The sequence below is a fragment of the Nocardia sp. CA-151230 genome (assembly GCF_050942175.1).
Classification (GTDB): domain Bacteria; phylum Actinomycetota; class Actinomycetes; order Mycobacteriales; family Mycobacteriaceae; genus Nocardia.
Map to the genome: position 1 here is coordinate 4,036,624 of NZ_CP192061.1, position 227,067 is coordinate 4,263,690.

At 66.2% G+C, this 227,067-nt stretch carries 217 protein-coding genes and 4 pseudogenes (2 of these 221 cut by a window edge); 126 read left to right on the forward strand and 95 right to left on the reverse strand.

The genetic code is table 11. From position 1 onward, the window contains the following. A protein-coding gene (locus ACQP1O_RS18880) for a protein kinase domain-containing protein (RefSeq protein ID WP_433567059.1) crosses the window boundary here: on the reverse strand, positions 1 to 2,647 show its 5' portion. The gene continues 671 nt to the left of window position 1, outside the view; only the first 2,647 of its 3,318 coding nucleotides appear in the window; the start codon lies at positions 2,645 to 2,647; its stop codon lies off the left edge, out of view. A 909-nt stretch (positions 2,648 to 3,556) separates the two neighbouring features. Between ACQP1O_RS18880 and ACQP1O_RS18885 the strand changes: the two genes are divergently transcribed. Then, positions 3,557 to 4,339 carry a hypothetical protein gene (locus tag ACQP1O_RS18885; protein WP_433567060.1) on the forward strand — a complete coding sequence of 261 codons (783 nt, stop codon included), beginning with the start codon at positions 3,557 to 3,559 and terminating at the stop codon, positions 4,337 to 4,339. A 315-nt stretch (positions 4,340 to 4,654) separates the two neighbouring features. On the opposite strand, the gene ACQP1O_RS18890 is transcribed toward ACQP1O_RS18885, so the two are convergent. After that, positions 4,655 to 5,023 carry a hypothetical protein gene (locus tag ACQP1O_RS18890; protein ID WP_433567061.1) on the reverse strand — a complete coding sequence of 123 codons (369 nt, stop codon included), beginning with the start codon at positions 5,021 to 5,023 and terminating at the stop codon, positions 4,655 to 4,657. A gap of 211 nt (positions 5,024 to 5,234) precedes the next feature. Between ACQP1O_RS18890 and ACQP1O_RS18895 the strand changes: the two genes are divergently transcribed. Continuing rightward, positions 5,235 to 6,239, forward strand: a complete 1,005-nt coding sequence (locus ACQP1O_RS18895; protein ID WP_433567062.1) for a hypothetical protein — start codon at positions 5,235 to 5,237, stop codon at positions 6,237 to 6,239. Between the two features lie 174 nt (positions 6,240 to 6,413). Here the strand turns inward: ACQP1O_RS18895 and ACQP1O_RS18900 are convergent, their stop codons facing one another. After that, on the reverse strand, positions 6,414 to 7,568 hold the full coding sequence (locus tag ACQP1O_RS18900) for a lipase family protein (RefSeq protein ID WP_433567063.1): 1,155 nt from the start codon (positions 7,566 to 7,568) through the stop codon (positions 6,414 to 6,416). A 157-nt stretch (positions 7,569 to 7,725) separates the two neighbouring features. Between ACQP1O_RS18900 and ACQP1O_RS18905 the strand changes: the two genes are divergently transcribed. Beyond that, positions 7,726 to 8,394 (forward strand): TetR/AcrR family transcriptional regulator, encoded by a 669-nt coding sequence (locus ACQP1O_RS18905; protein ID WP_433567064.1) that lies wholly within the window; start codon positions 7,726 to 7,728, stop codon positions 8,392 to 8,394. Between the two features lie 203 nt (positions 8,395 to 8,597). Here ACQP1O_RS18905 and ACQP1O_RS18910 read toward each other — a convergent pair whose 3' ends face one another. Next, positions 8,598 to 9,623 (reverse strand): DUF6670 family protein, encoded by a 1,026-nt coding sequence (locus tag ACQP1O_RS18910; protein ID WP_433567724.1) that lies wholly within the window; start codon positions 9,621 to 9,623, stop codon positions 8,598 to 8,600. Between the two features lie 508 nt (positions 9,624 to 10,131). Here ACQP1O_RS18910 and ACQP1O_RS18915 point away from each other — a divergent pair. Both ACQP1O_RS18915 and ACQP1O_RS18920 read left to right on the forward strand, forming a co-directional pair. Next, positions 10,132 to 11,022: a class I SAM-dependent methyltransferase gene (locus ACQP1O_RS18915; protein WP_433567065.1), complete on the forward strand. Its 891-nt coding sequence runs from the start codon at positions 10,132 to 10,134 to the stop codon at positions 11,020 to 11,022. Between the two features lie 226 nt (positions 11,023 to 11,248). Then, positions 11,249 to 11,548: a hypothetical protein gene (locus ACQP1O_RS18920; protein WP_433567066.1), complete on the forward strand. Its 300-nt coding sequence runs from the start codon at positions 11,249 to 11,251 to the stop codon at positions 11,546 to 11,548. Positions 11,549 to 11,847: 299 nt separating this feature from the next. Here the strand turns inward: ACQP1O_RS18920 and ACQP1O_RS18925 are convergent, their stop codons facing one another. Genes ACQP1O_RS18925 through ACQP1O_RS18935 form a run of 3 tightly spaced genes read right to left on the reverse strand, consistent with a single transcriptional unit; the run spans position 11,848 to position 12,838 of the window. Continuing rightward, positions 11,848 to 12,174, reverse strand: a complete 327-nt coding sequence (locus ACQP1O_RS18925) for a DUF1048 domain-containing protein (RefSeq protein ID WP_433567067.1) — start codon at positions 12,172 to 12,174, stop codon at positions 11,848 to 11,850. 2 nt (positions 12,175 to 12,176) lie between these two features. Then, a complete protein-coding gene (locus ACQP1O_RS18930) occupies positions 12,177 to 12,533 on the reverse strand; it encodes a DUF1048 domain-containing protein (RefSeq protein ID WP_433567068.1) in 357 nt (118 codons plus the stop codon). Then, positions 12,530 to 12,838, reverse strand: a complete 309-nt coding sequence (locus ACQP1O_RS18935; protein ID WP_433567069.1) for a PadR family transcriptional regulator — start codon at positions 12,836 to 12,838, stop codon at positions 12,530 to 12,532. Before ACQP1O_RS18935 ends, ACQP1O_RS18930 begins: the two co-directional genes overlap by 4 nt. 114 nt (positions 12,839 to 12,952) lie before the next feature. Between ACQP1O_RS18935 and ACQP1O_RS18940 the strand changes: the two genes are divergently transcribed. Continuing rightward, the gene (locus tag ACQP1O_RS18940) at positions 12,953 to 13,105 is read left to right on the forward strand and encodes a hypothetical protein (protein ID WP_433567070.1); all 153 of its coding nucleotides are present in this window, start codon (positions 12,953 to 12,955) and stop codon (positions 13,103 to 13,105) included. Positions 13,106 to 13,909: 804 nt separating this feature from the next. On the opposite strand, the gene ACQP1O_RS18945 is transcribed toward ACQP1O_RS18940, so the two are convergent. Continuing rightward, entirely contained in the window at positions 13,910 to 14,671 is a 762-nt protein-coding gene (locus ACQP1O_RS18945) for a DUF6896 domain-containing protein (protein ID WP_433567071.1), read from the reverse strand. A 165-nt stretch (positions 14,672 to 14,836) separates the two neighbouring features. Continuing rightward, the gene (locus ACQP1O_RS18950; RefSeq protein ID WP_433567072.1) at positions 14,837 to 15,187 is read right to left on the reverse strand and encodes a DoxX family protein; all 351 of its coding nucleotides are present in this window, start codon (positions 15,185 to 15,187) and stop codon (positions 14,837 to 14,839) included. Between the two features lie 49 nt (positions 15,188 to 15,236). Here ACQP1O_RS18950 and ACQP1O_RS18955 point away from each other — a divergent pair, with 49 nt between their 5' ends. Continuing rightward, positions 15,237 to 15,608, forward strand: coding sequence for a winged helix-turn-helix transcriptional regulator (locus tag ACQP1O_RS18955; RefSeq protein WP_433567073.1), 372 nt, complete (start codon positions 15,237 to 15,239; stop codon positions 15,606 to 15,608). A 274-nt stretch (positions 15,609 to 15,882) separates the two neighbouring features. On the opposite strand, the gene ACQP1O_RS18960 is transcribed toward ACQP1O_RS18955, so the two are convergent. Then, positions 15,883 to 16,494: a TenA family protein gene (locus ACQP1O_RS18960; RefSeq protein ID WP_433567074.1), complete on the reverse strand. Its 612-nt coding sequence runs from the start codon at positions 16,492 to 16,494 to the stop codon at positions 15,883 to 15,885. A gap of 284 nt (positions 16,495 to 16,778) precedes the next feature. Beyond that, positions 16,779 to 17,261 (reverse strand): hypothetical protein, encoded by a 483-nt coding sequence (locus ACQP1O_RS18965; protein WP_433567075.1) that lies wholly within the window; start codon positions 17,259 to 17,261, stop codon positions 16,779 to 16,781. Positions 17,262 to 17,778: 517 nt separating this feature from the next. On the opposite strand from ACQP1O_RS18965, the gene ACQP1O_RS18970 reads away from it, so the two are divergent. After that, a complete protein-coding gene (locus ACQP1O_RS18970; RefSeq protein WP_433567076.1) occupies positions 17,779 to 18,507 on the forward strand; it encodes a hypothetical protein in 729 nt (242 codons plus the stop codon). A 30-nt stretch (positions 18,508 to 18,537) separates the two neighbouring features. Here ACQP1O_RS18970 and ACQP1O_RS18975 read toward each other — a convergent pair whose 3' ends face one another. After that, complete coding sequence (locus ACQP1O_RS18975; RefSeq protein ID WP_433567077.1) at positions 18,538 to 19,629, reverse strand: TerD family protein; 1,092 nt, start codon at positions 19,627 to 19,629, stop codon at positions 18,538 to 18,540. Between the two features lie 742 nt (positions 19,630 to 20,371). Here ACQP1O_RS18975 and ACQP1O_RS18980 point away from each other — a divergent pair. The 3 genes from ACQP1O_RS18980 (at position 20,372) to ACQP1O_RS18990 (ending at position 23,246) form a co-directional block, all read left to right on the forward strand. Continuing rightward, positions 20,372 to 20,650, forward strand: coding sequence for a hypothetical protein (locus ACQP1O_RS18980; protein ID WP_433567078.1), 279 nt, complete (start codon positions 20,372 to 20,374; stop codon positions 20,648 to 20,650). Positions 20,651 to 20,777: 127 nt separating this feature from the next. Beyond that, positions 20,778 to 22,172: a mercuric reductase gene (locus ACQP1O_RS18985; protein WP_433567079.1), complete on the forward strand. Its 1,395-nt coding sequence runs from the start codon at positions 20,778 to 20,780 to the stop codon at positions 22,170 to 22,172. 735 nt (positions 22,173 to 22,907) lie between these two features. Then, a complete protein-coding gene (locus ACQP1O_RS18990; protein ID WP_433567080.1) occupies positions 22,908 to 23,246 on the forward strand; it encodes a response regulator in 339 nt (112 codons plus the stop codon). 148 nt (positions 23,247 to 23,394) lie between these two features. On the opposite strand, the gene ACQP1O_RS18995 is transcribed toward ACQP1O_RS18990, so the two are convergent. From ACQP1O_RS18995 to ACQP1O_RS19040, 10 genes and pseudogenes are all read right to left on the reverse strand, one after another. Beyond that, positions 23,395 to 23,613, reverse strand: a complete 219-nt coding sequence (locus ACQP1O_RS18995; RefSeq protein WP_433567081.1) for a hypothetical protein — start codon at positions 23,611 to 23,613, stop codon at positions 23,395 to 23,397. A gap of 227 nt (positions 23,614 to 23,840) precedes the next feature. Beyond that, positions 23,841 to 24,145: pseudogene (locus ACQP1O_RS19000) on the reverse strand (DinB family protein); the annotation flags it as partial. Between the two features lie 50 nt (positions 24,146 to 24,195). Then, positions 24,196 to 25,491, reverse strand: a complete 1,296-nt coding sequence (gene egtA, locus ACQP1O_RS19005) for an ergothioneine biosynthesis glutamate--cysteine ligase EgtA (protein WP_433567725.1) — start codon at positions 25,489 to 25,491, stop codon at positions 24,196 to 24,198. Positions 25,492 to 25,528: 37 nt separating this feature from the next. Next, a complete protein-coding gene (locus ACQP1O_RS19010; protein ID WP_433567082.1) occupies positions 25,529 to 26,560 on the reverse strand; it encodes a 3-oxoacyl-[acyl-carrier-protein] synthase III C-terminal domain-containing protein in 1,032 nt (343 codons plus the stop codon). Continuing rightward, positions 26,533 to 27,006, reverse strand: a complete 474-nt coding sequence (locus tag ACQP1O_RS19015; protein ID WP_433567083.1) for a PaaI family thioesterase — start codon at positions 27,004 to 27,006, stop codon at positions 26,533 to 26,535. Before ACQP1O_RS19015 ends, ACQP1O_RS19010 begins: the two co-directional genes overlap by 28 nt. Next, positions 26,997 to 27,737 (reverse strand): SDR family NAD(P)-dependent oxidoreductase, encoded by a 741-nt coding sequence (locus ACQP1O_RS19020; protein WP_433567084.1) that lies wholly within the window; start codon positions 27,735 to 27,737, stop codon positions 26,997 to 26,999. Before ACQP1O_RS19020 ends, ACQP1O_RS19015 begins: the two co-directional genes overlap by 10 nt. After that, positions 27,737 to 28,981: an acyl-CoA dehydrogenase family protein gene (locus ACQP1O_RS19025; protein WP_433567085.1), complete on the reverse strand. Its 1,245-nt coding sequence runs from the start codon at positions 28,979 to 28,981 to the stop codon at positions 27,737 to 27,739. The genes ACQP1O_RS19020 and ACQP1O_RS19025 overlap by 1 nt, the downstream gene beginning before the upstream one ends. Before the next feature lie 83 nt (positions 28,982 to 29,064). Beyond that, complete coding sequence (locus ACQP1O_RS19030) at positions 29,065 to 30,480, reverse strand: MFS transporter (protein ID WP_433567086.1); 1,416 nt, start codon at positions 30,478 to 30,480, stop codon at positions 29,065 to 29,067. Beyond that, positions 30,477 to 34,739, reverse strand: a complete 4,263-nt coding sequence (locus ACQP1O_RS19035) for a type I polyketide synthase (protein ID WP_433567087.1) — start codon at positions 34,737 to 34,739, stop codon at positions 30,477 to 30,479. Before ACQP1O_RS19035 ends, ACQP1O_RS19030 begins: the two co-directional genes overlap by 4 nt. 46 nt (positions 34,740 to 34,785) lie before the next feature. Then, positions 34,786 to 35,709, reverse strand: a complete 924-nt coding sequence (locus ACQP1O_RS19040; protein WP_433567088.1) for a zinc-binding dehydrogenase — start codon at positions 35,707 to 35,709, stop codon at positions 34,786 to 34,788. Between the two features lie 272 nt (positions 35,710 to 35,981). Here ACQP1O_RS19040 and ACQP1O_RS19045 point away from each other — a divergent pair, with 272 nt between their 5' ends. The 3 genes from ACQP1O_RS19045 (at position 35,982) to ACQP1O_RS19055 (ending at position 37,416) form a co-directional block, all read left to right on the forward strand. Further along, positions 35,982 to 36,914 (forward strand): LysR family transcriptional regulator, encoded by a 933-nt coding sequence (locus ACQP1O_RS19045; RefSeq protein WP_433567089.1) that lies wholly within the window; start codon positions 35,982 to 35,984, stop codon positions 36,912 to 36,914. Positions 36,915 to 37,102: 188 nt separating this feature from the next. Continuing rightward, positions 37,103 to 37,255, forward strand: coding sequence for a hypothetical protein (locus ACQP1O_RS19050; RefSeq protein WP_433567090.1), 153 nt, complete (start codon positions 37,103 to 37,105; stop codon positions 37,253 to 37,255). Between the two features lie 11 nt (positions 37,256 to 37,266). Then, complete coding sequence (locus tag ACQP1O_RS19055) at positions 37,267 to 37,416, forward strand: hypothetical protein (protein ID WP_433567091.1); 150 nt, start codon at positions 37,267 to 37,269, stop codon at positions 37,414 to 37,416. An 86-nt stretch (positions 37,417 to 37,502) separates the two neighbouring features. On the opposite strand, the gene ACQP1O_RS19060 is transcribed toward ACQP1O_RS19055, so the two are convergent. Further along, the gene (locus tag ACQP1O_RS19060) at positions 37,503 to 37,724 is read right to left on the reverse strand and encodes a hypothetical protein (protein ID WP_433567092.1); all 222 of its coding nucleotides are present in this window, start codon (positions 37,722 to 37,724) and stop codon (positions 37,503 to 37,505) included. 55 nt (positions 37,725 to 37,779) lie between these two features. Then, the gene (locus tag ACQP1O_RS19065) at positions 37,780 to 37,938 is read right to left on the reverse strand and encodes a hypothetical protein (RefSeq protein WP_433567093.1); all 159 of its coding nucleotides are present in this window, start codon (positions 37,936 to 37,938) and stop codon (positions 37,780 to 37,782) included. Positions 37,939 to 38,029: 91 nt separating this feature from the next. Here ACQP1O_RS19065 and ACQP1O_RS19070 point away from each other — a divergent pair, with 91 nt between their 5' ends. Further along, positions 38,030 to 38,803, forward strand: coding sequence for an SDR family oxidoreductase (locus tag ACQP1O_RS19070; RefSeq protein ID WP_433567094.1), 774 nt, complete (start codon positions 38,030 to 38,032; stop codon positions 38,801 to 38,803). Positions 38,804 to 38,979: 176 nt separating this feature from the next. After that, entirely contained in the window at positions 38,980 to 39,534 is a 555-nt protein-coding gene (locus ACQP1O_RS19075) for a nitroreductase/quinone reductase family protein (RefSeq protein ID WP_433567095.1), read from the forward strand. Positions 39,535 to 39,750: 216 nt separating this feature from the next. Here ACQP1O_RS19075 and ACQP1O_RS19080 read toward each other — a convergent pair whose 3' ends face one another. Together ACQP1O_RS19080 and ACQP1O_RS19085 are read right to left on the reverse strand one after the other, a co-directional pair. Continuing rightward, positions 39,751 to 39,900 carry a hypothetical protein gene (locus ACQP1O_RS19080; RefSeq protein ID WP_433567096.1) on the reverse strand — a complete coding sequence of 50 codons (150 nt, stop codon included), beginning with the start codon at positions 39,898 to 39,900 and terminating at the stop codon, positions 39,751 to 39,753. A 223-nt stretch (positions 39,901 to 40,123) separates the two neighbouring features. Beyond that, positions 40,124 to 40,264 (reverse strand): hypothetical protein, encoded by a 141-nt coding sequence (locus ACQP1O_RS19085; protein WP_433567097.1) that lies wholly within the window; start codon positions 40,262 to 40,264, stop codon positions 40,124 to 40,126. A 153-nt stretch (positions 40,265 to 40,417) separates the two neighbouring features. Between ACQP1O_RS19085 and ACQP1O_RS19090 the strand changes: the two genes are divergently transcribed. Continuing rightward, positions 40,418 to 41,656 carry a thiolase family protein gene (locus ACQP1O_RS19090; RefSeq protein ID WP_433567098.1) on the forward strand — a complete coding sequence of 413 codons (1,239 nt, stop codon included), beginning with the start codon at positions 40,418 to 40,420 and terminating at the stop codon, positions 41,654 to 41,656. A 43-nt stretch (positions 41,657 to 41,699) separates the two neighbouring features. Here ACQP1O_RS19090 and ACQP1O_RS19095 read toward each other — a convergent pair. Next, a pseudogene (locus ACQP1O_RS19095) lies at positions 41,700 to 42,005 on the reverse strand (beta-class carbonic anhydrase); the annotation flags it as partial. Positions 42,006 to 42,145: 140 nt separating this feature from the next. Here ACQP1O_RS19095 and ACQP1O_RS19100 point away from each other — a divergent pair. Continuing rightward, positions 42,146 to 42,499 (forward strand): hypothetical protein, encoded by a 354-nt coding sequence (locus ACQP1O_RS19100; protein ID WP_433567099.1) that lies wholly within the window; start codon positions 42,146 to 42,148, stop codon positions 42,497 to 42,499. 91 nt (positions 42,500 to 42,590) lie between these two features. Here the strand turns inward: ACQP1O_RS19100 and ACQP1O_RS19105 are convergent, their stop codons facing one another. Both ACQP1O_RS19105 and ACQP1O_RS19110 read right to left on the reverse strand, forming a co-directional pair. Then, complete coding sequence (locus tag ACQP1O_RS19105) at positions 42,591 to 43,553, reverse strand: ATP-dependent DNA ligase (RefSeq protein WP_433567100.1); 963 nt, start codon at positions 43,551 to 43,553, stop codon at positions 42,591 to 42,593. Between the two features lie 135 nt (positions 43,554 to 43,688). Then, complete coding sequence (locus tag ACQP1O_RS19110) at positions 43,689 to 43,883, reverse strand: hypothetical protein (RefSeq protein WP_433567101.1); 195 nt, start codon at positions 43,881 to 43,883, stop codon at positions 43,689 to 43,691. A 627-nt stretch (positions 43,884 to 44,510) separates the two neighbouring features. Between ACQP1O_RS19110 and ACQP1O_RS19115 the strand changes: the two genes are divergently transcribed. The 3 genes from ACQP1O_RS19115 to ACQP1O_RS19125 are packed head-to-tail and all read left to right on the forward strand — an operon-like array spanning position 44,511 to position 46,003. Next, entirely contained in the window at positions 44,511 to 45,077 is a 567-nt protein-coding gene (locus ACQP1O_RS19115; RefSeq protein ID WP_433567102.1) for a nitroreductase/quinone reductase family protein, read from the forward strand. Further along, positions 45,074 to 45,622 (forward strand): hypothetical protein, encoded by a 549-nt coding sequence (locus ACQP1O_RS19120; RefSeq protein WP_433567103.1) that lies wholly within the window; start codon positions 45,074 to 45,076, stop codon positions 45,620 to 45,622. The genes ACQP1O_RS19115 and ACQP1O_RS19120 overlap by 4 nt, the downstream gene beginning before the upstream one ends. A gap of 30 nt (positions 45,623 to 45,652) precedes the next feature. Then, on the forward strand, positions 45,653 to 46,003 hold the full coding sequence (locus tag ACQP1O_RS19125) for a transposase (RefSeq protein WP_433567104.1): 351 nt from the start codon (positions 45,653 to 45,655) through the stop codon (positions 46,001 to 46,003). A 344-nt stretch (positions 46,004 to 46,347) separates the two neighbouring features. Here the strand turns inward: ACQP1O_RS19125 and ACQP1O_RS19130 are convergent, their stop codons facing one another. The 3 genes from ACQP1O_RS19130 to ACQP1O_RS19140 all read right to left on the reverse strand — a co-directional run bounded on the left by ACQP1O_RS19130 (position 46,348) and on the right by ACQP1O_RS19140 (position 47,459). Further along, positions 46,348 to 46,635, reverse strand: a complete 288-nt coding sequence (locus ACQP1O_RS19130) for a Scr1 family TA system antitoxin-like transcriptional regulator (protein ID WP_433567105.1) — start codon at positions 46,633 to 46,635, stop codon at positions 46,348 to 46,350. A gap of 99 nt (positions 46,636 to 46,734) precedes the next feature. Next, entirely contained in the window at positions 46,735 to 46,887 is a 153-nt protein-coding gene (locus ACQP1O_RS19135; RefSeq protein ID WP_433567106.1) for a hypothetical protein, read from the reverse strand. A gap of 95 nt (positions 46,888 to 46,982) precedes the next feature. Beyond that, on the reverse strand, positions 46,983 to 47,459 hold the full coding sequence (locus ACQP1O_RS19140) for an ADP-ribosyltransferase (protein WP_433567107.1): 477 nt from the start codon (positions 47,457 to 47,459) through the stop codon (positions 46,983 to 46,985). 748 nt (positions 47,460 to 48,207) lie between these two features. Between ACQP1O_RS19140 and ACQP1O_RS19145 the strand changes: the two genes are divergently transcribed. Beyond that, positions 48,208 to 48,564: a hypothetical protein gene (locus tag ACQP1O_RS19145; RefSeq protein ID WP_433567108.1), complete on the forward strand. Its 357-nt coding sequence runs from the start codon at positions 48,208 to 48,210 to the stop codon at positions 48,562 to 48,564. 58 nt (positions 48,565 to 48,622) lie between these two features. Beyond that, a complete protein-coding gene (locus ACQP1O_RS19150) occupies positions 48,623 to 48,922 on the forward strand; it encodes a hypothetical protein (RefSeq protein WP_433567109.1) in 300 nt (99 codons plus the stop codon). A 15-nt stretch (positions 48,923 to 48,937) separates the two neighbouring features. On the opposite strand, the gene ACQP1O_RS19155 is transcribed toward ACQP1O_RS19150, so the two are convergent. Next, positions 48,938 to 49,741 carry an alpha/beta fold hydrolase gene (locus ACQP1O_RS19155; protein ID WP_433567110.1) on the reverse strand — a complete coding sequence of 268 codons (804 nt, stop codon included), beginning with the start codon at positions 49,739 to 49,741 and terminating at the stop codon, positions 48,938 to 48,940. Positions 49,742 to 49,772: 31 nt separating this feature from the next. Continuing rightward, positions 49,773 to 50,396: a dihydrofolate reductase family protein gene (locus tag ACQP1O_RS19160; protein ID WP_433567111.1), complete on the reverse strand. Its 624-nt coding sequence runs from the start codon at positions 50,394 to 50,396 to the stop codon at positions 49,773 to 49,775. Between the two features lie 248 nt (positions 50,397 to 50,644). On the opposite strand from ACQP1O_RS19160, the gene ACQP1O_RS19165 reads away from it, so the two are divergent. After that, positions 50,645 to 50,902 (forward strand): hypothetical protein, encoded by a 258-nt coding sequence (locus ACQP1O_RS19165; protein WP_433567112.1) that lies wholly within the window; start codon positions 50,645 to 50,647, stop codon positions 50,900 to 50,902. A 349-nt stretch (positions 50,903 to 51,251) separates the two neighbouring features. Here ACQP1O_RS19165 and ACQP1O_RS19170 read toward each other — a convergent pair whose 3' ends face one another. Then, a complete protein-coding gene (locus tag ACQP1O_RS19170) occupies positions 51,252 to 51,746 on the reverse strand; it encodes a GyrI-like domain-containing protein (RefSeq protein ID WP_433567113.1) in 495 nt (164 codons plus the stop codon). 888 nt (positions 51,747 to 52,634) lie between these two features. Here ACQP1O_RS19170 and ACQP1O_RS19175 point away from each other — a divergent pair. The 4 genes from ACQP1O_RS19175 (at position 52,635) to ACQP1O_RS19190 (ending at position 54,619) form a co-directional block, all read left to right on the forward strand. Continuing rightward, complete coding sequence (locus tag ACQP1O_RS19175; protein WP_433567114.1) at positions 52,635 to 53,207, forward strand: ADP-ribosyltransferase; 573 nt, start codon at positions 52,635 to 52,637, stop codon at positions 53,205 to 53,207. Beyond that, entirely contained in the window at positions 53,207 to 53,350 is a 144-nt protein-coding gene (locus ACQP1O_RS19180; RefSeq protein ID WP_433567115.1) for a hypothetical protein, read from the forward strand. Before ACQP1O_RS19175 ends, ACQP1O_RS19180 begins: the two co-directional genes overlap by 1 nt. A gap of 542 nt (positions 53,351 to 53,892) precedes the next feature. Continuing rightward, a complete protein-coding gene (locus ACQP1O_RS19185) occupies positions 53,893 to 54,291 on the forward strand; it encodes a hypothetical protein (RefSeq protein ID WP_433567116.1) in 399 nt (132 codons plus the stop codon). Beyond that, a complete protein-coding gene (locus tag ACQP1O_RS19190; RefSeq protein ID WP_433567117.1) occupies positions 54,284 to 54,619 on the forward strand; it encodes a hypothetical protein in 336 nt (111 codons plus the stop codon). The genes ACQP1O_RS19185 and ACQP1O_RS19190 overlap by 8 nt, the downstream gene beginning before the upstream one ends. Positions 54,620 to 54,723: 104 nt before the next feature. Here the strand turns inward: ACQP1O_RS19190 and ACQP1O_RS19195 are convergent, their stop codons facing one another. Next, entirely contained in the window at positions 54,724 to 55,938 is a 1,215-nt protein-coding gene (locus ACQP1O_RS19195; RefSeq protein WP_433567726.1) for a lipase family protein, read from the reverse strand. A 564-nt stretch (positions 55,939 to 56,502) separates the two neighbouring features. On the opposite strand from ACQP1O_RS19195, the gene ACQP1O_RS19200 reads away from it, so the two are divergent. Beyond that, positions 56,503 to 58,023, forward strand: a complete 1,521-nt coding sequence (locus ACQP1O_RS19200; RefSeq protein ID WP_433567118.1) for an alpha/beta hydrolase — start codon at positions 56,503 to 56,505, stop codon at positions 58,021 to 58,023. Between the two features lie 337 nt (positions 58,024 to 58,360). Here the strand turns inward: ACQP1O_RS19200 and ACQP1O_RS19205 are convergent, their stop codons facing one another. The 3 genes from ACQP1O_RS19205 to ACQP1O_RS19215 form a co-directional block, all read right to left on the reverse strand. Next, positions 58,361 to 59,518, reverse strand: coding sequence for a Rieske 2Fe-2S domain-containing protein (locus tag ACQP1O_RS19205; protein ID WP_433567119.1), 1,158 nt, complete (start codon positions 59,516 to 59,518; stop codon positions 58,361 to 58,363). A 298-nt stretch (positions 59,519 to 59,816) separates the two neighbouring features. Next, complete coding sequence (locus ACQP1O_RS19210) at positions 59,817 to 59,978, reverse strand: hypothetical protein (RefSeq protein WP_433567120.1); 162 nt, start codon at positions 59,976 to 59,978, stop codon at positions 59,817 to 59,819. A 68-nt stretch (positions 59,979 to 60,046) separates the two neighbouring features. Further along, entirely contained in the window at positions 60,047 to 61,369 is a 1,323-nt protein-coding gene (locus tag ACQP1O_RS19215) for a cytochrome P450 (protein ID WP_433567121.1), read from the reverse strand. Positions 61,370 to 61,573: 204 nt separating this feature from the next. Here ACQP1O_RS19215 and ACQP1O_RS19220 point away from each other — a divergent pair, with 204 nt between their 5' ends. The 3 genes from ACQP1O_RS19220 to ACQP1O_RS19230 are packed head-to-tail and all read left to right on the forward strand — an operon-like array spanning position 61,574 to position 75,269. Beyond that, positions 61,574 to 71,707 (forward strand): HAD-IIIC family phosphatase, encoded by a 10,134-nt coding sequence (locus tag ACQP1O_RS19220; RefSeq protein ID WP_433567122.1) that lies wholly within the window; start codon positions 61,574 to 61,576, stop codon positions 71,705 to 71,707. Further along, positions 71,704 to 74,199: a thioester reductase domain-containing protein gene (locus tag ACQP1O_RS19225; RefSeq protein WP_433567123.1), complete on the forward strand. Its 2,496-nt coding sequence runs from the start codon at positions 71,704 to 71,706 to the stop codon at positions 74,197 to 74,199. Before ACQP1O_RS19220 ends, ACQP1O_RS19225 begins: the two co-directional genes overlap by 4 nt. Then, positions 74,199 to 75,269 (forward strand): alpha/beta hydrolase, encoded by a 1,071-nt coding sequence (locus tag ACQP1O_RS19230; RefSeq protein WP_433567124.1) that lies wholly within the window; start codon positions 74,199 to 74,201, stop codon positions 75,267 to 75,269. Before ACQP1O_RS19225 ends, ACQP1O_RS19230 begins: the two co-directional genes overlap by 1 nt. On the opposite strand, the gene ACQP1O_RS19235 is transcribed toward ACQP1O_RS19230, so the two are convergent. Then, positions 75,252 to 76,253, reverse strand: coding sequence for a Gfo/Idh/MocA family protein (locus tag ACQP1O_RS19235; protein WP_433567125.1), 1,002 nt, complete (start codon positions 76,251 to 76,253; stop codon positions 75,252 to 75,254). The two genes, ACQP1O_RS19230 and ACQP1O_RS19235, sit on opposite strands and share 18 nt — an antisense overlap. Positions 76,254 to 76,330: 77 nt before the next feature. On the opposite strand from ACQP1O_RS19235, the gene ACQP1O_RS19240 reads away from it, so the two are divergent. From ACQP1O_RS19240 to ACQP1O_RS19265, 6 genes are all read left to right on the forward strand, one after another. Then, positions 76,331 to 77,635, forward strand: a complete 1,305-nt coding sequence (locus ACQP1O_RS19240) for a glycosyltransferase (RefSeq protein WP_433567126.1) — start codon at positions 76,331 to 76,333, stop codon at positions 77,633 to 77,635. Between the two features lie 3 nt (positions 77,636 to 77,638). Further along, entirely contained in the window at positions 77,639 to 78,901 is a 1,263-nt protein-coding gene (locus ACQP1O_RS19245) for a glycosyltransferase (RefSeq protein ID WP_433567127.1), read from the forward strand. Positions 78,902 to 79,152: 251 nt separating this feature from the next. Beyond that, on the forward strand, positions 79,153 to 79,356 hold the full coding sequence (locus ACQP1O_RS19250) for a hypothetical protein (protein WP_433567128.1): 204 nt from the start codon (positions 79,153 to 79,155) through the stop codon (positions 79,354 to 79,356). A 467-nt stretch (positions 79,357 to 79,823) separates the two neighbouring features. Continuing rightward, a complete protein-coding gene (gene car / locus ACQP1O_RS19255; protein WP_433567129.1) occupies positions 79,824 to 83,336 on the forward strand; it encodes a carboxylic acid reductase in 3,513 nt (1,170 codons plus the stop codon). Between the two features lie 594 nt (positions 83,337 to 83,930). After that, the gene (locus ACQP1O_RS19260; RefSeq protein WP_433567130.1) at positions 83,931 to 84,416 is read left to right on the forward strand and encodes a hypothetical protein; all 486 of its coding nucleotides are present in this window, start codon (positions 83,931 to 83,933) and stop codon (positions 84,414 to 84,416) included. Between the two features lie 333 nt (positions 84,417 to 84,749). Continuing rightward, a complete protein-coding gene (locus ACQP1O_RS19265) occupies positions 84,750 to 85,079 on the forward strand; it encodes a hypothetical protein (RefSeq protein WP_433567131.1) in 330 nt (109 codons plus the stop codon). A gap of 677 nt (positions 85,080 to 85,756) precedes the next feature. On the opposite strand, the gene ACQP1O_RS19270 is transcribed toward ACQP1O_RS19265, so the two are convergent. After that, positions 85,757 to 86,260 (reverse strand): hypothetical protein, encoded by a 504-nt coding sequence (locus ACQP1O_RS19270; protein ID WP_433567132.1) that lies wholly within the window; start codon positions 86,258 to 86,260, stop codon positions 85,757 to 85,759. Between the two features lie 209 nt (positions 86,261 to 86,469). On the opposite strand from ACQP1O_RS19270, the gene ACQP1O_RS19275 reads away from it, so the two are divergent. The 3 genes from ACQP1O_RS19275 to ACQP1O_RS19285 are packed head-to-tail and all read left to right on the forward strand — an operon-like array spanning position 86,470 to position 88,146. Then, entirely contained in the window at positions 86,470 to 86,796 is a 327-nt protein-coding gene (locus ACQP1O_RS19275; RefSeq protein ID WP_433567133.1) for a hypothetical protein, read from the forward strand. Beyond that, positions 86,774 to 87,310 (forward strand): DUF6879 family protein, encoded by a 537-nt coding sequence (locus ACQP1O_RS19280; protein WP_433567134.1) that lies wholly within the window; start codon positions 86,774 to 86,776, stop codon positions 87,308 to 87,310. The genes ACQP1O_RS19275 and ACQP1O_RS19280 overlap by 23 nt, the downstream gene beginning before the upstream one ends. After that, entirely contained in the window at positions 87,307 to 88,146 is an 840-nt protein-coding gene (locus tag ACQP1O_RS19285; protein ID WP_433567135.1) for a helix-turn-helix domain-containing protein, read from the forward strand. The genes ACQP1O_RS19280 and ACQP1O_RS19285 overlap by 4 nt, the downstream gene beginning before the upstream one ends. Positions 88,147 to 88,364: 218 nt before the next feature. On the opposite strand, the gene ACQP1O_RS19290 is transcribed toward ACQP1O_RS19285, so the two are convergent. After that, a complete protein-coding gene (locus ACQP1O_RS19290; RefSeq protein ID WP_433567136.1) occupies positions 88,365 to 90,365 on the reverse strand; it encodes a sulfatase-like hydrolase/transferase in 2,001 nt (666 codons plus the stop codon). A 111-nt stretch (positions 90,366 to 90,476) separates the two neighbouring features. Here ACQP1O_RS19290 and ACQP1O_RS19295 point away from each other — a divergent pair, with 111 nt between their 5' ends. Both ACQP1O_RS19295 and ACQP1O_RS19300 read left to right on the forward strand, forming a co-directional pair. Continuing rightward, positions 90,477 to 91,526, forward strand: coding sequence for a LacI family DNA-binding transcriptional regulator (locus ACQP1O_RS19295; RefSeq protein ID WP_433567137.1), 1,050 nt, complete (start codon positions 90,477 to 90,479; stop codon positions 91,524 to 91,526). 39 nt (positions 91,527 to 91,565) lie between these two features. Further along, positions 91,566 to 92,513 (forward strand): formylglycine-generating enzyme family protein, encoded by a 948-nt coding sequence (locus ACQP1O_RS19300; protein WP_433567138.1) that lies wholly within the window; start codon positions 91,566 to 91,568, stop codon positions 92,511 to 92,513. A gap of 651 nt (positions 92,514 to 93,164) precedes the next feature. Here the strand turns inward: ACQP1O_RS19300 and ACQP1O_RS19305 are convergent. Further along, complete coding sequence (locus ACQP1O_RS19305) at positions 93,165 to 94,589, reverse strand: sugar porter family MFS transporter (RefSeq protein WP_433567139.1); 1,425 nt, start codon at positions 94,587 to 94,589, stop codon at positions 93,165 to 93,167. A 433-nt stretch (positions 94,590 to 95,022) separates the two neighbouring features. On the opposite strand from ACQP1O_RS19305, the gene ACQP1O_RS19310 reads away from it, so the two are divergent. Beyond that, the gene (locus tag ACQP1O_RS19310; RefSeq protein ID WP_433567140.1) at positions 95,023 to 96,345 is read left to right on the forward strand and encodes a family 1 glycosylhydrolase; all 1,323 of its coding nucleotides are present in this window, start codon (positions 95,023 to 95,025) and stop codon (positions 96,343 to 96,345) included. A gap of 212 nt (positions 96,346 to 96,557) precedes the next feature. Here ACQP1O_RS19310 and ACQP1O_RS19315 read toward each other — a convergent pair whose 3' ends face one another. Further along, positions 96,558 to 97,154, reverse strand: a complete 597-nt coding sequence (locus tag ACQP1O_RS19315; protein WP_433567141.1) for a TetR/AcrR family transcriptional regulator — start codon at positions 97,152 to 97,154, stop codon at positions 96,558 to 96,560. A gap of 61 nt (positions 97,155 to 97,215) precedes the next feature. Between ACQP1O_RS19315 and ACQP1O_RS19320 the strand changes: the two genes are divergently transcribed. The 3 genes from ACQP1O_RS19320 (at position 97,216) to ACQP1O_RS19330 (ending at position 100,942) form a co-directional block, all read left to right on the forward strand. Then, positions 97,216 to 98,541: a family 1 glycosylhydrolase gene (locus ACQP1O_RS19320; RefSeq protein ID WP_433567142.1), complete on the forward strand. Its 1,326-nt coding sequence runs from the start codon at positions 97,216 to 97,218 to the stop codon at positions 98,539 to 98,541. Between the two features lie 224 nt (positions 98,542 to 98,765). Beyond that, positions 98,766 to 100,046: a hypothetical protein gene (locus ACQP1O_RS19325; RefSeq protein WP_433567143.1), complete on the forward strand. Its 1,281-nt coding sequence runs from the start codon at positions 98,766 to 98,768 to the stop codon at positions 100,044 to 100,046. Continuing rightward, positions 100,043 to 100,942, forward strand: coding sequence for an IclR family transcriptional regulator (locus tag ACQP1O_RS19330; RefSeq protein WP_433567144.1), 900 nt, complete (start codon positions 100,043 to 100,045; stop codon positions 100,940 to 100,942). The genes ACQP1O_RS19325 and ACQP1O_RS19330 overlap by 4 nt, the downstream gene beginning before the upstream one ends. 83 nt (positions 100,943 to 101,025) lie before the next feature. On the opposite strand, the gene ACQP1O_RS19335 is transcribed toward ACQP1O_RS19330, so the two are convergent. The 3 genes from ACQP1O_RS19335 to ACQP1O_RS19345 form a co-directional block, all read right to left on the reverse strand. Further along, positions 101,026 to 101,811 (reverse strand): hypothetical protein, encoded by a 786-nt coding sequence (locus tag ACQP1O_RS19335; RefSeq protein ID WP_433567145.1) that lies wholly within the window; start codon positions 101,809 to 101,811, stop codon positions 101,026 to 101,028. Next, the gene (locus tag ACQP1O_RS19340) at positions 101,808 to 102,578 is read right to left on the reverse strand and encodes a hypothetical protein (RefSeq protein WP_433567146.1); all 771 of its coding nucleotides are present in this window, start codon (positions 102,576 to 102,578) and stop codon (positions 101,808 to 101,810) included. The genes ACQP1O_RS19335 and ACQP1O_RS19340 overlap by 4 nt, the downstream gene beginning before the upstream one ends. A 314-nt stretch (positions 102,579 to 102,892) precedes the next feature. Further along, positions 102,893 to 103,048, reverse strand: coding sequence for a hypothetical protein (locus ACQP1O_RS19345; protein WP_433567147.1), 156 nt, complete (start codon positions 103,046 to 103,048; stop codon positions 102,893 to 102,895). Positions 103,049 to 103,086: 38 nt separating this feature from the next. Here ACQP1O_RS19345 and ACQP1O_RS19350 point away from each other — a divergent pair, with 38 nt between their 5' ends. From ACQP1O_RS19350 to ACQP1O_RS19370, 5 genes are all read left to right on the forward strand, one after another. Then, positions 103,087 to 103,398: a hypothetical protein gene (locus ACQP1O_RS19350; RefSeq protein WP_433567148.1), complete on the forward strand. Its 312-nt coding sequence runs from the start codon at positions 103,087 to 103,089 to the stop codon at positions 103,396 to 103,398. Beyond that, positions 103,388 to 103,690, forward strand: coding sequence for a hypothetical protein (locus ACQP1O_RS19355; RefSeq protein WP_433567149.1), 303 nt, complete (start codon positions 103,388 to 103,390; stop codon positions 103,688 to 103,690). Before ACQP1O_RS19350 ends, ACQP1O_RS19355 begins: the two co-directional genes overlap by 11 nt. Before the next feature lie 426 nt (positions 103,691 to 104,116). Continuing rightward, positions 104,117 to 104,800 carry an MspA family porin gene (locus ACQP1O_RS19360; RefSeq protein WP_433567150.1) on the forward strand — a complete coding sequence of 228 codons (684 nt, stop codon included), beginning with the start codon at positions 104,117 to 104,119 and terminating at the stop codon, positions 104,798 to 104,800. Between the two features lie 137 nt (positions 104,801 to 104,937). Beyond that, positions 104,938 to 105,114 (forward strand): hypothetical protein, encoded by a 177-nt coding sequence (locus tag ACQP1O_RS19365; protein ID WP_433567151.1) that lies wholly within the window; start codon positions 104,938 to 104,940, stop codon positions 105,112 to 105,114. Positions 105,115 to 105,362: 248 nt separating this feature from the next. Continuing rightward, positions 105,363 to 105,719, forward strand: a complete 357-nt coding sequence (locus ACQP1O_RS19370) for an STAS domain-containing protein (protein WP_433567152.1) — start codon at positions 105,363 to 105,365, stop codon at positions 105,717 to 105,719. Between the two features lie 333 nt (positions 105,720 to 106,052). Here the strand turns inward: ACQP1O_RS19370 and ACQP1O_RS19375 are convergent, their stop codons facing one another. Further along, a complete protein-coding gene (locus ACQP1O_RS19375; protein ID WP_433567153.1) occupies positions 106,053 to 106,949 on the reverse strand; it encodes a M24 family metallopeptidase in 897 nt (298 codons plus the stop codon). Positions 106,950 to 107,469: 520 nt separating this feature from the next. Between ACQP1O_RS19375 and ACQP1O_RS19380 the strand changes: the two genes are divergently transcribed. Then, positions 107,470 to 108,738, forward strand: coding sequence for a PucR family transcriptional regulator (locus ACQP1O_RS19380; RefSeq protein ID WP_433567154.1), 1,269 nt, complete (start codon positions 107,470 to 107,472; stop codon positions 108,736 to 108,738). A 77-nt stretch (positions 108,739 to 108,815) separates the two neighbouring features. Here the strand turns inward: ACQP1O_RS19380 and ACQP1O_RS19385 are convergent, their stop codons facing one another. The 3 genes from ACQP1O_RS19385 to ACQP1O_RS19395 form a co-directional block, all read right to left on the reverse strand. After that, a complete protein-coding gene (locus tag ACQP1O_RS19385) occupies positions 108,816 to 109,643 on the reverse strand; it encodes an SDR family NAD(P)-dependent oxidoreductase (RefSeq protein WP_433567155.1) in 828 nt (275 codons plus the stop codon). Between the two features lie 77 nt (positions 109,644 to 109,720). Beyond that, positions 109,721 to 110,605: an alpha/beta fold hydrolase gene (locus ACQP1O_RS19390; protein ID WP_433567156.1), complete on the reverse strand. Its 885-nt coding sequence runs from the start codon at positions 110,603 to 110,605 to the stop codon at positions 109,721 to 109,723. Then, positions 110,605 to 111,012 carry a DUF1330 domain-containing protein gene (locus ACQP1O_RS19395; RefSeq protein WP_433567157.1) on the reverse strand — a complete coding sequence of 136 codons (408 nt, stop codon included), beginning with the start codon at positions 111,010 to 111,012 and terminating at the stop codon, positions 110,605 to 110,607. The genes ACQP1O_RS19390 and ACQP1O_RS19395 overlap by 1 nt, the downstream gene beginning before the upstream one ends. A gap of 134 nt (positions 111,013 to 111,146) precedes the next feature. Here ACQP1O_RS19395 and ACQP1O_RS19400 point away from each other — a divergent pair, with 134 nt between their 5' ends. After that, complete coding sequence (locus tag ACQP1O_RS19400; RefSeq protein ID WP_433567158.1) at positions 111,147 to 111,578, forward strand: response regulator transcription factor; 432 nt, start codon at positions 111,147 to 111,149, stop codon at positions 111,576 to 111,578. Here ACQP1O_RS19400 and ACQP1O_RS19405 read toward each other — a convergent pair. Together ACQP1O_RS19405 and ACQP1O_RS19410 are read right to left on the reverse strand one after the other, a co-directional pair. Beyond that, on the reverse strand, positions 111,547 to 112,980 hold the full coding sequence (locus ACQP1O_RS19405) for a gamma-aminobutyraldehyde dehydrogenase (protein WP_433567159.1): 1,434 nt from the start codon (positions 112,978 to 112,980) through the stop codon (positions 111,547 to 111,549). The two genes, ACQP1O_RS19400 and ACQP1O_RS19405, sit on opposite strands and share 32 nt — an antisense overlap. Before the next feature lie 518 nt (positions 112,981 to 113,498). Continuing rightward, entirely contained in the window at positions 113,499 to 113,975 is a 477-nt protein-coding gene (locus tag ACQP1O_RS19410) for a hypothetical protein (protein ID WP_433567160.1), read from the reverse strand. Positions 113,976 to 114,544: 569 nt separating this feature from the next. On the opposite strand from ACQP1O_RS19410, the pseudogene ACQP1O_RS19415 reads away from it, so the two are divergent. The 4 genes and pseudogenes from ACQP1O_RS19415 to ACQP1O_RS19430 form a co-directional block, all read left to right on the forward strand. Then, positions 114,545 to 115,636, forward strand: a pseudogene (locus ACQP1O_RS19415) (RNA polymerase sigma factor); the annotation flags it as partial. Between the two features lie 862 nt (positions 115,637 to 116,498). Then, complete coding sequence (locus tag ACQP1O_RS19420) at positions 116,499 to 116,930, forward strand: PPOX class F420-dependent oxidoreductase (RefSeq protein WP_433567161.1); 432 nt, start codon at positions 116,499 to 116,501, stop codon at positions 116,928 to 116,930. A gap of 949 nt (positions 116,931 to 117,879) precedes the next feature. Beyond that, complete coding sequence (locus ACQP1O_RS19425) at positions 117,880 to 118,251, forward strand: hypothetical protein (protein WP_433567162.1); 372 nt, start codon at positions 117,880 to 117,882, stop codon at positions 118,249 to 118,251. Between the two features lie 75 nt (positions 118,252 to 118,326). Then, positions 118,327 to 119,166, forward strand: coding sequence for an MBL fold metallo-hydrolase (locus ACQP1O_RS19430; protein ID WP_433567163.1), 840 nt, complete (start codon positions 118,327 to 118,329; stop codon positions 119,164 to 119,166). Positions 119,167 to 119,459: 293 nt separating this feature from the next. Here the strand turns inward: ACQP1O_RS19430 and ACQP1O_RS19435 are convergent, their stop codons facing one another. Next, entirely contained in the window at positions 119,460 to 119,885 is a 426-nt protein-coding gene (locus ACQP1O_RS19435) for a response regulator transcription factor (RefSeq protein ID WP_433567164.1), read from the reverse strand. A 359-nt stretch (positions 119,886 to 120,244) separates the two neighbouring features. After that, positions 120,245 to 120,832 carry a TetR/AcrR family transcriptional regulator gene (locus ACQP1O_RS19440; RefSeq protein ID WP_433567165.1) on the reverse strand — a complete coding sequence of 196 codons (588 nt, stop codon included), beginning with the start codon at positions 120,830 to 120,832 and terminating at the stop codon, positions 120,245 to 120,247. A gap of 106 nt (positions 120,833 to 120,938) precedes the next feature. Between ACQP1O_RS19440 and ACQP1O_RS19445 the strand changes: the two genes are divergently transcribed. After that, positions 120,939 to 121,850 carry an SDR family oxidoreductase gene (locus ACQP1O_RS19445; protein ID WP_433567166.1) on the forward strand — a complete coding sequence of 304 codons (912 nt, stop codon included), beginning with the start codon at positions 120,939 to 120,941 and terminating at the stop codon, positions 121,848 to 121,850. A gap of 181 nt (positions 121,851 to 122,031) precedes the next feature. Here ACQP1O_RS19445 and ACQP1O_RS19450 read toward each other — a convergent pair whose 3' ends face one another. Together ACQP1O_RS19450 and ACQP1O_RS19455 are read right to left on the reverse strand one after the other, a co-directional pair. Continuing rightward, complete coding sequence (locus ACQP1O_RS19450; RefSeq protein WP_433567167.1) at positions 122,032 to 122,733, reverse strand: type 1 glutamine amidotransferase domain-containing protein; 702 nt, start codon at positions 122,731 to 122,733, stop codon at positions 122,032 to 122,034. 216 nt (positions 122,734 to 122,949) lie between these two features. Further along, entirely contained in the window at positions 122,950 to 123,903 is a 954-nt protein-coding gene (locus ACQP1O_RS19455; protein ID WP_433567168.1) for a LysR family transcriptional regulator, read from the reverse strand. Positions 123,904 to 124,049: 146 nt separating this feature from the next. Here ACQP1O_RS19455 and ACQP1O_RS19460 point away from each other — a divergent pair, with 146 nt between their 5' ends. The 3 genes from ACQP1O_RS19460 (at position 124,050) to ACQP1O_RS19470 (ending at position 127,800) form a co-directional block, all read left to right on the forward strand. After that, the gene (locus ACQP1O_RS19460) at positions 124,050 to 124,850 is read left to right on the forward strand and encodes an alpha/beta hydrolase (protein WP_433567169.1); all 801 of its coding nucleotides are present in this window, start codon (positions 124,050 to 124,052) and stop codon (positions 124,848 to 124,850) included. A 19-nt stretch (positions 124,851 to 124,869) separates the two neighbouring features. Beyond that, the gene (locus ACQP1O_RS19465) at positions 124,870 to 125,655 is read left to right on the forward strand and encodes an SDR family oxidoreductase (protein WP_433567170.1); all 786 of its coding nucleotides are present in this window, start codon (positions 124,870 to 124,872) and stop codon (positions 125,653 to 125,655) included. A 438-nt stretch (positions 125,656 to 126,093) separates the two neighbouring features. Beyond that, complete coding sequence (locus ACQP1O_RS19470; RefSeq protein ID WP_433567171.1) at positions 126,094 to 127,800, forward strand: alpha-keto acid decarboxylase family protein; 1,707 nt, start codon at positions 126,094 to 126,096, stop codon at positions 127,798 to 127,800. A 225-nt stretch (positions 127,801 to 128,025) separates the two neighbouring features. On the opposite strand, the gene ACQP1O_RS19475 is transcribed toward ACQP1O_RS19470, so the two are convergent. Both ACQP1O_RS19475 and ACQP1O_RS19480 read right to left on the reverse strand, forming a co-directional pair. Then, the gene (locus ACQP1O_RS19475; protein ID WP_433567172.1) at positions 128,026 to 128,394 is read right to left on the reverse strand and encodes a YybH family protein; all 369 of its coding nucleotides are present in this window, start codon (positions 128,392 to 128,394) and stop codon (positions 128,026 to 128,028) included. Positions 128,395 to 128,422: 28 nt separating this feature from the next. After that, entirely contained in the window at positions 128,423 to 129,139 is a 717-nt protein-coding gene (locus ACQP1O_RS19480) for an SDR family NAD(P)-dependent oxidoreductase (protein ID WP_433567173.1), read from the reverse strand. Between the two features lie 303 nt (positions 129,140 to 129,442). Here ACQP1O_RS19480 and ACQP1O_RS19485 point away from each other — a divergent pair, with 303 nt between their 5' ends. From ACQP1O_RS19485 to ACQP1O_RS19510, 6 genes are all read left to right on the forward strand, one after another. After that, on the forward strand, positions 129,443 to 129,835 hold the full coding sequence (locus ACQP1O_RS19485) for a hypothetical protein (RefSeq protein ID WP_433567174.1): 393 nt from the start codon (positions 129,443 to 129,445) through the stop codon (positions 129,833 to 129,835). A 9-nt stretch (positions 129,836 to 129,844) separates the two neighbouring features. Then, positions 129,845 to 130,756 carry an NAD(P)H-binding protein gene (locus ACQP1O_RS19490; protein WP_433567175.1) on the forward strand — a complete coding sequence of 304 codons (912 nt, stop codon included), beginning with the start codon at positions 129,845 to 129,847 and terminating at the stop codon, positions 130,754 to 130,756. Positions 130,757 to 131,293: 537 nt separating this feature from the next. Continuing rightward, entirely contained in the window at positions 131,294 to 131,578 is a 285-nt protein-coding gene (locus ACQP1O_RS19495; protein WP_433567176.1) for a three-helix bundle dimerization domain-containing protein, read from the forward strand. Positions 131,579 to 131,732: 154 nt separating this feature from the next. Next, on the forward strand, positions 131,733 to 131,942 hold the full coding sequence (locus tag ACQP1O_RS19500) for a hypothetical protein (protein ID WP_433567177.1): 210 nt from the start codon (positions 131,733 to 131,735) through the stop codon (positions 131,940 to 131,942). Between the two features lie 304 nt (positions 131,943 to 132,246). Beyond that, positions 132,247 to 132,444, forward strand: a complete 198-nt coding sequence (locus ACQP1O_RS19505) for a three-helix bundle dimerization domain-containing protein (RefSeq protein WP_433567178.1) — start codon at positions 132,247 to 132,249, stop codon at positions 132,442 to 132,444. A 12-nt stretch (positions 132,445 to 132,456) separates the two neighbouring features. Beyond that, positions 132,457 to 132,657 (forward strand): hypothetical protein, encoded by a 201-nt coding sequence (locus tag ACQP1O_RS19510; protein ID WP_433567179.1) that lies wholly within the window; start codon positions 132,457 to 132,459, stop codon positions 132,655 to 132,657. 452 nt (positions 132,658 to 133,109) lie between these two features. Here ACQP1O_RS19510 and ACQP1O_RS19515 read toward each other — a convergent pair whose 3' ends face one another. The 4 genes from ACQP1O_RS19515 to ACQP1O_RS19530 form a co-directional block, all read right to left on the reverse strand. Continuing rightward, positions 133,110 to 133,538, reverse strand: coding sequence for a response regulator transcription factor (locus ACQP1O_RS19515; RefSeq protein WP_433567180.1), 429 nt, complete (start codon positions 133,536 to 133,538; stop codon positions 133,110 to 133,112). Positions 133,539 to 134,233: 695 nt separating this feature from the next. Further along, entirely contained in the window at positions 134,234 to 135,151 is a 918-nt protein-coding gene (locus ACQP1O_RS19520; protein WP_433567181.1) for an NADP-dependent oxidoreductase, read from the reverse strand. Positions 135,152 to 135,698: 547 nt separating this feature from the next. Beyond that, positions 135,699 to 135,995, reverse strand: a complete 297-nt coding sequence (locus ACQP1O_RS19525; RefSeq protein WP_433567182.1) for a hypothetical protein — start codon at positions 135,993 to 135,995, stop codon at positions 135,699 to 135,701. Then, positions 135,992 to 136,243: a hypothetical protein gene (locus tag ACQP1O_RS19530; RefSeq protein ID WP_433567183.1), complete on the reverse strand. Its 252-nt coding sequence runs from the start codon at positions 136,241 to 136,243 to the stop codon at positions 135,992 to 135,994. Before ACQP1O_RS19530 ends, ACQP1O_RS19525 begins: the two co-directional genes overlap by 4 nt. Positions 136,244 to 136,368: 125 nt before the next feature. On the opposite strand from ACQP1O_RS19530, the gene pip reads away from it, so the two are divergent. Continuing rightward, positions 136,369 to 137,337, forward strand: coding sequence for a prolyl aminopeptidase (gene pip, locus ACQP1O_RS19535; protein WP_433567184.1), 969 nt, complete (start codon positions 136,369 to 136,371; stop codon positions 137,335 to 137,337). 381 nt (positions 137,338 to 137,718) lie between these two features. Here the strand turns inward: pip and ACQP1O_RS19540 are convergent, their stop codons facing one another. The 5 genes and pseudogenes from ACQP1O_RS19540 to tal all read right to left on the reverse strand — a co-directional run bounded on the left by ACQP1O_RS19540 (position 137,719) and on the right by tal (position 141,179). Further along, on the reverse strand, positions 137,719 to 138,138 hold the full coding sequence (locus tag ACQP1O_RS19540; protein WP_433567185.1) for a DUF6924 domain-containing protein: 420 nt from the start codon (positions 138,136 to 138,138) through the stop codon (positions 137,719 to 137,721). 229 nt (positions 138,139 to 138,367) lie between these two features. Then, a pseudogene (locus tag ACQP1O_RS19545) lies at positions 138,368 to 138,649 on the reverse strand (molybdopterin-dependent oxidoreductase); the annotation flags it as partial. 512 nt (positions 138,650 to 139,161) lie between these two features. Continuing rightward, positions 139,162 to 139,365, reverse strand: a complete 204-nt coding sequence (locus tag ACQP1O_RS19550) for a hypothetical protein (protein WP_433567186.1) — start codon at positions 139,363 to 139,365, stop codon at positions 139,162 to 139,164. 397 nt (positions 139,366 to 139,762) lie between these two features. Beyond that, positions 139,763 to 140,062: a hypothetical protein gene (locus tag ACQP1O_RS19555; protein WP_433567187.1), complete on the reverse strand. Its 300-nt coding sequence runs from the start codon at positions 140,060 to 140,062 to the stop codon at positions 139,763 to 139,765. 4 nt (positions 140,063 to 140,066) lie between these two features. Next, on the reverse strand, positions 140,067 to 141,179 hold the full coding sequence (gene tal / locus ACQP1O_RS19560; protein ID WP_433567188.1) for a transaldolase: 1,113 nt from the start codon (positions 141,177 to 141,179) through the stop codon (positions 140,067 to 140,069). A 493-nt stretch (positions 141,180 to 141,672) separates the two neighbouring features. Between tal and ACQP1O_RS19565 the strand changes: the two genes are divergently transcribed. Next, entirely contained in the window at positions 141,673 to 141,981 is a 309-nt protein-coding gene (locus ACQP1O_RS19565) for a hypothetical protein (protein WP_433567189.1), read from the forward strand. A gap of 151 nt (positions 141,982 to 142,132) precedes the next feature. Then, complete coding sequence (locus ACQP1O_RS19570; protein WP_433567190.1) at positions 142,133 to 142,318, forward strand: hypothetical protein; 186 nt, start codon at positions 142,133 to 142,135, stop codon at positions 142,316 to 142,318. Here ACQP1O_RS19570 and ACQP1O_RS19575 read toward each other — a convergent pair. Next, complete coding sequence (locus ACQP1O_RS19575) at positions 142,315 to 143,322, reverse strand: hypothetical protein (RefSeq protein WP_433567191.1); 1,008 nt, start codon at positions 143,320 to 143,322, stop codon at positions 142,315 to 142,317. The two genes, ACQP1O_RS19570 and ACQP1O_RS19575, sit on opposite strands and share 4 nt — an antisense overlap. Before the next feature lie 894 nt (positions 143,323 to 144,216). On the opposite strand from ACQP1O_RS19575, the gene ACQP1O_RS19580 reads away from it, so the two are divergent. After that, complete coding sequence (locus ACQP1O_RS19580; RefSeq protein WP_433567192.1) at positions 144,217 to 145,074, forward strand: alpha/beta fold hydrolase; 858 nt, start codon at positions 144,217 to 144,219, stop codon at positions 145,072 to 145,074. A gap of 1,664 nt (positions 145,075 to 146,738) precedes the next feature. Here ACQP1O_RS19580 and ACQP1O_RS19585 read toward each other — a convergent pair. Both ACQP1O_RS19585 and ACQP1O_RS19590 read right to left on the reverse strand, forming a co-directional pair. Next, a complete protein-coding gene (locus ACQP1O_RS19585; RefSeq protein ID WP_433567193.1) occupies positions 146,739 to 148,289 on the reverse strand; it encodes an AMP-binding protein in 1,551 nt (516 codons plus the stop codon). Between the two features lie 39 nt (positions 148,290 to 148,328). Next, a complete protein-coding gene (locus tag ACQP1O_RS19590; protein ID WP_433567194.1) occupies positions 148,329 to 149,147 on the reverse strand; it encodes a crotonase/enoyl-CoA hydratase family protein in 819 nt (272 codons plus the stop codon). Positions 149,148 to 149,227: 80 nt separating this feature from the next. On the opposite strand from ACQP1O_RS19590, the gene ACQP1O_RS19595 reads away from it, so the two are divergent. Then, positions 149,228 to 150,034 carry a hypothetical protein gene (locus tag ACQP1O_RS19595; protein WP_433567195.1) on the forward strand — a complete coding sequence of 269 codons (807 nt, stop codon included), beginning with the start codon at positions 149,228 to 149,230 and terminating at the stop codon, positions 150,032 to 150,034. A gap of 524 nt (positions 150,035 to 150,558) precedes the next feature. Here the strand turns inward: ACQP1O_RS19595 and ACQP1O_RS19600 are convergent. Continuing rightward, positions 150,559 to 151,215, reverse strand: coding sequence for a TetR/AcrR family transcriptional regulator (locus tag ACQP1O_RS19600; RefSeq protein WP_433567196.1), 657 nt, complete (start codon positions 151,213 to 151,215; stop codon positions 150,559 to 150,561). A 99-nt stretch (positions 151,216 to 151,314) separates the two neighbouring features. Between ACQP1O_RS19600 and ACQP1O_RS19605 the strand changes: the two genes are divergently transcribed. After that, the gene (locus ACQP1O_RS19605) at positions 151,315 to 151,731 is read left to right on the forward strand and encodes a nitroreductase family deazaflavin-dependent oxidoreductase (RefSeq protein WP_433567197.1); all 417 of its coding nucleotides are present in this window, start codon (positions 151,315 to 151,317) and stop codon (positions 151,729 to 151,731) included. A 676-nt stretch (positions 151,732 to 152,407) separates the two neighbouring features. On the opposite strand, the gene ACQP1O_RS19610 is transcribed toward ACQP1O_RS19605, so the two are convergent. The 4 genes from ACQP1O_RS19610 to ACQP1O_RS19625 form a co-directional block, all read right to left on the reverse strand. Then, positions 152,408 to 153,583: an acyl-CoA dehydrogenase family protein gene (locus ACQP1O_RS19610; RefSeq protein WP_433567198.1), complete on the reverse strand. Its 1,176-nt coding sequence runs from the start codon at positions 153,581 to 153,583 to the stop codon at positions 152,408 to 152,410. Between the two features lies 1 nt (position 153,584). Beyond that, positions 153,585 to 154,736: an acetyl-CoA C-acetyltransferase gene (locus ACQP1O_RS19615; protein WP_433567199.1), complete on the reverse strand. Its 1,152-nt coding sequence runs from the start codon at positions 154,734 to 154,736 to the stop codon at positions 153,585 to 153,587. A 66-nt stretch (positions 154,737 to 154,802) separates the two neighbouring features. Continuing rightward, positions 154,803 to 155,600: an SDR family NAD(P)-dependent oxidoreductase gene (locus tag ACQP1O_RS19620; protein WP_433567200.1), complete on the reverse strand. Its 798-nt coding sequence runs from the start codon at positions 155,598 to 155,600 to the stop codon at positions 154,803 to 154,805. A gap of 51 nt (positions 155,601 to 155,651) precedes the next feature. Then, complete coding sequence (locus ACQP1O_RS19625; protein WP_433567201.1) at positions 155,652 to 156,293, reverse strand: TetR/AcrR family transcriptional regulator; 642 nt, start codon at positions 156,291 to 156,293, stop codon at positions 155,652 to 155,654. A gap of 119 nt (positions 156,294 to 156,412) precedes the next feature. Between ACQP1O_RS19625 and ACQP1O_RS19630 the strand changes: the two genes are divergently transcribed. The 19 genes from ACQP1O_RS19630 to ACQP1O_RS19720 all read left to right on the forward strand — a co-directional run bounded on the left by ACQP1O_RS19630 (position 156,413) and on the right by ACQP1O_RS19720 (position 175,755). Beyond that, positions 156,413 to 156,865 carry a MaoC family dehydratase gene (locus tag ACQP1O_RS19630; protein WP_433567202.1) on the forward strand — a complete coding sequence of 151 codons (453 nt, stop codon included), beginning with the start codon at positions 156,413 to 156,415 and terminating at the stop codon, positions 156,863 to 156,865. Beyond that, positions 156,862 to 157,602: a 3-oxoacyl-ACP reductase FabG gene (fabG, locus tag ACQP1O_RS19635; RefSeq protein WP_433567203.1), complete on the forward strand. Its 741-nt coding sequence runs from the start codon at positions 156,862 to 156,864 to the stop codon at positions 157,600 to 157,602. Before ACQP1O_RS19630 ends, fabG begins: the two co-directional genes overlap by 4 nt. After that, positions 157,599 to 158,369, forward strand: a complete 771-nt coding sequence (locus ACQP1O_RS19640) for an enoyl-CoA hydratase/isomerase family protein (RefSeq protein WP_433567204.1) — start codon at positions 157,599 to 157,601, stop codon at positions 158,367 to 158,369. Before fabG ends, ACQP1O_RS19640 begins: the two co-directional genes overlap by 4 nt. Beyond that, the gene (locus ACQP1O_RS19645; RefSeq protein WP_433567205.1) at positions 158,366 to 159,157 is read left to right on the forward strand and encodes an enoyl-CoA hydratase/isomerase family protein; all 792 of its coding nucleotides are present in this window, start codon (positions 158,366 to 158,368) and stop codon (positions 159,155 to 159,157) included. The genes ACQP1O_RS19640 and ACQP1O_RS19645 overlap by 4 nt, the downstream gene beginning before the upstream one ends. Before the next feature lie 2 nt (positions 159,158 to 159,159). Beyond that, on the forward strand, positions 159,160 to 159,942 hold the full coding sequence (locus ACQP1O_RS19650; RefSeq protein ID WP_433567206.1) for an enoyl-CoA hydratase/isomerase family protein: 783 nt from the start codon (positions 159,160 to 159,162) through the stop codon (positions 159,940 to 159,942). 15 nt (positions 159,943 to 159,957) lie between these two features. Further along, a complete protein-coding gene (locus tag ACQP1O_RS19655; protein WP_433567207.1) occupies positions 159,958 to 161,583 on the forward strand; it encodes a class I adenylate-forming enzyme family protein in 1,626 nt (541 codons plus the stop codon). A 6-nt stretch (positions 161,584 to 161,589) separates the two neighbouring features. Beyond that, complete coding sequence (locus ACQP1O_RS19660; RefSeq protein WP_433567208.1) at positions 161,590 to 163,296, forward strand: class I adenylate-forming enzyme family protein; 1,707 nt, start codon at positions 161,590 to 161,592, stop codon at positions 163,294 to 163,296. 104 nt (positions 163,297 to 163,400) lie between these two features. Further along, positions 163,401 to 164,633, forward strand: a complete 1,233-nt coding sequence (locus tag ACQP1O_RS19665; protein WP_433567727.1) for an aromatic ring-hydroxylating oxygenase subunit alpha — start codon at positions 163,401 to 163,403, stop codon at positions 164,631 to 164,633. A gap of 5 nt (positions 164,634 to 164,638) precedes the next feature. Further along, complete coding sequence (locus ACQP1O_RS19670; protein WP_433567728.1) at positions 164,639 to 165,169, forward strand: aromatic-ring-hydroxylating dioxygenase subunit beta; 531 nt, start codon at positions 164,639 to 164,641, stop codon at positions 165,167 to 165,169. 11 nt (positions 165,170 to 165,180) lie between these two features. Then, positions 165,181 to 165,423, forward strand: coding sequence for a hypothetical protein (locus ACQP1O_RS19675; protein WP_433567209.1), 243 nt, complete (start codon positions 165,181 to 165,183; stop codon positions 165,421 to 165,423). Between the two features lies 1 nt (position 165,424). Continuing rightward, positions 165,425 to 166,675, forward strand: a complete 1,251-nt coding sequence (locus ACQP1O_RS19680) for an acetyl-CoA hydrolase/transferase family protein (protein WP_433567210.1) — start codon at positions 165,425 to 165,427, stop codon at positions 166,673 to 166,675. Between the two features lie 68 nt (positions 166,676 to 166,743). Next, on the forward strand, positions 166,744 to 167,940 hold the full coding sequence (locus ACQP1O_RS19685) for an acetyl-CoA C-acetyltransferase (RefSeq protein ID WP_433567211.1): 1,197 nt from the start codon (positions 166,744 to 166,746) through the stop codon (positions 167,938 to 167,940). Beyond that, positions 167,937 to 169,304 carry an OB-fold domain-containing protein gene (locus ACQP1O_RS19690; protein WP_433567212.1) on the forward strand — a complete coding sequence of 456 codons (1,368 nt, stop codon included), beginning with the start codon at positions 167,937 to 167,939 and terminating at the stop codon, positions 169,302 to 169,304. Before ACQP1O_RS19685 ends, ACQP1O_RS19690 begins: the two co-directional genes overlap by 4 nt. Continuing rightward, positions 169,301 to 170,494, forward strand: a complete 1,194-nt coding sequence (locus tag ACQP1O_RS19695; RefSeq protein WP_433567213.1) for an acetyl-CoA acetyltransferase — start codon at positions 169,301 to 169,303, stop codon at positions 170,492 to 170,494. Before ACQP1O_RS19690 ends, ACQP1O_RS19695 begins: the two co-directional genes overlap by 4 nt. 89 nt (positions 170,495 to 170,583) lie before the next feature. Then, positions 170,584 to 171,360 (forward strand): enoyl-CoA hydratase/isomerase family protein, encoded by a 777-nt coding sequence (locus ACQP1O_RS19700; RefSeq protein ID WP_433567214.1) that lies wholly within the window; start codon positions 170,584 to 170,586, stop codon positions 171,358 to 171,360. A gap of 9 nt (positions 171,361 to 171,369) precedes the next feature. Next, positions 171,370 to 172,530 carry an acyl-CoA dehydrogenase family protein gene (locus ACQP1O_RS19705; RefSeq protein WP_433567215.1) on the forward strand — a complete coding sequence of 387 codons (1,161 nt, stop codon included), beginning with the start codon at positions 171,370 to 171,372 and terminating at the stop codon, positions 172,528 to 172,530. 34 nt (positions 172,531 to 172,564) lie between these two features. Beyond that, the gene (locus ACQP1O_RS19710; protein ID WP_433567216.1) at positions 172,565 to 173,428 is read left to right on the forward strand and encodes an SDR family oxidoreductase; all 864 of its coding nucleotides are present in this window, start codon (positions 172,565 to 172,567) and stop codon (positions 173,426 to 173,428) included. A 14-nt stretch (positions 173,429 to 173,442) separates the two neighbouring features. After that, complete coding sequence (locus ACQP1O_RS19715; RefSeq protein ID WP_433567217.1) at positions 173,443 to 174,750, forward strand: phytoene desaturase family protein; 1,308 nt, start codon at positions 173,443 to 173,445, stop codon at positions 174,748 to 174,750. 105 nt (positions 174,751 to 174,855) lie between these two features. Beyond that, on the forward strand, positions 174,856 to 175,755 hold the full coding sequence (locus ACQP1O_RS19720) for a maleylpyruvate isomerase N-terminal domain-containing protein (protein ID WP_433567218.1): 900 nt from the start codon (positions 174,856 to 174,858) through the stop codon (positions 175,753 to 175,755). 25 nt (positions 175,756 to 175,780) lie between these two features. Here the strand turns inward: ACQP1O_RS19720 and ACQP1O_RS19725 are convergent, their stop codons facing one another. The 5 genes from ACQP1O_RS19725 to ACQP1O_RS19745 form a co-directional block, all read right to left on the reverse strand. Continuing rightward, the gene (locus ACQP1O_RS19725; RefSeq protein ID WP_433567219.1) at positions 175,781 to 176,218 is read right to left on the reverse strand and encodes a nuclear transport factor 2 family protein; all 438 of its coding nucleotides are present in this window, start codon (positions 176,216 to 176,218) and stop codon (positions 175,781 to 175,783) included. Positions 176,219 to 176,623: 405 nt separating this feature from the next. Continuing rightward, positions 176,624 to 177,169, reverse strand: a complete 546-nt coding sequence (locus tag ACQP1O_RS19730) for a hypothetical protein (protein WP_433567220.1) — start codon at positions 177,167 to 177,169, stop codon at positions 176,624 to 176,626. A 375-nt stretch (positions 177,170 to 177,544) separates the two neighbouring features. Continuing rightward, complete coding sequence (locus ACQP1O_RS19735; RefSeq protein WP_433567221.1) at positions 177,545 to 178,690, reverse strand: phosphotransferase; 1,146 nt, start codon at positions 178,688 to 178,690, stop codon at positions 177,545 to 177,547. Positions 178,691 to 178,787: 97 nt separating this feature from the next. After that, on the reverse strand, positions 178,788 to 179,333 hold the full coding sequence (locus tag ACQP1O_RS19740) for a TetR/AcrR family transcriptional regulator (protein ID WP_433567222.1): 546 nt from the start codon (positions 179,331 to 179,333) through the stop codon (positions 178,788 to 178,790). Positions 179,334 to 179,427: 94 nt separating this feature from the next. Next, on the reverse strand, positions 179,428 to 179,595 hold the full coding sequence (locus tag ACQP1O_RS19745; protein WP_433567223.1) for a hypothetical protein: 168 nt from the start codon (positions 179,593 to 179,595) through the stop codon (positions 179,428 to 179,430). 397 nt (positions 179,596 to 179,992) lie between these two features. Between ACQP1O_RS19745 and ACQP1O_RS19750 the strand changes: the two genes are divergently transcribed. The 4 genes from ACQP1O_RS19750 (at position 179,993) to ACQP1O_RS19765 (ending at position 184,196) form a co-directional block, all read left to right on the forward strand. Continuing rightward, entirely contained in the window at positions 179,993 to 181,228 is a 1,236-nt protein-coding gene (locus tag ACQP1O_RS19750; RefSeq protein ID WP_433567224.1) for an NAD(P)/FAD-dependent oxidoreductase, read from the forward strand. A gap of 19 nt (positions 181,229 to 181,247) precedes the next feature. Beyond that, positions 181,248 to 181,448 (forward strand): hypothetical protein, encoded by a 201-nt coding sequence (locus ACQP1O_RS19755; protein ID WP_433567225.1) that lies wholly within the window; start codon positions 181,248 to 181,250, stop codon positions 181,446 to 181,448. Between the two features lie 160 nt (positions 181,449 to 181,608). Next, a complete protein-coding gene (locus ACQP1O_RS19760) occupies positions 181,609 to 182,493 on the forward strand; it encodes an SDR family oxidoreductase (protein ID WP_433567226.1) in 885 nt (294 codons plus the stop codon). A gap of 251 nt (positions 182,494 to 182,744) precedes the next feature. Continuing rightward, positions 182,745 to 184,196, forward strand: a complete 1,452-nt coding sequence (locus ACQP1O_RS19765; RefSeq protein WP_433567227.1) for a WS/DGAT/MGAT family O-acyltransferase — start codon at positions 182,745 to 182,747, stop codon at positions 184,194 to 184,196. A 77-nt stretch (positions 184,197 to 184,273) separates the two neighbouring features. On the opposite strand, the gene ACQP1O_RS19770 is transcribed toward ACQP1O_RS19765, so the two are convergent. Continuing rightward, positions 184,274 to 185,431, reverse strand: coding sequence for an acyl-CoA dehydrogenase family protein (locus tag ACQP1O_RS19770; RefSeq protein WP_433567228.1), 1,158 nt, complete (start codon positions 185,429 to 185,431; stop codon positions 184,274 to 184,276). A 75-nt stretch (positions 185,432 to 185,506) separates the two neighbouring features. Here ACQP1O_RS19770 and ACQP1O_RS19775 point away from each other — a divergent pair, with 75 nt between their 5' ends. Further along, a complete protein-coding gene (locus tag ACQP1O_RS19775) occupies positions 185,507 to 186,388 on the forward strand; it encodes an HpcH/HpaI aldolase/citrate lyase family protein (protein ID WP_433567229.1) in 882 nt (293 codons plus the stop codon). Next, entirely contained in the window at positions 186,385 to 187,371 is a 987-nt protein-coding gene (locus ACQP1O_RS19780) for a MaoC family dehydratase (RefSeq protein WP_433567230.1), read from the forward strand. Before ACQP1O_RS19775 ends, ACQP1O_RS19780 begins: the two co-directional genes overlap by 4 nt. On the opposite strand, the gene ACQP1O_RS19785 is transcribed toward ACQP1O_RS19780, so the two are convergent. Then, positions 187,339 to 187,899, reverse strand: coding sequence for a TetR/AcrR family transcriptional regulator (locus ACQP1O_RS19785; RefSeq protein ID WP_433567231.1), 561 nt, complete (start codon positions 187,897 to 187,899; stop codon positions 187,339 to 187,341). The two genes, ACQP1O_RS19780 and ACQP1O_RS19785, sit on opposite strands and share 33 nt — an antisense overlap. A 253-nt stretch (positions 187,900 to 188,152) precedes the next feature. Between ACQP1O_RS19785 and ACQP1O_RS19790 the strand changes: the two genes are divergently transcribed. From ACQP1O_RS19790 to ACQP1O_RS19810, 5 genes are all read left to right on the forward strand, one after another. Further along, positions 188,153 to 188,557 carry an SCP2 sterol-binding domain-containing protein gene (locus ACQP1O_RS19790; protein ID WP_433567232.1) on the forward strand — a complete coding sequence of 135 codons (405 nt, stop codon included), beginning with the start codon at positions 188,153 to 188,155 and terminating at the stop codon, positions 188,555 to 188,557. 41 nt (positions 188,558 to 188,598) lie between these two features. After that, positions 188,599 to 190,149, forward strand: coding sequence for an acyl-CoA synthetase (locus ACQP1O_RS19795; RefSeq protein ID WP_433567233.1), 1,551 nt, complete (start codon positions 188,599 to 188,601; stop codon positions 190,147 to 190,149). Between the two features lie 30 nt (positions 190,150 to 190,179). Beyond that, positions 190,180 to 191,445, forward strand: coding sequence for a cytochrome P450 (locus ACQP1O_RS19800; protein ID WP_433567234.1), 1,266 nt, complete (start codon positions 190,180 to 190,182; stop codon positions 191,443 to 191,445). Continuing rightward, positions 191,442 to 192,815 carry an aldehyde dehydrogenase family protein gene (locus ACQP1O_RS19805; RefSeq protein ID WP_433567235.1) on the forward strand — a complete coding sequence of 458 codons (1,374 nt, stop codon included), beginning with the start codon at positions 191,442 to 191,444 and terminating at the stop codon, positions 192,813 to 192,815. The genes ACQP1O_RS19800 and ACQP1O_RS19805 overlap by 4 nt, the downstream gene beginning before the upstream one ends. A 329-nt stretch (positions 192,816 to 193,144) precedes the next feature. Then, entirely contained in the window at positions 193,145 to 194,308 is a 1,164-nt protein-coding gene (locus ACQP1O_RS19810) for a CaiB/BaiF CoA transferase family protein (protein ID WP_433567236.1), read from the forward strand. Positions 194,309 to 194,397: 89 nt separating this feature from the next. On the opposite strand, the gene ACQP1O_RS19815 is transcribed toward ACQP1O_RS19810, so the two are convergent. Genes ACQP1O_RS19815 through ACQP1O_RS19825 form a run of 3 tightly spaced genes read right to left on the reverse strand, consistent with a single transcriptional unit; the run spans position 194,398 to position 197,405 of the window. Beyond that, positions 194,398 to 195,546 carry an acyl-CoA dehydrogenase family protein gene (locus ACQP1O_RS19815; protein WP_433567237.1) on the reverse strand — a complete coding sequence of 383 codons (1,149 nt, stop codon included), beginning with the start codon at positions 195,544 to 195,546 and terminating at the stop codon, positions 194,398 to 194,400. Between the two features lies 1 nt (position 195,547). Continuing rightward, the gene (locus ACQP1O_RS19820; protein WP_433567238.1) at positions 195,548 to 196,699 is read right to left on the reverse strand and encodes an acetyl-CoA C-acetyltransferase; all 1,152 of its coding nucleotides are present in this window, start codon (positions 196,697 to 196,699) and stop codon (positions 195,548 to 195,550) included. 40 nt (positions 196,700 to 196,739) lie between these two features. Continuing rightward, the gene (locus ACQP1O_RS19825; RefSeq protein ID WP_433567239.1) at positions 196,740 to 197,405 is read right to left on the reverse strand and encodes a TetR/AcrR family transcriptional regulator; all 666 of its coding nucleotides are present in this window, start codon (positions 197,403 to 197,405) and stop codon (positions 196,740 to 196,742) included. Between the two features lie 71 nt (positions 197,406 to 197,476). Here ACQP1O_RS19825 and ACQP1O_RS19830 point away from each other — a divergent pair, with 71 nt between their 5' ends. Continuing rightward, the gene (locus tag ACQP1O_RS19830; RefSeq protein ID WP_433567240.1) at positions 197,477 to 197,671 is read left to right on the forward strand and encodes a ferredoxin; all 195 of its coding nucleotides are present in this window, start codon (positions 197,477 to 197,479) and stop codon (positions 197,669 to 197,671) included. A 9-nt stretch (positions 197,672 to 197,680) separates the two neighbouring features. Here ACQP1O_RS19830 and ACQP1O_RS19835 read toward each other — a convergent pair whose 3' ends face one another. Continuing rightward, entirely contained in the window at positions 197,681 to 198,385 is a 705-nt protein-coding gene (locus tag ACQP1O_RS19835; protein ID WP_433567729.1) for a TetR/AcrR family transcriptional regulator, read from the reverse strand. 245 nt (positions 198,386 to 198,630) lie between these two features. Between ACQP1O_RS19835 and ACQP1O_RS19840 the strand changes: the two genes are divergently transcribed. Further along, entirely contained in the window at positions 198,631 to 199,401 is a 771-nt protein-coding gene (locus ACQP1O_RS19840; RefSeq protein ID WP_433567241.1) for an alpha/beta fold hydrolase, read from the forward strand. A gap of 37 nt (positions 199,402 to 199,438) precedes the next feature. Here ACQP1O_RS19840 and ACQP1O_RS19845 read toward each other — a convergent pair whose 3' ends face one another. From ACQP1O_RS19845 to ACQP1O_RS19860, 4 genes are read right to left on the reverse strand one after another with little or no spacing between them, the layout of a single operon-like run. After that, positions 199,439 to 200,029 carry a GTP-binding protein gene (locus ACQP1O_RS19845; RefSeq protein ID WP_433567242.1) on the reverse strand — a complete coding sequence of 197 codons (591 nt, stop codon included), beginning with the start codon at positions 200,027 to 200,029 and terminating at the stop codon, positions 199,439 to 199,441. Further along, entirely contained in the window at positions 200,010 to 200,357 is a 348-nt protein-coding gene (locus ACQP1O_RS19850; RefSeq protein ID WP_433567243.1) for a DUF742 domain-containing protein, read from the reverse strand. Before ACQP1O_RS19850 ends, ACQP1O_RS19845 begins: the two co-directional genes overlap by 20 nt. Before the next feature lie 24 nt (positions 200,358 to 200,381). Beyond that, positions 200,382 to 200,807 carry a roadblock/LC7 domain-containing protein gene (locus ACQP1O_RS19855; protein WP_433567244.1) on the reverse strand — a complete coding sequence of 142 codons (426 nt, stop codon included), beginning with the start codon at positions 200,805 to 200,807 and terminating at the stop codon, positions 200,382 to 200,384. Beyond that, positions 200,804 to 203,194: a sensor histidine kinase gene (locus ACQP1O_RS19860; RefSeq protein ID WP_433567245.1), complete on the reverse strand. Its 2,391-nt coding sequence runs from the start codon at positions 203,192 to 203,194 to the stop codon at positions 200,804 to 200,806. The genes ACQP1O_RS19855 and ACQP1O_RS19860 overlap by 4 nt, the downstream gene beginning before the upstream one ends. 435 nt (positions 203,195 to 203,629) lie before the next feature. On the opposite strand from ACQP1O_RS19860, the gene ACQP1O_RS19865 reads away from it, so the two are divergent. From ACQP1O_RS19865 to ACQP1O_RS19875, 3 genes are read left to right on the forward strand one after another with little or no spacing between them, the layout of a single operon-like run. Next, the gene (locus ACQP1O_RS19865; protein ID WP_433567246.1) at positions 203,630 to 204,406 is read left to right on the forward strand and encodes a hypothetical protein; all 777 of its coding nucleotides are present in this window, start codon (positions 203,630 to 203,632) and stop codon (positions 204,404 to 204,406) included. Then, positions 204,406 to 204,990, forward strand: a complete 585-nt coding sequence (locus tag ACQP1O_RS19870; protein WP_433567247.1) for a cytochrome c oxidase subunit 3 — start codon at positions 204,406 to 204,408, stop codon at positions 204,988 to 204,990. The genes ACQP1O_RS19865 and ACQP1O_RS19870 overlap by 1 nt, the downstream gene beginning before the upstream one ends. Positions 204,991 to 204,996: 6 nt before the next feature. Continuing rightward, on the forward strand, positions 204,997 to 205,281 hold the full coding sequence (locus ACQP1O_RS19875; protein ID WP_433567248.1) for a cytochrome C oxidase subunit IV family protein: 285 nt from the start codon (positions 204,997 to 204,999) through the stop codon (positions 205,279 to 205,281). Between the two features lie 84 nt (positions 205,282 to 205,365). Here the strand turns inward: ACQP1O_RS19875 and ACQP1O_RS19880 are convergent, their stop codons facing one another. Next, a complete protein-coding gene (locus ACQP1O_RS19880; RefSeq protein WP_433567249.1) occupies positions 205,366 to 206,391 on the reverse strand; it encodes an MBL fold metallo-hydrolase in 1,026 nt (341 codons plus the stop codon). Between the two features lie 417 nt (positions 206,392 to 206,808). Between ACQP1O_RS19880 and ACQP1O_RS19885 the strand changes: the two genes are divergently transcribed. From ACQP1O_RS19885 to ACQP1O_RS19960, 16 genes are all read left to right on the forward strand, one after another. Continuing rightward, positions 206,809 to 207,489, forward strand: a complete 681-nt coding sequence (locus tag ACQP1O_RS19885; RefSeq protein WP_433567730.1) for an MlaE family ABC transporter permease — start codon at positions 206,809 to 206,811, stop codon at positions 207,487 to 207,489. A gap of 13 nt (positions 207,490 to 207,502) precedes the next feature. Beyond that, positions 207,503 to 208,387, forward strand: coding sequence for an MlaE family ABC transporter permease (locus ACQP1O_RS19890; RefSeq protein WP_433567250.1), 885 nt, complete (start codon positions 207,503 to 207,505; stop codon positions 208,385 to 208,387). Then, positions 208,384 to 209,550, forward strand: coding sequence for an MCE family protein (locus ACQP1O_RS19895; RefSeq protein ID WP_433567251.1), 1,167 nt, complete (start codon positions 208,384 to 208,386; stop codon positions 209,548 to 209,550). The genes ACQP1O_RS19890 and ACQP1O_RS19895 overlap by 4 nt, the downstream gene beginning before the upstream one ends. Next, complete coding sequence (locus ACQP1O_RS19900; protein WP_433567252.1) at positions 209,547 to 210,569, forward strand: MCE family protein; 1,023 nt, start codon at positions 209,547 to 209,549, stop codon at positions 210,567 to 210,569. Before ACQP1O_RS19895 ends, ACQP1O_RS19900 begins: the two co-directional genes overlap by 4 nt. After that, positions 210,566 to 211,588: an MCE family protein gene (locus ACQP1O_RS19905; RefSeq protein ID WP_433567253.1), complete on the forward strand. Its 1,023-nt coding sequence runs from the start codon at positions 210,566 to 210,568 to the stop codon at positions 211,586 to 211,588. Before ACQP1O_RS19900 ends, ACQP1O_RS19905 begins: the two co-directional genes overlap by 4 nt. Then, positions 211,585 to 212,790, forward strand: coding sequence for an MCE family protein (locus tag ACQP1O_RS19910; RefSeq protein WP_433567254.1), 1,206 nt, complete (start codon positions 211,585 to 211,587; stop codon positions 212,788 to 212,790). Before ACQP1O_RS19905 ends, ACQP1O_RS19910 begins: the two co-directional genes overlap by 4 nt. Next, positions 212,787 to 213,917 carry an MCE family protein gene (locus tag ACQP1O_RS19915; RefSeq protein WP_433567255.1) on the forward strand — a complete coding sequence of 377 codons (1,131 nt, stop codon included), beginning with the start codon at positions 212,787 to 212,789 and terminating at the stop codon, positions 213,915 to 213,917. Before ACQP1O_RS19910 ends, ACQP1O_RS19915 begins: the two co-directional genes overlap by 4 nt. Continuing rightward, positions 213,917 to 215,353: an MCE family protein gene (locus tag ACQP1O_RS19920; protein ID WP_433567256.1), complete on the forward strand. Its 1,437-nt coding sequence runs from the start codon at positions 213,917 to 213,919 to the stop codon at positions 215,351 to 215,353. Before ACQP1O_RS19915 ends, ACQP1O_RS19920 begins: the two co-directional genes overlap by 1 nt. Then, a complete protein-coding gene (locus tag ACQP1O_RS19925; RefSeq protein WP_433567257.1) occupies positions 215,329 to 215,919 on the forward strand; it encodes a hypothetical protein in 591 nt (196 codons plus the stop codon). Before ACQP1O_RS19920 ends, ACQP1O_RS19925 begins: the two co-directional genes overlap by 25 nt. Beyond that, on the forward strand, positions 215,916 to 216,563 hold the full coding sequence (locus ACQP1O_RS19930; protein ID WP_433567258.1) for a hypothetical protein: 648 nt from the start codon (positions 215,916 to 215,918) through the stop codon (positions 216,561 to 216,563). Before ACQP1O_RS19925 ends, ACQP1O_RS19930 begins: the two co-directional genes overlap by 4 nt. 23 nt (positions 216,564 to 216,586) lie before the next feature. After that, positions 216,587 to 217,612 carry an ABC transporter ATP-binding protein gene (locus ACQP1O_RS19935; protein ID WP_433567259.1) on the forward strand — a complete coding sequence of 342 codons (1,026 nt, stop codon included), beginning with the start codon at positions 216,587 to 216,589 and terminating at the stop codon, positions 217,610 to 217,612. Positions 217,613 to 217,679: 67 nt separating this feature from the next. Beyond that, positions 217,680 to 218,024 carry a hypothetical protein gene (locus ACQP1O_RS19940; protein ID WP_433567260.1) on the forward strand — a complete coding sequence of 115 codons (345 nt, stop codon included), beginning with the start codon at positions 217,680 to 217,682 and terminating at the stop codon, positions 218,022 to 218,024. A gap of 97 nt (positions 218,025 to 218,121) precedes the next feature. Further along, complete coding sequence (locus ACQP1O_RS19945) at positions 218,122 to 219,357, forward strand: enoyl-CoA hydratase-related protein (RefSeq protein ID WP_433567261.1); 1,236 nt, start codon at positions 218,122 to 218,124, stop codon at positions 219,355 to 219,357. A gap of 7 nt (positions 219,358 to 219,364) precedes the next feature. After that, a complete protein-coding gene (locus ACQP1O_RS19950) occupies positions 219,365 to 220,369 on the forward strand; it encodes a phosphotransferase family protein (RefSeq protein WP_433567262.1) in 1,005 nt (334 codons plus the stop codon). Positions 220,370 to 220,398: 29 nt separating this feature from the next. Then, the gene (locus ACQP1O_RS19955; RefSeq protein WP_433567263.1) at positions 220,399 to 221,370 is read left to right on the forward strand and encodes a DUF7065 domain-containing protein; all 972 of its coding nucleotides are present in this window, start codon (positions 220,399 to 220,401) and stop codon (positions 221,368 to 221,370) included. 13 nt (positions 221,371 to 221,383) lie between these two features. Continuing rightward, a complete protein-coding gene (locus ACQP1O_RS19960) occupies positions 221,384 to 222,364 on the forward strand; it encodes an NADPH:quinone oxidoreductase family protein (protein WP_433567264.1) in 981 nt (326 codons plus the stop codon). A gap of 122 nt (positions 222,365 to 222,486) precedes the next feature. Here ACQP1O_RS19960 and ACQP1O_RS19965 read toward each other — a convergent pair whose 3' ends face one another. The 3 genes from ACQP1O_RS19965 to ACQP1O_RS19975 are packed head-to-tail and all read right to left on the reverse strand — an operon-like array spanning position 222,487 to position 224,125. Beyond that, positions 222,487 to 222,762, reverse strand: a complete 276-nt coding sequence (locus tag ACQP1O_RS19965; RefSeq protein WP_433567265.1) for a cytochrome C oxidase subunit IV family protein — start codon at positions 222,760 to 222,762, stop codon at positions 222,487 to 222,489. Further along, entirely contained in the window at positions 222,759 to 223,418 is a 660-nt protein-coding gene (locus ACQP1O_RS19970; protein WP_433567266.1) for a cytochrome c oxidase subunit 3, read from the reverse strand. The genes ACQP1O_RS19965 and ACQP1O_RS19970 overlap by 4 nt, the downstream gene beginning before the upstream one ends. Continuing rightward, complete coding sequence (locus ACQP1O_RS19975; RefSeq protein WP_433567267.1) at positions 223,415 to 224,125, reverse strand: hypothetical protein; 711 nt, start codon at positions 224,123 to 224,125, stop codon at positions 223,415 to 223,417. Before ACQP1O_RS19975 ends, ACQP1O_RS19970 begins: the two co-directional genes overlap by 4 nt. Positions 224,126 to 224,398: 273 nt before the next feature. Between ACQP1O_RS19975 and ACQP1O_RS19980 the strand changes: the two genes are divergently transcribed. Beyond that, a protein-coding gene (locus tag ACQP1O_RS19980) for a protein kinase domain-containing protein (RefSeq protein WP_433567268.1) crosses the window boundary here: on the forward strand, positions 224,399 to 227,067 show its 5' portion. 745 nt of this gene lie beyond the right edge of the window; the window shows 2,669 of its 3,414 coding nt (coding positions 1–2,669); the start codon lies at positions 224,399 to 224,401; the stop codon falls past the right edge of the window.

Genomic DNA, 227,067 nt, shown 5'->3' on the forward strand with positions numbered 1-227,067 from the left:
GGGCCTGCTCGTAGTACGCGAGGCCTGCTGCGCTGTCCTGCCGGAATATGCACACCCATCCGAGCGCGAACAGGGCCCAGATCTGTCCATAGACGTCCCTGTGCGCAGCGAACCACACCAGGGCGGCTTCCGCCGCGGCGCGGGCGCGCGGCGGGTCGCCGCTGCTGAGTGCGTGAAAAGCTTGGCCGAGATCTGCGAACGCGTGCACGATCGGGTTGTCGGTCGTTGCGGCGAGTGCCTGCGCCTGCACGGCCCGCGCGGACACCGCGACGCGATCGTCCTGGCCGATGGCCACCAGGTTGGCGCGCCACAGCGCCTTGGCGCGCAGCGCCGTCGCGGTCGTCGACCCGTCGGCGAGGGCGCGGTCGAGCCAGTACCGCGCCTCACTGTGCTGGCCTCGGGCGATCCAGAACGGCTGCAGGGCCGCCGCGAACGACAGCGCGGCGTCGGGTTCCGCCTCGGTATCGGTCAGGCAGAAATCCAACGCCTCGCGCAGATTCGGTTGCTCGCGGTCTAGGCGGGCGATCCAATACAGCTGGCGGGGGCTGATCCAGTCGGCCTCGGCGCGCTCGGCGAACTGCCGGTACCAGGCCCGGTGCCGACGCCGCAGGTCGGTGTACCGGCCGGTCTGCTCGAGCTTGTCGCGGCCATACTGGCGCACCGTCTCGAGCAGCCGGAACCGCACCACCGACCCCGATTCCTCACGGTTCAGGATGGACTTGTCGACCAGGGCGGTGAGGATGTCGAGCAGCTGCGCTCCGAGGTCGTTTCGGCACACCTGTTCGGCAGCGTCCAGTTCGACGGTGCCGGCGAACACCGACAGCTGTGCCCACAGCTGTTGTTCGGCTGCGGTGCACAGGGAGTAGCTCCAGTCGATGCACCGCTGCAGGGTCTGCTGGCGGTCCGGTGCGCTGCGGCTGCCGCGGGTCAGCAGCGCATACCGGTCGGTGAGCCGCTGCAGGATCTGTTCGGGTGACAGTGTCCGCAGCCGGGCCGCGGCCAATTCGATCGCCAACGGCAGCCCGTCGAGCCCGCGGCAGATTTCGGTCACGGTGGCGAGGTTGTCCTCGGTGAGCGCGAAGCCGGGCACGGCGGCGGCAGCGCGTTCGACGAACAGGGTGACCGCGTCGTAGCGGGCCGCCCTCCGCAGCGACGGCGGCTGATCCGGATCGGGAACCGACAGCGGCCGCACGTGTATCACCGTTTCCCCGCCGATGCGCAGGGGCTCGCGGCTGGTGCTGAGGATCCGCAACGTCGGGCACTCCCGCAGCAGAGTTTCGACAACCTTCGCAGCCGCGTCCACGATGTGTTCGCAATTGTCGAGCACCAGCAGCGACTGTCGCGAAGCCAGGTAGTCGATCAGCATGTCGAGCACCAGCTTGCCTTGCGGGCGCAACCCCACGGCGGTGGCGATCACTCCCGGCAGCAGGGCATCGTCGTGCACCTCCGCGAGATGGACCAGCCACACCCCGTCCGGGAAATTGCGCTGTGCATCGGTCGCGACCCGCGACGCCAGTCGAGTCTTGCCGACCCCGCCGATCCCGGCCAAGGTAACCAGCCGGGAACTCGCCAGCCGGGTCTTGGCCTCGGTCAATTCGGTGCGGCGGCCGACGAAGCTCGTCAGCTCGAGAGGAAAGGACCCTGCGCTGACCGGCGAAGCGAACGGCACGGTCTGCCGGGCCGGCGAGCGGCCGGTGGCCACAGGAGTCAACGGAACCGGGGTGCTCTCCTGCCGCTCGGCACCCGCGTCGGCGCGCACCGCCATCTCGTCGACCGACGATCCGCGCCCGGCTTGCAGTGCTTGCAACTGCTCGCCCAACGCCTCGGCGCAGGGCCGCTCCCCGGGAGTGCGAGCCATGGCATGTGCGATCACCGTCGAGATGCCGTCGTCGATGCCGTGCTCGCGCAGATCCGGTGCCGGCGCGGTGGTGATCCGCACGAATTGGGCAACCACCTGCTCGCCGCTGCGCCGCTCGAACGCTGCGTGCCCGGTCAGCGCGGCGAACAAGGTGGCGCCGAGTCCGTAGACGTCCGCGGCGGGGGTGGGTGCCTCACCCGCCAGGACCTCCGGCGCGGTGAACGCCGGCGAACCGGTGACCAAGCCGGTAGCGGTGTGGAACCCCTCGGGGATGTGGGCGATACCGAAATCGGCCAGTGCCGGCTCACCGTAGTCGGTGATCAGGATGTTGCTGGGTTTGACGTCTCGGTGCAGGATGCCGAGCCGATGCGCGGTCTCGAGCGCCCCGGCGATCCTCACCCCCACCCGCAGTGTCTCGTCCGCCGACAGCGGACCGTGACGACGGATCCGGGCGTCGAGGGAATCCTGCGGGTAATAGGGCATCACCAGATACGGCCGACCGGACGCCGTCATGCCCACCTGCAGCACCTCGACGATGTTCGGGTGCCCGGTCAGCCGGCCCATCGCCTGTTGCTCGCGGACGAACCGCTCGCGGTTGTCCTCCTCGAGGTTCGCGGTGAGCACCTTGATCGCCACCGTCCGGTCCAACGCCTCTTGGGTGCAGCGATATACCAGGCCGAACCCGCCGCGCCCGATCTGCTGGGCGTCGGTGAATCCGGCCACTGCCAGCTCCGCCGTGATCTCACAGACCGCGTCGCGCTGAGTTTCGAAGGGGTCGATGTCGACCATGCGCCGGTCCTGCTTCCTGACGTGCTCAGGATATCGCGCAGTTAATCGTTGCCACCTCGCCTTTTCGCCCCATGGAAAGCGGCGAAGACCTCAAGTGCAGTCGCCGAAGGACTCCCTCTCCGTCGGACGGGGCGCGGAACCTCCGGATGGTGACGGCGGGAACAAGCGGTTCGCCGGTGCCGCCGCCGGTGGTGGTCGATCCAGGAACCGAGCGTGTGATGACCGACGATCATCTTGAATGTCGCCGTCGCGCATTACTTCTCCGAATGCGTGATCGTCACGGTCGCGTCCAAGCGCGTCTACAAGGTGACGGAAAATCGTTCAGCGGTGCCAGCGGATTGCCTGGGCCACGGCGGCTCGTGGTACTGGCAGCTGCCCGTAGCCTGTCGTGGCGGGCCGGCATCCAGACTCCTGAATCGCATGTCGCCCTTGGTGGTTGGTGCCGACTCGTGCGGGATTTGCCGCGCTGCCGGCCGCATCTCCGGCGTGAACGAACAGATGCGTCCGTGGCTTCGCGGAGACTGCGGCGGCGCGACCGGAGTCGGTGAATATCTCAGTCGGTGTGTGTACCTTTTCCAGGGCCGAATCTTCGAACTTCACATCGACATGACGTCAACTCACCCGTCCGTGGCGAACATCCTCCACTGCCGCATACCGCGCGGATGGAAACGGACAGTAGCTCGCCACCCGCGCAAGATGATGTCGTCAGGCGGAGGCAGCACGTTGAGGCGGTCATCGTCTCGTGCCCGGCGCGCACGTCCGCCCCGGCGTTGAAGCCCGACAAATCGTGCATAGAGGGTCGGCTTCAGAGGATGTGCATTGTCCGCCTGCGAACGATGGTTAATGTGTGGCTACCACAGTGCGGTCCGACCGGCTGCGGACCACATCCATGCCACAGCAGGGGGTTTCATGATGGTTGCCGGACAGGGCGAGCAGCAGAGCAGAGATCGGCGGGCGCGCAAATGGGTGCTCGGCATCATCGGTGTCGCTGGCGTGCTGGCATTTCTGATCGGGCTCGGCCTCATCGTGCAGTTCGATCGGGACGAGACCGAACACGCCGCGGCACGACCGACTGCGACCGCCACGGCTCCGCCCTCCGCCCGTCCGGCGGCCATAGCGCCGCCATACGATCTGCAGCAAGCCGACCGTCAGTTCACCGCGCTCGTACGCACAGATGACACCGACGAGCTTATTGCCGTGTTCCGGGAGATTGCACAGAACATTCTCGCTCGTAACTACGTGGATGGCGGCTACTTCGTCAACGTCGACTGTGCGATTGGCGATGATCCGGCGAAGGAGGCGAACCGCCTCGGCCGTGGAAAGATCGCCCGCGGTGACCGCGGTGCCGCGGAAACCGGTCTGAATCCGGGGCAATACACCATCGACTTCAACGCGGGCCGCACCTGCCGCGAGGGCGCACCGACCACCACGTTCGATGCGACGCGCCCGCTGGACAGAGATTATGCGGTCGAGTTGTGCCTGAGTCGGATCGAGGAGAAGTACGTCGCCGATCAGCGTCCGGTCACGCTCTCCGATGTCGACGTCATTTCGGCTGACGGAACGTGGACGGTGACAGCGGTTGCCCGCGGCACTTCCAAGCCTGGCGCGCCATCGATGGCGGACGTCGATGTCTCGTGCGTATCGCAGTCCGATCCGCTGCGCACCGAGCTGACGAAATTCAACGTGAGATAGTCCCCCAGAAACGACGAAATCCGCCCCGGCTATGCGTGGGTTCCAAGCCTACGGCCGGGGCGGATTTCGTTGCAGGGCAGGCCCTCTCAGGTCACGTGCACATAGGTTGCCATTGCCAGCCGTGATTGGGGAGAGACCCGCGGTCGATGCCGTACCTCGACGGTGATGGTGTCGTTCACGGCGACCGTCTGGCCGGTCGCTACGCATCCCGCGCTGACCGAACCGGCCAGCGCAGGGTCGTCGGTGGCGAGACCGACCGCGGCGCAGGAACATCCGCTACTGCCGATGTTCGAGCAGCTTTCATCGCCCGGAGACCTACTCGGCTACCGGTGACCCTCGGTGTTCGATTGCCCGACGAGCCAGCGTCCAGGCCGTTTCGAAGTCCTCAGCCGTCATCTCGCTGAGGGCACTTCCCTCGGCGTCCCAATCGTCGGCGCTGCCCTCCGCGAGCACACCGTATCTGCGTTCGTACGCCTGAACCGCAGGGATGCCCCCGTGGTCTCGTGCATGCATGACCTCCGCGAGCGACACAGCCGTGACCGGCTCACCGTCAGCACCTCGAAGATCGATCTGCCGGTTCGGCCGGCCGTCGTCATCGAGTTCGATCAGGAGCCAGATGTCCTCGTCCGCGTAGTAGTCGCGAATCCACTGCATCCGACCAGTATCGCGGTTCTCGGCCACCACCGAGGAAACTCTATCCCGCATGCCGCGCGGTTCAGATCGGACAGGGCCGGGGTCCGGAAGATGCATGGGCCGAGACCATCTCGGCCCGGCGAACGCACCGACATGCCCGATGAGCGGAGTTGTCGGGCCTCATCGTTTCCGGTGGTGGTGAGATGGGTCACGAGACCTCCCGGGTAATGTGACGGCCCGAGTTGCACATCGGGGGAGATCCATGCAGGCACAACGTATTGCCACACCGCGGCAGGTCTCGGCCCTGTCGTGGGATGGCGATGATTTGGTCGACTTCTCGCACGGCCCGACCCGCTGGTCGTCCGACGGCACCGTCGACTCGCCACGGATTTGCCGCATGTTCTCCGGGCCGTTCGATCATGCGGTGGTCTCGCCATCGGGCCGATTCGAAGTCCTGTACGCCGAACGCGGCACGAAAGCGTTGTTGCTGCGTCAGGGAAAGCTGCTCCGTGAACTCGATCGAAGCTATTACCACGCAGAGGATTTCGACTACCCTGTCGCCCTTGGCGCATTGGCCGACGGGCGCGAGGTCGTCGTGCACTGCCCCAACGAATACAACGTCTTGCAGATCGACGATGCCGAGACCGGGCGACGCATCACCGAAGGATCCCGAACACCACAGGATGTGTTCCACTCACGACTTTCGATCAGCCCCGACGGTCGACACCTCCTTGCCGCAGGCTGGGTGTGGCACCCGCACGGTATCGCGATGGTCTTCGATCTGGCCGCGGCGGCGAAGGACCCGACAGTGCTCGATGGCCGAGGCGTACTGCCGGCCGAAACGTCTTTCGCCGAGGTTGAATCCGCATGCTGGCTCGACAACGACCGGGTGGCGATCGCAGCATCGAATGCGGACCCACTCGATGACGAGGACGATCGAGAGGATTCCGACCGGCTCGCGCCTGGGCAGCTCGGCATCTGGTCCATCGACTCGGCCCGCTGGCTTCATCGCTCCCGCCCGACTCACCCGGTCGGCACAATGATCGCCTGCGGTGAGCGCATCGTGTCACTGTACGGCCACCCCAGACTGATCGACCCGATCTCGGGTGAAACGCTCGTCGAATGGCCCGACGTAGACGCCGGAACCAAGGACTGTAGCTACGGAGTCACCCACATACCTACACCGGTCGCCACCGCGCATCCCGACGGCACGCGACTTGCGATCGCACAAACCGACCACACCCCAATCCTGAAACTAGAGCCATAGTCCGTCGCTCCCAGTTGCGAGCCGCGCTCTCACCACGTGGCGCCGAACGCACTACATTGCCGCATACCGCGCTGACCGAACCGGCCGGCGCGGGGCATCGAAAGATCAACTGGCCGTGCCGATCCGAGACCGGCGAAAGTCCGCTACTGCCGAGTTCCGTACGGGGGTGTGGCGTTAGTGGGCGGTGGCGAAGAGTTGCTGGAGGAAGGGGGTGGAGTCGGGCAGTGAGGCGTTGACGGTGGCGTCGTGGTCGGTGGGGTAGGCGTGGAAGGTCAGTGGCTGGTGGTTGGCCTGCATGGCGGTGACGGTCGCGAGGGTGCCGGGGACGAGGACGTCGGTGTCGGTCATTCCCTGGCCGATGAACAGCGGCCTGTCGTAGCCGGACACCGGGATGCCGAGGTAGTCGGTGAGCAGGTCGTGGGCGTCGGGTAGGGCGGCGAGCGGCTTGGCGAACAGGTCTCCGAGGATCACGGGGGTGGCGGTCAGCTCGTCGGCCAAGGGGAGCGCGCAGACCTGTTCGGCGTGATCGACCCAGCGGCGGCCTTCGTCGGTGAGATAGGAGTCTATGTCGAGGTCCGGGTAGGAGGTTCGTAGCCCGGACAGGATGTAGAGCACGTATTCGGTGGTGTGGGCGGGAAGGCGAACCGGTGGCGTGTGGGGGCCCAGCGGCATCAGGACGTCTTCGATGTGTGCGGGGACGCCGGTGCCCACGGCGCCGAGGTAGTTCAGTTCGGGTCCGCCGAATTCGGTGGCGTAGCGGGCGGTGATGATGGCCGCGCCGCCGCCCTGGGACTGTCCGACGACAACCCAATTGCGGCTCAGCGTCCCGGAATAGGCGCGGGTGGCAGCCTTCACCGCGTCGACCACGTTGTGCGCCTCGACTTTTCCGTTGAGGTAGGGCAGCAGCCCACCGACGCCGGGTCCGGCGTAGTCGGTCGCCACCACGGCGTAGCCCTGCCCGAGCCAGTGGTCGAGATACGCCCAATCCCGGTCGACTTCGACGGGTCCGCCGACGCTGTAGGCGCACGCATCGGTCAGCCCGGTCGTGCCGTGAGCCCATGCGATGACCGGCCAGCCGCCCTGAGGTGGGGTTCCGGCGGGGAAGTAGATCGCTCCGCTGCTGAGGGCGGGCAGGTCCGAGGGACCGGTCGTCCGGTACACGATCCGCGTGGCATCCGCGGCTGCGGGCGGTGTGACCGCTGCCGCGAGCGGACCCGAGGACACGAGGTCACCGATGGCGTCGACCGGATCGGCCGAGGCCGAGGCCGTGAGTGGCCCGGTTGCGAGCAGTGCGGCGATGGCCAGGGTCGTGAGTGCGTGGCGTGGCATCGATGTCCTCGTTCGGCGTGGAGTCGGCGATACTGTCCCTCAGAGACGTTTGACGGTTTATATCAACTGTCGCCGTGTGACGCCACTGTGCCGCGGTTCGATCCAGCGATAAGCTGACCGGCCCGACTCGGAGGCCCGGTGCAGAAAGAAGGTGACGATGACCCAGGAGGCGGTCGGTGGGCTGCGGTACCAGAAGGCACAGCGGCTGCGTGAGGAGTTGATCGCCACCGCGCTGCGGTTGTTCGAGGAGCAAGGCTTCGAGCAGACGACGGTGCAGCAGATCGCGGACGCGGTGGAGGTGTCGCGTCGGACCTTCCACCGTCACTTCCCGTCGAAGGAATCGGTGATCTTCGATCACGAGAGTTTCCTGGTCACCGGAATCGTGGCGGCCCTGGAGCGGCGGCCGCCGCACGAATCAGCCATCACGGCCCTGCGCGGGGTCATCTGCGAAGAGCTGCTGGCGAGCGAGTACGCCGAGCTGTTGCAGCCCTACGTGGACAACGTGCGGCGAGTGCGAAAGCTGTTGACGGCCAACCCGGTGCTGCGTCGAGCCAATTTCACCGGCGGGATGGAACGGATGCAAGCCCTGGCATCCGGGTTCGCCGCGCGCGCCGGGTCGCCCGACAGCGACCTACGCCCGCAGCTCGCGGCCGCCGGCTGTTTCGCGGCGCTCACAGTTGGACTCGATCAATGGACCGCCGGTCGCGACCACTCGGTCGCCGGACTACGGACCATGCTCGATGCGGTATTGGAATCGATGCAACACGGCCCGGATATTCTCGCCGCCGAGCAACCATCGAAATCGGACTCCGAAGCACCACACTGACCCCGCTCCGGCATCTGTGGACACAGCGGGGACCAGATCTCGCCCACATCCGCTCGTGCCGCATACCGCGCTGACCGAACCGGCCACCGCGGGGCGCTGGCGGCCGGAACCTGGTGCGGTGCAGAACGTCCAATACTGCCGATGAGAAATGCTTCGACGGACCGCCGCCATGTGCGGGTGGGCAGTCGCGCGTGCGGCCGGACTTATCGGAGATCGATGTATTCCATGTAGGCGGTGCCGGTGATCGAACGACCGGCGAAGGTGCCGATGTAGTCGTAGCTGCCGACGAATCCGGCGCCCAAGCCGTAGGAGTAGTCGTCGTTGCTGGTGCCCTCGATTGTGATCAGCGGGTTGTTCTGGTTGTCGCGCGCCTGCCAGCGCAGGCGTGTGGGCAGCCTCATCACGTGGCCGGACGGTGTGGGTTGTGGCCGGTACTCGGTGACGGTGAAATCGAAGCCGCGGGTATGCACGCTGCCGTGATTGTCGAGTCCGCGCAGGTATACGCGTCGTTGTATCGGGACTCCTGCGGGGCCGAGTACCTGTACGAGCAGGACCTGGGTGGCCGGGTCGATGTTGAGCACGTGGTAGGTGAAGAAGGGGACGGGTAGGTTGCGGCGGGTTCCGGGTGCGATGGTGTGCAATCCGATGCCGGTGGCGTATTCGACGGTGCACAGGGTGTCGACCGGGGTGGTCCGGTGCTGGTCGCGGATGCTGCCGCGGCATTGGGCCAGCAGGCTCCAGTGGTCGTATGCGCCTGGCACGTGAGCGAAGTGGGAGACGACGTCGGTGGCGTGGATCTCGAGTTCGACCTCGATGTCGCTGTGGTGGCGTTGCAGCGTGAACTTCGGGTAGCGACCTTCGATGAGCAGGTCGTCGCCGAACTTCAGATAGCTTCCGTCGGAACGGAATTCGCAGTCACGTTCGATGCTGTGAACGAGGAATTGTCCGCCGGACATGGCTGCGGTGGCCGAGCTGGTGTAGACGGTGTCGATGGGGGTCGTGGTGATCGCGTGATCGTTGGCGAAGATCGCGACACCCGGGGTGCCGAGGATCGACATCACACCGAAGAAGCGGTGCGGTGCAGGCAGGCCGGGAACCATCACCCCGTAATGCGCCCAATGGCGGCGTCGCCCACCGGGTGCCCGCATCGGGGTGAGCATATCGAAGGGGTGGCCGTTGCGGGTGGCGGTCCGATTGATCACGCCCACCAGCCGCTCGACCGTCGTCACGCTGTCCAAGCCCACCTCCAATGTTTATGTAACTCACGGTATCAAATAGAGTTCGCATCTCATCCCCGACGCAGCACGATCACAACCGGCCGGCGAACACACGCTATGGCCGCAGACCGCGCTGACCGAACCGGCCAGCGCGGGGCGCCCGCGCCCGGAACCTGGTGCGGCGCAGAGCATCCGCTATTGCCGCATACCGGGCACTCCGAGGGGCCTGCACACCGTACCGGCTGGCTGAGCCGTTGCATTCCACTCTGCTGGGTCGGCGTCGCACCTGGTCGGATTCGACCTTCTCGGTGATCACGTTCAACGCACGCCTGTGATCGGCAAGGCCAGACATCGTGATGCCCAAGGTGATGGCCCGAGCACCGAGATGAAGGATCATCGTCATGGCCGCCGTGGAGATCGGCCGGTGACGGGGGGTGCCACGACCAACATCGGCCCGGGTGTGGCTGATGTGGGTGAGTTCCCGGGTGCTCGCGCAGTGTTCGTGAGTAGCTTCTCGAGTATGGACAATGAGGAACCCAGCCGGACAGCGCTCGTGACTGCCTACGCCCGTGCCTATCATCAAATTGCTGACCGGCCAAGGATTCTTACCGATCCACTGGCGGCACGTCTGCTGGGTGTCACTGTGGATGAGCTGACCGAATTGGGCCGGCCCGCAGAGGATCGTCCCGGTAGCGATGCGGGCTCGGGAATCCTGCGGCTGGGTGTCAGTGATCGGCCGCGCCGCCTGTTCTTTGCTGCTCGTGCCCGTTTCGCCGAGGATCGTGTGGCCGAGGCCGTGGCTGCCGGCGTGCGACAGGTCGTGATCCTCGGCGCGGGCCTGGATACCTTCGCCTACCGCAACCCGCACCCTGGCCTGCGTGTATTCGAGGTCGACCATCCCGCTACCCAAGCGTGGAAACGCCAACGCCTGGCCGCATCCGGTATCGACCAACCTGAGCGGTTGACCTTCGTGCCGGTCAACTTCGAAACCGACACACTGGCAACACGATTGGAAGCCGCCGGATTCGGCCGGACCGAACCGGCCGTGTTCGTGTGGCTCGGTGTCGTCTTCTATCTGACTCCCGACGCCGCCCGCGCTACCCTCGAATACATTGCTGGTCAATCGGAGCCGGTCGAGGTGATCTTCGACTACCTGCAGGCGGCAGACACCGACGAGGATCGTGCGAAGCTGCACGCGCGCGCACAGCGAGCGGCAGCTGTCGGCGAACCCTGGTTCAGCTATTTCACTCCTGACGACATCGCCGCACAGTTGCGCGCGCTCGGCTTCACCGACGTCGAAGACCACTCCGCCACGGACTTCATCGCTGGATACCTGGATGGATCTGTGGAGTTCGCGGGCGAACCACCCCAGGCACTGCGCCCGGTCCGCCTTCTACGGGCGAGCCGCTGAGGATTCCCGCGGGAAGTCTCACCAGCGATTCATCAACCAAGAGTTGCCGCTCGAATTCACGCTCTCGCCGCATACCGCGCTGACCGAACCGGCCAGCGCGTGGCACCGGCGCCCGGAACCTGGTGCGGTGCAGAACATTCACAGCTGCCGAGTTCGGTGCGTCGAGTGCCTGACCAGACATAAGCTGGCGGGCGGTGACACGAACAGGAAGGACCGGGGGAACGACATGCACTTCGAGGAATTCCGGGCGGCCGGAGCGCTCACCGCGGACATCGCCGAGGACCTGGCGGCCGTGGCGAGCCGATACAGCTCCTACCTCGCAATCAGCTGCCATGGACGTACGGTCCACGCACTCGTGTTGCCGGTGTGTTGGGACGTTCTGCAGATACGAGCCGGTGACCTCGTCGTGGTGACCGCCGAACGTGGCCACCGCCCGCCCGGTGACGAAGATCGCCACGCCCTGCAAGACTTCGTCGACAGCTTCCACCAATTCACGACGCCCCCGCGGACACTCGCCCTCCGATAGACCGTGCAGACAGGTCGGGCCCGACTCCGGACACGCGAAGAACCGGGCCCGAACTGCCCCACGAACCTTCCTGGCCGAGGCGCTGGGTCCAACACCCGAACGTCCGCTTCTGCCGCATACCGCGCTGACCGAACCGGCCAGCGCGGGGTGCTGGCTGCCGAAACCTGGTGCGGTGCAGAACATCCGCTAATGCCGAATTTCGTGCGCGTGTGTCTATCCGATCTCGTTGTGGAGTCTCGAGGAGACCTCTGATGCGCCGGTGCCGGTGGGACTCACCACTCGGTCACGGACCTGACGAACTAGCTCAGTTTCTTGCCGATCTTCTTGTTGATCGACTCCTGGTAGATCTCGGCGTGAGTCGGCGAGTCCTTGATCAGGTCGTCGCAGAAGGCCGCGACGTCATTGCCGATGACGTCCAGGACGCCTTTGCCTTCGGCGATTCCTTCCTCGAAGAAGTCGAGGATCCCGGGCAGCAGACTGCCGTCGACCAGGCCGACCGGGCCGATCTTGAAGTAGTACTTCTGAATCTCCTTGTAGACGATCTGATAGTCGGGCGGCAGCGCTTTGACTCGCGCCATGTGCGCACGCCATTCGCGCTTGCCTTCGATGATGTCGCGGATACCCACTGCTACCCTCCCAACCGGCCCAGTTTGCGGGCCACGTTTCTGTTCAGCTGTTCGCGCCACTTGTCGCGAAAGTCCTTGGCTCCCTCTTCACCGGCGATTGCCGCACAGAAGCCCTGGATGTCATCGCCCAGTGCTTCCTGAACGCTCTGACCATCGGCCGCGGCCTCCTCGAGCAGCCCCAATGCCCCGTCGAGGATCGGCATCAGGTTCCGGCCGGTGATGTCCGAGTAGGGCGCCAGCCGGACCTTGATCTCCTCCCAGGCAGCCAGGTATTCGGCCGGAAGGGTCTCGGCGCGAGCCTGATACGCCCGGTATTCCTTGGTGAGATCGCTGCCTGTGACTTTCTCCCAGAAGCTCATGTGTGACTTTCCTTCAGCTCATTGATGCGCGATGAGACGTATTCCCACTTCGTCCAGAAGGTGGTGAGTTCCGCGCGCCCCGCGTCGTTGAGGGTGTAGAACTTGCGCGGCGGGCCGACTTCCGACGGTCGTTTGGACACATTGACCAGACCGTTCTTCCCCAGCCGCAGCAGGATCGCGTAGATCGTCCCCTCGATGACGTCGGCGAAGCCGAGTTCGTTCAATCGGCGCGTGATCGCGTAGCCGTATGTCGGCTCGGCATCGATGATTTCGAGGACGCAGCCCTCCAGTGTGCCCTTCAGCATTTCCGTCAAGTTTTCCGTGACGACCTCCTTCTGTCGGACCGCACTATTCAGTGCTACTGAGTACCACTAGACTGTATCACAGAGTAGACGGGTGCGATCCACGGCAGGAAGGCGATGGAGATGCTCGACAGTGCATTGGAAGAAGGGTTCACGATCGACCGCGCGGCGGCGTTCGCCGGTCTCACGACCGCGGCGGTGCGCAACTGCCATCGGCGTGGGCTGGTGCGCGAACCCGGATGCGACGAATCCGGTTGCCGCAGATACTGATCCGAGGAACTGCTGCGGCTGGTGCAAGTCCGCGCGCTGGCAGGGGCGGGAGTGCTGCTGGCCGAAATCGGAGATCTGCTCGACTACCTCGCGCACGTCGAGCACGTGCTCGAACCGGCGTCGCCCTAGTAGGAGCAGATACTCGTCCGCGACGGATCGCGGCGTGTCAAGGATCCGCGCGACTCATCGAACTGGACAACGCCAGCCTGCCCGGACAGTGGGAGCGAGTGTTGTGGCGGCGCACCAGAATCATGTGATGGTTGACGATACACAACGTCCGCTCCTGCCGCATATTGCGCTGGCCGAACCGGTCAGCGCGCGGCGCTGGCGGTCGGAACCTGTTGCGGTGCTGAACCTCCGCTACCGAATACCGTGCGGCGGGGGACCATTCGTCGAGGCATGTTGAGAGGTGATCGAAGGGGTCAGCGCCATCGACGTGCGAGCCTGGGGCAGCGGCGGCGGTGCCTTGGACCCCTCCGTGATGGGGTGGGGGTGCGGGGCAGGTTTCGCAGGCGGTGGGGTGGCATCCTCCTGTTCACGCCCGGGGCGGCGGGCCACCCGTTCCATGCCGGCGGCTCCAGCTTCGCCTGCGGTCCGGGGGTGTCGAATGGCGTGATGGTCGCAGGTACGGGCCGCTCCGAGGGCGGCCCTTACACTTTCATCGCGGGCGATATGGATGCGATGCATGGGGCATGCGCCAGTGGGTGTAGTGGAAGCGGCGGTGGCGGCCTATCGCGGTTCCGGGACGGCCTCGAGCGGCAACCGGCCGCCTTTTGAGGTATCGGATCACCGTGACTGAGGGGGTCAGAGGATGGCTGTGAGGTTCAGCATCCGATCCATGTCGTGGATACCTTCGAGACAGGCAGTGTGGATGTCTTGGTAGCGATCTGTGGATTCGGCGTACAGCAGTAGGAAGTACGGGTCGATCTTATCGGGGTGGTAGGTGTTCACCTCGATCTCGATGTCGGTGTCATCGCCCTGGTCGGCGAACAGGCAGTGTGCACCGTGTTCGTGCCACCACCAGGATTCGCCGTCGATCTCCAGCGGATTCGGGCACTCCTCACCGCGTTCGCCGGCAGGCTCGATGTGCTCCCGGTACAACACGGCCAATCGATGAGCAAGGGCGCGGTACTCGGCCACCAGCGCCTCGAGCCGGTCACGCAACCGCATGGCCTCGTCCACGCTGATCAAGCGCCGGACAGTCAGCCACGAGGAGGAATCCGAGCGTGAACCAGGATGGGAGATGACGAGGAGGTCACCGTCTGACGCCAGCGCTGCTTTGAGTTTGCTGTAGGCATCCATCACCTGCATCCAAGTCACCTGCGGGGAGAACAGGAACCACGCTACTTCGCCGCGTACCACCATGCGCCGCAGCACTTCCGGTACCGGAAGATCGTCAGGCGATATCTGTAGTTTGGGACGTGATGAAGCCACGCCAGCATTATCGGTCGAATACTGACACTCGGTCTTCTGAACGCACTCTGGTCGCGCATGACACACCGACCGAATCGGCGGGCGCGCGGTGGCGGGATCGGCGCCGACCCGGCCCCTCAACTCCGAACGCACGATAAGTAGCCGCATACCGCGCTGACCGAAACGGGCAGCGCGGAGCGCCGGCGGCCGGAACCTGGTGCGCTGCGGAACGTCCGCTATTGCCGATTCCAGGGTGTTCGGACATCGCGTGCGACGTGAAGGCGGACAACCGAGACTGCGAGGTTGGGCTCCTGGAGTTCAGGCGGCATCGATAACGAGCACGACTGACGTCGCGATCGAGAGCGCGAGGAAGCCCACGGCTCCCAGCATGTTCCGGTCGCCGCTGCGGAGGTGGGCGATGATCGCGCCGGTGAAATAGAGCACCAGCCCGATCACGGCGGCGATCGCGAAGGGCGGGAACCAGATTCCCCAGAGGAGACCGACCGTCGCGGCGATCTGCAGGCTCCCGAGCGCGGTGAGCTGGGAGGTGGTGAGGTGGACCGCTTCGGCGAATTGGCGTATCCACGCGGGGCGCAAGAACTTCATCACTCCGGACTGGAGCATGGCCGAAGCGAGCAGGACAGACAAGATCAGGGCTGCGATGTGCATGACGGCTACGCTAGGAATCCGATAGGTACCTTTTGGTAACCTTCGGACCGTGAGTCCCCCTGCCGGAATCATGTTCATGTCCGACTGTCCCGCCCGCACAGCAATCGAGATCGTCGCGAACAAGTGGTCCGTAGTCACCCTGTACGCGCTCCAGGATGGCCCCAAGCGGCACAGTGAACTTGTCGCTTTGTCGGGCGGTATCTCGCGGAAGGTGCTGACCCAGACCCTGCGCCGCTTGCAGAGCAACGGCCTCATCGATCGACAGCGGTACGCCGAAGCGCCCCCACGGGTGGAATACAGCCTGACCCCGCTCGGCCGGACGCTCCAGGAGCCGATAGCGATGCTGACGCAGTGGGCGCAGACGCATGGAGAAGCACTCCTCGACTTCCAGGAATCGGCAGCCGCGAACCAGACGCACTAGGTTCCAGACAGCCCACACCATGTGTCGCTGATCGTTTCCGCGCGGCCGAGATCGCCCACCAATAGATTCACATGCAGCTTCCCGCGCGGACCAGACTGGCCAGCGCGGCGCCGACCGGGCCTGCTTCGTTCGGGTCCTTAGTTGAGCTCATCCTTAGCCGCTGCATCGATGAGCAGACCACGAACAGCGATCAGCGCGTCTTCCAGTGATGGAAGGGCCTGGGTGTGACCCATGAAGCTCTCTCAGCCGGGAAGTCGACGGACGACCTACCGGTTCATCCGCGGCTGAACGGCACATCCCAGAACGCGAGTTCGTGGCGCATGCCGGTCAGGAACAGCTCCTCCGCGTTGTCGCCGCCCGTCTCGTCGAGCATCTGGCCGCAGCGGGCGGTGAGCGCCGCGAAGCCGGGGTCGGCGTAGGTGTCGATCCAGCGCTGGTAGCGCGGGTCGGCGGGTGGGTTCTGGGCGAGGATGCCGCCGAGCATCGAATAGCCCCACATGCAGGGGTACAGGGCGGCCAGGCCGTCGGCGTAGTTCGCGGCCGAATCCAGCAGGAACGCAGTGTATTTCGTGCACGGCTCGCCCTTCACGGCGCCGTCGAGGTCGGCGCCGAACTCCGCGGCCAGACCGCGGTGCAGCGAGATTTCGTCGTGGAAAGTGGCGTGCGCGAGGTCGACCAGATCGCCGAGGTGGGCGGCGGGCGCCTGCCAGGCGAGGCGGGAGAAGACGCGGACGTAGTCGAGCAGGAACAGGTAGTCCTGTTCAAGCCAGGAGCGGAACACCGGCTCGGCGAGGTCGCCTTTCGCGATCCCCGCCACGGTCGGATGCGCAAGTTGCTCCTCGACCAGCGGGCGGCCGAGCTGCTCCAGATGTGCTGCAAGACTCATGCGAGCAGTCTCTCTTACTCGCCTGATCGCATTGACGACGGTGTTGCGCCGGGTAGCGCTACTTGCGCTTCGGCGGTCACGGTGTTCCGGTTCGGAACTCGACGATGCCGTCCCGGCCCTGGTCGCCGCCACGGCGGCACCATCCAGCCAACCGTGACTGGCCACCCGGTTTGAAGCGAATCCCTGTGATCCGCAGCGGTATCGAGTGATTCCGATTGTCTGCGGCAGCCGCCGCGCTGACCGAACCTCCAGCGCGGCGGCTCGGCATCGAGTACATCGTGCTGTCACTGCTGAACGACGTTCTGGGATGCGGCTTTTGTGCGGATAGGTCGGGCGGGGATCTTTCTGCCGCCGACGTAGGCGTAGGGGACGAGGTAGCCGGAATTGCGTCGACGGCCTTGTTGCAGCGGGACCGACTGCCAGGTGACGGCGCCGCCCACGCTGTCGTGCGGCTCCAGTCTGCGTGGCAGGGGTGGATCGGCGGATTTGTCGAAAGGCCTTGCGGCTCCGGCTCCGATCAGTGCTGTCATCGTGCCGAACCGGCGCATGCGCTGTTCGAGGCCCACGTTGTGGACGGTTGCGGCGAGACGGCCCGAGTTGGTCACTGTGAAGAAGACTGTCAGGCTCAGTTTGCCGTCCGTGATGACCATGTCCACTGCCACGGCGGTGAACTTGATTCGCGCGCCTGAGCCGAACCAGGTCACCACCTGCCAGAGCAGAGCCAGTACCGACAGCGCGAGTGCCGACCATGCCACTACATCAGTCACGACACGACGATAGGTGGCCGGACGCCAGATGGCAGCGTGGACTGCGGAATTCGTGCCCGGGTGCTTTCACGGCGTTGGTGCGCTTGGTGTTTCGATGGAACGGGCGGAGGGTTGGTGAAACATGTTGGCATTCATACCCTTCGGTCTCGGGTCAATACTCGCCAGCTGGTTGGCAAACCCAGTAATGCGGCATGGAGCGGACTGGTCACCTGGTCGATCACCACCGGTTACTCGGACGAGCAGACCATCGCGATCCTTCGGAGCCTGCAGAGAAAGCTGGGCCGTGCACTGCGACAAGCCATGTACGGACATCGCTGACCTGTATCCGATCATGCCGCTTCCCGCGCTGACCGAATCGGCCAGCGCCGTGCGGCGGAAGATCGACCGGCCGAGCCGATCTGCGAGATGCTCGAGGGGCGGGGCATCAACGTTAGGGTGATCGACACCGCTGATGATTCCTCGGCTCAGCGCCGGGCGGGCAGCGGAGCGCAGGACCGGAACCCGAGGAGAGCGTGTCGTGTTGGACGTCGTCGTCAATGGTCTCTGGGGCCCGCGCAGGGAAACCGTGCGAAGCATCGCCGAGCGCTGGTCCGGCACGCTCACCGCTCTCAGCGACATCGACGGCGCGACCTTCGACGTATGGCACGAGGCCGAGGACGATCGCGCCTCCGACCCCGTGCTGGAATCGTCGGTTTCCGCACTGGCGGAGTACATCGAACGGAAGAACACGGGCCCCGACCTCGACGTGGTGGGCTACACGACGTCGTTGTGGGCGCAGAATACCGCAGCGGCGCGTGTGTCCTCGGCGATTGGCGCGGGTGGGACATCCCGCTACGCTTCGCATTACGTCGCCCTCGCCTTCGTGTCGCGCGAGGTCGACGAAACCGCCGAAGTGATCCGGCGCGCTCCGGAGATTCTGCGTGTCCTGGCCGAGCACTGGGAGATCGACGCCGGGCAGGTGTACGGCAGGCCCCAGTACCGGGCGGTGGCCGAGCGGTTCGGCCTGCAGAACTCCGACCCCCGTTGCGGCCGGGCGGTCTTCCTCTCGGCCGGCCGTGCCGCCCTCGCTCCTGAGGACCTGCCCGGAACCTACGTCCGCACCGCGCACGGCGGACTGGTCATCGACCTCACCCGTGGCGGTACGGACTCCCCGGCCATCGAGACGATCATCGAGGCGAACACCCGACTGCGGGCGGCCGGGGCGCTGACACCGCTCCCGACGCCCTTCGACCGCGACAGATTCTGACCCCGCCGCCCCGGCGCATGCGGGCAGCCCTCAGAGCCATCCCCGCAGAGCCGCGCACCCCAGCAGCAGCCCCATCGCGAACGTCCCGAGCACGAGCGTGAACACCGCCGGCATCAGCACCGGACCCCACGCCCCCGGCCCGGCCACCGTGGCGTTGCGCACCGGGTCGGCCGGATCGTAACTGACCCGCACCGGCGCCCCGATCGCCATGCCGAACGGACCCGGGGTGTGGTCGGTGAACTCCACGTTGCGGCCGTCGTGAGTCCGGAACGCGAAGACGTACTCGTTGACGGAACTATGCTCCCCAACCCACCCCCGGTCGACCGTGCGTCGGTTCGAGCAGCGGCCCTGCACGCGTTCGCCGTGCCGCAGCAGCCGCAGCACCAGGCTCAGCCGCAGTGCGGACCGGACCGCGAACACGCCGGAGAAACTGCCGGTCTTGTCGATGACCAGGATGACTCGGGCGCGAATCCCGCTGGCACCCTTGGTGAGCAAGACCTTGGCGACCTCCCGCTTACGCAGATCGAGAGTCTGCCGTTTCTCCAAGGACAATGTCGCTTCGCCCGCGACTGTGCGCACCCCCGACGGGTCCCGTGCAGGCGTCACGGGTACCGCGGGGCTGGGTGCCGGGGAGTCGTCAACGGTGACCCCGTGGTCGGTGACCAGGGCTGCGAATCCCCCGGCATATCCCTGTCCGACGGCCCGGACCTTCCATTCCGTATCGCGGCGATACACCTCGAGGGCGATGACCACGGATTCCGGCCCGAGTTGGTCGATGCGGTACTCGCACAACACGTTGCCTGCATGATCGGTGACCGTGGCGATCGGCGCCGGAAATTGCCCGAAGCTCGTGCGCTGATCATCGAGGGTGATGACCGTCCGTATCTGGTCGATCCCAGCGGGCACCTGCGCCAACGAGATCCGCAGCGCCCCAGCGACCAAGTCGGCACCCGGTGCGTGTGGCTGGTTGTAGAACACGAAATCAGCATCGGAACGCACCCTGCCCGCCGCGGTGACCAGCAGCGCGGACAGATCCGAGGCAGCGCTGGTGCGGACAACGACGACGAGATCGGGGGAGTGCAGGGGCATGTTCTGCCCCTTGATCAGTTGAACCGGTGTCATGATCGAATGCCTTTGTCGGTAAGCGGGTTCCGCGAATGGATCGGGCCACACGCTACGGCCAGATCCTGCCCGCATATACGTACTCCCACGATCTGGCGCAAATGGTCAGCATCCGACACACCACATGCATCGGGACTCGCAGCAGCTACGGCCATCAAGACCATCGGGATCAGCGTTCCTTCACGATGTGGGCCAGGCGGTGGTGCGAGGGGCGACCTTCCCCGTCTGTTCCACTTCCTCGGAGCGGAACAGACGGGGTTCCTATAACGGGATCCGGTGCTCGACTGCGGGTTTCCGCTCGATGTCCGGATTTCGGGGAATTGATCGATTCTCAACATCGGCGGTGGACGTGTCGGCTGGACTCGAGAATCTCGGCGCCGACGCCTCCGTCCAGGACACCGAAGGGCGCGGAGATCGAGCTCGTGGTGCGGCTGTATCGGGAGTCGGACCCGAAGCCGATCCACGACCGTCCCGACGCTGCGGCTCGACCGGGTACTTCTTCCTCGACGACACGACTCCTTCACAGAAGATGAAGTCCCCGGGCTCAGCGGACTCAGGGTTACGGTTGGACCGAAGTTGACACGGGGCGCAGTTTCCCTGATAACACACGCGACCGCATGTCACGTGGACGGCGGAATCGCAGTTCTGGATCGGTGGCCTCGGGTCGAGCTATCCGCTGGCACAACGGCGCCGAACTATTGAGCGGTTCTGTAATCGGTCGAGGGGGAGTGCTGGAGTGCAGATGTTCATCAGCGGTCGGGTCATCCGCTGTGGTGGTGAGGCTCATGTCGTCATCGGTGCACGGCGGCCCGTCGCCGGGCGCGGCCGTGGTGAGGAGGTCTGCGACGTCGAAATCCGCCGGGCGGGCACGGTGGTGCGGCTGCATCCGCGGCCAGGGCCCACGCGGGTGGCACTGGGCAACATGCTGGGTGAGGTCACCCGGCATCTGGGTATCGATCTGCCGGGGTTGCTCGCACCGGTCGCGATCGGGTCCGTAGTGCCCGAGACCCAGGCCCGGTAGCCGAGATCTGCTCATTGCCCGCGGCTGCCTGGCGACCAACAGAAGGATGCGTCATCCATGCAGACCGAGCAGAACAACTGCGCAACGGTCCGTGCCATCACACTCGTCCGAGATGGGGGTAGAAGCAATGGCTGATGAGCGTTACGACGCGATCGTGATCGGCACAAGTCAGGGCGGCCGGTTCCTGCCCCTCGAGCTGGCCAAGGCGGGCCAGAAGGTGGCGCTCGTCGAGCGCGACCACCTCGGCGGTGTCTGCGTCAACACGGGATGCACCCCGACCAAGACGATGGTCGCCAGCGCACGCCTCGCCTACCAGGCGCGCCGCGGCGCGGAGTACGGCGTGCGTATTGGTCCGGTAGAAGTGGACCTGGCGGCCGTGCGCGAGCGCAAACGTGCCATGGTCGCCGGCGCGCGGCAGAACTACGCGAGCCGGCTGCCGGTAGACGGGCTCGACCTGATCGAAGGCGAGGCCCATTTCACCGGGCCGAACACAATCGAGATCGCCTTGACCGACGGAGCGACGCGACAGATCAGCGCGCCGGTGATCGTCATCGACACCGGCACCCGGCCCAAGCCGCCGGCGATCACCGGCGCGGGTGAGGTCCCGGTGCTCGATTCCACGTCGATCATGGAGTTGGACGAGCTCCCAGAGCACCTGATCGTCCTCGGCGGCGGTTACATCGGGCTCGAGTTCGGGCAGATGTTCCGTCGGTTCGGCAGCGAGGTCACCATCATCCAACGCGCCGCTCGCCTGCTGAAGATCGAGGACGAGGACGTCTCCGACGAGGTCGCCGCAATCTTGCGCGATGAGGGCATCGCGGTCCTGACCTCCTCGACGCCGGTCCGGGTCGAGCCGGCCGACGGCGGCCGGCTGCGGTTGAACGTTCGCACCCAGGACGGTGAGCAACAGCTCGTAGGATCGCACTTGCTGTCGGCCATCGGCCGCATCCCCAATACCGAGGCGCTCGCCCCCGAGGCGGCCGGCATCCGTCTCGACGACCACGGCTTCATCGAGGTCGACGAGTACCTGCGAACCAGCGTCCCCGGCGTCTACGCGATGGGCGACGTCAAGGGCGGCCCGGCCTTCACCCACTCTTCCTACGACGATTACCGCATCCTGCACGCCAACCTGATCGCCCACGAGAAGGTCAGCACGCGGGACCGAGTCGTCCCGTACACGGTGTTCATCGACCCGCAGCTCGGCCGCGTCGGCATGACCGAGCGCGAGGCCAGGGCGCAAGGACGTGCGATCCGGGTGGCGAAGCTCCCGATGAGCGCTGTCATCCGGGCCATCGAGACCGGGGAAACGCGCGGCTTCATGAAGGCCATCGTCGACGCCGGCAGCGGGCAGATCCTGGGCTGCGCGGTCCTCGGCAGCGAAGGCGGCGAGATCATGACCATGATCCAGGTGGCCATGCTGGGCAAGCTCACATCCACCGCCATGGCGGACGCGATCTTCACACACCCGCTCCTCGCGGAAGGCCTCAACACCCTCTTCACGATGTTCGACACCGACAACTAAGCGGCCGGCCATGCTTGCCGACCGTGGCGGAAAGGCTGATTCGCCGAGCCGGTAGCACGAGCTGGTCGAGATTGAGCGTGCAGCGGATGAAGTCGACGGCGTCGTGCTGGGTTCTGCTGGTCACAGCCGCGGCTCTGGTTCTCACGGTAGGTGACATCGCCGTCAGGGCGAGCGATGAAAACTCTTGTCTGGGGCCGGGAATCATCGATCGTCAGGGCACCGACAGCCGGAAACTAGTCGGCAAGCCGTCGGACGAGCTCTCTGATCCGATGATCCGCATCGTTCGCCAGGCAGTTTGGGGCGTCGTGGCACCAGACGAGAACCGGTCACCGATGTCCCATCCCATGGATCCGGTCGATGTGGGTTCATCGCCCTGGTCGCCCTCTCAGAGGAACGTCGCTGCTCGCGCGGCATCGCGAGGCGGTCACGGTGATCGTTCGAAGGCACGGAAAGGTCACTGCGGGGTGAACAGTATCCGACTCGGCGGGACAATTCCGACATTTGTATTGCTGATGGGTTGCCGACGGGCTTAGCGTCAAGGCCCGGTTTCGACGTGAGGGCCCGATCGGTCCGATCGCACCATCGATGATGGTGACGAAGCACGCGAACGCGACGGGTCGGGGGATCCGGTCGAAGGAGTAACTCATGAATACTCATCAGCTGTCGGCTCGGCGTGCGCCACGTCCGCGGATCCCTCCGCCATCCCGGGGGCCCGCTGAGGCCAGGATCCTCGTTGTGGAGCAATACGCCACCACCGCCGAGATGGCCCTCCTGGTCCTCGCCACCGCGGGGTACAACGCCGTCCATGCCGCGACCGGCACCCAGGCACTCACGCTCGCCCCGCAATGGCATCCCGACCTGGTGCTGCTGGATGTGCTGCTGCCCGACCTGTCGGGCATCGACGTCTGCCTGCGTCTGCGACAGAGTTCCTCGATGCCGATCATGATCATGTCTGCCGAAACGGATCCGGCCATCATCGACCTCGCGCTCACTGCGGGAGCATGTGATTACCTGCCCAAGCCGTTCCGTACGGCGGAACTGCTCACCCGCATCCATACCCGCCTCGAGCTGTGAGTACGGCTTCACGTCGGTCTCGGCGGCGCGCCAGCAGACGAGTGGCTCGACCTGTGGCGGCCCTCCGTAAGGCGCGACCGAATACGTTTGAGTGAGTTGATGATTCGCGTCGATGTGGTTGGGGATATGAATTGCGTCCCGGTCGCGGCTAGTCGGCGAGGATTGGAGAACCGGCTTGTAGCGCGGGGAACCGCCTGAGGAGTTTGTCGATCTGACTGCGCACCACGGCAAGTTCGGCATCGAATGACTGGATCTCAGGTGCGGCAGCGGAGGGTATGGACTCGCGGCGGCGCGTCAGGGTCAGTGCATGCTGGCGAAGGTCGCCGAGGAAATTGCGGGCCTGGGCGAGCTCGGGGTCATCGTGCATCGGTTCTCACATCGACAGGGGCTGCGCGCATCACAGTGGCGGCACCCGGGTGCGGGAAGTATGTCACGGATTGTCAACCGAACATTCGCCTACAGTTCAGCAGAAGTCGACTGTGACCAAGCGCACGCTATCGCCGTGACCGGCTCGTTCGGGTCGGCCACCTCTCGCGGGTGGCATACGCGCACTTGTTACGACAAAGTGCTCACGCGGACGGGTGCCCCCGAATGCCGGTCGGCGCGGGCGTGGGGGAAGGCGTCGTAGAGCTGATCGATGTCGGTGCGGACCGCCGCGCGGCCGCCGACATCGCGTACCGGCCACAGTTCCTCCTGATTGCCGATGTGTGCCAGGTCCCAGACCGGCGGGCTCATCAGCGGTGAATGCTGCTCCGCCAACTGGTTTCGGAGACGCAGTCGGTGAGTGCGGCGGTGCGGTCGTGGGCTTGCCGCAGTGTGTCCGCGATGCGCTCCCGGAGCCGCTCGGCTTCGGAACGGTCTGTTCTGGCCAGGCGTGAACCGCCGACCCGAGCGTCCATCACAGTCCCACCCTTGTCGTCCGCACGGTCGGCGTGCGGTGATCGGTCGGTCATCCGGCCGCGCGCACCGCGCTGCGGTGCGCGGTCGCGACTGCGCAATCGGGCATGCGCGCGTCCCGGCACCGCTGCACCGCGCGGGCGAGGTCCCGGCCGGCGGCGGGTGTCCGGGCGTGCGCTTCGGCGAGTGCCAGCAGATCCACCGCGGCGGCACGGATTTCGGGATCGGCCAGGCCCTCACGGGCGGCGGCCTGCCACCGCTCGGCCACCGGCGCCGCCACGGCCGTCGCCTCGGCGATCACCCGCGGCGCGGACAGCAGCGCCTCGATGGTGCGTACCGGCACCCGCCAGTCCGGGCCGGGCTGGGCGTCGAGATAGCGGATCTCGAGGTGCCCGGCCGGACGCACCGGCGGGAACAACGTGGTCAGGTGATAATCAAGGTCATCGCGGTCCGGGCGGCGGCCCAGCTCGGAATCCAAGGCGCCCGAGAGCCAGTCGCCGAAGGTGGACCCCTCCGGCGCGGTCCACTCGTCCTCGGCACCGCTGCGGCGCACACACAACAGCGGCACCTGCAACGCCCAGCGCGCGTATCCGGAGATCGGATCCTGCCAGTCCCGCACCGGCGGCCGGGTCCGGGTGAGGTCCAGACGCAGCCAGGCGCGCATGCGCTGGGACGCCCAGTTGCCGACCGGTGCGCTGCGCAGCGCCGGCGAGCACGCGAAGGCCGCCACCAGTGCGGGCCCGATGGTGTAGAGGGCCCGCCAGCGGGCGGCCACCTCGTCGGCGTCGGCCCCGGCGTCCACGCTGATCTGGGTGGCGGCCGTATTGCACATCATGAGCTTGCCGAAGGGTCCGATGCCGTCGAATACTCGCTCCATGGCGCGATAGCGCGGTGAGCAGAGCACTCGATCCGGTCGACGTTTGGGGTCGGCGGCACCGGAAAGCCGCCGGATGGAACGAGTTTCGAGCAGGCCGTCCAGGAAGCGGACGTCCGCGTCGAGCCGCTCGCACAGGTCGTCGGCGGACTGGAAGGGGGCGCTGGACAATTCGATCTGGCCGCCGGGCTCCACCGTGACGCGGCTGCCGCCCGGCAGCGCCAGTGCCGGGGAGTCCGGTGCGATCGAGCGCGGCGCGTAGGGCCCGAGGGCGGCGGCCAGCGCTGCCGCCGGGGGCCGCGGACCGGCCGCCCCGGTAGGGGCCGAGCGTGCGGCTTCGGCGGTGAGCCATTCCAATTCGGCGCCGATCAGGGTCGGCGGCCCCTGCGTGAAGCACACGCCCGCGATATGGGCCTCGGCGGCCGCGCGGGACGGAAGTTCCTCCGCCGGAGCGGGATTCGCGTCCGGCCGGATGCCGCCGGCGGCGTCGTGGGTCAGGTCGATCACGGTGTCACTCCTCGGTTCGCTCGGGGCGCGAGACCACCGCGCACGACCAGGTGAAGCCGACGCCCGCGCTGAGCACCAGCGCGGATTCCCCCGGCGCCAGCAGGGATTCGCCGAGCAGATCGGCCAGCCCGGCGGCCAGATCGCCCGCGCCCAGATGTCCGGTGTCGTGGCCGAAGTCGACCAGGGTGGCCCGGGTCAGTTCCGATAGCAACGGGCGGTAGGCGGTTTCGAGGGTGTCGGCGTGGAAGCGCGGCAGCACGACCCGAGTCAGGCGCGGATCGTCGCCGGTGAGGTCCGCGTCGGCCAGCGCCGTCGTGATCACCTCGGTCACCTTCCGGCGCTCGATGGCCGCGTAGTGATCGCGGGGCAGCCGGCGCAGGAAGGCCTTCTTCGTGGCGCGGATATCGATGGTGCCGCGCAGCCAACGCGGAGCGGGGGAGGCCGGATCGTCGCCCCGGGTCATGGCCTCCAGTTCGGGGGCGGCGACGGTGGCCACGGTGTGCAGCCACAGCCGCGGCCGTGCCTCGAGCTCGGTGGACAGCAGCACCGCGGTCCCGGCATCGCCGTAGGCGACACCGTAATCGCCGGTCCAGCGGCGGAATCCGGGCTCGGCGAAGCGATCACCCGTACCGACCAGGGCGCGCCGGCAGCCGGGATCGCCGCGCAGGTAGGCCGCGGCGGCCTGCACCGCGGCCGCGCCGCCGTTGCACATCTGCTGAATGCCCAGCGGCAGCGCGGCCTGCGCGCCGAGGCGGTCGGCCACATAGTGCGCCGGTGACCAGAAGTCGTGTCCCTGATAGTGACTCCACGCGTAGAACAGCAGCCCGAGGTCCGCGCCGTCCCATCCGGCCCCGGCCAGCGCGTCCCGCCCGGCCAGCACCGCGAGCTCGGGACCCGACAGCGATTCCGACACCGCCAGCGCCGCATAGCCCGGATCCGCCGGGCGCAGCGCCGGATCCACGTCGGCGGGCTGCTGGCGAACCGCGGGCAGCCAGCGGGTCGCGGCCATCACCGCGACCGGCTCTCTGGTGGGCATGTCAACTCCTGCCCGGTGCGCAGGGTGCATTTCGCGGTCGCGAGCACCACATCGTCCACGCGCAGCTCCGCGCGGGTGTGGGCCAACCCGTCGGAGACCGGCGCGGCCTCGCCGTAGAGCGCCACCCACACCTCGGTCGGCACCGGCTGCCGGTACTCCACCGTCAGCTCGGCAATCGCCAAGCCGGCCAAGGAGATTCCGGCGTCGGTCAACAGCCGGTAGGCCGCCCAGCCCGCCACCTCCTCGAGCAGGGCCGCCACCACGCCGTTGTGCAGTCGGCCCGGCGCGCCGTGATAGTGCGGATCGGCGTACCAGGCCGTCCCCACGCCCGGACCCTCCGGCAGATAGCGCAACAGCAGCCCGTCGGTGCGCGCCGGCCCGCACGCCCAGCAGGTCGATCCGGCCGCAATGGCATCGTTGAGCGTCTGTCCCTCGATCAGCTCCACAGCAATCCCCCGTTCACTTCCAAGATGTGTGAATTCACATACGACGCATCGTCACTGGCCAGGAAGACCACCGACTTGCCCACCTCGTCCCCGGTCCCGCTGCGACCGGACAGCAGCCGCCCGGCGACCTGGTCCCACACCAGGTCGTTGTCCGACAGGCGCGCGCCGAGCCCGGTGTCGACGAAACCCGGTGCGACCGCGTTGACGGTGATGCCGTCCCCGGCCAGCTCGGCGGCACAGGACCGCACGAACATCTCGATCCCCGCCTTGGACGTGCAGTACGCGCTCGCGCCGGGTGAGACCCGGGTGGACAGCGCCGAGGAGATGGCGATGATCCGCCCGCCGCCGCTGCCCTTCAGGTACGGCACGGCCGCGCGCACGCAATAGAAGGTGCCGATCAGATTGGTCTGGATCACCTCGGTCCAACGCTCGGGAGCGATGGTGGCGATCATGCCGTCGTTGCTCATCCCGGCGTTGCACACCAGCACGTCCAGACGGCCGAAGTGGCGCACCGTGGCCGCCATCAGGTTCTCGACCGAGGCCAGGTCCCGCACATCGGTCGGCTCGAAATGTACTCGGTCGCCGCCGAATTCGCGGATCAGCTCCACGTCCCCGGCGGACCGGGACGCGCACACCACCTTCGCGCCCTCGGCGAGCGCGGATTCGGCGATCGAGCGCCCCAGCCCGCGGGTACCGCCGGTGACGATCACGACCTTCCCGCGTAGCCGCATCAGATGATCCCGACCATCGCCGTGCCGGACGGGACCGCGTCCCAGATCATCGCGTCCGGGACGCCGTTGCGCAGCAGGTTCGCCAGACGCTGGCGCAGGATGATGTTGGTGCCATCGGAGTGCAGCCAGATCGAGGCGTCGCGCAGCAGCTTCTCGATGCCGTTCTCCTTCATGACGCCGTGCCCGCCCCACAGCTCCATGGCGCGCCGCGCGGAGTCGAAGATGGCTTCGGAGGTAATGAGTTTCGGCGCCACCGCGAGCGCCGGATCGAAGGTCTCCGGCGTGCGGGCCTGCCAGGCGGCGCGCCAGATGTAGGTGCGGCTGACGTCCACGTTGAGGTACATATCGGCCAGATAGGAGCCGACGGCCTGGTGCTCGATGATCGGCACCCCGCCCTGCACCCGCTCGCGGCACCAGCGCAGGGTACGGTCGAAACATTCGCGGCCCACACCCAGCGCGCACGAGGCGGCGTAGGAGTTGCTGGCGCGCAGCAGCCGACCGACGCTGCGCAGCGCGGTGCCGGGCTCGCCGAGCACGTCCTCGCCGGGCACGAAGACGTTGTCGTAGAAGATCTCCGCGTTGTTGGCGATGCGCTCGCCGTTCTTGTCGTGCACGCGGCCGATGCGGAAGCCCTCGGCGTCGCTGGGCACGACGAACGCGGTGACGCTCTGGGTCAGCGGGCCGTCCTTGTCGGTGCGGGCGAAGCACAGCACGGTGTCGGCGCGGTTGGCATTGGAGATGTAGTGTTTCATGCCGTTGATCCGGTACCCGCCCGCGACCTTCTCGGCGAAGGTCTGCATGCCGCCACCGCGGCCGGTGTAGGGCAGCAGGTTGTCCGAGCCGGCGGACGGCTCGGTGAACGAGGCCGCGAACAGGCCGCGCGGGTTGTCGGCATTGCGGGCGAGATGGTTCTTGCGCTGGGACTCGGTGCCCAGCTCGTTGAGCATCTGCGCGAACTTCCAGTGCTGGGCCAGCACCACCGCGGTGCCCAGATCGGCGGCGGCGATCTCCTCCAGGATCATGCAGTTGGTGACGTAATCGGTGTTCGCGCCGCCGAACTCGACCGGTAGCGGGGCCTGGCGCAGACCGTGCTCGTTGGCTGCCTCGACCAGCTCCCAGGACCACGCGAGCTCGGGATCGGAGTGGGCGTCCAGTTGCGCGGCGACCGGCCGCACGACGGTGTCGGCGAAGGAACGGGCCTTGGCGCGCCAGGTGATCATCTCATCGGTCAGCGTGAATTCCATTGTCTTTCATACCTTCTCGGTCGAGCGCTGATCGCGGCCGTGGCGGCCGCGATCGGGTGGAAAAGTCGGTGGGGTCCGAAGGTTCAGTGCGCGGCGGAATCCGCCGGCGCGCGACGGCGCAGCAGCACGGTCACGGCCGCCGCGACCAGCGCGCAGCCCGCTGCCGCCCACCACGCGGAGGTGATGCCGCCCGCCAGTGCCCGCGCCTGGGATTCGGTGGCCCGCAGCTGCTCGGTGCGTGTGGCGGCGAGGGTGATCATGCTGGCCAGGCCGATCGCGCCGCCGAGCCGGTAGGTGGTCGCGATCAGGCCGGAGGCGACCCCGGCCAGGTCCGACTCCACACCCTGCGCGCCCGCCACGAACGACGCCGCCTGCGCGATACCCCAGCCGACCGCCCAGAGCACAGTGGGGCCCAGCACATCTCGGGTGTACGAGCCATGCGGTGGATGCGCCGCGAGCCAGATGAGCCCACCCGCCGCGATCATCAGACCGCCGCCCAGGGACCAGGCCAGGCCGAGGCCGCGGATGAGCCTGGGCACGGCGGTGGAGACGACGAACAGGGACACGCTGATCGGCAGGAATACCGCACCCGATTGCAGCGGTGTGTAATCGAGCACCTGCTGCAGGTAGAGGGTCACGGTGAAATAGGTGATCTGACCGATCGCCCCGACCAGGGCGATGACCGTGTTGCCGGCGGAGACGCTGCGAAACCCGAAGATGCGCAACGGCACCAGCGGATCACGCACCCGCGTCTCCCACGCTGTGAACCCGGCCAGCACGAGCAGCGCCACGCCGAGCAGGCCCGTGGTGGACCAGTCCGCCCAGCCCAGCCGTTCGGTGCCGATCACCGCGTAGGCCACCAGCATCAGCCCGGTGGTGCTCAGCAGTGCGCCCAGCACGTCCGGGCGGCCCACCGCGGGCAGCCGCCGGTCGCCGGTGAACCGCGACAGCAGCAGGATCACCACGCCGATGGGCACATTGATGAAGAAGTTCCAGCGCCAGGACACCGTGGTCAGCGCGCCGCCGAGCAGCATGCCGATCCCGCCCGCGAGCCCCGACATGGCGCCCCACCACCCCAGTGCCCGATGCTGCGCCGGGCCGTCGAACTGCGCGACCAGCAGCGTCATCGCCACCGGCGACATGATCGCGGCCCCGACACCCTGTGCGGCCCGCGCCGCAACCAGCTCGATCGGCCCGGACGCCACCCCGCACCACAGCGAGGCGGCCGCGAAAATGACCGTGCCCCAGCGGAACACGCGCTGCGCGCCGAGCCGGTCCCCGAGCCGCGCGCCCAGCAGCAGCAGGCCGCCGAAGGGCAGCGCGTACCCGTTGACCACCCAGCTCAGCGTGACGTCGCTGAAACCCAGCTGCTGCCGGATGGACGGCAGCGCCACGTTCACGATGGTGGCATCCATCGAGATCATGAACTGGGCGCCGACCAGCACCACCATGACCGGCCCGGCCCGCCGGGCGCCGGTCGGCGCGAGTATGGTGGTCACGGCGCGTTCGATCCGTCCGGTCCGGCCAGCGCGGCGATCTGCTCGGCGGCGGTGCGCAGGGAATCCGCGTCCAGCAGCAGCCTGGCCGGCACCGTGACGCCGAAGCTCTGCTGCAGGTGCGATTTCACCTCGAGCGACATGAGCGAATCCAGCCCGATCTCGGTGCCGGACTTGCGCGCGTCGATCTTGGCCGCCGGGCGGCGGGTGACGGCGGCGATCTGTCCGATCAGGCTGTCCAGCACCGCTTGCGGGCTGGTGTCGGGCCGCTGCACGACCGGAGCCGGAGCTGGTGCCGCTGCTGCCGGGGCAGGTGCGGGTGCGGCGTCGTCGGCGGCCGGGGCGGGGCGGGTTTGCGGGGCGGAACGGCCGTTCGGGACGCTGACCAGGGAACGGCCGTTCGTCGGCTGCGGTACGGGCACAGGCGCGGGAGCCGTGGGCGCGGCGACCCGGGCCATTGGAACAGCGGGCGTGACCGCCTCCGGGGCGAACGTATTCGGCAGTGCCGCCACGGTTTCCGCCGGCGTGGCGCCGAAGGAGGCGATCGTGTCCGGGCGGAAGGCCAGGCTGCCGGACAGCTCGAGCACGGTCCGGCTGGCGGCGTCGCGGATGCGGAGTTCGCCGCGCACCTCGATGGTTGGGCCGCTACCGGCCGGTGCGCCCGACTCGGTCGGGGCCGCAGTGGCCGCCGGCGTCGCCGATTGCGCGGATAGCTCCGATAGCGAGGGGATTTCGGGTAGCGGGTTCGCGGTGGGATGGACGCGCAGACCGGTGAGCTCGGCCACGATGGACTCCTGATCATCGAAGACGGTGACATCGGCGATCACCGTGGAAGGTGTGGGTGAGGAGGTGACCTTGACGTGGGTCCACCCCCGGTGGATCGGCGCCTCACCGACCCGGGCGAGGTCGAGACGATCGGCGATCATCCAGACCGGCGTGTCGAACAGCGCCAGCAGCGGCGCGGCGCACGCCTCCAGCAGCGCCGGATGGGCCAGGGCCGCTTCGGGATCCGCGGCCAGCGCGGCGGGCAGCTCGAAGCAGGCCAGCGCCTCGCCCGGGCCGTGCCACAGCTCGGTCAGGGCCAGGAAGGACGGACCCCATGCGGTGCCGCCCTCCTCGGCCCAGGCGTAGAACCCGGCTTCGGTGCAGTGCTCGACGAGGCGGGCCCGGATCTCGGCCAGCGGCCGATGGGCCTGCGGCGGAATCGAACCCGTGTGCACGGTGCCGCGGCAGTGCTCGACCATCGGGCCGCCGGGGCCCTCGGCGGCGGTCACGGTGAACCGCCAGACGCCGAACTCGGCGGGCGTCAATTCCACGCGCAGCGCCCGGGTTTCGCCGGGCGTCAGAACGAGTGCGGCGACGAATTCGACATCGGAGACCGCGACCGGTTGCCCGCCTGCCGTCTCCTGCCCGAATTGCCGTACCCGGTCCAGGAATACGGTGCCCGGCACCAGCCGGACGCCGTTCACCATATGTTCGAGCAGATACGGCGAGGCCGTCGTGTCGAGGACGAACTCGCGGGCGAGCGCGTTGGTGGTCAGCGAGGAGTCGGGGTCGGCGAGCCAGAATCGCTCACGCTGCCAGGGGTAGTGCGGCAGCGGCACGCACCGGCCGCCGGAATACAGGCGGGACAGGGTGATCGGCGTATTGCGCTCGTAGAGGGCGGCCAATCCGGCCAGCAGGGTGGCACGCTCGGGCTGGTCGCGCCGCAGCGAACCCACGGCCTCACCGGTCACGCCGAGATCGGTGATGTTCTCGCGGATGGCCTGTACCAGCATCGGATGCGGGCTGATCTCCACGAAGACGGTGGGCCGCTCGGCCGCGGCGCCCCGGATCGCGGCGCTGAATTGCACGGGCTCCCTGAGGTTGCGGGCCCAGTACCCGGCCCCGAGGTCGGTGCCCGCGACGGGTTCGCCGAACACCGTGGAGTACACGGGTACGGTCCCGGCCAGCGGTGTGATCGTGGCGAGCGCCTCGACCAGATCGTCGAGCACCGGATCCATCTGCACGCTGTGCGAGGCCACGTCGACGTTGACCATCTGGCAGAACACGTCGCGGGCCTCGAGGGTGGCCTTCAGTTCAGCCAGCACCTGCCGATCACCGGACAGCACGGTGGTTTTCGGACCGTTGCTGACCGCCACCGACACCCGCGTCGACACCTCGGCGATGACCTCGCGCGCGGCGTCGATGGACAGGCCGACGACCGCCATCGCGCCCTGCCCGGCCACGCGGCGCATGAGCGCGCTGCGTCGGCAGATGACCGCGGCGGCGTCCTCGAGGCTGAGCGCGCCGGCGATGTAGGCCGCCGCCGCCTCGCCCATGCTGTGCCCGATCACCAGATCCGGTTCCACACCCCAGGCGCGCCAGGTCTCGGCCAGCGCGATCTCCACTGCCCACAGGGTCGGCTGCACCACGTCGATGCCGCTGAGTTCGGCGCCGTCCCGCAGCAATTCCAGTACCGACCAACCGTTTTCGGCCCGGATGGCGGCATCGCAGCGCACCAGCGCGTGGCGGAACGCGGGCGAAACCTCGAGCAGCTCACGACACATGCCGACCCACTGCGAGCCCTGCCCGGGGAAGACGAACGCCACCCGCGGCCGGTCGTGGGACAGGAATTCGGCGTCGCCGTGCAACACGGCGCGCAACTGCTCGACGAACTCGTCGTGCGTCGCGCCGACCACCGCGACCCGGCGGTCGTGATGGGTGCGGCGGGCCGCGGCCGTATAGGCGATATCCCCGATGTCCTCGTGACGGCCGGCGCCGCGGGCACCCAGATAGGTCAGATGGAAGCGCACCAGATCCCGTAGCGCCTCGTGGGATTGGGCCGAGAGGGTGAGCAGCTGCGCGTCGCCGGTCTCGAGCAGCCCGGCGTCGGAATGCCGGACGCGGGTCGCGGTGGCCGGATCCATCTCGGTGAGCACCACGTGCACATTGGTGCCCGAGACACCGAAACCGCTCACCCCGGCCACCAGCCGCTTGTCATCCTCGAGCGGCGTCGTCACCGACGGCAGCGTCAGCGGCAGCTCCTCCCACGGGATGATCGGATTGGGTGTGCGCAGGTGTAGATTGCCGGGCACGCTCCGATGACGCAGGCACAGTACGGCTTTGATCACGCCGATCAGACCGGCCGCCGCCTCGCTGTGCCCGATATTGGTCTTGTGCGAGCCCACCAGCAGCCGCTTGGTGCGATTCGCGCCGAGCACGGTGCCGAGCGATTTCAGCTCGACGGGGTCACCGGCCTGGGTGCCGGTGCCGTGTGCCTCCACGAAATCGACGGTGGCGGGATCGATTCCGGCGTCGGCGTAGGCGTTGCGCAGCATGGCGATCTGGCCGGAGACGGCCGGGGCCATGAACAGTCCGCTGCCCATGCCGTCATTGCTGGAACCCACGCCGCGGATCACCGCGTGGATCGGATCGCCGTCGGCCAGGGCCGCGGGCAGCGGCTTGAGGATCACCGCCGCGACGCCCTCACTGCGGACGAAACCATTGGCGTCCCGGTCGCCGAACTTACAGCGGCCCTCCGGGGACAGCATGCCCGCCGAGGAGAAGGCCACGCTCTCCCACGGGCTCAGCACCAGGTGCGCTCCCGCGGCGATGGCCATCGAGGACTCACCGCTGCGCAAGCTCTGCACCGCCACGTTCAGCGCCGACAACGACGACGCGCATGCGGCGTCGACGGCCAGCGCGGGCCCGTTCAGATCGAAGGCGAACGACAACCGGCCGGCGATGGCCGAGCGCGCGCCGCCGCCCATGACCCCGTAGATGGTGGGCTTCCCGCGATTCTGCAGCTCCCAGTAGTTCGAACTGTCGGTGCCGACGAAAACGCCGGTCCGGCTCCCAGCCAGTTGGTCGCGGGTCAGTCCGGCGTCCTCGATGGCCTCCCAGGCACATTCGAGCAACAGCCGCTGCTGGGGATCCATGGCCTCGGCCTCGCGCGGGGAGATGCCGAAGAAATCGGCGTCGAAGCCGTCGATATTGTCGAGAAAGCCGCCCGCGGTAGTGATGATTTTGCCGGCCACGGGACTGCCCGGTTGATAGAACTGTTCGATCGGGAATCGTGTGATGGGTGTTTCGGTTATCGCATCGATTCTATCCATCAGTAGCTGCCAAAATTCATCGATGCCATGTGCCCCCGGTACGTGACACGCCATTCCGATAATCGCGATCATGCGCTGTTCCACCGCATTGGAATCGACACCGGCGTCAACTGGAACTTCCCGTGTATTCAATTCTTCGTCCCTCCCTGGTAACCACCAAGACATATACCGGGCGGGCGACGCCGGTGACGCCCGCCGCGGTCGTGAATCCTCAGTCGACGACGAGGACGACCTTGCCGCCGGGCAGCTCGCGTTGCCGCATGCGCTCGACGATCTTGCCCAGCTCGCCCCAGCCCGACACGTGGCCCGGCGTCGCCACCAGCCGGCCCGACGCCGCCAGCGACACCAGGATCGCGAGGTCCACGTCGTCGGGATCGGTTGCGGCATAAGAGATGTAGTTCTGAAGGCGGGCGCCCTCATGGCCGATGAAGTTGTACACGTCCAGCGGCGCCTTCTCGCCCGAACTGCTGCCCAGCACGACCACGGTGCCGCCCGGAACCAGCGTGGCCAGCGCACCGGTCAGGGCCGCGCCGCCCACCGATTCCAGGACCAAATCGAAAGGCCCGGTGGCGCTTTCGACATCGGCCACCACCTCGGCGGCGCCCAGGGCGGTGAGCTCCTCGGCGACCTGGGCGGCCTGCGTGGTGACCGCGCTGACGACCGCGCCCGACAGCGCGGCCAGCTGCACCTGGAAACGTCCGACGCCGCCGTTGGCGCCGGTGATCAGGATCTTGCGGCCCAGCACGCTACCGCCGATGCGCAACGTGCGCAGGGCGGTCAGACCCGCCATCGGCAGGGCGGCGGCCTGTTCCATGGTGAGTTCGTCGCTGAGCACGGTCAGCCGTGAAGTGGACACCGCCGCGCGCTCGGACCAGCCGGCCTGCTCGACCATGCCCACCACGCGGGCGCCGGGCTGCGGGCCCGAGCCGTCGGCCGCGCTCTCGATCACCACGCCGGCGATGTCCTGGCCGGGCCGCCAGCCCTCGGGGCGAATCCCCAGCAGCGCCAATTCGCCGCGGTTGAGGGAGAACGCGCGGATCGCGACGAGAGCCTCGTGTGGCGCGGGGACTGGTTCGTCGACATCTCCGAAGCAGACCGGCGAATCACCGCTCGGGTTATTGATTACTGCTCGCATTCGTTCCCTCTCTTCCTGCGCTGATAGGTTCTCTTCGGATACTTCCATCCGTAGTCGAAACTGAGAAGGAACGGCTTTTAATCGGCCGATCACGAAGAATTATCACCCTGTCGGGTGCAGTGATCGAGATCACTGCATCGGGGGGAATATAACTACACTGCTCTCTCTATTGGGGGACGGGCAGGTATCTTTTAGGGTCTGACAAACCGGCCTTTCTCATCGTCGAGTGGTAGGATTTCCGGCGAACCAGTTACCGCACAACGGGGGAGTGTATGGAACTCAGGCATCTCGCGAGCTTTGTCACGGTCGCTGAGGAATTGCACTTCGGACGTGCGGCCCGCCGATTGCACATCGTGCAGCCTGCCGTCAGCCAGCGCATCAGGGCGCTCGAGAGCGAGCTCGGCCTGCGGTTGTTCGATCGCACCGCCGCCGGCGTCGACCTGACCCCTGCCGGGCATCGGCTGCTCGAGCAGGCCCGGATCGTCCTGGGCGCGGCCGACGAGTTCAGCACCCTCGCCGAGGATCTCGCCCACCGCGAGAACGTGCAGGCGCAGTTGCGAATCGGCACCGCCGAGGGGATGACCACGCGCCTCGAGCACATTCTGGCGATGTTGTACGACCAGGCGCCGACGACGCGGATCGTGCTGGAGAGCCTGCCGGCCTCCGAGCGGCTGGCCCGGGTGGCCGACCGCCAGCTCGACGCCGCGTTCATCCGCATGCTGCGGCCGATTTCCGGGCTGCATGTCATTCCGCTGTGGTCCGATCGCTTGGTCGCGGCGCTCCCGGCCGAACATCCCCTGGCCGGGGAATCGACCCTGCCCTTCCAGCGGCTGGCGGCGATTCCGCTGCGGCTTTCCACGCGGGAATCCAGTCGCACGTTCGTTGATACGGTGTTGCAGGCGTGCGGGTCGGCAGGTTTCACTCCACGGCTGGGAAGCGCCTTCACCACCGTGCAGAACACCTTGGCGCTCTTGGGATCCGGGCAGCCGTCGTGGACCGTCCTCTACGAGGAGGCCGCCACCGCACTGCCTACCCGGCGGGTAGCCTTCCGTCGTCTGACCGATCCGGAGATCGTGGTGCAGACCTCGCTGGTCGTGCGCGAATTGACGCCTGCCGTCCGGCAACTCGTCGAGACCTGCCGGGCCGGCGCCCCCGAGGATCCCGACATTTCCGAGGCGCCCCTCGCGCAAGCGGCGGCCGGATGATCCTCATCGGTGACTCCGGTCATATCATGCGCATCGTCATTATCGATTCGACAAGTTGAATAGGCGTCCCGGTCCGTTGCCGGGTTATTTCCGGGTAATAGAAGGTGGCCGCGCCCGGGTAACTGGCCTTCTCCTCCATCGCGGCCACGCTGGGCGGCCTCGGCCTCGCGGGCGCGGTCCGCACGCAGATGTCGGACCGGGTCATCGCTGCCACGAACCAGCAGGCCGCCGCCATGTCACCGGACCAGCGTGACCGCTACGGCAGCCTGGTCCAGGCGGTGAATGCGCATGCCGCCCACCACATTCCGAACGGCAGGACCGCCGCCGACGCGGCCAGGTGATCGCGAAGGCTGTGACTGCCGGGAAGCCCCGCACCCGCTATACCGTGGGCCGGGCCGCAGCCATGATCACCCGCCTGTCACGGGTGTTGCCGGACCGAGTGCTCGACCGCGTCCTCGCGATCAACGTCCGACCGCACTACCCGAAGGCCACCGCCGCATGATCCCGTGGTCCTGAACGCGGCAGCTGATCATGCCTGGTCCCCGACCGTCATGAGCCAGGATTGGGAGCGGGCCATTGGTCGTGGCACTACTCGATAGGGCGGGCGCCCCGCAGGAACTGGTCGACCGCGGTACCAGTGAAGTCGTCGAGCAGTTCCGGTTTGACGATATTGCTGTTGATGATCGTCGCGATGCCCTGCGGGGTTGCGAACAGCACGATCCCGATGCCCGATGGACCTTTGGCCTCGCGACGGAGCCGCAGAGGCTCTCCCGGCTCGGACTCCACTCCCACGACCTCGGCTTCCACCACGGGCCACGGCGTCGAGGACCTCGTTGGAAACGTTGATGTTGCGCCCTTGTTCGAGCTAGTAGGCTACGCTCACACCGGTGAGCTGAGCTACGTCCTCACGGCGCAGTCTCGGCACCCAACGCACCCCGCCCGTTCCGCCGATCTGGATGTCATCGACGTTCGGGCGCGCGCGGCGGGTGTGCACGAACTCCTTCAGCTCGGCGTTGTGCTCCATGGCTCCCAATCTGCCGGGAACCCCTGTTTCTGCAGTTGTCTCGGATACGCGGCTCACTCGCCGCGGACGACACAAGGAGACGAGCACCCCCATGACTACTCAGAACACCCCCACCCTCGCCGGTCGCGTCGCCGTCGTGACGGGCGCCTCGAGCGGTATCGGCGCGGCAACCGCCAAGCGGCTGGCCGCCTCCGGAGCGCAGGTGGCCGTGCTCGCCCGCCGGGCCGATCGACTCGAACACCTGGCCAAGGAGATCGAACATGCGGGCGGGACGGCGCTGGCCCTGCCTGTCGACGTCACCGATGCGGAGGCTATGCGCGCCGCGGCTGAGCGCGTGGCCACCGAACTCGGCACCGTCGACCTGCTGTTCAACAATGCGGGTGTCATGCTGCCCGCACCCGTCGACGAACTGCGGATCGATCAGTGGCAGCGGCAGATCGATCTGAATGTGACCGGCCTGATGAACGCCATCGGCGCGTTCGTTCCGCAGTTGATCGCCGCGGCCGCCGACAAAGGCGTGGCCGACCTGGTGAACACGTCGTCGATCGCCGCGCAGAACATCTTCCCGAACTTCGCGGTGTACTCGGGCACCAAGGCCTACGTGACGCACCTGTCGCGCACCCTGCGCGCGGAACTTGGGGCCAAAGACGTCCGAGTCTCGGCGATCGAGCCGGGCATCGTCGGCACGGAGCTGGAAAGCCATGTCACCGACGCCGGTGCACGGGAATGGCTCGAAGCTTCGAAACAGGCGATGACCTGGCTCGACCCGGAGGACATCGCCGAGACCGTCAACTTCCTGGCGTCCCAGCCCGCGCATGTGAACCTGCAGCAAATCACGATCATGCCTACCCGGCAGCCGTCCTGACCGGGAACGCTCACGGTGTCCGTGGATGCCGCGCCACCGGGATCACCCACCCCCGCAGCCCCCCGCAGCAGGGCACCTGCACCGGATCCGGCAGTTCGAACCTGCTCGGATCCGGCAGTTAACGTCCCAGGGGGCCGCCCGGCTGCCGCAGAAAATTTTCCGAGTCGGCACTGTCCGTGCAGTGCATAAGCCCAGTTCTGCTGAACACCATCGGCTGCAAGTCCGGGCAGCGTCGCACGAGCCCGCTGGTGTACTTGCGCGACGGCGACCGACTGGTGGTCTTGGGCAGCAACTTCGGCCAAGACCATCACCCGGTGTGGACATCGAACCTGCTGGCTCAGTCCGAGGCCACTGTGACGATGGCCAGGACGCGGCATCCCCGTCCTGGCCACCCCGATTACCGGCACCGACAGGGACCGCCTCTACAAGCAATTCGTCGAATTTGCCGGCGTCTACGCCGTCTACCAGGGGCCGCACCGACCGCAACCTCCGAATCTTCGCCCTCACCAACCGCTGACATGCGGTCTCGCGTGGTCCGTGGCGGCGATCCAGGGGCGCCGGTAGGAATCGGGTCATCCCTCCACACGCCTGACCCACAATCGGTCAGTTCAGGCCCAATTGCCTTCGGTGCCTGCGTTTCTGGTCGGCAACCCGGCCGCCGAGCTCAGCACCGACGATTCCGACGGCGAAATGTGGCTCAGGTGCCACGCATCGTCTGCAACGCCCCCTGACCGGATCCCGGTCATGGACCCGCCCGGCCTCCGAGGGATCGACCGGGCGGGGTTAGCTGGTCACCGAAGCAGGGAGGTGACCGCAGGCCACCATCGTAGGTATCTCCACCTCGACCAGGACTGCCGCCACGCCGATGTACCCGGGGCGTCCCTGTTCGGATGCGCGAGAGCGCCCGACCGCGGGCAAGGTTGCGTGGCACCGGCATGTCGGCGGTTTCACTCCTGCTCGCCGAGGAAGTAGATGATGCCCGTCGGGATGAGGATGGCAGCGACCACCAGCCACAGCCGCGAGAGGGCGAAGACGTAGACGATGGCGCGGCATAAACGCTGATCCCTATGAGAGCAGAGGTCAGCAGGTAGGTCCAATCTTCATTGTCCTGAAGCCCCATCATCCAGCGCATCGCAGCCACGAAGACGCCCCCCATCAGGCGTATCAGCGCGCGACGGCCGAAACCAGCCAAGCTGGCGCGGAATCCGCTGCTGCGAGACCTTGTCGAGGAGAAGCTCGCGGTCGCGGCGCCGGCCCATCACCTTGCGGCACAACGGGGAAATCGCTCCGGGCACACCAACTCTCAACGAAGCGTGGTGGTTAGCGGACCCGATCCATGAGAAGGCCGGTATCCAGTTCGACGTTCACCGTGGCGGGCAGGGAAACCTTCGCACCGAAGGGCACGGTGAGGATGCGTTGGTAGCGAGTGCCGCTCGGGTCGCTGCGGACGGTTATTTGCACCGCGGATCCAGCCCGGTCTCGAAGACCGGTCGTCTGGGATGTCCTCGAGTGTGCGACTGGTGTCGCGGATTTCCTCGGAATGGAGGCAAGATCGGAAGCGGCAACGACGGCTGGCTCGTCGAAACCCTGAGGACACTCTCGAAGGAGATCGTGATGACGGAAGCGTTCGTGCTCGGTGGTGTCCGGACCCCATTCGCCCGATACGGTGGTTCGCTGTCGCACATTCGGGCCGACGACCTGCTGGGGATGACTATGAAGGGCGCGTGCGAGCGCGTCGGCGTGGGTCTCGATCAGATCGAGGACATTGTCGCGGGCTGCGTCAATCCGGCCCACGAAGGGATGGGTGATGTCGCGCGGTGGGCGGCGCTGGCGGCGGGATTCCCCGACACGGTGGCCGGGGCGACGATCAACCGGTTCTGTGGGTCGTCCCTGAGCGCCACCATCAATATCGCGCACGCGATCAAAGCGGGGGACCTGGGCGTCGGGATCGCCTGCGGCGTCGAGTCGATGTCGCGGTCGGGATGGGCGTACATGAAGGGCGATTCCCCGTTCGGGCCCCGTGGCCCGGTTGTCTTGCTCGATACCATGTGGGCGGGTGCGGGCGGTCCGGCCAATCCGGCGCTGCTGGCACGCAATGCCTACATCGGAATGATCGAGACGGCACAAAACGTCGCCGACCGCTATGGGCTGACCCGTGACGAGATCGACGCGTTCGCGCTCCGGACACAGCGAAATGCCAAGGCGGCCAGGGACTCCGGACGGCTGGCCAAGGAGATCATGCCGGTCGAGATCGCCGCGACCAGGAAGACCCCCGCCCGCCTGTTCGAGCACGATGAATTCATCCGGGACGACACGACGGCCGAACGGTTGGCGGCGCTGCCCCCGCAGCCGGGGACGACGCAGATGACAGCCGGGAACTCGACTCCGCTGACCGACGGAGCCAGCGCGCTGGTGCTGGCTTCGGGTGAACGAGCAGCCGAACTCGGCGTCGAACCGCTCGCGCGGGTGGTGTCGTCCGCGGTGTACGGGATCGATCCGCTGTTCATGGGTCTGGCTCCGGCGTGGGCGCTGCCCCTGGCGATCCAACGCGCGGGCCTGACACCCGAACAAATCGACGTCTGGGAAGTACACGAGGCCTTCAGCGCCCAAGCCCTGGGTGTGCTGCGCGAACTGCCCAACCAGCTGGGCGGTTTCACCATCCCCGACGAGAAGCTGACACCGAACGGCGGCGCGGTGGCGATCGGTCACCCGTTCGGCGCCACCGGCGCCCGCTACGTCCTGACCCTGGCCACCGAACTGCGGGAACGCAATGCACGCTACGGCGCAATCGGGGTCTGCATCGGATCCGGTCAAGGAGTCGCGATCGTCCTCGAAAACCCGGCCGCCGCCTGACAACCTCAGCGAGGGAAACGACAAACGGGGCTCCCCTGGGAGGTTAGGAGACGACCTCGATGAACTTGCCGGTGGCGATGTCGAAGACGAAGCCACGCAGCGAGGTCGTCTTCGTGATCAAGGGGCTGTTCTCGATGCGCCGAATCGACTGCCGCACATCCTCGTCGAGGTCGGGGAAGGCGTCCGCGGACCAGGCCGGCTCGACCCCGATCTCGCCTTTTATGGCGCGCTTGAACTGATCGTCGATGAAAGTCAGCATGCCGCAGTCGGTATGGGGGATAAGGATGATCTCCGTCGTGCCGAGCAACCGCTGACTGATCGCCAGCGACCGTGCCTCGTCATCGGTGATCCGGTGATCGCCCCGCCCGCATTCCGGATGGCGCAGGTTGCGGACTGGCAGGCCGCCGGGGCGTTCGATCAGTCGGACTGCTCAGGCGCATCACACCTACGCGGCAAGAGCCCGTGTGACCAGCCGACAACGATGAGGAAGTGTCCGAATACGACACCGGCCGCATGGTGGCGATAGGCGGCGCGCCACGCGAGGATCTGACCGAGGTAGCGCAGAGCCTGGGCGGCCGGTGGCATGTGCTCGAGAACGTATCGGCCTCGTCGGGTATCAGCGAGTGCAGACAGATCCAGCCGTATCACCAACGCGGATGCGACTGCTGCTGCGGTGTGCGCCACCAGCAGCGCTTCGCGTGGTCTGCCCTGCCGGATCAGCCATGTCGAGACAACATCGGCGCTGATATCGGTGGCGAGCTTGGCGGTGTGAACCTGATGAAGCAGGTAAGTAGTTCGATCCATCGGCCGGGCCCTCCAAGGGAGATCGCGGATATCGAGTAGTTCACCACCGTGACGGTCCTCGCGACGCGCAGGACTGCCGTCACGCCGATGTACCCGGATAGCGATGGCCGACCGCCTTGCGTTCGTAAGATCAGCCATGCTCGGGAACCGAGATTTCCGTCGGTGAGCGGTCGAAGCGCAGTCCGCGCCAGGACGGGTGGCGCAGGCCGGTGGCGGTGCGTTCGCGGTAGGCGACATCGCCGACCAGGTGCGGGGCGACCCAGTGCGCGCTGGCCGCGATCGAGGGCGGGATCTCACCGGTGACCGGCGGAGCGGCGACGGCCAGGGCCGCCAGCTGGTGTTGCAGCGAGTGGCGGGCGGTGTCGCTGAACCCGGTCCCGACCGCGCCGAGCAGCACCAGCTGCCCGCGCTCGTCGTGGGCGGCGACGAGCAGGGACCCGAACACCTCGCTGCCGGTGTGGCCGGCCAGCCAGCCGACCACCACCACCTCGGTGGACCGGCGCAGCGGGAGCTTGCGCCACGCCTGCGACCGCCCGGCACGGTAGGTGCTGTCCACACGCTTGCCGATCACGCCCTCGATGCCGTGCTCGGCGGCGACGGCCAGCATCCGCGAGACCGGGATACCGCGGTAGGACGGCGACAACAGGATGTGGCCGTGGGGCAGGCCCAGGCGTTCGAGGTGTTCGCGGCGTTGCAGGTAGGTCAGCGTGCGCAGGTCACGGCCGCCGAAGCCGAGCAGGTCGAACACGTACAGGCACGTCGGCACGGCGTGGATCAGCGACCGGCTCGGTCTGCTCACGCCCAGGCGGCGCCCGATCCGGGCCAACCGCGGCACCCCGTCGCGGTCCGGTGCCACGAGTTCACCGTCGAGGGTCATCTCCCGCCCCGCCGCCAGCGACACCACAGCGCGCGAGATCTCGGGGAAGGCCGCGTTCAATGAGTTGCCGTTGCGGGAGACCATGTGGCACACGCCGTCGGAGATCCATGCCAGGCAGCGGATTCCGTCGTATTTCCATTCGTAGGCGTACCGGGTGTCGTCGTCGGCGGGAGCCGGGCCGGCCGTGGCGAGCATCGGCGCCGGATGGCGCACCATACGCCGAACGCTACCCGCAAAAGATACCGAACGGTCGCATTATCGTGAGGCTTCGGAATCTCGTATCCCCTGGTGGAGTTCGTCGTCCGGTCCGTGCCGGGAACTACCGCCGTGTGCCGATCGAGCCGGTTCTGGTCAGGTGGGGGTGGGTGGCTCGGCGGCGGGGTGCATGACCGCGTGCCACCACGATTCGAGCCGACTCGGCTCGGGCCAGTGCACCACCGGCACATCGTCATCGGAATCGCTGGTGATGGTGGGTGGGGTCGGATGCCGCTTTCCCTGTCGGTGGGCGGGCCTGTCACCGCGTGGTTCGTGTGGGGTTGCTGTCATGGCGCACCTTCTGAATCCCTGCCCGGCGCCCGGTCTCACCGGGCGGGCTGGGATTCTCAACTCGCGGCGGCGGTGTACGCCGAGGTCGACCGCGCGCGAGGAAAGCCACGAAGGCCCGGCGGCAATGCCGAGGGGTCTGCGCCACCGCAGAAGGGGCCGACCTGTCCCACAGTAAGCATTCAAGGTCAACGGAAGGCTACGTACGAGCCAATTCCCGGGTCTACACCCCGACGGAGATCCGGTCTCCGCGCGAGTCACCACGGATATTGGACTACACCATCGAAAGTAACCATCGCGAGAATCAGTGATGTCTGCTGGGTGAATCGATGGCGGCACGGAGATTAAAACACCAGCAAATGTGAAGTTCCGCCACATCCGTCAGGGAATTCTGGCCCTGGGGGATCGGGTGGGGATATGTTCGGGTTACGTCGACGCGCAGGGCACGGTTCGAGGCGGGGGCTGAACAGCTTCGTTGATTTCGCGAGACGGTCACATCCGAAAGGGGTGGGGATCTCGTCGAGTGGAGGACCACCAATGAGCAGCTTCCCGACATCGGCTTCCGGGATCAGCCGTCCGCGCCATCGACGAGATGAGCACCTTGTATCTCGTCGAGCGGAGAGCAGGACGATGTGCGCCGACTACAAACATCGCAACGCCCGGCACCTGGCCGGGGTGATCGGCCCGGTGGACTACACCGGTTTCACCGGCTACCGACCTCCGCCATGGCTGTATCGGCGGCTGCAACCCATTGCAGCGGCACTCACGTCCCTCGGCTCGAGTCCGGAATATGCTGTCGTTCTGGAGGTTCCGGGACGGCATTCCGGAATCATCCGGCGCACCAACCTGGTTCGTATCGAATACGACGGACGGCACTACCTGGTATCGCTGGCCGGAGAATCCGAGTGGGTGCGCAACACCCGTGCGGCGGCGGGGCATGTGGTGGTCGGGCGTCGTGAACGCCGTGGCGCCACTCTCGCCGAAGTCCCGGCCGCTGAATGGCCGGAGGTAATTCGCGCCTGTCTCACCCGCGCCGGCCGCAAGGCACGCTCGTGGAGCAAGACGAGCGAGGCACGGCACTACTTCGGCGTCAGCACCGAACCCTCGGCCGAGGACCTTGCCCGAATTTCGAGACAATACCCAGTGTTCCGAATCGACTACCAGGCCGTCACACCGGCCCGGGGAGTGCAGCCGTGACCAGGCGATCGGCTCGCCGCTTGACGGTCGCCGAGGCCCTGGTTGTCGCGACTGTGGTGGTCGGCGGGCTGTTCGGATCGCTGCTGGACCGTGCGCTGGTCGCCACGGTCGCCTGGCGTGATCTGGGGGTGGTGGCGTGGGCCGATTACAGTCGGCATGCGGATCTGGGGCCGGGTGAGGTGGTGTACCCGGTCGGCGGGATCCTCTGGTGGGGCCTGGTTTTCGCGGCGGTGATCGCCTGCGGGCGGGATCGGTCGGTATGGCGCGCGGTGCGGGTGCCGCTGTACCTGGCAGTGGTGGCCGTGCTCGGGGCGATCGTCTCCACCGTGATCGCTGCCCCGACGATGCAGCATGTGGGCACGGTCGCCGACACCGATACCGCTGCGTTGCAGCACGCGTTCGACACGTTCACGGTGTGGGGTGTCTACGTGCGGGGCGTCTGCTTCGCTGCCGGATTCCTGTGCAGCGTATGGGCGCTGGTCGGCGTGCTGCTCAAACGCCCTCCACCAGTACCGCACTCCTCGGCCACCGGCACGACCGCATGACACCGGTGGCGATCGGCGTGCGACCCACGCATGGACCCGACGAGGTCGCCACACTGTGCACCGCTATTGCGGACCGGGCGTCGGATATGCCGTCGCCGACCTGGCCGCCCCGTCACTGTGCCGAAGTCATATTCGCAGTCCTTGCATCGTCAGCTATCTGCGTGGCTGTGTAGCGGCGAACCCGTTGCTGAGATCACCTCGGAGACAGACATTTCGCCGGCGACATTGTTCCGCTGGAAGGCCCAGGCGCTGATGGATGCGAGAGTCCGCGACCGAGTGTCGAGCACGGACGCCGACGAGCTGGCCGGGCGCATCGCCCGGTTGGAGGCCGCGCTGGTGTTGACCCATGCCGCGTGTGCTCTGTTCGACGAGGGGACGTGATCTCCCCATCGGAGAAGCTCAGATCGGCATATCAGTCTGTCCCGGTGAGGAATTCGCTTTCACAGTGGGGGAATTCGCGCCACCATTCTACTTGCCGTCGTCGCTTACGTCGAGGACGGCATCGTGTCCGACGTGGCCGAATTGTTGCGGGCGGTGCGGCTGGCGGTCGATCCGGGCCCAGGTCGACGAGAATCTTGAGCTGTTCGCCCTGCCGATGCTTGGCGGCGTGCTGGCGGCGGTGGCGGCACGAATCGGCCCGGCGCGGCGGCCGAGGTGGTTCTCGCGCGGTTGCGCGGCCTCGCCGAGCTCGCGTCCCAGGCCGACAACGACGAGCTCGAGGCTCGTTACTGAGCGTTTCGTCGGCGGTCGATCAGAGCATCGAGCAGAGCGCGGGCGCGGTCGCCGTAGACGGCCTGCTCGCCGAGAATGCCAAATGTCTTCTCGTGCAGCAGGATTTCAGACCGACGCATGATCGTGAGCTCGGCCGAAACGGTTTCGGTGAGTACTTGCTTTCGGTCGTAGATGACAAAGTTTATTGCAGGGCAGCGGTATTCGGCGTCCAACGGCAGGATGCCGAGCCTCACTCGTGGGTTGGACATCAGTTCGGCATGGTCGGTCAGCTGACCGACCATGTCTCAGCGTCGCCCACCGTGAGCCAGAGCCTGGCCGGTTCGGTCAGCGGTATGTGGCAGAAGAGAGTGTCCGGCGCCCGTGTTCGGTCTCCGACCGGCTCAGTGGTCGCCGGGCGCGGTGCTGGCTTGAGCGGGATGCGGCGGGAGCGGGCGGCCAAGAAGTTTCTCGGCTTGGCGGCGGCGTTCGGCCTTTTCCTCGGGAGTACGCGCGACCCGGACGGGGCGCAAGGTGTCCTGTGTCAGTGCGCTCACCCATCCGCCCTCCATCACCAGTGCCTGAATGCGCCACACCCTACTCCCTTTGGCCTGCCTGCTGACGGCGACGACAAGGTACGACGAAGCGTCGATCAGCAGACCTCCCGCCCGGCGGGGACCGCAGCGAGTGCGCCCAGGCGCAGGGCGGGTGTTCCCGCGGGGAGGATCAGCTCGAGCACGGCCGGGTCGGTGCGGCGCAGGTCGCGAGGCGGGTCGGCCAGGCCGCTGGTCGACAGGAACGCGGGTTCGGTGAATTTCTCATCGATCAGCGACTGGGCCGAGATCTCGTCGGTGATGCCGCAGAGTGCCGCGTCGACCTCGCGGCTGACGCGGACCGTCACCGGGATCGGAAACTTGGCCAGCCCGGAGCGGATGAGCGCGATCCGCCGCGCCACCGCGCTCGTCATCGGGATCCGACCACGCATAGCCGGGTTGATGAATTCGAACCCGTTGTGCGCGTACACCTCGATCGCACTGCGTTCGTCGGTGGTCAGCAGGTCGAGGTTCTGCCCGGCCAAGGCCGTATCGGCGAGGGGAATGTCGCCGAACCCGTAGTCGTCGTCTGGCACCCCCGGATTGTTCCCTATTATGTGTCCCGCAGCGCGGTCGAGCCTGTCGGCGGCGAGACGAGAACCGAATTCCCTTGGCAGGGAACGTCTACCTGCAGCCTGTGCGCCGCTCCGGCCGAAACAGGGCGGCAGCCGGGATCTGGTGGCGGTCACGATCGAGCAGGACGGGCACGTCGGCATGCATCGGTTTTCCGGGGCCGCCGCTCAGGTGTGGGAGGTCAGTGGACCAACCACTGGCGACGTCGCCGCGCGCGGGCGTTGCGTCGTTCAGCGGATCTTCCACCCCGAAGCCATACTGGGCCAATGGAATCCGGTTGTGATCGGCACCGATCACTGCGTGGTCACACGGCCCGGATCCGTGGATATCACGGTTCGCGTCATCCGTCCGCCGGTGCGAGCAAGTAGGTGATTCAGGCTGTGCTGCAGATGGATTCGACGGTCAGTAGCGGTCGTCGGCATCACGGAGTACGTGGGGGTCACATTGATCTTGTCCGCATCATCGAATGTCGTTTCGCGATGCACGCCCGGCCCTGTTATCTCTTGGCGAAGAGGGGCAGGGCTCTATTGCTGGACCTCGGCTCGAATTCTTCGGTTGGTGTCGGTTTGGGGTACACCCAGCTCCACACGCCGACCTCCGCCGAAAGTGTTGATCTGGGGTCTTTTGGGGGTATTTCCTGACATAGGTCTGCTGATGTCTCAGACCTCAGACTGACACTTTGGCAGGTGGGTGAGGGTCATGCCGAGATTGATGGCGGTATCGCTGACCGAGCCGCAGGTTCAGGCGCGCACGAAGACGGTCACGCGGCGAATGGGATGGCGCGGCCTGCGCGCCGGGGACCGGCTGACGCTGTGCCGCAAGGTGATGGGCCGCCGGCGCGCCGATGGCCGGGTGGAGCCGCTGGTATGCATCGTGGACGTCGAGGTCGTGGCCGTGGCTCGCGAGCGCCTCGACGCCATCACCCCGGATGAGGTTGTGGCCGAGGGATTCCCGGCGATGTCTGTGGCCGAGTTTCTGGAATTCTTCTGCAACTCCCACCGAGGCTGCACACCCGAGAGCACTGTGACCCGCATCCAGTGGCGCTACATCGACACCGAGGCGGGGTAACAGCTGGAGCTTCCCACCGGGCCTTCGACACCGCAACGAGCAAGGAGACGCGATAGCCATGCGGGTGGGCTACATCCGGGTCAGCACCGTCGACCAGAACACCGTCCGCCAGGAGGATCTCGACGAGGTTGCGGGCGAGGCGGTCCATGGAGTGCACGCGCACGGTACGCCGCTCAGCGCCGCGGCCGACACCCACCAACTGAGCGGCGCGACGTCGACCGGGCCTGTGAATTCAGACCCGGCCAACGCCGTCCCCGCCCGCTTCAGCCCGTTCGGCCCCAACCTCTGCGCGGCGCGGCCGCCGTCCTGGACGGCTCTGGGACTTCCTCGCCCTCGACCCGCAAGTGCGGGTACATGAGCGCCGTGCGCCTGCTCAGCCGAAGAAGTCGAGCAGCAACGGCTCGAGCAGTTCGGGCCGGCCGAGGATTTCGTGATCGGCGCCGGGCAGGACCACCCGGCGTGCGTCCGGGATGGCGGCGGCCAAGGCCTGGTTCGCGGTCTGGATCCAGGGCCAGGTCTGATCGCCGTTGACGACCAGCGCCGGGATGGTGATCGTGGCGTAGCGGTCGGTCTGCAGACGCATCTGGGGACCGGATACGGCGACGTCGTAGGGCAGGCTGTTGGCCTGGGCACGCAGGAATTCCCACACCGGTGCGTTCCGCATGTCGGCCACGATCGGCGCCGGCACCTCGACCTGCTCGGTGAGGAACAGTTCAGCCGCACCGTCGTAGTCGCCGCGAGCAAGGCGGGCGACGAGCCGATCGAAGACGTCGGCCGGCGGTTCGGCGCGGTTGCCGTCGACCACCGCGGGCATCTCGTACACGGCGACCTTGTCGATGCGCAGCCCGCGCAGCACGCCTTCCAAAGCCAGGGCGGCACCGGAGGAATGACCGAACACGTGCGCGGCACCGCCTACATGCTCGATCACCGCTGCTAGATCGTCTATCTCGGATTGGACGGCAAAATCGCCGCGGACATCGGTGCTACCGCCACGGCCGCGGCGGTCGTAGCTGACCGCGGTGACGTGCGGGGCCAGGGTCGCGGCGAGCGCGGCGACGGTCGAGCGGTCGTTGAATGCGCCGCCGATGAGGATCACCGGTGTACCGGAGCCGATGGTTTCGACGGCGATCGTGCTGCCGTCGATGGAATGGACGGCGGTCAGGACGGGACTGGTCATGGAACTCGTGCCTTTCGATGGTTGGTCGCGGTCAGGCGGCGGTGGGGAACCGGAAGCCGAGGTGGGTGATGGCAGGCGAATCGAGGACATGGAATCGGTCCAACTCGATCACGGTGTCGGGCAGTTGTTCGAACAGACGGGTGCCCTGCCCGAGCAGCACCGGTGCAATGTGCACGTGCATCTCGTTGAGCAGCCCCTCGGCGATCGCCTGCTGCACGATCGCCGCGCCGCCGCTGATATGCACATTCCGGTCACCACAGGCGGCCTTCGCACGCTCAATCGCGCCCGCCAGGCCGTCGGTGACGAAATGGAAAGTCGTGCCGCCCTCGCGGATCAGCGGTTCGCGCGCACGATGAGTGACGACGAACACCGGTGCACGGAACGGCGGGGACTCGCCCCACGGCTCCTCTCCGGAGTCGAACATCCTGCGCCCCATCACATACGCGCCGGCCTGGGCGAACATCTCCTTCAGCAGCGCGTCGTCGGCACCCTGCAATCCGCCGTCGAACCCCGCACGTTCACGCCACGCCTGATGCGCGACAGCCCATTCGGTGATCCGAAAGAACCCCTTGTCCAGGTAGGGCGGCTGCTGCGCGGCGAGCCCACAGATATAGCCATCCAATGACACCGTCATATCGGTGCGAACGTTGGGCATGTCATCTCCTCGATGTCTTCCGGGATGCCGTTCGCGTACTCCTCGAACGGGCAGCGCAGGTTTCGACATCGGGACCGCCCAGGCAGCGAATTGTGACTCAGCTCATATCGACTCGGTCCGCTGTCCGGTCGTCGGCAGCTCGAGTACGAATCGTCACGTTCGGAAAACGATTTGCGACACCTCACCCGCCGGAGGTGCAGTCCTGGTCGACTCGATCGAGCATGTGTCGGAAAAGGTGTCGAAAAAGCTTGGTGTTCAACAAGTCCCGTCGCGTTCTGCGTGTCGTCGAGCACATCCAGGACGATCCTGACGCCCCGTGCAACGATGCCAAAGGCGCCTGCTCCTACCTGCGTCTCACCGCGTCCCTGCCCGTCGATCTTGCGCAATTGGCCTGTGCCGCAACCCGGTCCCTCGGACTGCCCTTCGGTGGAGTGGATCTGTGCACCAAGAACGCCGGGGTGGTATTTGAGCTCAACGTGCACCCGGCCCTCGACGTCGTCCAATGACGCGAAACCGTGGCCATCCCCCTGGTCGCAGCGCACCTCGACGCTATCGGGTCGACGGCGATCCCCTTGCCGTAAGCATGAACTGACCGACCCACCCACACACCGCCAGACGAACCCTATTCGGCTGCCCCGCGTTGACAGAACCGGTCAGGACGGGGCGGCCGACTGCGAGAGTGACTGCGGCCCAGGTGCATCCGATACCGCTGAACACCGTCCGGCACTGGGGTCGAGCCTGCAGCGAAAGGTTCAGCTGTTGAGTAGCTCTGCCAGTGGACGCTGACCTGGGTGAAGTCGTGGCGGCTAGATCCTGTGGGGTATGAAGCAGTAGAGGGTTCCGAAGCGCGGTCGATCAGCTGGTGAGAGTCAGGTTGAGTTCGGTACGTAGGTCGCGGGGGTCCATTTCCGGTGAGGGTTTCGTCAGGTAGACCTCCCACATTGTCGTTCCCGCATTCAGTCCCTGGTCTTGGACCCAGGAGAGCAGCCGTGCCCAGGACGCGGCGAGTCCGTCGAACCCTCCGCAGTGAACGAGTTGGGCTATGCGTCCGCCGGGCAGTGCGCTGGCGCCGGCTTCGCCGTGACGGCGGATCGCCCGGTCCGTGGCGAATCCGACCTCGAGATCGACGGTGTCGGTGAAAGGCCCGTGGTAGAGGCAGAACGCGGGGCTGGTGATGCCGATTCCCTGCCCGGAGATCGTCTCGGGCAGGGTGCGGAACGAGATGTCGAAGAACTGCGCGATGTCCGTCGTGGGAATGACACGGCGGATGGCCGCGGTGAGCGTTGGCTGAATCGTTATCAGGGCAGGTTCGGTGGCACCTGGCCGGCTTTGGGATGTACTACTGGTCACTTGGTCAACCTCTCGTTCGTGGCCTTTGCTCGCTTTCTCGATGTTGACGACCTGGCAGCGTGAAATTCATCGCGCGGGTTGCCCGGTGGGTGAGCGAAAGCCTCTCTCTGACCTGCCGACTGGCCCGTGCTGCCCGACGTCGTCGCCGAACTCGGCACCTCCGACGTGCGGTCTCGACTGCTGTGCCGGTTGCACCCGTGATGACCGCTGTGCTGGTCCTCGCTGCGCCAGCGTCGCGTGGTCGGCGGGCCGGGTTCCGGTGTCCCGGAGCGAGCGGTGGCTCGGTCCGCGGGAGACGGTGCGGACTGAGATAACGACGTCTTCGGCGTTCACCTCAGCGAACAGTCTGCAATCAAGACATGATCCCTGATCGTGGGTAATTTTGGTCCATTCAGGGCTGCTGGGCCGTTGGGGGCGCTCCTGACGGCACTGCCGCGTCGAGCACCATGAAACTGATTGTCGCGGTTCGCTGATCTAGTTGCCGTCGTTGATCATGGAGGAAGGCAACGGATTTCGAGTGCTTCCCTTCGGCGGTTTCGTGCCGTTGTTCGCCCGGGATGGGTTTGGTGAGGGGGCGGGGAAGAGCCCGACATCTCGTGGTGGCGGCTTCGGCCGTCCACGGCGAACTGGGCGCGTAACTTCTCCTCCCAAGGGTGCGTGGACGATTCCTCGCAGCCTACGCGGTTGCGTGCGCGGAATTCGTTCGGAGGCAATACATGTAGTACAGCTGGGATTTCACTCCCGCGCTGCTCAGCTCAACCAGTCCCAGACCGCTCAGCGATGCGGGCCCTGAGAAGACGACCGATCACGGCTGCGAAACCGGAGAAAATGGTGTGGCCGTCGAGGCATGTGTGTTCGGCGGGAACCGTGATGCGGAACAATCCGCATGTGGCGGAAGTGGATGACGACGATTTCCAGAGGACACCGTTGGCCGAGATAGCACTCGTCGGCCAGGACCTCACCCTTCTTACCTCTGAAGAGAGTGGAGCGATCCGCGCGTACGCCCTCAACCTCTTCGAACTGGTCAATGATGCCTTATGGGGGCACAGTCCGATGACGCCCGTGCTGCAGCGCTACATCGGCCTGATCCGCTCTGGTCTCGCGAAGTACCCGCTATCCGAGGCTGTACGCGTGACGCGAGAATCCGAGGCCGCTCTGTACGGCATCGTCGACGAGGATTCGGCATACGCCCTGGTGGAGGAGGAGTTCACGCACGAAGGATTCATGTCGACGTGCGGGCTGGAAAATCCGCCGCGCTCGAGTCTCCACCGCGACCCTGTGATCCTGGACCTGATCGTGCCTGCGGGCACCCCAGCCCTGCGGCTGGGCGAGCTCGCCGAGCTGCCCGACGAGCGGGAGGTGCTGCTCATCGACGCGCGCAGCTACTACATCGTTGGTGTCGAGTGGGATACGACGCGTAGCATGTGGCGTATACAGGCATTTGTGACGGGAGGTCGCTAGTGGGTGCGTTGACGCAGGAAGCGATGCGTGCAATCCGTGTGCAGCTGACGCCGGAACAGCGCGAGGCACGTCGCCGTGAAGCCGAGAAGCTCGGCATCAAGATCCGCCGCCGCAGCACCACCGCTAGCAAGGACGGCAAATAGCCTCATCTCACATGGCGTTCACACGGGCCCGGCCAATAGGCCGGGCCCGCAGTGTATCCGTAGCCACTACGCGGCCGGACCCGAATTTCTCCTGCGGGAATGCCCGCTGGGATTCCACGACCGAACGTGCCAGATCGGAACTAGAGCAAAGGCTAGATCTCTTCCCACACATGCTTGGCGAGTTCTTCGACCGCACCGCCCAGGGCCGAGGGCCGCGTCGCTATCCAGGTGCGGTCTGACCTGCGATGGTCGATAATCCGCCTGGCCATCATCTGCCTTGTTTATCTGGCTCGAACTCGCCCGCCTGGCATAGATGCGCTAGATTTCGCTGGCATGCAACGGTTTCCGTAGCGCATGTCGATCATCCAGCAGATCCAGGGGGAAGCCCGTGCCTCGTACGGGGGAGGTATTCGACGGGGGTACCTCATCGAGGGATTCCTCGGGAGTGGCGGTATGGGTTCGGTCTATCGGGCCCGGCATCCACGACTGCCGAGGCAGATCGAGTTCAAGTTGCTCGACCACGGTGGTTCCCCGACTCGGAGTTGATCCGCCGTTTCGAGCAAGAGGCCGATGTTGTTGCCCGGCTGGAGCATCCGAACATCATCGTGGTCCACGATCACGGCAGCACCGACGACTGCCTGTGGATCGCAATGCAGTACATCGAAGGAACCGACGCAAGTCGCGTGGAGGTCGATCCGGACGACGTGTTCGACTTCGTGGACGCGTGGATGAAGGAAAATCGGCGCGTCTGGCTACGGACGGCCACCGACCCGGCGACCGGGCTGATGTCCATGGTTATCTGGGGACGCGCTGACGATGGCAGGCCGTTGGCGGTCTTCGCCAGGCGCATCGATCGCGACATAGAAATTTATAGCGCCGAGTATCTGGCTTCCGATCAGACGTCGGACTTCGAGAAGTGGGAGGCGACCCGCAATGACTGATCCGTTCGAAACCATGAGCCCCGCCGAGGTGGCGGCGATGACGCAGCGCCTCGTCTACACCGATGAACCGATCGAACCTCCGGTGGAGACCGGTCCTGGCACCGAGCCGGTTCTGATCCCGCGGTCGGTGAAGCTGAGCCGCGACCTCGATAAAGCATGCAAGCGTCGTGCCGAGAATCTCGGCCTGTCGCAGTCGGCCTACATTCGGTCGCTGATCGAACGCGACATTGCCACGGCCGGAACCGGCGAGCAACGCCCGGCATGGGTCCGCGAACTCCTCGCCGTGATCGCGCAGCACGAGAACGACGAGTACCCCAAGGCGTCCTGACCCTTGACCGCTCACCAGTGGTCCTCGCGCTCGGATCCCCCGATTATGGTGCGCGTGGCCAGGTCCGGCCAACGGCCCGTCGAGGGTACCCGGTGAGCCGGCGCTTACTCCACCACGCACCCCGCGGTTTGTGGGGTGCCTGCGAAGCGGTCGGCGAGGAAGTTCATGCCGCCGAGTGCTTCGCCCGCGGCGGCTCCGATGTGCGTCGGGAACAGCGAGTGGATCGCGGTGAGGGTGGCGCCCAGGGCGCAGTAGGTATCGACGAGGGCGGTGTAGCCGGCGACGGGGATCTTCTCGTCGGCGACGCTGTGGTACAGGTACAGCGGGGTGTCGGGGGCGGTGCGGCCGAGTTCATTGGGCAGGGCGGCGTTGCGGAAAGCGGGCTGCGCCAACAGGTTCGGGACTGTGGCGAAATCGTCGACGTGGACATCGGAGTATTCCTGGGACAGATCCGCACCACAGCCGGAGGTGCCCGCGGCAAGCAGCGCGCGGCGGCCCCGGTCGTTCAACAAGTCGGCCAATCGGGAGGCGGGTTCGTTGCGGGCCAGCCCGAGCAGCATCAGTATCGCCCCGGCGGCGCTGTCGGCGCGTTGCGCGACGGCCGGGAGATCGGTGGGGATTCCGCCGGCGCTGGTGCCGACCAATTGCACGTCCGGTGCGTATTCCCGGCGCAACTGTGTGGCCCACAGGGTGGCGAAGGCTCCGGCCGAGTATCCCCAGGCGCCGATCGGGCTCGAGGCATCGATGCCGGCCGGCGAGAACGACCGCGCGGCCCGGATTCCGTCCAGAACTCCACGCCCGGATGTCACACCGTCGAAGAGCCGGGACTGCGGCCCTTCGTAGTCGCTGGCCACGACGGCCCATCCCCGCAGCAGTGCGTCCGCGATGAACGGCGCGTCCTGCATGGCGCTCGCCATGTCGTTGTCGCTTCCGCCGCGCAGCGTGACCGACGGCGCGCACCGGGTGTCGAGACTGTTCTCGGGTACCTGGTACGACAACACCGGCCGCGGCCCGTTCCATGGCACCGATGGCACCAGCACCGTGGTCACGTTCAGCTGCGGATGCTCTTCGGAATCGGTTGTGCGATAACGCAATTGCCATGCCGCCACCGGTACCGGCAGACCGAGCAGTGCGATCGTCCGTGCTCCGAGTACCGCGCCGTTCGGATGTGACGCGAGATCGGAGGGTGCGGCATAGAAGGGATCGTCACCCGGGGACAGCGAAGCGGCTCGCGCGACCGGCATCGACAATGCTGCCGGCAGCACGATCATGGCGAGCGTGAGGGCCGCAAGCCATCGCAGGCCGATCCGCCACCACATCACTGGTTGCCCTGGCGTGCCGCCAACCAGCGGGCCGGGCGTATCGGTTGCCGAATACGCTGTGCGGCAAGAATTCTTCCGATGTGTCGACAACATGTGCCGGGATTCCATCACGCCTCCCGCGTCCAACTGTCCGACGCGCAGGCACTGGGGGCCCGCACAACCAGTCGTACCAATTCGAGATCTAGGTCACGGTAGCATAACGATCCCGCATCTGCACCTGTGATTTTTCAACGACGGTCGAGGCCGCCCAGTACGGCGGAGAAGGCTCGCCGTACCGAGCGGATACGAGCGCGGGCGCCCGGTCTCGACGCGGCGGGCTATTGCTCGGCATACGCCGCTATCGCACTGGCTCGTCAGCCATTCATGTCGCGCGCCCGGCAAAACCACATGTAGGAGGCGCAACCATGATGGGACCGGGCAAGCATGTGTGACGTTCCTGAGAATCCCTGCCTCGCCGAGCCGGTTTCAGCAAACGGCAGTAGTGTGCTGGTCCGAGACCCCGAAAATGGCTGTGCGGCGGAATCAGGGATGCGTACACGGAGGTCGCGGGCAGGAGATGCGATGCCGACAACTTGGTTACGATGGCTCGTTCTGGGAGTCATCTCGGCAGCTGCGTTCGCCACGTTGCCCATGGGACCGGCAAGCGCCGATCCTGTCGACGACCTCCCCGGTGGGCTGGAGTCGTTCTATCACCAGCCGCTGGACTGGACGCCGTGTAACGACGCGGTGCTCGACGGTGCGGGGGCTCAGTGCGCGGGCGTTGTCGTACCGCTCGACTACAACCGACCGGACTCGCGCACGCTGACCGTAGCGATCTCGCGTATCCCGGCCACCGACCCGGCCCGCAGGCGCGGGATCATGCTGTCCAACCCCGGCGGTCCCGGCGGTCCGGGCCTGAGCATGATCGCCGACCTCCGGGATCGGCTCACACCGGAGGTCCGCGCCGAGTACGACCTGATCGGCATGGACCCGCGTGGTATCGGCCGATCGGATCGGATGAGTTGTGCGCTGCCGCTGCCCAGCATGTTGTTCTCGGCCGGCTTCGACGCGTTCGGCTACGCGCGCGACGCAACCCTGGCCGCCGCGTTCGCGGCTTCCTGCGTAATGCCCGATCCCGAGAAGGCTCGGTCCATCACCACCCGCAATACCGCCCGCGACATGGATGTCATCCGCAGCGCATTCGGCGAACACGAGCTCAACTATTACGGCGACTCCTACGGCACCTACCTGGGCGCGGTGTACACGCAGATGTTCCCTCAGCACAGTGACCGGATCGTGCTGGACAGCGCCCTCGACCCGGACCGCTACTGGATCGGCACGTACCAGGACATGGGCGCCGTCAACGAGGCCGGGCTCGACGACTGGGCGATCTGGGCGGCCCGCCACGACGCCGACTACCACTTCGGTGACAGCGGACCGCAGGTCCGAGCCTTTGTCGAGGACCTGATCCGACGTGCCGCCGCGCATCCGGTCATCGGCAACGGCTATCTCATCGATGAACACACCGTTCCGATGATGCTGCTGTCGCTGTTGTCGAATCCGAAGAAGAACGTCAACCTCGCCGAGCTCGTGCGGACCCTGGACGACGCAGTGTCCGGGCTGCCCATCGACATGGAGCAGCTGAAAGCGAAGGTCAGCGGTCCCGTTGCGCTGGATGCGTCGGGCATGGCCGCGGTCATGTGCGGCGACAAGGCCGCACCCCGGGATCTGGGCTGGTATAGCCGCAATATCGACAGCGTCCGGGCGACCCAACCGGTGTTCGGCGCCTTCGCCAACAACATCACCGCATGCGCGTTCTGGCCGGACCCGGTCGAGCCACCCACCGCCGTGCACAACGCGACACCAGCTCTGATCCTGCAGGCAACCCGCGACACCCGCACCCCCTACCAGGGGAGCCTTGCATTGCACCGGGACCTGACAGCGTCACGAATGGTCACCCTGGCAGACACCCGCGTTCACGGCCTCCTCGGCTCCAACCTGAGCCAATGCGTGAACGAGGTCGTCAACACCTACTTCCGTGACGGCACCCTCCCCGATGCCGACCTCACCTGCCAACGCGACACCAACAATCTCCCCGACTGATCGCCCGCAGCGCCCAGCGGCAATCATCGACGAATCGCAAAACCAACCGGGCCCCGAACGTCACGGTCCGAGGTCATCTGAATCGTCCTGGCCTGCTTCATCTTCCATCCACCCCTGACTGGAGCCCGCTGAGCAGGTCCAGCGGTTGTGGGAGTTCTGATGCACCAGGAATGGGTGCAGGAGGACGCTGCGACACATGTGAGGGCAGGCCACGGGCCCGCCCCTCACGACTTCGAGACAGAACCTGGACGCCGCCCACGAGCACGCCCGGATCCCCTTCGACGGTCATCGCGCCACAGTCGGGTCGGCTGTGGCCCTGCGCAACGCCGGTGGAGGGTTACAGTTCGGCGCGGTTGGCCAGGTTCTCGGCGACCTCGACTTCCCATGCGGAGTTGGCCTTGGTGGTGTCGACTTCGAATTCCAAGCGCTGCACCGATTTCGGGTCGATGTCGGCGACGTCTACATAGAACTGCTCGTACCAGCGACGCAGGTGGTAGACCGGGCCGTCTTCCTCACAGAGCAGCGGGTTGTCGATCTTGGATTTGTGTTTCCAGATTTCCACGTCCTGGAGGAATCCCGCGCTGATCCCCTCCTCCATCTTGGCCACCAGCATGTCCGCCGCGTCGTCGGGTATCCCGGCGGGCTTGTGCAGGGTCATGCCCCACTGCAGGACGAACGAGTCGTGGCTGACCGGGTAGTGGCAGTTGACGAGGACGCTTTCGATCTCGAAGCCGCCGAAGCTGTTGCGTAGTGGGTTGATCATGTACGACGGCCCGAAGTAGGAGGCTTCCGAGACGAGCACGGTGTCACCGTATTCGGCGGCGAACCCGATGTCGGGACGGGGCTTGGTCGTCAGGTGCTGCGTGGCGACGTGGCCTTCGAAGACGTTCTTGAAATGGATCGGGAACGCGTAGTGGATGTAGAAGAAGTGCGCCATGTCCACGATGTTGTCGAGGATCTCGCGGCAGTGCGCGCCCTCGATCAGCAGCGAATTCCATGTCCATGGGGTCCACTCGTCGCTGTGGCCACCGTCTTCGAGGCAGGGGCCCTCGATCAGTGGGATGGTGACTTCTGGTGTGGGCGGGTTGTTTTCGTGGTCGTGCCAGACGAACAGTTGACCATTGCGCTCGAGAGTGGTCCAGGCGCGAGTGCGGGCCAGGGGAGGCACCCGCCGCGCGTACGGGATGTCGGTGCACTTTCCCGCGCCGTTCCAACGCCAATCATGGAATGGGCAGGCGATGTCGCCGTTCTTGACCTCGCCTCGTGACAGGTCGCCGCCGAGGTGACGACAGTAGGCATCCAGTACTCGCAGCTCACCCGCTTGATCGGCCCACACGACCAGCTTGGTCCCGAAAGCTTCTCTTGCATGCGGTTTCCCGTCCCGGAACTCCGCCGTCAGACCCAGGCAGTGCCATCCCCGCGCGAACCGAGCGGGTGCATCGCCCACATCGATCTGACGAACGCTGTGTGTATGTATCGGTGGAGCCGTGACCATCGTTGTCTACCTACCCAGTGCGCCAACACATTCGGAACCGTCTCAGCTTCGAGGCAAGTTCGCGGCAACGCAAACTCTCGAAGAGGGAATCGTATGAGCGTCATCGACATTCGAGCTGGCAGAACGCATTCCACGACGAGCGGCCGTGTCCCAGCTCACTACGCTGCCGGCGCCACAACAAGCCAGCGATTTGCCCGGTGCTGCGCCGGGCGGCATCCGCGCTCGGCCTTGGCCGGCCCTGCAGTGCAGCCCACCCGGCTGCCGACGGTGGCCCTCAACATCGGTGCCAGGTGGGCGATCAGCGCGAAATGTCCGAGATGATTTGGGCGGCCAGGTGGCGGGTTTGCTCCAGGTGGAAGCGGAACTGGTCCGCGTTGGGGCCGCCCCAGCTGATGTCGCCGTCGGGGCCGGCGATGAAACCGTCGAGCGAGACGCTCATCGAATCGATCACGGGCAGCATCGGATCCTCCTCCCGCACATTGTGTTCGCCGCTGCCGGTGCGCCGGAGGTAGGTGGCAGGCGTGTCGGCTAGCGGGGGAGGAGGGTGATGCGGGCGTTGTGGGCGGGGCTGATGCCGGTGTGGAAGCGGCGCGGGGGTTCGATGGGGCCGGGGAGGGGGGCGATGCGGCGGGATTGCAGGATGGTGCGGAGCAGGATGCGGGATTCGAGGAGCGCGAATTGGGCGCCCAGGCAGCGGTGGGGGCCGGCGCCGAAGGTGAGGAAGGTGTAGCTGTCGGGGCGGTCGGTGAGGAAGCGTTCGGGGCGGAAGGCCAGGGGGTCCGGGTAGTGGGCGAGGGATTCCTGGATCGCCAGGATGGGGACTATGACTATGGCGCCCTTGGGGATTCGGACGCCGTTGAGGTCGGTGTCGCGCGCGGCGCGGCGGCCGGTGAAACCGGAGACCGGGCGGAGGCGGACGGTTTCGGCGATCACGGCGTCGAGGTAGGCGTCGAGACGGGGGGTATCGCCGGAGTCGACGGCGGCATCCAGTTCGGCCAGGGCCTCCGGGTGGGCGGCCAGCATGACCGCGATCCAGCCGAGGGTGATGGCGGTGGTCTCGTAGCCGCCCAGCAGGATGCCGCGCAGATTGCGGGCCAGCGAGGCGTCGTCGTGCTGATCCAACTCGGTGCCGACATAACGCGACAGCATGTCGGTGTGGTCGCCGCCGGGCGCGGCACGACGGGCGGCGATCTCCTCGATGATCACGGCGTCGACCGCGGCCGCGCCGCGACTGAGCGGCGGGTAGGGCGGCGTGTACCCGCCCAGCAGCGGGGTGAGCAGGCTGGCGACCAGGAAGCCGACGCTCTGCAGCGCACCCACCCATTGGTTTATCGCCTGCGTCAACCGATCTCGCCGCTGCGCGGGCACGTCGGCGAACAGGACCTCGAGCAATACCCCGAGCGCAAGGTCATAGCCGATGCCCACGAATTCGACCGGTTCCCCCACCGGCCAGTTGGGCAATTCGCGCCGCGCCACCTCGACCATCATGTCCTCGTAGGACCGTAGTGCCTTGTTCTGGAACGGCGGTGCGAACAGTCGGCGCTCGCGCCGGTGCTCCTCGCCTTCGAGGAACACCAGTGTCTCCCGCCCGAACACCCGGTCGTGGTTGGCGACCCGGCTCAGCAATTGGCCGACGGAGAAATCCTCGGTATTGGTGAACACCTCGCGCACGTCGTCGATCTCGTGGGTGATCAGCATCGTCGGGAAGCCCGGTGGCGAGACGACGAACCGGGAGCCGAGCGCCCGCAGCGAGGTGCGGTCCGCGGCGGGGCGGATCAATGCGCCGAGTTCGCCGAGTCGGCGATTGCTGAGCCGGGGGAGGTCGCCCAGCGTGATCGAGATCTGTTGCACCCAAGCCATGGTTGCCGCTGCGCGTGCGTCGCGCAATCGTGAAATCGATTACCCCGCAATGGATACCGCATTTTTGCTGCCCCTACTTTTCGGGGCGATCTTGATCTTGCAGAACTCGGTACGCAAGGTGTGAAATGACCGTATTGTGAGCCGCCTTTCCGTTCACTGTGGCCAAATCTCATGCTGTACAAAGGGAATTGTTTCGTGCACAACACTTTCGTCGAAACACTGTTCGCGCAGGTCGAGAATCGGCCCACCGAGTTGGTGTACCGGTTCCTGAACAGTGGTGAGGCCGATGGCGTCGTCCACGAGATGTCCTACGCCGACCTGGGTTCCCGGGTCCGGGCGATTGCCGCGGCGTTGCAGGACGCCCGCCCGCGGCGCGCCCTGCTGCTGTACCCGGCGGGCCCCGAGTTCGTCGAGGCGTTCCTGGGCTGCCTGGCCGCCGGTGTGATCGCCGTGCCCGCGCCGCTGCCGGAATGGGACAACCGCTCGCTGCGCCGATTGCGGCGCATGGTGACCCACGCCGAGGTCGAGTTGGTGCTGGCCCCGCGGCGGGTGGTCGCCGACGCCGTCGCACTGCACGCGGAGATCCCGGAACTGGCCACCATCCCGTGGCTGGCCACCGATTCGATCGAGAGCGCCGCCGCCGCGCGCTGGCGCGAGCCGGACCTCGGCCCGGACTCGATCGCGTTCATCCAGTACACCTCCGGCTCGACGAGCGCCCCGCGCGGCGTCCTGCTCACGCACGAGAATCTGCTGCACAACCAGGCCGCCATCGCCGACGGCCTCGGGCACGACCACGGGATCGCCGATTCCTGGGACGGCGCGCTGTTCGCGAGCTGGCTGCCCATGTACCACGACATGGGCCTCATCGCGCCGCTGCTGCACACCATCTACCTGGGCGCGAATTCGGTGCTGATGTCGCCGCTGCATTTTCTGCAGCGTCCCGAGCGCTGGCTGCAGGCCATCTCCACCTACCGCGCCCACACCAGCGGCGGCCCCAACTTCGCCTATGAGCTGTGCGCCCGCAAGATCGGGCCGGAGCAGCTCGAACGACTCGACCTGAGCCGCTGGCGGGTGGCATTCAACGGTTCGGAACCGATACGGGCGTCCACCATTCGCCGGTTCGCGGACGTGTTCGGCCCGGCGGGGTTCCGGGCCAAATCGCAGCAGCCGGTCTACGGCCTCGCCGAGTCCACCCTCATCGTGACCGCGTCCGCGAACGACGCGCTTCCGTCGATTCGCGAGGTCGTGGACCGGGAGGCATTCGACGGCAGCGCCTGTCGCCGCGAGCTTGTCGGCGTCGGAAGGCCGGTCGAGGGCCTCTCGATCGCGGTCGTCGATCCCGACACCGGTGTCGAACGCGGGGACGGGGCCGAGGGCGAGATCTGGGTCGCGGGAGCCAGCGTCGCCGCCGGGTACTTCCGCGACGAACAGGCCACCGCCGAGGTCTTCGGAGCCACCCTGCCCGGCGACGACCGCCGGTTCCTGCGGACCGGCGACCTCGGAATCCTCTCCGGCGGAGAGCTTTTCGTCACCGGCCGCCGCAAGGACCTGCTGATCGTCGACGGCCGCAACCACTATCCGCAGGACATCGAGACGACCGTCGAGGCCGCCCACGCCGCGATCCGTCCCGGCTGTGTCGCGGCGTTCTCCGTCGACTTCGCCTCGGGGGAACAGCCGGTGGTGGTGGCCGAGGTGCGTGGCGAGGACCCCGGCGAACTCGCCGCCGTGGAGGCGGCGGTGCGCGGTGCGGTCTCGACCGAGCACGGACTCACCCTCGCCACCGTCCTGCTGATCCGGCCGGGCGCCATCTTCAAGACCAGCAGCGGCAAGATCCAGCGTGCGGCCTGCCGCGCGGCCTATCAATCCGGTGAGCTGCTCGCCATGACCGCGGGACCGCTGCGGTCGCCCGAGGACGAGCTGTACGACGAACCCGTCGCGGCCGCAGCGGATTCGGCCGAGGAAGGCGATTCGCAGCCGGGTGCCGCGGCCCAGCCCTCCGTCGAAGCGATCCGCGCCTGGCTGGTGACCGAGATCGCCCGCCAGGCGTCCCTGGACCCCGAGCGCATCGACGTGCATCTGCCGATGGTCGAATTCGGTTTGGGCTCACACGATCTGGTGGAACTGGTCGTCGACCTGTCCGACTACGTCGGACGCTACGTCGAGACCAACATGTTCTTCGACCACCCCACGATCGACGGTGTGGCCCAGGCTCTCGCACCCGTCGCACCGCTCGAATCGGCCACCGTCGCCGAGGAATCGGCGTCGGACACCCCGGCAGACGTCGAGGACGCGGCCGATGACGACGCCATCGCGATCCTCTCCATGTCCTGCCGCTTCCCCGGCGCGGATTCCCCCGAGGCCCTGTGGGAGCTGCTCGACGGCGACCTCGACGCCCTCACCGACATGCCCGCGGGCCGCTGGGACATCGAGGACCTCTACGACCCCGACGTCAACGCATCCGGCAAGGCGTACACCTTCCGCGGCGGATACGTCGACGGCATCGACCGTTTCGACGCCGCCTTCTTCGGCATCGGCCCGCGCGAGGCCACCGTCATGGATCCGCAGCAGCGCATGATGCTGCAACTCGCGTGGGAGGCGATCGAGCGGTCCGGCCGTGATCCGCGCACCCTGCACGGCAGTGCGACCGGCGTGTACCTCGGCGTCTACAGCACCGGCTATCTCGCCGATCCCGCTCCCGACCAGCTGAACGGCCAAGTCGGAACGGGTCTTTCGCCGAGCGTCGCCTCCGGCCGCATCTCCTACACGCTGGGCCTGCACGGTCCGGCGATCTCCATGGACACCGCGTGCTCCTCATCGATCGTGGCCATGCACTCGGCCATGCAGGCGCTGCGCGCGGGCGAATGCGATATGGCCCTGGCGGGCGGCGTGACCCTGCTGATGTCCCCGATTGCGCACATCGAACTCTGCAAGCTGGGCGTGCTGTCGCCGACGGGCCGCTGCGCGCCGTTCTCCGCCGAGGGCGACGGCACGGTCTGGGCCGAGGGCGCGGGCCTGGTACTGCTCAAGCGGCTCGGCGACGCCCGCCGCGACGGGGATCGGGTGCTCGCGGTGATTCGCGGTGCCGCCGTCAATCAGGACGGCCGCAGTCAGGGCCTGAGCGCCCCCAACGGCGCGGCCCAGGAGCAGGTATTGCGTTCGGCGCTGCGGGCTTCCGGCCTGACGTCGCACGATATCGACTATGTCGAGGCGCACGGCACCGGCACCGCGCTCGGGGATCCGATCGAGGCGCGGGCACTGGCCCGGGTATTCGGCCCGGACCGGGATGCGGACCGGCCGCTGGGCATCGGATCGCTGAAATCCAATGTGGGACACACCCAGGCCGCCGCGGGCGTGGGCAGCGTCATCAAACTGGTGCTCGCGCTCCAGCACGAGCGCATCCCGGCCACCCTGCACGCGAGTGTGCCCGCACCGCAGGTGGATTGGGAGCGCAGTGGCGTGGCGCTGCAAGCCGAGCCCATGCCGTGGCGGCGCGGAGACCGCGTGCGCCGGGCCGGTGTGAGTGCCTTCGGCCTCAGCGGTACCAACGCGCACTTGATTCTCGAAGAAGCTCCGTTCGAGCCTGCCACCGAGCGCGAGAGCGCCGAAGAGCCCAGCGATAATGTTGTCCTGCTCCCGATTTCGGCCCGCAGCACTGCCTCGCTGGACGGTCAGGCCAAGCGCCTGCTCGACCTCGTGCTCGCCGAGCCGGACTTGACACCCGGACCGGTCGCCCGCGCTCTGGCCATGCAACGCACCCGTTTCGAGCGTCGCGCGGTAGTCGTCGCCGCCGGCCGGGCCGAGATGGTCGGCGCCCTGGGCGATCTGGTGGACGGACGCGAGTCGGCGCAGGTTGTCGTCGGCTCCGGCCCGGTGCTCACCAATGCCAAGACCGCCTTCGTCTTCCCCGGCCAGGGCGTGCAGTGGGTCGGCATGGCCCGCGACCTGCTCGCCGCCTCCGAGGAGTTCCGCACCGAGTTCGAGCAGTGCGACAAGGCTTTCGGCACCCACCTGGGCTGGTCGCTCGCCGACCGCCTGCACACGGCGACCGCGGCCGAGCTGCTCGATCACTCCATCACCCAGCCGCTGCTGTTCGCGACCATGGTCGCGCTCGCCGCCACCTGGCGCGCGGCCGGTGTCACCCCGGACGCGGTGGTCGGTCACAGCCAGGGCGAGATCGCCGCCGCCTACTGCGCGGGCGTCCTCGAATTGAGCGACGCCGTTCGGATCGTCGCCACCCGCAGCCGCCTCATGCGCACCATGATCGGACCGGCCGCCATGGCGCTTGTCGGCCTGGCCGCCGACGAGGTCACCCGTGCGCTGGCCGATTTCGACGGCCGCATCTCGGTCGCGGCCGTCAATGTCCGGCGGACCACGCTCATCGCCGGTGAGCAGGACGCGGTGGAGCAATTGCTGGCCCAACTCGAGGGCCGGGGCGTCTACACCCGGCTGCTCGCCGCGGGTCCGAGTTACGCCGGGCACTGCTGGTTGATCGAGACCCTGCGCGAGCCGCTGGCCACGGAGTTCGCCGATATCACCGCGAATTCGCCCACGACCCAGTGGTATTCGACGGTCTCGACCGAGCCGATGCCCAGCGACCCGATCGAGCCCGGCTACTGGTACACCAATGCCCGGGAGACCGTGCTCTTCGCGCCCACGATCGAGCGCATGATCGGCGACGGATTCCGGTACTTCATCGAACTGGGCGTGCATCCCTCGCTCACCGCCGCCGTGCGGTCGGTAGCGGAGGAACTCGGTCGCGATGTGGTGGCCGTCTGCTCGCTGGCCCGCGACCAGGACGGCCCGACCTGCCTGGCCCGCGCGCAGGCCGAACTCTACGTCGCCGGTCGCGAACTCGACTGGACCGCGATACTTCCCGAGCACCCGCCGGTCGACCTCCCGACCTACGCCTTCGACGAGCGGAGCTTCTGGATCGAGGGCGGCAACCGCGACACCGGGGCGCTGGGACTGGAGGAGACCACCCACCCGATGGTGGGCGCGATTGTGCCGCAGCCGGATTCGGATGGCGTCACCCTGACCGGCCGGATCTCACGCCGCCTGCAGCCGTGGGTGCGCGATCACGCCGGACCGAACGCGGTCCTGCTGCCGGGCACCGCGCTGGTCGAACTGGCCGTCCGCGCCGGTGACGAGGTGGGCAGCCCGGCCCTGCGAGAGCTGGTGCTGCGCGCCCCGCTGCTGGTGCCCGAGCGCGGTGGCGTGCGCATCCAGACCGTGGTCGGCGCGGCCGACGCGCCGGACCGCCGGACGGTGCGCATCTACGGACGCGACGAGCGCGACCCGGACGCGGGATGGACGTTGCACGCCGACGGGTTCTTATCCGAGGATGCCGAACCGGCTGTGTCACAGTGGGATTCGATGGTCTGGCCGCCGGCGGGCGCGGATCGCGTCGATGTCGAGGCCCTGTACGCCGAACTGTTCAGGCGCGGCCACCACTACGGCCCCCTGTTCCGGTCACTGCGGAGGGCGTGGCGTCGTGGCGACGAGATCTTCGCCGAGGTCGAACTCCCCGAATCCGCGCACGCCGACGCCGCCCAGTTCGGCATCCACCCGGCCCTGCTCGATTCCGCGCTGCACGCCACCGCTCTGATCGCCGCCGACGGCGCACACGCCCTGCTGCCGTTCGCGTGGACCGATGTGGCGCTGTGGGCCTCGGGTGCGACGGCTCTGCGGGTCCGCCTCATGCGGTCGGGCCCGGACACCATCACCATGTCCGCGACCGACCGGGCCGGACGACCGGTGGTGTCGGTAGGTTCGGTGCTGCTGCGCCCGGTCGCCGCCGCGCAGTGGGACGCGGCCGCGCTCGCACCCGCCTTCCGCCGCCTGTTCACCATGGAGTGGTCGGAACTCGCCGGCTCCGCCTCCGAGCGTGCGATCACGGTGAGCGAGTGGACATCCGGTGAGACCGAAGCCACGGACGCGGTCATCCTGCCGGTGCCCCGGGGGGATTCGCCTGCACAGGTGCACGAAACGACTCGGCGCGTCCTGGCCGCGGTGCAAAAGTTCCTCGGCGACAGCCGATTCGGACGGTCCACCCTGATCGTCCACACCCGTGACGCGGTCACCGCACCGGGCACGCCCGTACCGGATCCGGCGGGCGCGGTGGTCTGGGGCCTGGTGCGATCGGCGCAGTCGGAGAACCCGGGCCGCATCGTGCTGCTCGACACCGACGAGCCCGAGACGGATATCGCCGCGCTCCTGGCGACAGGCGAGCCGCAGGTGGCGGTTCGTGCGAGCGTGGCGTACACGCCGCGCCTGGCGCGAATGCCGCAGACCCGCCGCGCGCCCGAAGGCCGGGTGGCGCTCGGCGACGGTGCCGTCCTCCTCACCGGTGCCCCGGGACGTCTCGGCTCGGCGCTGGCACGCCACCTCGTCGACGCCTACGGCGCACGGGATCTGGTACTGGTCAGCCGCCGCGGCATCGCCGGACCGGGCGGCCACGCGCTGCGCGCCGACCTCGAAAGCCGCGGCGCGCGCGTGCGATTCGCGGTCTGCGACATTACCGACCGGGACGCGCTGGCGGGACTGCTGGACGGCCTGCCGCTGGCCGGTGTCGTCCACGCCGCCACCGCCCTGGACGACAGTACGATCGGCGCGCTCACCCCCGAGCGCCTGGACCGGGTCCTGCGTCCGAAAGTCGACGCGGCACACCACCTCCACGAGCTGACCGCCGATCGACAACTCGCCCTGTTCGTCCTCTTCTCGGCAGCGGGCGGCCTGTTCGGCACCCCCGGGCAGGCCAACTACGCGGCCGCGAACGCCTACCTCGATGCGCTCGCGCTGCACCGGCGCGCCCTCGGGCTGCCCGCCCAGGCGCTCGCCTGGGGCCTGTGGGATCTCGAATTGCTCGACCACTACGCGCGGGCCGATGTCGAACGCATCGAACGCGCGGGGGTACGCGCGTTCCCCGTGGCCCAGGGCATGGCCTGCTTCGATGCCGCACTCGCCCTCGGTGACCCGATCCTCGTGCCGCTGCTGCTCGATCCGGACGTTCTGAAGCGCTCACCCGCCGTCCCGCACCTGCTGCGCGGACTCGTGCGCCGCGCACCCCGCCGCGCGGTCGCCGACCGCACCACGGTCGAGACGGTGGCAGGATCGCGTCTCGCCGAGGAACTTCGCGCCCTGCCCCGGGCCGCGGCGTCCGCCCGGCTGCTGGCCGCGGTGTCCGAATGGACCGGGCAGGTGCTCGGGCATGCCGGCACCGAGTCGGTCTCGGCCGAGCAGACCTTCCAAAGCCTCGGCCTGGACTCGCTCATGGCGATCGAACTGCGCAACAAGGTGCGCGAGCACACCGGGATCTCGGTGCCGCTGGGCACCATCCTCGCCGACCAGAACCTCACCGCCCTCGCCGACTACCTGGCGTCGCAAGCGTCGACGCAGAACCGAACCGACGGCACCGACGCGGAGACCACCGAGGTCCCCGAGGTCGAGGTGCTGCCGGTGACCCGGGACATGATGCGGCTGCTGCGGACCGAACAACTCGGTATTCCGAGCGCGGCCCAGACCGGCGGCGTCGCCGTCCGGCTGCCCGCACCCGTGACCCGGGAGCGGCTGGCGGAGGCGCTGACCCGGCTGGCGCACCGACATGCCGCGCTGCGCGCCACCATTCGGCCCAGCGAGGAGCACGGACGGCAGCTGGAGATCCATCGCGAATCCGGTGAGCTCGCCCGATGGCACCACCTCGAGCATCTCGATGACGCGGTCATCGGGGAGCGCTTCCGAGAACTGATGGCGCGACCGTTCGACCTGACGATCGGTCCGCTGTGGCGCTTCGAACTGCTCACAGCCGAAACCGCCGATCCCGTCCTGCTTTTCGGCGCGCATCACAGCATGAGCGACGTGCAGTCCATGCTGCTGGTCGCCGGGGAACTCGCCGCGGACCTGTTCGGCGTACCTCTCGAGGACACCGTGACCAACCGCGACATGCATCAGCTGCTCGCTGCGCAATCGGGCAGCCGCGATCGGGCCGCCTCGCCGACCGACTGGCGTGAAGCCTTCACCGGGGCCCACCGCCTCGAACTGACGCTGGCGAATCCCCGTCCGGCACAACGCACCTACGGTGCGGGAGCCCTCGGACTCGACATGCCCGCCGGATTGCACGACCGGGTCGCCGACCGCGCCCGCGAGCTCGGGCTCACCCCTGCCGCGGTCTTCCTCGGCGCGCTGACCATCGCGCTGGCCCGCCGCCAGGGGACCGACCGCTTCGCCGTGGCGGTCCCGGTGGACACCCGCATGCACGCCGACGCGAACACCGCCGTCGGGTATTTCGGTGTGCCCGTGCCATTCCCGGCGAGTGTGACGGCGCAGGACCGGGTCACCGATGTGCTGCGGCGCACCGGTGAACGCCTGCGCGCCCTGCTCGCTCCCGGCGCGGGCCTCGGCGATGCGCTGGCCGCGCTCGCCACCGCCGGCCTGCACCGCGACAACGCGCCGCTGATCGAGGTGTACTTCAACTACCTGCGCGCCAACTCGGCCGTGGCCGCGGCCGAGATCGTGCCGGTGAGCACCGGCTACTCCGACCTCGACCTGATGGTCGCGGTGCTGCCCGACACCGGGCAGGTGTGGTTCACCTACAACAGCGACATCATCGACGCGAGCGCCTGCACCGAATTCGGCGCGGACTACCTGGCCGTCGTCGCGGCGGTGATCGGCGATCCGGGCGCGCCCGCTCGCCCGGATACCGTTGGGCAGCAAGAGAATCAGGGTCTGCGGGCGGCCGTCGGCGCGACCTTCGCGCTGGGCCGGATCCCCGAATTGCTGGTGGCGGCCTCGACCACGGGAATCACCGTCGCCGAAGCGCCCTACCACCAGATGCTCTCCGCCCTGCGCGACCCGTCGGGCGTGTTCACCCAACCCACCGCGGCACTGAGCATCGTCCTGCTGCGTGCCGCCGACCTGGAACGCTTCGGCGCACTGTCCGACGACCTGCTCGCCGAACTCGCCGCGGATTATCCGGCGGCCCTGCGCGTATTGGCCGAACGTACCCGCAAGCCGGTCATCGTCGGTATCCCGCCGACGGCCCGTCCGGAACAGCGCTGGCTCGCCTGGGAGCGGCTGGTCGCCGACCGCCTGCGCGAGATTCCGGGTGTGGCCGTGCTGGAACCGGGGGAGTGGACCCGAAACCACCCGGTGGACAACCCCTTCGACGACCGCACCGACGTCCTCGCCCATCTGCCCTTCGCCGCCGAATTCCAGGCGGCCGTGGCCCTCACCCTCGACACGGTGGTCGCCACCGTCACCGAACCCGCCCCGAAGGTGATCGCCGTGGACGGCGACGACACCCTTTGGACCGGGACCGCGGCCGAGATCGGCTCGGACGCTGTCACTTTCGACGCACCACGGCTGGCACTGGCTCGGCGGCTGTCCCAGTGGCGGGCCGCCGGAACCCTGCTGGCGCTGGTCACCAACAATGACGAGGACACGGTGCGAGCCGTTCTGGACCGGCCCGACAGCCCGTTGCGCTACGACGATTTCGCCGTCGTCTCGACCGGCTGGGCGGCCAAGGCCGAACGTCTGGAGCAGGCCGCCCACACCCTGCGCCTGGGCCTCGACACCTTCTCCTACCTCGACGACAACCCGGTCGAAGTGGCGCGGATGCGCAGCGCGCTGCCCGAGGTGCTGTCGGTGACCTGCCCGCCCGCCGCGGACCTGGAAGCGTTCCTCACCCGGCTGTGGCCGATGACGCCGATCGCCGCGACCGCCGAGGACGTGGCCCGCGCCGAGTTCTACCGAGACGAGCGGGAACGTGACACCGTCCGCGCCACAGCGGAATTCGCGGAGTTCCTGGCTCAGCTCGACCTCGAGGTCGACATCGAGCCGCTCACGGAGGCCACGACCGACCGCGCGCGCCAACTGATCCGCCGCACCACCCAGTTCACCCTCGGGGCTGTCACCGCCGACGATCTCGACCGCTGGCGCGCCGACGGCGAGGTGTGGACCGCCACGGCCCGGGACCGCTTCGGCGACTACGGCCTGATCTCGGTGCTGGCCGTGCGAGCCGACAACGGCACCCTCGGGATTCACGGCTGGCACCTGAGCTGCCGCGCACTCGGCCGCGGCGTCGAGGAAGCCCTCCTGGGTTGGGCGGCGGATCGAGCCGAGGCACTCGGCTGCGCGGCCGTCCACATCTCGGTGGCACACACCACCCGCAACGAACCCGCCCGCCGCCTGGTCACCCGCCTGCTCACCGCGAGCGGAGCGACCCGGGACGGCGACCCGACAGACGACAACCCGTTGGCCGTCACGCTGACACCGAACAGCCTGCGCGAGTTCCGATCCTGGGACACCCGGCCGGCCGAGGAGGAAACCCGGTGACCGCAGCCGACGAGCGCACCCCGGTCCGAGCCACCGGCATCGACCGCCGCGCCCGCGGCGAAGCCCTCGACCAGGGCACCGCCGCCCTCGACGTCGCCGCGCTACTCGCCCGTACCGGCACCCCGCGACGGGCCGATCCACCGCCCACCGAGAGTCGCACCGACACGGCGAAAGACACGGCCGTGCTGGAGCCGCAATCCGCCACGACCAACACGGCGGATTCCGCGCTCGCCCAGACCCCGCGTGCCGATCACACAGAAACCGTGGCCGAGGTCAGGCGGTGGGACGCCGACGAATTGGCCAACGCGATAACCGAGTTGGCGAGCCGGTTCACCGCCGCGCCGATGGGCCCCGACACCGACTTCTTCGACGCGGGCGGAACCTCCGTCGCCGCAGTCGAACTCGTCTCGGCCCTGGGGAGCGAACTCGGCATCCACCCCGACCTCGACACGCTGTTCTTCGACGCGCGTCCCCGCCGTCTGGCGCGGCGCTGGCTGGCGGACAACCCGGAGCCGGCAGCGCCGCAGCCGGAGACACGACGCGCCGATATCGGGCTCGGGCAGCAGGGCTCCCCCTGTCATTCCGGCGTGCTGTCGGCCGGAATCCAGGACGGGCGGATGGATCCCGGCCCAAAGCATGCCGGAATGACGAATGAGCAAGCCGGGCCGGCCAGTGAGGCCGGGTTCCGCGATACCGATGACCTGGCCCAACTGTTCGCTGATCTCGCAGGGGCGGATCGGCTGCCCGTGGTGGGGGCACCGGAGCGGGCCGCGCCGCGCCGGATTCTGCTCACCGGAGCGACCGGGTTTCTGGGCAGCCACCTGCTGTTGGATCTGCTTCGGCACAGCGCCGCTCATGTCGTGTGCCTGGTTCGCGCCGACAATGACGAGGAGGCCGCCCACCGACTGGAGGAGGGGCTGCGCCGGTTCTCGCTGCCGTGGTCGCGGGAGGTGCTGCGGCGGGTGACACCGTTGGCGGGCGATCTGCGGTTACCTCGGCTCGGGCTGTCCGGCCAGCGGTGGGAAACCCTGGCGGGGGACGTTGATTCGATCGTCAATGCCGGTGCGGCCGTGGACTTTCTGCGCGGGTACCCCTCGCTGCGGGCCACCAACGTGCTGGGGCCGCTGACCCTCGCGGAGCTGGCCTGTACCGGTCGGCCGAAGCCGGTGCACCATATTTCGTCGCTGGCGGTGTTCAACGGGTCGCAGGCCGCCACCTTGGCCGAGGACGAGCCGACCGCCCATGTCGCGACGCTGCCGATCGGCTACGACCGCTCCAAGTGGGCCGCCGAGGCCGTCCTGCGCCGGGCGGGGGAGCACGGTGTGGTGGCGACGATCATGCGTCCCGGTGGGATCGGTGGCCATCCGGAGACCGGCGCGCACAACCCGCGCGATCTGAATTCGGGAATCACGGCCGCGCTCATGCGGTTCCGGACCGTGCCGGGCTTTCGCTACTTGAACTCGGCACCCGTGGATTGGGTGAGCCGGGTCGCGGCCGAGATCGTCTGCACGCCGAGCGCGTGGGGACAGACCTACCACCTCACCGGTGCGCCCACGTCGCTCGAGCAGTTGATGGCGCAGACCACGGTGGGTGGCTTGGGTATTCGGGTGCAGCACTGGGAACAGTGGTGTGCGGACACGGTACGGGTGATCCGGGAGGAACCGGTGCCGGAGCTGGAATCGCTGGCCCAGGTGCTGCAAAGTCCCGTGGCGCGGCGGCAATTGGCGGCCATGGTGACCGCACCGCCCTCCTCGGCGGCGCGGACCGATGCCTTCGTGGCGGCCCGCGGCCTGCCCGCACCCGCCTCCAGTGCGGCCGCGCGCACGAAGATGCTCGAGGCAATGGCGGGTGCCGTGCGGCGAACCGCTGACACGCCGTTCCTGCGATTCCACGAAACCCTCAGCGGCACAGTCGGTCCAGAAGGTGGCGACGCCGATACGCCCTGCGATCTCCGGCTGAGCCTGTCGGTCGCGAGCAGCGCTCAGGTCTTCTCGGCCCGCACCCTCGATGTCAGTGGCGAGCTCACCTGTGCCCTGCTGCACGACGAGCCGCTCACGGTCGCGGGCACGGCGATCGTTCGGCCGCACGAGGGCATCCCCCGGCGCCATGAGAGGCGGCATCCGATCATGCATTATCGACTGACACTGCGTGATTCCGCCGGCGGCGAGTGGTGGCTGGAGGGCTACAAGTTCGCCGCGGCGCAGCGGCGGGTGGTGCGGCAGCTCGGCACCCAGGTCATCGAGATCGGTCGCCCCGGCGCGCCCGCGTCCTTCACCGGTGAGGTCACCGTGCCCATGCACACCTATCTCGCCGACCAGATCGACGGCATCGAGATCGACCCCACCCTGCCCGAACGGCAGCGGCGACTGGCGAAACTCCTGTGGCTCAGCTGGTTCGGCGGCCAACTCGGCAAGAGTCTGCTGGAACCGATGCTGCGGGTCGGCACCGACCTGCTGGATCTGCGCCGCGCCCTGCGTAAGGAGCACCGCTGATGACCGACCTTCGAATCTCGGAAACCACGGCGGGAGAGACCGTTTCCTTCCGCACCGCAGACGGTGTCGACCTGCGGCTGCGTGCCGTCGGTCCGGACGACGGTCCCGCCGTGCTGCTGGTCCACGGCCACGGGATCTCCTCGGACATGTTCGCGCTGCCCGAGATCCGCAATGTCACCGACGTCCTGGCCGATGCCGGATACCAGCCCTGGCTGCTGGACTGGCGCGGCAGCAGCCGCTTGCCGCACAACGAATCCGGCCGCCCCTACACCCTCGACGATGTCGCCCTCTACGACCTGCCCGCCGCGCTCGCGCAGGTCCGCGAGCGCATCGGCGAGCGACCGCTGTTCCTGGTCGCGCACTGCGTCGGCGCGCTGGCCGTCGCGCTCAGCCTGACCGGCGGCCTGCTGCCCGGCCTCGCGGGCGTGGTCGCGCAGGGTGTTTTCCTGACCCCGAAGGTCAGCACCTCGGCGCGCATGCGTGTCCTGCTGGGCAGCGAGCTGATCGGATCCCGCATCGGCCACCTCGAATCCGACTTCCGCAAGGTCGGCCTGTGGTCGTGGCGCACCCCGCTGTACGCGGCCCTGTCCCGCAAGGGCGACTGCCCCGACCCCACCTGCCGCATGGTGCACCACGGCTGGGGCCTGGGCGCGAAGCTGTTCGAACACGATCAACTCGACCCGCGCACCCACGACCGGCTGGCCGACCTGTTCGGCGCGATCCCGCTGTCCCTGCTGCCGCAGCTGCGGCAGATGGAGTTGGCGCACGCGGTGGTGCGGTGGAACCTCGACGACGACCGGTACGGCGCGCTGCCGGAGAACGCGCTCGACCACGCCGACCGCCTCGACGCCCCGTTGCTGCTGCTGTCCGGCAGCCGCAACGAGGCGTGGCTCGACTCCAACAAGCTGTGCCACCAGGTGCTTTCGACCCGATACCCCGGGGTCGACGTGCGCTACACCGAGATACCGTCCTACGGCCACCTCGACACCTTCATCGGCCGCGGCGCGGCCCTGGACGTCTTCGGGCACATCGTCGACTTCCTCGACGAGATTTCAGCTCGGCAGGCGTAGCGGCAGGCCCGTGGCGTGGTAGATGGCATCGATGACGGTCATGTTCGCAACCGCCGCCTCCGGCGTGGTCGGGACCGGCTCACCGCGCAGCACGGCCGCGGCGAAGGCGTCGAGTTGATAGTCATAGGACGGGCGACGCCCGAAACTGCGCAGCCGACGGCCGGATTCGGACTTGACCCACAGCGCGTGCCCCATCTGCGGCACCACCGGATTGAACAGCCGCATCCGGCCGCGCTCACCCACCACCGTGGCGGAGATGCGCACCAGATCCGCCGACCACATCGAGCAGCGGATGCGCCCGGTGTGCCCGGATGGAAAACGCAGCTCCGCGCTCATGGCGCGATCGATGCGCGGGTCGTGCAGCTTCGCCTGCGCCGCAACGACTTCCGGCTCCTCACCGCCGAAGGCGCGGGCCATGTGCACGGCGTAGCAGCCCGCGTCCATGAGCGCCCCACCCGCCAGGTCGTAGTCGTAGCGGATATCGGCGAACTTCGGCAGCGGGAAGCTCAGCGCGGTCTCCACCCGCGTCAGCGTGCCCAATTCACCGGAGGCGATGATCTTCTCGGCCTCCAGGGTGAGCGGGTGATACCGGTAATGGAACGCCTCCATCACCACCCGATCCGACTCCGCGGCGAGCGTGGCGATCTCGCGCGCCTCCTCCGCATTCGCGGTGAACGGCTTCTCGCACAGCACATGCTTTCCCGCCGCCACAGCGGCGCGAATCCAGCGGCCGTGCAGGCCATTGGGCAGCGGAATGTAGACCGCGTCCAGATCCGACGCGGTGACCAGCGCCTCGTAGCTGTCATAGACCTGCCCGATGCCGTGCTTGCCGGCGAACTCCTGCGCCCGCGCCCGGTCCCGGGCCGCGACCGCCGCGACCACGACCTCCGGATTCCGCTTGGCCGGTCCGATCAGCGCGTTCGGCGCGATGGCGGCCGCGCCGAGGATCCCGATGCGCAGCGGGGCCTTGTTGCTCTCGCTCATCGGCCGACCCTAACAGCCCCGCACCTGATGTTGAATGCGGTTGCTTCACAGCAGATTTCCGAACGAAAGTCGAGAGTATGCGTATCGCCTTGTTGACGGCCGGAACCCGCGGCGACCACCAGCCCTACCTGGCGCTGGCCGACGAATTCCGCTCCCGCGGCCACCACGTCGAGATCACCGCCACCGAGAACTACGCCGACGTGGTTCGGCGCTCCGGCTTCGAGCCGCACGTCATCCCGTTCAACTCGGCCGAACTGCTGGAGTCGCCCGCCGCCAAACGCGGTCTGTCCTCGGGCAATCCGCTGCCGTTCCTGCAGATCATGCGGGATACGGTCAAGATCATGGCGGGGGAGCGGGGCGAGCAGATGGTGCAGGTTCTCAACGACGCCTGCGAATCCGCCGACGTGATCGTATCCTGCGCCTCCACCCTGCCGTGGGCCATGGAGCGCCGCGAGAAGACCGGGCAGCCGGTGATCGGCGGACTGCCGTACCCGCTCGAGCGCACCGCGGAATTCCCGTCCTCGTTCATGGCCAAGCGCATGATCGCCTCGCGGCGGCTGCGGCTGGCCACCTACACGGCCTTCGAAATCGCCTACGGTGTTGCCTATCGCCAGATGGATCGGCGGGTGCGCGCCCTGATGGGCCTGCCCGGCGCGCCCCGCAACCCGTTTCGGCGCATGCGAGAGGACGCGATCCCATTGGTGCACATGGTGAGTCCGGTGCTGCTGCCCAAACCCGCGGACTGGCCGGAGCGCTCGGTCGTCGTCGGCGCGCCGATCCTGCCGGAGCAGCTGCGCGGCGCGTGGGGCGAGGCGGAGGTCGATCCGACGCTGTCGGACTGGCTCGACGAGGGCGAGCCGCCGATCTACTTCTGCCTCACCGGCATGCCGATCCTGGATCCGGTCGGCAGCTGCGACCTGATCGCCGCCGTCTGCCGCAGGCTCGGGGCGCGCGCCCTGGTGACGGTGAAGGGCGACGGCTACCCGCGCGGCATCGGCTACGACCGGCAACTGTACGTGCTGGACTCCTTCGACTACGACCGCGTGCTGCCGCGCTGCCGCGCGGTCGTGCATCACGGCGGCAGCGGCAACACCCACGATGTGCTGCGCGCCGGGCTGCCCGCCGTTGTCATCGGGGTGCACAGCGACCAATTCTTCTATGGCTGGCGGATTTCCGCGCTCGGCATCGGCGACGACTTCCCGTACCCGTCGCTGACCGAGAACCGCCTGTACGAGGCGCTGGTGCGGACCCTGACGCCCGAGGCGCGCGATCGGGCCGCGGAACTCGGCCGCCGAGTCTCCGCCGAGAACGGCATCCGGGCCGCGGCCGACGCCGTGGAGCGACTCGTCCCGGCCGGGTCGGCCGATGTCCACGGGTCCTGAACCATGGCCGAATCCATTCACGTCGCGCTCTTCACCGATTTCCATCCGGCGACGCTGGGCGGTGTCCAGACCGCCATGCGGTCGCTGTGCGCCGGTCTGCGCGCCCTCGGTCACCGGGTGACCGTATTCTGTCCTCCCGCACCGGGATTCGAGTCCGATGATCCGGACACGGTGATCCTGCGGCCGGTTCGGCTCTCGATGTCCAATGGCCTGCCGCTGGTCCTGCCGACCCGAGCCAATCGGCGACTGATCGACGCCGCCTTCGACGAGCGTGGTCCCATCCACCTGGTGCACGTGCTGACCACCTATGGCGGCGGGATCGCGGGCATCCGGGCAGCCCGTCGCCACGGCGTCCCGATCGTCCAAACCATGCAGAGCCGCGACGACGCGATGATCGAAAAGTATTCACCGACACCATATTTCGCCGCCCTGTCCATGCGGCTGCTGCACGGCTGGTTCCTACCGCTGCGACGACAACCGGTCTACACCGGTGACAACCGCACCGCGCGGCTGGCGTGGCGACCGCTCATCGCCCATGCCCAAGCCGCGGACCACGTCATCGTCCCCACCCACCATTTCGCCCGCCGCCTGAGGACGCGCGGTGTGGATCGCCCGATCCATGTGGCTTCCAACGGAATCGACGACGCACTGATCGATCGTCTCCGCACCGGCGAGGCGCAAACCCCGGCTCCCCAGGACGGGCCGTTGCGCCTGCTCTGGTGCGGTCGTCTCTCCCCGGAGAAGCGTCCCCTCGAAGCCATCGAGGTGGCCCGCCTCGTCGAGAACTGCACACTCGACATCTACGGCAGCGGCCCGCTGTCCGATCGCGCCCGTACCGCGATCGCCGAGGCGAACCTGTCCGACCGCGTTCACCTTCACGGCGAAGTCGACCAGGCCACCTGCATGACCGCCATGCGTGACCACGACCTGCTGCTGCTCACCTCCGACTGCGACACCCAGGGCATGGTCCTGCTCGAAGCCATGGCCATGACCCTCCCGATCCTCTACTGCGATCCGGATCTCGCCGAAACCATCCCGGCCGCGGGCGGCCTGCTCACCCCGGACCCCGCACCCGAATCGTTCGCCGCGACCGCCCAGGCCCACAACCGGATTCAGCTCGCCGCCCTGCGCGCAGCCCTCGCCACCCACGCCGATACGCCCCGCCAATCGCATCATCTCGGCGACCTCGTCTCGGTCTACACCGCGGCCCTCGAGGTTGGTATTCCCGGACGAATCCGAACGGGCAGGTGGCAAGTGTCGAGTTGATGGTCGAACGGTTGCGGCCCTACACCGCTTCGGTTTTCGTCGAGATCTCCCACTTGGCGCAGGCACAGCCGTCGACCTCGGCCAGGACTGCCCCGACTACGACGCCCCGCCCGCGATGCTCGAACGGGCCCGCTCGGCGATATCCGGTGGCCTGAGCCACTATCCGCCCTCGAACGGTGAACTCGCCCTGCGCGAGGCCATCGTGGCCGACCGCGCGCGAGGTCTGGGCAGCCACTACGACCCGCGCCGCCGTGCTCGGCCTGGTCGAACCGGGCGCGGAAGTGATTCTGATCGAACCGCTGAATGGTCTTGTATCGGGTTCGGCGCACTTAACCGTGGGGGAAGAATTGCTGCCCGGTGAGCACGTCGGCTTGCCCCTCGGCCACCGGCTCGCCCCGGCCCGCCGACCGCACCACACCGGAAAGCTCACCGGATCCGTGCGCAGGCCGTCCTGATTGAACTGGAAGGGCCGATGGAGAGGCTGACCCGGGTACAAGGCCGTCAGCCGACCGCCCTCGTCGAAGAGAGCGTCGGCATTGCTGCGGATCTCCCTGATACCCACCACTTTTCGAACGGGGTGAACCTCGCTGGGCAGGTGATTGCTCCGCGAGGAACGTTGCGGCAGTTCGGCGATGTCTCGTCGTCCGGGACGAGTTGCCGAAGATTTGCGAGAATGGCATTGGTGTGCTGGTAGTGTTCCAGCTCTCTGACGCGACCTCGCTCAGTTCGGCGCGTATCAGCCTGATGGTGCGGCGTCGCCACGTACCCGCGATTGCGTCGGTGACCACAAGCCCGCGATATCGCTGTGTATTCGCCCAGTCCACCGTGATCGTGGCGCGCGCCGGAGGCGCGGAATTAGACTTTCAATTTGCCAGAGGTTTTCTCTAGTTGTAGTCCGTCCAACGACCCTGGGAGACCGGCCATGGCGACGCATACGTGGGAAACCGAACAGCAGCACCGCATCGACCAGGTCTTCACCGACCAGCAGGTGCGCGATGCCATGCCGTCGGAGGAGGTCATCGCCGCCGCCGCGCGGCCCGGTCTGCGACTGGCCCAGATGATCGACACCGTCGCGGCCGGGTATGCCGACAGGCCGGCCTTGGGCATGCGCGGTACCGAACTCGGCACCGACGCCGCCGGGCACCGGGTCCGTCGGCTGTTGCCGCGCTTCGACACCATGACCTACCGGGAATTGTGGTCGCAGGTGGGCGCGCTGGCCGCCGCATGGCACCGAGACCCGCAGCATCCGGTGCGTGCCGGTGACTTCGTCGCGATCCTCGGTTTCACCAGCCCCGGCTACATCACGGTCGACCTCGCCTGCACCCGGCAGGGCGCGGTATCGGTGCCACTGCAGGTGAGCGCGACGCCCGCGCAGTGGGCGGCGATCCTCGCCGAGACCTCCCCGCGGGTGCTCGCCAGCAGCCCGGAGATGCTCGACGGGGCCGTGGACGCGGTGCTCGCCGGAACCGCCGCTCCGCAGCAACTGCTGGTCTTCGACTACCACCCCGACGACGACAACGACCGTGCCGCCATGGAGGGCGCCCGCCGCCGCCTGGCGCAGGCCGACATTCCCATCGTGGTGGCCGAGCTGAACACCGTGCTCGACCGAGGCCGCAGCCTGTCTCCCGCCCCGTTGTTCGTGCCCGCCGCCGGCGAGAATCCGCTGTCCATGCTCATCTATACCTCCGGCAGCACCGGCACCCCGAAGGGCGCGATGTATACCGAGCAGATGCTGGCCGCGATGTGGCGTACCCGCTTCGGAGCCGATGGCATTCCGCTGCCCGCGATCGAGCTCAACTACATGCCACAGAGCCATCTGGCGGGGCGGATGCAGGTGGTCAGCACGCTGATGCGTGGTGGCACCGCGTATTTCACCGCCGGCAGCCACATGTCCACCCTGTTCGACGATTTCGCGCTGGTGCGGCCCACCGAGGTGTCCTTCGTGCCGCGGGTGTGCGATCTGGTATTCCAGGAGTTCGTCAGCGAGGTGGAACAGCGCGTCGCGGACGGCGCCGACCGTACCACCGCCGAGCGTGAGGTGCGAATCGACCTGCGGGAGCGGCAGTTCGGTGGCCGCGTGCTGGCGATGAGTTGCGGGACCGCGCCGCTGTCCGCGGAGACGCGGGCCTTCATCGAGTCCGTGTTCGAACTACCGCTGCACGACGGGTACGGTTCCACCGAGGCCGGAGGCATCATGCGGGACAACCACATTCACCGACCCCAGGTGCTGGACTACAAGCTCGCCGACGTACCCGAACTCGGCTACCACCACGACGACCGGCCGCATCCGCGCGGCGAGTTGCTGGTGAAGACGATGACGATGTTCCCTGGGTACTACAAGCGGCCCGAGCTCAGCGCGGAGATGTTCGACGCCGATGGCTTCTACCGCACCGGCGACATCATGGCCGAGATCAGCCCCGACGAACTGGTGTATGTGGACCGGCGGAACAACGTGCTGAAGCTCTCGCAGGGCGAATTCGTCGCCGTGTCCCAGCTCGAGGCCGTATACGCGATCAGCGCGCTGGTCCGGCAGATCTACGTGTACGGCTCCAGCGAGCGCGCCTACGTGCTCGCGGTGGTGGTGCCCACCGATGAGGCGCTGCATGCGCATCCGGACGATCTGAAGGCCGCCGTCCTGCAGTCGCTGCAGAAGATCGCGCAGAATGCCGGGCTGGCCTCCTACGAGATACCGCGTGACATCATCATCGAGACGCGCCCGTTCACCCGCGCCGAAGGGCTACTGTCCGGTGTCGGAAAACTGTTGCGGCCCAAGCTGAAGCAGCGCTACGGGGAGCGGCTGGAGGAACTCTACCAAGAGCTGGAGCGGCAGCAGACCGACGAATTGACCGCGTTGCGAAGCGGTATCGGTGACCGACCGGTGCCGGAGATCGTGCACCGGGCGGTGCGGGCGCTGCTGGGCTGCGCCGACGCCGATATCCGGCCCGACTCGCATTTCGGCGATCTCGGCGGCGATTCGCTGTCGGCACTGTCGCTGTCCAACCTGCTGCAGGAGATCTTCGGGATACAGGTGCCCGTCGGCGTGATCGTCAGTCCCGCGGTCGATCTGCAACAGCTGGCCGGATACATCGAGGAGGAGCGGGTTACCGCGGGGCGGCGCGCGACCGCGGTCTCGGTGCACGGCACCGGCGACCGGATCCGCGCCGCCGACCTCACACTGGAGAAATTCATCGACGCCGCCACTCTGACGGCCGCGCCGGCGCTGCCGGCGGCGGTCACGACGCCGCGGACCGTGCTGCTCACCGGCGCCAACGGATACCTGGGCCGGTTCCTGTGCCTGCGCTGGCTCGAGCGGCTGGACGCCGTCGACGGCGCCCTGGTCTGCATCATCCGCGGCAAGGACGCGGACGCGGCGCGTGCGCGGCTGGACGCGGTGTTCGACTCGGGCGATCCGGCGCTGTTACGGCATTATCGGGAGCTGTCCGAACGCCGGCTGCAGGTGCTACCCGGCGATATCGGCTACCCGAATCTCGGTCTGACGGAAAAGGATTGGCAGCGGCTGGCGGACACCGCCGACATGGTCGTGCATCCCGCCGCGCTGGTGAACCACGTGCTGCCCTACGACCAGCTGTTCGGCCCCAACGTCGTCGGCACCGCGGAGGTGATCCGGCTGGCCCTGACCGGCAGGCGCAAGCCGGTCACGTACCTGTCCTCGGTGGCGGTGGCCGGCCAGGTACCGCCCGGGAGGTTCGCCGAGGACGGCGACATCCGCGAGATGAGCCCGGAGCGGATACTCGACAGCAGTTACGCCAACGGCTACGGCAACAGCAAGTGGGCCGGCGAGGTGCTGCTACGGGACGCGCAGGAGCGGTTCGGGCTGCCGGTGGCGGTATTCCGCTCCGACATGATCCTCGCGCACAGCTATTACGCCGGGCAGCTCAACGTGACCGACATGTTCACCCGGCTGCTCCTCAGCATCCTGGTGACCGGCGTGGCGCCGAAGTCGTTCTACCGCACCGACTCCGGCGGCCATCGGCAGCGGGCGCACTACGACGGCCTGCCTGCAGACTTCACCGCCGAGGCGATCGTCACCCTCGGCGGCCGCGCCACCAGCGGCTATCAGAGCTTCGACGTCCTGAACCCCTACGACGACGGCATCTCCCTGGACCAGTTCGTCGACTGGCTCATCGACGAGGGCCACCCCGTCCAGCGCATCGACGACTACGGCGAATGGCTGTCCCGCTTCGAGAGCGCCCTGCTGGCCCTACCCCAGCAGCAGCGCCAGCAATCCGTCCTCCCGCTTCTGGACGCCTACCGCACCCCCGCCGAACCCACCCGAGGCTCCGTCCTCCCCGCCGATCTCTTCCGTGTCGCCGTGCAGCAGGCCAATCTCGGCCCCGACGCCGACATCCCCCACCTTTCCCGCGCCCTTGTCCACAAGTACGTCGACGACCTGCACCTGCTGAAGCTCCTCTGATCCCAGAGGAGGACCAGGTCGGTCAGCTGGTCCCCATCGATGTGAATTCCGACCGGCTACCGGCGCCCTCGTTCGGCGCAATGCCGGCCCTGTGTTACGCATTCTGCCGTTCTGTTCGTACGTGTTTCGCCGTTACTGTCGTGCGTGCTTCGCCGTAACCCGTATCCAAATCTGTTGTCCAGGTACCGATTACGATCGTCATTCTCGGGAACCTCGCTCACGCTTGCCGGCTGGGAAGAGACCCGCTTTCCATCGAAGGCGACCGCGCGATGCTGCACCATTGAGTTACCGAACCGTGGCTTTCCTCTGTCATCAACGGTCAGGTGTCGCCTACGGGAGTGGGTGACTCCTCCGCCGATCGGATCGAGGCATCGCCGTCGAGGGCGAGTCGGGTCGGGTGGTTGAGGCTCTGTCATGCCCGGACTGTACGAAATCATCGAGGCAGCACCGTCCGTCGAACGGGGCACGCCTGGCTGCGTCGAGACGTCGAGTACTGCGTTTGTCGCACCGAAATCATCTGACACATCGCCCGATCGCTGCTGCCCGCACGTGACCGCACGGTAGGTTCGCGCGAAACGAGAAGGGTATGGGGCTATGAAAGACCGCCATGGTCAACCGGAGTTGCCGAAGCCCGACCTGCGGGCGACCGCGGTCACCGCGGCTTTCATCGCGCTGATCTTCGGTCTGCTGACCGGAATCGCCGGGATCGTGTGGATCCTCTATGTAGCGTTCAGCTTCGAAGATAGCGCCCGCGAATCGTCATCAGTCGAGATTGGCCAGTACACCAACCACATCATGATGGGGATCGTCGCCGTGGCCATCGGCCTGGTCTGGCATGTTGGCGGGTTCTTGCTGCTGGCGGAAAAGACCGCGGGCCGAGTCCTGGTGATCGTTGCGTCCGGGGTGGGGCTGATCGCGAGCATCGTGCAACTGTTGAACAGTGGTTTCGACTATTTGTTCGTCCCGATCCTGGTGAGTCTGCTGATTCTCGTTTTGTGTGTGGTCCCGGCAACAGGGCACGCGATCGCGGCGGATGAATCCGAGCCGAATCCGCTCGCGCACGGCCAGGACCAGTACTGAATTCGCCCACCCGACGGCGAGATCGGCGAAGCGCGACGCCGGCTGGCCGCCGGCCATTCGTGGCCGTGAAGGTCATCAACGAGGATCGGCCCGTGCAGGCCGGTCGGCCTGATCCGGCTGCAAGGCCGGCCGCTACGCGAACTTCGTCGGATTTTCAGCGATTACCACCGGAACCCCGAGCCGGTGGCGGACCTGGCTCCGTTGAGACCGGTTGACCTTGTTCGTGAATCGCGGGTGCTGTTGTCGCGCTGGTGGTTTCATGTTCGGCTGTGCGTGAGGAGGGGGCGCGGGCGTACGGTGGGGGAAGTCGAAGTTTGCGCGGATCGGGGGGCGATGGCGGCGCGATTGTTGTTTGTGTCGATGCTGGCAGCGTGGGTCGGCGGGGTAATCCTGGATCTTGTTGTGTGGTGGCAGGCTTGGCCGCTGTGGCTGGTCTGGCCAGGTGTGTTTCTCATGGTGGCCGGCCTGGCGGCCGGGTTTGTGGTGTCGCAGAAGGAGGCGCGTCGCTCCCGGGCGGAGCTCAATGAGATGCTGTGGTCAACTGAACGGATCCGCCGGCAGTTCGAGCAGGACCGCGCCCAGGCGAAGCTCGATCAGATACTGCGGGAAGGTGAACAGATCCGCCAGCGGCGCGAGGAGGGAACTGCCCCCGAGTCTGACTGAATCTGGGCTGCGGGGTTCTTGTTCGAAGCGTGGTTCTGCTTGTGTCAGCAGGCTTAGCATCTGCTGTAGGGCAAGAGATTTCGATCCGGGGGGGCAGTCGGATGCCTGACGACGAAGCGCGGGGGCCTCTGGCGGAGTTCACCGCTCTTCGAGCCGAGATCGATCGGAGGCGAACCTTCCAGCAAGGACTCTTCGTGCTCAACTCACGGCGGTCTGGCCTGAGCGACACGGCTCATGAGGTCCAGTAACGCGGAAGGTCACGTGGGATAGCAGGCCGCCGGATCCGCGGCCGCTGCGGTGGACGACGACGCGGTTGTCGTCACTGGCGGCGCGGTGGTGGCCGCGGCCGTTGTCGTGCTGGCAGGCGGCGAGCTCGGCGCGGCGTGGGGCTTGTCGTCGGCAGTCCCGCAACCGGCGAGCGGCAGGGCGGAAAACGTGAACGTTAGTGCGACAGTGGCTCTCGTATGGTCCCCTCGGTGAACGTGCCGCGAGTACAGCTGACGGCCGCTCGCGGGGTGCGAATACGGATGATTCGGGCACGCATTGTCAGCTCGCCGTGCGGGCCCCGCGGATATCGAAAGACCCCCGGTTCAAGTGGTGGGACTTCAGTAGGTTTGCGGCGCAACCGAAGAGACACCCGGTCGAGGGCCTTCCTGTGGAGCAACGCGGGAATTGAGCTACCGGCGCTGCGTCATGATGTCCTGAATGCTGTCGCTATAGGCACCTCCTTCCGAGGCCTGAGCATCGGAATGGTCTTGGGTTTCCAGCGCCAGCGCTTCGTCCAACTCGTAGCGGGGGACTCGGGTGCGCCAGTGATGACACTGGGCCGGGTCGACCGTCTGAAGTTCCGCGAACGCCGTTACGCGCCTGGGGTTTCCGCCCACATGCGCCAAGCTGGGAGTGATCACGACCGCGCAGTCGAGCTGACGGAGCAGCCGGCAGAGCATCCCCATGCGATCCTGGTTCGAATTGTCCACCGCGAGCACCCGAGCAACCCGCAGACCCAACGCGTGGGCTCGCTGCCGGGCATAGAACTCGGTCCAGTCCAGATCCGCTTTCGTGGTGAGCAACGGACGGAAGATGTAGATCACGGCCTTGTCTGGTCGCGCGAGGGCCTTTGCCTGCTCGAGCACTTCCGCTAGAGGGTCCGGGTAGTCGTCTGGTTCCGGCGCGTCTGTCACTGTCCGCCCCTTGTCGTGGTCTCGTCGTCGTTGGGGGCGACTCGAGGCCGGGACGACGCCCACCGCCCCGAGTGCCTACCAGGACGGTAGGGTTGCGCGCTGTTGCGCAGCCATGGAGTTCCGCCAAGTTGCGCAATTCATTGACTCTCATCGCGGTGAGCTGGGAAGATTTGAAGCCTTCCACGCAACCGATCGAGCAAGGTCTCACCATGCATGTCGAGTTCCTCGGCGGCGACTCTGGTGGCCAGGGTTCCCCGCGCCTGTATCTGACCGATCGCAACACCTTCGCCGTGCAGGGTTGGAAGACCCAGCACGCCAATCGAATCGAGATCCCGCACGGCCTGCTGCGCTATGCGCAACCCGGTACGTGCCTGTCGGGTTTGCAGGACACCGGACACGGAACGTTCCTGCTGTCCGGCACACCCATGACAGACCCGGAAGCCCTGGGGATCATGAAGATTCCCGCTCACGAGACCGCCGTCGAGGTCCCCGTCTCGCAGGTGGTGACCCCCGATGCGCCAGGTCCTCGGGGGTGAGGATTTCGACCGCCTGCTCGACGAGGCGAAAACTCGTGCGTTCCACCTGGAAACGCACGACGACTACCGCGCCGATTCCGAAACCGCCTCGCTGAAGGCATTTCTCGCTGATGAGTCCACCGACCCTGGCGGCGACTGGTTCACCCCGTGGACCGATCAGGTCGGGCGGATGGTCGGGCGCGGCGTGGCCGTCCAGCGCGCGCGGATCATCACCCAACCGCACACCGCCTATACCCGCTACCTGCTCGCCCTCACCCGCTACAACATCGCCGCGGGTGAGGACGTGCGCTACCTGGCACGGAACAACGCCGCACCCATTGACGCGAACACCGAGGACTTCTGGCTACTCGACGACCGCACGGTCGCCTACAGCCTGTTCGATGCCCGCGGAATCTGGGTCGGCGGGGCAGTCACCGAGGACGCGGTGATCGTCGCGAATGCAGTCGAGATCCGAGATCGTGTCTGGCGGGCCGCAACTCCGTATGCCGAATACCTGGGACACTCCACGACGTGACCGAGGTATTGCGCGCACGCGCTGCGTTGGGCGCGCGTCTGCGCGAGCTCCGCAAGGATGCTCGCCTCGACGCCGTCCAGCTCAGCGCTGCGGCAGGATGGCACAAATCCAAGACGAGCCGTATCGAGCTCGGCAGGCAGACGCCCAGCGAGGCCGACCTCGAAACCTGGTGTGAGATCTGCGACGCGCGCCTGGCCCTGCCCGATCTGCTCGCCAGCTTGCGCAACGTCCAAGCGCAATGGTCGGAGTGGAAAAGGATCGCCGCGGCCGGCCACACTCGTCGGCAACGCCGGCAAGTCGACATCGAAAGCCGCGCGTCGCTGCAACGCACCTACGCGCCGGTCGTGTTGCCGGGCCTGCTCCAAACCGAGAGTTACGCGCGTGCCGTTCTGGCTCAGTGCATTCGGTTCCTCGGTACCCCTGACGATCTCGACGAGGCTCTTGCGGCGCGGATGGAACGGCAACAAGTACTGCGCAAGCCGCGGCACCGATTCATCCTGCTTGCCGACGAGTCGGCCCTGTACACCACGGTCGGAAACGCTGGCGTGATGGCCGACCAACTGCGCTTCCTGCTCGATTCGGCATTCGACATTCCTCGCGTGCTGTTCGGCATCGTTCCCAGAGATGCCGAATTCACATACATCACAACGTCATTCGACCTGTTCGACAACCGGCTCGCTCTGATCGAAACCATCAGCGCGGAACTGACGGTTGTCACAGCGGCCGAACTGAGCTTGTACGAGCGCGTGTGGAAGGCGCTCCAGGCGCAAGCGGTCTACGGCAGCGCGGCTCGTGCACTGGTCGACGCAGCACTGGAGAGCCGACGCGCCGACTAGATCCGCTCGGCGAGATCCTCGTCGTCGACCGGACGCACGGCTTCGGCGAGCTGGTGCAACCGCGCAGCCACGATCTCGGCCGCCGCCCCGCTCCGATAGACGCTGTCGCACACCGAGAATTCCGTGCGCAGACAACGCACGGCAGATCGACTTGGGCCACTACTGACCGAGGTCCGCCCTCGGTTCGGCTGATCTGTTCCGCGACACTGCGGTTGGGTTCAGGGGACGCCGGCCCCGGTTCCGTCGAGAGCGCGAACCGTATGGGCGGTGGCGGTGCGGACGTGTCCTGCGGCGTCGGCGGCTATCGGCGCGCCGGCACCGGTCGAGGCTTTGACGAGTTGGGAGCGAGCGGGCAGGGCGCGGGGGCCGAGATGGTCGAGGGCGTTGGCGGCCTGCAATTGGATCCAGCCGTCGGGGTGACCGGTGAGGGTGGCGCCGAGGTATTCGACCGGCTGCGGGTTGTCGGTGACACGGGCGAGTGCCTCGGCGAGAGCGATCTTGGTGTGGGGTGACGGCTCGGTGTCGAACGCCGCCCGCAGGTCGGCGGCGGCGGGCGCGGCGCCGGCGTCGAGCATGCAGCAGCCGGTGGCCGCCCAATAGCGCACTATCTCGTTGCCGGAGTTCAGATTCCGGATCAGTTCGGGCAGCCCGGCGGGATCGCGGCGGATGGCGTTCGCGGTCAGGGTCATGATCTCGCGCAGCGGGTAGGCGCCGGGTGCGCGCCCGGCCGTGTAGCCTTCGGCGGCCTCGCTTTCGGGGATGAACCCGTCGTCCACGACGGCGAGCATGTGCTCGTCCAGTGCAGTCCGGAGGCGTTGCAGGTCCTCGGCATAGGCGGGATCGTCGGCGAGGTTGTGGATTTCGTCCGGGTCGGCGGTGGTGTCGTAGAGCTCTTCCGCGGGCCGTTCGTTCCAGAACCGGTCGGCGATCTCGTCGAGGTTCCCGCTGTGGTGCAGCTGATCCCATTCGCGGTATCCCGCTTGCAGCCACATGAATTGGACGTGCTGCCCGTTCGGTAGGTGCGGGAGGTAGTTGCGGATGTAGCGGAAGCGTTCGTCACGGGCGGTGCGCACCATGTCGTACCGTTCGTCCATCCGGTTGCGCATGCCGAAGGCATAATGGCTCACCGCGCGGCGCGGCCCGGCGAACGGGGCGCCGCCCATCCAGGTGGCCGCGCCGACTCCGGTCAGGTCGAGGATGGTCGGCGGTAGTGCGGTTCCGCTGCATACCGGCTCGTCGAGTGTGCTCCCCGGGGGAGCCGGGGCCAGCTCGGCGACGTTGCCACCGAAGCGGGCGATCAGCGGAATGTGCAGCCCACTGTCGTAGCAGAAACGTTTGGAGCGGGGCAGCACGCCGCCGTGGTCGCTGTAGTAGAACACGATGGTGTCCTCGGCCAGCCCTGCGTCGTCGAGTTCCCGTAGGCGCGCGGCCATTTCCTGATCCATCTGGTTGATCTGGTTCATATACAGCGCGGCATCGGAGCGTGTGGTCGGCGTGTCGGGGTAGTACGGCGGTATCCGCACCTCACCGGGGGTAGTGGGTCCGCCGAGGATCGGGGTTGCCGTTACCGCGTGCACCGCCTGCAACTCCTGCAGATAGGGGGTGGACATCGCACCGTCGAGCCGATCCAGGCCGGGCGCGTTGAGGAAGACCGAACTCTCGTGGGTCGTCACCGGATTGAAGATGGCGAAGAAGGGTGCGCCGGGCGGCCGGTTGCGCCAATGCGCGTGGGGTGAGGACTCGTCCCACGTGGCGGCGACGTTCAAATCGGCGGTGTTGTAGTCCTCTTTGGCGTTGTTCGTGCAGTAATAGCCAGCCTGCCGGAGCAGACGCGGCCAGCCGGCGCCGTCGAGAAAGGGCGGCAGTGCGCCGGCGGCTCGCATCTGATTGGCCGGGGCGCAGCTCTCGGACTCCATGCCGGTGATCAGGGAGAACCGGGACGGCGCGCAGACCGGTGCGCTCGAGAAGCAGTTGCGCCAGCGCACCCCTTCGGCCGCCAGCCGGTCCAGGGTCGGAGTCTGCGCGACACCGCCATAGCACCCCAGATGCTGTGCCCCGCAGTCCTCGCTGACCAGGCACAGAATGTTCGGCCGCCGGCCTGGTTCGGCTCGGGCGAGTACGCCCGGTGCCAGTGCGGCCGTAGCAGCAGCGGCAGCGGCCGCGCCCAGGAAGGCACGACGGGTGACTCCGGCGTGGAACGGCGTATCGGGCATGGTCATCGATTCCGGCTTTCTCTCACATCACGGCAGGACGGCAGTGGCGGCCCGGCGTGCTGGTTACTCGTGTAACAAGCCGGAGGTTACACGAGTAACTTCGGTCCTGTCATAATCGTGAGCTGCCGGCAGAGAAGTAGGAGGGTGGTGTCCATGGAAGGGTCGATCAACAATCCGACCAGCGCCGATGTCGCACGACTGGCAGGGGTGTCGCGCGCCACGGTGTCCTACGTGCTCAACGGACGTTCCGATGAGCGGGTCCGGCCACAAACCCGTGATCGCGTGCTCGCCGCCGTTCGGGAGCTGGGGTACGCGCCGAACGCGACAGCACGAACTTTGCGGACGGGACGCAGCAATACGGTGCTGATGCCGACGATCCAGCTGCCGGGCAGCCCGCCCCTCGACACGTTCATCGAGCAGCTGGCCTTCGCACTGGCCGAGCAGGACCTGTGCCTGCTCATGCACGGTGGCCGACGGCACACCGGGCTGGAGGCAGCACAGGAATGGGCTGCACTGCGCCCCGTGGCGGTGATCGCCAATCCGCACCAATGTCCGCCCGAGAGCGTGGAATTCCTCCAGCGGGCCGGCGTGCGGGCCGTCGTATTGCTGGGCGCGCAGGCCTCCGAGGCGGGTTCGGCGATTGCGCTGCCGGTGGACCACTCCGCCGTGGCCCGGACCGCGGCGGAGTATCTGATCGACCGCGGCTGCCGGCGCCTGGCCTGCCTCGTGCCGACCGGTGCACTGGCCGTACTCGGCATCCCCCGGCTGGAGGCCGTGTCCCTCGTCGCGAATCCGGCCGGCATCCCCGTCGAACGCGTCGACTGCGACCTGACCGAACAGAGCATCACGCCGACGGTGAACCGGTGGCGCACCGACCCCGCGTCCCGCCCCGACGGGATCTACGCCTACAACGACGAACACGCCCTGTTGCTGATCGAGGCCCTGCGCGAGGCCGGCCTGCGGACACCGGACGACATCGCCGTGGTCGGATCGGGCAACTTTCCCATGGGCCGCATACTCAGGCCCCGGTTGACCACCACCTACGTGCCTGCCGAGCGACACGCGACGGCGATAGCGACAACGATCGCGAACGCGCTGAACGGCGCCACCGGAACAACCGTCCCAGCGCCGCCGCCACCGGAGCTGATCGTGCGGGAATCGGCGTAGGACGTGAGCAGCCGAAGTAACAGCGATAGGAGACACCCTGTGCACAACGCCGGCAATCGGCCCAGCTGCTGCACGCCGTCCCGCAATGACGCTGCGGCCGAACAGATCCCCGCCGCGATGCCGGTCCGGCCCGATCCCGACGTCGACGGAATGATCGCCCTGCCGGGCGGAGAGTTCCTCATGGGTACCGACGATCCGGCCGGCTACCCGGCCGACGGTGAAGGCCCGGTACGCACCGTGCGCGTCTCTTCTTTCCGGATCGACGCCTGCGCGGTGACCAACGTCGACTTCGAGGCATTCGTCGACGCCACCGGATACCGCACCGAGGCCGAACAGCTGGGCTGGTCCTATGTTTTCGCCGGATTCCTGTCGGCCGCCGTGCGCCGTACCTCGCCGCGACCCGATCACACTCCGTGGTGGTGTGGTGTATCCGAAGCCACCTGGCGCTGCCCGGAAGGCCCGGGCAGCGATATCGCCGACCGCGGTCGGCATCCGGTGGTGCACGTTTCGTGGAACGACGCGCACGCCTACGCCACATGGGCTGGAAAACGGCTGCCGACCGAAGCCGAGTGGGAATTCGCCGCCCGGGGCGGGCTCGAACAGGCCCGCTACCCGTGGGGCGACGACCTCGACGCGGACGGCGAATACCGCTGCAACATCTGGCGCGGCACCTTCCCGGCCAAGAACACCGCCGCAGACGGCTACCGCGGTACGGCACCGGTGGATGCCTTCGCCCCCAACGGATTCGGCCTGTACAACATGTGCGGCAACGTCTGGGAATGGTGTGCCGACCGGTGGGCCACCGACCACGCCCGCCCGCCGTTCGATCCGCGCGGCCCGGAAACCGTCGACGCCAAGGTGATCCGCGGTGGATCGCACATGTGTCACGAGTCCTATTGCTTCCGCTACCGGGTGGCCGCACGATCCGCCAACACCCCCGACAGCTCCGCCGGCCACACCGGCTTCCGCTGCGCCCGATCACTGTGACCGGCACGTGAGGTACGCGAAGCACCGTCACGGCCGACCGAACGGTGGTTCGGCGTTGTCGGGGGTGGAAGGCGACCGAACGGAATCGCTTCCAGCTGATCGGGATCTGCGATCCCTGTCGGCAACTGAAGGGGTGCAACGTATTCGGGGTTTCCGGTAGTAATCGCCGAGAATCCCACGAAGTTCGGCATAACCCGTGGTGGCTGCCATTCGTCAGTCCAAGCGGTCACGTGGATGGCGGAGTCGCACTTGTGGATCGGTCGTTGTGAGGTGATGATTCGGGGCGGGCAATCCGCTGGTACATGTGGCGTCGAACTATCGAGCAGTCCTGTAATCGGTCGAGGGGGAGTGCCGGAGTGCGGATGTTCATCGGTGGCCGGGTCAGCCACTGTGGTGGTGAGGCCGATGTCGTCATCGGTGCGCTGCGGCCGGTCGCCGGGTGTGTCCGTGGTGAGAAGGTCTGCCAGGTCGAAATCTGCCGGTGGACACCATTGTGCAGCTGCATCCGATCCTGGTCGGTTGCACCGCTGCCCATCTCGCGCCGAACACCCTGCACAGCGTCGGAACGCTCCCAGATCAGGATCTGGGAGCGTTCCGACGTTTTATCCCGGTGCGGGGGCCGGACCGCAGTACGGTCCGAGCGGGCGGCGGTCAGCCCATTTCTTCCAGTGCCTTGCCCTTCGTCTCCGGAACCCACCTGAGTACGAAGGGAATCGAGAGGACGGCGAAGGCGGTGTAGATGACGTAGGTCCCCGACAGGTTCCAGTCGGCGAGGCTGGGGAAGCTGGCGGTGATGACCCAGTTGGCGATCCATTGCGCCGACGCGGCCACGCCGAGGGCGGCGGCGCGCAGCCTGTTGGGGAACATCTCGCCGAGCAGCACCCAGACCACGACGCCCCACGACATGGCGAAGAACAGCACGAAGCAGTGCGCCGCGATCAGCGCCACGACGCCCTGGGTGTGCGGTAGCGCCACCGTGGCACCGGAGTCGGTCTTGGCTGCGAAGGCCCACCCCTCCAGTGCGAGGGAGATCGCCATGCCCGTGGATCCGATGAGCGCCAATGGTTTCCGTCCGATCCGGTCGACCAGCATCATGGCGATCACGGTGCCGACGATATTGATGATGGACGTGGTGAACGAGTAGAAGAAGGAGCTGGACGGGTCGATGCCCACCGACTGCCACAGTGTCGCCGAGTAGTAGAAGACGACGTTGATGCCGACCAGCTGTTGGAACACCGACAGTCCGATACCGATCCACACCACGGGTAGGAACCCGGAGTTGCCGAGCAGATCCCGGAATGTCGACCGGTGCTCGCTGTGCATGGCCTGCTCGATCTGCGCCACCCGTGCATCCAGATCGACGCCGCGGCCCTCGACCTCGGCGAGCACCGTGCGGGCCTGCTCGATGCGCCCGGCGGTGATGAGGAAGCGGGGAGATTCGGGGATGGCGAAGGAGAACAGGAAATACGCGATCGCGGGGATCACCATCACTCCGAGCATCCACTGCCAGGCCTCGAGCCCGCCCAGATGCCCGCGCTGCTCGCCACCGGCCAGCTCGAGAATCGCGAAGTTCACCAATTGTGAAGTGGCGATGCCGATTACGATGGCCGCCTGCTGGAACGACGCCAGCCGCCCGCGATACGCGGGCGGGGACACCTCGGCGATATAGGCGGGCCCGATCACCGAGGCCATCCCGATTCCGAGGCCACCGATCACACGCCACATCGCCAGATCCCACAGCGCGAACGGCAACGCCGACCCGACCGCGCTGACGGTGAACAACACAGCGGCGATCCGCATGACCCAGATCCGCCCGATGCGGTCCGCGACCCGCCCCGCGATCGCGGCGCCGACCGCGCACCCGATCAACGCGATGGCCACGACCTGTGCCAGCGTGCCCGACCCTATGTCATAGCGAGAGCGGATCGCCTCGACCGCGCCGTTGATGACCGAGCTGTCGTACCCGAACAGGAATCCGCCCATCGCCGCCGCAGCGGTGATGAAGATGATGCGGGTGAGGCCGGCTGCCCCCTCCACCTGCCGTCGGGGTACCGGTGACCCCACTGTTGTGCTCACGCAGACTCCTCGCTGGTGTTGTGCAGCTTGTATTCACCGGCCCGAGGGCGCAAACCCGGTCACCGGCGCGCAGAGCGCGCGCCTGTCGAACCACCTCGGGGCCGTATGGCCACCGATCGAGACAGCGACACACGCACGCTGAAGTCGAGGCGACCAGGCACGAGAACATATCGACGCCGACCCGACCGTGCGCGATCGATTTCGGTGGACGGGAGCAACCGCCGCGACGTCCGCGACCATCCGCGACAGGGCACCAGCTCACCCGTCCAGGTCCACCAGGCGGGAATCCCGGACCGCCGAGCAGCAGCGCGGTGTAGCGCCGTGCCGCGGACCGACGCGAGCGGCTGCACCATCAGCAGCCGGTGAGCCAACACGCGGTGTCGAGACGGAAGACCGCTACCTTCTGAAAACCGAATGATGTACGTTTTTCGCCATGCATCGCTCAATCAGCCGTTTATCCCTCATTGCCGCCGCCGTTGCGGCCGCGTCCGCAGTGACCGCCGGTCCGGCCGGGGCGCGGCCCGAGCCGCCCGCCGCGATCGCACCGCTGGGCCCGGACTTCCTATGGGGGGTCGCGGCCTCGGGATTCCAATCCGAAGGTCATGCCCCCGACAGCAACTGGACGCGATACGTCGCACAGGGAAAGACCGAGGATCCCTACAACGACTCGGTCGATTTCTTCACCAACTACCGCGCCGACATCGAACGAGCCCGTCAGTTGGGGGTGAAGGTGTATCGGATCGGGATCGAATGGGCCCGTGTGCAACCGGCTCCCGGCGTGTGGTCGCAGGAAGGACTGGCGTTCTACGACAACGTGCTCTCGGCGATGGCCGAGGCCGGGATCCGGCCGATGATCACCCTCGATCACTGGGTGATCCCGGGTTGGGAGGTCGATCGTGGTGGCTGGAACAATCCGGGCATCGTCGAGGATTGGCTGGCCAACGCGCGCACCGTCGTCGACCGCTACGCCCACTACAACCCACTGTGGGTCACCTTCAACGAACCGATCGCCTCGGTGTCCTACGAGACCCAGCACGGTGGTCTGTCGTCGGACAATGGCGAAGCGATGAAGGATCGGATCGGCCAGGCGCACAACAGAATCTACGACTACATCCACCAGGTGCAGCCCGGCGCGATGGTGACCAGCAACGTCGCCTACACCGGTGCGCTGGAGAACGTGGTGAACGCGCCGATTCTCGAGCGCATGGCCGGTCGGCTCGACTACATCGGTATCGACTACTACTACGGCATGTCCCCCGACACCCTCGCGGACGTGCCCAAAATCGTGACCGAGGACTGGAAGGCACCGCTGCAGCCCGAGGGCATCTACTACGCACTCGACCATTACGCGCGCAAATTCCCCGGCATGCCCCTCTACATCGTCGAGAACGGCATGCCGACCGAGAACGCCAACCCCCGCTCCGACGGCTGGGACCGCGGCGACGAGCTACGCGACACCATCTACTGGGTGCAGCGGGCCAAGGCCGACGGCATGAACGTCATCGGCTACAACTACTGGAGCCTCACCGACAACTACGAATGGGGCTCCTACACACCACGATTCGGTCTCTACACCGTCGACGTTCTCCACGACCCGACCCTCACGCGGCGACCCACCGACGCTGTGCCGGCTTACACCGACATCGCCCACCACGGTGGTGTCCCCGCCGATTACCGCCCTACTCGCGCACCGGCAGCGTGCTCGCTGGTCGATGCTCTGGCCAGCTGCACCGACCCGGTGACGCTCCCACGCTGATCGGTTCCGCGCGTTATCGGCGGGTCCGGGACAAGTGACGGCCGCGGCTCGGGCGCGCCGAGTCGGGATGCTGCGCGCAGAAAGGGGTTTCGGGCGTCTACCCGACCCGACCGCCGCGGTCGATCCGGCTGGCCGCCCCCGCGGCCGTCGGTTCGCCGTACCCGGGCCGCGGTGCCGCTGTCTGTGCGCGGGCGGGTCCGGACACCGCGGGTTCAGGCGCCTTTGATCGCGATCTGCCAGAAGCGTTCGAGTTCGGCGGCCATGTCGATGGTGGGGTCGATGAGCCATCGCGATTGCAGCCCGTCCATCAGCGCGATGGCTTGCGTGGCCAGCGACCCGATATCGGCGGTGGCCGAGAGGATGCCGTTGTCCTGCATGCGCTGCAGGACCCCGGTCACGATGGCACTGGACTGCTCGTAATGCTCGACCATGTAGGCGTGCGCGGGATGACGGTGGTCGGCCGCGGCGGCCTGCATATGGGTGAACAGCTCGGTCAACCCGGGCACTGTCGTGCTGTTCTCGATGACCGCGATGTAGTTGGGGTCCGGATTCGTCTCCAACCCCACACTGGCGGGGTCGAGCCCCACACTGGCGAGGTCGAGCTGGCTGCGTCGACGCAGCACGGCCAGGAACAGGTCTTCCTTGGAGCCGAAATAGTGCAGCAACCCGCTGGGGGTCAGCCCGACCGCGTCGGCCAGTTCGGCGACCGAGGTGGACAGGAATCCACACTCGGCGATGGTTCGCAGCGCGGCGTCGAGGATCTGTTCGCGCCGTTCGATGCCTTTGGTGTACGGGCCCCGTTCTCTCACCGGGCCAGTGTGTCACGTGTAGGCCCTTGCATTGAAAACTGAATACTGTACGGTTTTGGCCATGCTTCGCTCTCTCAGTCGTTTCTCCCTCCTGGCCGCCGTGATGGCGACGGCCGCGTCCGTCGCTGCGAGTGGTCCGGCCGGGGCGCGGCCCGAGCCGCCCGCCGCGATCGCCCCGCTCGGTCCCGACTTTCTGTGGGGTGTCGCGGCCTCGGGATTTCAAATGGAAGGTCATGCCCCTGATAGCAATTGGTCGCGTTATGTCGCGGAGGGTAAGACCCCGGATCCCTACAACGATTCGGTGGATTTCTTCACCAACTACCGCGCTGATATCGAGCGGGCCCGTCAGTTGGGGGTGAAGGTGTATCGGATCGGGATCGAGTGGGCCCGTGTGCAGCCCGAGCCGGGGGTGTGGTCGGCGGAGGGGTTGGCGTTCTACGACAACGTGCTCTCGGCGATGGCCGAGGCCGGGATCCGGCCGATGATCACTCTCGATCACTGGGTGATCCCGGGTTGGGAGGTCGATCGTGGTGGTTGGAACGATCCGGGCATCGTCGAGGATTGGCTGACCAACGCGCGCACGGTGGTCGACCGCTTCGCTCATTTCAACCCACTGTGGGTCACCTTCAACGAACCGGCGTACTACATGCTGGAGGAGGTGCTGAACGGTGGAATACAGGCGAGCAACGTCTCGGCCATGTCGGATCGGATCGCGCAGGCGCACAACAGTATCTACGACTACATCCACCAGGTGCAGCCCGGCGCGATGGTGACCAGCAACACCGGCTACTTCCCGGGTGTCGAGCCCCAGGTCAACGAGCCGTTGATCGATCGAATCGCGGGCAAGCTCGACTACCTGGGCATCGACTACTACTTCGGGCAGTCGCCGGACACGCTGGCCACGACCGGCCGCGACATGGCAGAGAAATGGAACGCCCCGCTGCAGCCCGAGGGCATCTATTACGCGCTCGACCATTACGCACGTAAATTCCCCGGCATGCCGCTCTACATCGTAGAGAACGGAATGGTCGAGCGCGACAAGGAAACTCGCGCCGACGGCTACACACGTGCGGACAACCTGCGCGACACCGTCTATTGGATGCAGCGGGCCAAGGCCGATGGCATGAATGTCATCGGCTACAACTACTGGAGCCTCACCGACAATTACGAATGGGGCTCCTACACACCACGATATGGGCTCTACACCGTCGATATCCTGCATGACCCGACCCTGACTCGCCGCCCGACCGACGCTGTGCCGGCCTACACCGACATCGCCCACCACGGCGGCGTCCCCGCCGATTACCGTCCTACCCGCGCACCGGCAGCGTGCTCGCTGGTCGATGCTCTGGCCAGCTGCACCGACCCGGTGACGCTCCCACGCTGACGGGTGTCGACCACCGCCCGTCTGCGCGGCCGGGTCCGGAGCATCCCCTCAGTGCTCTGGGGCCGGTCGCGCGCCGCTCGGCGGCCGCGGCGCTTTCGGGCGCCGGTTGGGCCCGGTCAGGCGAGCAACTCCTTCGCGCCGCTGCCCGCGCTGGTACTCCTCGACGAGCACGACGGGTCACGACGACCACCAGACCCATCCGCAGTGACGTGCAGGAGATTTCGGTGAGCGAAACAACCCCACAGCACCCCGCCACGACACCGGACCCTGCCGCGGCGACACCGCCGCCACCCCGCGGCGACGACAGCGGAAGGACCGGCCGGATCGATCGTGAGCCCGGCGCGCCCGCCGCGCACGTGCTGGCCGCGGTGACGGAGCTGGCGCCGCTGGTGCGCGAGCAGGCCGCGGCGTGCGATCGCGACCGCTCACTGCCCCGCCCCGTCCTCGACGCGCTGGTCGAAACGGGCCTGTTCACCCTGCTCGACCCCCACGACGGGGAAACGGCACGGCTACTCGACTTCTTCGCCGCGGTCCGCACCATAGCGTCGGCGTCGGCATCGGTGGGATGGGTGGCCGCGATGCTGGGCACCGCGGCCTGGCATGTCCTGGCCATGGACCCGGCAACACGACAGGAGGTGCGGGGGTCCGCGCAGACGGCACTGGTCAGTGTCTCGCACGCCCCGATGGGCCGGCTGACACCGACGGACGGCGGCTACGTGCTCGACGGGGAATGGCCGAACCTGCCCGCCGTCGACCACTGCGACTGGGCGGTGCTGACGGCGCTGACAGCCCGCGCCGAAACGACGCCGAGGCGAACGAATCCGGTGCGCGTGGCCACCGCGGTGGTACCGCGCGCGCAGCTGCTCGACGGAGCGGACTGGAACACCATCGGGCTGCGCGGAACCGGCAGCAAGCGCGTCAGTGCCCGCCAGGTGTTCGTCCCCGGCCACCGGGTACGCCGCAGCCCGCAACCCGGCGACATCGCCGGGCACGCGGTGCCGCGATGTCCGCTGACCATCGTGTACAGCATGGCCGCCTGCATGCCCGTGCTCGGAGCGGCGCAGGGCGCCTTCGACGGATACCTCGCGCGCACCGAACGCCGCGTCGCGCTGAGCCTGGCGGGCGCGCAGTCGGTGCTCGACCCGGCGATCCAGGCCGCGGTCGCTCGCGGGCTCGCCGAGATCGACGCCTCGATCCTGCAGCTCGAACGCGACCTGCGCGACACCAGCAGCACGGTGGCCCAGGCCATCCCGGTCGGGACCGAATTGCTGCTGCGCACGCGCCGCGACCAGGTGCGCGCCACCGAACGCGCAGTGGCGGCGCTGGAGCTGCTGCGGCGGATGGCCGGGGGAGAGGCCGTGCGCGAGGGCGGGGCGATCGACCGGGCGTGGCGTGATGTGAACACCGCCGCCGCGCACGTGATCAACCAGCCCGAACCGGCTCTGCGGCTCTATGGGCAATGGGCCTTCGGCCTCGACGTCGACAACGAGATGGTGACGATATGACCACGCGAACACCCCCACCCGCGCCCGTCGAACGCGTACGGCCCGATCCGCCATCGACCGGCCGGGCAACCCTCGACGGGCTGCCGCAGACGATGTTGGAACGGATGACGCTGATCCTGGAGTTGTTCGACGACCGCTCGGTGCGGCTGCGGCTGCACGAGGTCGTCACCTACACCGGGCTGCCGCGGTCGAGCTGCTTCCGCATCCTCGAACAGCTGGTCGTGCTGGGCTGGCTGCGCCAGCGCCCCGGCGGGTATGCCCTCGGGCCGCGCGCACTGCGATTCGGAGGCCGCCACGACACCCACGACGACCTGCGGATGGCCGCGTTACCCGCGCTCGAGGAGCTACACGCCCGCACCGGCGCAACCGCCTATCTCGGGGTGCTCGACTTCGACGAAACCCTGTTCCTGGACCGCGTGACCCGCGTGCCCGTGCCGACGATGGTGGTCGGAGTCGGCCACCGCGCGCCCGCCTACGCGACCGCACTCGGCAAGGCCGTGCTGGCGTGCCTGCCCCTCGAGGACACCGAGGCGAGCCTGGAAGGCCGGCTGGCGCCCTGCACACCCGCGACCATCACCAGCATGCCGGTGCTGCGGGCCGAGCTACGGCGCATCCGCATCCGCCAGGGCCTGGCGTTCGACAGCAGCGAACACCTGCCCGGGGTCTATGGGGTCGCCACGGTGATCCGCGACAGCGACGGTGTCCGCGGCGCGCTCGGAGTGAGCACGACAGGCACCGCCGCCACGGTGGAACGTTTCGCCCCGCTGGTCGTCGAGGCCGCCCGCCGAGTGTCGCAGCGGTTGAACCCCGATACCAGCCAAGCGCCGCCGCCGACACCGCCGGACCCGATCGCCGTGCAGCTGCTGGCGGTGCTCGACGACGACGCCCTGCTGTAGAACGTCGCGGCCACGACCCTGATGACCACCGTGGCCACGACCGGCGTGGTGGGGACCACCCGACCGGGCCCCCACCACGACGACTAGTGGGGCGCCGATCCGCTTCCGGACCCGCCCGTCAGACCGCTGGACGAGCCGCTGGGCAGGCGCAGGATGGCGTCCGGGACGCCGGTGCCGTCCGGATCGACGAGCCCGTTGTGCGCGTACGGAGTGTCGCCAGGCGGGGACTGCAGCACGATCAGGTACTTGTCGACCCCGTCGATGAGCCCGGCGACGCCACCGGCGACCGTGCCGGCCATCGCTCCGGCCGCGGCGAACACCGCGATCGCGGCAGGGACGGTGGCCAGGCAGGCCGGGCCGACCACCAGGCAGCTGCCCAGCCCCAGCACGCCGCCGACCACCGCGCCCAGCAACGCGCCCACCGCGGTACCGATCATCGGGTATCGCGACATGTTGGTCGCCAGATCATTGATCGCGAGCTGGTTCTCGAACGGCGACGCGACCGGCTGCGATGCTGTGGCCGGCACGTTGGCGAGCTCGGGGGTCAGGGTGAGGGTGCGGTTGCCGTTGTCGAGACGCTGCGAGACCGGCACCTGTTGGTCACCGACGAACAACGTCGATGCAATCGCGTCGACCGCGTGGCCGCCCTGGTCACGGATCTCCATCGTCTGTCCGTCCACGGCCGGGGCGAACGTGCCCCCGTCCAGGACCGCGCGCACCGAAGTGCCTTCGGTCGAGAGCGTGTAGTTGACCGCCGTCGTGAGGGTGTCGTCGGCGACCGCGGGGGTGGCCGAGGCCGCGATCCCGGCGCTGACCAGGGCGGTCAGCGCGGCCACCCGCAGCGTGGACGTCGAAGCCGTCGGAGTCATCGGGTCGCCTCCGCGTCGGGCGCGGGCGCAGCGTCGGGCGTCGGCGTGGGCACGGCACCGCGGTCGCGCGCGTACTGACCGTATTTGGACTCGCCGGGTGCCGACCGCAGGACGGTGATGTAGTCGAACGCCGCCGCCGCCGCGGTCGGGCCACCACCGACGATGGCCCCGACCAGGCCGCCGACGCCGCCGACGAGGGTGACGATCGGTAGCACCGCGACCACACAGCCCAAGCTGATGACCAGACACGACGCACCGGCGATCGCGACACCGACACCCACACCCAACGCGGCGCCGATCGCGGTACCGACCATCGTGCCGATCGAGGTACCGATGCTGACCGAGTTGATCAGGTCGTTCATCGCCAGCTGGTTCTCCACCGGCGAGGCCACCGGCTTGATCTCCTGATGACGCACCGCCTCCCAGTCCGGGGTGGACACCAGCGACCGGCCGTCACCGGAAATCTGCTGGGTGAGCCCGATCTGCCGGCCGTCCACCCGCACCGCGGACGGCAGCGAGTCGAGTACCTGTCCGGCGACATCGCGGACCAGGACCGACGCCCCGTCCGGTGAGAGGGCGAAGGTGCCGCCGTCGAGGGTGGTGGTGACCGAATCACCGGTCGGGGTCGCGTGATACGCCACCGGCGCCGAATCAGCCGGCGGCGCCGCGGGGGCCGGATCGGCCGAGGCGTTGACGCACGTCGCCAGACCGCCGATGACAGCGGCCGTGGTGAACGTGGCGAGAACAGACGTGCTACGTGAATTCATGGTGTCCCCTGAAGCCGAAACATTCGCTCGGCCAATGGAATATGAGAGTGGTCACTTGGACGCAGGGGACGGTATCGGGCCCACACACCGGCACCGCCGCGAATTTCGGTCAGCGGAAACGGGACACCACGACCCACGCCAGCGGCCCCTGCAGAGACCCTTTTGATCCAGGAGAGCTTCCGCTCAGCGGGAAATCCGGGCCGCCGCCACGAACCCGGGTGCAGCCTTGACGGCACTCCCGCGTCCGGCGAACCCCCAGCACGCAAACAGCCGCCTACCGCGCTGACCGAACCGGCAGGCTCGCCGCGCCCGCGCTAGCTGATGTCGTGCGGCGGAGGCAGCAGCGGGTACGGCCGGGTGCGGTTCTGCTCCTCGATCCGCGTCCGGCACTCCGGACACATCATCGACACGTAGCTCTCGCCGACCCGGCGTTCGCCGCAGATCCGGCACATTTTCCGATCGCCCGACACGCGCAGAGCGTAAGCGACCGCTCGGCTATCATTCGCACATGGGTTCGAATGACCGGCGTGTCTGGTATCTGCACCCGGACGGCTACGCCATCGACAACGACCACCTGATCCAGACTCCACGCGGGTGGGTGCTCCCGACGCCGATCTTCTGCTCGGGCCCACAACGCCACGTACTCGCGGCGAGCCGGTCGACCCTCGGATGGACCGCGTGCCGCCTCGCGGGATGCTCGCGTGGTCATCTCGTTCACACCTGCGGCCGGTGCGGTGCCCGGGTGTATCAGCCGGAACTCGGCCCGGGCTGTAGCCCGTTGGTGTTCGACGGGCGCGACGGTGTCAGCGATGGCATCTGACCACCTGCTCGCTGCGGTCCTCGATGTCCTTGCCGAGGTCGACGCATCCGAGATGTTCGACGGGCGCGACGTGCTGCGCGCGGTCCGCCCGGCGCTCGATCCGGCGCCGGGGCTGGACGAGGTCGACGAGGTGCTCGCGCTGCTCGCCTTGCCGATGCTCGGCGGGGTCGTGGTGGTGTGCGAGGGCGTCTATCGGACCGGGGCGACGGTCGAGATCGTGGTCGCGAGGTTGCGGCGGCTCGCCGAGGCCGTGCGCGTGGTCGACGACGAGGATCTGGCCGACCGCTGTTGAACGCGCCTTGTGGTCGTGGCCGGCCAGGAACGCCCGTCCGGCGGTGACTTCACCGCCGCGCCTTGGGGCAGGATCTGGCGCTGAGCCTGGCCCAGGGTTGAGGCTGGTTGACCTGTTCGGCGCATCGCGAGCGTTGTTGTGGCGCTGGTGGTTTCATGTGCGGCTGGGCGTGATGGGAGCGCTGCCGGGTATGACCGGCTCTTTAGGGGCGGTGTGGACCTGTCCCATCATCATCTTTATCTTTCGACGCGAACTCAGACCTCCGGGGAACCCTCAGCGGGTCGATGGGGGCGGATTGGTCGACACGCCTTGTTGTGGCGACGCTACTTGGCCGGAGTCACTGTTTATGCTTGCCAGTCTGTAGCCGCGTGGGTTTGTTCCAGGGATGTCGAGTTGCACATCGTCGCGAACCGGAAGGCTCCAGGCATGCGAGGTTCGTTTACCGGTGCCGTGGCCGCTACGGTCGCGGCAAGTCTGGCCGCGCTGGGCCTGTGGGCCGGTGGCGCCGGACTCGGCCGCGCCCGGCCGCCCGGCGCAGATGTCTCCGGGGGAGGAGTTCATCTGACGGTGTCGGTCGACAACATCGAGGCGAACCCGCCCGGTGACCGGACACCGAACTTCCTCATGACGTTCTCGCATGCCGCGCAGATGTCGGGCGATTACTCGGTCACCGTCGACGGCGGCCAGATCACGTCCGGACAGGCGGTCGCGGGATTCATCCTCGGCTGCGGGATCAGTGTGGACGGCGGCTTCGGTGTCGAGATCGGCACCAATCAAGGGCTCGGTGACAGGATTGGCCCTTCGGTCGGCTCTCCCGGCGCCGCGGTCATCCTGCCCGGTGCGGGCCGGCCCAGTATCGTCGGGACTCTGGGCGTGGGCGAAGGCGTGTTCGGGAACCTGGGGCCCGGCCAGGTCACTGTGGCGAGAACGGAGACGGTCCGCCTGGATGCCAACACGACGTTTCCGTATCGCATCGCGTTCAACAATGCCGCGCTGAATATCGCCCAGTGCGCCTCGCCGGTATCGGCCGTCCCTTTCGTCACCACCACGGTGAGCACCGCTGAGGGACTCGCGCAGACCACCGCCTACGGCGACCAGTTCACCTTCTGAAACTCGACCGGATCCCGCAAGAAGGCCGACGTGGTGGCTGCGCAGGTAGTCACGATGCTGCAATCCCCTCGACGATGCCCTGGGCGATGAGCAGCGGATCCTCGAGCGGGCCTGCCAGGCCGAGAAATCCGCACGGTGTGTGGAACGGGCCCGCGCCGCTTCCACCCCGGCAGGCCGGGGTGTGCGCGTATTTTCCGGAGCTGCCCGACGACGAGGACTTCTCCGCCGCCCGCGACGCGGGGCGTGGATGGGACGGGCACTGGTACTCCCGCGACCTGCTGCACGCCTGGCTCGAGGTCCACGGACTGCGATGAACCCGTTGGGGTTTCGGTTCAGGATGTGTTGCGCCCGGCCGCCGCCTCTTTTCCCTGGCAGGTGCCGCGGAACCGGTTGCGGCCCAGCAGAACCGGGGACCCGGCGCGACCACTGCCGTGTCGGCGGGGGTCGTTCGGGCAGTGTGATCGAATTGTTCGCTTTGCCGGTATCGGTAACGGAGTTACCCTACATACTGGGTTGAGAGAACACAGCCCGGTCACTCGCGCCCACAAACACGGTGATAGTGATGAATCGCCTCTCCTCTCCCGGCCTGCTGACCATCACGGCCTCGACAACGGCCGACGACACCCACGTGTGCACCATCGGCGGCGAAATCGACGCCCTGACCGCCCCCACGTTCCAGGAAGCGTTGTTCGTCAGCCTCGGCATCGGAGGATCGACCGTCGTCGACTTGAAAGCGGTCACGTTCTTCGGCGTGGCCGGGATCCGGGCCCTGCTCGCGGCCCAGGACTTCGCCGACAGATGCCACTGCGAGATGTGCATCGACGGGTCCTACTGCGTCACACGGGTATTGGAAGCAACCGGCCTGGCAGGCCGATTCGAGCTCTGCCCTCCCCGGTCCACCGAACCGGCCGAGCGATAACGATCGATCCGCCGAACCCGCCCGAGCCAGAACCCGGCCGGGCGGGGATACGGACGCGCCAGTGTTGGCGGCGACCACACCGCCAACCTCCACTTCCAGTAGAAGGACATCGATCCCTGTAGTCGGCCTCGGTCACGTGCAGAGGCCGATCCTTATGCCTGCCAAACGATTTCGCCATCGTCACAGCCACACGGCCGGATCGGCGAACACGAGTCAGGCACGGAGCGGTGTGTGGGTCGGTGATCTCTGTGCGGCCGGTCCGACCCCGGAACCGGTGCTGGGACACCGACGCGCGGCCGGAATCGAACGGGCGTCGCCGCATCGGGCGAGGGTCTACTTGGTGACCGGTTTGTGCTGCTGCCAGTAGCGGACGTGGGGCAGGTCGTCGTCGAGCCAATAGGCGGTGTCTTCCGTGACGACGAGCATCTCCTCCCATTTGGCGCCGAAGGTGCCGTTGCCGATGTGGGGTTCAACAGCCCACAGACCCGGCTCGCAGGGACGGTCGCCCTCGTCGTTCCAGATCGGCGTCTGGTGCGCACCCGGTCGGAGCTTGGATTCGAGCAGATGTCCGGACAGGAAGGCAATGGCCTGAGGGCTGAACCCCTTGTAGCGGAACGTGGGCAGGCGCAGGCCGGGTACCCTGCCGACGCGGTGGGCAAGAACAGAGCCCGGGTAGAAGCTGTGGACGTTCTCGTAGCCCTGGTCGTGGATGAGCTCGTCGAGCTGCTTGTAGATACGGCCCTGCCCGGCGCCGGCGAGGACGAGCCGCAGGACGAGGTCCCGGTAGGGCTGTAGCGCCATTCGGGCGTTGTGGAACTCCTCGTTCTCGCTGCCGCCGAGGCTGCAGGAGTAGCCGATGTCCGCGGCGGCGCTGCCGACGATCGGACCGACATCGAGGATGACCGCCTCGCCGCGGCGCAGCGGGCGGTCGGTCGGCAGGAACTGCTTGCCGAAGTGGGCCATCTTGGGGTTGGCGAACTGGTTGACGATGCCGCCCTTGGGTCTGGCGAAATTCTTGAAGCGGGTCCGCTCGCCGAACCAGGCGAAACCGTAATGGAAGAACCGGGTTACGCCACGAGCACGCAGCCAGTCCTCGATCGCGGCGGCGGCCTGCTTCTCGGTGATACCTTCGAACAGCTGGGCCTCGACGGCGGCGACCGCGTCATAGGCCAGCCGCTGTGCGGCCTTGAAATCCGCCAGGTCAGCCTGGGTGGGCACTACGTCTGACATGGGTTGTCCCTCTCCGTCGTTGCCGATACCGGAAGGCTAGGCGCGCGTACACCCGGCCTACTCGTACCTGCGCGACGACGTTCACACCCGCGACTGTCGCGTGGCGACAACGGCGATCCGCCCTCGGCATGCCACGACAAGCCGGACAGGGTGCATTGTCGCCGTGCCGTGAAGTCTGGCGGAGAGGGGATCGGTCGACTCGGAGGACCGCCTGACGGCGCACCAGGTGGCGCGCAGACACAGTGATCACGGTCCCGGCCGAGCGTCGGCTGAGCGGCCCTGGCGTGATCGCGCGGAGGTCATCGGGCCGACGTCCAGGTGTTGGGCATCCATCTCGTGTCCGAGTTCGCGAAGTGGCAGCTGCCGCAACAGCCCGAATTCGTCACGACCATCCCGATGACCGCGACCGGGAAGTTCGAGAAGACCGTGCTGCGAGAGCAGTTCGACGGTTGAGACTCGCGGCGCCGATCACTCATCGAAACTTTGTCACCGGACGACAATTCGCTGCTAGCCTGCGGACGTGGAACCGGAATGGCCGCCGGCGCGGGAGCCGGCCGCGCTGCAGGCGTGGCGCAACATACTGCGTCCAATCGCCGCGGAGCTGCGTGCTGCCGCGGCCGAGCTGACCCAGCAGATGAGTTCGGTGTTCGCGGTCGAGCTGCCGCACGTCTTTCCCGACGACGCCACGCTGGCGGAAAACCAGGTCAGCGCCGAAGCCAGCGTGCTGGCGCTGGCGCAGATGATCGAGCGCGGGGGAGATCCACGGTTCGTGGAACTGCCCGCCGCGACTGCCGCAATCGCCCGATCGGGAGTGTGGCGGCAGCTACCGCTGGCCGATCTGCTGCGCAGCTACCGGATCGGCCACGAACTGGCATGGCAATGGACCTTCGGGCGCATCGCCACCCTGGCGAAGGATTCCGCAGAGCTGATCGCGGCGGCCGAGCTGGCCTCGCGGTGGCTCTTCGCATACATCGACGCGACGGTAACCCGCGCCGCCACCGTGTATGACGACGAGCGTGAGCATTGGCTGCGCAGCGCGATGGCCGCCCGCGGTGAGGCGATCGAGGACATCGTGGCCCGCCGCGAGACCGACATCGCCCGGGCCTCGACCCGACTACGGTACGACCTGCGCCGCCACCACATCGGACTGCTCGCCTGGTTGGATTCCCCGTCGGCGGACGACGACGCCCAGACCATCCTGGCGCGCGCGGTCAGCGACCTGGCCGACGACGTTCGCGCGGATCCACCGCTGATCTACCCGTCGGGAGTGCTGTCGTGCACCGGCTGGCTCAGCCGCGGCACAGCGTTCACCGAGGCGGAACTGGCTGCGCTGGCGCGTGTTCGGTTGAGCGGGGTGCGAGTCGCGGCGGGCGAGCCGGGCGCGGGATTGACGGGCTTTCGCCGCAGCCACCTCGAAGCGACCCAGGCGCGGCGCGTGGCCATTCTGTTGCCGAAGGCGACCGCGCTCACCCGGTACGCCGATGTCGCGCTCGCTGCGCTGGCCAGCGTCGACGCCGAGCTCGCCGGCGAGTTCGTCACCCGGGTGCTTGGGCCGCTGGCGACGCCGGATGAGGGAACCCGTCGGCTGGCCGAGACTCTCGCCGTGTTCCTGGACGAGAACCGCAGCCGCAACCGGGCCGCGGCGCGGCTGAACGTGCACCCGAACACCGTCAACTATCGGGTGCGGCAGGCCGAGCAGTTGCTCGGCCGTAGCGTCGACACCGCATCGCTGGATCTTCGTGCGGCACTGGCGATGCTGGCGACGGTGGGCGGGCAGAGATCGCACTGACGCACACCGAGTTCCGTCACGGCGGATCTCTGCGACGCCCGTCGTCGCACACCGACTCCCGCGATGCCGGGTGCGGCTCACACCGCGACCTTCGCCATCTGCCGGGACAGCCACCGCGCCAGCGGCGGGATGGCTCGCGACAGGCCGTACATCAGGTGCGCTTCGGGGGTGATCGGAGCGACTGCCTTGTTCGCATCCACCGCGCGCAGAATGTTCACCGCGACCCGATCGGGCGTATAACCGCGTTTCGCGTACAGGGCGGCCATCTTTTCCTGGCGTGCGTCGGCGTTGTCGCCGCGGATCGGGCTGCTGGTGGTGATCGCGGTGTTGATCACGCCGGGGCACACGGCAGTGACACCGATGCCGTGTTCCTGGAGTTCCATCCGCAGTGCCTCGGAGAGTCCGAAGACCGCGAATTTGGTTGCGCTGTAAGCGCTCAACGCCGGGTTGGCCAGGAGGCCCGCCGCGGAGGAGACGTTGACGACATGCCCGCGGCCGCGCTCGATCATCGAGGGCAGGAACGCGGTGTTGCCGTGGACCACACCCATCACGTTGATTCCGATCAACCGCTCCCAGTCCGTCGGCGTCGTCTGCAGAAAACCGGCGACCACGCCGATGCCGGCGTTGTTGACCAGCAGGTCCACTCCGCCGAACCGCTCCAGTACCTCCTCGGCGAAGCTGGTCATCCGGTCCGCGTCAGTGACGTCGACGGTCTGGGTGTAGACCTCCACGCCGTTGGCGCGGGCGCTGATTGCGGTCTGATCCAGGCCTGCGGTGTTCACGTCGCACAACGCCAGGCGGGCGCCGCGGCGGGCGCACGCCAATGCCAGTTCCCGGCCGATCCCGCTGCCCGCGCCGGTGATGACGACGACGCGGTCGGTGAGGCCCTTGGTGGACAGGGACATGTCGAGCTCCTTGATTTCGATGAGGGGGTGAGCGCGCGGAGACGGCGCGGTGATAGTCGTCCCAGGGAATTTGGGCTTCAGCCCGCAACCGCGCGGCGGCGGCGGGCCGGGCGCGGTGGCTCGGTCGGCTGCGGATCGGGATCGCCGAGCTGGGTACGAAGGAACGGGACGACGAGTTCGGCGACCCGTTCGGCCTGTTCGAGGAACACCCAGTGCCCGGCGCCGACGATGGTGTGGATCCGCGCGGACGGGAACGGCTGGGTCTGCTTGTCGGCCTGCTCGACCGGCAGGTACACGTCGTCGGTGCCCCAGACCACCAGGCACGGCAGGTCGTGTCGCTGCAGGGCAGCGGCGATCGGGATCATCGACCGGATATTCGTCGACCGGTACAGCCGCAGAACGGCCCGCTTGGTGCCCCACGGGTGCAGATGCGCCGCAATGTGGGCCACCGATGCCCGGTCCAGGCCGGGGTTGTCGTGGCCGAGCAGCGCCCGCGTGAGCCGCGGGGTCGCGATCCGCTGGAACAGTTCGCCCACCAGCGGGGTGCGCCAGATCCGCGCCAGCCGATGCCAGCGATAGTCCAGCAGCACCCCGGTGTTGATCAGCGTCACACTGGCCACCTTGTGGGGGTGATCGGCGGCCCATGTGAGCGCCCACGGCCCGCCGAAGTCGTGTGCGACCAGGTGTACCCGCTCCACGCCCAGCGCCTGGATGACACCGTCGAGGTGCCGGGCATAGGCGGCGACGGTGTAGTCCTGGTCGGCGCGCATTTCGGCTCCGGCGAAGCCCGGCATGTCCGGGGCGACGACGCGGGCGAACTCGGCGATCGGAGCCATCAACCGGAGCCAGTCCGATCCAGCGCCCGGGTTGCCGTGGACGAAGACGACCGCCTCGCTGCCGTCCGGGCCGCCGACCAGCACCGGTGAGCGGACGTCGCCCACGACGATCTGCTGAGTCCGCATCAGAACTCCGGCTGCCACGGGTCGGTGGCCACCAGCGCCGACGTGGTCAGCGCGGCGGAGCGGTGCACCGCGATCGCCTGATAGCCGGGGTCGAGGGCCATCTCCAGGAATTTCGCCCGGGACGGGTACTCCACCACGACCACGGTGTCCCACCACATGTGGTCCTCACCGCCGATGACGATCTCCCGGGCGTCGCCGGCGTACACGATCCGGCCGCCGACGCGATCCAAGTGCGGTTGTACCTCGCGCGCGTAGCGGGCGTAGCTGTCCCGACCACCGTCCGGCGCGTCGTTGAATGCCAGCAGATTGATCATCACGACCGGCCCGTCGGCCGACTGCGCGGCTGCGACGAATCCAGCGATCTGCTCCTCACTGGGGTCGATATGGGTGGTGGTCGTCTCTGTCACGGTGTCTCCTCGGGGTCGTGAGCCGGTGCCGACGAAATTAGGCAGAAGTGTGCCCACGGCTCTCGATCCACGGCGACAACGCTCGATCGCGGGCTTGTGCTGTGACGACAGCCACAGCGGGCTGTTGTACTGCGATGACAGCTGTGTGCTCTCAATGTTGGTGTCCGGCGACGAGTGGTTTGGCGCTTCGGCTTCGTACCGTGGCCGCGCCGAACCGACGCGGACCACTCAGGCGCCCTCGTGTCGAGCCGGACGCCGGGGCCTCGACCAACCGCCGGCTCGATGCAACCCGAGCAACTCGTTGCCGGTCGCAGCCGGCGTGCCGCCGGTCAGCGGAGGGGCTGACCAACAAGCAGATCTCGGCTCGATTGGTGATCTCCCCGCACACCGCAGGCGCCCACGTGGAGCACATTCTGACCAAGCTCGGCTTCACCTCACGTGGCCCAGATCGCGCGCCGACGATCGCCGACTCTGAACACCGGGGTAGTCCGTCCGCCGCTACGCAGACCAACACCATCGACGCGTGTGAGAACGCTATATGTCGATGTTGCTCAGGACGTGTTTGATCCGGGTGTAGTCCTCGAGGCTGTAGAGGGACAGGTCCGAGCCGTTGCCTGAGTGCTTGAACCCGCTGTGCGGCATCTCCGCGGTGAATCGGGTATGGGTGTTGACCCAGACGGTTCCGAAGTTGAGTCGTCGAGCCAGGCGCATCACGCGTGCGTGGTCCTTCGTCCACACGCTCGCGGCCAGTCCGTAGTCGACGTCATTGGCCAGACGGACCGCCTCGTCTTCACCGGTGAATCGCTGAACGGTGATCACCGGTCCGAAGATCTCCTGCTGCACCGCCTCGTCCTGCTGGTGCAACCCGGCCGCCACGGTTGGGGCGTAGAAGTAGCCGTGTTCCCCTACCCGCCGACCTCCGGTCAACACCTCGGCATGGTCGGGCAACCGCTCCACGAAGCCCGAGACACGATCGAGCTGCGCTTGACTGTTCACGGGCCCGAAGGAGACGCCATCCTCATCGGGCATTCCGGTCTTGGTGTTGGCGGCTGCCTCGGTCAGAGCCGCAACGAAGTCGTCGTGCACTCCAGCGCTGACGGTCACTCGACACGCCGCTGTGCAGTCCTGTCCGGAGTTGTAGTAGCCGCTTGCGGCGATGTTCCGAGCCGCCTGTTCGACGTCGACATCGTCGAATACGAGTACCGGCGCCTTGCCGCCGAGCTCGAGGTGCACCTTCTTCAGGTCCTTGGCTGCGGCTTCTGCCACCTGCATGCCGGCGCGCACCGAGCCGGTCAATGCCACCATTTGTGGAATGCGATGGTCGACCATGGCGCGGCCGGTGTCGCGGCCGCCGCAGATCACGTTCAGCACGCCGGGCGGCAGGAACTCCGCGGCCAATTCGGCCAGCAACACAGTCGTCGCCGGAGTCGTGTCGGAAGGTTTGAGCACGACGGTGTTACCCGCCGCAAGCGCCGGGGCGATCTTCCATACAGCCATCATCAGCGGGTAGTTCCATGGAGTCACCTGCGCGACTACGCCGATGGGCTCACGACGAGTGAAGGATGTCGTACCTTCGCAGTACTCACCGGCCGAACGCCCCTCCAGCATGCGCGCAGCGCCGGCGAAGAAACGCATCTGATTCACCGACGGCGGGATCTCGTCGGTCTTCGCGATCGAGAACGGTTTACCGGTGTTCTCAACTTCCAGTGCGAGGAATTCGTCGGCCCTGGCCTCGAGCGTGTCGGCAATGCGCAGCAGAGCTATCTGCCGCTCGTATGGTGTGGTCGAACTCCACGCCTCGAACGCATCGTCGGCCGCCCGCATCGCCTGGTCCACGTCCTCGGGGCCGGAAACCGCTGCAATGGCGAAGACCTCTCCGGTCGACGGGTTGATGATCTCCGAGGTCTGACCTGACACCGCATCGACCGGCTTTCCGCCGATGACGTTGCGGAACTTACGTATTTGCATGCGGATTTCCTCCCGATCACCCGGTGAGCCTCGATCCACCGATGAAATCAGTGGATTAGGGTGTGTCGAAATGGAGAAAGCACTTCTGACCTGGGCTGATTGGAGTTTTCATACAACAATCAGGGCCACTTTCGGTGCAATTATTCTACAGGTTCGCCGAAGTTCGATGACTTCGCACACCGGCCCTGTTCGGTCGCCGCGCTGCGTCCCTTATTCCCGCTCGGCGAAGTCCTCGAACCTGCAGCGGTAGGACGGGGATCCTGACATGCCGCACAGCGCGCTGACCGAACCGGCCAGCGCGGGGCGCCGAAGGCTGGAACCTGCTGCGGTGCAGAACGTCCGCCTTTGCCGAGTTGAGGGCCTTGGCCGGATGATCTGGACGCGTCCGCTCGTGTGGTCCGGCTCGTCGAAGATCCGAAGTCGTCGTCCGATGCGGTGGCGCGCCGCGATGCTCGGTGATCACCGCGGCGCGACACCCCGGCCGATCGGCGATACGTCTCCTACCCGAAGGGCGAAGCTCAGGAGCCGGAGCTGCCGGTGGACGCGCCGCCCGCTGTGGTGCAGCTCGGATTGGTCGGTTGCGGGTCGGGTGTGGTGCCGGCGGGCGCGGCGACCACGGTCACGGTGATGGACTGTGAGCTGCCGCCCTCTTTCGCCACGAGCGTGTGGGAGCCGAGGGTGGTGGGCTGCCAGTAGATGTAGCTGTAGTTCTGCAGCGGATTCTGTTGGTTGGCCCCCACGATCGTCGAGCCGATGCACTGCCCGTTGTCGTACACCTGCACGTTGGGGCTGCCGCTGCCGAGTTCGGTGGTGTACACGGCGAGCCAGTGGTTCTGGCCAACCGTAATCGGTTTGCCGTCCATGGTGCCGGGCTCGTATGCGATCGAGGTGACCGAGGCGCCCGCCGAGGGCGCCAGGAGGATGGCCGTCGCGGCCACAGCCGCCAATCCCTGTGCTCCGCAAGCGATCCGGCGCACCCTACTGTTCAACTTCATTCTTCGAACTCCTGCTCGCGACCTGGCATCTCCGGGTCGTGAGGCACGGTAATCCCGCCCGATTGTGAATCGAAGACGTTTCGAAAATCTGGTGTGCCCCGAATCCCTTGGGCAAAAGGACTGATGGCGAGACTTTTTCAGGCATGCCACGCCGTCTTGCAAGGCCGTTCGGACCGCCCAGACGTCAGTCAGCCAATGCATGCACATGCCGCATACCGCGCTGACCGAACCGGCCAGCGCGGGGTACCGGTGGCCGGAACCTGGTGCGGTACAGAACGTCCGCTACTGCCGATATGTGGCGATTCCAGGATGAGTGGGCGACCCTGTGCCGGAGGAACGAACCCAAGAACGGCCGGCATGCAGCCGCCTCGGTACCCGCATCAGTGTCGGCGACCTGCCCGAGCTACGCTGCAGCCACTGTGTATCGGCCGGTGGCCGGTAGACTGGCCAGTGGCTTCGGTGATTGCCGAGGGCGTCCAAGGCCTCTCTGCGGATCTCATATCGCGGTGCCGCCCTGATCCCGTGAAAGGGCGAATATGGCAACCGACGAAACGACCTACCAGCCTCCATCGGATGTCGATATGGCCTCGGTAAGCGTCGAAACCGATGCGCCGGAAGAGGATTCAACCTTCGATGTCGCGGTCGACCCAGCGCAGCGAGGCGGCGCCGGGGATGATTCCGAATGGGATGACAGCGAGTCCCCGGCACTGCGACGGGCGCGCACGGAAGCCGCGCTCACCGCCGGTGGGGATTCGACGCGCGCGTACCTGAAACAGATCGGCAGTGTTCCCCTGCTGTCTGCGGAAGAAGAGGTGGATCTGGCGATCCGGATCGAGGTTGGACTGTATGCGGCGCAGAAGCTGCACGAGGAGCTCGAATCGGGGTCCGGTATCACCGCCGCGCGTCGCCGCGACCTGACCTGGGTCGTGCAGGACGGCGTCCGGGCCAAGAACCACTTGCTGGAAGCGAATCTGCGCCTGGTGGTATCGATCGCCAAGCGGTACAGCGGGCGCGGTATGGCCTTTCTCGACCTGATCCAGGAAGGCAATCTGGGCCTCGTTCGTGCGGTCGAAAAGTTCGATTACGCCAAGGGATTCAAATTCTCGACCTATGCCACCTGGTGGATCCGGCAGGCGATCAGTCGCGGCATGGCCGATCAGTCCCGCACCATTCGCATCCCGGTGCACGTGGTGGAGATCATCAACAAGCTCGGACGCGTCCAGCGTGAGCTGCTGCAGCAACTGGGCCGCGAGGCCACGCCCGAAGAGCTCGCGCAGGAACTGGAGATCACACCCGCGAAGGTCCTGGAGGTCCGGCAGTACGCGCGTGAACCGATCTCGCTGGATCAGACGATCGGCGACGAGGGTGACAGCCACCTCGGCGACTTCATCGAGGACAGCGAGGCTGTCGTCGCGATCGACGCGGTGTCGTTCACCCTGCTGCAGCGCCAATTGCAGTCGGTGCTCGACACGCTCACCCCGCGGGAAGCAGGCGTGATGCGCCTGCGCTACGGCTTGGGTGATGGGCAGCCCCGGACCCTCGACGACATCGGGAAGGTCTACGGCGTCACGCGTGAACGAATCCGCCAGATCGAATCGAAGACCATGTCGAAGCTGCGCCATCCGTCACGCTCACAGGCCCTGCAGGACTACCTCGACTGACCGGCCCTGAGGACTGCCGTCGGCGGTGAAGGGCGAATTGCACAATCGCCGAAACCGCGACACGACATCCTGTATGCCGCATACCGCGCTGACCGAACCGGCCAGCGCGACCCTCTGAATGCATGTGGGGCTGTCGTTTTGGTGTAGACCCGTACCCGACGCTCCAGATCCTGCCGCACGAGTGTCGGAATAGAATCCGCGACAACTTTTCCGACACTCGTCAGTGTCGGTTCTTGGACTCAAGCCCGACATATCCACGCGCAGAAGGGAATTGCGGGCGCCGCCCACTGCTGTGGTATCTCTACAGCCCCCCGGTAGGGTCTGGCTGTTCGGCCTGCCCGAAGTTGAGCTCGACCTCACATGCGAGCGGCAACGAAGCGCGGTGCTGCGGCGTAATCCGGCTCCCGACTCCCCGCGTGACCGTAAGTGTGGCTATGACCGGTGCTGGTCTGGCGTGGGGAGCTCCGGAGCAAGCGAGACCCCGGGCGCGCTTCCCCACGCCAGGCGCTGTTCGAGAAAATGTCGTGAGACACCCAGCGAGATGATGTCGTCCGGCGGAGGCAGCAACGGGTACGGCCGGGTGCGGTTCTGCTCCTCGATCCGCGTGGATGACGTCGCCGCCGGGTTCCCAGCAAGACGCGATAAGTGGCGGAGGTTTCGCCTCGCGAGGTGGCGCCGACCGCGACGAGGCGTGGAAGCAGATCCTCACCGCCGCCCCGCGTTTCGCCGCCTACATGAACAAGACCGACCGCGTGATCCCCGTACTCTGTCTGACGGCACGCTCGTGAGCCAGGCCCGCATCGCGGCGCGCACACCTGAACAGCCCGGCCCGGTCCATCACGTTCACCGACAAGGAGCCGCCATGAATTTCACCGACGCAGAGCTGGACTATCTTGCCGGGCAACAGCTCGGCCGCATCGCCACCGCGCAACTCGACGGAACCCTCCAGGTCAGCCCGGTCGGTTTCCGCTACAACGACCGCACCGACACCATCGACATCGCCGGGCACGGCATGGCAGGCAGCCGCAAATTCCGCAACGTCGCCGCCAACGGGCGGGTCGCCTTCGTGGTCGACGATCTCGCCTCCACGGATCCGTGGCGGCCGCGGTTTCTCGAGATCCGAGGCACAGGCGAGGCGATCACAGAACCCACCGACTCCGCCTATGCCGGTTACACCGGCGGCTTCGACGGGGCCATCATCCGCATCCACCCCCGTCGGCTGATCAGCTTCGGGGTCAATACCACCGACGCCGCCGTCGGCCCGTCGGGGATCGACACCCGCACCATCGGCTGAACCTGCCCCGCCCATCTCACCGACACCCCAACAAGTCGATCCCGAAGGCTCACCAGCTATGCGCGGCCTATCAAGGCGCACTGTGACGCACTGACTGTTCGAGCCCACCATCGCCAGCCGAACGAGAGGCTTCTGCTGGCCGAGCAGTCAGTCGTTCCAGCTGGACGAGGTGTTCGGAGACCTGTGACGCCCGTTCGTCGACGGAGGCGTCGAGCCGGTGGCACGCCGGCACCGACCCCGCCGCCCGCAAGCGGCGACGATGAACGCCTGCCCGCCGAAGGCGTGTATAGCGGGGGTTCCGGTGTCGGGTGCTTCACGGTGTGCTCAGGTGACGGGGTCAGGGCCGGCTCGGCGATGTTCGGGCGTCCGTGCGCGGTTCCGGTAGTGATTGCCCAAGAACAACGAAATTCGGATAGCCGCTGTTCAGGGTGTTTCCAAGTTCTGAATACAGCGCATGGTGTTAGTGCTCGGCCTGTCTACCGATGAGGTTGGTCGGCGTGTTGGAGGATCGAGTTCTTCGTCAAACGACCGGCGTAGGCCTCATACCCCGGCCGCTGTACGACAGCCTCGTCGCGAGGTTGGGCCGGCAAGCTCTCGGCGCAATCGTGTTCGTGACGGTCCACTGCCCGGCGCTCGGCGCACTGCTCAATGCCTACGACGTTTGGGGTGTCCGTCGACGGCTCGACCGCGCGGAAACAGCTCACGATCCCGCCCGGACCGAAAAGGAGATTCAGATGTTCGACAGCTCATCCGATCGGGTCGACTTCGGGACCTTCGGCCGCTACATGGAAACGCCGGCCAGCGAAATGTCACCGGAGATGCGCGATGCGTACGAGTACACGCGGCAATTGCGCGGCATGATTCCCGGCCCGCACAAGATCTGGCTGGCCAACCCCAAACTGGCAGGGCAATCGTGCCAACCGGGGCGTATTTCCAAAAGGATTCGTCGTTGTCGAAGGCGGAGATCGAGATCGTCACGAACGTCATCAACGGCCGCTGGCTCTCCGCCTACGCCAATTACGAGCACGAGAAGATCGGTGTGCTGCTGGGCGGTCTGGAGCCGCGGCAGGTCGAGGCTCTCATCGCTGGAGTTCCGACCTCGTTCGACGACCCACGTCGGCAGATCGTGTACGAGCTCGCATCAACTCTGGTACAGCCGCGCGTGGTTCCCGTCGGCATGTACCACCGGGCGGTGGCAGCGATCGGCGTGGCGGGCATCGTCGATGTCACCGTGCTGATGGGCTGGTTCACCAGTGTTTCGCTCACCTTGGCCGCCTTCGAGGTCCCGTCGAACGCGACCGGTCTGACGGAGGAGGAATAGATCATGAAGCAGCTCCCCATGCCTTTGCCGTTGCCCGAGTCGATTCCGATTCCGAGAGCCGACCCACCGGCCGAGATGGACCTGGTCGCGGTGCCGACCGGGGTAAATCATCGAAGTGCCGCATACGCGTACTCCGGCGGGTCCATCTTCGACAAGCGCGAGTTCTATATCGGCGCCGCGCTCATTCAGCACCCGCGGGGTGATCTTCTGGTCGACTCCGGTTTCGGGCGCGACATCGCGAAGCAGTTGGCCACGATGCCCCGGCTGTTCCGGAAGATGACCAAGTATGACCTCTGGAAGCCTGCTGTCGATCAGCTGGAAGCGGCGGACTACGACTTCGCCCGACTGTCCGGGATTCTGCTGACCCACGCGCATTGGGATCATATGAGCGGCATCACCGATTTCCCCGATCTGCCGGTCTTGATCTCCCCGCGCGACCGAGCCGCGTTCTACAGCCGAGAAATGTTCGGCAACTTCCGCGGTTTCTTCCAGGAAATCCCGTTCAACTGGCGGGAGTTGAGTTTCCCGGGCGGGCCGTACCTGGGTTTCCCCCGCCACCACGATATGTACGGTGACGGCTCGATCGTCTGCGTCCCAGCCCCCGGCCATACGCCCGGCAGCGTGATCGTCTTCGTGACACTGCCGCATCAGGTGCGTTATGCCCTGGTGGGAGATCTGGTGTGGCAGCGCGAGGGACTCACCCACCGCGTGGAGCGTCCGCTGCCGATCAGGCGGCTGGGCGACTTCGATGCCGAGGGCAACCGGCAGAACATCCTCCGCATGGTTTCGATCATGCAGCGCATCCCCGACCTGATTGTCGTGCCGGCCCACGATCAACGGGCCTTCGCGGAGATGAGCCAACTGCCCAACGTCACGACCAAGGGCCTGACCCTTTCGATCCGTGCAGACCGCTGAGAACCACAACAGTGTGTCCCTGGACGCCGGCGGCCAGGTCTGCCGTCATGCGGAGCATTTCGCCGAACCGGCCGTAGACCACCGTACCCTCATCACGCACAGCCGGACATGAAACCACCAGCCGCACAACGACGCTGGCCGGTTCGGTCGAATCAGGTGATCTGAACGGCATCTTGTCCGGGAGCCGGCCGCCGCTGAGGATGGGTGCCGAGGTCTGCGCAGCATCGGATGCCGGAAAGTCGCATCCGATGCGAGGCTATGCGCGTGCCCTCGTCGTCGTCGGCGTCGCGGAATCAGGCGGCGATCGCGATCGACTCCCGGCCGTGAGCGGCGCGCAGCAGAGCGGCGATGTGGGTCAGCAAGTCGCTGGCAGAGATCGGGGCCAGCAGGCATTCCGACGCGCCGGCGGCCACGACCGGTTCGACGGCTTCGGTGTCGATGTCGCTGCTCAGGACCAGGATCGGGGCGTCGGTGCGCGCTCGCAGAGCACGACACAGTTGAGCGAGGTGCCCATAGGCCAGGGACGGGCCCACCACGACCAGATCCGGTGTCAGCGCCCGCTGTCCGCTTGCCATCTCAATGGCCTGATAACCCGCCGTGGTCAGCACCAGTGCCAGCATCTCCGCAGCCGGATTGCTCTCGACCACCAGAATCTTCGCCAGCGGGGTTGGGCCCTGACCCGGTCGTGAGCGCAGACGGCTGTTCTTGGAGCTGTTCATTGGTCGTCCTCCGTTTGACGAGATCCCCCACCCCTTTGGGATGTGACCGTCTCGCGAAACAACGAAGCCGTTCAGCCCCGCCTCGACAACCCATGTCCTTGGCACGCCGACGGAAACCCGAACATATCCCCACCCCATACCCCAAGGCTACAACTCCGTGACGGATGTGGCGAAACTTCACATTTGCTGGAATTTTCGCCTCCGTACCGCGATCGATTCACGCAGCCGACATCACCGATTCACAAGACAGTTACTTGCGGTGGGGTAATCCATCATCCGGGGCAACTCGCTCGCAAACCGCATTCGAGTGTTGAACTCGCGACGGAGCACGAATTCGCCGGCATGATCGAACCACTGAGCTAACGACGTCCGGCGGGGTTCGCCCGCGCGGTGAGCGTCTGCATCTCGTCGGCTGTCTCGCGGATGAACCGGGATAGTTCGCGGTTGCCGTGCTGGCGGGTCCACCGCCCGAAGGCGGTGTGCAGCACCGCTATTCCGGCCTGACCGGCCAGCTCCGCCGCGGTGTCGGCCGCGCCCCGGTTGCGCAGTGCGTCCGCGATGGCCGCGGCCAAGGTGGCGCTCTTGATCAATTCCCGCTCCCGCAGCTCGGGATTGGCATCGACGACCACCTGCCGTTGCAGCACCAGCGGCCGTCTCGGTTCGAAGACCTCGTCAGCGATCTCCTCGAGCGCGCACACCACCGCAGCCCAGGGCGTGACATCGGCGGGGGCTGCGCCGACCTTGGCGATCAGCAGGTCCCGCAGTAATTGCGAGCCGCCGAACAGCACCTCGCGCTTGTCGGTGAAGTGGCGGAAGAAGGTGCGTTCGGTCAGTCCGGCGCGGGCGGCGATCTCGGTGACCGTGGTGCTGTCGAACCCGTGCTCGCGAAACAGCTCCAGGGCCGCCGCCTCGAGGCGGCCGCGTGCGTTGGGTTCCCAGCGGCTCATGGCTCGATGCTACACAGGGTGATGACAGGCGCTGACATAAAGGCGTACTGTGATGTCAGGAGCTGACATCGCAAACGCCATCTACCCGTCTACCTGGAGTGATTCCATGCGTATCTTCGTCACCGGTGCGTCCGGCCATCTCGGATCCGCCGTCGTCCCCGCGCTGCTGGCCGCCGGTCACCAGATCGTCGGTCTGGCCCGTTCCGATGCCGCCGCCGCGGTAATCGCAGCCCGCGGTGTCGAGGTCGTCCGCGGCGACCTGACCGATCTCGACATCCTCGCGGCGGCCGCCGCGGCCGCCGACGGCGTCGTGCACCTGGCCTACGACCATGAGGCCATGGTCTCCGGCGATATCGCGGGCGCGGCGGCGACGGATCTGCGCGTCGCCGAGGCCATCGGGGACGCGTTGGCCGGCAGCGGCAAGCCGTTCACCGCTGCCTCCGGGACTCTGCTGCTGGCCTCTCTGGGCCTGGACAGACCCGGGTTGGAAACCGATGTGGCGGAAGCGAGTTCGCCGCGTGTGGCGACCGAGAACCTGATCATCGGGCTGGCCGCGCGGGGAGTCCGGTCGTCGATGGTGCGGCTGCCGCCGATCGTGCACAGTCACCTCGACCATCACGGCTTCGCTCATGTCCTCGTCGGCATCGCCCGCCGCACGGGCGTGGCCGGGTATCTCGGCGACGGTGCGAACCGCTGGCCTGCCTGCCATACCTTGGATGCGGCCGAATTGTTCCGCCTGGCACTGGAATCCGCACCCGCGGGCACCCGCCTGCACGCTGTCGGCGACGAAGGCATCGCGTTCCGGGAGATCGCCGAGACGATCGGCCGGCGCCTCGGACTCCCCGCCGCCCCCATCGACCCGGACCAGGCCGCCGAGCACTTCGGCTTCCTGGGTTTCATCGCGGGCGTGGACAATCCGACCGCAAACGCCCTCACCCGGGAGACCATGAGCTGGAAACCCACCCATCCCGGTCTGATCGAGGATCTCGAGAACGGCCACTACCTCGACGCGGCCTGACTGCAGCGGTCGGCCGGGCGTCATGGTGAGAACCGGCTCAACCCGAGCCTTTCGGTGCCACCTTGCTGACGGGGCTCGACCTCGGCCGCCTCCTCACCGCCCTCTGGGCCAACGAGAATTCGGTTGAGAACAGACGATCGGAGGGCTGCGGTGGCCCCGAATGACGGCCGCAGCCCGTCGGTCAGGCGCCTTTCAGAATCTCGACCATGCGGTTGGCGAGGACGGCGGCCGAGGCCGGGTTCTGGCCGGTGGTCAGATTTCGGTCCTCGACCATATACGGCTGCCAGATCGGCCCGCGGCTGAAATCGACCCTGATCTTCGCCTTCAGGTCGGTCTCGAGTAGCCACGGGGCGATCGCGGCGACACCCACGGCTTCCTCTTCCTCGTCGGTGAAGCAAGTGAGGCGATAACCCGCGAACGGGGACTCGCCCCCGATCCTGGTCGACAAGATCGCAGCCGGAGCATGACAGACCATGAAAAGCGGGTTACCCGAGGCCAACTGCTGGGTCAGCAGCCGCCCACCATCGGCGTCGAATGCCAGATCCGCCATCGGACCGTGCCCGCCCGGCAGGTACACCGCGTCGAAATCCTCGAGCCGCACCTGCGACAACCGCAACGGCCGCCGCAATGCCTCCGCCTCCCGGATGATCGACTCGAGCCGCAGGGCCCCGTCGATGCCGCCCGCCATCTCGGGGCGCAGACTCATCATGTCGACCGTGGGGATCACACCGTTCGGTGTTGCCACCACCACCTGGTGGCCTGCATCGGTGAGGATCCGATACGGGTTGGCGAACTCCTCGGCCCAGTAACCGGTCGCGTATCGCGAGCCATCCTTCACCACCCAGTAACTGGCGCCACTGACAATGAAAAGCACTCGTGCCATCGCGAAAGCTCCTATCGGATCCCACATTCCCGTTGACAGGAAACACTCAGCAACCGAACCGCAGCCTCCCCGAGCCTACACGCCCGTCCGGGCCGCGCGCCGGTGGGACCGCACTCCGAGCCACCGCCGAACAGTGACGGTTCCGGCGCGAAACGGCAGCAGTGGCAACCATTTCCGCGATGTATCGAGAACCACGCCCAAACACATCGCCGTGTTTCACTGTTTGGGCTCGGGGGGCAGCCACGGCGAGGCGAGGCGTGATGAGGGCAGTCGCCAATGGCGGTCATGTGCGGTCTGTTCGGCGATCTCGAGGAAGTTGGCGACGGGCTCGGCGGGTGGTTCGTCACGCCAGGCGATGGACCACGGATAATAGGGTTGCACTTCCAGCGGCCGGTGGATCGGGATGCCCGCGGCCGCGTATTTCAATGCGTAGCTTTCGAATTCGAGAACGTGAGCAGGCTCGGTCGCTCGTTTGAGCGCGGCCAGGCAGTGACCGAAGGTGCCGGGGTTGCCCAGCCAGTGCAGGGACAGATCGGTCTGGCGTTCGAAGGTCGTCAGGTACTCGCCGTGTGCGTTGTAGAGCCCGGACTCCGGCCCGTCCGCGAAGACTTCCACAGGGCGTTCGTACAGCGAGGCCTGCGGCCGAGGCGGATCGGCCGGTCGCCCGACGAGGAACATCGGTTCCAGGCGCAGACGGCGGAAACGCCACCCGGTGGGATGCTGTGCGGTCATGGCCTGGGTGACCCGCAGGATGGCCACGTCGAGTCGACGGGCCAGTAGCGCCTCGAGCTGCCGGATGCTGTCGAGGGACCGTTCGACGATCCGGACCGACGGGTGCGCCGCCGTGAACGCGTCGGCCACCGTTCGACTGGTCTGCAGTTCGAAGATGTGCGCGATGCGCACGACGTCGGAATCGTTGGAGCCGCGGCGGATTCGGGTGGCGAGCGCGATCATCTCGCGGGCGTCCGCCAGTACCTGATGCCCGCGCGCGGTGAGCGCGACATGGCGGCTGTCGCGTTCGAGCAGTGGACTGCCGACGTGGTCCTCGAGTTTGCGGATCTGCTTGGACAGCGCCGGCTGGGTGATGAACAGTTTCGCCGCGGCCCGGCCGAAGTGCAGTTCCTCGGCGAGGGTGACGAAGTACCGCAGCTGCCGCAGATCGAGGTCCATGCCCGCCTCCGTTGTCCGCCCGCGCACGCCTTCCGTGCGCACGCCACCTGCAAGTATGAGGTGGTGGTTATCGATCCGCGCCCAATACGACTTGGACGCCCGCCCGATCGCGGTGGTGAAGTTGGTCGGGCCGAAAGGGGATCGACATGTCTCAGGTACCGACACCGGTGCTTTTCATCCACGGATTGTGGCTGCACGCCACCAGCTGGTCGCCCTGGGTCGACCACTTCCGCACCGCCGGCTACGCGCCGATCGCCCCGGGCTGGCCCAACGAGCCGGACACCGTCGCCGCCGCGCGCGAACACCCCGAGGCCGTCGCGAACACCGGAATCGACGACGCCGCAGCGCATTTCGCCGCCATCATCGAAACCCTTCCGACGCCGCCGATCATCGTCGGCCACTCCTTCGGCGGCCTGCTCGCCGAGAAACTGCTGGGCCAGAACCTCGGTGCCGCCGGTGTCGCGATCGATCCAGCCCAGATCAAGGGCGTCCTGCCGCTGCCGCTCGCGCAGTTGCGCGCCGGGCTGCCCGCCCTCGGCAACCCCGCCAACCTGCACCGGGCCGTGTCCCTGACCAAGCAGGAGTTCCGCTTCGGATTCGGCAACGCGGTCAGCGAGCAGGAATCGGACGAGCTGTTCGACAAATGGACCATCCCGGCACCCGCGCGGCCGCTCTTTCAGGCCGCCGCGGCCAACTTCGTGCTGCACTCGCAGGCGAAGGTCGATACCGCCAACGCGGATCGCGGCCCGCTGCTGCTCATTTCGGGCCTCGAGGACCACACCGTCCCCGATGTGGTGACCCGTTCGACCCTGAAGCAGTACCGTGACTCCACCGCCGTCACCGAGTTGCGGCAATTCGAGGGCCGCGGCCATTCCCTCACCGTCGACAGCGGCTGGAAGGACGTGGCGGACGCGGTCCTGGCCTGGCTGGCGGACAAGGGTTTCTGACACCGAGGAGGGCACGATCATGGATCTGGGACTCACCGACACCCTCGCCGTGGTGACCGGCGCCAGCCGCGGTATCGGGCTGGCCATCACCCGGACCCTCGTCGAGGAGGGCGCGATCGTCGTCGCCGCCGCCCGCCACACCGGCGACGACCTGCGCGCCCTCGCGGACACCGGTCGCGTCCATCCGGCCGAGGTGGATCTGTCGACCGCGGAGGGCGCGACCGAACTCGGCACCCTCGCAGCGAAATTCGGCACCACGGCCATGCTGTTCAACAATGTCGGCGGGGTGACACCCCGATTGAACGGTTTCCTCGACATCGGCGACGATGACTGGCTGGCGACCCTCACCCTGGACCTGCTCTCGGCGATCCGGGTGACGCGCGCCGTCCTGCCCGCCATGCTCGAGGCGCGACAGGGCAGCATCGTCACCATCAGCTCGGTCAATGCCAAACTCCCGGATCCGACCGTGATCGACTACAGCGCGGCCAAGGCCGCGCTCACCAACTTCAGCAAGTCACTGTCGAAACAAGTAGGGGTACAGGGTATTCGGGTCAATACCATCAGCCCGGGTCCGGTGGCGACCGACCTGTGGCTCGGTGCGAACGGCGTCGCACGGACGATCGCGAATACCGCCGGCGGCGACCCGGAGGCCGTCGCCCGCACCGCGGTGGCGCAGACGGTCACCGGGCGATTCACTCGACCCGAGGAAGTCGCGGACCTCGCGGTGTATCTCTCGAGCCCGCGGGCCGCCAACATCACCGGATCGGACTTCATCGTCGATGGAGGAATGATCACCACGCTCTGACGACCCTGGGCCGACCGGCGCGGTAGCCGAAAGACCAGGCTCACGAACGGCGCAGTCCGTTGCTCGCGCCCTGTGGTCGACGGCTTGCCGGGCGTAGCCCGGTGATGTCGGGCTCGACCTCGTCGACGTGCCGTTCTCGCACGGACGCACGTGGTTGGCGGTACCGTCTTTTGAGCCGAGCTATCGAAACCACCTGTCACGGACGGGAGGTACGTCGACACTGTGATGTTTGCCGGGAAGATCGCCCATCGATATCTGGGATTCGGCTCCGACTGAGCGCTGTACATCGATCCGAACGCGTCCGCCGATGCTCCGAATGCCCTGGATGTCAAGGAGCGGATCATTTTCCGTCGCGGCCGGCGATGGTGCTCGTGCTCGGTGAGATCGGACAGGTCCGAGACCGTGATGTCAGCGTGAGACGATGCGGAGGAGCGCAGAATGCCCGAGCGCAAGACCCGACGAATGACGATCGGCGACTTTCTGATTCGCCGTCTGGCAGAGGCCGGGATCGGCCATCTCTTCGGTGTCCCCGGCGACTACAACCTCGAGTTGCTCCAACAGCTCGAAGACCACAGTGCCGTGCGATGGGTGGGCAATTGCAGCGAGTTGAACGCCTCCTATGCGGCGGACGGCTATGCACGGCTGAAGGGCATGGGCGCGCTCCTCGTCACGAACGCCGTAGGCGCGATGAGTGCGATCAACGGGGTCGCCGGCAGCTACGCCGAGCACGTTCCGGTGATCTGCATCTGCGGATCGATTCCCCTCCGGTCCATCGATCGCGGTCTGGGAATGCACCACACGATGGCCGACGGCACCTGGGACCGCTTCCTCGGCGCCTTCGCGCAGGTGACAGCCGCACACGCCAGGCTCACTCCACGCAACGCGGCTATCGAGATCGACAGGCTGCTCCACACGGCGTGGCGGGAGAAGCTGCCGGTCTATCTGGAACTGCCCTCCGATATCGCCTACCTCGATATCGAAGTTCCGACCGAGCCGCTGATGCTCGCACAGCCGTCCAGCGACCCCGAACGGTTGGCGTCGTGCATCACCGCGGTCGCGGGCCGCTTGTCCGATGCCACGTCACCGGCGATTCTGGTGGATCTGGACGCGGACCGGTTCGGTGTCGCCGCCCAGATCATGGCGCTCGCCGCGAAGAGGCAAATTCCGGTCGCGGTTCTCAACACGGCCAAAGCGGTGATCGACGAGACGTTGCCCTACTACGTCGGTGTCTACAACGGAAAGGCAAGCGCGCAGCACACACTCGACGCGGTGGAGAGCAGCGACTGCCTGCTCTGCATCGGCTACCGACCGATCGAAGTGACCACGGGCGACTTCACGGCCTCGTTGCCCGCCGGCGCGATCCACCTGCGCAGTCACTCGGTCGACATCGGCGATGACAACTACCAGGCGGTGACGCTCGAGGAAGTTCTCCGGGGCGTCAGCGCCACGGTGCCGCGTGTCACCGATCGCGCCGTGAGCCACCCCGTGGCAGCCGCGCCGCCCGTGCATGGCGACAGCGCTGCCAACCTGACACAGACCGTGTACTGGAGGGCCATCCAGGACTACATCCAGCCCGGGGATGTGCTGCTCGTCGATAACGGCACGTCATACGCCCTGTTCGGCCTGCAGCTCCCGTCGGGCTGCACCTTCGTCGGATCGGTCAACTGGGGCTCGATCGGCTATTCGGTCGCCGCTCTGCTCGGCACGCTGACCGCGGCCCCGGACCGGCGCCACCTGCTGTTCGTCGGCGACGGCTCATTCCAGCAGACCGCGCAGGAGCTGTCGACGATCCTGCGATTCGACCACAAGCCAGTGATCTTCCTGATCAACAACGGGGGATACACCATCGAGCGCGGATACCTCGGCAAGACCGAGTCCTACAACGACATCGCGACATGGGCGTACGCGGAGCTGCCGAAAGTGCTCCGCCCCGGCACCACAGCACGGTCGCTCGTCGCCAGGACTCCGGCGGAGCTGCACGACGCCCTGTCCGCCCCCAACGACACGTTGATCTTCGTCGAGTCGATCATGGATCGCTTCGATTCCCCTGCCCCGATTACCGCCAGCAGCAACCGGGGGGCCGAACTCGACTACGGTCCTCGCGGCCCCCAACACCACGAAGGCACCCAGCTCCGGCCCGCGTGACCCCGCAACGGCAGCGTCTCGGGGTCCCTACTGCCCTGAGGACGGAGTGATGTGACCGGTTCCCTCCGGACGTCGGCCCCTCGTAGGCACCCGAATACCGTTCTGGTCCACACCCTTTGGCGAAGGGCTGCATCTTCGGGGCCTACCGCACCCCACTCGAAGCCGATCTGCTCGCCGACAACTCGGGAAGATTACCCGGCCCACCCACACCGGGTGGGCCGATGTTCACAGCCGCGAGACCTGGTAATGCCCGATGGCCCAGCCGTCGGTATCGCGTTCGAGCAGCACGCTGAGCTTGACGGCGAGGGTCGGGCGGTCGGTGAAAGAGAAGTCGACGTCCAGGTAGCCCAGCACGAGATTCTCTGTGAGACGGCGGGTTTCGAGGATGCGGTAGTCGGCCACGAGGCCGATCGGCTGAGAGTCGTAGTACTCGGAGACACCCGCCCGACCCACGGTATAGGGATGCAGGCCTTGGAAAATCGCGTCGTCGGTGAAATATGAGGCGACCCGCTGTGGCTCATGCCGATCGACCGCGTCCTTCCACTGGTCGAGGACTGTTCGCAGGATCGCCTCGTCCTGGGGATCGGTGGTCATAGCGATTCTCCTGTCGTTGTCCCGATCATCAGTGTCCAGCACTCATACCGCCATCGACGTGCAGGATCTCACCGGTGATGAAGGGCGCCGTCTCCAAGAAGACGACGGCATCGACGATGTCGCTGATTTCACCCATCCGCCCGACCGGATGCATGGCGGCCAGGGCGTCGTGGGTGGACGGATCGTGCATGGGCGTATTGATGTTGCCCGGTGACACCGCGTTGACGCGGATACCGCGACGCGCATATTCGATGGCCAGCGATTTCGTGGCCGACTGCAGCCCACCTTTGGTCAGCGAAGCCAGCACGGACGGGACGCGGGAATCGGCGTTGTCGACGAGGCTCGTGGTGATGTTGACGATGTGGCCGCGGTCGTGGGAAAGCATGGCGTCGACCGCTGCTCGGGTGATGTGGAAGAACCCGGTCAGATTGACGCCGGTCACGACCGCGTAATCCTCGTCGGTGTAATCGGCGAACGGCTTGGCGATGAACACGCCCGCGTTGTTGACGAGGGTGTCGACCCGGCCGAACTGTTCCACTGCGGCGGCGATGATGCGGTCGGCGGTCGCCGCATCGGCGATGTCGCCGGCAATGGCGAGCACTGCGGGATCGTCGGATTCCGGGATGGATCGTGCGGTGGCCACGACCGCATAACCGAGCTTGCGGTAAGCCTCGACAAGACCGGCACCGATACCACGTGACGCCCCCGTGATGACTGCGACCTTCTGTTGCCGATCGATGTTCATGGCGAACCTTTCTCGAGTCGGAATTCGGGCTGGTCGGCTGGAGTCTACGACCGGTCTGCGGATCGAACGCCAGGCCGCGCGGAGATCGACGGCCAACGCTGAAATGGCCTCTGAGCAGGACGGAATCCTTCGACGTGGAAGCCGCAAGCTCGCAGCGGGTACATCTGTCCAGGGCCGGTTGGCCGTTCCATGGATTCCCCGCAACCCGGGCCGCCGGGCGATAGGGTTGCACGGTCATAGGTCACACATCGTGGGCGCGCGTCGGCGAGCCGGCTCGCTGTCGGATTTCACGGGAGGCGCGGCATGACATCGACCTACATGGGGGAGCCGTACTATCCGGCGTGGCTGGACAACCTGGCCCACGACGTAACCGGAGAAGGCGCCGCGTGGGACGGCGTCATAGAAGGCGCAGAGGCCGTCCATGAAGTCGTGGTCGCCGCCCGCGAGATATACGAGTTCCAAGACTTTCACTACGCCGGCCCCTGCGGCGAGAACAGTTTCCTCGAGGACTACACCTCGTCGGTCCGTGGCGTACCGATTCATGTCATCGTCCTGGTCACCTTCAACGCCGCCGGAAAGGCCCAGCGCCTCGTGGTGAATTACCGTCCGCGCAGCTCGCTGCTGTTGCTGTCGCGCGTGATGCTCGAGAGGTTCGCCGATACACCCCTTGCCGTGCACTGGGAAAACACACCCTGAGGAGCGAGCATGAATGCGCCCTTGTACCTGATCACCGGGGCGGGTGGTGGCACCGGTGGCGTGAGCCGGCAGGTGATCGAGCAATTGCGGGAACGGGGGGATCGCGTTCGCGCGCTGGTGCACCACGAGGACGCCCGAGCCGAGCCCTTACACGCACTCGGCGCTGACGTCGTCGTCGGAGATTTGACCGATCCACGCGATGTGGTCGACGCCATGACCGGTACCGATCGCATGTTCTTCTCGATGGGTGTCTCGCCGGATTACCTGCAGGCAACGGCAGTCGTCTGCGCCGCCGCTTTGGAGTACGGCCACCTCGAGGTGGTCGTGAACATGTCCCAGATGACCGTTTCTCAAATGACGCTGACCAGTGTGGGGGAGTCCCGTCAACATCGGCTGCATTACCTCGCCGAGCACGTCATGAACTGGTCGGGTGTGCCGGTCGTGCACATCAGGCCGACGGTGTTTCTGGACAATCCGATATTCACCGGACTTGCGGCACCGTCGCTGCGCGAGCACAACCTGTTGGCGCTGCCCTTCGGAACGGGGCGGACCTCACCGATAGCTACCAGCGACGTGGCCCGCACGGTTTACGCAGTGCTCGTAGATCCCGCCCACCGCATCGGCAACGTCTACGAATTGACCGGCCCGGCACGTTTGGACATCGATGGCCTGGCCGCCGAGTACACCCGAGGACTTCACCGGCAGATTCGCGGCACCGACATGCCCCACGAAACCTGGGTCCAGGAAGTCCTCGAGCCCCGAGGTCTGCCCGCACACGTCGAGCAGCACCTGGCCACACTGGCGCTGCTGCACCGCGCCGGACGCTACGACCGGGCCACCGACGACGTCGAGAAGATCACGGGACAGCCGCCATCCTCGGTTGGGCAGTACATCGCCGAACACTCGCAACTGTTCTCATAGCGGCCGCCAGGTACGGCGTCGTGAAGGCGCTCAGCACGGTGACCATCTTCTCGGCCCGGGCTCGGTGATGATTGCGCCGACGCGACCGGGAAACAGGGGATGGAGAGTTCGGCTGACCCGCCGGGCGGCGACATCCTGGGATCACGCGATGGGCCATCGAACATGGCACCCCGTCGCGCGAAGTGCGCCGAGCCCGATCTATGAACCATATGGACTCTCTTCGGCGCGTTGAGCCAGCGCTGCCGCGGCAGCAGCTCGTGGTGCGGTCCCTGCCAGACAGGTTCTGCACAACGATTCCCATCGCGCAGCTTATTCCGGACTTTTCGTGCCGTGAACACTCTCGATTCGTGCCAATCATGCGAGACCCGTGCCATTCCTCACCGTTTCCCTATGCGGGTCAGCCGAGCTGGAACTGAGGCCGACCTGGGGTTCGGTTACGCGCCGCAGCCCCACTTCGCATCACTCGTCCGGGACCAGCTAATCCTGGACGGTCCGAAAATGGGACATGTACGGTCAGCGAAACGCGGGTTTTCGCTTGTGGCCGAGGAAATTCCGGGGCATACCTACCAAAGCGGATCGACGTCTGTTGACTGCCGTGGCAACGGCGAGCAAACATGGTTCATGCCATCATCTGAGGAGGTCAGGCGGCTCGCGGAACTCACTGATCGGCTCGTGCAGCGGTTTCCCGCAATCAGTGCGTGGACTATCGCCACGATCGTGCACGAGGTCCACCACGGCTTTGATGGCCGACCGATGCGGGAATTCGTTCCGCTGCTGGTCGAGCGGGGCGCCGCACGACAGCTCGTGTCGGCCCTCCGCTGACTCGCCACCGCGACGCCGCCGATTCCCGCCAGGTCGCACTATCCGCGCAATTGTCCGAACAATCACCGAATTCTGGGTTGACGGTCCATGGTTCAATGGTTGCCCGCGGGTGCCGCCCCTGCCGATGCGCGCAACCCCTGTCGATACGAGAGCAATGTCCGAGGACCCCGAACTCGCCCAGGCCCGCGCCTTCGTGCGCGAGCTGACGCAGCATGCGCAGGCGCTACGCCGCCGCGAAGCCCTTCCAACCGAGGCCGCGGCGTCGCGGCACGACGCCGAGCTCGCTGCCGTACGCCGCCAAATCGCTCAGCTTCACAAGCGCTTTCCCGCCTTGCGTGCCGGGATGACGCCTTCGGCCGGCTGACCCGCGCCCGACCCCCGGCCCACCCCGGTCGGCGTCGCACGACAGGCGTTGGATCGGACCTGGATTCAGCAATTCGACGGGGCAGCTCGGGGATACCCGCCCGCAGCCGCGCTCGGCCAGACCGACTTTGAGCCGGCAGTCGTCGTTGCCGCCGATGCCGCCGGGATCCCCTCCTCGGCGGCATCCCCAATGGGCCTGGTACAGAACATGATTGCCGCGCCATCCGCGATCGAACATGGCATACTCCCCCGAACCGGGAATACGGGTAGTTGACGACGCAGGGGGTCGCGGCCAACCATGAACCATGGCAGCAAATGACGAAGATCAGCAGATCGCGGCGCTCGTCCGACGCCTTGCCGCACAGTTCCCCACAATCAATACCGACACCGTCGAGGGCATCGTCGCCGAAATCCACCGCGGCTTCGACGGCCGGCCGGTCCGCGATTTCGTTCCGCTGCTCGTCGAGCGCGGCGCATTGCGGAGGCTTTCGGCGACCGGCTGATGCGAGCCGCCGGTGAGTGAGGATCTCGAAGCCGCCCAGGCACGCATGCTCCTCGCGGAACTCGAATACTGCGCCGAACGCCTTGTTCGCCGCCGCAGCCAGTGGCGAGACGACAAACCCAACCAGGCCGTCGAGGTCGAACTCGCACAGGTCCACCAGCAGATCCACAACCTCAACCAGCGATTCCCCGGACTGCGGCAGACATTCCGATGATTTCGAGCGATCGAACAACGAAACGGGATTCGGCGCGAGAACTCCGGCTCGGTTTCCGCGCTGTTCGTACCAGTTGGTCGCGGGCGCAGCCTTTTCGGTGGGATCCGCCATCTCAGAGTGGCTGATCATGACGACAGCCTGACGTTCATCGGAGGTCGTGCTTCAGGACAGTTCGGGGCAGCGCGCCGGTGATGACGGCGGTGACCTCGTCGGTGTGGGTCCGTATGACCAGGTGGGGTGCGTCCAGTTCGACGACTTTGCCCAGCCCGGCGGTTGATAGCCCAAGCGCTCCACCTCGGGGTTGACAGTGTGGTCAGCGGCCGGGACGAGGCCCCAACCGGGTTCGGTCTTCCACACGGCGACCGACACGTCGGTGCCCGGCTCGTGACCTTCTACCGGGTACGGGGCGTAGACCAGAGTTGGCCGGCGACACGCCCGAATTGGTAGATATTTCAGACCAGCTGCGGTGACGGGAGATGGACACGGATGCGGTCGAGCAGTTCACGGCTTCTGAGTGGTTTGGGCAGGTAGTCGCACGCACCGGCCGCGTAGGCGTCATCGATGGCATCGGGATTGCCATCGAGGGAGATCGCGATGATCGGAATCGGTGAGCGAGTCCGCAGCTCTCGGCACAGATGCGCGCCCGGCAGGTCGGGCAGGTCCAGCTCGAGCAGCACCAAGTCGGGATGCCATCGCCGAGCGATGGTCAGAGCGCGCTGCGCGTTGCCGGCGGAAACCGCCTCATGGCCGGCATTGGCCAGCACAAGTCCCTCGATCTCTGCCATCGCCGGGTTGCTCTCGACGACAAGGACCTTGCTGGGCTCAGCCGCAAGGGTCGACGGCAGTGTGAATTCTTTTGCAGAGCGCGGGAATTGGCTCATGATGGATCCTTCGCAGACGGGTCCCCGACCGTCGAATCCGCAGCGTCATGGAGCTGAATGGAGGCGATCCTGTTATCGCATTGGTGGTACCGCGATCGACGTACCTCGACAATATGTTAATCAGCAATCTTTCAGCAATGAATCTGTGAACTTTTTTTCATGGTGTTCACATGACCAGGTCTATTCCCTGGCATCCCATTGCCCGTGGCGCGCTCCGCAAACGTGCGACATTCGGCTGGTTGGAGACTGGTGTCAGGATCGGATCCCGGCCTGGATCCGATCCAGGTGCCCGATGGGATGCTCCTTATACGGCTGCCCACCGTCGGTATTGGTGTGGCTCTCCACGGAAGCGGTGGATGTCGCAGGTGCCGGCGAAAAGCCTTGCCGCGCTGGAGGGCTCGATGCCGTGTAGTTCCATCAGGGTCGATCCGCGCTCGATCACCAGGTGGCGCAGCTCTCTGTCGGCGGCTCTGATGCGGCGGTCGAGTCCATTCCGATGATGACGGTCATTCCTCGCCCCGTGGTCGGCTGTGGTGTCCGTGCGGGAGGGCACCGCTAGCTGCGCAATGTGTGACCGGCCGAGCTCGGCACTGTGTCGGTGTTCGACCACATCCTGCTGACCATGCACGAACCCGATGGGTCCCGTTGTGTCCGGACGTACCGGCGTCCTGCCCTCTCGGGCGGGTCTGGGAGCGTCAGTCCGTGGTCACCTTGATGATCGTTCTGCCGCGGGTGCGTCCGTCGGGGCTGAAGGCCGCGGGTGCGTCGGCCAGGGGGCGGACGGTGGTGACGAGGGGGACGAGCCGGCCGTCGCGGAGGCGGGTGGCCAGTTGGGCCAGTTGCTCGCGGTTGGGTTCGACGACGAAGATGGCTCGGCCGTCGTGGGGGTGGATGGTGGGTGGACCGGCGATGGTGACGAGGGTGCCGCCAGGGCGTAGTAGCGCGGTGGAGCGGTCGCGGATGTCGCCACCGATCACGTCGAGTACTACGTCGACCTCGCCGACGTCCTCGAGGGGTTCGCCGTCCAGGTCGACGAACTTGTGGACGCCGAGACCGCGGGCCGCGTCCCGGTCGGAGGCTCGGCCGGTGCCGATGATGCGTGCTCCTGCCTCGCGCGCCAGTTGTGTGGCGACGGAGCCGACGGCACCACCGACTCCGTGGATGAGGACGGTTTGGCCGGTTTTCAGGTGCGCGTGGTCGAACAGGGCCTGCCAAGCCGTCAGACCGGAAATCGGTAGAGCGGCTGCGGCGACGTGGTCGACGTCGGCGGGGAGCGGGACCAGGTTGCGGGCTTCCACGGCGGTGTACTCCGCGAGCGAACCGTTGCGGGCCCAGTCGGTCAGTCCGAAAACGTGCTGCCCCACCGTGAGGCCAGTGGTGCCGAAGCCGAGCTCGGCGACCACACCTGAGAGTTCATGGCCGGGGACGCTCGGGGTGCGGTCGCGGCCGGCGCGGTCGGTCCAGGTCCCCGACCAGTCCAGCTCGCCGCGGGTGAAACCGGCGGCGTGGACTTGCACGATGACGTCGTTCTCAGCGGGCGTGGGGTGGGGCAGATCGGTCAGGGCCAATCCACTGATGCCGGCTGTCCGGTCCCGGACTGTGATGGCTCGCACGAAGGTCCTTCCGGTAGTCGTTGTACTTCGGTGATTGGTCGGCGGAGGCAGCGAGCACGGTGCGAAAAGCGATCATCGGTGAAACCCTGTGCAGCAAGCACCGCATCGATGAGACCGCACTGCAGCAGCTGGTGGCGGGCGTTTCGTCCGGCGAGTCGCCGTTCGGCTGTGACCTGCGGTGGAAAGTGGCGGTGTTCTCGCGCTCTGCACCAGGGCGATCCACGTGCGGTAAGGGCCGCAAAACCGCCGGTCTGCCGGTCCCTCGTTTTCCGAACGGGGACGACCGGCCACTCCCAGGATCACCGAAGCGGCGGAGTGAATTCATCCGGCCAGCGTCGACGCGTTGTGAGATGCGCCGGTCAGGTCCATGCCGGTCGGGTTCGCTGTGGGCGGCAGCGGTCGACACGGGCTGGCTGGAGACCCGAAGAGCCCACGGCTGCGCTCAAACTCGACATTCGCTTCTGAAATCATGTGGACCGAAGGTCCGTCGCTCCCGGAAACTGGTTGCCGGGCAACGATTTACAGACCGGACGAAAATCTCGACGTGCTACAGGTCCAGCGACGCGCGCAGCGCCTCCTCGACCCGCTCCATGGTCTCGGTATCGGTGCTGGCGATCGCCTCACCCACCCATTGGCGATACAGCCGATGCGTCGCGGCCGTGTCGACCCACCCGTGCCCGGGGATCGGCACGGTCAGCAGGTCGCCGTCACCTTCTTCGAGGAGGTCCAGGCCCATGAACCAGGGCCGCTCGCTGTCGAGCACTGCTTGGTTGGAGGCCAGCAGCACGATCTTCGTCAGTGCCGCACCGGGTTGTCCGTAATAGTGGATGTCCCCGCGCCTCACGCAACGCCCTTGCGGCGGCGCGCAGCCTCAGCAGCCTCGGCAGCGGCCTGCTCGGCCTCGTACTCGGCAGCCGTGTCCGCCTCGACAACCGGCTTCATCACCGGCCGGAAGTCGCGAATCGCCTTGTCGCGGCACGCTTTCGAAATCCAAGCCGACGGCGACATGCCGGCGCGAGCGGCCTCACGCTCGGCGATCTCCCACGCGCTGGACTCCAGCGACAGCGAAACCTTCGTAGTCCGACGAGTCATACCCGCGATCCTACCCGCGACCCGACCGGATCGTCACGCCCCGGCCTCAGCCGTGGTACGGACGGGTGGGGCAACGCCCACGCCGTCGTCGACGCCGCGCGCCTGCTTCGATACCCTCGGCAACCGTGCCGACGTCTTTTCCCGCGATCGACCCGTACGCCGAGGGTCTGCTCGAGGTAGGCCAGGGAAACCAGGTGTACTGGTGCACCAGCGGCAACCCTGCGGGGCGGCCGGCGCTGGTGGTGCACGGCGGGCCGGGCAGCGGGAGCAGCCCGGGGCCGCGGAAGTCGTTCGATCCGAACATCTTCCGGATCGTGCAGTTCGATCAGCGCGGTTGTGGACGTAGCATTCCCAGCGCCGCCGACCCGGGCACCGACATGGCTGTGAACACCACCGAGCACCTGATCGCGGATATGGAGCGGCTGCGCACCCACCTCGGCATCGACCGCTGGCTGCTGTACGGCGGGTCCTGGGGTTCGACGCTCGTCCTCGCCTACGCCGAGCGGTACCCGGGGCGGGTCACCGGAATCGTGTTGGTCGGCGTCACCACCACCCGCCGCCGCGAGATCGACTGGCTGTACCAAGGTCTCGCACGGCTGCTGCCCACCGAGTGGGAGCGGTTCCGGGCCGCGGTGCCCAGCGATGGTGACCTGGTCGAGGGCTACCGGCAGCAGCTGGCAGACCCGGACCCGGTGGTGCGCCGCAGCGCCGCGATCGAGTGGTGTCGCTGGGAGGACGCGGCGATCGCGCACGAATCCCTGGGCAGGCCAGGGCAGTACAGCGCCAAGACCGACACCGCCATGCTCGCCTTCGTTCGGATCTGCACTCACTACTTCGCGCATGCGGCGTGGCTCGACGAAGGCATGCTGCTGCGCGAGGCCGGACGGCTGGCCGGGATCCCCGGCGAACTGATCCACGGCCGCCTCGATCTCAGCGCACCGCTCGAAACCGCCTGGGAACTCGCGAAGGTCTGGCCGGACGCCCGCCTGCACGTCATCGACGACTCCGGGCACACCGGCAGCCCCGCCATGGGCGAGGCACTGGCCCGCGCCATCGCCCGCTTCGCGCAGCCCGATGACGATCGGATCAGCTAGGTTCGGTCCTGTAAATCCTCTGAGCCATCGGATGATGGCGGTGATGGTGAGTTCGGCCTGGTATCGGGCGGCGCGTGGTCATGCCAGCGAATGCTGACGTCGCCTATCGGTCAATGCCGTTGGCGCCCAGCATCAGACCGGACCGATCCAATCGGTGAAATCTGACGTCACCGGAGTGCTGGGCAGAGGCTGCATCGGTTGGCCTGTACTTGGCTTGTTAGCGACTTGGCTTGTTAGCGGTGACGGCCGGTTGCCCAACGCTGGAACTACGCGCAGCCGTTGGCGGCCGGTACCGGCCCGCTGTCGTTCAGCCAGGGACAAGTCGTCCATCCACAGCTCCACAAGGAGGGACCGGTGGCCAGTCATGAGCGCCGGCCGCGTTCACCGATCGAAGCCGCGGAAAACACCGTCGTCGACGCTGCCGGCGTAGTCCTCGAAGTCCATGTTGGCGAGGAGGAAGTTGACCTCGACCTCGGCCATCGCGATCGGCGCGATCCGGAACACCGGGGCGCCGTCTCCTCGGGCATCCTCGTCGCTGGTATCGACCGCCAGCAGTGGGTGTTCGGGGTCGGTCATCGTGGTGGTGTCGGCGAGGAATACATAGGTTTGGCCATCGACCAGATCACCCAGGTTGGCGGGGGTCAGCCCCTCGAAGGTCACGTCGTCGACGGGTGTCAGCTCTGTCATCGTGTCTTCGTCGTAGGACGCGATGACCGCCGCGAGGGTCTGGGCCCACGCCGCGTCGTCGGTGAAATCCGTACGCACCAGAAGTGATTCGCCCTCGGGCAGAGATCGTGCCATACGCCCGATTGTGCACGACGGCAGTCGAACACCAAGCGCACCATCGTTGGATTTTCAGCGAGTTGGCCCGTGCGGGCCAGTGACGCGAAAAGTACGCTCAGCGCACGCGGGCGAGCCTTCGATTCCGAAATACGTTGTCAGGCAGCGTGCTCCCGGTTTCTGACCGACATCGGCAGCCGAGGCCGCAGACAGCAGCGGGGGCCCGCATCGTGTTTCGGCTTCTCTGGCCTAGAGACTGCCGGTAGCCGTAGTATTCGTGGTCTTCGTTGTAGCCGCCGTGCCCGCCGCCTACTTCGCAGAAGTGGGTGACGAATTCGATGGCCGCGACCCATTTGACGTGTTTGAAGCCGTGCTGTAATTCGTTGCGCAGGCGCAACGGTGCACCGTGTCCGTATGTCAGCGGTGCATCGTTCATGTCGTAGGCGAGCATCGTCAGGTGGTGACCCATCTGCTCGATCGCGTGCGCGTCGTACACGCCTCCGTCGAAATCGGGCCGGTCGATCGACATCCCCCATACCCACCTCCATGCTGATTACCGGCTGGTCTTGTGGTCAGCCGACTATGTCGAGGCTTGTGCGATGTGCCGGGTGAAGAGCGGTGTATTTGCCGAGGGCATTGCCGACCCCTGGACCCCCACCGGTCCCGCCATGGCCGCCGTCGCCGCCGCAGTTCCCGCTGTTCTCATCGCAGGGCTGGCCGTTGTTGTCGCAGTTCCCGCCGGTACTTTGGCATGTTCCGCCGTTGCCGCTGCAGTCGTTGTTGTCGCAGCCGTGCGGAGGGACCGGCGGGGGTGCGGGCTGGGCGTTATTACTACCCCACCCCCCAGGCCGATCGAGCTGCACTACACCGGGTACTGGGGCCGGCGCGGCTACAGCCGGAAGCACCGCCATCACCGGAGCCGCTGTCGCTACCGTCGCCAGTGCGGCCCTGGCGAACAGCCGACGCGTGGTACATCGATAGATCTCGCTGATCATCATCATCGCCCTTCCGTTCAGCGAACCGACTGATCCACGGAAGGATTCGTCACTTCGCGTATCGTCTGTTCATGCGGTACGCCAGGGCGCGCTTCCCGCCGTGGGCTGAAAAGTCATCCTCCGCGCGCTGTTCGAGCCGGATCGGTGTCGCGAGCAGAACCCGCCCTTGTTGCCCGTGAAGGACATTCACCGCATACCCGAATCGTTGATCTTGAATCGCGCGCTCGAGCTCGGCCTTCGCTCCTGAAATCATGATGTGTAGATATGCGTACTAAATGATTGAAATCACTGTGGTGCAACGCTCGCCCGGGAGAAGCTGGGCACGTTCGCGGCGCCGAGCACCACGACCTCCCGTCGAGCATCAACCCATTCCCGTCGGTGCCCGCGGCGGCCACGGCGGGCGTTGATTCAGGGGATTTCCAGCCGTCGACGGGCGGATGTCGAATTCCTCTGTGGCATCAACCAGGGGAAGGGAAGTCGTTGCAACACTGCACGATTCATCGACCAACAGCTTGGAGTGGATGTTCACAGGGTGTGGGCATCGAGTTCCAGCACACGCGCGCCTCCTTCTCGCGGGGATCGCACCGCCTGCCGGGTTGGATGGCCGGTGGTTCCCACGTCCGACCGGGGCAGCGAACGGGTCGATGGTGTCATTTCAGTGCGTGGTGCAGGTTTCCGGGGTAGTCGTCGTAGGCGGCGGCGACCTCGTCGAGGTAGACCAGTTGGGGGAAGTCGATGACTGGCTGGTGTTCGGCGAGGAATGCCGCGGTGTGTTCGACTATGCGGTCTTCGTTACCGGGGGCGAATCCGAGTTCGGTCAGGACTTGTGGGTCGACGATGAACGCGGATATCACGGTCTCGTCACCAGAGTCGATGCGGACCCGGTATTCGTGATCGATGACGTGTTCGACGCGGATCTGTTGGGGCATCGGATTCGAGGGTGTGGTCATGAGGTCACCGTCCTGCGGGTGTGGTGAGGGCGTGGGCGAGGTCGGTGCCGAGCTGGTCCCAGCTGGCGTCGAATTTGGCGACGCCGTCGGTTTCCAGGGTGGCGACGACGTCGTCGTAATCGACGCCAACCGCGGCGAGCTCGTCGAGGACCTGCCGGGCGTGCGGGTAGGTGCCGTGGATGCTGTCGGCGGGGACCAGGCCGTGGTCGGCGACAGCGTGCAGGGTTGCCTCGGGCATAGTGTTGACCACCCCGGCCGCGACGAGTTCCACGACGTAGCGGGTGTCGTCGTAGTGAGGGTCTTTCACCCCGGTCGAGGCCCAGAGCGGACGCTGCGGGCGGGCACCGGCCTGCGCCAAACCCTGCCATCGGTCGCTGGCGAGAGTTTGCTCGTGGAGTTGATAGGCCAGCCGGGCGTTGGCGATGGCTGCCTGGCCGCGCAGCGCCGCGGCCTGGTCGGTGCCGAGTTTGTCGAGGCGCTTGTCGATTTCGGTGTCGACGCGGGAGACGAAGAACGAGGCGACGGAGTGGATGGCGCTGAGGTCTTTGCCGCGTGCGCTGGCTTGTTCGAGCCCGGTCAGGAATGCGTTGATCACCTGACGGTAGCGGTGCAGGGAGAACATGAGGGTGACGTTGATGTCGATGCCGTCGGCCAGGCAGGCGGTGATCGCCGGCAGGCCCTGTTTGGCGGCGGGGATCTTGACGAACAGGTTGGGGCGGTCCACCAGCCACCACAGGGCGTGGGCTTCGGCGACGGTGCGGTCGGTGTCGTGGGCGATACGCGGGTCGACCTCGATCGATACACGCCCGTCCAGCCCACCGGTGCTGTCATACACCAGGCGCAGCACATCGCAGGCCCAGCGCACGTCGTAGCAGGTCAACTCCCGCAGCGCAGCAGCGACATCCATCCGTCGCAGCGCGAGCGCCCGGATCTGGGCGTTGTAGCAGTCGCTGCCGGTGATGGCCTTGGCGAAGATGGTCGGGTTGGTGGTCACACCGACCACGTGCCGGTCGCGAACCAGATCGGCGAGGGTGCCGTCGGTGAGGCGTTCGCGGCTGAGGTCGTCGAGCCAGATCGATACCCCGGCGTGGGTCAGCGCAGTCAGCGGATCGGGCATCTCATCTACTCCTTCCACTCGATGCAAGGTGCGGCTCGGGTCGAATTCCCGCAGACTCGGCGTCGCTGCCTGGGTGCGGTGTTCTCGGTGGTGTCCGGTCTGCGGGCATGACTATCGGTCACCCTCTGTCTCCTCCTCCAGGGTGCCCTGAATACGCCGTCGCAATCGGTTCGCTGAGTACGACGAGGGGGATCCTCGATGAGGGGCTGGAGATGTGTCACAACCAGGACTGCGGCATGGCTGTGCGGTTCAAGCTCCGTTGCTGCTCGGCTGTCGCCGACGATCCCGCTACAGCGTGACTATGTCGATCGCTTCCCGCGCATGACCGAAGTCAGGTATCGAGAGCGGGCCGGGGTGTGGAGGGCGAACTGGGAGAAGTTTGCTCTGATCGTCGGGAACGGCCGGGTCTCAGCGGGGCCTGGCAAGCTCTGCCCGAGAAAGAGGGGGCACTCGATCCCGTTTCAAACAAATCTATTTCACGTATCTTCGGCGGGTGAACACCAAGAGCCGCACGGTCCGAGCAGGATTCGCCGCCTTCGCCCTCGCGGCTGGCCTTGCCGCCGTCGGGGGACCGGCCGCAGCCGACATACCTCTCACACCCGCCACCGCGGATCCGATCTGGGGCGCGACCACCGGTCCCATTCCGACCGGGAGTGCCGTCGCCGCCAGCCAAGGCAGCTACCAGGCCGGACTGCCGGACCTCGCCGGTCCGCTGCTCGCCGCGCCCGCCGACCTCCTCAACGTCCTACTCGGCGGTGCGCGCCCGTGCACGTTGTCCGCCACCTGCAACGGGATCGGATAGCGCCTCCGCCGCCGCAAGCTGAGAAAGGCCCTTCGCGCATCGGAATCCGATGGGCGAAGGGCCTTTCGAGTGTGTCAGCTGACCGTGAGGCGCGACGCGAGGCGTTTCACCTCGAGGTGCGCGGCTCGTACGCGGTCTGTTCGACGACCGCATGACCACTGTCGAGACCATCACGGCCGAGCTGACTATCACCGGACCGCGCGAGATCGCCATGTATGGACGCACATTCGACATGCTCGCCGAGCTCTCGGTCACCGGCGACGCGGCACGCGCGGCATCGCCACCGCTTCCGGCCGGCCGTAGCCACCGCGTGATGGTGGCGCTGGACTCCCATTAGGCGGGGGAGGGCCAGGGCCGCACGCGGTGACGAATCACCTGGCGGCGGGCGAAAGCGCCCGGGTGGGTGGCGGTGAAGTACTCGCCGTATTTCCTGCCGCAGGTCTCGAGGTGGTCGTGCAGGGCGGGACCGTAGCCGAGGTCGACGGCCACCTGGTCGGCCAGGAATTCTTCCCGCCAGTTCACCCACATTTTCGGGAAGGGTTGCAGGAGGCAGACTATGGCCAGCGCCTGGGCTCGATGCAGGCCGATGGTCGGGAGCAGGGCACCGACCAGGGCGAAGAAGGACGCGGTGTACATGATCAGCAGCAGGATCGTCACAACAATGTCCGGCGACTTCCCATAGGACCGCAGGGTCGATCTTCGATAGGGCAGCACGGTGATGAGTGCTCTGGCCGGCGCGCCGAAGACGGTGACGACCGGTGTGGCGCACAGGTATTCCAGGAACCTGACGGTCCAGCTGAACCAGCTGGCGATCAGCTGATGACCGAATTCATGTGCGATCACCGCCCGTAGCTCGAGCGGGGGTAGTTCGTTCACAGCCGAAATCGTCACTGAGACAAGACGGCGTGGGTGCGCCATACCCGCTGCCCGAGGGCGACGGGTCCGTAGCACCATTCGCAGCCAGTCCTCACCCCGGGCGACCCGCTCCACAGACGTCACCTCCCCTGCCACACCACCGGATCGGCCCGCGGCCCCCATGACGTGCCAGGAGGCTTCCCACAGCAGGATGGAGGGCTCGACTCGTACGGATGGGTAGGGCGCGATATCGGGAAATTCCATGGCACGTCGCCGCATCGTCAACTCGTCGGGCCTGATCAGTTCGACGAGCAGCGCGTAACTCCAGATCAGACACCAGACCACTATCACGCTGATCGTCGCCCAGCGCCCGGCCCAGGCGCTCAGACTCTGGAGCATCACCACGGTCGCGACCGCCCAGGGCACGGCCAGGAGCAGGCGCAGCAGCGGCAGTAGTCGGGCTTCGATGCGGGCACGACCAGTCAACCGGTACCTGGTTGCGCCAGAGGGCGATTCGAGAGACATGGCAGGTCAGCTCTTCGTGCGGGCGAGGCTATGTTCTCCTACGCGGTCGCTTCACGATATAAACGCGGCGACAGGGTCGCGTAGCCCCAACTTCGAAGGGGTGGGCGCGGAAGCGCTTTCTCGGTCGATGCGGTGGTCGAACATCCAATTCAGATGTCCGACACCGCCCTTGGCCGCGTGGTGCAAGACGAACGGGGTCGTCACGCTCCCAGTCATGACTGAGACCGCCGGCATTGGGTGCGTAGCAGAATGCGTGAATACTGCGGTGCCGGAACTTCTTCGGACAGCGACCCTGAGTAGAATTGTGGTGACTGAAACGGAGTTGTTTACCCGCTCGGTCAACTGCCGATACTGTCTGGGGTCCCCGACTGGCAGGACGCCAAAGCGCACCTGGTTATGACGGATCGCGTGTTTGCGACTGGAAGATGTTGTGAGCCGCCGGTTTCTGTCGGTGACCACGCGCATACTTCGGACACAGGCCGAGCCGGTCGGCGGTGGGTCCGTATCTCGGATTCAAGGGGGGTGGACCCGATGCGCACTACCAACTCGTGGACGAGTCGATCGCGTCCCGGCTGGACCCCGCGCGCAGACCGAAGGTCCGACACGCCCCCGGAAAGTACACGGGCAACCCCCGGTGGCGGATCGTCGCTTCGCATCAAATGACCGTTCCAGCGCAGCCAATTTGGATTGCTGAATCGTTGCACGCAACCCTGGCGTGAGCGATGATTGACTGGCGGTGGCGATCGAATAACCGACATGGTCCACCGTGATCCCCTGATTCACGAACACCCGGGTGCAGCTAGTCCTGCATGCTGCAGATTTGCCATGGTCGTTCACAACTTCGGGAGGTTTGTCATGAGCGATGAGCGCGACCGCTTCGCAGACTTGTCCAAGGTCCGAATGTGTTACCGCGACGAGGGTGACCCAGCGGGAGAGCCGTTGCTGTTGATCATGGGGCTCAACTCGCAGTTGATCCACTGGCCTCAGGAAATCGTCGACAACCTCGGCGCGCGCGGTTACCGCGTCATCCGCCCCGACAACCGTGACAGCGGGCTCACGGAGTGGAAGGGCGCCCCGAGCTCTTACTTCCTGCAGGCGATCGCGAACGACGCCGTCGAACTGCTCGATCACCTCGAGATCGAGCAGGCGCATGTCGTGGGCGCATCGATGGGCGGAATGGTCGCCCAGCTCATCGCGATCCAGAAAGCGCCGCGGGTGCGGTCGCTGTGCTCGATCATGAGTACACCGCACTCCAGTATCGGTGCACCCGACGGTGACGTGATCGAGGAGATGACGAAACCGTTGCCCTCCGATCGCGACGAGGCGATCGAGCAGATCGTCGCGCTGTATGCCCTCATCGGCTCGAAGACCTACGCCGAGAGCGAGCGCCAGCGCCGGTACGACATCGCGGCTCTGGCATACGACCGTGCTCGTGGCCGCCACCCCCAGGGTCCGATCCGCCAGATGTCCGCGGCGCTCATGGCCCCGGACCGCACCAAAGACCTGCAGAAGCTCGAGGTGCCGGCGCTGGTCATCCACGGTGCCGAGGATTCGCTCATCAAGATCGCCGGCGGTGAAGCGACCCACGCGGCGATCTCCGGATCGACCTATCTGCCGTTGGCGCCGATGGGCCACGACCTACCCGCACCACTGCTCGACGAGATCGCGACAGCCATCGCCGCGAACGCCGCGCGGCGCCCAGCAATCGTATAACGCCTCACAAAGGCAACACCTCGCTGTCGCCGGGTGGTCAAAGCCACAAGCCCAAGCCACCCGGCGACAGCCGCGACACTTCGCTCCGGTTTCGCAGATGTCGGCGGAACACGGTCGCGAAAGCCGCGAGAAATCGGCTCGGTACAGGTCGGCATGCAATTCATCGGCACTCTGTGGCCATTGGGCGACAGTCCGGGAATGTTCTCCGAGAAGTGTTTCAGCCCTGCGGGTTCAGGTTCGCTGCGCCTTGCGGCGCGCTGCTCGCAGACGCGCTCGGGGTAGTCCAGCGGCGAGGTGTACACCGTCGCGCCGCCGACGCGGCATCGGTGTGTGCGATGCCCGGTCCGTGCCGGGGCGCCCGATACCCCATCGAGCACGGCAATTACGTGCGCTGGGTGCTGATGTTCGACCGACAGCAGGTCTACAACACCGGGGGTGGCCCGGCCTGGGATGTCAGGCCCGATGTATTCGAGAAGCCGAAATCAGTGGTAGGGCTGCGTACCTGGGCCGACGGGAGATGAAAAGCGTATTCCCGCATCTCGATATCTGATGGGTTGCCTGGTCGAAGCGACGGCGCGACGCGGACACCGCCGGATCGGTACCCCGGTGGGACCGGGCAGCGGCCAGACGTGTGACGAGTCGGAAAACCTGTCACAGAACAGTTTTCGGGACGGGAACGGTGGCCGCATCGATCGAGCTGCGGGTAATCGCAGGCACTGCATCGCGGCGGACAGCGCCGACCACATCCGGATCTGGTGCGTCCGTGGAAAATCCGAGCAGGCGGGGCGTCGCCACGACGCGACGCGCGCTGTCGACTCGCCGAACGGTTTGCTGACAGCTTGCAGCGGTCTGTACGGTGGCGTCCGGCGTCGCGGAATCCGGTGGCACTGTCGAGGTTCCGCGATGGTTTGGGCCTGCTCGACGATCTTCCCCGTCAGCCCCGGCCGATTAGCGGCCGGTGCGCGGCGAGGTGACCAGTCCGACTGAGGAGAGAAGGGGTTTCCGGTGATGCCGAACGAGACGGTGGCGCATCTGGTATCGGACATTGTGGCCCGGTACGGGTCGTTGGATGCGTTCTGCGCTCGTCTGCGGGGCAGCGTCGAGAATCCAACCGAGGAGTTACGCCGGATCACCAGTGAATGCCGGCCGCAGGCGGTCGTGGACCGCCCACGTGCGGGCGAGCCTGCCTAGGTTGCCCCCGATGGCCGTGGACGGCGGCGGCCTCGCGCGGCTGATCAGCTCGGGGGTGATCGTTGCTGCCCAGCCACAGAGACCGTGGTGACGGAGCAGTGCCAACTTGGAGTCCAAGAGACTGGTCGGCGTGTTGAGAAATGTCAAACTATTTGAATCGACCCTAGATCAACACTTTTGGGTGTGACTCGCAGCGGCAGATGGCGGTGCTGTCGCACTCTGGGTGGCGCCAACGAGGCTGATGTGGTCTGTGGCCTGACGCTTCAGAACGTCTTTCTGTGCCGATGACCGTGCTGTGCTTGATGCAGCGCGGCCAGTGTCCGGACCATCTCGATGCTGATTGCAGCGGTGCGGCCCGGACCCAATGCGGCCAGTTGCACGCGCGGAATGGGTTGTGTTGGTGCTCATGTCGAAAATACCCATTCGGGCAGGTCCGCCGGCGATGCGAGGCGTTGGGCACCAACCTGGTTCGGTTAGACGGTCGTTTCGCTCTGGTCGCGCAGCTCCTGGCGGAGGGACTTCCTGTCGAGCTTGCCGACTGCAGTCTTGGGAACCGACGAGCGGAACACGAGGTTGCGGGGTTTCTTGTAGGAAGCGATGCCGTCGCCGACGAAAGCGATCAGTTCGCTGCGGAGCTGTTCGGATTCGTCGTAACCGGATGCGAGCACGACAACGGCGGTCACGGCTTCGACCCAGACCGGGTCGGGTGCTCCGACGACGATCGTTTCGGCGACAGCCGGGTGCGCGAGCAATCGCTCCTCGACCTCGCGGGGGTAGACGTTGTATCCACCGGAGACGATCATGTCGGAGAGCCGGTCTTTGAGGTAGAGGAAGCCGTGCTCGTCGAAGACGCCGACGTCGCGAGTGTGGACCCAACCGCCGTTGGTGAAGGTGGCCTTGTTGAGTTCGGGTGCGTTGAAGTAGCCGGCAACGGCCGACGGCGAGCGCACCACGATCTCGCCGGGTGTTCCTGGCTCGACGTCGTTTCCGTGTTCGTCGAGAAGCCTGATCTCGACATCCAGGGCGGGTTGCCCGCACGAGTGCAGACGTTCGCCCTGGTGATCCTCGTGACGGAGGACCGTCAGGCACAGAGGAGCCTCGGTCTGCCCGTAGTACTGCAGGAACTGCACGTGGGGCAGGGCTGCCATCGCTTGCTTGATCGTGACGAGCGGCATGGGCGATGCACCATAGATCAGGTATCGCAGCGACGAGACGAGTTCGGGGTCGAAACTGGTGCGCTGCAACAGCATTTGGACCATCGTCGGTACCAGGATGGTCGAGGTGACCCCGTGAGTGGCGATCTGTTCGACGAAGGTGTCGGGATCGAATCCGGGAAGAACCAGGGTGGTGGCACCGCGCAACCAGAACGGGAGGACGAACACCCCGCTGGCGTGGATCAGCGATGCCGAATGCGCCATCACGTCGTCGGGCGCAACCGGCAGGAGGTTCAGGAGCACGTTGCGTGTGATACCCGCGTATGTGCGTTGGGTGTGCTGCGCGGCCTTGAGGACTCCCGTGGTGCCGGAGGTGAACAGGGTCAAGATCACGTCGTCCGGCTCGACGGCGACGTCGGGGAGAGTGTCGGGCATGGTGGCCGCGACATCGAAGAGGGTGCGGGTGTCATCGAACGACGCCTCGAGGCCCACACAGTGCAGCTGCGGGAACCGCTCGGCCAGTTGTTGCGCGCGGTCGGCCAGGTCCGGGCCGTAGAACAGGGCGCTACAGTCGGTCTCGGCGATCATCCGGCTGTGCTCTTCGACCGACAGCCGGGAATTGAGCGGGACGCGGTTGATGCCGGCCTTGACGCAGGCGAAGTCGGTCGGGACGGTGTAGATGCTGTTGTTGACCAGCAGCGCGACACGTGAACGGTGCCCGCATCCTTGCTGACGCATGGCATGTGCCAGCCGACTGCTGAGTTCGTCGATCTCGCGGAAGGTCATCCGTCGGTCTCCGCAGATCACTGCTGTCCGCTCGCTGTGCTGCAGGGCGCCCCGCACGATCAGGTCTCGGGTCAATGGGCTCATGGTGACGATCTTTCTGTGTGTCTCGGAATCCCGTGTGTCTCAAACTGTTCCGACGGGCGCGAAGCTGCCGTGACGCCCGGCCCCGGATGCGAATCGTGCAGCACCAGCGACGCCCTCGCGGTCGACGATCGGTGCGCCATCGGTTCCTTCGGCCCTGAGCGCGGCCTCGAGCGTCACATCGAAAGACCGGTAGGCCGAGGCGCGGTCGACCACCATGCATTCCTGCGGGAAGTCCAACAACTGGTTCGCGATCTCTCGCGCCGTATCCAGCGCGCCCCCCGTCTCGACCACCCGATTGACCCCGAAGGACAGCGCCTCGGCGGCCGACACGGGGCGGCCGGTGAGGATCATGTCCAGTGCGCGCCCCTGACCGATGATGCGCGGGAGGCGCACGGTCCCGCCGTCGATGAGCGGTACCCCCCATCGGCGGCAGAAGACTCCGAACGTCGAATCCTGTTCACAGACCCGCAGGTCCGCGAGAAGAGCGAGTTCGAGTCCGCCTGCCACGGCATATCCGCTCACCGCGGCGATCAGGGGCTTGCTCAGCGCCATGCGACTCGGGCCCATGGGCCCGGTACCGCGGCCGTGGGGATCGAGTTCGTGGCGACGCGCGGGGTCTCCCACCGCGGTGAGATCCGCACCGGCGCAGAACGTTCCACCCGCCCCCCACAGGATGGCCACGCGTTGGGTGTCGTCGGCTTCGAACTGCTCGAAGGCCTCACGTAGCTGCGCTGCCATCGGCCCGTCGACGGCATTACGCCGATCGGGGCGATTGAGCACGATCGTCGTGACACCACCGTCTCGCTCGACGAGGACATCTGTCGCGGTCTGCGCAGGTAGGGCGGAGTTGGATGGCACAGCCGGCTTCCTTACGGTCGGTTCGCGGTTGCGCCGAGCGTAGTCGTTTGTAACAAGTCTGAACAGAGTAGGATCAAATTGTGTTTCAAATTGGGAGGCGGCCGACCGCCGCCCGGGTCATCCTCGATCTCCTGACAGCGAGTCCAGAGGTCGAGTTCGGACTCGACATGCTCACCCTCGCCGGCGAGATCATGGGACTGACCGCGGCGAACATGAGAGTGTCCGCCGCCAGGATGTGCACGGAAGGAAAAATCACCCGCACCGCCCGCGGCACGTACACCCTCCGAACCGAAGCGCTACCCGCCTACACCGAGGTCAGCAGCTGGCGAACCCGCATCGAGCGCATGGCGCCGTGGGACGGCACATGGATCGCGGTCGAGCACTCGGCCGTCAAACGCAGCGACCGGGCGGCACTGCGCACACACAACAACGCACTGTCGCTGGCCGGCCTCGCCGACTGGACTCCCGCGGTAGCACTGCGGCCGAACAATCTCGATCACGGCACCGATGGGCTTCGCGCCACCCTGTCCAGACTCGGCGCCGCACCCGAATGCCACGTCTACCGCATCGACGAGCTGGGCACCGAGGACGCGGAAGCCGTTCGCCGCCTGTGGGACACCACATCGCAGACCCGCCGCCTCCAGGAAGCATCGCGAGCACTCGCGGATGCGGCCCGCACCAGCGATGAACAGACAATCGCAGAAAATGCCCGCACATCGCTGCTGCTCGGTAGCGCGGTAATCAGCGTCATCGTGCGCGATCCGCTGCTTCCCGAGGAACTCGCCCCCCTGACACCACTGGTCGAACTGATCCAGCAGATGAAAGAGTTTCAGGATCGCGCACTGACGTTGTGGCTCGAGCTACTCGAAGGCGGGCACAGAACCTGAGCCATGATCAGCGCTCCTCGGGATTTCCGCGGCAGGGGCGAGTCGCGCACCCGACCGAACTCCGGTACCGGGGCCGGATCTGCCCGCATATCCGATCCGGAGGAATGCAGGCCAGTTGGACACGGGCAAGCCTGCAACGGGAAACCGGCCGCCGCGCAAGGCATTCCGCACGTCGGAGTGAGGTGCTGGGGTGCCCTGGACAGACTGCATTCGAATCGCCCAGCAGCTGAAGATTCATGTAACGCGGCACCAGGTGCGGGCCTGTACGCGACCATCGCCCGGGTTCACGGCCGTGTTCCTGATCGGACCGGGCGTGGTGCCCAACGGCAAGCATCGGGAGCTGGATTGGACGTGGTGGCAGCAGGTTCCGGGGAATGTGGACATCGTGGTGCGGGCCGCGCTGATCGCGGGCGTGGTGCAGCGGCTGCGGCTGCGGGCCCGGACGCTCGCGGCACCGAGTCGGGTCGGTCGACCACCTGAATTCCGTCGCCGACCTCGCGATTTTCGTTGCTCGTCAGGCGAATTCAGGCGGCTGCGTCGGCCTTTCGCCGTGCTTCGAGGCCGTCCAGTATCAGGTCGAGGCCGAAGTCGAATTCGCCGGTGTGGTCGTAATCCGGGCGCAGGGCATGGTCGACGATCATCGCCCTGAGGTGCGGCAGCTCGTCCGCGGGTAGGTCCGCGAGGATGCCGCCCGCCACGGCCTGGACCTCGGCCGGTGTCGTCATCGGCAGATTCGCTTCTTGCAGAACGTATCCGCCGATGTAGCTGTCCAGCAGCGAGACCGCGTGCGCGGCCAATTCCAGGGTGAAGCCCGCGTTGCGCAGGACGCCGAGGACGGCGTCGTGGTGGCGCAGCGTGGCCGATCCCGGCGTGGGCCGCGAATCCAGCAGCCCGAGCGCCCACCGATGCCGGGACAGCACGGTCCGCGCGGATTCGGCGCGCGTCCGGAGCGCGGTCCGCCAATCCTCCTCGGCCACGGGCAGTTCGATGGCCGTGAACACCGCGTCCACCACGCCGTCGAGCATCGCGTCCTTGTTCGGGACGTGGTGGTACAGCGACATCGCCTCCACCCCGAGTTCCTGCGCCACCCGCCGCATGGTGATGGCTTCCGCGCCACCACGGTCCGCGACGCGGATGGCGGCGTCGAGCACTCGCTCCCTGCTGAGCGCTGGTCGTGTCACGGTGTCTCCTCGCTGAATCCATTGACAGGCTTACAAGCGTAAGTCACCCTTACGGGTGTAAGTCAGCCTTACATCTGTAAGTCAACCGAGGAGATTCTCATGCCGATGCCGAAATGGTGGGGCCACGTCAACAAGCGAGTCTTCAACCCCCGCGCCCTCGCGGGCGGCACATGGCCGGTCCTCACCCACACCGGCCGCAACTCCGGAACCACCTACCGCACCCCGCTCGACGCCTATCCCGTCGATGGCGGCTACCTGTTCATCCTCGTCTACGGCTCCCGCTCGGACTGGGTCCGCAACATCCTCGCCGCCGGCCACGCCCGCCTCCGAATCGACGGCCGTGACCTGGAACTCGGCACACCGCGTCTGCTCAGCGAGGCCGAAGCCCTCCAAGCCCTACCCGAAAAGGCCCACCCGCCACGGCTACTGCGCATCACCGAGTTCCTCCGGATGGATCTGGCCACGGGAGACCACGAGGAAGGTCCGCGGCGTACGCGTGGAAGGCCACAGGGATAGAGCCGGGCACCGACCCCGCCCAACGATGACCAGTGAACGTGGGAACCCGCCTGCCACCGCCCGTTTCGCCCGACCCACGGTTGAAGAACGCCCAGGCGAATCGACCGCTGTCCGGGCCGCAATCGGCCAGGATGTGAAGTCCGGGGCGTTCACGCCGCGGCCCGTGCGGGAGCGGATGATCCCGAAAGCCAATGACAAGTTGCGGCGTTGGGGAATTCCGACGGTCCGGGACCGCTGGTGCAAGCCGCGCTGAAGCGTGTTGGAGCCGATCTTCGAAGCCGAATTCCGGCCGCGCTCTTATGATTTCGGCCGAGAAGACGGGCGCAGGACGCGATCGCCGAGATTCATTACCTGACCGCGCCGCCACGGAACTATCTGTGTGGGTGCTCGAAGGAGATATCGAGGCGTGTTCCGACCGCATCGACCACGCGGCCTTGATGGACCAGGTGCGTCGACGGATCGGAGCCGAGGCTACCTCGGCCTCGACGTCCTGGCCCGCTCCCTCGGGCTCATCGCCACCGACGAACAGGATGACACCGCACCAGCTGAACTCACCGCCTGACCCAACATTCGGATCACGCGGTGACCACCCCGGTTACACCACTCCCCGGGACTTGACCCGGCAAGAACCACTGACTTGCCACTGCCAGGGCCTTCGCGTCTGTGGCACCGCACGTTACTTTCGCTGGTCCAGCTTCTTTCCGAGCACCTGCGCGGCGATCGTGTTCTTCAGCACCTGCATGGTGCCGCCCGCGATGGAGGAGACGATGACGTCACGGAAGCACCGCTCGGGTGGGAAACCGGTGATGAGCCCGTTGCCGCCGAGGATCTGCATGGCCTTCCAGCACACGTCGCGGCCCATGTCGGCGGCGTGCAACTTGGCGACCGAGACATCCAGCGGCTTGGGGAACTTACCCTTTTCGGCGGTCATCGCCGCCTTGTATGTGAGGTAGCGGACCGATTCGATCTGCGTCCACATCTCTGCGATCAGGTGATAGATGGCCTGGAACTCATTGACGGGCCGCCCGAACTGATGACGCTGGTTCGAGTAGTCCACCGCCTCGTCGAACGCGCCTTCCGCCAGGCCCAGGCACAGCGCGGAAATGTAGAGGCGCTCCATGTTGAACGCCTGCATCAGGGTCGGGAAGGAACCCTCACCCATCAGCAGGTTCTCCTTGGGGATGCGGCAGTCGGTGAAGGTCAGGTCACCATGCTTGGAGCCGCGCGAACCCATGTACTCCGGGCCGTTGTCGAGTGTGAAACCGGGCGTGCCCTTTTCGACGACGACCGCGCCGATGCCCTTCATCCCCGGCGTCTTGTTCCATCGCACGAACGTGATGTACAGGTCGTAATCCGGCGCGCCGGTGATGAATCGCTTGCTGCCGTTGATGACGATCTCGTCGCCGTCGATGACAGCGGTGGTCTCGATGTCGGTGACCGCGGAGCCGTGCGCCGGTTCCGACAGCGCGATGGAGGCGGTCAACTCGCCCGCCGCGATACGGGGCAGGTACTTCGCGTGCGCGGTCTCGTTGTCCGACATCATGATCACCGACGGACCCGTGCAGGTCGTCGCGAACAAGATGTCACCGGCCATCCACGACTTCATCGCGCGGCAAGCCGATTCGACGGCGAGCGCGAATTCGATGGCGGACAGCCCTTTCCCGCCGTACTCGACGGGGATGGTGATGCCCGCCAGTCCCATGTCGACGGTATCGCGCACCATGTCGGCGATGGGGGCGTTGTCATCGCGGTCGATCTGTGTCGCCAGCGGTGCCCACTTCTCGCCGAAGGCGCGTGCGCGGGCCTGGATGTCGGCCTGGGCGGGGGAGAGGTCGAAAGCTGTGGTGTCCATGTCAGATCCGCTCGATGATGGTGACGTTGGCCTGTCCGCCGCCCTCGCACATGGTCTGCAGACCGTATCGGCCTCCGGTGCGCTCGAGCTCGTGCAGCAGGGTCGTCATGAGCCGGGTTCCGGTCGCGCCGATGGGATGGCCGAGGGCGATCGCGCCGCCGTTCACGTTGACCTTGGCGTGGTCGGCTTCGAGGTCCTTCTCCCAGGCGAGGACGACGGAGGCGAAGGCTTCGTTGATCTCGACGAGGTCGATGTCATCGAGACTCATGCCCGCCTTCTCGAGCGCGTATTGCGTGGCGGGGATCGGGGCGTGCAGCATCATGACCGGGTCCGCGCCGCGCACCGAGATGTGGTGAATCCGTGCCCGTGGCGTCAAACCGTGAGCCTTCACCGCGGCGTCGGAGGCGATGAGCATGGCCGATGCTCCGTCGGAGACCTGGCTCGACACCGCGGCCGTGAGGCGTCCGCCGGGCACCAATGTGTCGAGCGCCGCCATCTTCTCCAGGCTGGTGTCGCGCGGACCCTCGTCCTGGGCGATGTCGCCATAGGCCAGGATCTCGCGGTCGAAGCGGCCTTCGGCACGTGCGGCGAGTGCGCGAGCGTGGCTTTCGAGTGCGTAGACCTCCATCTCCTCCCGGGAGATGCCCCATTTCTCGGCGATCATCTCGGCGGATTTGAACTGCGAGATCTCGGTGGTGTAGCGCCCTTCCCAGCCCTTGGAGCCGGTCCACGGGTCCTGCGGACCTCCGCAGGCCTGGGCTCCGGCGGCGAAGGCCGAGAGGATCGGATACTGGGTCATCTTCTGCACGCCGCCGGCGATGACGAGGTCCTGCGCGCCCGACATGACACCCATGGCTGCGAAGTGCACGGCCTGTTGTGATGATCCGCACTGGCGGTCGATGGTCACACCGGGCACGCTCTCCGGCAGTCCCGCCGCGAGCGCGGCGGTACGCGCGATATCGCCTGCCTGTGAACCGATCTGGTCGATGCAGCCGAGTACGACGTCATCGAGGGCCGCGGCATCGAAGTCGCCGCGCTCGACGAGCGCGCGAATGACATGAGCGGCCATGTCAGCGGGGTGGGCGTCCGTGAAGCCGCCCTTGCGGCGTCCGACCGGGGTGCGCACGGCATCGACGATGTATGCCTCGGGCATGGATTCCTCCGAATAGTGTTGCGGAAAGGGGAACTGCGACCGATCCGGCCGCCGAATTGGGTCGGGCTACGGCATCGTGTAGCCGCCGCTGACCGAGATGACCTGCCCGGTGACCTGGCGGGCGGCGGTGTCGGAGGACAGCCACATCACGGAGTTGGCGATGTCCTCGGCCTCGGTGAGCCGCCGCAGCGGGATGTCCTTGCGGAGGAACTCGATCTGCTTCTCGTTGAACACCGCGTCCTCGCCCGCGGCCCACAGGCTGTCCTTCCCGACGGCGTCCGGGCCGTCGGGGATGACCAGTCCCGGGCACACGACATTGGATCGGATGCCGTGGCGGCCGTGCTCGCGGGCGGTGGTGCGGGCCAGTGCGATGAGCGCGGCCTTGGTGGCCCCGTACACGCCCTGCCGAATCTGCCCGAACGCGGCATCGCTGGAGATGAACACGATCGAACCGTGGCCGGCCGCGCGCATCACGGGGATGGCGGCCTGGGTGGTCGCGATCGCGGTGTAGAGGTTGACCTCTACGGTGCGTTGCCATTTGGCCCGATCGGTGTCCTCGGCAATGAAGCCGGGCACGCTCCACCCTGCGTTGTTGACCAGGACGTCGAGTCCGTTCCACCCCCGAACGGCCCGGAGTACCGCGGCTGTCGCGACGTCGTCCTGGGTGAGGTCTCCGGCCGCGACTTCCACTGCCGCGGCGCCGAGTTCGAGTGCCTCGGCCCGCACCTTCTCCGCCTGTTCGGCGTCGATGTCGCTGATGACGATGCGAGCGCCCTCGCGCGCGAAGCCGTGCACGATGCCACGGCCGATATTGGAGCCGCCACCGGTTACGAGAACACGGGCGTTGCGCAGCTGCAGATCCATGCGGTCCAACTCCTTCGTCTATGACCGAACCAAAGTCTAATTTATGTTCAATTAAACATCTAGCGGTGAGGGGTTCCCTCCGGGGCCCAGGCCGCTGATGACCATGGTCTGAGCGGCCCGGACGACGGCGTCGAGTGGGCCGGCTTCGGGAGTCCACCACTCCGCGGCCCAGTTCAGGGCGCCCAGAATGAGCATGCGTGCGGCGCCGAGATCCAGGTGCTCGGCCAGGGCGCCGGCCTCGGCCGCGTCCTTGAACAGCTTCTTCCACACGGTGCCGTACGCGATCTCCTCCGCGACCTGTCGCGTGCGGATCTTCTCCGGTACCTGTGCGGCATTGCGGATGGAAGCGGTTGTGTAGTCGGAGATCTCGAGTTCGTGGCGCAGGTGGGCCTCGACGGCGACCATGATCCGGGCGAGCGGCGAGGTGGACGCCGGCAGCGTATCGAGCGCTTCCGATACGTGCGCGCGCATGTCCGCGATGCCCGACCACATCACCTCTTCGACGACGTCGTCGCGTGAGGCGAAGTAGTAGTAGATGGCGGGCGCCTGTAACTCGGCCAGCTCTGCGACCTCGGACAGTCGTGTGCCCGCGTATCCCTTGCGGCTGAGTATGTAGGCGGCCGCGTCGAGGATGCGCTTGCGTGTCCGGGCGGACTTCGACTCCGCGCCTTCGTCGGTGACCGGCTGTGCCATGTCGGTGCCTCCGATCGTTGCCTCTGCCCCGGTCCTGCCTCGGCTCCGGGGATGTGCAGGATTGACCTATCCTTCATTCAAATCTATATTAAATTCAAAGTCTAGTGAGGAGAGCTGACGTGCGAGTTTTCGCCACCATCGAGGAGTTCGCCGCCGCTGCGGGGACGTCCCTGGGGACCACCGAGTGGCTCGAGATCGATCAGAAGCGGATCGACACCTTCGCGGATGCGACCGGTGATCACCAGTGGATCCACGTCGATCCGGAACGCGCGGCGGACGGCCCGTTCCAGGGCACCATCGCGCACGGGTTGCTGACCCTGTCGCTGCTGCCGGTGCTCAATCACCAGCTCTACACCATCGAAAAGCTGTCCATGGCAGTGAACTACGGGTTCGGCAAGGTGCGGTTCATCTCGCCGGTACCGGTCGACTCGCGGGTTCGCGCGACGACGACGATCGACACCGTTGATCAGGTCCCCGGTGGGATCCAGGCTCAGATGACCACCACCATCGAGGTGGAAGGCTCGGCCAAGCCGGCCTGTGTCGCCGAGTCGATCGCGCGGTTCATCGCATGACCGGCGAATTGCTGAGCGGGAAGACGGCAGTCGTCACCGGCGCGGCCGGAGGCATCGGGCTGGCCGTCGCGCGGCTGTTCCACGAGCACGGAGCTCGCGTTGTTCTGGCGGATCTGAACGCGGACGGCGCCCGAGCCGCGGCCGAAGCAATCGGTACCGGTGCCATCGGCATCGGCTGCGACGTGACCGACGAGGACTCGGTGCAGGGGCTGGTGGATGAAACCGTCCGCTGGGCAGGTGGACTCGATGTGTTCGTCAACAATGCCGGAGTCACCCGGGACGCATCGTTGCGCAAGATGACGGTGGCCGACTTCGACACCGTTATCGCCGTTCACCTGCGCGGGACCTGGCTCGGGCTGAAGGCCGCGTCGGCCGTCATGCGGGACACCGGGCACGGGTCGATCATCAACTTGTCCTCGCTGTCGGGGAAGTCCGGCAATCCGGGGCAGACCAACTACAGCGCCGCGAAGGCCGGCATCGTCGGAATGACCAAGGCGGCGGCGAAGGAGCTGGCGCACAAGAACGTTCGCGTCAATGCGATCCAGCCCGGGCTCGTTCGCACGGCGATGACCGAGGCCATGCCTGCCGAAGTCTTCGCCGAACGCGAAGCGGCCATTCCGATGAAGCGCGCCGGAGAGCCGGGCGAAGTGGCCGGTGCCGCATTGTTTCTCGCGTCCGAGCTGTCCAGCTACATGACCGGGGCGGTGCTCGAGGTCGGGGGAGGGCGGTTGATGTGACCGAATCCGACGTAGTGCTCGTCGAGGTAGCCGACGACGTCGCCACCCTGACCCTGAATCGGCCCGACCGGATGAATGCCATCACCGTCGAATTGGGCGCGCGACTGCATGTCTCGCTCATCGAGGCGGCCGCACGCGCGAAGGCGATCGTCATTCGCGGGAGCGGTGGGAACTTCTGCGCCGGAGGCGATTTCCACGAACTGGAACGCCTACGCGAAGAAGGCCGGGACGCCATGGCCCCGCTGTTCGCCAACTTCCGGGCCGCGTGCGACGCCATTGCCGAGCTGCCGGTACCCGTGATCTGCGCGGTGGAAGGCTACGCCACCGCCGGCGGGTTCGAACTCGCTCAGGCCGCCGATATCGTGCTCGTTCACGAGAACGCGGTGCTCGCCGACATCCATTCACGATATGGACAGGTCCCTGGCGGCGGCAGCACCCAGCGCCTCCCACGACTGGTCGGACGGCAACGCGCTCTGGCTCACATCCTGACCGGTGACCGGCTCACCGCCGACGACGCGGTGTCCTGGGGGCTGGCCTACCGGAAGTATCGCGCCACCGAATTCGATGCCGAGGTGCAGTCGTTCGCGCGGCAACTGGCCGCCAAGGACCCCGCCGCGCTCGCCAAGAGCAAACAGCTCGTCAATCGCGGCTCGGGTATTCCACTGGCCGAGGGGCTGAGCCTCGAGTTCGAGACGGTGCTCGATCATCTTGCCGGGCGGTCGGCGGCCAACGGCATCGGCTCGTTCACCAAAGGGAGTAGCCGATGAGCGATCTCGTTCGTGTCGACGTCGACGATGACGGTGTCGCCCGTTTGCTGTTGAACAGCCCGGAGACCTCGAACGGCCTGGACGTGCCGTTCCTCCAGGCATTGCACGCCGCGATCATGCGCATCCACGGTGACCCTCGAATTCGGGCGGTGCTGTTATCCGGTGCGGGTAAGAACTTCTGCGCGGGCGGCAATGTGAAGGTGTTCGCATCCAAGGGCGAGCAGTTGCCGGACTACCTGCGTGAGGCCACGGCGTGGTTGCAGATTGCCACTGCGGCTCTCACGCAGCTGAATGTGCCTGTCATCGCCGCGGTCCACGGGTTCGCGGCCGGCGGTGGCGGTTTCGGGTTGGTCTGTTCCGCGGATTTCGTGATCGCAGCAGACACGGCGAAGTTCATGTCGGGTGCGGTGCGCGTCGGCATGGCTCCCGACGCGGGAGTGTCGGTGACGCTGACTCAGCTGGTCGGTCTGCGCAAAGCCATGCACATCCTGCTGACCAACCCGATCCTCGACGCCGCCGAAGCACTCGAGATCGGACTGCTGACCAGCGTGGTTCCCGCAGCCGATCTGGAAGCCGAATCACTCGCCTACGCACGCCGATTCATTACGACGGCACCGAAGGCGATCGGCGCGACCAAGCGCCTGCTGTGGGGCGGAGTGGGTGCCACGCTGGCGGACCGACTGCCCGAGGAGGCCAGGACGGTCTCCGAGTTGTCGGGCACCGCGGACTCCAGGGAAGGACTGGCTGCCGTCATCGAACGCCGCGAACCGAAGTTCCGAGGTGAATAGTGATGTCCAGCAATGAATCACCGGTGCTGGCCGAGGATCGCGGCGCGATTCGGATCATTACCCTCAATCGCCCGGAGCGACGCAACGCCATCGATCTGCCGCTGCGCTACGCACTGGCCGAACGACTCGAAGAAGCCATGGCCGACACCAGCGTCCGGGTTATCGTCCTGACCGGCGCCGGCGCGGGATTCTGTGCAGGGGGTGACATCTCGACCATGCGCCGCATGGACGAGGCCGAGGCCCGTCCTCGCGCGGAGGCCGCGCAGCGCGTCGTTCGCGCCATCTGGCAGGGCGGCAAGCCGGTCGTCGCGGCAGTGGAGGGCGCGGCCTTCGGAGCGGGAGTGTCGCTGGCACTCGCTTGCGATCGGGTCGTGGCCGCGACGGACGCGGTGTTCAGTACCGCGTTCACCGGGGTCGGTCTGGCCGGGGACATGGGGATTTTCTCCTCGCTCCCGGCGCGCGTCGGGATGGCCAAAGCGCGAGAACTCATGCTCCTGCCGACCCGGTTGACCGGGACAGAAGCGGCCGAGATCCGCTTGGTCGATGCGGTCGTGGCACCGGGCACAGCGTTGGAATCGGCACTGGCCGACGCCGAGCGCATGGCCCTCGCGCCACCCCTGGCGGTCGCCGCACTGAAGCAGATGTTCGCGCGCTGGCCACGCGATCCGATGACGGTGCTGGACAACGAAGTCGACAATCAGGTCGAGCTGTTCGACTCCGAAGATTTCGCCGAGGGCGTCTCGGCGTTCCATGAGAAGAGAACCCCCGTATTTCGCGGGAAATAGCGGAAGCGCATGCCTATGACAGCCGTGGCTGATCGCAACCTCAGTGAATCCTATTGGGCGGCGGACGACGCTCTCCCGCTCTCGGATCACACTGTCGGCTCCCTCCTTGCTGAACGAGCCCGGAACTATTCCGACACACCGGCTCTGGTCGGCACCCCGCACGGGGCAGCCGACCTCCGCCGCCTCACTTACGGAGAGCTCTACGAAGCCGCGCGTGCCGTCGCGGTCGCGTTGACCGAGCTCACCGAGCACGGCGAGTTCGTGGCCCTGTGGGCGCCGAATGTCGTCGAATGGCCCATCATCGAGTTCGGCGCCGCGCTGGCGGGCCGGGTACTCGTGGCGCTGAATCCAGCCTTCCGGGAAGGCGAATTGGTCTACACGCTCGAGCACTCCCGAGCGGCCGTGCTCATCCACGCGGACGCGCATCGCGGCTACGACATGGCGGCGGTCGCGGCTGCGGCGGTCGACCGCGTTCCCGGGGTGCGGCATCGGATCAGTCTGTCGGAGACCATACGGTGGCAGGCGAGCGCATCGGATACCGACCTGCCCGAGGTCGATCCGGACGATCCGGCGATGCTGCAATACACGTCGGGCACGACGGGCAATCCCAAAGCGGTACTGTTGCGCCACCGATCGCTGGTCAACGTTGCGCGAATGACCATGGCAGCCGCTGATATTCCCGACGGATCCGTCTTCGTGAATCCGCTGCCGATGTTCCATACCGCCGCCTGCGTGATCGCCACCCTCGGGCCGGCGTGGATGGCCGGCACGGTGCTGCTCGTGGAGACCTTCGTCCCCGAACGGGTGCTGCGATGGTCGGCCGACGAGAACGCCGAGGTGTTGTTCTACGTCCCGACGATTCTCGGTGCGCTGCTGGAGACGACGCGCGGAAATTCCCCCGCCGCACCGAAATTCACCACCGTCATCGGCGGAGCGGCCAACGTGCCGCAGGTGATGATCGAAGATGCGGCCCGGGTGTTCGGCGCGGCGGTCCACAACCTGTTCGGCCAGACCGAACTTGCACCGGTCATCACGCTCACGCGCAAACATGATTCGCTCACCGACCAACTGCGTACCGTCGGGCGCCCCATCCCGCAGGTCGAGGTGAAGATCGCAGGTCCCGGTGGACTCGGAATCGCCCCCCTCGGGGTGACCGGAGAGATCTGCGCCCGCGGCTATCAGCAGATGATCGAGTACTACCGAGATCCGACGGCGACGGCGGTCGCGGTGGACGAGCAAGGCTGGGTTCACACCGGTGATCTCGGTTCCATGGACAGCCGCGGCTACGTCACCGTGACCGGACGGCTCAAGGACATGATCATCAGCGGCGGCGAGAACATCGCTCCCGCGGAGGTGGAATCGCGTCTGATCGAACATGATTCGGTTCAGCAGGCAGCCGTTGTGGGTCTACCACACGAGAAGTGGGGTGAGACCGTGGCCGCCGTCTTGGTGGTCCGCGGCGAGCGTCGCTCCGATCTCATCGCGTCGGTGAAAGAGCAACTCGGTACGACGCTTGCCCCGTTCAAGACACCGCGGCGCTGGTTCGTCGCCGACACCCTTCCCGTTACCCCGTCGGGCAAGGTTCAGAAATTCCGGCTGCGCGAGGCGATCCTCGACGGCTCTGTCGATGAGATCGAGTGAAATGCGATGAGCAACAACGACTTCGATATCCGGAGAGAACGACTGGCCGAGCGGTTCCCGGTCTGGGAGCCACGTCCGTTGGGGGAATGGCTGCTCCGGTGCGCCGACGAGTTCGGCGACCGACCGCTGGTCATCACCGACACACGCACGCTGACCTATCGCGAGACCGCGGAACTGGCGACCCGACTCGCCGATGGCCTGGTGACTCTCGGTGTCCGGCCCGGAGACCACGTCGGCGTGCTGATGGCGAACTTCCCGGAGTTCGCACCCGTGAAATTCGCAATCGCTCTGGCCGGCGTTGTCGCGGTGCCGCTGAACTTTCTCTACCGCGCAGAGGAACTCGCCTATGTGCTCGGTCAATCCGAATGCCGGGTCCTCGTGACCATGACCGGGTTCGCGGGGCTCGACTACCTCGCGATGCTCGATGAGATCGCTCCCGGTTGGGAGTCGCTCGAGCGCGACTACTCGCGACTGCCTCAGCTGCACACGGTCATCCAGCTGCCGACCGACGGAAGAAAACGCGCGGGAGTACTCACCGTCGACGAGCTGGCCATGCTCGGAGACCGCCACCGAGCCGCAGCCGCGGATATCTCGGTGGACCCGGCGGAGGTCGGCGACATCCTATACACCTCCGGCACCACCGGCTCGCCCAAGGGCGTACTCATCACCCATGACGCCGTCCTGCGCACCGGATATGCGTCCGCGCTCACCCGCGCCTTCGGCGACGGTCGACGAATCCTGTTCTCGCTGCCCTGCTATCACATGTTCGGCTATGTCGAGGGGCTGATCGCAGCCATGATGGTGGGCGGTGCGGTGATCATGCTGCCGGCCTTCGACGCCGGAAGATACCTCGCCGGAATCGAGAAGCATCGGGCGAACGACATCCTGTGCGTTCCGACCATGACGGTGGCGCTGCTGGAGCATCCCGACCGGCATCGCTTCGATCTCTCGTCGCTCTCCGCGATCCTGTCCGGGGCCGCTCCCGCACCGGTCTGGCTGTGGGAGCGCGTGCGCGAGGAGCTGGGCGCCTCCGAGATCGTCACCGGCTACGGCATGACGGAATGCGGTGGCGCAATGACCATGACGCGTCCCGAAGACTCACTGGAACTCACCGCGACCACCGTCGGGCGCCCGAAAGCGGCCGGAGTAGCCGGAATCGACGATGGAGCCCTGGTGGCCTACCGCACGGTGGATCCGATCTCCGCGGCGCCCCTGCCCGATGGAGCCGAGGGCGAGCTCGTCTCGCGTGGCCCGACGCGCATGCTCGGATTCTGGGGAAAGCCGGAGGAGACCGCCAAGGGCCTGCGCGACGAGTGGATCTTCTCCGGCGATCTGGGGCGTGTGCGGCCCGACGGCTACCTGGAGGTCACCGGCCGGAGCAAGGAGCTCTACAAGAGCGGCGGAGAACTGGTGATGCCCAAGGAGATCGAGGAACTGCTCACCGCCCGCCCGGAGATCAGCCAGGCGTATCTGATCGGCGTCCCCGACGAGCGGTGGGGCGAGGCGGGGTGTGCCTGCATCGTCCGGGCACCCGACTCCGAGATATCGGCCGAACAGATCATCGGGATCTGCAAAGCGACCCTGGCCCGATTCAAGGTTCCCAAACACGTCGTATTCCTCAAAGCAGACGAATTGCCCACCACTCCTACGGGGAAGGTGCAGAAATTCCGCTTGGTGAACTACGCCAAAGCACGATTGGAGCAACAGAAATGACGGTTACGACGCCCCCGGACGCCGCGCGCGAGCCGGGCGATCATTCGATCTGCGAGCCGGGCGCGGCCTGCGAATCCGGCCCGATCGCCGAACAGGCCCCGCGAGTGGAATACTCGCGGCTCATTCAGCCCGAGCGGGTACACGGGTCCCTCTACACCGATCCGGCCGTCTTCGCCGACGAACTCGAGCGAATCTGGTACGGCGGCTGGGTGTTCGTCGGCCACGAATCCGAGGTACCGCAGCCGAACGACTACGTGCGGAAGCAGATCGGCCCACAGGACATCATCATGACCCGCGACCGCGCGGGTGAGGTGCACCTCGTGACGAACAGGTGCGCACACCGCGGAAACCTGGTCTGCGATGAACCACGCGGTAATTCGAGCTCTTTCCGCTGCCCGTATCACGGCTGGACCTACAGCAATACCGGTGACATGCTCGGCTACCCCTACAACAAGGGCTACGGCGGCAAGAACAAGCTGAATCTCGGTCTGGGCGTGGTGCCACGGGTCGAGAGTTACCGCGGTTTCGTGTTCGGCAGCTTCAATGCCGACGTGCCGCCGCTACTGGAGCACCTGGGCGCGGCCGCCGGCGAGATCGACCGGTTGGCCCGACTCTCGCCGACGGGCAACGTTCGCCTGGACAACGGGTGGCTGCGGCACCGTACGCACGCCAACTGGAAGCTGCTGGCGGAGAACGAAACCGATGGCTACCACCCGCAGTTCGTGCACGGTTCGATCTTCTCGGTGACCGGTTCCACCATCGGCCCGCTCTACAGCGATGCCTCCACCGCGGTCACCCGCGCGCTCGGCAATGGGCACAGTGAGAACGATCTGCGGCCGGAATTCCGCAAGTTCGCCGAGCCGATGCGCTGGTTCGGCACCACCGCCGACCGGGTGCCGGAGTACGTCGCCACGATGCGGGAGGTGCACGGCGAAGCGGCCGAGCAGATCATGATCGAGGGTGCACCCCACGTCATGATCTTCCCCAACCTGTTCATCGCCGAGATCCAGGTGTTCAACATCCAGCCGATCTCGGCCACCGAATGCATCCAGTTCTCCACCTCGGTGCAGCTCGACGGCGCCGACGAGCTCAACAAGCGCATGCTGTCGCAGTCCATCGGATCGGTCGGCCCCGCGGGCATGCTGCTGGCCGATGACACCGAGATGTACGAACGCAATCAGGTGGGTGTGGCGCAGTTGCTGCCGGAATGGCTCGACCTGCGCCGCGGCGTGGTCCGGGAATCGGTGGACGACAACGGGTTCCGCATCGGCGGGGCCACCGACGAAACCGCGATGCGTGCCTTCTGGCAGCACTACAAGAGCCTGATGGAGGCGTGATGACCATGAATACCGCATCGCGGAGCGATTCCGTGAGGGGTGGTGGCCGGGCGACGGGTGGGCCCGAAACCGACCTGCGTGAGCTCGAGCAGTTCATCTATCGCGAGGCTCGCTTCGCCGACGAGCACGATTACGACTCGTGGGAGGAGCTGTGGACCGACGACGCGCTCTATTGGGTTCCCGTCGACGGCGGGGGTTACGACCCCGAACGACATGTGTCGATCATGTACGACAACCGGCGCCGGATCTCCACGCGGCTGCAGCAGTTGCGGACCGGCAAACGGTATGCGCAGTCGCCGCCGTCGAATCTGCGCCGCACGATCTCGAACGTCGAACTGCTGGGCCTCGAGGGTGACGACCTCACGGTGGGCGCCAATTTCGTGCTCTACGAATCGAAGCCACGAGGGATCCACACCTGGGCCGGGCGCTACACCTATGTACTGCGCCGGGTGGGCACCGAACTGAAGCTGGTGCGCAAGACGGTGATGCTCGTCAACAGCGCGGAAGCCGTGCCCAGCATGGGCTTCCTGATCTGAGAGGCCAGGACATGGACAGGCCAGGATCGAACAGCGGCACCGGTCGTGAATGCGGTGTCGTGCACAGTGAATTCGCTCAGGTCCGAGTCGGCATCGACGACACCGCGAATGGTCCGCGGTTGCGGCTGGAAGACCTGAAGTCCGGCCGCGTCCGTTTCCTGGACGCCCTCGAGCTGGAGACGATCGTGTGGCTCACCGAGGGGCACATGGAACGCCTGCTCGATCCGTCCGCCGACCGCTGGCGGGAGGACTGACATGTCGGCCGCACCGCGGGTGGTATCCGCACCGGACCTGGACTTCGGCGACATCGTTCGTCCCGGCGACTTCGTGGTCTGGGGGCAGTCGTGCGCGGAGCCGGTGACGCTGACCGAGCGTCTGCTCGACCAACGAGCAGATCTCGGCGGCATCACCTGCTTCATCGGTATTTCCGCGGCCCCGACCGTGAAACCCGAACACGCAGACCACATCCGGTTCGTCAGCTACTGCGGAACCGGCAGTAATCGGGCGCTGGCCGCCGCCGGTGTCCTCGAGATATACCCCGGTCATTACTCGACCCTGCCGGATCTCGTGTCACGCGCCGACGTGGTGCTGGTGCAGTGCGCGCCTCCCGATGAGCGGGGGCGATACAGCCTCGGATTGGCCGACGACTATCTGACCGCTGCGCTCGACGGCGCCCGGGTCGTCGTCGCGGAGGTGAACGATCAGGTGCCGGCCACACCCGGCGCCCGGCATCTGAGTCACAGTGACATCGACATCTTGATCCGGACCTCCCGGCCCGTTGCCGAGAGCCAGGCGGCGCCACCGACTCCCGAGATGTCGGCCATCGGTGCGCACGTCGCGAGCATCGTTCCCGACGGAGCCACGCTGCAATTCGGGATCGGATCGGTGCCCGAGGCGGTGCTCGGCGCGCTCGGCGTGCGCAATGACCTCGGTATTCACTCGGGCATTCTCAGCGATGCCGCAGTCGATCTGATCGACAAGGGCGTGGTGACCAATTCCCGCAAGACCACCGACCGCGGGGTCTCCGTGGCGGCGGTGCTGATCGGTACTCGCAAGCTGTTCGAGTACGCGCACGGCAACAGCGCCGTGTCGCTCCGGCCGATCGGCTATACCCACGATCCGGAACGTCTTGCCGCACAACATCGTTTCGTGGCGATCAACTCCGCCATCGAGGTCGATCTGACGGGCCAGGTCAACGCCGAGGTGGCGGGCGGGCGCTACGTCGGCGCGGTCGGCGGCGGTGGCGAGTTCCTCAGGGCGGCAGCCCGGTCGGACGGCGGGCTGCCGATCATCGCCCTTCCCTCGACCGCCGGCTCACGCAGCCGGATCGTGGACCGGCTGTCCGGGCCGGTGAGTATCGCGCGCAGCGATGCCGGAATCGTCGTCACCGAGTTCGGTATCGCGGACCTGCGTGGGTTGCCGCTGCCGGAACGGCGGGAACGGATGCTCGCAATCGCCCACCCTGACCACCGCGAAATGCTTCGCGCGGTAGCGAGCCGGTGGTGAACCTCTCGGAAACGCCGTACGGCATGCGCCGGCGGCGGCACAGTGAAAGTCAGCATTGAGGTGAGATCATGAAGAGAGCGGCGATCGTCAGCCCGCTGCGAACACCCGTCGGTACCTTCGGCGGTACGCTGCGGCCGGTTCCGGCCGAAGACCTGGCCACCCACATCATCAAGGCCGTCGTCGAGCGCTCCGGTGTCGACCCGGCCCGGATCGACGATGTGTCCTTTGCCCAGTCCTACGCGAACTCCGAAGCGCCGTGCATCGGGCGCTGGGCCGCGCTCGCGGCGGGATTGCCCATCGAGGTTCCCGGTTTTCAGACCGACCGGCGTTGTGGCGGGGGCCTGCAAGCTGTCGTGACCGCGGCCATGATGGTGCAAACCGGTGCCGCCGAGGTGGTGCTCGCCGGTGGCGTCGAGAGCATGAGCAATATCGAGTACTACACCCAGGACATGCGGTGGGGCTCGCGCTCGGGCAATGTTGCCTTCTACGATCGCCTGGATCGGGGCCGGGAACGCTCGCAGCCGATCGAGCGCTTCGGTCCCATCAGCGGTATGATCGAGACCGCTGAGAATCTGGCGCAGCGGTACTCCATTACCCGTGCTGCGGCCGACGAATTCGCCGCTCAGAGCCACCGGAAGGCCGCCGCCGCATGGGAATCCGGCAAGTTCGCCGACGAAGTGGTGGCGGTACCGGTGCCGCAGCGCAAGGGCGACCCGATCGAGTTCGGCCGTGACGAAGGCATTCGTGCTGATTCGAGTCCCGAATCTCTGGCGCGACTGCGCACTCTGATGTCGGACGGCACAGTGACCGCCGGCAATTCGAGTCAGCAGAACGATGCGGCTTCGGCTTGCCTGGTCGTCGCCGAGGACAAGCTGGACGAACTCGGGCTCGAGCCTCTCGGATTCCTCGTCGACTGGACCGCCACCGGCTGCGAACCCGCAGAGATGGGCATCGGGCCGGTCCCGGCAGTCGAGAAACTCTTCCGACGCACAGGCCGTACATTCGACGACATCGATCTGGTGGAGCTGAACGAGGCGTTCGCCGTCCAAGTCCTTGCCGTGCTGAAGGGCTGGGGATTCGACGATCACGACAGACTCAATGTCAATGGCTCAGGCATCTCACTCGGCCATCCCATCGGCGCCACGGGTGTCCGCATCCTCACCACCATGCTGCACGAATTGCGCAGGCGCGGTGGTCGATACGCGTTGGAATCGATGTGCATCGGCGGCGGTCAGGGCATGGCGGCACTTTTCGAGGCAGCATGATGACACAGTTCGGAATCACCGCCTACGGCACATATCTCCCCGCTCACCGCATCTCGCTCGCCGAGATCGGCAGCACGTTGAATATCAACGCGGGCAGAGGGGTTCGTGTCGCTGCGTCCTTCGACGAGGACAGTACGACCATGGGCGTCGCGGCTGCGGTGGCCGCGCTCGGCCCGGGCGTCGCGCCCAACGGGTTGTACTTCGCGACCACGACCCCGGCCTATGCCGACAAGGCGAACGCGACGGCCGTTCACGCGGCCCTGGGGCTGCGTCCGGACATGCTGGCTGTGGACCTGGCCGGTTCCGCTCGCAGCGGCATTGCGGCCCTCCTGGCCGCGGCGAACGCGGGTGGGCTCGCCGTCCTGGCGGATATGCGCGTCGGCCGCCCCGGGTCGTCGGATGAGCGCAATGGGGGAGACGGCGCGGCCGCCTTCGTCTTCGGTGGTGATCCCATCGCGGAGATCATTGCTCGATCTTCCTTGACCGCGGAGTTCCTCGACCGCTGGCGCGACCCGAGGTCAGCGACGGGTGAGCAGTGGGAAGAACGCTTCGGTATCGAGCAGTACCAGCCACTCGTTCGCAAAGCTGCCGCGAAGGCTTTGGCGTCCGCGGAATTGACCGAAGCGGACCATGTCGTGCTGGTCTCGCCCAACGTCACTCTCGCGAAGCGCGTCTCGAAAGCTGTTGCGGGGAAACTGACCACCAGGAACTCGCCCATCGGTCACGCGGGCACCTCCGATGTCGGACTGGCCCTGGCCGCGGTTCTCGACGAGGCCGAGCCGGACGAGACCATACTCGTGATCTCGGCAGCCGATGGCTGCGATGCTCTCGTACTGCGGGCTACCGAACGCATCTCGCACGCGAGACAGCCGATTTCGGTTGCCGCGCAACTGGAGCACGGATCGTCCGTGCCTTACCCGACCTACCTGACGTGGCGTGGCCTGCTCGATCGTGAACCGCCACGTCGGCCGGAGCCCGATCGCGTGGCCGGCCCACCGTCGGCTCGCACTACCGGATGGAAATTCGCACTCACCGGCAGCGTCTGTGGTTCGTGCGAGATGGTTCACCTGCCGCCGGCGCGAGTCTGTAAGCGCTGTAGTGCGATCGACGCGATGAGCGAAGTGTCACTGGCACGCAGTGAAGGAGTCGTCACGACGTTCACGGTCGATCGCTTGGCGTACTCGCCCGCCCCGCCCGTGGTGGACGCGGTGGTCGATTTCGATGCCGGTGGCCGATACGCGTTCGAGGTCGCCGACGGAGGTTCGGACCGGCTGGCCGTGGGTTCACGCGTGCGGATGACCTTCCGCCGCCTGCACAGCGCGGCGGGCGTGCACAACTACTTCTGGAAGGCGCAACTACTATGAGCAGCAACGGAATACGCGACAAGGTCGCAATCGTCGGTATGGGCTGCACTCGCTTCGGTGAGCGTTGGGAGAGCTCTGCCGATGACCTGTTGCTCGAGGCCATGGCCGACTGCTTCGACGGCAACGACAGGCTGGACCGCGCTGATATCGACGCGTATTGGCTCGGCACTCTGGGTACCGGCCAAAGCGGTCTGACGGCGAGCAAGCCGCTCGGGCTGCAGCACACCCCGGTTACCCGGGTGGAGAACTACTGCGCGAGCGGGTCCGAGGCCTTCCGGAATGCCTGCTATGCCGTCGCGTCGGGGGCCTACGATCGGGTGGTCGCCATCGGCGTGGAGAAACTCAAGGACTCGGGATTCTCCGGACTCCTCCGCGGCGACCCGCCCAGCGACGGCACGGCCTCGGAGCTGTCGTTGACCGCGCCGGCCGCTTTCTCGCTGCTCGATCCGGCCTATTGCGCGAAGTATGACGTCGATCCGGCACTCATGCGGGAGGCCATGACCCACGTTGCGTGGAAGAACCATCACAATGGCGCGCTGAATCCCAAGGCGCAGTTTCGATCCGAGGTGGCGAAGGCGAAGATCGCAGGCGCGCCGCTCGTCGCGGGACGCCTGGGCATTTTCGATTGTTCCGGTGTTTCCGACGGTGCAGCCTGCGCGGTGATCGTCCGCGCCGAGGATGCCCTGGACTACACCGATACCCCTCTGTACGTGAAAGGGCTCTCGCTCACCGCAGGGCCCGGGCGTGGTGCGGTGGATCCGGACTACGACTTCACGACCTTCCCCGAGGTAGTGGCCAGTGCGAAGGACGCGTACGCCCAGGCCGGCATCACCGACCCCCGCACTCAGGTTTCCTTCGCCGAGGTACATGACTGCTTCACACCCACGGAGCTCGTGCTCATGGAGGATCTCGGATTCACCGACCGCGGACAGGCGTGGAAGGACAGCATCGCAGGCGATTTCGACCTCGATGGCCGACTGCCCGTCAATCCTGACGGTGGTCTGAAGTCCTTCGGGCATCCGGTCGGAGCAAGTGGGCTGCGGATGCTCTATGAATGCTGGCTGCAGTTCCGCCGCGAGGCAGGAGAGCGCCAGATCTCGGATCCGCGGGTAGCTCTCACACACAACCTTGGTGGCCGCCCGGGTGCCTGCGTTTCGTTCGTCGCGGTTGTCGGGTCCGAGCGGGACTGAAACGACGAGATGTTCGACCGCGATGGCGGCCGGGGCTTGACCCGAGCTCATTTCCTAATTTACATTAAATTCTAAAAGGAGGTGCAACGGTGATCTCGTACCAGGTCGTGGACAACATCGCGTACGTCAAGCTGGATCGGCCCGATGCCCGCAATGCCCTCGACAAGGCGATGGGGGAGGCGCTGCTCGAGCTGGCCACCTGGATCTCCAATGACGATCGGCTGCGCGCGGTTCTGATCACCGGAAACGGTCCCGTCTTCAGCGTCGGTGGAGATATCGGCGCGTTCTCGGACGGCGCGGCAGATCTGCCCGACACGCTGACGCGAATGGCGCTGCCCATGCACGAGGCGATTCGGTTACTCGCGCGGGTCGAGGTTCCGATCGTCACGGCTGTGCACGGTGCCTGTGCGGGTGGCGCGCTGGGGTTCCTCTACCCCGCCGACATCACGATCGCCGCGGCCGGCACCAAGTTCGCCGCCGGTTTCGGACGTATCGGCATCACGGCCGACTCCGGAAATACCTGGTATCTACCGAAGTTCATCGGCATCCGGCGAGCCAGCGAAATGCTGTTCGAGGACCGGGTCATCGACGCCGGAACAGCCGCCGAGTGGGGCCTGATCAATCGCGTCGTTCCCGCGCCCAAGCTCGAGGCCGAAGCGGAGGCGACGGTCCGACGTCTGGCCGCGGGGGCCACCCGCGGCTACGGCGAGATGCGCAGGCTGCTGCACAACTCTTGGACCAACACCCTCGACCACGCGCTGTCGGAGGAGACGGAGGCGCTCCGGCGCGTCGCCCGCACGGCTGATGCGACCGGCGCCATCGAGAGCTTCCTCGCCAAACAGCAGCCGACCTTCACCGGAAAGTGAGATAAACCGTTGTCCGCCTTCATTATCGACACCGACGAACGGGCGCTGCTGCGCGAAAGCGTCGGCAAGCTCGCCGCCAAATACGGTCAGGAGTACTTCCTGGAGCGGTCCCGATCGGGGGCCAAGGTCGACGAGCTGTGGCGTGAGCTCGGTCAGGCCGGCCTGCTCGGGGTGCATCTGCCCGAAGCGTACGGCGGCGGTGGTGCCGGCCTGTCGGAGATGCTCATCGTCATCGAAGAGCTGGCCGCGCACGGCTTTCCGCTGCTGCTCGCGGTGGTCTCGCCGGCCATCTGCGGTTCGATCCTCGCCGCGCACGGCTCCGAGCAGATGAAGACCGAATGGCTGCCCGGCCTGGCCGACGGCAGCCGGAAGATGGCCTTCGGCCTGACCGAACCCGACGCCGGCTCCAATAGCCACAATGTCAGCACCACCGCACGTCGCGACGGCGACGACTGGATCATCTCCGGCGGCAAGTACTTCATCTCCGCCATCGACGAGTGCGAAGCGATTCTGCTCATCACCCGCGACCCGGAGTTCGTCGGCACCTCACGATCGCCGCTGTCGATGTTCGTCGTGCCGACCGACGCGGCCGGAGTGACGCTGCAGCCGCTGCCGACCGCGGTCGTCTCACCCGACCACCAATTCACCGTCTTCTTCGACGAGGTCCGGGTCGGTCCAGAAGCGTTGATCGGCACCGCGGGCAACGGCCTGCGGCAGGTTTTCGCGGGTCTGAACCCCGAACGTATCCTCGCTTCCGGCATCAGCACCGGTATCGGCCGCTACGCGATCACCAAGGCCGTGTCCTACGCCCGGAACCGCAAGGTCTGGTCGACTCCGATCGGTGCGCACCAAGGGATTTCACACCCTCTCGCCGAGGCGCACATCGCGGTCGAACTCGCCCGAATGGCGGCCTATCGGGCCGCGGAGCTGTTCGACGCCGGACTGCCCGCGGCGGAAGCGGCCAATATCGCCAAGTTCGCGGCGGCGGACGCGTCCCTGAAAGCGCTCGACCAGGCGATCCAGACCCATGGCGGCAACGGTCTTTCGCTCGAGTACGGCCTGGCCGAGCTCTGGTTCTCGGCGCGTCTGCTGAAGACCGCGCCCGTGAGCCGCGAGATGGTCCTCAACTTCGTCGCGCAGACCAGCCTGAAGCTGCCTGCGTCGTACTGACATCAACTCTGTAAAGTCAAGGGAGACAACACTAATGCCCGGAGTAACCGATCGCGTCATCGTCGTCACCGGCGCCGGTGGCGGTCTCGGCCGCGAATACGCACTGTTGCTTGCCAAAGAGGGCGCCCTGGTCGTGGTGAACGACCTCGGTGGCGCCCGAGACGGTTCCGGTTCCGGCACCGCCATGGCCGACACCGTGGTCCAGGAGATTCGCGACGCCGGCGGCACCGCGGTCGCCAACTACGACAACATCGCCACCGAGGAAGGCGCGGCCGCCCTGATCAAGACCGCCGTCGACAACTTCGGAACCGTCCACGGCGTCATCCACAACGCCGGAATCCTGCGCGACGGCTCGTTTGCGAAGATGACAGCCGACAACTGGGAATCGGTGCAGCGGGTCCACCTCTGGGGCGGCTACCACGTCACCCGCGCCGCCTGGCCGTACTTCCGCGAACAGAACCACGGCCGCATCGTCGTCGCGGCGTCCACCAGTGGCCTCTTCGGAAATTTCGGCCAGGCGAACTACGGCGCGGCGAAACTCGGCCTCGTCGGTCTGATCAACACCCTCGCGATCGAGGGCGCTCGGAACAACATCCTCGCCAATGCGATCGCGCCGCTCGCGGCCACCCGCATGACCGAGGACATCGCTCCCAAGGAGATGCTCGACAAGCTTCCGCCTGCCCATGTGGCGGGTGTGGTCGGCTACCTGATGAGCGACGAATGCTCGGACACCGCAACGGTTATCGTCGCCGGCGGTGGACAGGTCTACCGCGTGCAGCAGTTCCAGAACAAGGGAGCGGTGTTCGCGACTCCACCGAGCATCGACGAGGTCGCGGCGCAGTGGAACCACATCACCGATATGTCGGACGCTGAGCCCGGCGCGAATCCGCTCGGCTGAATCGAGGACTGATCATGACCGAAAACAATTGGGACGCATTGGTGATCGGTGCGGGCGCTGGCGGGTTGTTCACGGCCGCGCGGTTGTCGCACCTGGGCTACAAAACGCTCGTCGTCGAGCGCCTGGACAAGGTCGGCGGCCGGGCTTCCACCGATGACATCGACGGCTTCAAGGTGAACAACGGCGCCATCGTCATCGAACTCGGCGGCATCACCGAGGAGACCTTCGACGAGGTCGGCGCCAAGTTCGACATCCGCAAGCCACAGCCGCCCATCCTCTACCGCATCGGCGGCAAGGATGTCGACGTGACCGGCGGTGGCTGGGGTTTCCTGCTGTCCAAACTCACCCGCCAGGGCGCCAAGCTGGTCCAGGGACTCGGGGCCGCCCGCAATGACAGCGGCCTGCCCGAGGGCGAACTGTCCACCGCCGACTGGGTGGCCAAGTACACCAAGAACGAGTCGGTGCACGGCATCTTCCGCAACATGTGCGGATCGGTCTTCGCCGTCGGTTCCGAGGAACTGCCCGCGCGGGTGTTCCTGACCTACTTCACGCGCAAGAGCGCGTTCAAGAAGTTCGGTTTCTGTCCTGAGGGCACCATCGGTGTGTGGAAGTCGCTCGCCGAAGTGGTCGAGAGCAATGGCGGCGCCGTGTGGCTCGACAGCGAGGTCACCTCGCTGTCGATGACCGAGGGCCGGATCACCGGTGCGGTCATTTCCCGTGGCGGCGAAACTATCGAAGTCACAAGCCGTTTCACCGTCAGCAACATCGGCCCGTTCGCCACCCTGGACCTGGTGGGCCGGGACAATCTGCCCGCCGACTACGTTGCGCAGGTGGACGAGGCCAATCGTCCGTGCGGAATGATCTCGGTGAACTTCGCCAGCCGGCGTCCGCTCGTCAAGGCTCCCGGCCTGACCAGCTTCGCCCAGAGCCGTCGCCTGTGCTACATCGCGAATTTCACCGCGCTCTGCCCGGAAATGGCTCCCGAAGGCTGGCACCTCTACCAGGGCACCGCGGTGCCGAAGCCTGCCGTCGGCGATTTCGACGAGGAATCCGAAACCCAGCTGCTGCTGCAGGATCTGCGTGACGAGGTGCCCGGCTTCGACGAGGCCCGCATCCTGTCGATCAATGTCACCCGCGACGGCTGGCCGCCGCAGCGCGCGGTCGCCGGCTACGACCTGCCGCACGACACCCCGATCCAGAATCTGTGGAACGTGGGTGATGCGGTCAAGGAGTACGCGAACGGCGGCACGACCGCCTGCGCCGAGACCGCCAAGATCGTCGTCGACAAGATCCGCGACCAGTTCCCGGTCGCGACGTCATAACTCGACTCGACGCGTTCACCTGCTCCGTGACCCGGCAGATGAGCGCACCGAGACGGCCGTGATCGTGTGAATCACCAGGATTCGATCGCGGCAACCGGATAGGCCGTGGGCGGGGTGATCCGTGCGCCCGCGGCCTATTCGTCTTTACGCGCTGTCGATCGATCGGCCTGGGGAAACAGATCTATGGTGAATATGGTCGGCGGAAGGACCACGACGATGAAGGCATCCGAACGGGTGTCAGCGTTCCGCCGCGAGCGTGCCGAAGTCGTTAGCCTCTGCAAGGACCTCGACGACGCAGAGTGGCGAACCCAGAGCCGGGCGGCAGGCTGGCGAGTGCACGACGTCGTCGCGCATATGGGCTCGGGCTGCCGGGCGGTGTTCGGCCCGGCGGTGGTGACATTCATGCGTAGCGCCGACGTGGAACGAACGAACGAGGTTTTCGTCATCCGACGGCGCGAGTGGTCGTCGGCACGCGTCCTTGCCGAGTACGAGCGTTGGAGCCGGTACCTGGCGACCGGGTCTGCGCTGTTGGCACGCACCCCTGTCAAGCGAATGCGGTTGCCTCTGGCCGAACTCGGCCGATTTCCGGCCGGGCTGTTACTACCCGGCGCCATGCTCTTCGATCACCACATCCACCTGCGGTTCGACATCGCCCCGGCGTTGGGCCGGACGGTTCCACCGACTGATCCGGTCCGGATGGCCGGCGTCGTCGAATGGATGTTCGCGGTGCTCAGCAATCAGCTCAGGTCTGCCGAAAACGATTGGCTCGCCTACCCACTCGATATCGTGCTGAACGGATCGGGTGGCGGAATCTGGCGCGTCCACCCCGGCGGCGCAGTGACCGCAGGTTGTGCCCGTGGCGCGGCTGCCGCCACGGTGGAAGGACAGGTCGACGAATTCCCCGAATGGGCGACCAGCCGTGCAGCATGGCGTGATCGAAGTGTGCGAATCAGCGGCGACGAGAACTATGCCGCCCGATTCCTCGACAGCGTGAACGTGGTGTGAACCACGACCCCGAGTTGATTCGATCTCAACCGATCCTGACCGACGCTTGGCTCAAGACGGTGCAAAGGTCCCAGAAGTCTCGGTGGGTCGTGAGAAGGCCGTCCGAGTCGTAGGTGCACACTGCGACGCCTGGGACCGTGAAATGAGTCCCCGCGGCGTCGACCAGCTGGCCCGAACGCAACCGAAGGGCACCGGAAAATGTTCCGCTCCACACCCATTCGGAGTAGAGCCTGCCCTCCGCCGCGAAGGTGCTGCCGAACACGATCGCGGAGTCTGGCGCGAATCTGAGCATGTGGCGATGGAACCTGCCGATCGAGTGGTGCCCGACATAGGTTGCATCCATCGCAATGTCGGTGTATCGCCCGTCGACGGCGAAGAATTGCAGCAATCCTTCGGGATCTGTCGTCCATGCGTGCGAGTACGCCTGAGCGAATCCCGCGTCTGTCGGATGAAGTGTCGTCACGATTGCCTCCAAAGGTGTTCCGATTGTGGAAACCGCCGAAGTCCAGCTGATGCGATCCTGTCGAGACCGGGAACGGTCACCATGAGAATGCCCTCGGGATCAGGGCAGAATCCGTACACCCGAGCGACTTTCACGCCGTCCTGCAGCACACGCATGATGCGGTACTCGCGCTCGACCGACGATCCGCTTACCCAGGGCAGGTTCTCTTCGCGCTGACAACGGAGGTCGGGGTGGCCGAGGTGCCCGCCCTCGGTGTGGATGTCGATGAACCAGGCAGGCCGCCAACACGCTTGCCGCCGAAAGGAAGTCACTTCGCCGGCGGGGGTGCGCTCGATCCATTCGAAGGCTCGGGGCCAGGGATCGGGAAGCGTGGACCAAATGCTCGATCCGGGGCCTGGGAAGTTGTCATACCTGCGCTGCCTCCGGAACCGCAGCCGCGGGAGGGGCCGCCAGCGTGCGGTTGGCGCGCATCGTCGTCAACGACATCACCACCAGGAAGATCGCGTATGTCGTCAGGGCCAGCCAGAAGATCAGCACACCGTTCCATGCGAGCGGACCCGAGTAGAAGAAGTAGGCCAGGATATCCGGGACGAAGGACAGTGCGATCCAGAAGTTGGCATACCCGACCCACCGCGGAAAGACTGTCTGCCGGTTGGAGAGAATGCAGACACCGATCGAGATGTTCTGAATCATGAACGGTGCGATCGGTGTCAGGAACAGCAACCAGGCCAGATCATTGAGGAAGCGGACCGTTGACGGTTCGAGGGCATGCGGGCGGAATGCGATGATCGCGAACAGCATCATCGGAAGGATGAGTAGCATCGCCGCCACAGTGCCGGCGACCATCTGCACGAACGCCAAGATCGGGATTCGGCCCTCCACGCGGAGCAGGTGGATCGTAATCAGGGCGACGAGCGGAATCGTGAAGGCGATTCCCAGCTGGGCGATCACGAAACCGATCATCCGCACGGTGCCGCCGTCGGAGTAGAAATCGACCACGTGCTGTGTGCTGTGCGACGGCCCCAACGGGAGTGGGAGTACGCCGGCGATCAGCCAACCGACCAGAGCGACAACCAATGTCACCAGTCCGGCGATCGAACACGCGTTGAGGATACGTTGCTTCGCATCGGTGAACATGGGAGCTCCTGGGGGCGAGGGTCGGGCCCAGGCAGCGCACAGGCGACTCTTTCTCGGACCGCATCCCGACGAATGTGACTTAAATCAAAATTAAATTAAGTTCGCGAGGGTGTCAACCCTGCTCCGGCGGCACCCGAGCAAGGTTGACGCCCGTTCGGCACCCGGCTGGTCCGGCCGTGGTGTGAGCTGTTACAACGCGGCCGTCAGGGCCTTCTCGACGTCGAGGTCCATCAGCGTGTTGATGGCGCGCTTCGCGGTGACTTCCATGCGGTCGTCGGGCTGCATACTTCCGGCCGCGAGGGTGAAGACGATCGCGATCCAGCCGTCGACGGTGAGGAGGCGGTAGGTATCGAAGGCCTCGTCGAATCCCGGCACCTCACTGCCCGCGCCGGCCTCCGCCAGACCGTGCAGGTAACGGCGGAGCAGGTTGTGCTCCTCCGCGCGGCGCAGGTCGGTCGGGATCGAGTGCATCATGAAGTACGCGAAGTCGCGCAGGCCGTTCATCTTGTGGAAGACCTGCCAGTCGTAGATGCCCGCGGTGCCGTCGGGATTGGAGAAGGTGTTGCCGAGGTGGCAATCGCCGTGGCAGAGGGTCTGCGGCATCGACTCCCAGACCTTGACCAGCGCCGGCTGATTCTGCACATAGTTCTTGGTGAGGCGTCGGACGGGCTCGGGCACCACGCGATCCTGCTTCATGAAGCGCTTCTCGCTCCAGCTGAAGAAGCGCTGCATGAACGGGTATCCCGGCCTGCGGGAATAGGTTTCGAGCCAGGACAGATCGGTCTGGAACCGCGGGGATCGCCAGAAGCGCCCGTGCAGGGTGGCGAGCAGGTCGATGACGGCTTCGGCGTGTTCCTTGGATGCTTCGTCGTCGGCGTTGTAGAAGGTCACATCGCCGCGGAGGGCGAGGTCTTCGAACGCGATCACATAGCGCCCGCCGATCCCGGCGCGGCTGATGAACGGCGCGATGGTCAGGTCCGACACGCTCGGCTGGATCTGGGTGAAGAAGCGCGATTCGTAAGTGTGGCAGCCGAATCCGGAGACGATGATCCGTGGGGCCAGCTGGCTGGAGGTGCCCTTCGCGAACGCCGACGCGGGCAACCCGGCACTGCGGCCCGCCTCGTTCCAGGTCAGGTGCAGTCGTGCCCGGTCGGTCGTGCCGCGTGAGTCGATCTCGACTCGCAGGGACTCGATCCTTGCCCCGGGCGTGCCGCCTGCCAGCGCTGCTGTCAACTCCTGGGTTGTCAGGGAATCGAGTCCGTAGCCGGACTGACTGGGCACCCAGGGCGAGAGGCCGAGGAGTATGTCTTTGGTCGCGGAGAGTGTGGCACGCATCAGGAAACCTCGCGTTCGTGGTTGGGGTCACACCGAGCGTAGCGACAGTTTTTACTCTTGTATAGAAAAAATTTGACGCGCGTCGAACTTTTCGCGTTCAGGTGGTGCTGGTCAGCCACACATGAACCAACGCCGCTTCGATCTCGGGAAGCGGCCGGCCCGTGTCGACGATCGAGGTGACGTCGCGCTCCATTGCCCGTGCGGTCATGTCCACGAGTACTGCGGCCAGGGTGGGAGGCTGGAAACCGCTGAACTGGGTGTTGTCGCGGGCGATGCGTTCACTCGCGCCCGCGGCGAGCTCGTCGAGCGTTTCCTGCCACGCCTGGCGGACCTCGGCATCCTCGTTGACCGCCTCGAACATTGCGGCGATGAGTCGGGCATGCGCGCGCCAGTACTCGATGGTCGCGCGCATCCCGCGGACGATCCGCTCGTCGTCGGGCAGATCGTTCCGGCCGTACCAGTCCACCGCGACGGCTCGGAGGTTGTGCTGGATGTCCGAGATCAGCGCCGCGACCGCCGCGCCTTTCGTCGGGAAATAGAAATAGAAGTTCGAGCGGCTGATGCCTGCTTGCCGTGCGATGTCCTGTACTTCGATGTCGGTCAAGCGATGTGCCTGCAACAGTTCGGTCAGTGCGTCGAGCACCTCGGCGCGGCGTCGGCGGCCCCTGCCGCTCGCCGTCTTCGCGGCGGACGCGTCTTTCGAACTTCGATTCGATAACCTCGTCACCGAGCAGAGTCTAGGCCAGGGTGTTCATCGGCCCTGTTTCGCCGAACCCTGTGAGGAGGTCCTCGTCGAGGCTCTCCGGCACGACTTGCTGCGCACCGTCGGTGTAGCCGGTGAACCCGCTCGGTCCGTGCGGGCCGATGACGGCTTGCTCGAGGACGCCGTTCGACGACCACGGCACGCCGTGCTGCGGCGATGCCCGGCGAGCTCGATCGCACCTGGATTCGCGGGCGGAGACGGCGGGGTCGCCGCGAAGATGAGGTTCCGCGAATTCCTCTGCGGGAGGTCTGGTGTGCGCTCCGATACCGAACTTGCGGCGGTTGATGACCCGCCGCTCCGGGATCTGAAGTTGACGCTCTGGGTCTGAAGCTGATCTGACAGGTGTGCCGCCCGGCGCACGAGCGTGTCGGGCGGCCCGTCTGAAGCTGACTCCATCAGCGTCGTGGATCGAGGATGCGCCGGCGGAACCGGCCGGCAGTCGGTTCCGACGAGGTCTGGGTTGCTGTGCTCTTGTTGACGGGTGCGCGTAATCTAATTTAATCTCGATTAAAGACTGATCGAGCGGGAAGGTGAGCAAGTTGTCCCAGAAGAATCTCGTCGTGGTCGGAGCGTCCCTCGCCGGGCTGCGGGCGGCGGAAGCTGCCCGCAAAGCGGGATTCGAGGGCGGGATCACGCTCATCGGTGCCGAGGAGCATCTGCCCTATGACCGTCCACCGCTGTCGAAGGCCTACATGGACCGGCTGCCAGACGGTGAGGGGCCGGCGTCGACGATCTTCCGGACCGAGGATGTCCTGCGGGACGAACTCGGCGTCGAGCTCGTACTCGGCGCGCCCGCAACGGGTTTGGATGTCGAAGGCAAGAAGGTGCTGATCGGTGACCGTGCAGTCTCCTACGACGCACTCGTGATCGCGACAGGCGCCGACGCTCGAATGCTGCCCGGTGGGGAGAGCTTGGGTGGCGTCCACACATTGCGGACTCTCGACGACGCGATCGCGATCAGGCGGGCCCTGGATGCCGGTGCGCGCACGGTCGTCGTCGGTGCCGGCTTCATCGGTTCGGAGGTGGCCGCCGGCGCCCGCAAGCGCGGCCTGGACGTCACCATTCTCGAGGCACTGCCCACGCCGCTGGTACGGGCGGTGGGGGAGCGCATGGGCGAGGCGTGCGCCGCCCTTCATGAGCGGAACGGCACTCCGCTGCGTTGCGGCGTCGGTGTGACCGGTCTGGAAGGCGAGGGCCGAGTCGAGCGGGTCCTGTTGAGTGATGGCACGGCGATCGAAGCGGATCTGGTCGTGGTGGGGATCGGCGCGATTCCGGCAACCGGCTGGCTCGAGGGCTCCGGGCTCACCATCGACAACGGGGTGGTCTGTGACTCGACCCTGTGGACCGGTGTCGACGGGGTGTACGCCGCGGGTGACGTTGCACGCTGGCACAACCCGTTGTTCGACCGGCTGATGCGCCTCGAACACTGGACGAGCGCTGCCGAACAGGGCGCTCTGGCCGCGCGCAACGCGCTGGATCCCGCGTCGGCAAAGTCCTACCAGACCGTTCCCTACTTCTGGTCCGACTGGTACGACAGCCGAATTCAGTTCGCCGGCGTGCCGACCGCGGATGAAATCAAGGTCGTCGAGGGCGACCCGGACGCCGGCGGGCGCTGGATCGCGCTGTACCGCGAAGGTGACCGTCTCGCCGGAGTGCTCGCCCTCAACGGCCAGAACGTGATCATGAAGTATCGCGGCCTGCTGATGAAGAAGGCGAGCTGGGAGGAAGCCCTCGCCTTCGCCGCTCGCCGAAGTGCGGTGGTATCGGGTTCATGACCCGCGTTCGGTGAGTCCGATGCGTCAGGAGCTCCTTCGTGTCGAGGTGCGGTTCGACTGCGTCGCAGGGGAGTTGCGCCTCGAGTACTCGGCTTCGAGTGCGGAGGCTCGTCATTTCGCTGCGGCGATGATCCGGCGCGGCTACCGCGTGCTGGTGGACCGCAAGGTGAGGCGAGGGCTGCGGCCTCTGCCGTGCCGGAAACTGTGGCGCTACGCCTGACGATCGGCTCATGTGATCTGGGTCTAGAACTTAATCTATCTTCCAATATAATGAAGGACAGCCGGGCAACAGTAGCGGTGAGAACGCTCAGGCCGTCACGGCACGGTGCAACTCGAACCGTCGGACTCGTAGCCGACGACCTCCAACGAAGTGGGCAGGAATGAACGAATCGCAACGGACTCGCCGGATCCAGGGCCGCGTGGTGGCCATCACCGGTGCGGCACGGGGGATCGGCCTGGCGACCGCGAAGGCACTGCATCGCCGCGGTGCCAAGGTCGTGATCGGTGACATCGACGGCGCCGCCGTCGCCTCGGCCGCCGCGGAGATCGGCCCGGATGTCGAGGCCGTGCGGGTCGACACCACCGACGAGCAGTCCTTCGTCGCCTTCCTCGCCAAAGCCGAGGAGCGCTTCGGTCCGCTCGACGTCTTGATCAACAATGCCGGCATCATGCCCATCGGCCCCTTCCTGGAGGAGTCGACGACGTTGTCCAAGCGGGTGCTGGACATCAATGTGGCCGGACCCATGATCGGGATGCGGGCGGCGTTGCCCGGCATGCTCGCCCGGGGTGTGGGGCACATCGTCAACGTGGCGTCCATGGCCGGTACGGCACCGATTCCGGGCGGACTCAGCTACGGTGCAAGCAAGGCTGCGGTGATCTCGATGACGGAGACTGCGCGGGTCGAATTCGCCAAGTCCGGAGTGTCATTCACCTGCATTCTGCCGTCGTTCACCAATACCGAGCTGATCGCGGGTACGCGAGGAACGAAATTCGTTCGCAATCTCGAGCCCGAAGAGGTCGCCGAGGGCATCGTCGGGGCGATCGCGGCCCGGAAGCCGGATGTCTACCTGCCGGGCATTCTGGGACCCGTGGCTCGCCTGCAGCCGGTGTTCGGCCGCAGGCTTCGCGACTTCACGAACCACCTGCTCGATGCCGACACGACCTTCCTCGCCTTCGACAAGTCAGCGCGCAGCGGCTATGACGCACGGATCAGTGGTGCGTCGGAAGCGTCGGAGCAGACGTCGGCGCGTGGGTCCCGTAGCTGAGCCAGCGGTCGGTCGGACAAAGGGTGGTCCCCAAGGGGGCCGCCCTTTGTCGTGCGTGACCGAACTCGTGGCATTGCCTGATCGTCGGGTTGCTGTGGAGAGCGCCACATGTCGTGCCATCCCCCGTGGGTGGCCAGAGTTTAAAGTACATTAGATTTTGCTGGGGATCGGGGCTCGGGTCCGCGGTTTCACAGCAAGGGCATTCAACGACGAACGCCATCCATCCGTTCCAGTCGATTGAGAACAGGTAGATGACGAAAACCTTCCTGAACCTTTTTGATGCCGCTTGGTTCTTCGTGGAAAGGAGCGATGCGCCTGCGCATTTCGGCCCGCTGATCATCGTTTCTCCGCCGGCGGGGGCACCGGCCACCTACGTGGGGGACCTGGTCGCGCAGTGGCGCGCGAATCAGACCTTTGCTCCGCCATTCAACGCCGTGCTGGGTAGGTGGCCGATCCCGTGCTGGGAAACGGCTGCCGACCAGGACATCGACCTGGACTACCACCTGCGGCACATCGCCATGCCTACTCCGGGTGGGCAGCGTGAACTGGGAGTGCTTGTCTCGCACTTGCACTCTCTTCCACTGGACCGGCGCCGCCCGTTGTGGGAATGCCATGTGATCGAGGGCCTCGAGCATGGCCGCTTCGCGATCTACCTCAAGTTCCACCACGGACAATTGGACGGTGTCGCGACCGCCCGTCTCATCGGACGGATCTTCGCGACCGACCCCGACATGCGCGATATGTTGCCCCCGTGGAGTGCCGGGATCAGAGGAAACGGGCCTTCGCGGCGACCGATCGCCACTCGAACTGCCGCGAGCACCATGTCGGCGTGGGGTAGGTTCGGTGTTGTCGAAAAGTTCTGCCGTGCAATCAGTTCCATCGCCGTGGCAGGGCGTGCGCTGGTCGAGATGACGCTGGCCGTCCGCGCGGACCGCAGTGGAGACCTGACTCGTCCGTTTCAGGCGGCGACGGCCGTGTTCAATCATCGAATCTGTGATCAGCGCAGATTCGCTACTCAGCACTACGAGCTGGCTCGCTTCACACGCGTGGCGAAGACCGCGAACGTGACCGTGAACGATGTCTTTCTGACCGCCTTCGGCGGCGCATTGCGGCGGTACCTGCGGGAATTGGATGCGGTGCCCGAGGGTCCGATCGTCGGGCAGATTCCGGTGAACATGCGTGAGCTGAACGCCGCGACGACGGGCAACGCGCTGGCGTTCATCTTCGCTCGGTTGCGCACCGACATCAGCGATCCGGTCGCTCGCATGCAGGCGGTTCACCGATCGACGCTCGCCGCCAAGGGTTTCCATCAGGCGCTCCCGCCGTCTGCGGTCACGCCGTTCACGCTGCTGCTGATGGGTCCGCAGATGGCGTTGTTGATCGCCGGCCTCGGCGGGATCGGTCGCCCGCCCGCCAACCTGGTCATCTCGAACGTGCCCGGACCGGTCGAACCGCTGTACTTCAACGGTGCCCAGGTGGAAGAGATCTACGGTCCGTCGGTGCTCTTTCACGGGCAAGCGCTGAATGTGACGATGTCGAGTTACGCCGGGAAGGCCGTCATCAGCTTCACCGCATGCAGCAAGTCCGTACCGCACGTGCAGCGGCTTGCCGTTTACACCGGGGCGGCGCTGGGCGAGATAGAAGAGGCGCTCGGCCTCGGTCGGGCACCAGAACCTGCTGCGCCGCAAGAGACTTCGGCCTGATCGACTCGGGCAACCCAACAGAAGGGCCGGTGTCCGCGACCGAAGTCGCAGGCACCGGCCTGTCGGCTTATGCGGCCTCAGCGGGTGAGGCCGCCGCGGGCAATGAGTTGCGACGTAATGACATTGCGCTGGATCTCATTCGTGCCCTCGCCCACGATCATGAGGGGGGCGTCGCGGAAGTACCGCTCGACGTCGTACTCGGTCGAATACCCGTAGCCGCCGTGAATGCGCACCGCGTTGAGCGCGATTTCCATGGCGACCTCGGAGGCGTAGTACTTGGCCATGCCCGCTTCCATGTCGCAGCGCTCGCCCGCGTCGAACTTGCGCGCGGCGTGCAGGACGAGTTGCCGGGCGGCGGTCAGCTTGGTGGCCATTTCGGCCAGGTAGGTGCCGATGGCCTGATGCTGCCAGATCGGCACGCCGAAGCTCTCGCGCTGCTGTGCGTAGCCGAACGCGTCGTCGAACGCGGCCTGGGCGACGCCGAGGGCCCGCGAGGCGACCTGAATACGTCCGGTTTCCAAGCCCTTCATCATTTGCGAGAAGCCCTTGCCCTCGACACCACCGAGCACTGCGTCCGCCGGTGCCCGATAGCCGTCGAAGAGCAACTCGCAGCTCTCGACACCCTTGTATCCGAGTTTGGGAAGATCGCGCGAAACCGTCAGGCCGGGGCCGTGTTCCACGAGCAGGATGCTGATACCGCGGTGGCGGGGTTGCGCGGCGGGGTCCGTCTTGCACAGCAGCGCGATCAGTTGCGATCGCCGGGCGTTGCTGATCCAGGTCTTCGCGCCGTTGATGGTGTAACAATCCGCGTCGCGCTTGGCGACCGTGGTCATGGCCTGCAGATCGGAACCGCCGCCGGGCTCTGTGAGTGCCATGGTCGCCCGGATCTCACCGGTGGCCATCTTCGGCAGATACCGCTGCTTCTGCTCCTCGGTGCCGAAGGTGAGGATCAGTTTGGAAACGACCGTATGGCCGCCCATCGCACCGGCCAGGCTCATCCACCCACGGGCCAGTTCCTCGGTCACCGCCACGTAGCACGGCATCGAGACCGGCGCTTCACCATAGGGTTCCGGGATGGCCAGGCCGTAGATCCCGAGCTGCTTCATCTGCTCGATCAGTTTTTCCGGGTACTCGTTGGCGTGTTCGAGGTCGCGAGCGACCGGTCGGACCTCGCGGTCGACCCATTCGCGCACCGTCGCCACTACCTGCTGCTCCTCGGCGGACAGCTCGCTCACTGTTGACTCCTCGCTGGGCTCCGATAACTATCGACATACTTTAACATAGATTAAAAACAAGAAGGGTGGTGCTCGATGGCGGGACGTCCACGGCGGAGGTCGATCCTCTGCGTGCCAGGCGGTGACGAGTACAAGATTCGGAAGGCTCTGGGTTCCGGAGCGGATCAGGTGGTCATCGATCTCGAAGACGCGGTGCCGCCCGCGGACAAGGACCGGGCGCGGGCATTGCTGGGGGAGATCGCCTGGAACGATCTCGCCGCCGGGCTGCCGGCGATCGCGGTACGAATCAACGCGCCGCGATCGCGCTGGTGTCACCTGGATATCGACGCGGTGGTTGGGCTGGGCGTCCCGGCAGCCTCCATCGTGGTGCCGAAGGTGGAGTCCGCTGGGGATCTCGAGTTCGCCGATCGGCTGCTCGACGGCCTGGAGGCCGGTGCGATGCACGACGACCGGATCGAGTTGGAAGCGCTCATCGAGACGGCCGACGGACTCACTCGCATCGAGCAGATCGCGGCGGCCACATCACGACTGTCCACCTTGATTATCGGGTACGCGGATCTTGCCGCATCGCTGGGTAGATCCGCTCGGTTGGATCCGGCACTCTGGATCGCCGTGCAGGACAGGGTGATTGCCGCAGCACGCACCAATCGCCTGGATGCGGTGGATGGCCCGTATCTCGGTGTGGGGGTCGATGACGGGTTCGGGGCCGCGGTCGGTCATGGCGCGCGGATCGGTTTCGATGCCAAGTGGGCGATTCATCCGCGTCAGATCGACGCGATAAATCTCGCGTTCGAGCCTTCCGATGAACAGGTGAAGTACGCGCGCCGGGTGGTGGGTGCGCTGGCCGCCGCCCATGACGGCGGCCGCGGCGTGGTGGAACTGGACGGTCAGATGATCGACGAGGCGATCGCGGTGGCCGCGCGTCGGACCCTGCTGAAGAGCGGGGTCTCGCTGTGAACGCGGAAGGACCGTACTTCGAAGAGCTCGAGCCCGGTCGGATATTCGATGGCGCTCCACCGGTCACGTTGTCCGATGGCCTGGCGGCTGTGCATCAGTCGATAGTCGGTGATCGTCTACGGCTCCCACTGGATCATGGCTTGTCCAGCGCGGTCACCGGCGCCCCCGGGCTTGCGCACCCCGCGCTGGTGTGGGACATCGCGATCGGTCAGTCCACGGTGGTCACGCACCACGTCAAGGCCAACCTGTTCTATCGCGGGCTGGTTTTCCGGCGCACACCACATCTGGGCGACACGTTGACCACTACGACGACTGTCGAAGGGCTGAGACAGAACCGGCGCCGTCCCGATCGTCCCGCGACGGGATTGGTCGCGTTGCGCATCCACACCGTGGATCAGCACGGCCGGGACGTCCTCGACTTCTGGCGCTGTGCCATGCTGCCCCTCCGGAAGGACCACGACACCGGCCGCGCGGATGATCTGGATCGGATCGGTGCCGGTGCCGACCTGAATTGGCCTGCTGCGGTGCAGGATTGGGACCTTTCGGCGCTTCCGGCGGTGAACGGTGCGCTCGGCTCGGTCCCCGAGACCGGTCTCCGGGTGGAGGTGATCGGCGGAGACGTGGTCGATGCGGCTCCCCAGTTGGCACGGCTCAGCCTCAATATCGCCAGGGTCCACCACGACGAGCGTGCTGCGGGTGGCCGGCGTTTGGTTTACGGCGGCCACACCATCGGAATCGCGCTCGCTCAGGTATCACGAGCCTTTCCGAATCTGGTGACGGTCGTGGGATGGCATGGGTGCGACCATGTCGGACCTGTCCATGAAGGGGACACGCTGCACAGCGTGATCACGATCGAGGACGTATCTCCGGCCGGGGGCAATGCGCACCTGGTGCATCTTCGGTCCCAGGTCTCTGTCAGCGGCGAGGTCGCCGAACATGAACGGCCGGTTCTAGATTGGCGATACGTGGCTCTTTTCGCGTGACTTCTCCTCCAGCTCCCGGATGAGTCTGCGCAGCACCCATTCGAGCGCGGCGGGATCCTCGCCGGAATCCAGCTCCTGGTATCCGGCGAGGAGATAGAGACCCCAGCGTGCGTGGTGCAGCGCCTCGCCCTCGTCGTCGAAGATCGTCCGCGTCGCGGACAGCACCACTTCCAGGCGTTGGGCGTCGACCGCCTCCTGAACCGCCCGGACATCGGGGTTGACCTTGCTCCAGACTCGGATCGCGGCCTCGGCGCGGTGGGGGAGGTCCAGAGCGAACTGGAGCAATGTCTCGAGCTGCTCGATCGGATCCCCGTGCTGCTGTGCGGTCTCCACCAGCTGGGTCGTGCGAGCGGTGCGCCAGTGTTCGAGCAGCTGTGACGTGAAGTCGTGCCAGTTCTCGAAGTAGTGATAGAAGGACCCGGTCGTCACGCGCAGCCGCTTGCACAGCGTCGCCTGCTTCAGCGCGCTGTAGCCCTGCTCGGACAGCAGCTCGAAAGCGGTGTCGAAGTAGTCCTGCTTGATGGCCATTGATCTCCGTCTCGGTGTGTCAGCTGGTCGTCGACCGCAGTTGTCCAGAAGTTTCCCCCGGCCCTTGTACATAAGACGACTTATGCTTACGATACTCGCACAGCTTGTGAGGGACACCACAAGGCTGACCCACTTCACGGACACGTTCGCCCGAAGCTCTGATCGGAAGGTTTCCGGCGAACTCTCCGACCGGAATTTAATCAAAGATATATTCTGAAACACGGGCGTTGGCCCCCGTGGGAGAGGAACCGACATGGCTTTCAAGGACGCGGACGAGGTACGCAAGTACATCGGCGGCATCTTCGAGTCGGCGTTCGCAGACCCGGAGATCGGTCCCAAGCTGGCGGCGACCGGAGTCGTTCTCGGCTTCGAGTTCTCGGACCCGGAGGCCTTTCTGGTCATCGACGCACCGGCCGGCCGGGTCGAGTTGGGCCAGGAGCATTTCGGCAAGACGACCGCGACCATGCGGATGTCTGCCGACACGGGCAACGCCTACTGGCAAGGAAAAGTCAATCTGCCGATCGCGATGGCGAAGGGCAAGATCAAGATCGGGGGGAACGTCGCGAGCATGCTCAAACTGGCCCCGCTGGGCAGCAAGCTCTACCCGGTCTATGTCGAAAGCCTGAAGCAGGACGGTCGCGTGGACCTTCTGGTCTGAACAGACAGAGCGCAACAGATCGAGCGGAGAGGTACCGCACAATGTTTCCAGGCGTCCACGCCCTGTCCACTCCGGACAAGCCCGCGGTGATCATGGCCGGTTCCGGCCGGACGATCACCTATCGCGAGCTGGACGAGAATTCGGCACGGTTCGCCCGTGTGCTGCACGACCTCGGACTGCGCCAGGGCGATGTCATCGCGCTGTTGTCCGACAACGCGCCCGAGTGTTTCGAGATCTATTGGGCAGCAATGCGTTCCGGTCTGTACGTGACCGCGATCAACTGGCACCTGACCGCGTCGGAAGCGGCCTACATCATCGACGATTGTGACGCCAAGGTCGTTGTCGCATCCGCCGCGGTCGGAGAACTTGCCGCCGAGGTGCGGGACCTGGCGCCCCGTGTGGAGCAGTGGTTGGCCTTCGGGGGTGACATCGAGGGGTACCACGCCTATGCCGACGAGCTCGCTGGTGCGGGCGAGCGCTTGGCGGAGCAGCCTCGTGGATCGGACATGCTGTATTCGTCCGGTACGACGGGCCGCCCCAAGGGCATCAAGCCGCCGTTGCTGCCGATTCGCGTCGACCAGCCCGGCGACCCGCTGACAATGGCGGTCGGAAAACTCTTCGGCGTCAACGGATCCGACGTCTACCTCTCGCCCGCTCCGGTCTACCATGCGGCACCGTTGCGCTGGTGCGGGGCGGTGCATGCCTATGGCGGCACCGTGGTGATGATGGAGAAATTCGGCGCCGAGGAGATGCTCCGGGCGATCGAGCAGTATCGGGTGACGGTTACCCAGGTGGTTCCGACCATGTTCGTGCGGTTGCTGCAGCTGCCGGCCGAGGTTCGCGACCGCCACGACGTCTCGAGTCTGCGTCTCGTGATCCACGCCGCCGCGCCGTGCCCGCCGGATGTCAAGCGCGCGATGATCGATTGGTGGGGGCCGATCCTGGTGGAGTACTACGGTTCCACCGAGGCGAACGGGCTGACCGTGATCACGACCCCGGACTGGGAGGCGAAGCCGGGTTCGGTCGGTCGAAGTGTGCTCGGGCCGGTACACGTGTGCGACGACGATGGCAAGGAACTGCCCCCCGGTGAGGTCGGCACCGTGTACTTCGAGCGCGAGACGTTGCCGTTCACCTATCACAAGGATCCCGAAAAGACCGCTGCCGCACAGCATCCGGAGAATCCGACATGGACGGCCGTGGGCGATCTCGGGTACGTCGACGAGGATGGGTTCCTGTTCCTGACCGACCGGAAGTCCTTCGTCATCATCTCCGGTGGTGTGAACATCTATCCGCAAGAAGTGGAGAACGTGCTCACCCTGCACCCGGCGATCTTCGACGTGGCCGTGATCGGCGTCCCCGACGCCGAGATGGGGCAGCAGGTCAAGGCCGTGGTCCAACTGCATCCCGGTGTCGCGCGCACGGGCGAAATGGCCACGGAGATCATCGATTACGTGCGGGACCGGGTTGCCCGCTACAAGGCCCCCAAGAGCGTGGACTTCGTCGACTCGCTCCCGCGCACCGCTACCGGAAAGCTCGTCAAGCGCGAGCTGGAGAAGCTGTACAAGCCCGCGTCGGTGGCCCAGAACCAGTGACGTGCGATCGCATCACAAGGAAGTGCTGACATGACCACAGCAATCGAATCCACCTCGCGGGCATACGACCCGCTGAGCATCTCACCCCTGTCGTTCTGGTCGAAGACCGCGGCCGAACGCGACGAAACCTTCCGCGTGCTGCGCGCCGAGCGGCCGATCAGCTGGCACCCGCCGATCGAAGGCGCGTTGATGCCGCCGGAGAACGAGGGCGTGTGGGCGGTGACCAGCCACCGCCTGATCACCGAGGTCAGCAAGCAGCCGGAGGCATTCTGCTCCGGCCTGGGCGTCCAGCTCGAAGAAGTGCCGGCGGACATTCTCGAAGCCGCGTCGTCGTTCCTCGCGATGGACGCGCCCCGCCACCCCGCCCTGCGCAAGCTGATCAGTTCGGCCTTCACCCCCAAGCAGGTCGCCAAGATCCACGATCAGATCAAGAACCAGGCTCGTGTCATCGTGGACGAACTACTCGAGGTCGGTGACAGCGAGTTCGACTTCGTGCATCAGGTGTCCAAGCGGCTGCCGATGTGGACCATCTACGAGATGCTCGGATTGCCTGTGTCGCAACGAGATGAAGCGGCGCACATGGCCGACGCGATGGTGGCCTGGGCGGACGAGGACGTCGCGAACGGACGCGCCCCCGTCGAACTGCTCAACGATTCGCTCGTCGGATTGCTCATGATGGGAATGGAATTCGCGCAGGAGCGGCGCAAGAACCCGGCCTCGGACCTGATGACCAACCTCGTGCAGGCCGAGGTGGACGGCGTTCGGTTGACCGATGACGAGATCGCTTCGTTCTTTGTGCTGCTGTCGGTGGCGGGCAACGACACGACGCGGAACACCATCTCTCTGGGCATCAAGACGCTGCAGGACTTCCCGGACCAGAAGGCGTTGCTGCTCGACGACTTCGATGGCCGAATCGGCTCGGCCACCGAGGAATTGGTGCGCTGGGTGACACCGGTGATGACGTTCCGCCGGACCGCGACCCAGGACATCGTGCTCGGCGGCCAGGAGATCAAGAAGGGGGAGTGGGTCGCCACGATCTTCTCCTCCGGGAACCGGGACGAGACGGTCTTCACCGACCCGCACGTCTTCGACATCACACGATCGCCGAATCCGCACGTGGGCTTCGGCGGCGGTGGTCCGCACTACTGCATGGGCAACTTCGTTGCCAAGATCCAGCTGCGTGAGATCTTCGACCAGCTGCTGCATCGCGCGCCGAACCTCCAGATCGGCGAACCGTCCTACCTGGTCGGCAATTTCGTCCACGCGGTCAAGCACCTTCCGGCGACGCTGCGATGAGCACCGAGGTCGTGACCGGCGTGGTCGAGCGGATGCGGCGCGGTTTCGCCACCGGGCGGACCCGCACCGTCGAGTGGCGTCTCGAGCAACTGCGGAACCTGGTCAGGTTGCTCGACGAATGCGAAGGTGAGGTCGCGGCCGCACTGGCGGAGGATCTCGGACGGAGCAAGGAGGAGGCGTGGTTCGGTGATATCGCCTCCACCCGAGGCGAAGCCGTATTCGCGATCAAGCACCTTCGCGGCTGGATGAAACGACAGCGCCAACCGTTGTCGCTCATCCAGTATCCGGGCTCGGCGTGGATCCAGTACGAGCCGCTGGGCGTGGTCTTGATCATCGGGCCGTGGAACTATCCGGTCGTGCTCACCTTGGGACCGTTGATCGCAGCCCTCGCCGCGGGAAACTGTGCCGTCATCAAGCCGTCCGAGCTCGCGCCCGCGACCTCCGCCCTGCTGGCGCGGTTGGTGCCGAAGTACTTCGATGCCGACGCTGTCGCGGTGGTCGAGGGCGACGCCGACGTGACCCAGGCCTTGCTCGCGCAGGGCTTCGACCACGCGGTCTTCACCGGTGGCACCGAGGTCGGCAAGAAGATCATGGCCGCTGCGGCGCCCACCCTTACTCCGGTCACGTTGGAACTCGGCGGTAAGAGCCCGGTCATCGTCACCGTCGACGCCGACCTCGAGGTCGGCGCCCGTCGCCTCGCGTGGGTGAAGTTCATGAACTCGGGGCAGACCTGCATCGCGCCGGACTATGTGCTCGTCGACCACCGAATCCAGGACAAGTTGGTGGACAAGGTCGTCGAGATGATCGGCGACTTCGAGCGCGACGGGCATGCCGATGGTCGGCGCATCGTCAATGAGAGACAGTTCGATCGTCTCTCGGGCTACCTCGAACAGACTCGGGGCAAGGTCGTCACCGGCGGCAGGACGACGCGGGCGTCACTCTCGATCGAGCCGACGGTGGTCGTCGATCCGGATCCGGACGAGCCGCTGATGCAGGAGGAGATCTTCGGGCCGATCCTGCCGATCCTGCCCTACGAAAGTCTTGATGCCGCAATAGCATTCGTCAACGGGCGGTCGAAGCCGCTGGCCGCCTACTTCTTCAGTGGGTCGACGGCGGTGCAACAGCGCCTGGTCGACGAAATACCTTCCGGCGGTGCCGTGATCAACCACATCGCGATGCACTATCTGGTGCCGCAACTGCCGTTCGGCGGTGTCGGCCCGAGCGGTATGGGTGCGTATCACGGCCGCTGGGGTTTCGAGGCGTTGAGTCACCGGAAGGCTGTGCTGAAGAAGACATTCAAGCCGGATCTTCGGCTCATGTATCCGCCCTACACGGATCTCGCGATGAAGATCATGCGGAAAGTGTTCTGACACAGTCGGTGTGGTGAAAATTTCCTTGCTGCCGAAATACCCGGCGGCAGCGAGGAGGGTGCACCCGGGACACGAGCCTCTCGCTCGGTTACCCGATTCCTGTCCCAGGGTGTGCCTCTCGGCTCGTGCGGACCAGCTTCCCGGTCCGCACGAGCCGAATCCGATCGGGTCTGTGAACTCCTTGCCACGTCGTGAGCCCCCGAACGCGGCAAGGAATGGATGCGTCCCGGGGCCGTGAGCCGCCCAACCCTCGTTGATCCCGGGACGCACCTCTCGACGTTCCCAGCGTTCTGCTATCCGCAGAGGGGGCACATGATTCGGAGACACGAATGACAGTCGAAACCGCTGGTGCCACCCAATCTTGCGGTCCGCTCAGCGGAGTCCGGGTGGTCGAGCTGGCCAGCCTGGGCCCGGGACCGTTCGCCACCATGATGCTGGCGGACCTCGGCGCGGACGTGGTCCGTATCGATCGGCCCGCGGCCGGAGGCGTATTTCCGGGCAAGCCGGAAGAGGATCTGCTCAATCGCGGCAAGCGATCTGTGATCCTGGATCTCAAACAGCCCGACGCTGTCGAGGTCGTCCTGGGACTGCTCGAGAGTGTGGACGTGATCGTCGAAGGCTACCGCCCCGGTGTCGCCGAGCGTTTGGGGCTGGGGCCGGACACCTGCCTGGGGCGGAACCCACGCCTGGTCTATGGACGCATGACTGGTTGGGGTCAGACCGGCCCGCTCGCACAGAGCGCCGGTCACGACATCGGCTACATCGCGGTCACCGGAGCTCTCCACGCCATCGGCGGCGCGCACACCGGGCCCAGGGTGCCGCTCAATCTCATCGGCGACTTCGGTGGCGGTGGAATGTATCTCGTGGTCGGTATCCTCGCCGCGCTGCGGGTAGCCGAGCGGACCGGGGCAGGGCAGGTCGTCGATGCTGCGATCGTGGACGGCGCCGCGCACCTGCTGACCGGAATCCATGCCTTCCTCAACGCGGGGGCATGGAACGACCGGCGAGAAGCCAACATGCTCGACGGCGGTGCACCGTTCTACACCACCTACGAGACCGCGGATGGTCGCCACATGGCGGTCGGGGCGATCGAGGGCAAGTTCTACGCCGAGCTGCTGGTTCGGCTCGGCTTGGACGAGGATCCTGCACGGCAACACGATCGCCGTGCGTGGCCGTCGATCCGGATCAAACTGGCGGCGGCGTTCGCAACCCGGACCCTGGCGCAGTGGTGCGACGTCTTCGAGGGATCCGATGCCTGTGTCGCCCCGGTCGTCAGCCTGCGTGAAGCGCCGACACATCCACACATCGAGGCGCGCGGTTCGATCGTCGACCACCGTGGACTCGTACAGTCCGCGCCGGCGCCGCGGTTTTCGCTGTCGCGGACCGAGCTCGGGAATCCGCCGCCGGCGCCGGGCCAGCACACCCGCGATGTCCTGACCGAGTGGGGAATCCCGGACGTGGACGACCTGATCGAACGCGGCGTGGCCGGCTGAGGTCGGGAAAAAGGGCCCCGGACCTGGTGGGTGGTCCGGGGCCCTCTGTGTTGTCGACCCAGCGGAGTCGGCGGTGGCCGGTCGGGGGTTCAGCGGGTGATCGACCGTCCGATGAGGTCCTTCATGATCTCGGTGGTGCCGCCATAGATCGTTTGGATCCGAGTATCGACAAAGGCCTTGGCGACCGGATATTCGGTCATGTAGCCGTACCCACCGTGCAGTTGCAGGCAGCGGTCGAGGATGCGTTTCTGGAGCTCGCTGACATACCACTTGCCCTTGGCCGCATCGATCGGATCGAGTTCGCCCGCGTTGTAGGCCAGCACGGATTTGTCGGTGTAGGCCTCGGCGAGGTCGACCTCTGTCTGCATCTCGGCCAGTTCGAACCGGACATGCTGGAAGTCGGAGATCGGTTGGTCGAAAGCCCGCCTCTGCTTGCAGTATTCGATGGTCTGGTCGAGGATCGCCCGGGTGGTCGCCATCGCCTTGGCGGTGACCCCGAGACGTTCGCGGGGCAGGTGGCTCATCAGGTACTGCAGGCCTTTCCCCTCCTCGCCGAGCAGATTCGCGTGTGGGACACGAGCATTGTCGAAGAACAGCTCCGCGGTGTCCTGCCCGGGCAAGCCGATCTTGTCCAGCTTGCGCCCGCGTTCGAACCCGGGGGTGTCGCGCTCGACGACGAACAAGCTGAATCCGCGGGATCCCGCTGCTGGATCGGTGCGGGCGGCGACCACCAGCAGATCAGCCATGATGCCACTGGAGATGAATGTCTTCTGCCCGTTGAGATACCAGTCGTCCCCGTCGCGTACCGCACTCGTGCGAATACCGCGCAGGTCGCTGCCGGCCCCGGGTTCGGTCATGGCCAGGGCGCCGATGATATCGCCTGCGGCGAAGCCGGGTAGCCAGCGCTGCTTCTGCTCGTCGTTGGTCAGATCGAGCAGGTAATGCAGGACCAGGTCATCCTGCAAACTGATCGTGACGTTGAACGACAGCGCATTGATGCGCGAAATCTCCTCGCATACGACCATTCGATACCGGTAGTCGTGGACGCCCGAACCGCCGTATTCCTCGGCGATTTCGAGTGCGTACAGTCCGGCGGCGGCCGCCTTCTTGTAGACCTCACGGTCGATCCACCGGTCCTCGTCCCACTTGTCCTTGTGAGGTGCGACCTCACGCTCGAGGAAGGCGCGAACCGTCTCGCGGTATGCCTCGTGATCGGGTTCGTATAGGCCCCGGCGCACGTCAGAGCCTTTCGATGATGGTGACGTTGGCCTGTCCGCCGCCCTCGCACATGGTCTGCAGGCCGTAGCGGCCGCTGGTGCGTTCGAGCTCGTGCAGCAGCGTGACCATCAGACGCGCACCTGTGGCACCGATCGGGTGTCCGAGAGCGATCGCGCCGCCGTTGGGGTTGACCTTGGCCGGGTCGGCGCCGGTCTCGGTCAGCCAGGCGAGCACCACCGGCGCGAACGCCTCGTTGATCTCGACCACGTCGATGTCGTCGATGGAGAGCCCGGCTCGCTTCAGCGCGTGCTGGGTGGCGGGGATCGGAGCACTGAGCATCATCACCGGGTCCGCACCGCGCACGGACATGTGATGAATGCGAGCGCGGGGCTTGAACCCGTACCGTTCGACCGCCGCCTCCGATGCGATGAGCAGAGACGCTGCGCCATCGGAGATCTGGCTGGCGACCGCCGCGGTGAGGCGTCCGCCCTCGGTCAGGGTCTTGAGCTGCGCCATCTTCTCGAGGGAGGTATCCGCGCGCGGTCCCTCATCGACAGAGATACCGGCGAACTCGCTGATCTCACGGTTGAAGTGACCCGCCTCGATCGCCTGCAGCGCGCGCTGGTGGCTCCGGAAGGCGAAGGCTTCGTTGTCTTCCCGGCTCAGGTTCCACTGCTCGGCCATCATCTCCGCGCCACGGAACTGCGAGATCTCTTGCGCCCCATAGCGAGCATGCCAAGCCTCGCTGCCCGTCCACGGATCGGTCGAACCGTACGGCTCGCCGGCCTGGAACGCGGACAGGATGGGGAACTGGCTCATCTTCTGCACGCCACCGGCCACGATGATGTCGCTGGTTCCGCTCATCACTGCCTGCGCGGCGAAATGCACGGCCTGCTGGGCGGATCCGCACTGGCGGTCGATGGTGACACCGGGCACCGATTCGGGCAGGCCCGCCGCCAGCGCGGCAGTGCGGGCGATATCGCCGGCCTGCGCCCCGATGTTGTCCAGGCAGCCCAGGATCACGTCATCGATGTCGGCGGGATCGAAGGCATTGCGGTTGACCACCGTCTTGATGACGTGCGCGGCCATGTCTGCGGGGTGCGACTGGGCGAAGCCGCCGCCGCGCTTGCCTACCGCGGTGCGGACGGCATCGATGATGTACGCCTCGGGCATGGTTACTCCTCGGAAGTTCAATTGATTAATTTAATCTAGACTAGAAAGTGGGCCGTGTCGATCGAGAGTGTGTGGGGTACGTGCCGTCACCGTGGACGCAGGCCGGTTCGTCGTGGATGGCGACACTGTTGCGCACGATCGACTGCGCTGTGGCGATCAGGTTGTCGAGGGAGCCGTGGTCGGGATTCCACCATTCGGCCGTCCAGTTGAGCGCTCCGATGACGAGCATGCGAGCGATTCCGATATCGAGCCCGGGGCGTAGCCGCCCGGATTCGGCGAGCTGCTCCAGCAGAGCGCGCCAAATCGCGTGATAGGCGGTGCTTTCCAGGCGGAGGGACTCGATGATCTCCGGGGGGAGCTGGCCGGCGTTCCGCGTCACCGCGGACGCGAAGTCGGACAGTCCCAGCTCGATGCGCAAGTGTGCATCCACGGCGGCATCGATCAACTCGATCACCGGTGTGCCGGGCGGTGCTGAGGTGATCGCGCGGTGGACATGCTCGCGGACGCGGCGCTGCCCTTCTTTCATCACCTCGGCGATCAACTCGTTGCGTGATCGGAAGTAGTAGTAGACAGCGGGCGCGCGCAGCTGGGCGTGCGCGGCGATGTCGGCGAGGCGGGTTCCCGCGATGCCGCGGCGGCTGAGAATGTGAGCGGCCGCAGCGAGGATGCGTTCCCGGGTGGCGTTCATCGGCGTGGTGGTGGTCATGGCTCCTCGCGTATTGACCGAGGCAAGAATCTAATTTATCTTCGATTCAAAACATAGCACCAAAGGAGGCAATGATGAAGGTCGTCGTCGATCGGGCCAAGTGCACAGGTCTGGGCATCTGCGAGTCCCTCGCTCCCGCGTTCTTCGAGGTCGACGACAACGGCGAGCTCGTTCAGCTCAAGGAAGACATCACTGACGACGAGCTCGCCGCTGTCGAGGAAGCGGTGCAGGGGTGCCCGACCGAGGCCCTGCGGATCCTGCGCTGATTGTCCTTTTCAGGCGGGTTCGGCCGCGGCTTTGGCTGTCGACTTCCGTGGCGCCCGTCGGCGCCGCGGTGGTGCCGCCAGGTCTTCGGCGGCGTCGGCTGTCGCGATCCCGGTGCGAATCAGCGATTGTGCCGTGCGGATAACGGTTTCGAGTGATCCCCGCCGGGGCGTCCACCACTCTGCCGCCCAATTGAGCGATCCCATGATGAGCATCTGCGTGACGTGCAGGTCGAGCTCGCTGCGGATTTGGCCCTCGGAGGCGGCGTCCTTGATCAGTTTGCGCCACAAGGTGCCGTAATTCGCTTCCTCCGCGAGCTGACGTGCGCGTAGGTGCTCGGGGACCTGCCCGCTGTTGCGGATCGCCGCTGTCGCGTAGTCGGAGAGCTCGAGTTCGTGACGCAGATGGGCATCGATGGCGATCATGATGCGGTCGAGCGGCGAGACGTCACTGGGGATTTCGTTGAGAACAGCTTGTAGATGCTTCACCATCTCGGCGATCCCGCTCCACATGACCTCCTCGATGAGTTCCTCGCGCGAGGGGAAGTAGTAGTAGATCGCGGGAGCCTGGAGCTCGGCGTACTCGGCGACGTCGCTCAGGCGCGTGCCGGAGTAGCCCTTCATGCTCAGTACGTGCGCGGCGGCATCCAGGATGCGCTGACGAGTCCGGGCCGATTTCGGCTCCGAGGAATCGCCGTCTGTCGAGCTCTGCTGCACCTTGGGTTTTCTAGCCACGGTTCAACTATAGGGCAGCCTCGGTGGCGAGAGTTCGGGGACACGGCCGACCGCACCGCCGATATGCCTGATTTGGGCCAAAATTTTGAATCTACGTTATATGATATTGCGCCGGCCTGTCTGAACCGAGACCGGGCCTCCGACCCGCAGGATGCACTCATGGGCGACGCAACGAAGCGTCCGGCTGCGGTTCCTCTCGCAGCCTACCGGGCAGGCGCGGTGAACCCGTGCTCTTGATCCACGGATTCACCCTCAACTGGCAGTGCTGGGGTGGTGTCCTCGATGAGTTGAGTGCCGACTTCGAGGTGCTCGCACCGACTCTGCCCGGTCACCGGGGCGGCCCGGAGCCCGATCGGCCGCTGAGGATCGCCGGATTCACCGACTACCTCGAGCACCTGATGGATGCCGCCGGGTGGACCGATGCACACGTCGCCGGGAACTCACTCGGTGGCTGGCTGGCGATGGAACTTGCGGCGCGCGGACGAGCGCGTTCGGTGACCGCTATCGCGCCGGCCGGAATCTGGCACCCCGATAGCGCCGCCGCCGACGAGGTGCGGCGGAAATTCCGCAGCTTCTCGAGGGTCGCTCCCGTCATGCGGTTCGCGGCGCATCCGGTCGTGCCGGATCTGGCACGCCGGGCGCTGCTGCGTTCGTTCGCTCACCAGCCGGCCCGGGTTCCACCGGATCTGGCAGCTCTGACCATCGAGGCCCCGGCGTACTGCCGCTGTTTCGACACCGTGGCCAATGACCCGGGTGTCAGCGCCGTGGAAGCCATGCGGCACATCGATGTTCCGGCGACCGTGTTGTTCTGCGGGCGAGACCGGGTCATCCCGTCGGCACGGTACGGCCGGGATATCGTGGCGACACTGCCCGCCATCGGGTCCAAGACACTGCCCGAGGTCGGCCATGTACCGATGCTCGAGGCTCCAGGGCTGATCGCAGGTGAGATCCGGACATTCATCGGTTCGGTGAACGGACGCGCCGCGCATTCCGCCTAGCGCATCGCGCATCGCCCCGATCGGTCGCGCCCGCGGCTCATGCGCGTGGCGGGTGCCGCGAGATCAGATGCTCGAGCAGGTGGACCAGGATGTCCTTGGCGGACTCGCGCATGCGAACGTCGCAGAGCCGGACCGGCACATGGTCGTCGAGGTCGAGCGCCTCGCGCACTTCCGGGACGGTGTACCGCGGGGCGCCGTCGAAGCAATTGACACCGACGATGAAGGGCATCCGGCGGCGTTCGAAGAAATCGACTGCGGGAAAAGAGTTGTCGAGTCGACGAGTGTCCGCCAGTACCACTGCCCCCAGGGCTCCCGAGGCCAGTTCGTCCCACATGAACCAGAAACGGTCCTGGCCGGGGGTGCCGAACACGTAGAGCACGAGATCCGGTGAGAGGGTGATGCGTCCGAAGTCCAGTGCCACCGTTGTTGTTTGCTTGGTTTCGACACCGGACAGGTCGTCGACGTCGCGGCTGAGCTCGGTCAGCAGTTCCTCGGTCCGCAGCGGGGACACCTCACTGACAGCGGACACCATGGTGGTCTTGCCGACTCCGAAGCCGCCCGCGACGAGGATCTTGACCGAGGACGCGAGGGTGCGGGGGGAGACAGGGTCAAAGCTTTCGGATGCCATCCAAAACCGTTCGTAGCAGGTCCAACTCGGAGAGGTCGGTCGGCGGTAGCGCAGCGGCCGACCGGGTGATGAGATGTCCGTCCGCGATGAGGTCGCCGATGAGGATCTTGGTCACCGTCAGCGGCAGGCCCAGGAGCACGGCAACCTCCGCGACGGACTGCGGGTCCGGCAGAGCTGGACGATCTCGAGGTATTCGCGTTCGGCCCTGCCGATCCGGTGAATCGGGTGCACCGCGAACACGAGCGTGATCGTCCAGCCCCGAGCGGATGTCGCGGGTGCGCCCACACGTCACGGCAGAGCCGCACGAGCGGACCCGCCGTCTTCTCATCGAATCGCGGTGCTTCCCAGAACATCAATGTATCCGCTCGGCCTGAGGATCGAGCCGGAGGCGCCGTGGCGCCGCGGTGAGGAAGGAACCGACGCGCTGCACCGTCTGGTTCATCTCGTAGGCGACCATCCCCAGATCGGCATCCTGCTCCGTGAGCAGGGCAAGACAGGCGTTGTGTCCCGCGGCTGTCACGAACAGGACTGCGCGGTCGAGTTCGATCACGGCCTGGCGGGCGCCGCCACCGTCGAACCGGTGGCCCGCGCTGCGCGCGAGACTGTGCAGTGCCGACGACATGGCGGCGAAATGTTCGGCCTCCTCGACGGCCATGGACGTCGACCGCCCCAGAAGCAAGCCGTCGGTGGAGAGGACAACGGCGTGGCGCACGCCGACCAGCCGGTGGGCGAGGTCGTCCAGGAGCCAATCGAGGTTGCGGACCTGTGAGGAATTCATTGCGGGCCTTCGTGCTGGTAGTAGTCGGATCGAAACGGGTCGGAATCGGAAATCGGCTGGCGCCCTTGCCTGGTCCCCGCTTCGATCGCGGACATCAGGTCACGTGCCTGGTCGGCATCACGGTCGAAATTGCGGTGCCGGCTGCCTGGATCGGGCTGTGGCGATACGTCTTCCACGAGGTCTTTCGCCAGTTCGGGAGCCAAGTTGGCCTGCCGTCGCCGCCGTGGAAGCTGTGGGCGGTCATCGCGCGTCGGATCGGAGGCTCCGGGTTCGAGCGCGAACGGCGGGGCTGTGGACGAAATCGGAATCGGCGCCGAGTTCCGAAGTGTGGGAGCGGAAATGGATGTCCCTCGGGGGCTCGGCGTAGCGACCGCCATCAGTGCATTCCCTGATGGCGGCGGTGCGATCTCGTGCGGTCCCGCAGAGGCATCGGACTCCGCGCCTTCGCGCGCATCGCTGAACATCGATGTCGGAAGCAGGACGATCGCGCGGATCCCGCCATACGACGATTCGGTCAGGCGCACCGATATCCGGTGTTGCAAGGCCAGCCGCGCGACGACGAACAATCCCAACCGGGAATCGCCCGTCAAACTCGACAGGCTGAAATCCGGTGGGTTGCGCAGAGTTTCGTTTGCCAGCTCGCGCTCGTGCTCCGGCATGCCGAGCCCCTGGTCACTGACATCGATGGCAATACCCTTGCCGACGACCTGGGCGGTGATCTCCACCGAGCATTCGGGTGGCGAGAATGCCGTGGCGTTGTCCACGAGCTCGGCCAAGAGGTGGATGAGGTCGGCGACGACGTTGCCCGCGATCGCAGCCTCGGGAACCCGGGTGACGGTGACTCTGCGGTAGTGCTCGGTCTCCGCGACCGCGCTGCGGATGAGATCGATCAGCGGCACCATGGCTCGCCATTGGCGTCCGGGCCGGCCGCCTCCCAAGATGATCAGGTTCTCGGCATTGCGGCGCGCCCGAGTCGCCAGATGGTCGAGCCGGAACAGCAGATCCAGTTGCGCCGGATCTTCCTGATGGCGTTCGGCTTTGTCGAGAGCCGCCAGCAGCCGGTGAATGATCATCTGGCTCCGATAGGCGATATTGAAGAAGACCGCATTGAAGCCCGCACGGGTCTGGGCTTCGGCTACCGCCGCCGCTACTGCCGCCGCGTGCGCGCGATTGAAGGCCTCGGCCACTTGGCCGATCTCATCGTTGCCGAATTGCAGGCGAGCGGTTTCGTCGGTGTCGACGGGCCGCCCTTCACGCAGCCGCTCCGTGATCTCCGGCAGTTGGTCGTCGGCCAACGCCAGCGTTTCCTGCTGCAGCCGTCGCAGGCGGCGAATCAATCGAGTGGCCAGGCGGGCGGCGAGCAGGAACGCGCCGAGCGCGATCACGAGGATCGTGGCGCCGTTGAACAGCGCTTGACGCAGCGCTTGCGCGCCGTCCTCACGAGCCCAGTGCAGGGCATACCGATAGTGAGTCCGCCACAGGTCCAGTAGTGCGACGCTGACCTGTTTCGAAGTGTCCTGCCACTCGGAAACGTTCAGTGGGAGCCGGGATTCCGCGGTCGCGCCGGATCCGCTGGAGCCGGTGAGGTCGGGGCGGTCGGCGATCGCATCTTCCATCGTGCTGAGGTGCTGCCAGGCCGGTCCGGTTGTGAGAGCGGCCAGGGTCGACTGCTCGGCGGTGGGAAGGTGTGGGCCGAGTGCGGCGAGTTCGCTGCGGTAGAAGCCGATATCGTAGGCGAACTGTCGCTGGTTCTCGGTGGTGAGGTCGCCGCGCACGAAGGCTGCCGTGGCGAACGCATTGGCGCGGGACATGGTTTCGGCCACTCGAAGGAGTCGTGCCGCCGCCGCCAGCTCGGTGCTGGTGTCGGGGGTCGGCGCAGCACGAGCGAGCAGCTCGGTACTTCCGATGTAGGTGGTGATGATGCTGCTGAAGTAGGAGTAGGCCTCGGCGGCCGGCAGCGTTCCCGTGTCGGCCCGCTGCCGGATGGCGGGAAGCTGGCCCGCCAGTGCTCGGCCTTTCGCGACGTCGGCGCTGAGCAGACCGGGGTCGATGTCGGTGAATGCCGCCCCGGCGGCGATGAGGGTGGCGACCGCTGCGTCCACCCGGCCACGCTGCTTGGCGAGATCGGGGCGTCGCCGGTCGTCTCCCGAAATCAGCAGGAGGGTCAGGCGGCGTTCCTCCTGGATCTGGATCGTGAAGTCGATGCCGGGTGCGCTGTCTCGGTCGACACGCGCGGCCCAGTCGCGGCTGTCGGTGCCGCGTACGAGAAGAAGTCCGGCGATGATCACGCCGGTGACGAGCAGGGCGAGGCTTGGTGCCAGTGCGATGGAGAGGATGCGGCCTCGAATGCCGATCTTGGCCTTGAACACCGCCCCAAGGTAGCGCATCGGAACCTCAAGTTTTGATAATGAATTAAATTACCAGCAGGTAGCTCTTGGGTGTAGTGCAGCGTGGCTGCTGGATTGGATGAATCTTCGAATCTAGAGTTGGCTAGCAAGATGCCAGCCGATCGGCTGTGGTCGGCTGAACAACGCATGGTGTAGCCGATGCTTCCCGACGTCGTGTGCTCACATTGCCCGTCGTGGCCGCTCCGATGTTCATCGTCTCTTGTCCGGAATATGTTGTGGCTCAATGGTTTATCGCGTCATCTGGCCCTTCCCGGCGCTGAATGCCCAGGCCGGTCGGCATCGGCTGACGGGGGTTGGGCGAGTCGGGGTGTTGCGGGCCCACGTTGCGTCCGATTAACATAATCTAGATTCAAAAATCGGCGTTGGACGAGGTGGTGCCGCCGATGACCTTGGCTCGAACTGGAGGTACAGCTGGTGACTTCGACAACCCACGCCGCTTCGGTGCATGGCGGCCGCGTGGCCGCTGACGTGCAACGTCGCTCGTATCTGTTCTTGCGACTCAGTCTCTGGTCTGTGGTCTTATACGCTGGCTTGGGCTTGCTCGGGTTCGCTGTTGTCGCAGGCTTTTGGCCCCCACCGGCGGAGGGTCTCACCGCGACTGAAATTGCCGCTTACTTCAGTTCACACGGCAGTGGCGTTCGAATCGGGATGGTGCTGATGGTTGTCGGGGCACCCTGGTATTACGTGTGGAGCATCGCTGTCTCGAAGGTGATCGGTCGCATCGAGGGGCAGATGGGCCCGTTGTCGATGATGGAACTGCTGGGCGGGTTCTTCACAGCGGTCATCACGGCCGCGCCTGGGGTTATATGGTTGACGGCGGCTTTCCGGCCGGAGAGCCGATCGGCCGAGAACATTCAGTTGTTCTATGACCTCGGATGGCTCACCTTCGACATGACATTCGTCTTCTCGTTCATTCAGAGCATCGCGATCGGAATCGCGATTCTGATCGACAGCCGTCCCGAGCCGTTGTTCCCGCGGTGGGTGGCGTGGCTGAGTTTTCTCACGGCCGCCACGTACGTGCCGCTGACGATCATGCCATTCGTGCGTACCGGCCCCTTCGCGTGGAATGGCCTGCTGAATTTCTGGGCCGTCTTCGTTCTGTTCTTCGTCCTCATCGCAGCGGTTACACCTACCGGGTTGCGTGCGCTCCGCCGTCTGGAACATGAAGATCGGGATGTCGCGGCAAGCTGATGACCGGCCGGGCGCTGGAAAATCTCCGCGGTAAAGCGCCGCGAAGATTGCCCGGGATGGAAGGTATTTGGGTCTTCATAGCCGGGGACATGACGATATTCACGATGCTGTTCGCATCCTTCGTCACGGCACGCGCGAAGGACGTGAACCAGTTCGTCATCGGGCAAGATCTCCTCGATCCGCATCGCGGAGGTATCAATACGTTGTTGTTGCTCAGCAGTTCGTTGTTCGTTGCCCGGACGTTGAACGCCTTCAAGCAAGGGCGCGAGAATGTGGCTCGTAATTGGCTGGCGTTGGGGGTCCTGGGTGGCGTTTCGTTCTCGATATCCAAGATGCTCGAGTACGTCATTGTTTCAACGAACTCGCATGGGTCCGGCACGTTTTTCGGATACTATTTTGCGCTGACGGGAATGCATCTCGCCCATGTTCTCGTCGGAACTGGCCTCCTTGTGTTCTCCTGGATGAGGATGGGGCGGAATGTCGTTCCGGTGAAAGCATCCGGGCTGGAAAGTGTGGCCGTCTTCTGGCATATGGTAGATCTATTCTGGATCATCCTGTTCTCTTTGCTCTACTTGATGCGGTGACCCACCGTGCGTGAACCGACTGAGCGAAATCCCAGAATTTTCGATCGGCTGACGATCGTATGGTCGATGCTCGTGCTGGCGACCGTTGTGACGACGTGGATTCTGTCGAAGGATCACCTGAGCCGGGGCGTTGCGGTGCTGATGATCTTCGCGATCGCCGCATGGAAGGTCCGGTACGTCCTCCTGGACTTCATGGAACTTCGGGATGCTCCAAGGCCGGCGAGGATCATTGCTGAAGGGTGGTCACTGACAACACCTCTGATGATCATGATCCTGTACTGGAGGCACTGAAGCCGGTCGGCCGGCTTCAGACTTTGCGGGGCCGGCGGCGAATGTCGCCGACCCCGCAACTGCTGTTCGTCACCCATTGATGATTTATCCGCTCAGCGCGTAGGAACGCACGTTGCTCCGATCGACATAGCTGACCCTGCCGAGCATGGACAGGACATCGAGGTGTGCGTGGATCTCGGTCACCGCGGACAGCTGGTGGTCGATCGGGAGTTCATCGAGGCGCCGATTGTGCCGAGTCCATCGCAAGGCGCGGGCCACCTCGTAAGCGGTCGCCGACCCGGCGGCGACCTCGTCGCAGATTTCGTCCAGTCGTCCCTGATGGTGGTGCAGCAGTTCCTCGATCCGCTGGTGACTGCTGGCGGTGACCGGACCATGTGAGGGCAGTACGACCGAATCCGGCAGTCCACGCACGAGCTCGAGCGATGAGATGTACGACCGGAGTGGATGTGCCTCGGGCGCCCACTCGAACCCGATCGAAGGCGTGATGTGCGGCAGAATATGGTCGCCGGAGAACATCAGTCCGCTACCCGCGTGGTGGAAAACGACGTGGCCTCGGGTATGCCCCGGCGTGGACACCACCTCGATCTCTCCGTTGGACAGGCGGATTCGATCGCCATGGTCGAGCCATCGATCCGGAGGTCCGAACGAGACACCCACCTCGCTTTCCGGCGCCGGGGTGTGGGCCAGTTCCCGGGCAAGCTGCGGTGCGCCGCAGTTGGCGAGCATCGGAGCGTGATTGGGGAACCGGCCGGCATCGGTCCGGTATCCGGTGATGCTGTGCCTCTCCTCCCTGCCTACGAGTAGCCGGCAGCCGAGCGTGCTGCGCCAAGCGTAGGCCTGGGAGTAGTGGTCCCAATGATGGTGGGTGGCAAGGCAGGTGACGATGTCATCGAGCCGGTAACCGAGTTGGCGAAGTGCGGCGGTCATGGCCACCTCGGTCCGATGTCCGTACCAACCCGGGTCGATCACCACGAGCCCATCCGCAGCTTCCAGTACGTAGGAGTTGACGGTACCGAGCCCGTCGAGGGGGAGGGGCAGGGGTATGCGGTGGATGCCGGGTGCGATCCGGTGGGCACCGGGTTCGGTCCAATCCTCAGGTTGATCAGTCACCAGCGGCATCTGCACCACTCCCTTTTCGCCTTACCGTTAGCTGGCGTATCTACTTTAGATTAAAAAAACCTGCCTCTGCGAGTGGGCTGTGACACTTGCGGATAAGCCGACTTATGCTACGCTTCCGGTGTGATCCGGGGCACACTCGGAGTTCACTCGTTCGGATCGCGCGACAAGGGCTCGCGCACCTCCTGCGCTTCGGGAACGCGGGAGTGTTCCGAGCGCTGAATCTAATCAAACATAGATAAGACTTCTGTTCGGTTGACCAGGAGTGAAGCGGAAGGCTCGTTCATGGTGGACAGTGCTGTGTCCGTCGGGAGGTCGTTACCTGGTCGGTGGGACGGTGTGCCGGCGAAGGCTTCGATCGTGCCACGCGCCGTGGGCCAGTTCTTCGGAACCACGCTGGATACCCTGCGGATGGTGCCGAGGCGGCCGTTCCAGTTCCGTGAGTTCGTCGACCAGTCCTGGTTCATCGCAAGCGTGTCGATCGTGCCGACCCTGCTGATCGCGATCCCGTTCTGCGTCATGGTGATCTTTCAGATCAATGTGCTCCTCAACGAGGTCGGCGCCATCGACCTGTCCGGCGCCGGCGCGGGCATGGCCGTCATCCGCGAGATCGGGCCGGTGGCAACCGTTCTGGTGGTCGCCGGCTGCGGAGCCACTGCGATCTGCGCCGATCTCGGATCCCGCACCATCCGAGAAGAGATCGACGCCATGCGGGTACTCGGCATCGATCCGTTGCAGCGTCTGGTGGTCCCGCGGGTGCTCGCCTCGACCATGGTGGCGGTCTTCCTCAACGGGCTGGTGACCGCGGTCGGCCTCACGGGTGGATATCTGTACGCGGTGTTTCTGCAGGGTGCGACCCCCGGGCAGTTCATCACCGCAATTCCGATTCTCACCGGGATTCCGGATCTGCTGGTGAGCGAGCTCAAGGCCGGTGTGTTCGGCCTGCTGGCCGCGCTGGTGGCCTGCCATCTGGGGCTGCACGCGAAAGGCGGGCCGAAGGGCGTCGGCGACGCGGTGAATCAGACGGTCGTCTTCAGCTTCGTTCTGCTGTTCCTCGCCAATTCCATCATCACGACGCTGTGGCTGAACTGAACGGATCAACCAGATGAGTACAACCAGCGAATACCGCGCCGCGGACGCGTTACGTCGGAAACGACTGGGCCGCAGCCTCTTCAGTGCTGCTTCGGGGCCTGTCGACGGGGTTGCCGGACTAGGCGATCAACTGTCGTTTCATCTGCACAGCATCGGCTGGATTCCGCGAACGCTGCGTCGCTACCGCCGCGAGATGATCCGGCTGGTCGCCGAGGTCAGTCTGGGCACAGGGGCACTGGCGGTCATCGGCGGAACGATCGTGATCGTCGGATTCCTCACGGCAGCAGCCGGTTACGAGGTCGGACAGCAGGGCAGCAACTCGCTGGGCCGGGTCGGGATCGAGGCGCTGTCCGGATTCATCTCCGCCTTCTTCAATACCCGTGAGGCCATTCCCGTGGTGGCCGGTGTTGCGCTCACCGCCACGGTCGGCGCCGGATTCACCGCGCAGCTGGGCGCGATGCGGGTCAGCGAGGAGATCGACGCGCTCGAAGTCATGTCGGTGCCCGCGGTTCCGTATCTGGTCACCACTCGCATTCTGGCGGGGCTGATCGCGATCGTGCCGCTGTATGCGATCGCGCTGTTCATGGGATACGCATCGACCCAGTTCGTCAGCATCGTGTTGAGTGGCCAATCCGAGGGCACCTACTCGCACTACTTCAATATCTTCCTCGTGCCCGGTGACGTGGTCTGGTCGCTGCTCAAGGTGATCGCGTTCGCGCTCGTGGTCATGTCCGTGCACTGCTACCACGGCTACCACGCCTCCGGCGGGCCGGCGGGTGTCGGTGTTGCGGTAGGGCGTGCGGTACGGGCCTCACTCATCTCGATCATGATCATCGACCTGATCATCGGCATCGCCGTATACGGCGGTATTCACGCGACAGTGCGGGTGTCCGGATGAAACTCGAAGTCTCTCGCCGGCGCGCACTGACGCTGGGCCTGAGCGCGCTGATCGCGTTCGTGATGGCGGTAACCGGCGCAATCGCCTCCTGCAGTGGAACATTCGTGACGAGCACCCGCGTGTACCTGTATTCGGACCGGGCCGGTTTGCTCATGGCGCCCGGATCGGACGTCAAGGTGCAGGGTGTGGTCATCGGCCGGGTCAGCGCTATCGACCTCGATCACGACCGGGCGAAGCTGACCCTCGACCTCGAACCGGCCAAGGCACGGCGCTTGCCGTCCAACGTCGGTGCGGAGATCGCTCCGACGACCCTGTTCGGTCGCAAATTCGTGACGCTGCTGCTGCCCGAGCAGCCGACGGCGTCCATGCTGTCGGCCGGATCGGTGATCGACGGGACGAAGGTGACCGTCGAAATCAACGACATCCTCCAGACGCTGCTCACGGTCCTGAAAACCCTGGAGCCGCAGAAGGTCAACGCCACCCTCACCGCGCTGGGGACCGCACTGGACGGCCACGGCGGCCGTTTCGGCGACCTCATGGTGGCCCTGGATCGCTACCTGGGGCAGTTCAACGATTCGATTCCGACGCTGCAGCGCGACGTCCCACTGATCGCCGACAACCTCGACACCTTGGCGGCCGTGATGCCCGACCTGATGGCCACGATCCATAATTTCTCGGCCACCAGTTCCACGATCGTCGAGAAGCAGGCGAGTCTGAGCGCTTTCCTGCTCTCCTTCACCAACTTCGGCAATACCGGCAGCGCGTTCCTGGACTCCTCGGGTACGCCTCTCATCGGTGCGGTCCAAGCCCTGGAGCCGACGACCCGAGTGCTCGCCGAGCAAGCCCCGTCGTACCCCTGCTTCCTGTCGGCGCTCAACGACGCTCGCAAGTACTTCGAGCGGGCATTCGGCGGCGGGCGGCCGGGCCTGAATGCCCTGGGCACCATCTTGATGGGCGACCCGCCGTACACCTACGCCAAGGACCTTCCCGTGAACGGTGCCGACAACCCGCCCAGCTGTAACGGGTATCCCTTCGGAGCCGGCAGTCCGCCGCCCGGCCACACCGATTTCAACACCGGCACAACGGTATACGGTCCGGTTCGCTCACCTGAGGACCTGATCGGCAACCCCTTCGCCGCTCTGATCTACGGACTCACCCGATGACCGCCCGCCACGCCGGATTGAAGCTGACGATCTTTCTGGCCATCACCTCCATCGTGTCGGCCGTGCTCGTCGTGGTTGTCGGTGACCTGCGCTTCGTATCGACCCGCAGCTATCACGCACTGTTCACCTCGGCTTCCGGCATGAAGACCGGCGACGATGTGAAGGTCGCGGGAGTGCCCGTCGGCAAAGTGAAGTCGGTCGACTTCGCGCACGACAAGCTGGTCGAAATCGCGTTCACCGTCGATCGCGACATAGAAGTCCAGCGCAGCGCCACGGTAGCGATCAAGTACAAGAACCTCATCGGCGATCGCTATCTCGATGTCGCCGCCCGGCCCGACGGATCCGGTCTGCGGTCGGAGAACGACCCGATTCCGGTGTCGCAGACCAAGCCCGCGCTCGACATCGACAGTCTGGTCAACGGGTTCAAACCGCTGTTGCAGGGTCTCAACCCAGAGGATGCCAACAAGCTGTCCGCGTCACTGGTCGCCGTGCTCAACGGCCAGCAGCAGAGCATCGCCGACTTCATCCGGCAGATCGGGTCGCTGGGCAATACGCTCGCCGACCGCGATCAGGTGATCGGCGAAACGATCCAGAGTCTGGACGTCGCGCTCGGCGCCATCCACGACACCGGAGACAAGTTCGACCATCTTGTCGTGGACCTGCAGTCATTGATCACCGGACTGAACAACGACCGCGGCACCATCACCGCCGGCCTCGACCAGATCGACGCGGGCGCCGGTGAACTCGCACAGCTTCTGCTGGACAACCGCCCCGCGATCAACGGAGACATCGATGGGCTCAAGCAGTTGGCCCGCAACCTCAACGGCGATTCCGACACCTTGTCGCTGCTGCTGGCGAAACTGCCGACCACCTATCCGCTGATCACCCGGGTCGGTAGCTACGGCAGCTTCGTCAACTGGTTCGTATGCGGCCTGGCGATCCGGTACCCCGCCATCGGTGGCGGCCACCAGGACACGCCGATGTTCGTCGCTCCCGCCGAAAGGTGCCAGGCCAAATGAGAAAGAACAAGCAACAGGCACAGAACAAGACCTTCTCCGAACGCGATCCGGTCCGACTCGGATTGATCGGAACCGGAATCGTATTCGCGTTGCTCGTATTGATTTTCAACTACGACAACGTGCCGTGGTGGCCGGGGCGGAGCACCATCGTCGCCGAGTTCGCGGATGCCAGCGGATTGAACACCGGTGACGCGGTGCAGATCTCGGGAATCAAGGTCGGCAAGGTCGACTCGATCGGGCTCAGCGGCGACCACGTCGACGTGACGCTGAAGATCGATACGCACGGACAGCCCCTCGGCGGCCGCACCGCCGCTGCGATCAAGGTCGAGACAGCACTCGGGCGGCGCTTCGTCGAACTGCGGCCCGACGGCGACGGCCGGACCGTGAAGCGAATCCCACTGGAGCGCACCACCTCCGGATTCGACCTCACCGAGGCGCTGAACCAGCTGACCGACCACCTTCAGGGCACCGACAAGAAGCAACTGGCCGACGCGGTCGACAGCCTGTCGCAGGTGATGAACACCTTGCCGGACAATCTGAAAACGTCGCTCGATGGCGTTTCGCGACTTTCGGCGACCATCGGCTCCCGCGACGGTGCGCTACGCGACCTCCTGAGCCACGCCAACTCCGTCACCGGAGTTCTCGCCGAGCGCGATCAGAACCTCACGGCGTTGGTGACCGACGGTGGATCACTGTTCACCGCTCTCAACGACCGGGCCCAGGTGATCCGGAGTCTGCTGACGAACGTCAAGCTCGTCAGCGACGAACTGCACGGCGTGGTCCGGGACAACAACGCGAACACCGCGCCCATGTTGGCCGAACTGGACCGTGTCGTGGGCCTGCTCAACACGAACTACGACAACATCAACTCGGCGATTCTCGGGCTGCGCCCGTATGTCACCCAGCTCGGCGAGGCGGTCGCCAGCGGACCGTTCTTCGGCGCGCTACTGCAGAACATCGCCCCGGCCAATCTCAACGGCCAGCAGCCGGGCAGCCCCGGACAAGGGAGCCACCGATGAAATCCTTGCGCGCGGGCATATCCCGCATTCCCGTGCCCGGTCGAATACTCGCCCTGCTCATCGCAGTGGCCTTGGTGTGCACCGCGGCGACATGGTGGATCACATATCGCTCGACCGTGCGAGTCACCGCCTACTTCACGAACTCCGTGGGGCTGTTTCCGGGCGACCGGGTGGCATTGCGTGGAGTCCCGGTCGGGGCGGTGGACACGATTACCCCGGTGGGCGACCGGGTTCGGATCGAACTGCACTTCGACTCCGACCATCCGGTGGCTGCCGATACCCACGCCGTGATCGTCGCACCTACCCTGGTATCCGGCCGATATGTTCAGCTCATGCCGAAGGCGGGTACCGGTCCCGCGCTCGCCGACGGTGCGGTGATCCCACTCGAACGAACAGCGGTGCCGATCGAATATGACCAGGTAAAACGCCAGGTCACCGATCTGGCCACCCAGCTCGGTCCCAAGCCGGGCGACCCGACGGGAACGCTGAGCCGCTTCACCGATGCGACCGCGAAGGCGTTGCAGGGCAACGGGGCAACTCTGAATCAGACACTGGTGAACCTGTCGCAGGCCATGCAGACGCTGGCCGATGGTGGAACCGATCTGTTCACCACCGTTCGGAACCTGCAGGCCGTCGTCTCGGCGCTCGCCGCCAACGACAACCAGGTTCGGGCCTTCGTCGGTCAACTGGCCGGAGTATCGAATCTGTTGAACGACAACAGGACTCAATTGGCGTCCGCGCTGCAGTCGCTGCGGGCGATGCTGCCGGAGGTCCGAACCTACGTCGCCGACAATCGCGATGCGCTGGTCGAGAACGTCGGGGATCTGACGAAGATCACCCAGCTGCTGGTCGATCGCGAGGATGACCTGGCGCAGATCCTGCACCTCGCACCCACCGCGGTCGACAACTTCTACAACATCTACGACCCGCAGTCACACTCGCTGACCGGCAACCTCGCCGTGCCCGACTTCCCGGACCCGGTCTCGCTGATCTGCGCACTACTGACCACGGTCAACGCGCCCCAGGATGAATGCTCACGTGCGAGTGCGCATTTCGGAGACCTGTTCGGAGCCGCGGCTCGCGCGGCGATGGGTGGCGGCGCGCCCGCGCCTGCTCCGGTCACCAGCCCGCCCGGAGTGCCGGTGGGTCTGCCTCCCATCCCCGGGCTGTCGGACCTCCTCATCCCAGGAGGTGGACGATGAAAACCTCCACGACAATGCGCGCCGGCAGCGTCCTGCTCCTCACCGCGCTGCTGACCGCGGGCTGTCGATTCGACGGAGCCAATTCGATTCCTTTGCCGGGCAATGCGATTCACCACGGCTCGTATACCGTACGGGTGGAGTTGCGCGACACGCAGAATCTGGTCGCGAACTCGTTCGTGAAGGCCGACAACGTAACCGTCGGTACGATCACCTCGATCGCGGTCCGAAATGACATCGCGGTAGCCACCCTGGCGATCGACAAGGGCGTACGCCTGCCGGCCAGTGTGAAAGCCCGGCTGGCCCAAACCAGTGTCCTCGGCGCCCAGTATCTCGAACTGACCACACCCGAGGACGGCACCGAGGGCAGGCAGCTGAGTGACGGTGATGTGATCCCGCTGTCTGCGAGTTCGGAGTATCCGGCAACCGAAGAGGTACTGGCCGCACTCTCGCTGGTACTCAACGGCAGCGGACTGCAACAGATCCGGACGGTCATGTCCGAACTGAACCGGGGCCTCGGAGGGCATGAGGACGCGATCAACCGGTCCTTCGCCCGATTGGCGACGTTCGTCAACGGGCTCGACATCCAGCACGACGACATTGTCCGGGCCATCGACAGCCTCGACGCCTTCTCCACCGAACTCGCCAGGCAGGAGGACACCCTGCGCACCGGCATCGATCAGATCCAGCCCGCGCTGGACATCCTCGGGCAGCAACGGACCCAGCTGGTCACGATGCTCGACCGGGTCGGGACATTCGGACAGCGGGCGGCGCAGGTGCTGCGGGCCGGCCACGATGATCTGACCGCGGATCTCGACAACCTCCAACCGGTCCTCAACCAGCTGGCCGCCGCCGGCTCTGATCTGACCGGCTCTCTTCTCGTCGCCGCGACCTTCCCGTTCCCGGTCACGGTCGCCGACAAGGCAATCAAGGGCGACTACGTGAATCTGTTCCTCACGCTCGATCTGAGCGTTGAAACCATCCGGGACAAGGTCATCGGCAGCATTCCGTTCAAAGATCTGCTCCCCATGTCCAATCGGGCCGTGAACCCGCTGATCGCGCCGACCCAGACCGATATAGGCGGCCAGCAGCCGCCGGCGGCGGACACCGATCAGGGCGGAGGCCGGTGATGAAAACAAGACTGGTCAAAGGACAACTGGTCGTATTCTCGACGCTCGCGGTGATCAGCCTGGTCTACGGTGCGGTCCACTACATCGGCATCCAGCGGGTCACGGGGATCGGAACCTACACGGTGACAGCGGATTTCGCCGATGCCGGGGGAATCTATGAATCCGCCTCGGTGACCTACCGCGGCGTGGAAGTCGGCCGGGTCACCGGGGTGGACCTGAACAGCGGCATTGTGCGGGTCCGGATGCAACTGCGCAACGGCCTGCATATTCCCGCCGCCGCGGCGGCTGCCATCAAGAGCACCTCGGCGATCGGCGAACAGTACGTCGACCTGGTCCCCGTCGACGAGCACGGCCCCTACCTCGGCGACGGCTCGGAGATTCCGGTGTCGCGGACCACCGTTCCCATCCCGACCAGCGAGGTCCTCGACAAGACCCAGACTCTGCTGGCGGGGGTGTCCACCGACTCACTTCGCACCACCCTGGACGAGACCTTCCAGGCCGTCAATGGCACCGGCCCCGAGCTGGCCTCGCTGATCGAATCCTCCGCGAAGTTCCTCGACCTGGCGCAGGCCGACATCGGCCCGACCCTCACCCTGATCAATGACGCGGAGCCCCTGCTCCGCACCGGCAACTCCGTCCGTACCGAACTGCGCTCCGCGGTACATGATCTCGGCTCGTTCACCGAGCAGCTGGCGCGGAGCGACTCCGATCTGCGAGGGGTCCTCGATCAGGGCCCGTCGACCGCGGCCACCGTCGCGGGGACGCTGGCGGATCTGGGCACTCCGTTGCCGGCGATGCTGGCCGATCTGCAAACGGTCGGCCAAGTATTGCGGGTGAACGTGCCCGGTCTGCGCCAGATCCTGGTCGTCTATCCGGCCGTGGCGGCCGCCGTCGACTACAGCGTCGTGGGTGGAGGTTTCCAGACCGACGGCAACCTGCTCGCACCCGCGGCAGCTCTGGACGTGAAGCTCGGCAACACGTTGAATCCGCCGCCGTGCACCGAGGGATTCGAGGCAACCCAGCGGCGTGATCCGTCCGACACGGGTCCGGCTCCCGTCCCGCAGAACAACTATTGCAAGATCGCCCCGGATGACCCGAAGGTCATTCGTGGCGCACGAAACACGCCCTGCGCCATCGATTCGTCCGTCCGCACGGCCGACGTCGCCAACTGCCCGATGGGTTTGCCCTCGACGTGGCCGGAAATGCTGGCACATCCCGGGGATTCGACCCCCGCCGCAGCTCCGCGGCCGGTCGTACCACAACCGCCGGCGCCACCCGCGCCCACCGCCGCGCCCGCGGCCCTGACCGTGCCCTACGCCGAGGGCGACGGCACATTCCGAGGCCCCGACGGCCTCACCTATGTACTCGGGCAGTCGGCCCCAGGCATGGCCCAGGGAGAGGAGATCCACGGATGGCAATCACTGCTGATCAAGTAGCAGCCGATCAGGATGATCAGGCTGTCGTCCTCGGCGATGAGCAACATATCGACTTCAGCGAGGACGAGCCGCAACGGCCGGCCAACCGTTTACTGGGATGGGCGATCCTGTTGTTGATCGCCGCGGCTGTGGTATTGAGCGGCGTGAATGTGAAACTGGGTCTCGACGTGCGCGCCGACGCGCGCGCCGACGACCGCAATCATGCGGTGCTGACCGCCGCGAATCATATTGCGGTGCAGCTGGTTACCCTCAACCATTCCTCGGCCAAGCAGAATCTCGACGCCATTGCCGCCGATTCGACGGGTGCGTTCCGCGACCAGTGGAACAAGATCTCCGGCAACTTCGCGAGCGTTCTGGAGAACGGCAAGGTCGAATCCACCGGCGAGGTCAAGGAATCCGGTGTCGTCGATGTCGACGACGCGCACGCCACCGTCCTGACCGCGGTTACGTCCACAGTGAAGAACACCGAAGCCCCCGAGGGCCAGCAGCGGGTCTACCGCATGAAGATGACCCTCGACCACTCCGACGGCCACTGGCTCGTCTCGAACGTGGAGTTCGTCGCATGACCACCGATACCACGCTCGTCGACATCGCGAATGCCGACAGCGAAGACGCTGTCGCTGATTCGAAAAGCGAAGACCACAAGCATCATTCGAGTGGCAAATCGTCCCGCCTGGCGGAGCGGTTCGCGATCCGGCGTCGTTTCCAGCGCTTGTCGGGCATGCGCCGTGGCTCGGCGATCGCGACGATGGTGGTCCTCGGACTGCTGCTGGGAGCGACGATACTGGCCACCGGTCTGCTCGAGCAGCATGTGGCCGATCATCGGGCCACCGCGACAGCAGCTCGCGAGGCACGTGACTCGGCGCAATCGCGTGTTCCGAAGGTCCTCTCGTACGACTTCAACACCGTGGACAACGAGTTCAACGGCGCGACACAGAACCTGACCGGCAAATTCCGTGACGACTTCACCAAGCTCGGCGCGACCGTGATCATCCCTGCCGCACATCGCGATTCGATCGTCACGAAAGCCACCATCGTGGGCACCGCGATGGTCTCGGCCGACCGCGACAACGTGGTGCTGCTGCTGTTCCTGAATCAGGAAACCACGAGCACCAAGTATCAGGGACGGCGTCTGGACGGGAGCCGGGTGCGAGTGACCATGGCCAAGGCCGCGGGGACCTGGCTGATCTCCGACATCACACCCGTCTGACGCCGACTCGAAAGGAGTTCACCATGGGCGTCGAGGTCAGGACCGAAGGCATCACGAAGTCGTTCGGTTCGCAGCGTATTTGGCAGGACGTCACGCTGACGCTGCCGCCGGGGGAAGTCAGCGCATTGCTCGGCCCGTCGGGTACCGGTAAGTCGGTCTTTCTGAAGTCGTTGATCGGTCTGCTGCGCCCGGAGAAGGGCTCGATCTACATCGACGGCACCGACATCACGACCTGTTCGAACAAGGAGCTCTACGAGATCCGCAAGCTGTTCGGCGTCCTGTTCCAGGACGGCGCGTTGTTCGGGTCGATGAACCTGTTCGACAACACGGCCTTCCCGTTGCGTGAGCACACCAAGAAGAGCGAATCCGAGATCAAGAAGATCGTCATGGAGAAGCTCGAGCTGACCGGTCTGCTCGGCGCCGAGGGCAAGCTGCCCGGTGAGATCTCCGGTGGTATGCGCAAGCGTGCCGGCCTGGCTCGCGCGCTGGTGCTGGACCCGCAGATCATCCTCGTCGACGAGCCGGACTCGGGTCTGGATCCGGTTCGTACCACCTATCTGTCGCAGTTGTTGATCGACATCAACGCGCAGATCGACGCGACGATCCTGATCGTCACGCACAACATCAACCTGGCTCGTACGGTGCCGGACAACATCGGCATGCTGTTCCGCCGCAACCTGGTCATGTTCGGCCCCCGTGAGGTGCTGCTGACCTCGGAGGAGCCGGTGGTCAAGCAGTTCCTCAACGGTCGTATGCAGGGCCCGATCGGTATGTCCGAGGAGAAGGACGAAGCCCAGATGGCCCGCGAGCAGGCCATGTTCGACTCGGGTCACCACGCCGGTGGCGCGGAGGAGATCGAGGGCATCATCCCGCAGATGCGGGCGCAGCCGGGCATGCCGGTGCGTGGCGCTGTCGCGCGTCGTCGCGAGCGGGTCCGCCAGATCATGCACACCCTGCCGGTGAGCGCGCAGGAAGCGATTCTGGCAGACATCGATGGGGGTCTCGATGCTCCGACGACTGTTCTGGACGCGCCCGGGAATGTGCGATGAACACAACGCGAACCGGGTCGCGCGCTGGTCGTGCTCCGAAGACCGGGCTGAAATCAGGTGAGCGGCAATGGCTTTCCATCGTGCCGCAGTCGCGGCGCTGAGCATTGTCGGCGTCTTCATGTCGACCTCTTCGGTCATCAATCCGCCGCACAGAACCGAACTGCTGGCACTGGGGGAGCAGCCGGGCACAAACAAGCAAGTTCAGTCCGCTGCCGAGCCAACTGTGGGCATTGTGCCTGCGGCAGTCCCGGCTCCGAACATCCCCATGGGCCACCCGCGACGGATCCCGGCGGAGCACCGTCTCGACCGCCCGCCGCGGACATGGGTGACAGCGCTGCAGGATCGCTTCTGCCCGTTCCCGCCGATTCCCTGCGGCATCCTGTGCCCGCCACCGGTCGACGACCAGCGTTGACAGCTCGGTGAGGTCACTGGGGTACTTGACCCGGGGTCCCGCCATCCTCTACTTTTCAAATCTATATTAGAAGAAAATCTGAGAGCTGGGATCGACGATGAACGTTGAACATGGTGGTTCTCCGTCTCCACTGCCGGAGAACGAGCGAGATGCGGCCGAGAAACTGGCGAACAGCTTGTACGCCGCCTTGAGGACGGGGGACAGGGAACGCCTGGACTCCCTGCTGGATCCTCGGTTCGAAGGGCGGACGACCGAGGGCCTGCCCTTCGATCTCGGTGGTGTCTACCGCGGCGCCGACGCCATGCGACGCGACTTCTGGGGGCGAATCGCCAAGCACTACTCAGCACGGGCAGTGCCCGAGAGGTACAACTGGCTCGACGACGGCAGTCTCGTTGTCGCGGGCCGCTATACCGGTACGGCACGGGTTGGCGACGGCGTTCTCGACGCGGAGTTCGTTCACATCCTCACGTTTTCCCAGGGGAGGATCAGTGGGCTCGTTCAACTGACCGACAGCGAACGGTGGCACCAGGCGCTCACTCCCGACAGCGGGTTGCGGGCCGTCGAGTTCTCCGTGACGGACGGCATCGGAGTTCTGCGGCTCAACCGGCCCTATCAGCGCAATGCGATCGATCAAACCATGGCCGACGATCTCTACGAGGTCGCTCAACGGTGCTCGGCGCGAACGGACCTGCGGGTGCTGGTGATCCTGGGAAACGGACCCGCCTTCACTGTCGGCGGAGACATCACGGTCTTCGCCGATACGGAGCCGGCGGAGCTGTCAACGACACTGCGGCGCATGGCGACTCCGTATCACGAGGCGTTGCGGATCTTTGCCGAGATGGCGGTTCCCGTGATCACCGCTGTGCACGGTTCCGTCGGTGGTGGCGGACTCGGGATGGTGTATCTGGCAGACGTGGCCCTGGCCGCCGAGGGAACCAAGTTCGCTACCGGCTTCGGTGCACTGGGGCTGTCCGGAGACGGCGGCACCTCGTGGTATCTGCCGCGGCTGGTCGGGCTTCGCAGGGCGCAGGCGCTGTATCTGGGCCGGGTCCTCGATGCCCGTGAGGCGCGGGAATGGGGATTGATTTCCGAGGTCGTCGCCGCCGATCGGCTGGAAGAAATCGCGCTCGATTGGGCGAAAACCTTGGCGGCCGGGCCAACCCGCGCCTATGCGGAAGTACGGAACTTGCTGCGGCGATCGGAATCTTCAACGCTGCCCGAGCAGCTGAGCGCCGAGATCGACGCGCTGGCGCGCACGGGTGCGACGGTCGACGCGGCCAGGGCCGTTCGCAGCTTCATCACCAAATCCAAACCGACTTTCGAGGGCCGGTGATGGCGCGATGATCGCTGCAACCGGTGAACTCCGGGCCTGGATGTCGGAGCGTACCGATGTGACCGGTGCGCTCTGGATCGAACGGATCGGGTTCGGCCAGTCGAACATCACGAGCCTGATCAGCGATGACGTGGGACGCGGCTGGGTCCTGCGGCAGCCGCCCCCGGGCAGTCATGACCAGTCCGCGCACAATGTGCTGCGTGAGGCTCGGATCCTGAATGCGCTGGCCGGCACGGGAATTCCGCTTCCCGCCGTGATCGGGACCGACGAGGCCGGGCCCTTCTATGTCATGACGCGGATGGCCGGGGCGCCGCTGGAATCCGAAGCGGACGCGCAGGCCTTGAGTCCGCAGCAGCGTTCGGCCTTGGGCCGACAGGCGATCGAGGTGTTCGCCACCCTGCACTCACTCGAACCGGCGGCCGTGGGGCTCGATGATCTCGGTCCCTGCACCGAGTATGTGCCACGGCAATTGCGGCGGGCTGTGCGGAACTGGTCGCAGTGGGGTGCACAGACCGCGCACGACCGGTCCTGGCAGCATGTCCGGTCCCTGCTCGAGAACGACGTCCCACGGCAGCAGCGCTTGGTCATCACGCATGGCGATTACCGATTGTCCAACCTGCTTGTCGACGCGGGCCGCATCACCGCGGTCCTGGACTGGGAATTGGCGACTCTGGGTGACCCGATCGCAGATCTGGCCTGGCTGCTCGACGACTGGCGCGGCCCGGATGAGCCGCGGATCAGCATGCCCAGTCCGACACGGTCCGGAGGCTTCCCCGACCGGGCCGAATTGATCGATATGTATTGCACGGCAACCGGACTGCACGCTGGTGCGATCGACTACTACCGTGCCTTCTCGCACTGGAGGGCGGCGACCTTGCTCCAGGGTGTGCTGCTGCGGCGCCGGTCGGGAGCCATGGGTGTGCACGGATCGCTCGACCTTGTCGAACTGGACGCCACGATCGGCATTCTGCTCGAGGAAGCTGCCGTATTCATCAGCGAGGCGGTTCGGTGACCGCGCCGAAAGAGCCCGGAAGGCAACAAATGAAGCCTGAGGACGACTACACCCACCCGGTGGGCAGCGAACCGAACTTCAACGAGTCGATGTACTTCCACTTCCACGATCCGGGCAACCGGATCGGCGGCTTCGTTCGCCTGGCCAACCGTCCGAACGAAGGCCGGGGCGAGCGCACGATATGCCTGTACCTTCCCGACGGGAGAGTGGCATTCGGGTTCGCCCGCCCCGATGTCACGACCAACGAGAGGATGGCGGGAGCGGGTATGGAATTTCGTGTCGACGAGCCGTTCGTGAAGCTGCACGCCTCCTTCGACGGTGAGGTGAATCTTCTCGACGATCCGGAAATCCTGAGCGAACCACGGGAGCTCGCGAGTACCGTCCTGGCCCGGTGTGTCGCGGAACTGACCTTCACCGCGCTGTGCGAGCCCTATGCGCACAGCTTCGACACGGGCGGTCCGGCGTTCGCACCGAATCACTACGAGCAGATCATGGCCGTCAGGGGATCGGTCACGGTGGACGGAAACGCGTTGGAGATCACCGGGACGGGACTGCGCGACCATTCGTGGGGCCCGCGATCGTGGCAAGCGCCCTGGTTCTATCGGTGGGTGCACGGGTCCGGCCCGCGACTCGCCTTCATGGGCGCCTACTTCGGCGCCGAGAACGGTGCGCCGGTAACCGGCGGATTCGTGTGGGATGGCCACGAAGTTCACCACTGCACCGACATTCGCATCAGTACCGAACGAAGCAATGATCAAGTGCCCCGCCGGATTCTGGTAGAGCTTGTCGCACCAGCCGGCAAAACCTGGCGAATGATCGGCGAGGTGCGTACCAGCGTTCCACTGCGGCATCGCAATCGCGATGCTTCGGGCCGGGAACAGATGACCCGGATCCTCGAGAACCAGACCCGCTGGACAGCCGACGATGAGACCGAGTTGTTCGGCATGAGTGAGTATCTGGATCAGATAATCGATGACCTACCCGTGGGTCTGGGTGTCTGAGGTTCCGGCGTCGATGAAGGCCATCCAGGCGACAGCGTTGACGGGTCCAGCAGGCCTCCGTCTGACGTCGGTGCCGACGCCGAGCGACCACGGCCGAGTCGTTGTCGCGGTTCGCGCCGTCGGTGTCAACTTCCCCGATCTTCTGATGACCTATGGGAAGTATCAACGGCGGACCCAACCGCCCTTCGTGCCAGGTGTGGAGATCTCGGGGGTGGTCGTCGCGGCACCCCCGAGAAGCACTGTCGCACCCGGTGAGGAGGTTGTGGCCTTCTGTACCGAACTCGGCGGCTACGCCGAGTTCGTCGCGGTGGATCCGATGATGGTCACCGCGAAGCCTCCAGAGTTGGATTTCGCTGAGGCCGCTGCGCTGCCTGCCAATTTTCAGACTGTGCATTTTGCTTTGACACGGCGTGCACGCGTGCAGGCAGGGCAGCGTGTGCTGGTGCTCGGCGCAGCCGGCGGCATAGGAACCGCGGCGATCCAGATCGCGAAGGCGCTGGGGGCAACGGTAATCGCCGTGGCGCGCAGACAGAGGGTCGCCCGACAGCTCACGATGCTCGGTGCGGATCATGTCATTCCACTTGCGGCCGGATGGGTCCAGCAGATCCGCGACCTCACCTGTGGGGAGGGTATCGATCACGTGGTGGATCCGGTCGGGGGTTCGGCCTTCGACGATGCGATCGGAACACTCGCGTCCGGTGGGAGCCTTCTGGTCGTAGGCTTCGCATCGGGCGAGCCGATACCTGCCGTCAGCGTCGATCGGCTGTTGCGGCGCAACGTCTCGGTGGCCGGCGTGGCCTGGGGTGAGTACGTTCGCACTCGCCCTTCGGCTTTCGCGGATTCGATGACCGACCTGCGGGGCTTGGCCAAAGCAGGGTTCCGGCCGTACATCAGCAAGCGGTATCCGCTCGCTGACGCTCCCGCCGCGCTCACCGCCCTCGAACAGGGGACAGTCGTGGGCAAGGCAGTAGTCGAAATCGCAACACCGGCATGATGATCCTGCTCGCGCTCTACCTTGCCTATTTCTTCATTGCGGTCGGCACAGTGACTGCGGTTGGAGCGACATCGCATCGCCAGCGGCGACGGAGCAAGAAGGGCTAGCCCTCTGCGGCCGAGTCACCAGACCGACAGGACTATGGCGGTGCCGCCGACGACGGCTATCCAGCATCCGAAAGCTCCTCGCAGCGCGGGCGGTGCGGACCGTAGCTCCATGAATTCCATTCCTATGAAGAACGCCTTGGCGAACGCGACCGCGAGTGCGACGCCCGCGGCGAATTCGAAGCCGAACGACGCGAGTGGGTGGTCCGCGCCCAACCACCACGTCGCACAGGTGGCGGCGGCCAGGGCGAGCCAGACCAGTGTCGCCCTGCGCGGGAAACCGGGAGAGTTCATTCGAAACATCCGACATAGAGAAGGGTGAAGATGACGACCCACAGCAGATCGACCATGTGCCAGTACACGGCGGCGATCTCGGGGAAGCGCTGGCCACCAGCCGGGAGAATGCCCGCACGGCATTTGCTGCGCCACAGGATGACCAGGACCGCACCGATCAGTACATGCAGCAAGTGGACTCCGGTCAACACGAAGTAGAAGGTCCAGAACATGTTGGTGGTTACGACGTGTCCCGAGGTAACTGCCGCGCTGTACTCGAAGGCCTTCAAGGCCACGAACGTGATGGCGCATCCGAGGACACCCACCAGCAATGCGCTCGCTGACCGTGCGGATCCCTGGCGATGGGTATGCAAGGCCAGAACCACGAGGTACGAGCTCAGCAGCAGCACCAGTGTGTTGATGGCGCCCAACCCCAGATGAAGGTGCGCAGCGGACTCCGCGAAGGTCGGCCGATCGTTTCGCTTCTCCCAGAGGAAGACTGCGAACAGTAGACCGAACAACGTCATATCGCCGAGGATGAAGACCCACAACCCGACTTCGCCCGGTGTACCGTCGTGTGCGGATTCTGCCCGAGGCTCGGATCCAGGACCTGTCTCGGTCGTATCCCAGACGAACGCCGGAAGGTCTGTGGCGGAGAAGGATTCGGATGCCGTCACGCTGGCGCCTGCATCGGCTCCGCGAGCGCCCGGTCGAGCGTCGAATTCGCCTGCCGAACAGCGATGGACATTCCTACCAGGAAGGCGCCGTACGCAGCTAGTGCGAGCCAGAAAACGAAGATCCCGTTCCACGCAAAGGGACCGGACAGGAAGAAGTACGCGAGGACGTCCGGAACGAAAGCGAAGGCGACCCACAGGTTGAGGTACCCGCTCCAACGCGGGAAAACTCCCTGCTTGTCGCTGAGGACCGCGGTGCCGATCGCCAGGTTCTGGATGATGAACGGCATGATCGGGGTGAACAGGATCATCCAGGTCACGTCATTCATCAACCTGAGGGTCTCCGGATCGCGATCGCTACGAAATGCCATGAGCGCGAACAGCATTTGCGGGATGGTGTTGATGATGACGGTGACCGCGGCGGCGATCAGCTGTACGAAGGTGAATACCGGCGTCCGTCCCTCCATACGCAGCATATGCACGGAGATCAGCGCGAACATCGGCAGCATCAACACCACCCCGACCGACGCCGTGACGAAGCCGATCATCACACGGGTGGGATCCTCGGTGTAGAAACGGGCGACATCAGCGGCCGAGGCCGACGGGCTGAGCGGTACCGGAAACATGCCCGCGATCGTCCATCCGACGAGTGTGAGGACAAGCGCTGCGGGCCCGCCCAATGCGCAGATGCTTCTGACTCGAGCGTTCATCGGAGATCCTTCGATCGAGGCCGTGATCGGACGATGGCCGACCGCCCGTACGGGCCAGAAAATAATCTAGATTAGAATAAGCGCACTCTTTCAGGTGGAACAACCCTGCTCGTCCGGGAGCCTCCGCCGGCGATGCCGGAGCGAGACTCTCACGGCTACCACTAACCCGAGAGCTAGGGGCAGGGCAATCATCGCGGAATCGCCGGTGAGCGTGGTGGTGGCGTTACGATCGTGCTGTCGGGGCCGATTCTCACGGCAAGAGGTGAGCGGGCCATGGTCGAGCGTGACATCGAAGGCACCCAGCGCGACCTGCGCATCGGTGTGAGCGCAGAACTTGCCGCCGCGGGATTCGACGATGCGAAGGAAATCGGGCGCGGCGGTTTCGGTGTCGTTTACTGCTGTATGGATCACTCGCTCGCTCGGCAGGTGGCAGTCAAGGTTCTCGACGCGTCCTCCGGCAGCGACGAGTGGGCGCGATTTCTCAGGGAGCAGCGCGCGCTGGGGCGGTTCGCCGGTCATCCGCACATCGTTCAGGTGCTGTCGGCCGACGTCACCGCAACCGGCCGGCCTTACCTGGTCATGCCGTTCTTCTCACGCGGTTCGTTGCAGGCGCGGCTGCAGGCGTCGGGACCGCTGCCATGGCAAGAAGTGTTGTCGATCGGCATCAAGATCGCTGGCGCATTGGCGGCCGCGCACGCGCACGGCATGGTGCATCGAGACGTGAATCCGTCGAACATTCTGCTGTCGGACTATGGCGAGCCGCAGCTGAGCGATTTCGGGATCGCCCGCATCGGTGGCGCGTTCGAAACAGCGGACGGGCTGGTAGCAGGAACTCCGGCGTACACCGCGCCCGAGGTGTTCCGTGGCGAGGAGCCCACGGCGGCCACGGACCTGTACAGCCTGGGCGCCACGATGTTCTGTTTGCTGACCGGGCACGCGGCCTTCCAACGGCGCGAGGGCGAATCCTTGGTCGCGCAGTTCGTGCGGATCACCTCGGAGCCGGTGCCCGATCTGCGTGCACACGGTGTACCTGCCCCACTATGCGCGATGCTCGAATCGGCTATGGCGCAGGAAATCACGGATCGACCTGCCTCGGCCCGCGAGTTCGGCGACCGATTGCGAAACATCCAGTTCTCGTCCGGGCTGGCCGTGGATTCCATGGCGGTTCCGACCAAAGGTGGTGAGGCACAAGGAGTAGAGGCGGTCGTACCGGCGCGTGCGGTGGAAGCCCGGGGTGCGCTGTCGGGCGCGGTGCCGACGCCTTCGACCCGCTACCGACCACCGAGCTCGTCGCGCCGACCGGTCCAGCGCGAGCGATTGCTCGGGCGGCTGCGGGAAGGAGGCGCTCGGCGGCTCGTATTGATTCACGGCCCGGTCGGATTCGGAAAGAGCACGCTGGCCGCCGAGTGGGCAAGAATGCTCGAGGCCGAGGGCATTCGGGTTGCTTGGCTCAGCGTGGACCACGATGACGACAACGTTGTGTGGTTCCTGTCCCATGTGGTCGAAGCGATTCGCTACGCGCATCCAGGTGTCGCCGCCGAGCTGCACAACATGCTCGAAGAACATGCCAGCGATGCCGCGCGGTACGTGATGACGACGCTCATCGACGAACTCCACCGCAGCGGCGAGACAGTGGCTCTGGTGATCGACGACTGGCACCGGGTGACGGCGGCACCCACGGTCGCGGCCCTGGAATTCCTGCTCGACCGCGGCTGCCATCACCTCCGCCTGATTGTCACCAGTCGCAGCCGGACCGGCCTTCCCCTCGGGCGGATGCGAGTACAGGATGAACTCGTCGAGATCGACGAGTCCGACCTGCGTTTCGACGGTGCGGAGACGTCGGAATTCCTCGCGGACGTGAACGGGTTGGAACTGGCCGCCACGGATGTCGAACGGCTGCGTGACTCGACCGAAGGCTGGGCTGCCGCATTGCAATTGGCGACACTGTCTCTGCGCGAGCGAGATGATCCGGGAGCCTACATCGATCAGATCTCCGGGCGGCACTATGCCATCGGCGAGTATCTGATGGAGAACGTGCTCGATGCCCTCGAGCCCCAACTGCTCGAGTTCGTCATGCGGACCGCGGTGCCCGACCGTATCTGTGGCGAACTCGCCGAGGCGCTGGCGGGGGTCGATTCTGGACAGGACATGCTCGAGCAGGTGCGGCAACGGGATCTGTTCCTGCGCAGCATCGATGACGATCTGCGGTGGTTCCGCTATCACGGGCTGTTCGCCGACTTTCTGCGCGCTCGCCTTGCACGCGGCCATCCCGGGCTACTGGAAGAGTTGCATTCGAGCGCCTCGGATTGGTTCGGAGCCCACGACATGCTCACCGAGGCCGTGGACCACGCACTCGCCGCGGGCGCACCCGATCGCGCTACTGCGATAGTCGCGGATCACGCCGAACTGCTGATGGAACAGGGACGTATAGCGACGTTCACCGGGCTGGCGGCCAAGTTGCCCGGCTCGTACTCGGCATTGAACGCGCAGTTGCAAGTCCAGATCGCGTGGGCGAATGTCGCCCTCCAGCGGCCGGTCGCGGCATTGTCCGCGCTGGAACGGGGCGATATAGCCCTGGAGGCCGCCTCGCCCGGTGACGAGCGATCGACGGAGACGAGGAACGAGCTGAACGTGGTGCGAACGGCCGTGGATCTCGTCCTCGACCGACCCGCAGCCGACGTGGCGCCCATATCACCGCCCGGGACGGTCCGGCCCTTCCTGGCGCACGGAATCGCAGTGGTCGCAATGGTTTCGGCGCTGTATCGCTTCGACTTCGACGACATTCACCGTTGGCACCGGTGGCTCGCACCGTATCGACACCAGGCGCGCGGTCCTTTCGGAGTGATGTACTGCGATTGCATCGACGGGAGCGCCTCTTTCGAGCAACTCGACGTCGGCGCCGCCGAAGCCGCCTTCCGGACGGCTCTTCGACTGGCGTTGGA

Excerpts from the sequence above, each read along its gene's own strand:
- ACQP1O_RS19620 (WP_433567200.1), bottom strand. The coding sequence starts at position 155,600 with ATGGATCTGCAGCTGCGCAACGCCCGTGTTCTCGTAACCGGTGGCGGC.
- ACQP1O_RS19405 (WP_433567159.1), bottom strand. The coding sequence starts at position 112,980 with ATGCAAATACGTAAGTTCCGCAACGTCATCGGCGGAAAGCCGGTCGAT.
- ACQP1O_RS19010 (WP_433567082.1), bottom strand. The coding sequence starts at position 26,560 with ATGCCCACCAGAGAGCCGGTCGCGGTGATGGCCGCGACCCGCTGGCTG.
- ACQP1O_RS18915 (WP_433567065.1), top strand. The coding sequence starts at position 10,132 with ATGGACAATGAGGAACCCAGCCGGACAGCGCTCGTGACTGCCTACGCC.
- ACQP1O_RS19160 (WP_433567111.1), bottom strand. The coding sequence starts at position 50,396 with ATGCCCAACGTTCGCACCGATATGACGGTGTCATTGGATGGCTATATC.
- ACQP1O_RS19910 (WP_433567254.1), top strand. The coding sequence starts at position 211,585 with ATGAAATCCTTGCGCGCGGGCATATCCCGCATTCCCGTGCCCGGTCGA.
- ACQP1O_RS19020 (WP_433567084.1), bottom strand. The coding sequence starts at position 27,737 with ATGCGGCTACGCGGGAAGGTCGTGATCGTCACCGGCGGTACCCGCGGG.
- ACQP1O_RS19540 (WP_433567185.1), bottom strand. The coding sequence starts at position 138,138 with ATGGCACGATCTCTGCCCGAGGGCGAATCACTTCTGGTGCGTACGGAT.
- ACQP1O_RS19430 (WP_433567163.1), top strand. The coding sequence starts at position 118,327 with ATGGACCTGGTCGCGGTGCCGACCGGGGTAAATCATCGAAGTGCCGCA.
- ACQP1O_RS19965 (WP_433567265.1), bottom strand. The coding sequence starts at position 222,762 with ATGAACTCTCCCGGTTTCCCGCGCAGGGCGACACTGGTCTGGCTCGCC.
- ACQP1O_RS19570 (WP_433567190.1), top strand. The coding sequence starts at position 142,133 with ATGACCACTGTCGAGACCATCACGGCCGAGCTGACTATCACCGGACCG.
- ACQP1O_RS19930 (WP_433567258.1), top strand. The coding sequence starts at position 215,916 with ATGACCACCGATACCACGCTCGTCGACATCGCGAATGCCGACAGCGAA.
- ACQP1O_RS19130 (WP_433567105.1), bottom strand. The coding sequence starts at position 46,635 with ATGGTCGGTCAGCTGACCGACCATGCCGAACTGATGTCCAACCCACGA.
- ACQP1O_RS18995 (WP_433567081.1), bottom strand. The coding sequence starts at position 23,613 with ATGCACGATGACCCCGAGCTCGCCCAGGCCCGCAATTTCCTCGGCGAC.
- ACQP1O_RS19410 (WP_433567160.1), bottom strand. The coding sequence starts at position 113,975 with ATGAAGTTGAACAGTAGGGTGCGCCGGATCGCTTGCGGAGCACAGGGA.
- ACQP1O_RS19950 (WP_433567262.1), top strand. The coding sequence starts at position 219,365 with ATGATCGCTGCAACCGGTGAACTCCGGGCCTGGATGTCGGAGCGTACC.
- ACQP1O_RS19110 (WP_433567101.1), bottom strand. The coding sequence starts at position 43,883 with ATGACAGCAACCCCACACGAACCACGCGGTGACAGGCCCGCCCACCGA.
- ACQP1O_RS19755 (WP_433567225.1), top strand. The coding sequence starts at position 181,248 with ATGCGTCAGGAGCTCCTTCGTGTCGAGGTGCGGTTCGACTGCGTCGCA.
- ACQP1O_RS19375 (WP_433567153.1), bottom strand. The coding sequence starts at position 106,949 with ATGTCAGACGTAGTGCCCACCCAGGCTGACCTGGCGGATTTCAAGGCC.
- ACQP1O_RS19090 (WP_433567098.1), top strand. The coding sequence starts at position 40,418 with ATGACGGAAGCGTTCGTGCTCGGTGGTGTCCGGACCCCATTCGCCCGA.
- ACQP1O_RS19260 (WP_433567130.1), top strand. The coding sequence starts at position 83,931 with ATGAAAGACCGCCATGGTCAACCGGAGTTGCCGAAGCCCGACCTGCGG.
- ACQP1O_RS19715 (WP_433567217.1), top strand. The coding sequence starts at position 173,443 with ATGACCGAAAACAATTGGGACGCATTGGTGATCGGTGCGGGCGCTGGC.
- ACQP1O_RS19765 (WP_433567227.1), top strand. The coding sequence starts at position 182,745 with ATGACGAAAACCTTCCTGAACCTTTTTGATGCCGCTTGGTTCTTCGTG.
- ACQP1O_RS19275 (WP_433567133.1), top strand. The coding sequence starts at position 86,470 with ATGCATGTCGAGTTCCTCGGCGGCGACTCTGGTGGCCAGGGTTCCCCG.
- ACQP1O_RS19440 (WP_433567165.1), bottom strand. The coding sequence starts at position 120,832 with ATGAGCCGCTGGGAACCCAACGCACGCGGCCGCCTCGAGGCGGCGGCC.
- ACQP1O_RS19625 (WP_433567201.1), bottom strand. The coding sequence starts at position 156,293 with ATGGCACAGCCGGTCACCGACGAAGGCGCGGAGTCGAAGTCCGCCCGG.
- ACQP1O_RS19420 (WP_433567161.1), top strand. The coding sequence starts at position 116,499 with ATGAATTTCACCGACGCAGAGCTGGACTATCTTGCCGGGCAACAGCTC.
- ACQP1O_RS19125 (WP_433567104.1), top strand. The coding sequence starts at position 45,653 with ATGGACCCGACGAGGTCGCCACACTGTGCACCGCTATTGCGGACCGGG.
- ACQP1O_RS19240 (WP_433567126.1), top strand. The coding sequence starts at position 76,331 with ATGCGTATCGCCTTGTTGACGGCCGGAACCCGCGGCGACCACCAGCCC.
- fabG (WP_433567203.1), top strand. The coding sequence starts at position 156,862 with ATGACCGGCGAATTGCTGAGCGGGAAGACGGCAGTCGTCACCGGCGCG.
- ACQP1O_RS18885 (WP_433567060.1), top strand. The coding sequence starts at position 3,557 with ATGATGGTTGCCGGACAGGGCGAGCAGCAGAGCAGAGATCGGCGGGCG.
- ACQP1O_RS19040 (WP_433567088.1), bottom strand. The coding sequence starts at position 35,709 with ATGCGAGCAGTAATCAATAACCCGAGCGGTGATTCGCCGGTCTGCTTC.
- ACQP1O_RS19350 (WP_433567148.1), top strand. The coding sequence starts at position 103,087 with ATGGGTTCGAATGACCGGCGTGTCTGGTATCTGCACCCGGACGGCTAC.
- ACQP1O_RS19660 (WP_433567208.1), top strand. The coding sequence starts at position 161,590 with ATGAGCAACAACGACTTCGATATCCGGAGAGAACGACTGGCCGAGCGG.
- ACQP1O_RS19455 (WP_433567168.1), bottom strand. The coding sequence starts at position 123,903 with ATGGACCTCGATCTGCGGCAGCTGCGGTACTTCGTCACCCTCGCCGAG.
- ACQP1O_RS19735 (WP_433567221.1), bottom strand. The coding sequence starts at position 178,690 with ATGCGTGCCACACTCTCCGCGACCAAAGACATACTCCTCGGCCTCTCG.
- ACQP1O_RS19940 (WP_433567260.1), top strand. The coding sequence starts at position 217,680 with ATGGCTTTCCATCGTGCCGCAGTCGCGGCGCTGAGCATTGTCGGCGTC.
- ACQP1O_RS19650 (WP_433567206.1), top strand. The coding sequence starts at position 159,160 with ATGTCCAGCAATGAATCACCGGTGCTGGCCGAGGATCGCGGCGCGATT.
- ACQP1O_RS19145 (WP_433567108.1), top strand. The coding sequence starts at position 48,208 with ATGGCGGTATCGCTGACCGAGCCGCAGGTTCAGGCGCGCACGAAGACG.
- ACQP1O_RS19355 (WP_433567149.1), top strand. The coding sequence starts at position 103,388 with ATGGCATCTGACCACCTGCTCGCTGCGGTCCTCGATGTCCTTGCCGAG.
- ACQP1O_RS19905 (WP_433567253.1), top strand. The coding sequence starts at position 210,566 with ATGAGAAAGAACAAGCAACAGGCACAGAACAAGACCTTCTCCGAACGC.
- ACQP1O_RS19860 (WP_433567245.1), bottom strand. The coding sequence starts at position 203,194 with ATGCGCTACCTTGGGGCGGTGTTCAAGGCCAAGATCGGCATTCGAGGC.
- ACQP1O_RS19935 (WP_433567259.1), top strand. The coding sequence starts at position 216,587 with ATGGGCGTCGAGGTCAGGACCGAAGGCATCACGAAGTCGTTCGGTTCG.
- ACQP1O_RS18980 (WP_433567078.1), top strand. The coding sequence starts at position 20,372 with ATGTTCATCAGCGGTCGGGTCATCCGCTGTGGTGGTGAGGCTCATGTC.
- ACQP1O_RS19500 (WP_433567177.1), top strand. The coding sequence starts at position 131,733 with ATGTCCGAGGACCCCGAACTCGCCCAGGCCCGCGCCTTCGTGCGCGAG.
- ACQP1O_RS19955 (WP_433567263.1), top strand. The coding sequence starts at position 220,399 with ATGAAGCCTGAGGACGACTACACCCACCCGGTGGGCAGCGAACCGAAC.
- ACQP1O_RS18940 (WP_433567070.1), top strand. The coding sequence starts at position 12,953 with ATGGAGATGCTCGACAGTGCATTGGAAGAAGGGTTCACGATCGACCGC.
- ACQP1O_RS19820 (WP_433567238.1), bottom strand. The coding sequence starts at position 196,699 with ATGCCCGAGGCGTACATCATCGATGCCGTCCGCACCGCGGTAGGCAAG.
- ACQP1O_RS19775 (WP_433567229.1), top strand. The coding sequence starts at position 185,507 with ATGGCGGGACGTCCACGGCGGAGGTCGATCCTCTGCGTGCCAGGCGGT.
- ACQP1O_RS19530 (WP_433567183.1), bottom strand. The coding sequence starts at position 136,243 with ATGACTCGTCGGACTACGAAGGTTTCGCTGTCGCTGGAGTCCAGCGCG.
- ACQP1O_RS19450 (WP_433567167.1), bottom strand. The coding sequence starts at position 122,733 with ATGGCACGAGTGCTTTTCATTGTCAGTGGCGCCAGTTACTGGGTGGTG.
- ACQP1O_RS19435 (WP_433567164.1), bottom strand. The coding sequence starts at position 119,885 with ATGAACAGCTCCAAGAACAGCCGTCTGCGCTCACGACCGGGTCAGGGC.
- ACQP1O_RS19785 (WP_433567231.1), bottom strand. The coding sequence starts at position 187,899 with ATGGCCATCAAGCAGGACTACTTCGACACCGCTTTCGAGCTGCTGTCC.
- ACQP1O_RS19920 (WP_433567256.1), top strand. The coding sequence starts at position 213,917 with ATGAAAACAAGACTGGTCAAAGGACAACTGGTCGTATTCTCGACGCTC.
- ACQP1O_RS19645 (WP_433567205.1), top strand. The coding sequence starts at position 158,366 with ATGAGCGATCTCGTTCGTGTCGACGTCGACGATGACGGTGTCGCCCGT.
- ACQP1O_RS19610 (WP_433567198.1), bottom strand. The coding sequence starts at position 153,583 with ATGGACACCACAGCTTTCGACCTCTCCCCCGCCCAGGCCGACATCCAG.
- ACQP1O_RS18905 (WP_433567064.1), top strand. The coding sequence starts at position 7,726 with ATGACCCAGGAGGCGGTCGGTGGGCTGCGGTACCAGAAGGCACAGCGG.
- ACQP1O_RS19290 (WP_433567136.1), bottom strand. The coding sequence starts at position 90,365 with ATGACCATGCCCGATACGCCGTTCCACGCCGGAGTCACCCGTCGTGCC.
- ACQP1O_RS19280 (WP_433567134.1), top strand. The coding sequence starts at position 86,774 with ATGCGCCAGGTCCTCGGGGGTGAGGATTTCGACCGCCTGCTCGACGAG.
- ACQP1O_RS19685 (WP_433567211.1), top strand. The coding sequence starts at position 166,744 with ATGAAGAGAGCGGCGATCGTCAGCCCGCTGCGAACACCCGTCGGTACC.
- ACQP1O_RS19960 (WP_433567264.1), top strand. The coding sequence starts at position 221,384 with ATGAAGGCCATCCAGGCGACAGCGTTGACGGGTCCAGCAGGCCTCCGT.
- ACQP1O_RS19230 (WP_433567124.1), top strand. The coding sequence starts at position 74,199 with ATGACCGACCTTCGAATCTCGGAAACCACGGCGGGAGAGACCGTTTCC.
- ACQP1O_RS19850 (WP_433567243.1), bottom strand. The coding sequence starts at position 200,357 with ATGAGAAGACGGCGGGTCCGCTCGTGCGGCTCTGCCGTGACGTGTGGG.
- ACQP1O_RS19805 (WP_433567235.1), top strand. The coding sequence starts at position 191,442 with ATGAGCACCGAGGTCGTGACCGGCGTGGTCGAGCGGATGCGGCGCGGT.
- ACQP1O_RS19810 (WP_433567236.1), top strand. The coding sequence starts at position 193,145 with ATGACAGTCGAAACCGCTGGTGCCACCCAATCTTGCGGTCCGCTCAGC.
- ACQP1O_RS19695 (WP_433567213.1), top strand. The coding sequence starts at position 169,301 with ATGAGCAGCAACGGAATACGCGACAAGGTCGCAATCGTCGGTATGGGC.
- ACQP1O_RS19200 (WP_433567118.1), top strand. The coding sequence starts at position 56,503 with ATGCCGACAACTTGGTTACGATGGCTCGTTCTGGGAGTCATCTCGGCA.
- ACQP1O_RS19210 (WP_433567120.1), bottom strand. The coding sequence starts at position 59,978 with ATGCTGCCCGTGATCGATTCGATGAGCGTCTCGCTCGACGGTTTCATC.
- ACQP1O_RS19885 (WP_433567730.1), top strand. The coding sequence starts at position 206,809 with ATGGTGCCGAGGCGGCCGTTCCAGTTCCGTGAGTTCGTCGACCAGTCC.
- ACQP1O_RS19245 (WP_433567127.1), top strand. The coding sequence starts at position 77,639 with ATGGCCGAATCCATTCACGTCGCGCTCTTCACCGATTTCCATCCGGCG.
- ACQP1O_RS19070 (WP_433567094.1), top strand. The coding sequence starts at position 38,030 with ATGACTACTCAGAACACCCCCACCCTCGCCGGTCGCGTCGCCGTCGTG.
- ACQP1O_RS19680 (WP_433567210.1), top strand. The coding sequence starts at position 165,425 with ATGTCGGCCGCACCGCGGGTGGTATCCGCACCGGACCTGGACTTCGGC.
- ACQP1O_RS19195 (WP_433567726.1), bottom strand. The coding sequence starts at position 55,938 with ATGTGGTGGCGGATCGGCCTGCGATGGCTTGCGGCCCTCACGCTCGCC.
- tal (WP_433567188.1), bottom strand. The coding sequence starts at position 141,179 with ATGCCCGATCCGCTGACTGCGCTGACCCACGCCGGGGTATCGATCTGG.
- ACQP1O_RS19385 (WP_433567155.1), bottom strand. The coding sequence starts at position 109,643 with ATGTCCCTGTCCACCAAGGGCCTCACCGACCGCGTCGTCGTCATCACC.
- ACQP1O_RS19370 (WP_433567152.1), top strand. The coding sequence starts at position 105,363 with ATGAATCGCCTCTCCTCTCCCGGCCTGCTGACCATCACGGCCTCGACA.
- ACQP1O_RS18920 (WP_433567066.1), top strand. The coding sequence starts at position 11,249 with ATGCACTTCGAGGAATTCCGGGCGGCCGGAGCGCTCACCGCGGACATC.
- ACQP1O_RS19320 (WP_433567142.1), top strand. The coding sequence starts at position 97,216 with ATGCTTCGCTCTCTCAGTCGTTTCTCCCTCCTGGCCGCCGTGATGGCG.
- ACQP1O_RS18985 (WP_433567079.1), top strand. The coding sequence starts at position 20,778 with ATGGCTGATGAGCGTTACGACGCGATCGTGATCGGCACAAGTCAGGGC.
- ACQP1O_RS19330 (WP_433567144.1), top strand. The coding sequence starts at position 100,043 with ATGACCACGCGAACACCCCCACCCGCGCCCGTCGAACGCGTACGGCCC.
- ACQP1O_RS19025 (WP_433567085.1), bottom strand. The coding sequence starts at position 28,981 with ATGGAATTCACGCTGACCGATGAGATGATCACCTGGCGCGCCAAGGCC.
- ACQP1O_RS19445 (WP_433567166.1), top strand. The coding sequence starts at position 120,939 with ATGCGTATCTTCGTCACCGGTGCGTCCGGCCATCTCGGATCCGCCGTC.
- ACQP1O_RS19050 (WP_433567090.1), top strand. The coding sequence starts at position 37,103 with ATGTCGGACCGGGTCATCGCTGCCACGAACCAGCAGGCCGCCGCCATG.
- ACQP1O_RS19190 (WP_433567117.1), top strand. The coding sequence starts at position 54,284 with ATGACTGATCCGTTCGAAACCATGAGCCCCGCCGAGGTGGCGGCGATG.
- ACQP1O_RS19945 (WP_433567261.1), top strand. The coding sequence starts at position 218,122 with ATGAACGTTGAACATGGTGGTTCTCCGTCTCCACTGCCGGAGAACGAG.
- ACQP1O_RS18975 (WP_433567077.1), bottom strand. The coding sequence starts at position 19,629 with ATGACACCGGTTCAACTGATCAAGGGGCAGAACATGCCCCTGCACTCC.
- ACQP1O_RS19235 (WP_433567125.1), bottom strand. The coding sequence starts at position 76,253 with ATGAGCGAGAGCAACAAGGCCCCGCTGCGCATCGGGATCCTCGGCGCG.
- ACQP1O_RS18930 (WP_433567068.1), bottom strand. The coding sequence starts at position 12,533 with ATGAGCTTCTGGGAGAAAGTCACAGGCAGCGATCTCACCAAGGAATAC.
- ACQP1O_RS19480 (WP_433567173.1), bottom strand. The coding sequence starts at position 129,139 with ATGAACATCGATCGGCAACAGAAGGTCGCAGTCATCACGGGGGCGTCA.
- ACQP1O_RS19895 (WP_433567251.1), top strand. The coding sequence starts at position 208,384 with ATGAAACTCGAAGTCTCTCGCCGGCGCGCACTGACGCTGGGCCTGAGC.
- ACQP1O_RS19150 (WP_433567109.1), top strand. The coding sequence starts at position 48,623 with ATGCGGGTGGGCTACATCCGGGTCAGCACCGTCGACCAGAACACCGTC.
- ACQP1O_RS19205 (WP_433567119.1), bottom strand. The coding sequence starts at position 59,518 with ATGGTCACGGCTCCACCGATACATACACACAGCGTTCGTCAGATCGAT.
- ACQP1O_RS19760 (WP_433567226.1), top strand. The coding sequence starts at position 181,609 with ATGAACGAATCGCAACGGACTCGCCGGATCCAGGGCCGCGTGGTGGCC.
- ACQP1O_RS18950 (WP_433567072.1), bottom strand. The coding sequence starts at position 15,187 with ATGCACATCGCAGCCCTGATCTTGTCTGTCCTGCTCGCTTCGGCCATG.
- ACQP1O_RS18935 (WP_433567069.1), bottom strand. The coding sequence starts at position 12,838 with ATGCTGAAGGGCACACTGGAGGGCTGCGTCCTCGAAATCATCGATGCC.
- ACQP1O_RS19505 (WP_433567178.1), top strand. The coding sequence starts at position 132,247 with ATGGCAGCAAATGACGAAGATCAGCAGATCGCGGCGCTCGTCCGACGC.
- ACQP1O_RS19900 (WP_433567252.1), top strand. The coding sequence starts at position 209,547 with ATGACCGCCCGCCACGCCGGATTGAAGCTGACGATCTTTCTGGCCATC.
- ACQP1O_RS19710 (WP_433567216.1), top strand. The coding sequence starts at position 172,565 with ATGCCCGGAGTAACCGATCGCGTCATCGTCGTCACCGGCGCCGGTGGC.
- ACQP1O_RS19870 (WP_433567247.1), top strand. The coding sequence starts at position 204,406 with ATGACCGGCCGGGCGCTGGAAAATCTCCGCGGTAAAGCGCCGCGAAGA.
- ACQP1O_RS19460 (WP_433567169.1), top strand. The coding sequence starts at position 124,050 with ATGTCTCAGGTACCGACACCGGTGCTTTTCATCCACGGATTGTGGCTG.
- ACQP1O_RS19390 (WP_433567156.1), bottom strand. The coding sequence starts at position 110,605 with ATGCGGACTCAGCAGATCGTCGTGGGCGACGTCCGCTCACCGGTGCTG.
- ACQP1O_RS19585 (WP_433567193.1), bottom strand. The coding sequence starts at position 148,289 with ATGAGCCCATTGACCCGAGACCTGATCGTGCGGGGCGCCCTGCAGCAC.
- ACQP1O_RS18895 (WP_433567062.1), top strand. The coding sequence starts at position 5,235 with ATGCAGGCACAACGTATTGCCACACCGCGGCAGGTCTCGGCCCTGTCG.
- ACQP1O_RS19690 (WP_433567212.1), top strand. The coding sequence starts at position 167,937 with ATGATGACACAGTTCGGAATCACCGCCTACGGCACATATCTCCCCGCT.
- ACQP1O_RS19115 (WP_433567102.1), top strand. The coding sequence starts at position 44,511 with ATGTGCGCCGACTACAAACATCGCAACGCCCGGCACCTGGCCGGGGTG.
- ACQP1O_RS19925 (WP_433567257.1), top strand. The coding sequence starts at position 215,329 with ATGGCAATCACTGCTGATCAAGTAGCAGCCGATCAGGATGATCAGGCT.
- ACQP1O_RS19825 (WP_433567239.1), bottom strand. The coding sequence starts at position 197,405 with ATGACCACCACCACGCCGATGAACGCCACCCGGGAACGCATCCTCGCT.
- ACQP1O_RS19265 (WP_433567131.1), top strand. The coding sequence starts at position 84,750 with ATGGCGGCGCGATTGTTGTTTGTGTCGATGCTGGCAGCGTGGGTCGGC.
- ACQP1O_RS19890 (WP_433567250.1), top strand. The coding sequence starts at position 207,503 with ATGAGTACAACCAGCGAATACCGCGCCGCGGACGCGTTACGTCGGAAA.
- ACQP1O_RS18900 (WP_433567063.1), bottom strand. The coding sequence starts at position 7,568 with ATGCCACGCCACGCACTCACGACCCTGGCCATCGCCGCACTGCTCGCA.
- ACQP1O_RS19360 (WP_433567150.1), top strand. The coding sequence starts at position 104,117 with ATGCGAGGTTCGTTTACCGGTGCCGTGGCCGCTACGGTCGCGGCAAGT.
- ACQP1O_RS19975 (WP_433567267.1), bottom strand. The coding sequence starts at position 224,125 with ATGAACGCTCGAGTCAGAAGCATCTGCGCATTGGGCGGGCCCGCAGCG.
- ACQP1O_RS19675 (WP_433567209.1), top strand. The coding sequence starts at position 165,181 with ATGGACAGGCCAGGATCGAACAGCGGCACCGGTCGTGAATGCGGTGTC.
- ACQP1O_RS19335 (WP_433567145.1), bottom strand. The coding sequence starts at position 101,811 with ATGACTCCGACGGCTTCGACGTCCACGCTGCGGGTGGCCGCGCTGACC.
- ACQP1O_RS19555 (WP_433567187.1), bottom strand. The coding sequence starts at position 140,062 with ATGACCACACCCTCGAATCCGATGCCCCAACAGATCCGCGTCGAACAC.
- ACQP1O_RS19615 (WP_433567199.1), bottom strand. The coding sequence starts at position 154,736 with ATGCCCGAGGCATACATCGTCGATGCCGTGCGCACCCCGGTCGGACGC.
- ACQP1O_RS19310 (WP_433567140.1), top strand. The coding sequence starts at position 95,023 with ATGCATCGCTCAATCAGCCGTTTATCCCTCATTGCCGCCGCCGTTGCG.
- ACQP1O_RS19400 (WP_433567158.1), top strand. The coding sequence starts at position 111,147 with ATGACAGCTGTGTGCTCTCAATGTTGGTGTCCGGCGACGAGTGGTTTG.
- ACQP1O_RS19855 (WP_433567244.1), bottom strand. The coding sequence starts at position 200,807 with ATGAATTCCTCACAGGTCCGCAACCTCGATTGGCTCCTGGACGACCTC.
- ACQP1O_RS19580 (WP_433567192.1), top strand. The coding sequence starts at position 144,217 with ATGAGCGATGAGCGCGACCGCTTCGCAGACTTGTCCAAGGTCCGAATG.
- ACQP1O_RS19465 (WP_433567170.1), top strand. The coding sequence starts at position 124,870 with ATGGATCTGGGACTCACCGACACCCTCGCCGTGGTGACCGGCGCCAGC.
- ACQP1O_RS19490 (WP_433567175.1), top strand. The coding sequence starts at position 129,845 with ATGAATGCGCCCTTGTACCTGATCACCGGGGCGGGTGGTGGCACCGGT.
- ACQP1O_RS19470 (WP_433567171.1), top strand. The coding sequence starts at position 126,094 with ATGCCCGAGCGCAAGACCCGACGAATGACGATCGGCGACTTTCTGATT.
- ACQP1O_RS19655 (WP_433567207.1), top strand. The coding sequence starts at position 159,958 with ATGACAGCCGTGGCTGATCGCAACCTCAGTGAATCCTATTGGGCGGCG.
- ACQP1O_RS19105 (WP_433567100.1), bottom strand. The coding sequence starts at position 43,553 with ATGGTGCGCCATCCGGCGCCGATGCTCGCCACGGCCGGCCCGGCTCCC.
- ACQP1O_RS19845 (WP_433567242.1), bottom strand. The coding sequence starts at position 200,029 with ATGGCATCCGAAAGCTTTGACCCTGTCTCCCCCCGCACCCTCGCGTCC.
- ACQP1O_RS19795 (WP_433567233.1), top strand. The coding sequence starts at position 188,599 with ATGTTTCCAGGCGTCCACGCCCTGTCCACTCCGGACAAGCCCGCGGTG.
- ACQP1O_RS19065 (WP_433567093.1), bottom strand. The coding sequence starts at position 37,938 with ATGGAGCACAACGCCGAGCTGAAGGAGTTCGTGCACACCCGCCGCGCG.
- ACQP1O_RS19045 (WP_433567089.1), top strand. The coding sequence starts at position 35,982 with ATGGAACTCAGGCATCTCGCGAGCTTTGTCACGGTCGCTGAGGAATTG.
- ACQP1O_RS19790 (WP_433567232.1), top strand. The coding sequence starts at position 188,153 with ATGGCTTTCAAGGACGCGGACGAGGTACGCAAGTACATCGGCGGCATC.
- ACQP1O_RS19475 (WP_433567172.1), bottom strand. The coding sequence starts at position 128,394 with ATGACCACCGATCCCCAGGACGAGGCGATCCTGCGAACAGTCCTCGAC.
- ACQP1O_RS18960 (WP_433567074.1), bottom strand. The coding sequence starts at position 16,494 with ATGAGTCTTGCAGCACATCTGGAGCAGCTCGGCCGCCCGCTGGTCGAG.
- ACQP1O_RS19605 (WP_433567197.1), top strand. The coding sequence starts at position 151,315 with ATGCCGATGCCGAAATGGTGGGGCCACGTCAACAAGCGAGTCTTCAAC.
- ACQP1O_RS19800 (WP_433567234.1), top strand. The coding sequence starts at position 190,180 with ATGACCACAGCAATCGAATCCACCTCGCGGGCATACGACCCGCTGAGC.
- ACQP1O_RS19340 (WP_433567146.1), bottom strand. The coding sequence starts at position 102,578 with ATGAATTCACGTAGCACGTCTGTTCTCGCCACGTTCACCACGGCCGCT.
- ACQP1O_RS19515 (WP_433567180.1), bottom strand. The coding sequence starts at position 133,538 with ATGAGCCAATTCCCGCGCTCTGCAAAAGAATTCACACTGCCGTCGACC.
- car (WP_433567129.1), top strand. The coding sequence starts at position 79,824 with ATGGCGACGCATACGTGGGAAACCGAACAGCAGCACCGCATCGACCAG.
- ACQP1O_RS19155 (WP_433567110.1), bottom strand. The coding sequence starts at position 49,741 with ATGACCAGTCCCGTCCTGACCGCCGTCCATTCCATCGACGGCAGCACG.
- ACQP1O_RS19915 (WP_433567255.1), top strand. The coding sequence starts at position 212,787 with ATGAAAACCTCCACGACAATGCGCGCCGGCAGCGTCCTGCTCCTCACC.
- ACQP1O_RS19550 (WP_433567186.1), bottom strand. The coding sequence starts at position 139,365 with ATGATTTCAGGAGCGAAGGCCGAGCTCGAGCGCGCGATTCAAGATCAA.
- ACQP1O_RS19035 (WP_433567087.1), bottom strand. The coding sequence starts at position 34,739 with ATGTCTTGGTGGTTACCAGGGAGGGACGAAGAATTGAATACACGGGAA.
- ACQP1O_RS19830 (WP_433567240.1), top strand. The coding sequence starts at position 197,477 with ATGATGAAGGTCGTCGTCGATCGGGCCAAGTGCACAGGTCTGGGCATC.
- ACQP1O_RS19485 (WP_433567174.1), top strand. The coding sequence starts at position 129,443 with ATGACATCGACCTACATGGGGGAGCCGTACTATCCGGCGTGGCTGGAC.
- ACQP1O_RS19670 (WP_433567728.1), top strand. The coding sequence starts at position 164,639 with ATGAATACCGCATCGCGGAGCGATTCCGTGAGGGGTGGTGGCCGGGCG.